The sequence below is a fragment of the Cupriavidus sp. USMAA2-4 genome (genome assembly GCF_001854305.1).
Classification (GTDB): Bacteria; Pseudomonadota; Gammaproteobacteria; order Burkholderiales; family Burkholderiaceae; genus Cupriavidus; species Cupriavidus malaysiensis.
This window is the reverse complement of sequence record NZ_CP017748.1, coordinates 3,492,961-3,718,739: the sequence shown is the minus strand read 5'-3', so window position 1 is coordinate 3,718,739 and position 225,779 is coordinate 3,492,961. Positions and strand designations below refer to the sequence as shown.

The following is a 225,779-nucleotide window of genomic DNA, read 5'->3' as shown; positions in this document are numbered from 1 at the left end:
CCAGCCCAGCGAAGAGAACGGCACCAGCGCGGACGAGAACCAGGTGTCGAGCACATCGTCCTCGCGGCGCAGCGCGCCGTCGTAGCCGGCGGCGCGGGCCTTGGCCAGGGCCTCCTGCTCGTCGCGCGCCACGTAGCAGTTGCCGGCGTCGTCGTACCAGGCGGGGATCTGGTGGCCCCACCAGAGCTGGCGCGAGATGCACCAGTCCTGGATGTTCTCCAGCCACTGGTTGTAGGTGCTGTTCCAGTTCTCCGGCACCAGCTTGATCTCGCCGCTCTGCACCGCCTCCAGCGCGACCTCGGCGATCGAACGGCCCGGATGGAAGGTGCCCTCCGGCGCCGGCTTGCTCATTGCCACGAACCACTGGTCGGTCAGCATCGGCTCGATCACGCTGCCGGTGCGCTCGCTGCGCGGCGTCATCAGCTTGTGCTTCTTGACCTCGGCCAGCAGGCCCTGCGCGTCGAGATCGGCAACGACGCGCTGGCGCGCCTCGAAGCGGTCGAGGCCGGCGTAGGCGGCAGGCGCGTCGGCCACCACCTTGGCATCCAGCGTCAGGATGGAGATCTGCGGCAGCTGGTGGCGCTGGCCCACGGCGTAGTCGTTGAAGTCGTGCGCGGGCGTGACCTTGACCACGCCGGTGCCGAACTCGCGGTCGACGTAGGCATCGGCGATCACCGGGATCTGGCGGCCGGTCAGCGGCAGGTGCACCGACTTGCCGATCAGGTGGGCATAGCGCTCATCCTCGGGGTGGACCATCACGGCGACGTCGCCAAGCATGGTCTCCGGACGGGTGGTGGCGACGGTCAGGTGGGTCAGGCCGGCCTTGGTATCCGCCTCCACCAGCGGGTAGCGGATATGCCACAGCGAACCCTCTTCCTCGACGCTGTCCACCTCCAGGTCCGACACCGCCGTGCCCAGCACCGGATCCCAGTTGACCAGGCGCTTGCCGCGATAGATCAGGCCCTGCTCGTGCAGGCGCACGAAGACCTCGGTGACCGCCTTCGACATCTCCGGCGACATCGTGAAGTACTCGCGCGTCCAGTCGATCGAGGCGCCCATGCGGCGCACCTGGCGCGTGATGGTCGAGCCCGACTCCTCCTTCCACGCCCACACCTTCTCGGTGAACTTCTCGCGGCCCAGGTCATGGCGCGAGACGCCCTGCGCCTCGAGCTGGCGCTCGACCACGATCTGCGTGGCGATGCCCGCGTGGTCCGTGCCCGGCACCCACAGCGTGTTGGCGCCCAGCATGCGCGCGTGCCGCGCCAGGCCATCCATGATGGTCTGGTTGAAGGCATGGCCCATGTGCAGCGTGCCGGTCACGTTCGGCGGCGGCAGCTGGATGGCGAAATCGGGCTTGGCCGGATCGAAGGTCGGCTGGGCGATGCCGCGCCGTTCCCACTCGGGGCCCCACTTGGCCTCGATGGCGGAGGGTTCGAAGCTCTTGGCGAGGGACTGGTCTTGGGAGGTCATGCTCGGGTATCGATGATTGCGTCGGATTCTGCGCCCCCGGGTCGGACAGGCTGGATGCGCCGGGGCAAACCACAAATTATAGGGGAGCCGGCATGGCGGGTGCGCGAAATGGCCCGGCGGCCGGCATCCACGGCAACGCCAGGGCGCGAATCCGGAATCGATCCGAGCCGCATTGTGCACCTCGAAAAGGGATGCAGGTGCCACTTTCCCCTACCTCCTGCGAGGGGATGCCGGACCCCGCACCCCGCCCCGGACGCGTCCGCGGCAGGCCTGCGCGTCCCGCCCCGGCGCAGGCCGCCCGGTATAATCCGCTGGCATTCCACAAGGCCCTCCCGATGCCAGACCTGCTCGCCAATCTCAACGCCGAACAACTCGCCGCCGTCACCCTGCCCGACGAACCGGCCCTGATCCTGGCGGGCGCGGGCAGCGGCAAGACGCGCGTGCTGACCACCCGCATCGCCTGGCTGATCCAGAACGGCCACGTCTCGCCGGCCGGCATCCTGGCGGTGACCTTCACCAACAAGGCCGCCAAGGAAATGCAGACGCGCCTGTCGGCCATGCTGCCCGTCAACACGCGCGCGATGTGGATCGGCACCTTCCACGGCCTGTGCAACCGCATGCTGCGCGCGCACTTCCGCGACGCCGGGCTGCCGCAGACCTTCGCCATCCTGGACAGCCAGGACCAGCTCTCCGCCCTCAAGCGGCTGCTCAAGGCGCACAACGTCGACGACGAGAAGTACCCGGCCAAGAACCTGCAGTACTTCATCAACAATGCCAAGGAGCAGGGGCTGCGCCCGGCCGACGTCGAGGCCAACGACGACTTCAACAAACGCTTCGTCGACCTCTACGCCGCCTACGACGAGCAGTGCCAGCGCGAGGGCGTGGTCGACTTCGCCGAACTGCTGCTGCGCTGCTACGAACTGCTGCGCTACAACGACGCCATCCGCCAGCACTACCAGCACCGCTTCCGCCATATCCTGGTCGACGAGTTCCAGGACACCAACGTGCTGCAGTACCAGTGGCTCAAGCTGCTGGCGGGCTTCGGCACGCAGCATCCGGCGGCGGTGTTCGCGGTGGGCGACGACGACCAGAGCATCTATGCCTTCCGCGGCGCCAACGTCGGCAATATGCGCGACTTCGAACACGAGTTCCGCGTGCGCCGGCTGATCAAGCTGGAACAGAACTACCGCTCGCACGGGCACATCCTGGACTCGGCCAACCACCTGATCTCGCACAATGCGCGCCGCCTCGGCAAGAACCTGCGTACCGACGCCGGCCACGGCGAGCCGGTGCGCGTGTTCCAGGCCGACTCCGACGGGCGCGAAGCGGCCTGGCTGCTCGACGAGATCCGCGACCAGGTGGCACAGGGCGCCAGCCGCTCCGAGATCGCCATCCTCTACCGCAGCAACGCGCAGTCGCGCGTGATCGAGCATGCGCTGTTCTCGGCCGGCATCCCCTACCGGGTCTACGGCGGCCTGCGCTTCTTCGAGCGAGCGGAAATCAAGCACGCGCTGGCCTACCTGCAGCTGCTGGAGAACCCGCGCAACGACGCCGCCTTCGGCCGCGTGGTCAACTTCCCCACGCGCGGCATCGGTGCGCGCTCGCTGGAAACGCTGCAGGACGCCGCGCGCCAGTACAACTGCTCGCTGTTCGAGGCGGTCGCCTACGTGCCGGGCAAGGCCGGCAGCACGCTCGGCGCCTTCGTGCGGCTGATCGAGCAGATGCGCGCCGACACGCGCCGCATGACGCTGCCCGAGACGGTCGAGCACGTCACCAACACGAGCGGCCTGGTCACCCACTACCAGGGTGAGAAGGAAGGCCAGGACCGCATCGAGAACTTGCAGGAACTGGTGACGGCGGCGCAGGCCTTCGTGGTCGAGGAAGGCTACGGCCTGGATGCGCTCGCCGCCGTGCTGTCCGCCGAACCGGCAGGCACGCGGGCCCTCGCCGCGGGCGACCAGGTCCAGCAGGTGCTGGACCCGGAAGCGCTGCCGGTGGTGATGACGCCGCTGGTCGCCTTCCTCACGCACGCCTCGCTGGAGGCGGGCGACAACCAGGCCCAGGCAGGCCAGGACGCGGTGCAGATGATGACCGTGCATGCCGCCAAGGGCCTGGAGTTCGACGTGGTCTTCATCACCGGGCTGGAAGAAGGCCTGTTCCCGCACGAGAACAGCATGATGGACCCGGACGGCCTGGAGGAAGAGCGCCGCCTGATGTATGTGGCCATCACGCGCGCGCGCAAGCGCCTCTACCTGTCCTTCGCGCAGAGCCGCGTGCTGCACGGCCAGATGCGCTACCACGTGCGCTCGCGCTTCTTCGAAGAACTGCCCGACGCGGCACTCAAATGGCTGACTCCGCCCGCCGCCGGCCCCGGCAGCCAGCCGCGCCGGCAGAACGAAGGCGGCTGGGGGCGCGACTGGTTCAAGAAGCCGGAGGACGTGCCCTTCACTGGCAGCAAACCCACTGGCGGCATGGACCGCGGCAACAACTACGCGAACGCGCAGCGCGAGGCCGGCAGTGGCTTCCGCATCGGGCAGGGGGTGTTCCACAACAAGTTCGGCGAGGGTGTGATCACGGCGCTGGAAGGCAGTGGCGCGGATGCGCGCGCCAATATCAACTTCAAGCGGCATGGTGCCAAGTGGCTGGCGTTGGCTGTGGCTAAGCTGGATCCTATTGATTGATTGGGGGTTGGGGCTTGGACCCGACTGCCGGCCGCTATCGGACTGCTTGAGGTGTCGCGCTTTGTCGAGCGGTGTTGGCGGTGTTGGCGGTTGCACCCAACGGCCGGCCGCTCTCGGATTGCTTGAGGTATCGCATTTTGTTGGGTGGCGTTGGCGGTTGGACCCAACGACCGTACGACATCCCCCTGCGGGGGCTGCCGGTCACTTTTCTTTGCGTTCTGCAAAGAAAAGTAACCCAAAGAAAGCAGACCCTGCCGGGGGCAGAGCAATCAGGCTCGCCGGCTTAGTCGCCGGCTGTGGTGGGCGTGTCGGCTCTGCTTGTCTCTGCCGTTCGCGTGGCGGGCCATCACGGCATTACGACCTTCCTGAGTTCTATTGCCTTGCCCCTGATGGCAGGCGGCCTTGGTAGTTCGACCATCTGCCGTTACCGGGGAGGAGCGCCACTTCCTTGGCGGCGTGCCTGGTTGCATTGCAGGCCTGGGGCTCCCGTGCAAGCCGGGCAGCAAGCGTGATTGCCAGCAGGATCTCGACGAAGGAAGGCCCAGGGTGAAGTCCGCTCGGGCCCACCCATGAGGAGTGGCACTCCACGTCGACCACTTTGCGTTTCAATCGCCAGGAACCACAACAGCGCCCCTCACGCCAAACCGGGGGCCACTTCCCGGCAATAAGACCAGCGCCATTCAGTAGAGAGCGACCATCCGCCCCGGTATCGGCAGATGGTCGAACCACCTCGCCGCCCGCCATCAGGGGCCCACCATCCCTGCTCGCGACATCGGCAGCGCCGACCACGTCCGCACCGGCCGCGGCAGCGACCAGCAGAGCCGCCACGCACGCCACAAAGAACAAAGGGCGCCGAAGCGCCCTTTGTTCTATTGCGCCGCGGCACCCTCCCCGCAACACATCACCGGCAAGCCCGAAAACCTCAGACCTTGCCTGCCACCCATTCGCTGACACCCGCCAGCGCCTGCGGCAGCTTGGCCGGCTCGGTGCCACCGGCCTGTGCCATGTCCGGGCGGCCGCCGCCCTTGCCGCCGACCTGCTGGGCGACAAAGTTGACCAGCTCACCCGCCTTCACCTTGGCGGTCGCATCGGCGGTCACGCCGGCGATCAGGCTGACCTTGCCGTCGGCTACCGCGGCCAGCACGATGGCCGCGCTGCCCAGCTTGTCCTTGAGCTTGTCCATGGTCTCGCGCAGCGTCTTGACGTCGGCACCGTCGAGCTGGGCGGCCAGCACCTTCAGGCCCTTGATGTCGACGGCCTGCGCGGCCAGTTCGTCGCCCTGCGAGGCGGCCAGCTTGCTCTTCAGGCGCTCCAGTTCCTTCTCCAGCGCGCGCACCTGCTCCTGCACCTGGCCGATGCGCGGCACCAGTTCGGACGGCTGCGCCTTCAGCGCGGCGGCGGCCTCGTTGAGCTTGGCATCGAGCGCCTGCAGGTAATGCAGCGCGTTGTCGCCGGTGATTGCCTCGACCCGGCGGATGCCGGCGGCCACGCCGCCTTCCACCACGATCTTGAACAGGCCGATGTCGCCGCTGCGGTGCACGTGGGTGCCGCCGCACAGTTCCTTCGAGCTGCCGATCGACAGCACGCGCACGTCGTCGGCGTACTTCTCGCCGAACAGCGCCATGGCGCCGCTCTTGACGGCGTCGTCGAAGGCCATGACCTCGGCGCGCGTGTCTTCGTTCTTCAGGATCTCCGCGTTGACGATCTCCTCGACGCGGCGGATCTCGTCGTCGCTCAGGGGCGCGTTGTGCGAGAAGTCGAAGCGGGTCTTGTCGGCGTCGACCAGCGAGCCCTTCTGCTGCACGTGGGCGCCCAGCACCTCGCGCAGGGCCTTGTGCATCAGGTGGGTGGCCGAGTGGTTGCGCATGGTGCGCGCGCGGCGCAGCGCGTCGACCTCGGCGCGCACGGTGTCGCCCACCTTGAGCGGGGCGCCGGACAGCGTGCCCTGGTGGCCGAACACTTCGGCCTGGATCTTGGTGGTATCGGCCACGGCGAACTGCGCGGCACCGGCCTGCAGCACGCCCCGGTCGCCGGCCTGGCCGCCGGATTCGGCGTAGAAGGGGGTGTTGTCGAGCACGACCACGCCGCTCTGGCCCGGCTGCATGGCATCGACGGCGGCGCCGTCGACATACAGCGCGGTCACGCGGGCACCGTCGACCACCAGCTTGTCATAGCCGTGGAAGGCGGTCTTGTCGCCGTTGTACTCCAGGCCGGCGGCCATCTTGAACTTGCCGGCCGCGCGCGCCTGTTCGCGCTGGCGGCTCATGGCGGCATCGAAGGCGGCCTCGTCCACGCTGAGTTCCTGCTCGCGGCAGACGTCCTGGGTCAGGTCGAGCGGGAAGCCGAAGGTGTCGTGCAGCTTGAAGGCCAGCTCGCCATCGAGCACCTTGCCGCCCTGGGACTTCAGTTCGGCCACGGCCGCGTCGAGGATGGACATGCCGTTCTCGATAGTCTCGAAGAAGCGTTCTTCCTCGGCCTTCAGCACCTCGATCACGCGTGCCTGCGCCTCGGCAAGTTCGGGATAGGCTTCGCCCATCTGCGCCACCAGGTCCGGCACCAGCTTGTGGAAGAACGGGGTCTTCCGGCCCAGCTTGTAGCCGTGGCGGATGGCGCGGCGGATGATCCGGCGCAGCACGTAGCCGCGGCCTTCGTTGCCGGGGATCACGCCGTCGACGATCAGGAAGGAGCAGGCGCGGATGTGGTCGGCGATGACCTTCAGCGAGTTCTGCGCCAGGTCGGCGGTATGCGTCTCGCGGCCGGCGGCCTGGATCAGTGCCTGGAACAGGTCGATCTCGTAGTTGCTGTGCACGTGCTGCAGCACCGCGGCGATGCGCTCCAGGCCCATGCCGGTGTCCACGCACGGCTTGGGCAGGCGCGGCATATTGCCCTGCTCGTCGCGGTTGAACTGCATGAACACCAGGTTCCAGATCTCGATGTAGCGGTCGCCGTCGGCGTCCGGCGATCCCGGCGGGCCGCCCCACACGTCCGGGCCGTGGTCGTAGAAGATTTCCGAGCACGGGCCGCAGGGACCGGTGTCGGCCATCTGCCAGAAGTTGTCCGAGGCGTAGCGCGCGCCCTTGTTGTCACCGATGCGCACGATGCGCTCGACCGGCACGCCGACTTCCTTGGCCCAGATGTCATAGGCCTCGTCGTCTTCCTCGTACACCGTGACCCACAGCTTGTCGGCCGGCAGCTTGTAGACCTGGGTCAGCAGTTCCCAGGCGTACTGGATCGCTTCGCGCTTGAAATAGTCGCCGAAGGAGAAGTTGCCCAGCATCTCGAAGAAGGTGTGGTGCCGCGCGGTGTAGCCCACGTTCTCCAGGTCGTTGTGCTTGCCGCCGGCGCGCACCGAGCGCTGCGCCGAGGTGGCGCGGGTGTAGGGGCGCTTGTCGGTGCCGAGGAAGACGTCCTTGAACTGCACCATGCCGGAGTTGGTGAACAGCAGCGTCGGGTCGTTCGCCGGCACCAGGCTGGACGAGCGGACCACGGTATGGCCCTTCGACTCGAAGTACTGCAGGAACTTGCTGCGGATGTCGGAGACTTTCATGTTGGGGCAAGGGCGTCCCGCGGCGGAGCGGTGAACGGCCGGTCGGATGGAATTTGCAAACTTTTTATTATACGGGCAAGCCAGTTGCCCCGGCAGCCCCGGGCGGATGCGCGCCACGCCGGCCGCCGGCCGCGCCGGCACCGCGCATCCGAGTGCCTTGTTATGCCCTTACCCCAGGCCAGGAAGGCTGCGCCCGCCGCCGCGGATGTTACAGTGGCGCCTGCCCGTGCCGGCTGCGCCTCGACTGCGCTTCGCACCGGCGCCGCCGCTTTCCTCCACCCCTTCCTCGTTTCCGATTCCTGCCTGCCGTCATGGGAGCCTTAAGCCATCTCCGCGTTCTCGACCTGACCCGCGTGCTCGCCGGGCCATGGTGCGCCCAGAACCTCGCCGACTTCGGCGCCGATGTGATCAAGATCGAGCGCCCCGGCGCCGGCGACGACACCCGCACCTGGGGCCCGCCCTGGCTGCAGACTCCGGCCGGCGACGACACCGCCGAGGCCGCCTACTATCTCGCCGCCAACCGCAACAAGCGCTCGGTCACCTGCGACATCAGCACGCCCGAGGGCCAGGCCCTGGTGCGCGCGCTGGCCGCGCAGAGCGATGTGGTGCTGGAGAACTACAAGGTCGGCCAGCTCAAGAAATACGGGCTCGACTACGACTCGCTCAAGGCCGTCAAGCCGGACATCATCTACTGCTCGGTGACCGGCTTCGGCCAGACCGGCCCCTATGCCGCCCGCCCGGGCTACGACTTCATCGTCCAGGGCATGGGCGGCTTCATGAGCCTGACCGGCGAGCGCGACGACCTGCCCGGCGGCGGCCCGCAGAAGGCCGGCGTGGCCATCTCCGACCTGATGACCGGCCAGTACGCCACCATCGCCGTGCTGGCCGCGCTGGCACACCGCGAGCGCACCGGCGAGGGCCAGTACATCGACATGGCCCTGCTCGACGTGCAGGTGGCCATGCTGGCCAATATGAACACCAATTACCTGGCCAGCGGCGTGGCGCCCAAGCGCTGGGGCAATGCCCATCCGAACATCGTGCCCTACCAGACCTTCCAGGCGGCCGACGGCTGGATCATCGTGGCGGTGGGCAACGACGGCCAGTTCCGCAAGTTCGTCAATGCCGGCGGCCGCCCCGAACTGGCCGACGACGCGCGCTTCGCCACCAACCCCCAGCGCGTCGCGCAGCGCGATACGCTGGTGCCGATCCTGGCCGAGATGGTGCGCCCGCGCACGCGCGCGCAGTGGATCGCCGACCTGGAGGCGGCCGGCGTGCCGTGCGGCCCGATCAATACGCTCGACGACGTCTTCGACGACGAGCAGGTCAAGGCGCGCGGCCTGCGCGTGGACCTGCCCCACCCGAGCGCGGGCACGGTCAAGCTGGTCGGCAGCCCGATCAAGATGAGCGCCACCCCGCCCGAGGCAGTACGCCACCCGCCGCTGCTGGGCGAGCACACCGATGACGTGCTGGCGGACGTGCTTGGCTATGCGCCGGAGCAGATTGCCGCGCTGCGCGACAAAGGCGTGGTATAAGTCACACGAATACGCCGCACGAGCAAGCGGCGCCGGTAAGCCTCACGGGCCGGCCCGGCCGCCGCGGCCGGGCCGGCCCCGCACACGCCGTCGCCGCGCGCGCCGGATCCCTACCGCAGTCCGTACCGCAGCCCCGCCGTCCGCCGTCGCGCCGCCACGCCCAAAGGAGACCGTAGCCATGCTGACCGATGCCCTGCTGGCCTTTCTGCATTTCACCGCCATCTTCGCGCTGATCACCTTCCTGGCCGCCGAGGCGGTGGTGCTGAGGCCCGGGCTGACGCCGGCCGCGCTCAAGCGGCTGTCCGTCTACGACCTGCTCTATTTCCTGTGCGCCATGCTGGTGCTGGCAAGCGGCCTGCTGCGCCTGTTCTTCGGCGCCAAGGGCGCCGGCTTCTACCTGCCCAACCCCTGGTTCCACGCCAAGATGACGGTGTTCGTGGTGATCGCGCTGTGCTCGCTGCCGCCGACCCGCGCCTTCTCGCGCTGGCGCAAGCGGGCGCGCAGCGAGCCCGGCTTCGTGCCGGCCGAGGCCGAGCTGAAACGCGCACGCCGCTGGGTCATGATCGAGGCCCACCTGCTGATCCTGCTGCCGCTGTGCGCCGTGATGATGGCGCGCGGCATCGGCATCAAATAGAACCGGCCCGCCCCTCCAGGCGCGCGTCCCGGCTGCCGGGACCTGCGCCCCGCTATTCCAATCGAGACCAGACCTCATGCTGAAAAAAGTGTTCGCCGCCGCGCTGGTGGCCACCGCCCTGCCGCTGTCCTGGACCGCGCCCGCCGCCGCCGCGCCGGCCTGGCCGGCCCGCCCGATCAAGTTCGTCGTGCCCTACCCGGCCGGCGGCCCGCTCGACACCGTGGCGCGCGCCATCGGCGACAAGCTCAAGGACAGCCTGGGCCAGCCCGTGATCGTGGAGAACCGGCCGGGCGCCGGCGGCAACCTGGGGGCCGACTACGTCGCCAAGCAGGCCCCGGACGGCTACACCATCGTCATGGGCGCTGTCGCCACCCATGCCATCAACCCGACCCTGTTCTCCAAGCTGCCCTACGACCCGGTCAAGGACTTCGCGCCCATCACCCTGGTGGCCGACGTGCCGAACGTGCTGCTGATGCATCCCGGCAAGGCGGCCGAGCTGCATATCAACAATGTGCGCGACCTGGTGGAATACGCGCGCAAGCACCCGGGCAAGCTCGACTACGCCTCGGGCGGCAACGGCAGCGCCGGCCACCTGTCGGGCGAGCTGTTCAAGAGCATGGCCCATGTCAGCATGGTCCATATCCCGTACAACGGTGCCGCGCCGGCCGAGTTGTCGGTGCTGTCGGGCCAGACCGACGTGATCTTCGATAACCTCGCCTCGGCCTCGGCCAATATCAAGGCGGGCAAGCTCAAGGCCTTCGCGGTCACCACGGCCGCGCGCGCCGCCGCTTTCCCCGAGCTGCCCACCATCGCCGAGGCCGGCAAGGGCCTGGGGCTCGAAGGCTTCGACATCTCCACCTGGTTCGGCGTGCTGGCGCCGGCGCGCACGCCGCGCGAGATCGTCGAGCGGCTCAACCATGACATCGTAGCCATCCTCAAGACCGACGACATGAAAGCCATGCTGGCGCGCATCGGCGCCCAGCCGGCGCCGACCACGCCCGAGCAGTTCGGCGCGCTGATCCAGCGCGAACTGAAGAAGTACGGCCAGGTGGTCAAGGTGTCCGGCGCCAAGGTCGACTGAGGCCCGGCCCGGGGCCGCAGGCCAGGCCGCAATTCAGGCCGCCGCAGGCTCCCCGCCGCCGCCCCGCGGCGGCCGCGCGCCGGGCTTGCGCGGCAGCAGCAGGCCGACCTGCAGGATACGCGGCCCTTCCATGCGCACCGCAGTCAGCCTCAGGCCGGCAATCTCCACCGCGTCGCCCTCGACCGGTGGCGAGGCGAAGGCGCGCAGCATGGCTGCGCCCAGGGTCAGTGGTGCCTCGGCCGGCGTCAGCGCGCGGCTGCCGTAGAGTGCCGCCACATCGCGCAGGAAGGCATCGCCTGACAGCAGGAAGTCATGCGAGGCATGGGCCCAGGCGGGCGCCGGCCCGGGCGCCTGGAACAGCATCGACAGCATCGGCACGCTGGCGGCAGGTGCCAGGACCGAGACCAGGTCGCCCGCCCGCAGCAGGGTCTGCTCCGGGGCGGCCAGCGCTGCATCCCGCACCACCGTCAGCAGCCGGCAGCGCGGCGGCAACTCCAGCTGGTCGGCCCGCACATTCTCTACCGGCGCCTCCGCCCCTACCTTGAACTGCATCAGGTCCAGCGCCGGCGCCCGCGTGCCGTGCAGCCGCGCGCGCGCCAGCGGCTCGGGATAGGGCTGGCGCAGCACGCGTGCCAGCCGCGCCGCCAGCGCCACCGTCGTACCCTGGAACAGCAGGCTGGCCAGCACCACGGCGAAGGCGATGCGGAACAGCAACCCGGCGTCGGGCAGGCCATGCAGCATCGGGAACAGTGCCAGCACGATCGGCACTGCGCCGCGCAGTCCCATCCAGGCCACGAAACCCTTCTCGCGCGCGCTGAAGCGGAACGGCAGCAGCGCGGCGAACACCGCCAGCGGACGGGCCACCAGCATCAGGAAGGCCGCCACGGCGACGGCGGGCAGGGCCACATCCCAGATCCTGTGCGGCGCCACCAGCAGGCCGAGCAGCAGGAACATGGCCGACTGTGCCAGCCAGGCCATGCCGTCCATGGCGCGCATGGTGTCCGCGCTGACCGCGCGCTCGCGGTTGCCCACCAGCATGCCGGCCAGGTAGACCGCCAGGAAACCGCTGCCTCCGGCGCTCTGCACGATGGCGAAGACCATGGCGCCGCCGGCGCACAGCAGGATCGCCTGCAGGCCTTCGGCCACCTGCACGCGCTCCAGCACATTGGCCAGGCAATATCCGAGGCCGAGGCCGAGCGCTCCGCCCACGCCGAACTGCACCAGCAGGCGCCAGGCGAGGCCGCCCGCGGACAGGCCCGCCGGCGAGGCGATCCACTCCATCAGCGTCAGGGTCAGGAAGATCGCCATCGGGTCGTTGATGCCCGACTCGATCTCGAGCACGCTGGCGACGCGCTCCTTGAGCCGCACACCGCTGCTGTTGAGCAGCGAGAACACCGCCGCCGCGTCGGTCGAGCCGACGATGGCGCCCAGCAGCAGGCCCAGCTTCCAGTCGATGCCGAGCAGCCAGGCCGCGAACAGCCCCACCACTCCGGTGGTGATCAGCACACCCACGGTGGCCAGTGACAACGAGGGCCGCAATGCCACGCGGAAGGTGGTGTAGCGCGTACGCAGGCCGCCGTCGAGCAGGATCACCGCCAGGGCGAGATTGCCGACCAGAAAGCTGAGCCAGGTATCGGCGAAGCGGATGCCGCCCGGGCCATCCACCCCGGCCAGCATGCCGACGGCCAGGAATACCAGCAGGAAGGGCACGCCCCAGCGTGCCGAGAAGGCGCCCACCACGATGCCCAGCGACATCACGATGGCGCCGATCAGGATGATGTGCTCGATGCTGTCCAATCCGCGCCCCGGGGATGTTTGATGGTTCGGGCCGGCCCGGGCGGGCCGGCCAACTACCGGCCAACTACCGGCCAACTACCGGCTGATGATAGCGCAGCCTCCGTGACGCTTTCCGCATGCCAGGCCTGCCTCGGGCACCCATTCCTACGGATGTTTCCGCATGTCTTATAGGTACATACCCTTGTATTGACCAAGTTTGAATACATCCGAAAGGTATCTGAAAGGTATGCCCCTTAATTTCCACCCTGCCTCGCGGCCGGGCCGGCAACACTGCAATGCTGCGCCGCACAAACCGCACGGATTTCAAGCGTTACTTCGAGGAGAATCAATTTGCGCATACGTAGCCAAAAGGACTTTGCCTCCGGCCTGATGTTCATTCTGGTCGGTCTGGGCTTTTCCTGGGTCGCACGCGGCTATTCCATGGGAACCGCCGCCAAGATGGGACCTGGATACTTTCCGTTCTGGCTCGGCATCGTCCTGGCCCTGCTCGGCTCGCTGGTTCTGACCGGCGCGCTGTCGAGCAAGAGCGAGAAAGACCACCTGGCCCGCTGGGACCTGAAGATCCTGCTGTGGATCCTGGGTTCGGTGGTGCTGTTCGGCTTGCTGCTCAAGCCGCTCGGCATGGTGCTGTCGGTGGTGGTGCTGGTGCTGGTGTCGTCGATGGCCAGCCATGAATTCAGCTGGAAGGGCGCGATCCTGAACGCCTTCATCCTGGTGCTGATCAGCATGGGCGCCTTCGTGTACGGCATCAATCTTCAGATGCCGGTGTGGCCGGCATTCCTGGCAGGTTAAGGAGACGGCCTGATGGAACTACTCGCCAACCTCGGACTGGGCTTCTCGACCGCCCTGTCCTTCCAGAACCTCGCGTACGCCTTCCTGGGCTGCGTGCTGGGCACCCTGATCGGCGTGCTGCCGGGCCTGGGGCCGCTGGCCACCATCGCCATGCTGCTGCCGGTGACCTACACGCTGCCGCCGGTGGCCGCGCTGATCATGCTGGCCGGCATCTACTACGGCGCCCAGTACGGCGGCTCGACCACCGCCATCCTGGTCAACCTGCCCGGTGAATCGTCCTCGGTGGTGACCACCATCGACGGCTACCAGATGGCGCGGCGCGGCCGCGCCGGGGTGGCGCTGGCCACCGCCGGCCTGGGCTCGTTCTTCGCCGGCTGCGTGGCCACGCTGATCCTGGCCGCCTTCGCCGCGCCGCTGTCGGAACTGGCCTTCAAGTTCGGTCCCGCCGAGTACTTCTCGCTGATGGTGCTGGGCCTGATCGGTGCCGTGGTGCTGGCCTCGGGCTCGCTGGTCAAGGCAATCGCCATGATCGTGCTGGGCCTGCTGCTCGGCCTGGTCGGCACCGACGTGAATTCGGGCGCCGCGCGCTTCTCCTTCGACGTGCCCGAACTCACCGACGGCCTCAACTTCGTCTCGGTCGCCATGGGCGTGTTCGGCTTCGCGGAGATCATCGCGAACCTGGAGCAGAAGGAAGCCCGCGAGACCTTCACCGACCACGTGACCAACCTGTTCCCGACCAAGGAAGACTTCAAGCGCATGATCCCGGCCGTGCTGCGCGGCACCGCCCTGGGTTCGGCGCTGGGCATCCTGCCGGGTGGCGGCGCGGCACTGGCCTCGTTCGCGGCGTACTCGCTGGAGAAGAAGACCTCCAAGTTCGCGCATGAATTCGGCAAGGGCGCGATCGAAGGCGTGGCGGGTCCGGAATCGGCCAACAACGCCGCGGCGCAGACCTCCTTCATCCCGCTGCTGACGCTGGGCATCCCGCCCAACGCGGTGATGGCGCTGATGGTGGGGGCGATGACCATCCACAACATCCAGCCGGGCCCGCAGGTGATGACCAGCAACCCCGCGCTGTTCTGGGGCCTGATCGCCTCGATGTGGATCGGCAACCTGATGCTGATCATCCTGAACCTGCCGATGATCGGCGTCTGGGTGAAGCTGCTGAAGGTCCCCTACCGCTACCTATTCCCGGCCATCCTGACGTTCTGCTGCATCGGCGTCTACTCGGTCCAGAACACCACCTTCGACGTGTTCCAGACCGCCGCCTTCGGCGTGATCGGCTACCTCTTCATCAAGCTGCGCTGCGAGCCGGCGCCGCTGCTGCTCGGCTTCGTGCTGGGACCGATGATGGAAGAGAACTTCCGCCGCTCGCTGCTGCTGTCGCGTGGTGACTTCAGCGTGTTCGTCACCCGCCCGCTGTCGCTCGGCCTGCTGATCGGCGCCGCGCTGCTGGTGCTGGTGGTGGCCATGCCTTCGATCAAGGCCAAGCGCGAAGAAGCGTTCCAGGAAGAGTAATAGCGCTGATACCGGCCTGCCCGGACCGCTGCACGGGTCCGGTCGCCAGGATGATGAAGGGGGCCACACGGCCCCCTTTTTTTTCACCTGCCCGGCGCTCGGCCGCCGCAGGTGCCTCAGGTGCCTCAGGTGCCGAACAGCTCCGCACAGGCCACGCGCACCGCCTCGGTGACGTGGCGGCGTGCATGGTCGCGCCGCTCCAGCATGCCGACGGTGCGCATCACCGGCGCGCCGGCCTGCAGCGGCAGCACCCGCAGCGCCTCGTCCTCCGGCCAGCGCGCACGCCGCAGCAACGGCACCACCGTCACCCCCACCTGCTGGCGCACCAGTTCGACCAGGGCCTCGATCGCGTTCAGCTCCAGGAACTCGTTGACGCGCAGGTGGGCACGGCGCAGCGCCCGCTCCACCAGCATGCCGGTGCGCTGGCCGCGGTCGAAGCGCAGGAAGGGGCTGGCGGCGAGCGCCTCGCGCGCGCTCTGGCCGGGATGGTCGCGCGCGACGATGGCCACCAGCGGTTCCTGGTAGAGCGGCGTCCAGCGCAGCGTGCCAGGCAGGCGCCCCGCGCCCTCCACCAGCACCGCCGCATCCAGCTCGCCAGACTCCACCAGCGCCGCCAGCTCGATCGACTTGGCGCCGACCAGCCGTATGTCCAGCGCGGGATAGGCCTGCTTCATGCGCGCCACCACCTGCGACAGGCCGCCCATCACCGACACCACCGCCCCCACCGCGACCGCGCCGGCCATGGCCTCCGGCGGCGCCAGCGGCAGGCGCATTTCATCGTAGAGGGCGAGCAGGCGGCGCGCCTGCGGCAGCAGCTCGCGGCCGTCGGCATTGAGTACCGCCACCCGTCCGCCGCGGTCGAACAGCTCGCGCCGCAACTCGGCCTCGAGCGCGCGCATCTGCAGGCTGACGGCAGCCTGGGTCAGTGCCACGGGACCGGCGGCGGCAGCGAAGGAGCCATGCTCGGCCACGGCGACGAAGGTGCGGAGAAAGCGGATGGTGCTCATGGCAGACAGGGAGAAAAGCAGGCGGGCTGCGCGGCCCCTCGGCTGCCGGACGGGGTCCCGCGGCATTGCGGCCGGCTTCGCGCGGCTATCGCGCAAGGAGTGGCAAGAGGTGACGAGACACGGCACAAGACACGCACAAGACATGGCACAAGACATGGCGGGACACCGCCACCCTGCTTGGCGATGCACCGCCACAGTGCCAGGCATACACAAGAAAAGCTTGTGACAGCGAAAAGAAATATTAGCTTTTATTGTTTGGCAGTGCGCGGAATAATGATCCCGAGCCAGGCGCCGCGCCTCCTGCGGCACATCGGCACGCCATCCTGCCATTCCGATCCGGAGACCTTCATGAGCCCCTGGTTGCGCCGCGCCGGCACCGGCCTCGCCACCGCCCTCGCGCTTTCCCTGGCCGCCACCCCGGCACTGGCCGACAGCTATCCAAGCAAGCCGATCCGGCTGATCGTGCCCTTCCCCGCCAGCGGCGCCACCGACCTGCTGGCGCGCGCGATCGCGCAGAAGGTCAGCACCAGCATCGGCCAGCAGATCGTGGTCGACAACCGTCCCGGCGCCGGCGGCGCGATCGGCTCCGACATGGCTGCCAAGGCGCCCGCCGACGGCTACACGCTGCTGATCGCCACCACCAGCACGCATGCGATCGGCCCACACATCACGCCGCGCCTGCCCTACAACACCGAGACCGATTTCACCCCGGTCAGCCAGGTGGCGACCGCCACCAACCTGCTGCTGGTGCCCAACAGCCTGCCGGTCAAGAACGTCACCGAGCTGATCGACTACGCCAAGAAGCACCCCGGCCAATTGAACTACGCCTCCAGCGGCCCCGGCACGGTGGTCCACCTGACCGCCGAAGCCTTCAAGGCACAGGCCGGCGTCTTCATCACCCACATTCCCTACAAGGGCACCGCGCTGGCCATTCCCGACCTGATGTCCGGCAAGGTCCACGTGCTGTTCGACAGCATCGTGTCCGGCCTGCCGCACGTGAAGGACGGCAAGCTCAAGGGACTGGCCGTGACCAGCCTGAAGCGCTCGCCGCTGGTACCGGACATCCCGACCGTCAGCGAATCCGGCCTGCCCGGCTTCGAGTCCGACACCTGGTTCGGCATCTACGGGCCCAAGGGCCTGCCGGCCGAGATCGTCAACCGCCTGAACGCGGAGTTCAACAAGGCCATCCAGGCCCCCGAGGTCAAGGACCGCCTGGCCAGGCTCGGCGCAGAACCGGTCGGCGGCACCCCGGCCCAGTTCGCCGCCATGGTGAAAAAGGACAGCGCGCGCTGGGGCAAGCTGATCAAGGAACGTAAGATCGTGGTGGATTGAAGCCATAGCCAGGAGATGTGCCAAGACCGAGCGCCAAGCGCACCAACACCGAGCGCCAAGCACGAGGTCTTGGCTCCCTCTCCCCTGATGGGGAGAGGGTGGGGGAGAGGGGTGGTCTAGCAAGGCACCACGCACAGACGAAGCCGTCGGTGTTGTCCAACACGCCAGGTCAAGGACGAAGCCGTCGGTGTTGTCCAGCACGTCGCCGCCAGCCAGCGCCCGCCCTCACCCCGGCCCCTCTCCCGCAAGCGGGAGAGGGGAGCGAACCGACAGCAAGCCAAACCGACACCGAACGATCAAACAGGCAGCACTCACGAGACCGCCATGCAAGACTTCAACTGGACCAACCCCTACCCCACCCCGCGCACGCCGCTGTTCGCGCGCAACGTCGTCTCGACCTCGCATCCGCTCGCCGCGCAGGCCGGCCTGCGCATGCTGCTCAAGGGCGGCAATGCGGTCGATGCGGCCATCGCCGCGGCGGCCGCCATCACCATTGTCGAGCCGGTCTCCTGCGGCCTGGGCAGCGATGCCTTCGCCATCCTGTGGGACGGCAAGCAGCTGCATGGCCTGAACTCCTCCGGCGTGGCGCCGGCGGCCTGGAACCCGGAGTACTTCAAGAACAAGTACGGCACCGAGGCCGACGGCCTGGCCAAGCGGCCGATCCGCGGCTGGGACGCGGTCACCGTGCCGGGCGTGATCGCCGGCTGGGCGGCGCTGCATGAGCGCTTCGGCAAGCTGCCGTTCGCCGATCTGCTGGAGCCCGCCATCGAGATCGCCGAGCGCGGCTATGCCGTGCCGCCGATGGTGGCGCACAAGTGGAACCTGGCGGTGCCGGAACTGAAGGACCAGCCCGGCTATGCCGAGACCTTCATGCCGCACGGCCGCGCGCCGCACGTGGGCGAGAAGTTCGTCATGAAGGCCGCTGCCGACACGCTGCGCAAGATCGGCGAGACCCGGGGCCGCGCCTACTACGAAGGCGAGATCGCCGAGAAGATCGCCGCCTTCAGCAAACAGTGCGGCGGCGCCATGACGCTGGACGACCTGCGCAACTACCGCCCCGACTGGGTCACCCCGATCGCCAAGGACTACCGCGGCTACACCGTCCACGAGATCCCGCCCAACGGCCAGGGCATCGCCGCGCTGATGGCGCTGGGCATCCTGGAGCAGTTCGACGTGGCCTCGCTGCCGGTGGACAGCGTGGATTCGCAGCACCTGCAGATCGAGGCCATGAAGCTGGCCTTCGCCGACCTGTACAAGTACGTGGCAGATCCGCGCAGCATGGAAGTCACGCCCGGGCAGATGCTGGACGACGCCTACCTGAAGTCGCGCGCGCGGCTGATCGACATGCAGCGCGCCACCCATTTCAACTTCGGCATGCCCAGGAGCGGCGGCACCATCTACCTGAGCGCCGCCGATGAGAACGGCATGATGATCTCCTTCATCCAGTCGAACTACATGGGCTTCGGCTCTGGCGTAGTCGTGCCCGGCACCGGCATCAGCCTGCAGAACCGCGGCGTGGGCTTCTCGATGGATCCGAAATCGGCCAATGTGGTCGCCGGCGGCAAGCGCCCCTTCCACACCATCATCCCGGCCTTCCTGACCAAGGATGGCCGCCCGGTGATGAGCTTCGGCGTGATGGGCGGCGACATGCAGCCGCAGGGCCACCTGCAGACCATCGTGCGCATGCTGGACTACCGCCAGCAGCCGCAGGCAGCCTGCTGCGCGCCGCGCTGGAAGGTCAACCGCGACTTCACCGTGGACCTGGAGGCGAGCATGAACCGCGCGGTGGTCGCCGGACTGAAGGAACGCGGGCACCAGCTCAAGTCGGTCGACGACCCTTATATGGACTTCGGTTCCGGCCAGTTCATCTGGCGCCTGTCCGACGACGCGGACCATGGCTACGTGGCCGCCAGCGACAGCCGCCGCGACGGCCAGGCAGTCGGCTTCTGAAACCGGCATGGCGGCGCCCGCATGCGGGCGCCGCATCCGGCCGCGCGCTGTTCTGTGGTCGGCGCGCAAAACTGTCGCTTGCACCGCCCCGGCAAGGGCCTAGACTGGCGCTTCCCCTCCCCTCGCGCACGCCCTGCCCGCCATGCCGACCTACGCCTTCCGCCTCGTCAACGTCTTCGCCGAATCGACCTTCGGCGGCAATCCGCTGTGTGTCTTCGAGGATGCGCGCGGCATGGACGAGGCCACCATGCAGGCGCTGGCCCTGCAGTTCAACCTGTCCGAAACCACCTTCCTGCTGCCCTCGACCGAGGCCGACGCCGCCGTGCGCATCTTCACGCCGGGCGCGGAGATGCGCTTCGCCGGCCATCCCACGCTGGGCACCGCCCATGTGCTGCGCGCCCTGCGCGGCGCCGACTCGCTGCGCCTGGCGCTCAAGGCCGGCATGGTACCGGTACACGCCCAGGGCGATCGCTGGACCCTGACCGCGCCCCATGCCGGCCAGCCGCGCACGGCGCCGGCGGGGCTGCCCGACGCGGCCGTGGCGTCGCTGCTCGGCCTGGACGCCGCCGATCTCGCCGGCCCGCCCCTGTGGGTGGACACCGGCGCCGACCAGTTGCTGGTGCCGCTCAGGCACGCTGAAGCGGTGCGGCGGGCGCGCCCCGACAGCAGCCGCCTCGAGGCCTGGCCGCAGAGCAGCCTGGGCCGCCGCAGCGCCTATCTGTTCGCCTTCGACGAGCAACGGCGGGGCAGCGTGCTGGCGCGCTACTTCTTCGCCCGGCAGGGTGGCGGCGTGGCGGAGGACCCCGGTACCGGCTCGGCCTGCGCCAACCTCGGCGGCTGGCTGCTGGCCACCGGCCGCGCGCTGCCGGCCGCCTACACCATCGAGCAGGGCGAAGCGGTCGGCCGGCCCTGCCGGCTGCAATTGCAGGTCGGGCGCGATGGCGCCATCCAGGTCGGCGGGCGCGTGATCGAGATCGGGCGCGGCACGGTCACGCTGTAGCGCATGAGGGCAGCCTTGCGGCGAGCGTGTGCAACGGACGCCACCTGCATGCGGTAGAGTGCGGGCTGGTGTCCCGCAGGCGCCTCGCCATCCCCCTCCCCCGCCACGCTGCCATGACCGCACACACCCTGACCACGCTCGAAGCACTCGAAGCCCGCTACGCCGAGCCGGGCGCCGCCTCGCTCGCCAAGGAAGTCGACTACCTGCACCCGCACTACCGCGCCTTCGTCGAGGCCTCGCCCTTCTGCCTGTTGTCGACGGTGGCGGGCGGGCAGGCGGAGTGCTCGCCGCGCGGCGACGCGCCCGGCTTCGTGCAGGTGCTGGACGAGCGCACGCTGCTGCTGCCCGACCGCCGCGGCAACAACCGCATCGACAGCCTGCGCAATATCATCGCCGACCCGCGCGTCGGCCTGCTGTTCCTGGTGCCGGGCGTGGACGAGACCCTGCGCGTGGCCGGCACCGCGCAGATCTCGGTCGACCCGGCGCTGATCGCGCGCTGCGAGGTCGATGGCAAGGCCCCCGCCACGGTGCTGGTGATCGCGATCCGCTCGGTATTCTTCCAGTGCGCGCGCGCGCTGGTGCGCTCGCAGCTGTGGTCGCCGCAGGCGCAGATCCCACGCAGCGCCCTGCCGAGCAACGGCACCATCCTGGCCGACCTCAGCCGCGGCGGCATCGACGGCCACGCCTACGACGAGGCACAGCCGGAGCGCCTGCGCGGCACGCTGTACTGAAGCCGTCGCCGCTCCGTACGGCGCGGCGTGCTTGCGGCGTGCTTGCGGCGTGCTTGCGGCGTGCTTGCGGCGTGCTTGCGGCGTGCTTGCGGCGTGCTTGCGGCGTATTGGCGGCGTCTTTGCGCCGGGCACCGTACCGGCGTCAGCCGCGCGGCAGCCACTCGGCGGCATGCGTGCCGAGCGGCACCGACGGCAGCACCCAGCGCGCAGGGGTCTGCGCCAGCTGCCCCGCATGGCGCACCACGGTCAGTTCGCCAAAGCCCGACGGCAGCGTCATCAGCAGGTCGCCGATGTCCTCGAAACGTTGCTCCGGCGCTGCCAGGCCTTGCGGAATCCGGCCCATGCCGCGCAGCCACTGCCCCACCTGCGCCAGCGACACCCGCACGTGCCAGCTGCCGCCTTCCGCGGCGCGGCGCCACAGCGCCGCCATCGCGCCGAAGGCCAGCAGGTAGCCGGCGGCATGGTCCAGTACCTGCGCCGGCAGCGGCCGCGGCGCCCCGCCGCCGCCGGCCTCCGCCTCGGCATGGTTGAAGCCGGTGGCCGTCTGCACCAGCGAATCGAAGCCGCGCCGGCCCGCCCACGGGCCCGCATGCCCGTAAGCCGACAGCGACACATAGACGATGCCGGGCCGGGCCCGTGCCGCCGCCGCAGGCCCGGCGCCCAGGCCCTCCAGGGCACCGGGACGGTAGGCTTGCAGCACCACGTCCGCGCCGTGCAGCAGCTTGTGCCAGGTGCGCGCGTCCTCGGCATCACGCAGGTCGAGCTGGCAGGAGCGCTTGCCGCGGCCGGTGTCGATCACCAGCGGCGCGATGGCCGGCAGGTGGGCCGCCGTGACCAGCAGCACATCTGCGCCGTGGGCGGCCAGCGTGCGCCCGGCGACCGGGCCGGCGATGATGCGGGTCAGGTCGAGCACGCGCAGGCCGGACAGCGGCCGTGCGGCCTCCGCGTCGTCCGGCAGGGGCGGTGGCGCGGCGGGCGGCGCCTCGCCGATGCGTTCCAGCGTCAGCGGCGGCCAGCCGCGCAGCGCCTGCGCCTGGGGATGGCGGTCCCAGGCCTCGAAGGAGCGCATCGCCGCCACCGCCAGGCCGGCCTCGGCCGCTTCGCGCTCGACCTCCTCGGCCCGCCGCTGCGCCAGCGCGACGGCCACCGCGTCGCGCTCGTGCGCGCAGCCGAGCAGACGCAGCACGCCATCGCGATGGTGGGGGAAATTGGTATGCAGCCGCACCCAGCCACCGTCGCCACAGCGGTACAGGCCAGCGATGCTGTCATGGAATTCGGGGGCCGGGCGGCCATCGACGCGCAGGTAGCGCTCGCTGCGGAACTCGGCCAGCGCGTGGCGCATATCCACCGCCACCGGCTGCCAGCTGCCGCTGCGCAGCTGCCAGAGCGCCGCGGCGGCCAGCGCGGATGCCGCCAGGCTGGCCTGGGCGGCCGCACCGACGGCGAAGCTGGACGGCAGCAAGGGGTCGCTGCCGCTCAGGCGCAGGTGCGCCAGCGCCTCGCCCGGCAGGCCGGCGTCCTGCCACAGGCTGGCCAGCGCGGCGGCGGAAAGGGAAGAGGCGGATTCCATGGTCGGATCCTCGATCGGTTGGCGCAAGGCGCGCGGCCGGCGACGGCGTGGCCGGCAGGCAACACCGCAAGACGTCGCCATGTCGCCATGGCGGCCCCCGCGCGCTTCCATGCTAGTCCGGCGCGGCCGCTTCTGCCGCCCCGCCCGCGGGTGCCGGCCACGAATGCGGCGCCGCCCCCGCCGGCGCGGTAAAATCCCGCCTCTAGACCCGCTGGCCCGGCCAGCAACGATCCAGCAGCGTTTCCAGCCGCCCCGGCGGCGCCACCATGAGCCACGATCCCAAGACCACCGACAGCACCCCCGCCGCTTCCAACTTCCTGCGGAGCATCATCGACCAGGACCTCGCCTCCGGCACCTATGCCGGCCGCCAGGACAAGCAGGGCCAGGCGCTGCCGACCGTCATCACGCGCTTCCCGCCGGAGCCCAACGGCTACCTGCACATCGGCCATGCCAAGAGCATCTGCGTGAACTTCGGTCTCGCGCGGGACTATGGCGGCCGCTGCCACCTGCGTTTCGATGACACCAACCCGGTCAAGGAAGACACCGAGTACGTCGACTCCATCATCGACGCGGTGCGCTGGCTGGGCTTCTCCTGGGACAACGGCGGCCAGGCCCACCTGTACTACGCCAGCGACTATTTCGACCAGCTCTATGCCTTCGCCGAGAAGCTGATCGAGCGCGGCGCGGCCTATGTCGACAGCCAGAGCGCCGAGCAGATCGCCAGCAATCGTGGCGACTTCTCGCGCCCGGGCACGCCCTCGCCCTTCCGCGAGCGCAGCGCCGAGGAAAACCTGCAGCTGTTCCGCGACATGCGCGCCGGCAAGTACGCCGACGGCGAGCACGTGCTGCGCGCCAGGATCGACATGAGCGCGCCCAACATCGTGATGCGCGACCCGGTGCTCTACCGCATCCGCCACGCCCATCACCACCGCACCGGCGACAAGTGGTGCATCTACCCGATGTACGACTTCACGCACTGCATCTCGGACGCGCTGGAGAACATCACGCACTCGCTGTGCACGCTGGAATTCGAGAACAACCGCCCGCTCTATGACTGGGTGCTGCACCAGCTGCGCGACTGCGGCGCGTTCCATGACCCGCTGCCGCACCAGTACGAGTTCGCCCGCCTGAACCTGACCTATGCCATCACCAGCAAGCGCAAGCTGCTGCAGCTGGTCAACGAGGGCCGCGTGGACGGCTGGGACGATCCCCGCATGCCCACCATCGTCGGCGTGCGCCGGCGCGGCTTCACGCCCGAATCGATCCAGCTCTTCTGCGACCGCGTAGGCGTGGCCAAGTCCGACAGCTGGATCGACATGAGCACGCTGGAAGGCGCCGTGCGCGACGACCTCGACGCGCGCGCGCCGCGCTCGGTGGCCGTGCTCGACCCGCTCAAGCTGATCCTGGACAACTACCCCGAAGGCCAGAGCGAAGAGTGCTCGGCACCGGTGCACCCGAAGCAGCCCGAGCTGGGCCGCCGCGTGTTCCCGCTGTCGCGCGAGCTGTGGATCGAGCGCGAGGACTTCAACGAGACGCCGCCCAAGGGCTACTTCCGCCTGTTCCCCGGCAACAAGGTGCGCCTGCGCTACGGCTATGTGATCGAGTGCACCGGCGTGGACAAGGATGCCGACGGCAATGTCGTCGCCGTCCATGCCAATTACCTGCCCGACACCAAGAGCGGCACGCCCGGCGCCGACAGCGTCAAGGTCAAGGGCAATATCCACTGGGTCAGCGCGGCGCATGCCTGCGAGGCCGAGGTGCGCCTGTACGACCGCCTGTTCAGCGACCCGCAGCCGGATGCCGGCGGCAAGAACTTCCTCGACGCGCTCAATCCCGCGTCGAAGAAGGTCGTCACCGCCTACCTGGAGCCGGGGCTGCGCGAAGCGGCTCCCGAGGCCCGCTTCCAGTTCGAGCGGCACGGCTACTTCGTCGCCGACCGTGTCGATTCGCAGCCGGGCAAGCCTGTCTTCAACCGCATCGTCGGGCTGAAGGACAGCTGGGGCAAGTGAGCGGGAACCACCAGGAGCGACACGAGATGACAGGCAAGCAGACGATCACCTTCCCGCTCGAGGGTGAGCACATCGCCCTAAACGACCTGCTCAAGGTGGCGGGCGTATGCGACAGCGGCGGCGCCGGCAAGGCGCTGGTGGCGGCCGGCGAGGTCACCGTCGACGGCACCCAGGAACTGCGCAAGACCGCCAAGATCCGCGCCGGCCAGGTGGTCGGCATCGGCCCCATCCGCATCCGCGTCGTGGCCGCCTGAGGCGAGGAGGAGTCATGCCGATCGCCTTCTGGTGCGTGCTGTTGGCGGGCATCCTGCCGGTGCTGACGGTGGCCGTCGCCAAGGGCGGCGGCAAGTCCTACGACAACCACGACCCGCGCGCCTGGCTGGAGCAGCAGAGCGGGCGCGCGCGGCGCGCGGACCTGGCCCACCGCAACCACTTCGAGGCCTTCCCCTTCTTCGCCGCCGCCGTGCTGAGCGCCAGCTACCTGCACGCCAATCCGGCGCGCATCGACGAGCTCGCGCTGACCTTCATCGCCGCGCGCGTGCTCTACACGCTGTGCTATCTCGCCGACCGCGCCACGCTGCGCACGCTGTGCTGGACCGTGGGCTTCCTGTCGGTGATCGGCATCTTCCTGCTGCCGGTCTTCGTCCGCTGAGCGCGCCATGGCGACCGGCCACCCCGCCCGGCTGCTGCCCCGCCTGGCCGTCGCCGCGGCAACGGCCGCGCTGGGCATGCTGCCAATGCCGGTCGTGCTGGCAATGCTGGCCGGCAGCCCTGGCGCCGCGCACGCCCAGGCACGGCCCTATGCCGTGGACGGCACGCACACCACGGTCTACTTCGGCGCCACGCATTTCGGCCGCAGCACCGTGCGCGGCCGCTTCAACCGCATCGACGGGCGCATCCTCTACGACCCCGCCAGCGGCAGCGGCTCGCTCGACGTCACCGTCGACACCGCCTCGGTCGACAGCGGCCTGCCGCCGCTGGACGGCGTGCTGCGCTCGCCACAGTTCCTCGATGCCCAGGGCTTCCCATACGCGCGCCTGCGCGCGCAGCGCTTCATCGTCGAACAGGGCCGGCTGGTAGCCGTCGAGGGCGAGCTCAGCCTGCACGGCGTCACGCACCCGGTGCGCCTCGAGGCCGAGCGTTTCAGCTGCGGCGAGGAAGCCGTGTTCGGGATCCGCCGCGAAGCCTGCGGCGGCGACTTCCGCCTCACCCTCTCGCGCAGCGCCTTCGGCATGACGCGCTTCCTGCCCGATGTCGGCGACATGGTAACGCTGCAGATCGCCATCGAAGCGACGCCGGCGGGGCCGGCCGAGGCGCCGGCCATGCCACCCATATCGCCCGCGTCACCCGCATCGGACAGCCAGCCGGCCCGCTAGCCGGGCTCCGCGCCGGCCCGCCGCAGGTTTCGCCGCAGGTTTCGCGTATGATGCGGCCTTTCGCATCGTCGCAGGCCACACCGCCGCAATCCGCCCATGGCGCTCAAGTCCACCATCTTCAAGGCCGAGTTGTCCATCTCTGACATGGACCGCCCCTACTACGGCAGCCACGCGCTGACCATCGCCCGGCATCCGTCGGAAAACGACGCGCGCATGATGGTGCGCGTGCTCGCCTTCGCCTGCGAGGCCAGCGAGACGCTGGCCTTCACGCGCGGGCTGGACGAACCCGACGAACCGGACCTGTGGGACAAGGACCTGACCGGCGAGATCGTGCACTGGATCGACCTGGGCCAGCCGGACGAGACGCGGCTGAAGCGCGCCGCGGCGCGTGCACGCCGCGTCACGGTCTTCACCTACCAGGGCGCGAGCGCGCGCGAGTGGTGGAAGAGCATCGCCGGCAAGGCGGGCAAGCTGCGCAACGTCACCATCTACAATGTGCACGATGACGCGGTAGAGGCGCTGGCCGGCATGGCCGAGCGCGCCATGCGGCTGACGGTGACGATCCAGGACGGCGAGATCTGGGTCAGCAGCGACGACCGCAACGTGCAGCTGACGCTCGACGCGCTCCAGCGCGCCGACGCTTGAACCCGGCGGGACATCCGGTCCCGCCGCCGATGACGCCAACCGAGGCAATCAAGGAAACCACCATGCAAACGACTCCCTCCGGCCTGCAGTTCGAAGACACCGTGATCGGCGCGGGCACCGAGGCCACCGCCGGCAAGCACGTGACCGTGCACTACACCGGCTGGCTCTACGAGAACGGCCAGGCCGGCCGCAAGTTCGATTCGAGCAAGGACCGCAACGACCCCTTCGTCTTCCCGCTGGGCGCCGGCCACGTGATCCGCGGCTGGGACGAGGGTGTGCAGGGCATGAAGGTGGGCGGTACCCGCCGCCTGGTGATCCCGGCCGACCTGGGCTACGGCGCGCGCGGCGCGGGCGGCGTGATCCCCCCCAACGCCACGCTGCTGTTCGAAGTGGAACTGCTGTCGGTCTGATCCGGCACCGGCGCAGGGGTGCCGGCCAAGCGGGCCGGCCAGCCCCCGCGCCATACCGCGGCGGCGCTCAGAAGCTGATCGCGGCGTTGCTGACGTCGACCCGCACCTTGTCCCGGTCGAGCAGGCGCGCCGCATGACGGGCATAGTTCGCCGCCCAGGCGGCATCTTCGGTGAAGCGCGATTCGCCGGAGAACTTGGCGACGCTGAGTATCTTGTCGATCACCAGCACCTTGCCCACCGGACTGGAGGCCTGGCAATCCAGCTCCGCATACTCGCGGTCGAACCAGCGCCAGCCCGCCTCCTCGCTGAGCGCCGCCAGTTCGGCATCGCCGACCGTGAACGCGAATTCCTTGCCGTTGCCGAAAACCACCGTTAGCGTACGCGCCATTGCGTGTTCTCCTGGTTGAGGCCCCCATTGTACGGACAGCCGGGCCACGGCGGCCAGCCCACCGGACCCTGCCTGCCAGGCGTCGGCCTGGTTCCAGCCGGCCGGAGCCGCGCGGCCGTCCCGCTTCGCGGGCCCGAGCGTTGTCCAGGACCGACAGACGTGTGCGTCCCGGCACGATTTCCGCTGCCGCGAAGTGGTTTGGCTGCCGCATCCCGACCGCCTTTGCATTATGCTTGCAGCATGGCCATCACCCGACAGGATCTCGAAGCAGATCGGCTGCGCACAACGCTGTGCAGCACGCCGGTGGCTGCCTCCCTGCTGCCCGAGGAAGCGCTCGAGAGTTCGCTGCACGAGACCCTGGTACGGCATCCCGATCCGGGAGCGCTGGACGGTGACGTCTGGCTGTTCGGCTACGGCTCCCTGATCTGGAACCCGATGGTGGTCCACACCGACCGCCGCGTCGCCACCGCGCATGGCTACCATCGCGGTTTCTACCTCTACTCCCGCATCAATCGCGGCACCTGGGACAACCCCGGCCTGGTGCTGGGCCTGGACCGCGGCGGCAGCTGCCACGGCATGGTCTTCCGCATCCCGCGCCATGTGATCGAGCAGGAATTCCGCGTGCTCTGGCGCCGCGAGATGATGACCGGCGCCTATCACCCGCGCTGGCTGCGCGTGCGCATCGGCGGCGAGTTCGCCGGCCGGCCCCAGCGAGCCTTGGCCTTCGTGATGAACCGCGCACACGAAGCCTATGCCGGACGCCTGCCCGACGAGCGCGTGGTGGACTGCCTGCGGCATGCTTGCGGCCTGTACGGCCCGGCGCGCGAATACCTGCAGCAGACCATGCTCGGCCTGGCCACCAACGGCGTCGGCGACCCCTACCTGGACCGGCTGTGGCGCCGCTTGCAGCACGAGGACAGCGCCGCCGGCTCGTGCGTGGCGGCAGCCGGCTGAGAGACGGGATCGCCATGCCGCGCGCCGCCGTCCGTTCCCGCAGCCTGATGCTGGCCGAGGTCCTCGGCCTGGCCGGACTGCTGATGGGCAGCGGCCTGATCGCCAGCCCGGGCGGCTCGTCCCAGGCCGCGCGCGCGCCGGCCAGCGCGGCACCGGCCGGCTTGCACGCCGCGCCGGCGCTCAACCACCATCCCCTGCGCGGCGGCATCTCCACGCTCGACCGCAACCTGATCACGGCATCCGGCGCGGGCGACCTCGAACTGGTGACCCGCCTGCTGACGGCTGGCGCATCAGCGCAGGCGGTCGACGAACGCGGACGCAGCGCACTGCTGGCGTCCATCTACGGCCAGCACAAGGAAGTGGCACGCGTGCTGATCCTGGCCGGCGCCGATGTCAACCGCAAGGACGGCGAGGCCAACAGCCCTTTCCTGCAGTCGGCGTCGAGCGGACAGGCCGACCTGGTGCGGCTGGAGATCGCCCACGGGGCCGACCTGCGCAGCACCGACCGCTATGACGGCACCGCGCTGATCGCCGCCAGCGAGCATGGCCACGTGGACGTGGTCAAGCTGCTGCTGCAGGCGGGCGTGCCGGTCGACCACGTCAACCAGCTCGGCTGGACGGCCCTGCTGGAGGCCATCATCCTGGGCGACGGCAGCCAGCGCTACGAGGACATCGTGCAGCTGCTGCTCGATGCCGGCGCCGACCCCAACCTTGCCGACCGCGAAGGCAACACGCCGACGCGCCATGCGCGCGAGCGTGGCTACAAGGCCATCGTGAAGAGCCTGATGCGCGTGCGCGGGCACTGACGGGCCGGCGGCGGCGCGGCGCCACCAGCCCGGGCCCCCCGGGGCCGTCAGGCGGAGGTGGCCTTGCCCTGGGCGGCTGCGCGCGCGTTCTCGGTTTCCTGCAGCTGGCGCCACATCACCTTGCCCGTGCCCGACTTGGGCAGCGCATCGACGAACTCGACCACGCGCGGATACTTGTAGGCCGCCATGTTCTCCTTGGCCCACTCGACGATCTGCTCCTCGGTGGTCTTGCCCTTGGCATGGGCACGCAGCACCACCACGGCCTTGACAGTCTCGCCGCGGTAGGGGTCGCGCGTGCCGATGATGCAGGCTTCCTGGATGTCGGGATGCTTGTACAGCAGGTTCTCCACCTCGGCCGGCCACACCTTGAAGCCGGACGCGTTGATCATGCGCTTGAGGCGGTCGGTGATGAAGTAATAGCCTTCCTCGTCCATGCGGCCCAGGTCGCCGGTGCGGAAATAGGTGCGCCCCTCGAACTCGATGAAGGCCTCCTTGGTCGCCTCCGGCTTGCCCCAGTAGCCCTTGAACACCTGCGGGCCGCTGACGATGATCTCGCCGATCTCGTTGGGCGGCAGTTCGGCGAGCGTGACGGGATCGATCACGCGCGCCTCGGTGTTGAAGGTCGGCACGCCCAGGCACTGCAGCTTGGGCCGCTCGGAGGGATTGCTGTGCGTCGGCGCCATGGTCTCCGACAAGCCGTAGCCCTCCAGGTAGCTCAGGCCGAACTGCTGTTTCAAACGCTCGGCCACGGCCTGCGGCATGGCCGCGCCGCCGCCGCCGATATAGCGCAGGCTGGACAGGTCGAACTGCTCCAGGTTCGGGCTGGCCAGGAAATCGATGACCATGGTCGGGATGTTGGTCCAGTGCGTGACCTGGTAGCGCGAAATCAACCGGCCGGCCACCTCGCGATCCCAGCGCGGCAGCATCACCACGGTGGCACCGCTGAAGATGGGCCCGTTCATGCCGTACTGCATGCCGGTCACGTGGAACAGCGGCAGCACCGACAGGATCACCGACTCGGCGCCGCTGCCCGACCAGGTGGAGCCACCGACGACGTTGTGCATCACCGAGCGGTGGGTATGGATGCAGCCCTTGGGGAAGCCGGTGGTGCCCGAGGTGTAGGGCATCACCGCCATGTCGTCCGGTCCGGCGGTGTGCTCGCGCGGCGCCGGCGCGCCGGCCAGCGCATCCTGCCAGGCGGTGGCGCCGGGCGGCAGCGCGTGCGTCGCGGTCAGCCAGGCCGGCGGAGCGTCCTCGGGATGCTCGTGGGCCGGCGGCAACGCATCGGCATATTGCGTGACCAGCAGGTGCTGGAGGCGCTGTTCGGCGGGCAGTTCGGCATCGGCCGCGGCGGCGCCGGCGGCCAGGTCGGCCGTGCAGATGGCCACGCGCGCCTGGGCATCGGTCACGTAGTGCTTGAATTCCTCGGCCCGGTTCATCGGGTTGACCGGCACCACCACCGCATCGGCGCGCAGGATGGCGTAGTAGCTGATGATGAACTGCGGGCAGTTCTGCATGTACAGCAGCACGCGGTCGCCCTTCTTGACGCCGGCCTTGTGCTGCAGCCAGCCGGCCAGCGCCTCGGCCTGGTCGCGCAGCGCGCGGAAGGTGATGGCATTGCCGAAATAGCGGATCGCCGCCTTGTCGGCATAGCGGTGGGCCGAGACCTCCAGGTTGTACCAGAGCGAGGTCTCCGGCAGGACGATCTCGGTCGGCACGCGCTTGGGCCAGAACTGCAGGTGCGGACGCGCGGGCTGTTTGTTCTGCATCATGTCTCCTAGTAGGTCGGGCGACCCGATATTGACGAATCCGGTCAAGCAATATAACCGAACGACCGTTCTATTTTCAATCGGTAGCTGCCCGGCCCTGCCCGACCCCACCCCCGGTGGCTTGCAAATGACGCAGGCGCCCCCAGAATAGGGGGAAGACAGGACGGGCCACGGCCCGCCGCAAGACGAGAACCGAGAAGCGAGATGAGCGACACGACCCTGCAGACCTTCGAAGCCGACGTCATCGAGATGTCGCGCCAGGTACCGGTACTGGTGGATTTCTGGGCGCCCTGGTGCGGCCCCTGCCGCACGCTGGGCCCGATGCTGGAAAAGCTGGAGCACGAGGCAGCCGGCAAGTGGAAGCTGGTCAAGATCAACGTGGACGAGCACCAGCCACTCGCGGCGCACTTCGGCGTGCGCAGCATTCCACATGTGATCGCCTTCGTGGATGGCAAGCCGGTGGACCAGTTCGTCGGTGTGCTGCCCGAGAGCGGGCTGCGCGAGTTCCTGGCGCGCGTGACGCCGGCGCCCAGCGCGCTGGCGCTGCGCCAGGCACGTGAACTGGCGGCGGACGGCCAGCGCGAGGCGGCGCTGGCGGCCTTCCAGGCCGCACTGGCGCTCGACCCGGGCGCGGATGCAGCGCGCATCGAATATGCCGGCTTCCTGCTCGACGGCAACGCGATTACCGAGGCCGAGGCCGAATTCGGCATGCTGTCGGCGCGCGCGCCGCAGCAAGACGGCTATGACGCCCTGCGCACGCGGCTGCAGACCGTGCGCGAGGCCTCGGCCCTGCCCGATGCTTCGGTGCTGTCCGCCCGCGTCGCCGCCGACCCGGGCGACCTGGCCGCGCGCCTGGACCTGGCCCGCCAGCACATCGCCCACCATGACTACGAGGCGGCGCTGGAGCAGTTGCTGGCCATCGTGCGTGCCGACCGCGCCTATGAGGACGGCGTGGCGCGCAAGACCATGCTGGCGGTGTTCGACCTGATGGCCGACCGGCCGGACGCGGTATCGCGCTGGCGCCGCCAGCTCAGCACGGCGCTGAACTGAAGCGGACGGGCCGGGCGCGGCAGGCGGTAAACTGTCGGCCCGCGGCCCCGCCCGCCATCTGCCGTTCCGCTCCGACACCGTGACCGCTCCCCAGCCACCCCAGCCGCAACCGCCCGCCCTGGTCGACTTCCGCGCCAGCCCCGAACCCAGCCACGACCGTCCACGCCCCGACCGCCTGGTGCAGGGCAATCCGGCCCGCACCACCTGGACGCACTACGGCGCGCCGTCCGGCGATTTCGATTGCGGCATCTGGGCCTGTGAGCCGGGCGCCTGGCGCATCGCCTTCCCGCCCGGCAAGGAGGAGTTCTTCCACGTGATCAGCGGTCGCCTGCGCATCCGCGACGAGGCCGGCAACGCGCGCGAGTTCGGCCCGGGCGACGCCTGCGTGATCCCGGCCGGGTTCCAGGGCGTATTCGAAGTGATCGAGCCGGTGCGCAAGCATTTCGTGGTGATCGACCGCGCCGCCGCGCGGCCGGCCTGAAGACAGCCGCGCCGCTTGAGTGCCCCCGGCCCGAGGGCCGCGGCAGCGCGGGCGGCACCGCTCAGGCCTGCGCCTCGACCAGGGAGAAGCCGTTCTCGCGCATATGCGAGACCATCATGGCGTCCATGCTCCTGACATGATGGGCGAACCAGCCCGACAGCTCGGCCACCAGCCGGCGCCCCAGTTCCAGTTCGCCCGCCTCCGCCACCTTGGCCCGCACCGCCTCGGCCACCGCCAGCACCTGCTTGTGCTCGCCCGCGTGGCAGTGGCGCGGCCCGAAGTCCATCGCTTCCATCCAGGCCTCTTCCTGGCCGAAATGATGGCGGGTGTGGTCGATCCACTCGTCGAAGGCCGCCAGGAAGGCGTCGTCCGTGGCGCGCGCGGTGGCTGCCAGCAGCAAGGTGAATTCGGCGTGCGTGGCATCGGTCACGGGTTCGCCCAGGTGCAGTTCGGGCGCCAGGCCGGCGGAAGACAGCGGAGTGGGATCGGTCATGGATCGAGCGGCAGGTATGAGGGCCGGTCGATGCGCCGGCCAGCCTGAAGGATACCCAATCGGGCACGGGCCGCCCTGATCTGGCGCAAGGCTGGCCATGCCCGGGGAAACGGCCGGCGCTGGCGCCGGGTTATCCTTGCGGAGCATTTCCATGCATTTCCATGCATTTCCTTGCGTTTCCGCTCTCCGACCTCGGCCACGATGCCCCGACTGATCTTCTTCTGCGGCCATGCCGGCACCGGCAAGACCACGCTGGCGCACCGCCTGATCGGCCCGCTCATGCGCGCCACCGGCGATCCCTTCTGCCTGCTCGACAAGGACACTCTCTACGGCCGCTACAGTGCGGCGGCCATGGCCGCGCTGACCGGCGATCCCAACGATCGCGACAGTCCCACCTACCTTGCCCACCTGCGCGACCCGGAGTACGAGGGCCTGCTCGACACCGCGCGCGAGAACCTGTCTCTGGGCATCAGCGTGATCGTGGTGGGACCGCTGTCGCGCGAGGTACGCGCCCACCAGCTCGACGATCCCGCCTGGCTGCGGGCGCCGGCGGGCACGGACACGCGCGTCGTCTGGGTCCACCTGCCGGAAGACGAGGCGCACGCGCGTATCGTGCGGCGCGCCAACCCCAACGATGCCTACAAGCTGGCGCACTGGGAGACATACCGCACGCGCCGCTTCCTGCCACCTCCCGCGGATTACCCGGAGCTGATCTACTTCGACAACAGCGCGCCTGGCCCGGCCGAGTTCGACGCTTTACTGGCCACGCTGGCCGCTTAGCCGCTTAGCCGCTTAGCCGCTTAGCCGCTTAATTCGCCACGACCCCGCCCACCGGCACGCTGCCGTCGGCCAGGGCGCCGATCGCGGCCGAGGCCGCGACGAAGCCGAACACCGCCGTCACCGCGACCGAGGAGCCGAAGCCCGCGCAGGCCAGCCCCTGGGGGCCCTGCGCGACGGGCGGCGCCTCGCCGGGCGCGCAGGCCGCCTCGTGCGGCCCCGGATAGCGCAGCGGCTCGTCGGAATAGACCGCCGCGATCCCGAACTTCTTCTTGGGGTCGCGCGGGAAGCCCCATTGCTTGCGCAGGCCGGCTCGCACCTTGGACAGCAGCGGGTCCTGGATGGTGCGCGCCAGGTCGTCGATGCGCACGCGCGTGGGATCGAGCTGGCCGCCGGCGCCGCCGCAGGTGATCAGCGGCAGGCCCTGGCGGCGCGCCCAGCCCAGCATGGCGATCTTGACCCGCACCGAGTCGATGGCATCGATCACGTAGTCGTGGCCGGCGCCCAGCAGCTCCACGACGTTGTCCGTGGTGACGAAATCGTCGACCTGCCGCACCGTGCAGCGCGGATTGATCTGCAGGATGCGCTCCGCCATCGCCTCCACCTTGGCGCGGCCGTAGGCGTCGCCCAGGGCATGGATCTGGCGGTTGGTGTTGGACAGGGCGATGTGATCCAGGTCGACCAGCGTGATGCGCCCGACCGCATTGCGCGCCAGCGCCTCGGCGGCCCAGCTGCCCACGCCGCCGATGCCCACCACGCACACGCTGGCCTGCTGCAGCCGTGCCAGGCCGGCATCGCCGTACAGGCGGGCCACACCACCGAAGCGGCGCTCCCAGTCATCGTCCGCGGGCACGCCGGCGGTATTCGGCCAGGACAGGGAGGGAGCGGACTGGGACATGGCAGAGGTGTTGGAATCACAGGGAAATCTTGCCGCGAGGCGCGAATCGGAGGCAATCCGACAGGCGCCGGCGGCGCGCAACTATACAATAGATGGAATCGTGGCCTGCTCGCCACACCATGGTGAGCGCCCGTTCCCCGCCCAGGAGTCCGTCCCCATGTCCCTGCGCCGCAAGGCTGTCGCCTGGAGCCTGCTGACACCACTGGTGCTGGTCGGCCTGATCGTCATCCTGCTGCTCACCTTCGACTGGAACCGCCTCAAGCCCTGGCTCAACCAGAAGGTGTCCGACGCCATCGGCCGGCCCTTCGCCATCAACGGGGACCTCGTCCTGACCTGGCGCAGCGCCGTCGGCGAAATCGGCTGGCGCACCTGGGTGCCGTGGCCACGCCTGTCGGCCCGCGACATCACCGTCGGCAACCCGGACTGGGCGCGCGAGCCCAACCTGCTCAGCATCGGCGAACTGGTCTTCGTCCTGCGTCCGTTACCGCTGCTGGCGCGCCGCATCGAAATTCCCCGCCTGGTACTGGACAGCCCCACGGTCTGGCTCGAACGCCTGGCCGACCAGCGCAACAACTGGACCTTCACGCTCGGCGGTGGCGGCACCGCGCCGCACTGGGGCCTGGACGTCGATGAGGTGGTGCTGACGCGCGGCAACCTGGCCCTGTCGGACAAGGTGCAGAAGATCGAACTGCAGGCCGCCGTGGACACCATCGGCGACGACGGCCTGTACGGCGACCGCGCGCGCGACGCGCAGAGCGCCTCCGCCACCCTGGCGGGCCCGGCCGCCTCATCCGCCGCGGCGGCGGCCCCGCCCGCCGCCTCCGCCGCCGGCAGCAGCGCGGCCGCCGCCGAGCCCGGGGACTCGCCCTACGGCATCCGCTGGAAAGCCAGCGGACGCTACAACCAGGCCACCATCAGCGGCAGCGGCAAGGCCGGCAGCGTGCTCAGCCTGCGCGACAGCGACACCCCCTTCCCGCTGCAGGCCGATGTCCGCATCGGTAACACGCGCGTGGCCCTCGAAGGCACCCTGACCAACCCGGCCCACCTCGCAGCGCTCGACGTCCGGCTGCAGTTGAGCGGCGACAACCTGGCCCGGCTCTATCCGCTGACCGGCATCACCCTGCCCACGACCCCGCCCTACGAGACGCGCGGGAGACTGCGCGCCACGCTGCAGACTGGCGCTTCGGTGTACCGCTACGAGAACTTCAGCGGGCGGCTCGGCGGCAGCGACCTGTCGGGCTCGCTTACCTTCGCCCAGCACGAGCCGCGCCCGCTGCTGTCCGGCAAGGTCGCTTCGTCCGAGTTGCGGCTGGTCGACCTGGCGCCGCTGATCGGTGCCGACGCCAAGCCGGGCAGGGCTGCGGTAGACAGCCCGGTCAAGCAGCCGGCCGGCAAGGCCCTGCCGGTGGCGCCCTTCCGCACCGAGCGCTGGGACAGCATCGATGCCGACGTGACCTTCGCCGGCAAGCGCATCGTGCGCGACAAGGCGCTGCCTGTCACTGACCTGCACGGCCACCTGCTGCTGCGCGATGGCGTAGTGACCCTGGATCCGCTCGATTTCGGCGTGGCCGGCGGCAGCCTGGTTTCCACACTGAAGCTGGATGGCAAGCGTGCGCCGCTGGCCGCCAACATCGACGTGACCGCACGCCACCTGAAACTCAAGCAGCTCTTTCCTACCTTCGAATCGATGAAGGCCAGCCTCGGCGAGCTCAACGGCAGCGCGCGCCTGGGGGCGCGCGGCAACTCCGTGGCGGCCATGCTGGGCAGCGCCAACGGCGAGGCCCGGCTGCTGGTCGAGGATGGCACCATCAGCAAGTTCCTGCTGGAAGCGATGGGCCTGAACGTAGGCAGCGTGGTTCTGACCAAGCTGTTCGGCGACAAGCCGGTGCGCATCCGATGCGGTGTCAGCGATTTCGGCTTCGACAAGGGCATTGCCACCGCCCGCACCTTCGTGCTCGATACCGACGCCGCCGTGATCCGCACCACCGGCGCCATCGACCTCAGCGACGAGAAACTGGCCCTGACGGTGCGCCCCGAGGCCAAGGGCGTGCGGCTCCTCTCGCTGAACGCTCCGCTTTACGTCGGCGGCACCTTCCAGCATCCCTCGGTCAGCCCCGATGCCGGCGTGCTGGCGCTGCGCGCCGGCAGCGTCATCGCGCTCGCCGTGCTGGCGCCGGTGGCCACGGCCATCCTGCCCCTGACCGAGCTGTCATCCAGGCAGGACAGCCAATGCAGCAAGCTGCTGGGCGAGCTGCAGCACCGTCCGGGCACCCCCGTGCCACCGCGCCCCGCGTCTGGCCCCAGCCACGACCCCAGGCCGGACAAGGGGGCAGACCCGCCTGCGCCGCCCCCGCCGATCCGGCAAGGCCGGGCGGATACGTATACCCAGGGCGGCTGACCGGAGCATGCCATGCCGCTAGGCAAGATCGCTCCCGCTGTCGGACACCGCCGCGCACCAATGGCCCCCGCAGCACTTGCGCCTGCGCAAATCCGCCCGCGGTGCTTTCGCTATACTCGAAGAGCGGATGTGGCCGGCACGCTTGCCGGCTCCGGCGCCGCGCCGATCTCCCATTGAATCCGACATGACTCAACTTGCTGACCTGCGCCGCACCTACGTGCTGGGCGCGCTCTCCGAAACCGATGTGGCCGCCGATGCCATGCAGCAGTTCCAGCGCTGGTTCGACGAAGCCATCAACGCGAAACTGCCGGAGCCGAACGCCATGACGCTGGCCACGGTCGACGCCGACGGACAGCCGTCCGCGCGCATCGTGCTGCTCAAGGGCCTGGACCAGCAGGGTTTCACCTTCTTCACCAACTACGAAAGCCGCAAGGGCCTGGACCTCGCCGTCAACCCGCGCGCGGCCCTGCTCTTCCACTGGGTGCAACTGGAGCGCCAGGTGCGCGTGGAAGGCCGCGTCGAGAAGGTCACCGAGGCCGAAAGCGATGCCTATTACGCCACCCGGCCGCTGGGTTCGCGCCTGGGAGCCTGGGCGTCCGAGCAAAGCCGGGAAGTGAGCGGCCGCGAGGTATTGGAACAGCGCGAGGCCGACTTCCGCGCGAAGTTCGGCGAAAACCCGCCGCGCCCCACGCACTGGGGCGGCTACCGGCTGGTGCCGAACTGGATCGAATTCTGGCAGGGACGCCCGTCGCGCCTGCATGACCGCATCGGCTACCGGCGCCAGGACGATGGCAGCTGGCATATCGTGCGGCTTTCGCCCTGAGCGCCTTCCCTTCCGAGAGCGGGCATCGGGTTGATCCGGATTGTTGCTGGGGCGGTCTCTGCACAAGAAAAAGAATTGGCGTAAAGTGCCATCCATATTGCTTTACCGACTTGTTGGCAACACCCCACGGCGGCGTGCGGGTTTCGTGCCTGCGCGCGTGGCAGTGGTCGCGGGGAGTGCGCCGTAACCCTCCGGAGGATGGCCGCATGTTTTTCAAGCAAGCATTCGACAAGCAGCTGGACAAGCAACTGGATCACTGGATCTCCGACCTGCGCGAGAATGCCGACATTCCCGTGCAACTCCGCTTGTGGAACGGCATGGAATATGCGCTGGGCAGGTTCGAGCGCCCGGCCGTCACCCTGACCGTGCGCGAGGCCGCCGCCCTGCCCTTCCTGCTGACCCCGAGCCTGGACAACCTGGGCGAAGCCTACGTCCAGGAAAAGATCGACCTCGACGGCAAGCTGGCCGACATCATCTCGGTCGGCTACCAGTTGTCCGCGGCGGCGACCCGGCGCGCCGGCGGCGCGCTGGCCAAGGTGGCGCACCACTTCACGCACAGCAAGCAGGAAGACAAGGCGTCGATCCAGTACCACTACGACGTCTCCAACGACTTCTACAAGCTGTGGCTGGATCCCGGCATGGTCTATTCCTGCGCCTACTTTGAGCGCGGCGACGAAGACCTCGCCACCGCCCAGCTGCAGAAGATCGACCACATCCTGACCAAGATCCGCCTGCAGCCGGGACAGACCCTGCTCGATATCGGCTGCGGCTGGGGCGCGCTGGTACTGCGCGCAGCGCAGAAATTCGGCGCACGCTGCGTCGGCATCACCCTGTCGCAGAACCAGTTCGACCTGGCCACGGAGCGCGTCAAGGCAGCAGGCCTGGCGGACCGCGTCGAGATCCGCCTGCAGGACTACCGCGACATCCGGGGCACCTTCGACCGCATCACCAGCGTCGGCATGTTCGAGCACGTAGGTAAGAAGAACCTGATCGCCTACTTCAGCCGCATCCGCGAGCTGCTGGCCGACGATGGCTTCGCCATGAACCACGGCATCACCTCGCCCGACCCCGACATCGGTACCTCGCCGATGGATGGTTCCGAGTTCATGGACCGTTACGTGTTCCCGCAAGGCGAGCTGCCGCATATCGGCCTGGTGCTGACCACCATGCAGAAGGGCGGCCTCGAGGCGCTGGACGTGGAGGGACTGCGCCGGCACTATATGAAAACGCTGCACAACTGGGCGGACCGCTTCGAGCAGCAGGGCGAAACCATCCGCGCCATGGTCGGCGAGAAGAAATACCGCATCTGGCGCATCTACCTGGCGGGCTGCGCGCACGCCTTCGAGACCGACCAGATGGCGCTGTTCCAGGTGGTGTGCCGCAAGGCAGGCAGGTCCGCCACCACGCTGCCGTGGTCGCGCCGCTATATGTACGACAAGTCCTGAGCCGGGCCCGCCCGCGACGGACGCGACTCCGACCGACGATTTGACCGCTGACCTGTTCGGCGACCTGCCGCCCGGCGCGGCGGGCGCCCCTTCCGGCCCCGATCCGGCCATCCCCTCCCCCGTCCCGCCGCCCCGCGCCGCACGCGGCAAGGCGGTGCTGCCGATGCCGCCCGACCCGGCGCTGGCGGCGCTCGCCGCGCGCCTGCCGCCTGGCCTGCACCTGGGGACATCCACGTGGTCCTACCCCGGCTGGGACGGGCTGGTCTACCAGGGCGAATACAGCGAGAGCCTGCTTTCACGCAAGGGGCTGGCCGCTTATTCGCACCATCCGCTGCTGCGCGCGGCGGGCGTCGACCGCGGATTCTACGCTCCCATCCCGCTGGCCGACCACCTGGCCTACGCGGCGCAGGTACCCGAGCATTTCCGCTTCCTGGTCAAGGCGCCGGCCAGCGTCTGCGACGCCTGGCTGCGCGGCCCCGACGGTGCGGGCCGGCTGGCCAACGCCGCCTTCCTGGACAGCGCCAGCGCGATCCGCGATTTCATCGAACCGGCCACCGCCGGGCTGGGTGCGAAATGCGGCCCGCTGCTGTTCCAGCTATCGCCGCTGGCAGCCATGGCCGACGATGCTTGCGCCTTCCTGACGCGCCTGGACGCCTTCCTCTCGGCCTTGCCGCCGCTCGACCCCAGCCTCACGCCGCATGCCTGCTACGCGGTGGAGCTGCGCGACGCCGCGCTGCTGACGCCGCGCTACATCAAGCTGCTGCGCGCGCGCGGCGTGCGCTTCTGCCTGTCGGCGCGCGACCGCCTGCCGCCGGTGGCACGCCAGGCCGCGGCCCAGGCCCTGCTCGACGAAGGCCGGCCCGGCCCGCTGGTGCTGCGCTGGATGCTGCATGGCGGCCGGCCGTACGAGCTGGCGGAATCGATCTACGCGCCCTTCGACAAGCTGGTGGAAGAAGATGTGCCGACGCGCGAGGCCATCGCGGACGTAGTGGTGCGCACGCTGCGCGCCGGCCAGCCGGCCTACGTGATCGTCAGCAACAAGGCCGAGGGCTCGGCCCCGCTGAGCTGTATCCGGCTGGCCGAAGCCATCGCCGCGCGCTGGCAGGGCTGAAGCCGGGGCTACCGGACACGGCGGCCCCGGCCGGGCGCTTCAGCGCCGCAGCAACTCGGCGAAGCGGGCGCGGAACTTGGCCAGCTTGGGCGAGATCACCACGGCGCAATAGCCCTGCCCCGGATGGTCCTGGTAGTAGTTCTGGTGGCCCTCCTCGGCACGCCAGTACGGCTGTTCGGGCTCGACCTGGGTCACGATGGGAGCATCGAACACCTTGCCCGCCTCCAGTTCGTGGAGCACATGCTCGGCGGTGGCGCGCTGGGCCTGCGAATGGGTGAAGATCACCGAGCGGTACTGCGTGCCGACATCGTTGCCCTGGCGGTTCAAGGTGGTCGGGTCATGGATGGCGAAGAAGATCTCGAGGATCTCGCGGTAGGTGACCACGGACGGATCGAAGCTGACGCGCACCACCTCCGCATGTCCGCTGTCACCGCTGCACACCTCCTCGTAGCTCGGCTGGCGCAGATGGCCGCCGCTGTAGCCGGACTCGACCGCCTTGACGCCACGCACCTGCTGGTACACGGCCTCCAGGCACCAAAAACAGCCGCCACCCAGCGTGGCGATCTCCAGTCCGTTTTCCATAGACTTCGCTCCCTTGGCAATGCCTCTAGCATAGCCGCTTGCCCCGCGCAGCGTCAGGCATCAGCCGCGCGGCCGCGCCGGTCGGGCCAGCAGCGCCAGCAGTTGCGGCTTGAGCACCTTGCCCAGCGCGCTGCGCGGCAGCGCGTCCAGCAGCACGGCCTCGCGCGGCAGCTTGAAGCGGGCGATGCGGCCATCCAGCGCGGCACGCAGGCGCTCGCCGCCGAGCGCCTCGCGGTCGGCGTCCGGTGCCGGCACGATGGCGGCCACCGGCACCTCGCCCCAGCGCGGATCGGGCAGGCCCACCACCGCGCACTCCTGCACGCCTGGCAGGGCCAGCAGCGCATTCTCGATCTCGGCCGGATAGATGTTCTCGCCGCCCGAAATGATCATGTCCTTGCTGCGGCCCACCACCGTCAGGCAGCCATCGGCATCGCGCCGCGCCAGGTCGCCCGAGCGGAACCAGCCGTCGACGAAGTCGGGATGCGCGGGCTCGCGCCAGTAGCCTTGCATCAGGTTGTCGCCGCGCAGCCACAGTTCGCCCACCTCGCCCGGCTCGGCCTCGCCGCCGGCATGCGTCACCAGGCGCACCTCGGCGCCGGCGTGCGGCCAGCCTGCGGCGCCGGCGCGTGCCATGGCCTGCGGCAGGCGCAGCGCTACCGACACCGGGCCGGTCTCGGTGGCGCCATAGACCTGTCCGAGCGGCACGCCGCGCCGGTGGAAGGCCTCGAGATAGGACAGCGGGATCGGCGAGGAACCGGCCATCACGCCGCGCAGCGAGGACAGGTCGGCCGCCGGCCAGTCCGGATGCTCCAGCACCGCGCGCAAGGTGGCCGGCACCATCAGGGCCAGGGTCGGCCGCTGCAGCGCCAGCGCCTGCAGCCAGCCCTCCGGCGTGAAGCGGTCGTGCAGCGTGACCTGTGCGCCGGCCAGCAGCGCCGGCAGCGTCTGGATGCACAGGCCGCCGACGTGGAACAGCGGCAGCACCGACAGTACGTGGTCCTGCGGCTGCAGGGCGTGCGCCCACCAGCTCGCGCGCGCGTTGGCCAGCATGCCCGCCTGCGTGTGCAGCGCGCCCTTGGGCTGGCCGGTGGTGCCCGAGGTGTAGGCCAGCAGCAGCGGCGTGGCACCGTCCACGGCGCCACCAGGGCCGCCCGAGCCGCCGGCCGCGGGATCCGGCAGCGCCTCGCCCAGCCCGCCGAGCGGCCCGTGCCGGCACAGGCCTTGCGCAACCTCCCGCGCCTGCGCGGCATGCATGTCGTCGTGGAACAGCACGGCAAGCTGCGCATGCTGCGCCACCGCTTGCAGTTCTGGCACGGCCAGCCGGTAATTCAGCGGCACCAGGATGGCCCCCAGCCGCGCGCAGGCGAAGAGCAGGGCCAGCTGCCGTTCGTGGTTCAGGCACAGCGTGGCGACGCGGTCGCCATGGCCTATGCCCCAATCGCGCGCGAGGCTGGCCGCCACCGCCTGCGCCCGCTGCCACAATGCGCCGTACGACAAGGTCTGGCCGCGATGATGCAGCGCCGGGCGCTGCGGCGCGGCCAGCGCCTGCGCCTGCAGCGCCTCGGCCAGGGTGGCTGCCTGCCCGGCCCCGCCGGCGGCAGCGGAAGCGCTCACGGCGGCGCTCATTCGTCGCGCTCGCCGGCTTCGTACAGCGTTTCGCGGCCCATGCGGTCGAGCACCAGTTCGGCGGTCCAGGGCAGCATCAGGGCGCCGCAGCGCGAGTCGCGGTAGAGGCGCTCGAGCGGCAGGTCCTTGAGCATCGACTGGCCGCCGCAGGTGCGGATCGCCAGCCGCGCGATGTCGTTGGCGCCCTCCATCACCGTGTACTGCGCGGCGTACAGGCGCAGGCGCTCGTCCTTGGACGGATCGGGGCGCGCCTCGTGGATGACGCGCCAGAAGATCGAGCGCATGTTTTCCAGCTGGATGCGCATCTGCGCCACCGCGATCTGCTTGGTCGGGTACATGCGCCGCTTGACCGGCGGCTGGCCCGGCACCTCGCCGCGCAGGTACTGCACGGTGAAGTCGTAGGCGGCCTGCGCCACGCCGAGGTAGGTCGGCGCCAGCGTGAAGAACATCGCCGGCCAGGTCTGCGCCGCCTTGTGGTAGACGCCGCGCGGCATCAGCTGCTCGGCATCGGGCACGAACACATCCTTGAGCAGCAGCGTGCGCGATACCGTGCCGCGCATGCCCAGCGGATCCCACTCGCCGGTGACGCTCACGCCCTCGGCCCTGCCCGGCACGGCGATGTAGAGCGTGTCGCGCATGTCGGGATGCTGGTCGCCGCGGTCTTCCGTGCAGAGGATGCCGTAATAGTCCGCCGCGCCCGACAGCGAAGCGAAGATCTTGCGCCCGTTCAGCACCCAGCCACCCTCGACCTTGCGCGCGCTGGTGCCGAACGGTGCCTTGCCGGCAGCGGCGGCCGAGCCTTCGGAGAAGGGCTGGGCGTAGATCGCGCCATCACGCACCACGCGCGCGAAATGCAGCTCGCGGCGCGCCTCGTGCTCGGCTCGCTGCCCGGGCGTCATGCCGATGCCGTCGGCCAGCACGCCGGTCCACATCGTTGAGCAGATGTGCATGTTGTAGGTCAGCGCGGTGGCGCCGCAGAAGCGGCCGATCTCGGCACCGACCATGCAGTAGGTGGCGAAATCCGCGCCCTCGCCGCCGAAGGCGCGCGGCACGCACAGGCGCAGCAGGCCGGCCTCGCGCAAGTCGTCGTAGTTGGCGAAGGGAAAGCTGGCTTCGCGATCCCAGGTCGCGGCGCGCGGCGCGAAGGACTCGCGGCCGAGGCGATTGGCCAGCGCCAGCAGGCGCGCCTGCGCTTCGGTGAAATCGGCGCCGCCGACGGCGGGAGTGAAATCCAAGGGCATGTCGCGGTCTCCTGTAGGCGCCGCCGGCGAGGGCCGGCGCCAGTTCTGGTGGTGGCCGGCAAGGCCGGCACGGGGTGAGGTGTACGCCCTGCCAGCGCAGGGCAGTCGCCGGAAGGCAGCGGATGCAGCCGCTCAAGCCGGCCAGGCAGGCCGCTCAGGCGGGAGGGAAGCGCCGCGCGAGGAAGTCGAGCACCGCCGCATTGAACAGCGCCGGCTGCTCCATGCAGGCGAGATGGCCCACGCCGGGCAGGCAGTGGTACTCGGCACCGGCAATGCGCTGCGCCATGCGCTCCATCACCGCGGGCGCGGCATTGTTGTCGTGCTCGCCGGCCAGCGCCAGCACCGGCACGGCGATGCGTGCCAGCGCCTCGCGCTGGTCGAAGCGCACCAGCGCGCCAAGCGCGGCACGGTAGGTAGCGGGTGGCACCGCGGCCATCACGGCGGTGGCGAACGCCACCCCGTCCGGCGGCGCATCCGGTGCCACCATGGCCCGCACCAGCCCCGCCGCCATCTCGGCCATGCTGCGGCCGGCGTCCAGGGGCGCGGTGCGCGCGGCGACGAAGTCGCGCTGCCAGTCGCCGCCGGGCTTGCCGAAGGCGGGCGAGGTGCCTGACAGCACCATGCCGTCGATCAGCGCCGGCGTGGCGGCGCAGGCCTGCTGCGCCACCATGCCGCCCATGCTGTGGCCGAGCAGCACCACGCGCCGGCCGGCCGCACGCTCGGCCTGCAGCAGCGGCGCCAGGGCGGCGGCGAGCCCGTCGAAGTCGTAGGGGTCGATGAGGGCGCTGTCGCCGTAGCCGGGCATGTCCCAGGCCAGCGCACGGTAGCCGGCCCGGGCCAGCGCGGCGAGCTGCTCGGGCCAGGCGGCCTTGCCGCCGCCGATGCCGTGCAGCAGGACCACGGTCACGGTGCCCTCGCCCTGCTCCAGCGTGGCGATGCCGTTGGCATGGAGGCGGCGTGCCGGCGCGCCGGCCGGCGTGGATGGCGCCGGGCTCATGCGGCGGCCTCCGTCAGGCGGCCCTGCTCGACCTCGGGGTGCCCGTCCAGCGTGATGGTGCAATGGCGCAGCGGCAGGTCGAAGTGTCCCAGGGTATGCCGCCCGGCCACCTCGTTGGCGCCGGTCGAATAGAGGAAATTGCCGGCGAAGGCGCGCAGCTCGGTACCGTTGCAGTCGCGCTTGTCGTAGAAGGTCATGGCGTCCCAGCGCGCGGCCGGATTCAGGCCCCAGCCCACGTGCGAGACGGCGTAGGCGTCGCGGTTGCCCTCGCGCTGCGCCCAGGCGTCGTAATAGCCACGCATCATGTCGGCATCCACGCCCTGGCCCTCGATGGCGAGGATGTAGTCATCCTCGATATGACAGACCACGGTATCGCGCAGATAGGTCTTGAAGGTCAGGTTGACATCGCCCGGCGCCAGCACCAGGGTGCCGTTGACCTGGCCGCGTGCCGGGAAGGCCAGGCACAGGCCGCCTGGCCAGTGCGCGACCTGCCCGGGTTTGTTGCAGTAGCCCCAGACGCCGCCCACGCGTGCCTCGCCCAGCCCGATGCGCAGCTCGGTGCCGGCGGCGCTGTGGACGCGCATCTCGCGCGCGCCGCGCAGCCGTTTCATGGCGGCGCGCACGCTGCCTTCCAGCGCCGGGTCGGGCAGGCAGCGCTCCAGGATCTCGGGGTGCTCGTTGCTGATCATCAGCAGGCGCGGCACCACGCCATCGGCCCCGCGCAGGATGTGCGGCAGTTCGGGCGCGTGCAGCAGGCCTTCGACGGTACAGTCCAGCACCAGGTGGCAGCGCGACAGGGCGGCCACCACCGGTGCCAGTTGCTGCAGCGCGTCGCTCGCGCCGGTGGAGCGCACCGGTGCCGGCGCGCTCAGTGCCGGCGTCGGCACCTGGATCCGCACCGGCGTGGCGCCAAGCGACTGCACCGCCAGCTCGGCCAATTCCACGTTGACGCGCCGGGATTGGGACTCCGTTACAATGCCCACGACCTCCGTGCCGGTCAGGCCGCAAAGTTCAAGGGTACGCCGGAACGCCGCCAGCCAGCGGTGTTCGATCTGCTCGACGAGCATGTCATCTCCTCCTGCCTTGTGTGCGCGATCCCACCGATGGCGGGCGGCCAGCGCCTTGGCGTGTGCTTAGCTTGTGCTTGTGATTCCTGGCCCTGGCGCAAATAATATATGAAATTTCATGGATTCCAGTGGAGCCCGAGACATGGGCATGCCTGAGCCCGAGCCGCACGCCCCCCGCCACGCCGGCCGCGCCGCCTCTCCCGACTTCGACGCCAAGCACTTCCGCCGCGCCCTGTCCCAGTTCGCCACCGGGGTGACGATCATCACCACGCGCGCGGCATCCGGCGCCGGCACGCCCTTCGTCGGCATCACCGCGAGCTCGTTCAACTCGGTCTCGATGGACCCGCCCCTGGTGCTGTGGAGCATGGCCACCACCGCCAACAGCCTGCCGATGTTCCGCGACGGTTCGCACTACATCATCAATGTGCTGTCGGCCTCCCAGCTCGACCTGTGCCAGCGCTTCGCCACGCTCAAAGGCGACCGTTTCGCCGGCGTCGACTACCGCCTGTCCGAGACCGGACTGCCCGTGCTGGCCAATGCCCTGGCCTGGTTCGAATGCCATAACCGCAGCCGCTACGACGAGGGCGACCACATCATCTTCGTCGGCGAAGTGGAACGCTGCGGCGTGCCGGGCAGCGGCGGGCACCCCCTGGTGTTCCACGGCGGCGCCTTCTCCACCACCTCCCCGCTCGGCGACTGAGCCGGCCCGGCCATGGCGGACGACGCCCGCGAGCCCTTCGTCGACGGCTACCTGGCCTACTTGCTGGCGCGCGCCAGCCACCTGGTGTCGGGGGAATTCCACCGCCAGGTGGAAGCGGCCGGGCTGAGCGTGGCCGAATGGCGGGTGCTGGCGACCCTGGCCGACCGCAGCGGCTGCCCGGTCGGCGAACTGGCGCAGATCACGCTGAACAAACAGCCCACGCTGACCAAGCTGCTCGACCGCATGGCTGCCGAAGGCCTGGTCGAGCGCCGCAGCGGCGAAACCGACCGCCGCACCGCCCTGGTGTGGATCACGGCGGCGGGCCGCGCGCGCGCGCGGCCGCTGCTGGCCAAGGCCGCCGCCCATGAGCGCGCCGTGCTGGAAGACTTCGGCACGCAGCAGGGACAGCAGCTCAAGGACACCCTGCGCCGCCTGATCGCGCTGCACACCGGGCGCTGACACCTGCCACCCGCCGCCTCGCGGAACGGGACCATCAGGCCTTCAGCACATCCAGCGGCGAGCCGCCGGTCTTGATCCGCTGCAGCACGATATTGGAGCGGATGTCCATCACGCCACGCGTGCGGTACAGCCGGTTGACGATGAAATCCGAGTAGTGCTTCAGGTTGCGCGCCTGCACGCGCAAGATGTAGTTGCTGTCGCCGGTGATGATGTAGGCGGACACCACCTCGGGCCAGGACTGCACGGCGGCATTGAAGGTGTCGTGCCAGTCGTCGACGTCGTGGCGCATCGATACCTGCACGATCGCCTCGATCTCCAGGCCGAGCTGCTCGGCATCGAACCAAGCGCGATAGCCGCCGATCACCCCGCCCTCCTCCAGCAGGCGCACGCGCCGCAGGCAGGCCGAAGGCGACAGCGCCACGCGCTCGGCGAGGTCCTGGTTGCTGATACGGCCGTTCTCCTGCAGGCAGGCGAGGATGCGCAGATCGGTGGGGTCGAGTTGCATTCGCAGAAAATTCTATTTTGACGCTGTTATTTCGAATTCTATGCGATAGGACATCGCATTCATAGTGGAAATAGCAAGCATCTTGCCTGCATTTTTGCTTATCATGCCGACATCGACAGCCTGCGCGCGCCCCTGCGGCGACCCACCGTCATGACCGACCACGCCACCTCCCGCCAGCTCTGGGACATCAGCCCGCCGCTCTCGCCGGCCACGCCCGTCTGGCCCGGCGACACCCCGTTCCAGCAGCAGCCGGCCTGGGAAATGGGCCCGGGCTGCCCGGTCAACGTCGGCCGCATCACGCTGTCACCGCACACCGGTGCCCATGCCGACGCCCCCCTGCACTACGCGGCCGACGGCGCGCCGATCGGCGCGGTGCCGCTGGAGCCCTACCTGGGCCCCTGCCGCGTCATCCACTGCCTGGATGCCTCCCCCCTGGTCGAGCCCCGCCACATCGAGCACGCGCTGACCGGCACGCCGCCGCGCGTGCTGCTGCGCTGCTACCGGAGCGCGCCGCTGGCGCAGTGGGATCCCGGCTTCTGCGCCATCGCGCCGCAGACCATCGAGCTGCTGGCCGCGCACCGCGTGCGCCTGGTCGGCATCGACACGCCCTCGGTCGACCCGCAGGAGTCCAAGACCATGGATGCGCACCGTACCGTGCGCCGCCACGGCATGGCCATTCTCGAAGGCCTGCTGCTCGATGCGGTGCCCGAGGGCGACTACGAATTGATCGCGCTGCCGCTGCGCCTGGCCGGCCTCGACGCCAGCCCGGTGCGCGCGGTGCTGCGCGCGCTCGGCTGAGCGCACCTTTGCGCCGCCGCCCGGCGGCCCCTTCCAACCCTGCCCAACCCTGCCGCGTCCCTCTCCGATACCGGCCCGTTCCGCCAGACCAGACCTGTCCCTGCCATGACCACATTGACCCGCGAGCATTGCCTCGCACTCGACCGTGACGACACGCTGCGTCACCTGCGCGAGCAGTTCGCGCTGCCCGAAGGCGTGATCTACCTCGACGGCAACTCGCTCGGCGCGCGTCCGCGCGCGGCGGCCGAACGCGCCGCCGCGGTGGTGGCCGACGAATGGGGCGACGGCCTGATCCGCAGCTGGAACAGCGCCGGCTGGTTCGAACTGCCGCAGCGGCTGGGCAACAAGCTGGCGCCGCTGGTCGGTGCCGGCCAGGACGAGGTGGTGGTGACCGACACCACCTCGATCAACCTGTTCAAGGTGCTGGCGGCGGCGCTGCGCGTGCAGGCCTCGCGCGATCCCGCGCGCAAGGTGATCGTCTCCGAGTCGAGCAACTTCCCCACCGATCTCTACATCGCCCAGGGCCTGGCCGACCTGCTGCAGCAGGGCTACTCGCTCAAGCTGGTGGACTCGCCCGAGCAGATCGAGGCGGCGCTCGGCGCCGACACCGCCGTGCTGATGGTGACCCACGTCAACTACAAGACCGGCGAGATGCTGGACATGGCCCGGCTGACCGCGCTGGCCCATGCCAAGGGCGCGCTGGCGGTGTGGGACCTGTGCCATTCGGCCGGCGCGGTGCCGGTCGACCTGGCCGCAGCCGGGGCCGACTACGCCATCGGCTGCACCTACAAGTACCTGAACGGCGGCCCCGGCTCGCCGGCCTTCGTCTGGGTCGCGCCGGGGCTGCGCGATGCCTTCTGGCAGCCGCTGTCGGGCTGGTGGGGCCATGCCGCGCCCTTCGCCATGGAACCCGGCTACCGTCCGCGTTCCGGCGTGGCGCGCTACCTGTGCGGCACCCAGCCGATCACCTCGATGGCGCTGGTGGAGTGCGGCCTGGACATCTACGCGCAGACTGACATGCAGGCGCTGCGCGCCAAGTCGCTGCAACTGACCGACCTGTTCATTACACTGGTGGAAACGCGCTGCGGCCACCACCCGCTCGAACTCATCACGCCGCGCGAGCACGGCCGCCGCGGCAGCCAGGTCAGCTTCGCCCACCCGGATGGCTATGCCGTGATGGCCAACCTGATCGACCGCGGCGTGATCGGCGACTATCGCGAGCCGCGCATCGCGCGCTTCGGCTTCACCCCGCTCTACACCAGCTTCACCGAGGTGTGGGACGCGGTCGAGGTGCTGCGCGACGTGCTCGACAGCGGCAGCTACCGCGACGCCCGCTTCCAGATCCGCAGCACGGTGACCTGAGGGAGGCGCAGCATGACTCAGCACAAGGGATGCCCGATGTCGGGCGCGGCCGCCCAGGGCGGCCAGGGCGGTGCCGACGGCTGGCACGGCGCGCAGATGGACTTCGCCAAGGACATGAGCTACGGCGACTACCTGGGCCTGGACCAGATCCTCAGCGCCCAGCACCCGCTCTCGCCCGACCACAACGAGATGCTTTTCATCGTGCAGCACCAGACCACGGAACTGTGGATGAAGCTGATGCTGCACGAGCTGCGCGCCGCGCGCGACTGCGTGAAGGAAGACCGGCTGCCGCCGGCGTTCAAGATGCTGACGCGCGTGTCGCGCATCATGGACCAGCTGGTGCAGGCCTGGAACGTGCTCGCCACCATGACGCCGCCGGAATATTCGGCGATGCGGCCCTACCTCGGCATGTCGTCCGGCTTCCAGTCCTACCAGTACCGCGAGATCGAGTTCATCCTCGGCAACAAGAACGCGGCCATGCTGCGGCCGCACGCGCACCGTCCGGAACACCTGGCACTGGTGGAAACGGCCCTGCACACGCCGTCCCTCTACGACGAGGCGGTGCGCCTGATGGCGCGGCGCGGCTTCGCCATCGACGCGGACTGCGTGGAACGCGACTGGACCCAGCCGACCGCCTACAACGCCTCGGTCGAGGCCGCCTGGCTCGAGGTCTACCGCAAGCCGGACGCGCACTGGGAACTGTACGAACTGGGCGAGAAATTCGTCGACCTCGAAGATGCCTTCCGCCAATGGCGCTTCCGCCATGTGACCACGGTCGAGCGCGTGATCGGCTTCAAGCGCGGTACCGGCGGCACCGAAGGCGTCAGCTACCTGCGCAGGATGCTCGACGTGGTGCTGTTCCCCGAGCTCTGGAAACTGCGCACCGACCTGTAAGACACGCTCCGCTCGCGACGGCCCGCCGGCTCAGGCCGCCGGGTCCGACAACCTGGCCGCCAGCGCCTGCAGCGCGGGCGCCAGGGTATCGCGGAACAACGCCTCGGGCACCGACCCGTACGAAGCGCTGCAGCTCAGCATGTGCAGTTCCTTTTCCCCCACCGGGCGGAAGGCCACCGCGCAGGCGTGGATGGCCGGATGCCAGTCGCGGAACGAGGCTGCGTAGCCGTCCTGCCCGGCCTGCGCCAGCGCGGCGCGCATCGGCGCCTCCTGCTGCTTCCATTGCTCCGGGAAGGCCTGCGCGAACTCGGCCAGCACCCGCTCGCGCCGCGCCTGCGGCAGGGCCGCCAGGTAAGCGCGCCCCATCGAGCTGGACACCAGCGACAAGCGCGACCCCACCCCCAGCCCCAGCATCACGCCCGCATCATTGCGGATCGACTCCAGGTAGATCACCTCCAGCCGCTCGCGCTTGCCGAGCGACACCGACACGCCGTAGGCCTGCGCAAAGGCCAGCATGTGCGGCCGCGCCAGCGCCACCACGTCGGACGCCGACAGGTAGGCGTAGCCGAGCGCCAGCACGCCGGCATCGAGTGCGTACTTACCCAGGCTGTCGTCGTAGCGCAGGTAGCCGAGCTGCACCAGCGTGCCCGCCAGGCGGCTGACCGTGGCCTTCGGCAGGCCGGTGCGGCGCACGAAGTCCTGGTTGCCCAGCATGGCCTCGCCGGTGCGGAAACAACGCAGCAGCTCGAGTCCGCGCGCCAGCGCGGTGACGAAGTTGGGATCGCTTTCGCGCGCAGGCGGCTCGGCAGCGGCAAGGGTGGCGGGGGTGGATTGGCGGTTGGACAAGATGGCGCTCCTGCGCTCGGATTGGAACGGTCCCGCAAGCATTCGGCCGGCGCCGCATCTCACCATATGCCGCAGACAGCGCATGCATGGGCCTCGGCCGGCGCCGGGACTGGCCGGCCCACGACACTATTGCCGGCCGGTATCTTTACGCTATACTAACTCATCGGAACAAAGTTCCGCAATGCGGAACTACGCAAGACCAGCAGGCTACCGCATTCCCATCCTGGCCGGCACGCCGGCCATCTGACCCGACTGCATTACCGAAGGAGACATCCATGGCCGCAAACGCCGAATTCCACTGGGCCGACCCGCTGCTGCTCGACCAGCAACTGAGCGCCGACGAACGCATGGTGCGCGACGCCGCCGCCGCCTACTGCCAGGACAAGCTGGCACCGCGCGTGCTGGAATCGTTCCGCAACGAGAAGACCGACGTGGCCATCTTCCGCGAGATGGGCGAACTCGGGCTGCTCGGCCCCACCATCCCCGAGCAGTACGGCGGCCCTGGCCTGAACTACGTCAGCTATGGCCTGATCGCCCGCGAGGTCGAGCGTGTCGACTCGGGCTATCGTTCGATGATGAGCGTGCAGTCGTCGCTGGTGATGGTGCCGATCTATGAATTCGGCAGCGAAGCGCAGAAGCAGAAGTATCTGCCCAAGCTGGCCACCGGCGAGTGGATCGGCTGTTTCGGCCTGACCGAGCCGAACCACGGTTCCGACCCGGGCTCGATGATCACGCGCGCCAAGAAGGTCGCGGGCGGCTACGAGCTGAGCGGCGCCAAGATGTGGATCACCAACTCGCCGATCGCCGATGTCTTCGTCGTGTGGGCCAAGCTGACCGGCGACGACGGCAAGGAAGCCATCCGCGGCTTCATCCTGGAAAAGGGCTGGAAGGGCCTGAGCGCGCCCGCCATCCACGGCAAGGTCGGCCTGCGCACCTCGATCACCGGTGAAATCGTGCTGGACCAGGTCTTCGTGCCGGAAGAGAACCTGATGCCCGGCGTGGCCGGCCTGAAGGGACCGTTCACCTGCCTGAACTCGGCCCGCTACGGCATCGCCTGGGGCGCGCTGGGCGCCGCCGAATTCTGCTGGCACACCGCCCGCCAGTACACGCTGGACCGCAAGCAGTTCGGCCGCCCGCTGGCCGCCAACCAGCTGATCCAGAAGAAGCTGGCCGACATGCAGACCGAGATCACGCTGGGCCTGCAAGGCTGCCTGCGCCTGGGCCGCATGAAGGACGAAGGCACCGCCGCGGTGGAAATCACCTCGATCATGAAGCGCAATTCCTGCGGCAAGTCGCTGGACATCGCCCGCGTGGCGCGCGACATGCTCGGCGGCAACGGCATCTCGGACGAGTTCGGCGTGATCCGCCATGTGGTGAACCTGGAAGTGGTCAATACCTACGAAGGCACCCACGACATCCACGCCCTGATCCTGGGCCGCGCCCAGACCGGCATCCAGGCCTTCTTCTGAAACCTGCCGCCGGCATGAAAAATGGCCCGGCAGCGCCGGGCCGAACACACACTACCAAGGAGACGACGGGCTGCCCCGTCGTTGACTGCACCGATCGCGGCGCGCGCGGGCCCAGGCCCGGCGCGCCGCTGCCGTTTCGCAGAGCGCGCAGCTTATGCCTGGCACGCCGGCATCATTTGCCGGGTTGCGGGGTCAGGCGCAGGTATGGCCTGACCGCCCGGTAGCCCTTCGGGAATTTCTGGCGGATCACTTCCTCGTCCTTCAGCGACGGCACGATGACCACATCGTCGCCGTCCTGCCAGTTGCCCGGCGTCGCCACGCTGTGGCTGTCGGTCAACTGCAGCGAATCGATCACGCGCAGGATCTCGTTGAAATTGCGTCCGGTGCTGGCGGGATAGGTGATGGTCAGCCGCACCTTCTTGTTCGGGTCGATCACGAACAGCGAGCGCACGGTGAAGGTCTCGCTCGCGTTCGGGTGGATCATGTCGTACAGCGTGGCCACCTTGCGGTCCGCGTCGGCCAGGATGGGGAAGTTGACCGAGGTACCCTGCGTTTCGTCGATATCGCGGATCCAGCCGCGGTGCGACTCCACCCCGTCCACCGACAGCGCGATCACCTTGACGTTACGCCGCGCGAACTCGTCCTTCAACTTGGCCGTCAGGCCGAGTTCGGTGGTGCAGACCGGCGTGAAGTCGGCCGGATGCGAAAACAGCACCCCCCAGTCGCTGCCCAGCCACTGATGGAAGCGGATCGGGCCTTCGCTGGAATCCTGCTCAAAGTCGGGGGCGATATCGCCCAGGCGCAATGTCATGTTTTCCCTCCTGATTACAGAAATGGCGCAAGCAAAAATCAGATGGGAACCAGCGTAGCCGGATTGCGATCCAACCCGAACGAATATAAAGTCACGACAAAATCACTCCAGCGCATAAGGGCATGTGTCAGCCATCTGCCACCGTGCTGCGCGCAGCACTGGGCCGTGACCCCGCATCGCGTGGTCTTGAAACCACGCCGGGGTGCCACATATGCTAGGAAGCACGCGAGAATCCGCCCAAGGCGGCGCGAGGCAGGCACAATGTCAATATCCGTACCAACCGCCCGCAAACAGGAGAAACTGATGAGCGATGTCAAGACCGTTTTGTCCGATGCCGAAGAACTGCTCAAGCAAGCGGCCTCGACCACTGGCGAAAAAGCTGCCGAGCTGCGTGAACGCGGCATGGGGCTGCTGAAGCAAGCGAAGGAAAAGGCGCAGGACCTGCAGGATGCCGTCGTCACCAAGAGCAAGGCTGCGGCCCGCGCCACCGACGACTACGTGCACGACCATCCCTGGCGCGCCGTGGGCGTGGCCGCCGGCGTCGGCCTGCTGATCGGCCTGCTGCTCAACCGCAAGTGATCACGCGCGGCCGCGGCGCGCCCCGGGCGGCGGCGGCCGCGGCTCGCCATCCACATGCCGACGGGCCTCGCCCGCGGCCCTTCCTGCCCGTGGCCGGCCGCGCCGGGTCCGGGCGCACGTAGCCACGCCCCATCCGCATGAGCGCATGAGCGAATCGCCCACCCCACCCAAATTCCTGGAGTCGCTGCGCAACCTGGCCGGCTCGGTCGTGGCCATGCTGCAGACGCGCCTGGAACTCGCCAGCGTCGAGCTGGCCGAGGAGCGCGCAAGATTGCTGCGGGTCGCCCTGCTCGCCTGTTTCGGCCTGGTCTTCTTCGGCCTGGCAATGGTGACGCTGACCGTGCTGATCGCGATCGTCTTCTGGGACACCTACCGCTGGCAGGCGCTCGGCGCACTGGTGCTGATCGACGGCGCCGCCTGTGCCGCCTGCCTGCTGGCGGCACGCAATATCGTGCGGCGTGCGCCGCCGCTGTTCGAGGCCACGCTGGCCGAGATCGACAAAGACCGCGAGGTGCTACGCCAATGAGCGCACCGGACCACAAGGCCGACACCGCCAGCAACACCGCAGCGGAGCGCCGGCCGCACGCCCGCCCGGTGCGCCTGTCGCGCGAAGCCAAGCTGCCGCTGGCGGTGCGCAAGGAACTCCTGCTCACCCGAGCCGCGCTCGAGCGCTATGACTTCTCCCAGGCCGTCAGCCAGGTGCGCGGCAGCACCGGACGACTGGCCCGCCTGCGCCACTGGCTGCCCGGCACCGGCAACGCGCCGACCGTGCTCAAGGTACTGGGCGTAGCGCGCGACCACCCGCTGCTGAGCTCGGCCGTCTCGCTGGCCCTGCCGCTGCTGCGCAAGACACCGCTGGCGCGCTGGGCCTGGAACCTGTCCAAGGTGGGCATGCTGGCCGGCGCCGGCTACCTGGCCTACCAGCGCTGGAGCGAAGGGCAGCAGGGCAATGCCGACGGCAGCCCGGCCCCGGAAACGCCGGCCGACGCGCCGGCTCCGGGCCGGCAACCCTGAGCGCAGGCGCAGGCGGTCGCCTGCCCTGCCGATGTGCGACGCGACGGTCCACCATTCGACGATCCGCGCGATTCGACGATCCGCTTCACCCGGCACCGCAAACAAAAAAGCCCGTGGCTTGCGCCACGGGCTTTTTGCAATTCTGGTGGGTCGTGCGTGACTCGAACACGCGACCAACGGATTAAAAGTCCGCTGCTCTACCGACTGAGCTAACGACCCGAAAAAACTGAAGCAGCGATTATAGTCATGCGCCCGGCGTACTGTCAACAGAAAGAGTCCGCCAACAACCATCGATCGATGACAGGCTGATTACACCATCCGTTCGAGGCGCCACATCTGGTAGCGGAACGCCAGCATCGCGCCGGCCAGGATGCCGGCCAGCGCGATGAAGGAGCCCAGCGCCAGCGTCGACACCCCTGACAGTCCCTGGCCGATGGTGCAACCCAGCGCGGTCACGCCGCCGGCGCCCATCAGCAGGCCGCCGACGATATGGTTGGCGACATCCTCGGCACCGGCGAAGCCTTCCCAGCGGAAGGTGCGCGTCGCCAGCGCGTAGGCCGCGGCGCCGGCGATCACGCCGAACACGCTGACGATGCCGACGGTCAGCACCTTGCTCTTGTCGCTGAACATCGTCAGCCAGTCCATCGTGTAGGCATAGGGCGCGACGAAGCTGAGGCTCTCCATGCGGCCGCTGTTGGTGCCGATGAACAGCTCCTCCAGGGTATTGGGATCCTCCGAAACATAGCCGAGGTGGCCGGACACGTACCACATGCCGACGATGATCAGGCCGACCGCGATGCCGCCCAGCAGGTTGTCAAAGGTGCGGAAGCCCTTGCCGGCCAGTGCCCACAGCGACAGCGCGCCCCCCAGCACCAGGCCCAGGCCGAGCTGCAGCGCACCGCGCGACAGCCCGCTGCCCTGCGCCAGCAGCGACGGCAGGTCCTGGGTCGTGGGCAGGGTGAGCGCCACCGCGTCCACGGTGTTGACGCGCACCACGCCGAACAGCCCGCGCAGCGTCATCAGCGCCGACAGGCCGAGGAAGACGAACACCACCAGCGACTTCAGGTTGCCGGCCCCGATGCGCACCAGCGTCTTGCTGCCGCAGCCGGAGGCCAGCACCATGCCGAAGCCGAACATCAGCCCGCCCGCCAGCGCCGACAGCCACGACAGCTTGCTGGCCGTGTAGATGGTCTTGGTCGGGTCGATCAGCCCGGCCGCGGCCAGCGCCCCGGTACCGATCATGGCGACGCCGATAGCCAGCGCCCACATGCGCATGCGGCTCCAGTCACCGATGTTGACCACGTCGGAGACCGCTCCCATGGTGCAGAAGTGTGTGCGCTGCAGGACGGCGCCGAACAGGAAGGTCAGGGCGAAGGTGCTCAGCAGCACCGTGTGCGTAAGCGCGGGGATGTCGATATCGGGCATTGGCGTGGGGGCGCGCGGAGGGTGGCAGCAGTAGGATCGGAGTCGCGGCGCCGGTCTCAGCCGGCCTGCTGGTAGCGGGTGGGATCGGGCACGCCAGCGGCCTCGAAGCCGGCGCGGCGGATGCGGCAGGAATCGCAGACGCCGCAGGCGCGGCCGTCGTCGTCCGCCTGGTAGCAGGACACCGTCAGGCCGTAGTCGACGCCCAGGCGGATGCCCTCGCGGATGATGTCGGCCTTGCTCATGTCGATGATGGGGGCGTGCACATGGATACGCTGCCCCTCCACGCCGGCCTTGGTGGCAAGGTTGGCGAGCGTCTCGTAGGCCGCCACGTACTCGGGCCGGCAGTCCGGATAGCCGGAGTAATCGACCGCGTTGGCGCCGAAGAACAGGTCACGCCCGCCCACCGCCTCGGCCCAGCCGAGCGCGAGCGACAGCATGATGGTGTTGCGTGCCGGCACGTAGGTCACGGGAATGCCCTCGCTGGCGCCATCGGTCGGCACGGCCAGCGCGTCGTCGGTCAGCGCGGAACCGCCGAAGCGGCGCAGGTCCAGGTCGATGATCTCGTGGCGCTTGGCGCCGAGCGCGGCGGCCACCCGCTTGGCCGCCTCCAGTTCGGAGGAGTGGCGCTGGCCGTAGCGCATCGACAGGGCATAGGTCTCGAATCCCTGGTCGCGTGCCATGGCGAGCACGGTGGCGGAGTCCAGGCCGCCGGAAAGCAGGACGATGGCGCGTTGGGTCATGATGGTTGCGCGGCGCTGGGCACGCCGGTTAGGGAAATTGGGGTAACCGGGTATTTTAGCCTGCCTCGGCGGGGCCGGCCCCTGCCCCGCACGGCAACGCCTGCCCAAGAAAAAAGCCCGCGCACGGCGCGGGCTGTCCAGCTTGTCCAACTGCGGGCGGCCACCGCCGCCACACGGTTACTTCAGCGTCTTCAGACGGTTGCTGGCCACCTGCGCTCCTTCGGTGCCCGGGTACTTGGCCACCACCAGCTCCAGCGTCTTGCGCCCGGCGGCTTTCTGGCCGGACTCGATCTGGTCGTTGGCGATGACGATCAGGGCATCCGGTGCCTTGGGATGCGAAGGATTGTCCTGCACCATGTTCTGCAGCACGCTGATGGAACCGCGGTAGTCGCGCTGCGCATACAGCGAGTTGCCCAGCCAGTACTGCGCCAGCGGCAGGTAAGGACTCTGCGGATACTTCTTGGCGAAAGCGGCGAAGGCCTGGCCGGCCCCCTTGAAGTCGCCGCCCTGGAAACGCTGCAGCGCCGCGTCGTATTCCGGCTTCTCGGTCGGCTGCGACAGCCCTTCCCTGCCGTCAACCGTCACCTGCTGCGGCTCGAACTTCTTCAGCCGTGCATCCAGGTCCGCATAGTAGTCCTTCTGCTGCTTCTGCAGCGTCTCCAACTGGTTCTGCAAGACCTCATTCTGCCCGCGCAGCCGCGCCACTTCCTGGCGCAGGCTCTCGAGCTGGTTCTGCATGTCGAGCTGGACGCGGCTGTTCTGGTCGATGCGCTGCGAAGCCGTGGCCTGGAAGGCGTTGAACTGGTCGCGCATGGTGACGATGGCGCGGCGCGCCTCGTCATCGTCGAACACGCCGGCGTGCGCCGGGCCCGTGGCGCACAACAGGCCGGCACAGGACAGCGCGGCCAGGCAGGACAGTTTGGAGACGCGTGCATTCATGGCGTGGATCGTCCGATCAGTAGACGATGTCCGCGCGGCGGTTTTCCGCCCACGAGGCTTCGTCGTGGCCGGTCGCCTTCGGCTTCTCCTTGCCCAGGCTGACCGATTCCATCTGGCTGTCGGGCACGCCCAGCGAGCTCAGCGAGCGCAGCACCGCTTCGGCGCGCTTCTGGCCCAGCGCGAGGTTGTACTCGCTGGTGCCGCGTTCGTCGGTGTTGCCCTGGATCAGGATCTTGCGGTCACGATGGGCCGCCAGGTACTTGGCATGCTCGGTCAGCGTGCCCTGGTACTCCGGCTTGACCGAGTAGCTGTCGAAATCGAAGTAGACGCTGCGCTTGGCCAGCGGGCTGTTCGGGTCGTTCAGCGCGTCGCGCGAGACGTCGACCGGCGCCACGGCGCGCGCGTCGGTGGTCGCACCGCCCTTGCCGGCGCCGGCGTTGGCGGTGTCATCGAGCTTGACACCCGAGCTGCAGGCGCCGAGCGCCAGCAGCGCGGCGACGGCAAGGGTCTTGGTCATCAGTTGGGACATGGCAGAACACTCCTGTTATTGCATGAATGGGCCCCAGGACGGCTCACGGACTTCGCCGGACTGGAGGGACAGAACCTGGCGGGTACGCCCGTCAGTGGACACCGCCGCCAGCACCGAGCGACCGCCGACTCGGGTGGCGTAGAGAATGTACTTGCCGTTGGCGGCGAAGCTCGGCGCCTCGTCGTTGCCGGTGTCGGTGAGCGAGGTCACGTCGCCCGTGCCGAGATCCAGCAGCTGCAGTTTGAAGCCGCCTGCGCGCGTGATGTAGGCCAGTTGCTTGCCGTCCGGCGAGATGCGCGGGCTGACGTTGTAGCTGCCCTTGAAGGTGACGCGCTGGGCCGCCCCGCTCGATTCGCCATCGGCAGGCATGCGATAGATCTGCGGGCCGCCGCCGCGGTCGCTGGTGAAGTAGATGCTGCGGCCGTCCGGCGAGTACATCGGCTCGGTGTCGATGGCGCTGCTGCGGCTCAGGCGCTTGAGTCCGGTGCCATCCGCGTTGACCTGGTAGACCTGGGTATTGCCGTCGCGCGACAGCGCCACGGCCAGGTGCTGGCCGTCCGGCGACCACGCCGGCGCGCTGTTGTTGCCCTTGAAGTCCGCCACCTTGGAGCGGCGGCCCGTGGCCAGGTCATGCACATAGACCACCGGCTTGCGCGACTCGAAGGAAACGTAGGCGACACGGCGGCCGTCGGGCGACCACGAGGGCGAGATGATCGGTTCGATACTGGTCAGCGCCACCTGCGGGCTCTGCCCGTCGGAGTCGGAGATCAGCAGCTGGTAGCGGTTGCCGACGCGCGAAACATAGGACAGCCGCGTGGCGAAGATGCCGCGTTCGCCCAGCAGCTTCTCATAGATGTAGTCGGCGATCTTGTGCGCGGTGACACGCAGCTGGCCCTGGTTGACGTTGAAGACGAGCCCGCCCAGGCTCTGCCCCTTGACGGTGTCGTAGAGGCGGAAGCGCACATCGTACTGGCCGCCGCCGGTGGGGGTCACGGTACCGGCGACGAAGGCATCGGCACCGCGCGTCTTCCAGCTGCCCAGGTCCACCTGCGCCGATTCGGCGACGGTGGCGCCGGACGGATCGACATTGCGGATGCGGCCGCTGCGCTGCAGGTCGGAACGGATGATGGCGGTCAGGCTCAACGGCGCCTGCGCCTCGCCCTGGAAGTTGGCGGTGGCCACCGGGAACTGGCTGGAGCCAACCCCGCTGATTTCGACATTGAGCTGCGCCTGTGCGCCACCGGCGGTGAACGCCAGCGTCACGGACAGCAGGATGGGGGCCCAGAGCTTTCGCATGCTGCTCCTCAATCAAGATCTAGATTCATGGGGCGCGGCCGGCGGGCGGCACGGCGCGGCGTAGCGCGCACCACGCGGGCATCGATATACCGCATGCTCGCGTTGGGCTGCGTCAGGCAACCCGAAATGGTAGCGATGGGACAGACCCCCGATATTGATAGTTGCACAAAGTTGCAAATCATAGGGGGCCGTGTCTGCCTCAGTCCTTGGGACGGAAAGTGATGGTGAAGTTGCCCGGCGCCTTGCCGTTCTCATCGCGCGGCAACGGGTCCGAACGCTCGACCGCGCGCAGCACGGCGTTGTCCCAGGCGGCATTGCCGCTCGACTTGCTGAGGCGGGCCGACATCAGCGAACCATCCGGCGCCAGTTGCACCGTCACCACGGCGGCCGGGTTGCCGGCGACGTCTTCGGTGAAGATGATGTTCGGCTTGACGCGGCGGCGCACGCGATCCGCATAGCCCGGCGAGGCCTTGCCGCCACTGCCGGCACCGGAGCCGGCCTGGCTGCCGACCCCGCCTCCGCCAGCGCCGCCGCCACCGGCCGCCATGGCCTGCAGGCGTGCCAGCTCGCCGCGGCGCTGGGCGTTGGCGGCCGCCTCGGCCTTGGCCTTGGCCTCGGCGTCGGCCTTTGCCTTGGCCTTGGCTTCGGCATCCGCCTTGGCCTTCGCTTCTGCCTTGGCCTCTGCCTTGGCCTTGGCATCCGCCTTGGCCTTGGCATCGGCTTCCGCCCGGGCCTTCGCTTCCGCGTCGGCCTTCGCCTTGGCGTCCGCCTCCTTGCGCTGCTGTTCCTTCAGCTGTTGCTGCTTGAGCTGCTGCTCTTTCAGCTGCTGCTCTTTCAGCTGCTGCTCTTTCAGCTGCTGCGCCCTGAGCTGCTGTTCCTTGAGCTGCTCCTTGCGCTGCTGCTCCTGCTGGGCCGCGAGCTGGGCCGCCTGCTGGGCCGCCTTGCGGCGTTCGTCTTCCTTGCGCTGGGCCGCCTGGCGCTCGGCCTCCTCGCGCGCCTGGCGCTCGCGCCGTTCCGCCTGCTTGCGCGCCTCTTCGCGCGCCGCGGCCTCGGCCTGCCGGCGCTTGAGCTGCTGCAGGGCGATGTCGGCCTCTTCCTCGGCCTGCTGGCGTGCCGACGGCGCGGGCGCAACCGGCGCAGGCTGCGTGACGGGCTGCGGGGGTGGCGGTGCCGGCGTGGGTGCGGGAGCGGGCGCCAGGTCGGCGGCCGTCCACAATTCGGCCTCGGAGCCGACCGGGGTGCTGCTCTGCCAGTGCACGCCGTAGTACAGCACCAGCCCCAGCAGCAGGTGCATCAGCAGGGCCAGCAGGAAGGAACGCAGGGTCCCCTTCTCGCGCACCGGCTGGTATGGATAGGCGGCCTTCTTCATCGACGCTTCGACACTCGCGGCAGGCGGGTTACGTTAGTGGGTCCCGGCGGGACGCCTTACTTGGACTTCACCATCAGGCCGACACGCTTGACGCCATCCGCCTTCAGCTCGGACATCACGTCCAGCACCGCCTCGTAGCGTACCGAGCGGTCGGCGGCGATCACCACCGGCTGGTCGGGATTCTCTTCCTGGCGCTGGTTGACGAAGGCGATCAGGCCGGCCTTGTCGAGCTTGCGGTCGAAGGCCTTGCCGGCACTGTCCTGGCCGCGCGCGCTCAACGCACCGTCCTCGTGCACGGTGACGACGATGGGCGGCGTCTTCTGCTGCGGGGTGGCGTTGGCCACCGTGGGCAGGTCGACCACGGCAGGGCTCACGATCGGCGCGGCCACCATGAAGATGACGAGCAGCACGAGCATCACGTCGATGTACGGCACGACGTTGATCTCGGCACTGGCGCGGCGGCGCGAGCCGCCGCGACGCTGGATGGCTGCCATAGCTTGGCTCCTTGCTGGCGATCAGCGCGTCTGGCGCTGCAGGATGTTCAGGAACTCTTCCATGAAGCTCTCGAAACGGATTGCCAGCCGATCGATCTCGGTCGCATAACGGTTGTAGGCGATCACCGCGGGAATGGCGGCAAACAGGCCGATGGCCGTGGCCACCAGCGCTTCGGCGATGCCGGGCGCCACCGAGGCCAGGGTGGCCTGCTGCACATTGGACAGGCCGCGGAAGGCGTTCATGATGCCCCACACGGTGCCGAACAGGCCGATATAGGGGCTGACCGAGCCGACCGAGGCCAGGAAGGGAAGATGCGATTCCAGCACATCCATCTCGCGCTGGTAGGCCGCGCGCATGGCGCGGCGGGCAGCGTCGAGCAGCGCTCCGGCGTCGTTGCTGCGCTCGCGCGCCTTCAGGAATTCACCCATGCCGGACTCGAAGATGCGTTCCAGCGCCCCGGTGTTGTGGCGGTTGTTGACCGCGCTGTTATACAGCGCCTGCAGGTCGCCGCCGGCCCAGAAATCGCGCTCGAAGCCTTCGGTCTGGCTGCGCGCGGCGCGCAGCGCCATGTGCTTGCGGAAGATGTAGGTCCACGAGAACAGGGACATCACCAGCAGCAGCGCCATGACGGCCTGCGCCAGCAGGCTGGCATGCAGCACCAGCGAAACGATGGACAGGTCTTGCGAGACGGTCACGGGATTCATCGGGCGGTCTTGATAGTTGCGAGGACGGGGGCGGGGATGGGGGCGGGTCGAAATGTGGACTTATCTACACAGCCGACCCGGATGGCGCCGGTCGCCAGCTGCTGCTCCCCGCGCCACGCTTCTTGGGCGAATTGGACCGAGGCCGGCCCGACCCGTTCAATCCGGGTCCGGATCTCGATCTGGTCGTCCAGGCGGGCGGGCGCATTGTATTCCACCGCCGTGCTCCTGACGACGAAGACCACGCCGGCCTCGTCGGACAGGGCCTGCTGGCCGATGCCGAGCGACCGCAGCCATTCGGTGCGGGCGCGTTCGAAGAATTTCAGGTAGTTGGCGTAGAACACTACGCCGCCCGCGTCGGTATCTTCCCAATACACGCGCAGGGTCCAGACAAAGTTCGTCATGGCCGCGATTGTAGCGGAGCCGTGCGCGACATTGACGTAAACCCTTGGCCTGCCCGCCACAGCCATGCCGCGCCGCTTGCGGCCGGCCCGAGGCTCGCGTAGACTCGCGCCAACCATTCCATCTTGCGCGACTGGCGAAGTCAGTGGGCACTACCACGAGGAAGCGCAAGTTCTCTGGCGTGAAGTTCAGACGCCTGCCGCTCGCCTGGGCAGCGAATGGGAAGCAGGGTGCGCCCTGCGCCGGCCGCAACCAGGCCGGTGCAGGTCGCATGTGCCTTCCCCCGCGCGCCCTACCCCCGAAGCCAAGTCGGATCCCCTTTTCAAGACGAATCCCGCCATGTTCGAACGCAGCCGCTATACGATCGACCAGATCGATCCGGAACTCTTCGCCGCCATCCAGAAGGAAGACCAGCGCCAGGAAGATCACATCGAGCTGATCGCCTCGGAAAACTACACCTCGCCGGCCGTGATGGCCGCGCAGGGCTCGCAGCTGACCAACAAGTACGCCGAGGGCTATCCCGGCAAGCGCTACTACGGCGGCTGCGAGTACGTCGACGTCGTCGAGCAACTGGCGATCGACCGCGTCAAGCAACTGTTTGGCGCCGAAGCCGCCAACGTGCAGCCGAATTCCGGCTCGCAGGCCAACCAGGGCGTGTTCTTCGCCGTGCTGAAGCCGGGCGACACCATCATGGGCATGAGCCTGGCCGAAGGCGGTCACCTGACCCACGGCATGGCCCTCAATATGAGCGGCAAGTGGTTCAACGTGGTCAGCTACGGCCTGAACGCCCAGGAAGACATCGACTACGACGCACTGGAAAAACTGGCCCAGGAAAAGAAGCCCAAGCTGATCATCGCCGGCGCGTCCGCCTTCGCCCTGCGCATCGACTTCGAGCGCATCGCCCGCGTGGCCAAGTCCATCGGCGCCTACTTCATGGTCGACATGGCCCACTACGCCGGCCTGATCGCCGCCGGCGTCTATCCGAACCCGGTGCCGCATGCCGACTTCGTCACCACCACCACGCACAAGAGCCTGCGCGGCCCGCGCGGCGGCGTGATCCTGATGAAGGCCGAGCACGAGAAGGCCATCAACTCGGCCATCTTCCCCGGCATCCAGGGCGGCCCGCTGATGCACGTGATCGCCGGCAAGGCCGTGGCCTTCAAGGAAGCACTGGCGCCCGAGTTCAAGGCCTACCAGCAACAGGTGGTGAAGAACGCCGCTGTGCTGGCCGAGACCCTGATCGCGCGCGGCCTGCGCATCGTCTCCGGCCGCACCGAGAGCCACGTGATGCTGGTCGACCTGCGCGCCAAGCAGATCACCGGCAAGGAAGCCGAGAAGATCCTCGGCGACGCGCACATCACCGTCAACAAGAACGCCATCCCCAACGACCCGGAAAAGCCCTTCGTCACCTCGGGCATCCGCCTGGGCTCGCCGGCCATGACCACCCGCGGCTTCAAGGAAGAAGAAGCCCGCCAGGTCGCCAACCTGATCGCCGACGTGCTGGACAACCCGCACGACGAGGCCAATATCGCGCGCGTGCGCGAGCAGGTCGCCGCGCTGACCAAGCGCTTCCCGGTCTACGGTTGAGGCATTAAGACCGCCTGCCCCGCCGCCCGCCCGGGCGGTGCCAGGCTCGGGCATGCCGGCAGCCGGCATGCCCGCCCGCCCCCTCGTCAAGGCGGGCGCGCCATGACAGAATCACAATACGGCCGGCGCAGCCGCTCCATACATCCCAAGGTGGTCAGGCATGAAATGTCCCTTCTGCGGTCATTCCAACACGCAGGTGCTTGACACCCGCATGTCCGAAGAGGGCGACACCGTGCGCCGCCGCCGGCGCTGCGAATCCTGCGACCGCCGCTTCACCACCTACGAGCGCATCGAACTGTTCTTCCCCGCCATCGTCAAGAAGAACGGCTCGCGCGAGGACTACGTCCGCGCCAAGCTCAAGGACTCCATGCGCACCGCGCTGCGCAAGCGCCCGGTCTCGGCCGAGGCCATCGACGATGCCATCACCCGCATCGAGGAAAAACTGCTGTCGCTGGGCCAGAAGGAACTGCTCAGCAGCCAGGTCGGCGAACTGGTGATGCGCGAGCTGCGCAAGCTGGACAAGATCGCCTACATCCGCTTTGCCTCGGTCTACCGGAGCTTCGAGGACGTGTCGGAATTCCGCGAAGTGCTGGAAGAGATTTCCGCCAGCCCGGCCCGCAAGGCCTGAGCGCCGCCTCCCTTCAATCCTTTCGCTTCACGCTTCTGACTGCCGTCGCCAGCGCCGGCTCGTGGCTGGTGTTGATGCTTCAGCCCGGCAGGCTGGCGTCGGCGCAGGTGTTGACCTCGTGCCCGCGCTGACGCAGTTGCGGTTCACGCCATGCGTGACATGGGAGTAGCTGCCGGCGCTGCCCAGGTTCTTGAAGTGGCGGATGCCGGGTAGTGTACCGGCCGACCCGGGGCAGGTCTTGCCGGCATGCCTCCATCGCATCCTGGTCCTCGGCGACAGGCCGGCGGGCGCAACATGATGACGCCAACTCGTGACAGGCCGACACGTCGGTCCGGCAGCCAGTCCCTATGCTGACCGGTAACCAGATCGACGGAGGCTGCCATGCCAGGTCCTGCTCCCATCCGCACCCACTGTCCCGGCGGCACCGACGGCGCCGGCCATCGCTATCGCCCCATCCGCAGCGGCCGGGCAGGCCTGTTCCGGCGCAGCGGGATGGCCGGCCGCCGCGGCCGTCGCCACCTGGTGCCCCCAGCGCACCCCGGCGCGCATGCGCGCCGCTTGCCATGCCGCCGGCACCCACGCAAGCGGCCCGGATACGTCCTGACTGAAAGCCTGGCTGCGCTTGCCCTGGCCATCATGGCCATGCTGCCGCTCGCCGGGCTCTCGCCGCATGCACTGCAGGCCTTGCGCCATGCCGAGGCCTTCGGCGCCGCCACCCGCGCCGCGGTCGAGCTGATCGAAGCCGACGCGCCGGAGCGGGCACTCCCCCCGCTCCAGGGCGCGGGCGTACTGGCGCTGCGCTCCTGCGACCGCCTCGACAGCCTCGGCTGCGCTGCCGGGCGCCGGCTGGCGGTCGCGCGGCTGGCCCGCGCCGGCCTGGCGCCGCAGGATATGGCGCTCGTGCTGTGGAGCCGCCCGTGACCGGCGGCGCCCGCCGAAACTCCCAAGCCAGGTCGCGGACGTCGCCGGCTCCCGCTGCGCGCCGCCACCACGGCGGGCACGGCATGCGGACCGGGCAATATCGCGGCCTGTCGCTGGTCGAGCTGCTGGTCGGACTGGTACTCGGCCTGCTGGTGATGGGCCTGGCCGCCGTCACTTTCCAGGCGCTGCAGGCCGCCTACCGGCTGGCGGTGGACCGCATCCTGCTCGAGGAACGCGGCCAGCGCGCGCTGGCAGCCGTGGCGCACCTGGTCCGCCACGCCGGCTGGCGTCCGGCCGACGCCCCCGCGCTGCCACCCGGCGCGCCGCCGGTGCTCAGCGGGCGCGACGACTGCGGCCAGCCGGCGATCGGCCAGGCACTTTCCTGCGGGCGGCGCGCCACGGGCGCGAGCGACGCCCTGCTGGTTCGCCTGAGCGGCAGCGCGCAAGGCAGCGACCCGACCGTCCCGGACGGGACCATGACCGACTGCGGCGGCTACCCGCTTGCCATGCAGGCGGTCGACGAAGCCGGTGCCCCGGTCGCCGGACATGCCGCGGCCAACCTGCTCTATCTCGGCGTCGGCAACGATGGCGAGCCCCAATTGCTGTGCCGCTACCCCAGCCGGCGGGCCGGGCGGGCACTGGCCGGCGCGTGGACCTCCGGCGCGCTCGTGCGCGGTGTGGAAACGCTGCAGTTCCGCTACGGCGTGGACCGCGATGGCGACGGCGCCGTCGACGACTTCCTTTCCGCCGCGGAGATCGAGGACGGCGGTGCCGCCTGGAACCAGGTACGTGCCGTGCAGGTGGCCATGGTCCTGCGCGGCGAACGGCCGCAGGCCGGCGCCGGCCCGGCCGCCCCCCTGCTCCTGTTGCCGCGCCGTCCGCAGGACGTGCCCGCCGCGCCCGGTAGCGACACCGTATTCCTGCCAGCCGATGGTCACGGACTGGTGCGCAAGGTCTTCGCCGCCACCTTCCGCCTGCGCAACCCGATGGAGCACGGCGCACCATGAGCCCGTCGCCTCGACACCACCCCAGCCCGGCCCTGCGCCGATGCCGAGCGTGCGACCGCGGCGGCGCCACCTTGCTGGCGACGGCAGTCCTGCTGCTATCGGCAGCAGGCTGCGCGCTCGCCCTGCTGTCCTTCCTGCTTTCAGCCAGGCAACTCGCCACGCTGCAGTTGGAGCGCGAGATCGCCCTGCACGCGGCGGAGGCAGCCCTGCTCGACGCCGAGGCCGACATCGCCCAGTCGCTGCGCGCGGTGGCCAGCGGCGACGGCACACGCCTGGCGGATTGGCCGCTCCCCGGACAATGCGGCAGCGGTCCGCTGCGAGGGCTGTGCCGCACCGAACGCGGCGGCGTGCCAGCCTGGCGGGCCTGGCTCGAGGCCGGCCAGGGCCTGCACGAAATGGGCGTCGGCTTCGGCGACATCACTGGCAACCGATTGCCGCAGCTGCCGCCGGAGGCTGCCGGCGTCACCCTGCGGCCGCGCTACCTGATCGAGCGCCTGCCCGACAGCGCGGGAGACAGCCCCCCGGCTTCCGGCTACGGCGAGACACTCCCGCTGCCACGCCTGCGCTTTACCGCCATCGGCCTGGGCCGCGGCGCCGTGGCGCGCGCCGTGCTGCAGAGCGAGTTCCAGCCATGAGCGCCATCGTCATCGTGCGTTTCGTCGGGGCGGCCATGCCGACGCTGGGTGCGCTGGGCGTGGCGGCGGGCCTGGCCTGCCTGCCCTCCCCGGCCTGTCGCGCGACCGCCGGCCCCGGCCCAGACGGACGGCCGACGCCGGCGGTGCCGGCCGGCCTGGTGTTCCTGGCAGGAGCGGACGGACGCCTGACGGCGCGCGCCCTGCCTGCGGACGACAAGGCCGGGCCGGCGCCAGCCCGCTGGCAGGTGACGGTAGCGGTCCCGCGCCAGGCCGGAGCCGGCGAGCGCCGTCCTGCGCGACCGGTGAGCCTGCCTCCGCCCGCCTGGCTGCCGGGACAGCAGGGACACGCCGCTTTCGTGGCACGCCAGGCCGACCGCCCCGCCCTGGTCTGGCTCGGCGCCGGCGACGGCCGGCTGCGCGCCTTCGACGCCGCCACCGGCGCGGTGCTTGCCGCGGTCGCCCCACCCCGCTTCACCACCGGCGCCGGGGAGGCACCGCCGAGCGGCCCGCCCTGCCCGGCTCCGCAGGCCGCCGACGTCCGCCTGCTCGACGGCGCCTGGCGCACCGTCCTGCTTTGCAGCGTGCAACTCGGTGGTACGCCGGCGGCCGCCTTCGCCCTCTACGTGCTCGATGTCACCCGCGTCGTCGCCGGCAGCCCGCCCCCCGCGGTGCTGCTGGCACGCGCCGCCTCGCCAGCGCTGGCATTGACCGCCACCGGGCCGCTGCGCGCGCTCGCCCTCGGCAAGCCGCAACAGCCCCGCTGGCACGTGATGGCCACGACCGGCCCGTCGGCCAGCGGAGATGGTCCCGGCCTCGCCATGCTGCCACTGGACGTGGGCGCGCCGGACCTTACCCTGCCCCTCCCGCGCGAGGCCTGCCCTGGCGGGCAGCAAGCCACAGCCATCCTCGCCGCCGATGTGCTGGAAGACACGGACGGCCTAGCGCGGGCAGCGTATGCGGTGGACGATCAAGCACAGCTATGGCGATGGGACCTGCCGGTCGCCGAGACGCCCGGCACCGGCAAGCCTGCCGCCTGCCTGCATGCCCGGCCGGCCCCGGCTGACCCGCTCGCGCCGCAGGGCACCGCGGCGGCACCGCTGATCTTCCCCACCGCGAGCGGGCCTCTGGTGGTCTACGGCCACGGCAGCACCGTGCGCGCCGTGGCCGACACGGGCACACCCGCGCAGGAAGCCCGGCCACTCGCAACAGTGCTGGCCGAAACGACTGGCGCCGGCAGCGTACTGCGGCGCGCCGGCGGCACCCCGGCATCCGCTGCTTCCGGCTGGCAACTGGTATTGCCGCACCCCGGCGAACGCGTACGGCACCTGCTGAAGGCGGGACCGGCCCATGTCGCCATCCTCACCGTGGACGCTGCCCGGCAACCACGCGGCTACCTGGCCGGCGCCGGTCTCGGCGAGTCGATCGGCAGCCTGGGACCGGGACAGGCCGCGGCGCATTACACGACCGGCCGCGCCGTCGGCCCGGATGCCCACCTGCTGGTCGCGCAGGCAGCGCCGCGGCGACGTGGCGATACGCCCGCCCGGGCGGAGGCGCCGCAATGGGAAGATGCCGCCTACACCCTGTGGTCCATCGACGGCGGCCATGCCACCCCCTTGAACCGCATCTATGCCTCCCGGCGCAAGGGGCGCCTGGGCTGGCGCGAGCTGATCCCTGCGCCGGCCGTGGAGACCGCGCCGTGAGAGGCCACCCGGTCAGGCCTGCCGCACGGCCCCGCCATGCCGCCTTCACAGTGCTGGAACTACTGTTCGCGCTGGCCATCGTGGCCGTGCTGGCGGCCATCGCGATGCCGGCCTGGCAGCAGCACATCGAACGGGGCCGCCGCCAGGAAGCCAAGGCTGCCCTCGTCGCCGCCATGCTGGAACTGGAACGCCACGCGCTCGCCACGGCGAGCTACGCTGCGCCTGACGCGCCGGCAACGGTCGCGGGGCAATGGCCGCGCGCGGTGCCGCCGCCGCCCGCCGCCGCGCGGCACATGCTGCTGGCCGCCGCCTGCCCACAGGCCGGCATCGACCGTTGCGTGGAGTTGCATGCGGTACCGATGCAGGCGGATCCCCGCTGCGGCACGCTGATCCTGCGCAGCACCGGCGAATGGCTGGTGCAGGACGGCGCCGCCGGACCGCCTCAGCCCTTGCCTGGAGACTGCTGAGATGCGCCCCTGCCTCTGCTCCGGCCCACCCCGGGCAGCTCGCGGCGCCACGCTGGTTGAACTGCTCTGCTGCCTGGCGCTGCTCGCCATCCTGGCCGCAACGGCCTATCCCGCCTGGCAGGCGTGGCTGGCACGCCAGCGGGTGGTGTATGCCGCGGACCGCCTGGCCGGCTCGCTGGCGCTGGCTCGTTCGACCGCGGCGGCACGGCGCCAGGAGGTCCTGCTCGAAGCGCTGCCCGGCGCCACCGGTTTCGACCGCGGCTGGCGCCTGCGCCTGGCCGACGCCGACGCCGACGGCACGCTGGCTGTGGTGCCGCTGCAGCAGGCCTGTCTGCGCGTGCGCCTGCGCGGCGCCGGCGAGGGTGCCGCCTTGCGTGTGAGCGCTGTGGGATACTCTCGGTCTGAGCACGGCGGCTTCTTCGCTGCCACCTTCGCGCTGCGCTGCCAGGACGAGCAGCGGCATCTCAAGGTCGGCGCGCAGGGCCGGATCCGCATCTGCACGCCGGGTCGGGATATCGACTGCGGCAACGCAGACCCGCCCTGAGCCTGCGGCCCCCCCGGCCCATCCGCCGCGCCAGCCGAACCGGAACCCAAGCGATTTCTCTCATGTTCTCCGATACCGACCACGCCGCCATGCAACAGGCGCTGGCGCTCGCCACGCTCGGCCTGTATATCACCACGCCCAATCCCCGCGTGGGCTGCGTACTGATCAAGCATGGACAGGTCATCGGGCAGGGATCCACCCAGCCCGCCGGGCAGGACCACGCCGAAGTCCAGGCCCTGAAGGACGCCGCCGCGCGCGGCTTCGACCCGAGCGGCGCCACCGCCTACGTCACGCTGGAGCCTTGCAGCCATTTCGGGCGCACGCCGCCCTGCGCCGACGCCCTGGTCCGCGCCGGCGTGGCACGGGTGGTCGCCGCCATGGAGGATCCGAATCCGAGCGTGTCAGGACGCGGCCTGCAGCGCTTGCGCGCGGCCGGCATCGACGTCCGCTGCGGCCTGCTGGAAAAAGAGGCGCGCGAGCTGAACATCGGTTTCGTTTCGCGCATGACGCGCGGCCTGCCCTGGGTCCGCGTCAAGGTGGCGGCCTCGCTCGACGGCCGCACCGCACTGCATGACGGCACCAGCCAGTGGATCACCGGCCAGGCGGCACGGGACGACGGCCATGCCTGGCGCGCCCGCGCGTGCGCCATCCTGACCGGCATCGGCACCGTGCGCGACGACGATCCGCAATTGACCGTGCGCGCCGTCGAGACACCGCGCCAGCCGCAGCGCGTGCTGGTCGATTCGCGGCTGGAAGTCCCGCTGGACGCTCGCATGCTGGCCCCCCAGCACGGCCCCTTCGGCAGGCCGGCACTGGTCTTCTGCGCGGTGGACGCGCCGGAGCGCCGCCGCGAGCTGGAAGCGCGCGGTGTCGAGGTGATCGTGCTGGCCAATGCGCAAGGGAAGGTCGACCTGCACCAGATGATGGTGGAACTGGGCCGGCGCGGCATCAACGAGCTGCACGCCGAGGCCGGTAACAAGCTGAATGGCTCGCTGGTGCGCGAACACTGCGCCGATGAGTTGCTGGTCTACCTGGCGCCGAGGCTGCTGGGTGACGCACAAGGCATGTTCAACCTGCCCGCCCTGGCGCGTCTGGAAGATGCGCCCGCTTTCCGCTGGCATGAGGTGCGCCAGATCGGCGACGACCTGCGCCTGCTCGCCCGCCGCGCCGACCACGCCTGACGGCGCGCCGCCGCCCTGTCGCGCCGGGCTTCGGCCCGACGTGGCCGCTCAGGCGGGCGCGGAGCCTGCTGCGGTCCGGGCGCGGGACCGGCCGCATCGGCACGCCCGGGAAGCCGGAGCGGCCCGCTTGGCGTACAATACCGGCCTTGACCGCGCCCGCCCCGCCAGCGGCCGACCGTTCGGCCCGGCCTCTTGCCGGGCACGCCCGTCCGCCTCCTGCCCGTTTCCGTTTCAGCTTCGTCCAGCTTCCATGACAATCGCCCGTACCGAAGACATCATTGCCGAAATCCGTGCCGGCCGCATGGTCATCCTGGTCGACGAAGAGGACCGCGAAAACGAGGGCGACCTGGTTCTGGCAGCGGATTTCGTCACGCCGGAAGCCATCAATTTCATGGCCAGGTTCGGCCGCGGCCTGATCTGCCTGACGCTGACCGCCGAGCGCTGCGCGCAGCTCGAGCTGCATCCGATGGTGTCCCGCAACGGCACCCAGCACGGCACCAACTTCACCGTATCGATCGAAGCGGCCGAGGGCGTGACCACCGGCATCTCGGCAGCCGACCGCGCCCGCACCGTGCAGGCGGCGGTGGCCCGGGACGCCAGGCCGTCGGACCTGGTCCAGCCCGGCCACATCTTCCCGCTCAAGGCCCAGCCCGGCGGCGTGCTGATCCGTGCCGGGCACACCGAGGCCGGCTGCGACCTGGCGGGCCTGGCGGGCCTGACCCCGGCGGCCGTGATCTGCGAAATCATGAAGGACGACGGCACGATGGCGCGCCTGCCGGACCTGATCGAGTTCGCCCAGGAGCACGGCATCAAGATCGGCACCATTGCCGACCTGATCCACTACCGCAGCCGCACCGAGAGCATCATCGAGCGCGTGGGCGAACGCAGCATGCAGACGCCGCAGGGCACCTTCCACTGCATCGCCTACCGCGACAAGCCGAGCGGCAGCGCCCACCTGGCGATGGTCAAGGGCCAGCCGCACCCCGATCGCGAGACGCTGGTGCGCGTGCACGAACCGCTGTCGGTCCTGGACCTGCTGGAAGTGGCGCGCACGACGCACTCGTGGAGCGTTCCCGCGGCGCTGGAGGTGATCGCCCAGGCTGAGCACGGCGTGATGGTGATGCTCAACTGCGGCGATACGCCCGAGCAGCTGTTCCGCCAGTTCAGCGCGCTCGACGCACCGCAGGACCGCCCGCGCCAGAAGCACGACCTGCGTACCTATGGCACCGGCGCGCAGATCCTCAAGGACCTGGGCGTGGGCAAGATGCGCGTGCTGGCATCGCCGCAGAAGATGCCCAGCATGACCGGCTACGATCTCGAGGTCACCGGCTACCAGCCGATGGGCGCCGGCTGCGCGGACTGAGCGGCCTCCCCCAAGACACCGGCGGCCGCGCCTGGCACGGCCGCCTACCGAATACAGGAGAATTACGATGGATCACGGTTTCTATCCCAGCAACCTCGAAGGCGAGGGACTGCGTATCGGCATCGTGCAGGCACGCTTCAACGAGCCCGTCTGCGACGAATTGCGCGAAGCCTGCGTGGCCGAGCTGGAAAAGCTCGGCGTGGAAGGCGAGGATACTCTGGTCGTCACCGTCCCCGGCGCGCTGGAAGTGCCGCTGGCGCTGCAGAAGATGGCCGAGAGCGGCCAGTTCGACGCCCTGATCGCGCTGGGCGCGGTCGTGCGCGGCGAGACCTACCACTTCGAGCTGGTCTCGAACGAATCCGGCGCCGGCATCACCCGCGTCGGCCTCGACTTCAACATGCCGATCGCCAACGGCATCCTGACCGTCGACACCGACGCCCAGGCGCACGCCCGCACGCGCGAAAAGGGCCGCGACTGCGCCCGCGCCGCGGTCGAGATGGCCAACCTGGTAGTGGCGCTCGATTCGCTGCGCCATGACCAGGACGAGGAAGAAGACGAGGAAGACGATGAGTGACGCGCCCCAAGCCGGCAAGCCGGCCGCAAAGGCTCCGCCCAAGAGCGCACGCCGCCGCTCGCGCGAACTGGCGCTGCAGGGCCTGTACCAGTGGCTGCTGAACCGCAACGACATCGGCGCGATCCAGGCGCACCTGCATGATGCGCAAGGCTTCAGCAAGGCCGACCGCGAGCACTTCGACGCGCTGCTCAACGGCGCCACGCGCGAGGAAGCCCGCCTGACGGCCGCCTTCGAGCCCTTCCTGGACCGTGGTGTCGACGAACTGTCGCCGGTCGAGCGGGCCGCCCTGCTGATCGGCTGCTACGAGCTGGTGCACTGCGTGGACATCCCCTACCGGGTCGTCATCAACGAGGCCGTCGAACTGACCAAGACCTTTGGCGGCGTCGAGGGCTACAAGTACGTCAACGGCGTGCTCGACAAGGTCGCCGCCCAGGTGCGCGCCCCCGAGGTCGCCGCCCGGCGCTGAACGGCTGATGGCGGCGGCCCGCCAACGGTGCCGTCCGCATGAACCGGCCAGTCACAGCACCCGCCACGGCGGGTGTTGTCTTTTCTCCCGCTTGAACCGCCGCATCGTCGAATCGTCGAATCGTCGAACTGTCGGCGTTCCAACTCTAATGGGCCGTCAAGGGCCCCCAGACCCATGGACCTGCAGCAGCGCATCGCCACCGCCTCCCGCCTCGCCCACATCGCCCCCTTCCACGTGATGGAACTGGCCAAGCAGGCCGCCGAGCTGGAGCGCGCCGGCCGCCATATCGTGCACATGGGCATCGGCGAGCCCGACTTCACGGCGGCCGAACCGGTCGTGCGCGCGGCCGAGGCGGCCATGCGACGCGGCGTCACGCAATATACCGGCGCGCTGGGCATCCCCGCCCTGCGCGAGGCCATCGCCGGCTACTACCGGACCGCCTATGGCATCGATGTGCCCGCCCGGCGCGTGATCGTCACCGCCGGCGCCTCTGGCGCCCTGCTGCTGGCCTGCGCGGTACTGGTGGAAATCGGCGCCGAGGTGCTGATGCCGGACCCGAGCTATCCGTGCAACCGCCATTTCGTCGCCGCCTTCGACGGTGCGGCGCGGATGATCCCGAGCGGCCCGGCCGAGCGCTTCCAGCTCACCGCGGCACAGGTAGAGACCAATTGGGGCGAGCGCACGCGCGGCGTGCTGCTGGCCTCGCCGTCCAACCCCACCGGCACCTCCATCCTGCCCGACGAACTGCGGCGGATCCTGGCGGCGGTGCGCGAGCGCCAGGGCTTCGCCATCCTCGACGAGATCTACCAGGGCCTGTCCTACGACGCCCCGCCGGTCTCGGCCCTGTCGCTGGACGACCAGGTGGTGACGGTGAACAGCTTCTCCAAGTACTTCAACATGACCGGCTGGCGCCTGGGCTGGCTGGTGGTACCCGACGCATTGGTCGACGCCTTCGAGAAAGTCGCGCAGAACCTCTTTATCTGCGCCTCGGCGGTCGCCCAGCACGCCGCGCTCGCCTGCTTCACGCCGGAAGCAATGGCCATCTACGATGCGCGCAAGGCCGAATTCCACCGCCGCCGCGATGCCATCGTGCCGGCCTTGGAAGCCCTGGGCTTCCGCGTGCCGGTCAAGCCCGACGGCGCCTTCTACGTCTACGCGGACTGCCGCGGCGTCAACCATGCGGCGGCCGGCGACGCCGACCGCCTCACCCAGGCCATGCTGCAGGAGGCAGGCGTGGTGCTGGTGCCGGGGCAGGACTTCGGTGCCCACACGGCCAGCGACTACATCCGTGTTTCGTATGCCACCTCGATGGAAAACATCGAACTGGCCATGGAGCGGCTCGGCAAGCTGTTCGCCGCCTAGTCTCCCGGGTGCCGCCGGCCAGGCAAAGGCCACGCCGGCACGACCGGCGACAAACGGAAACGCCGATGGAAACAGGGAGAGAGAGAAAAGGGGAAAGGAACGGCGCGTAGCCGCCGGGCGGTCCGACTGGCCGGTCGACAGCCAGCGGGAACGGCTCATCCGGGATGGAATGAGCACGGCCCCGGAAAGACCGGGGCCGTGCGAAGCCAGAGCCGATGTCGAGCGACGCCGGGCTCAGGCCGAGCCGTGCGGGCCGCTGACCGCCGGCGGCGCACCGGCCGCCTCGAGCTTCTCGGCACCCTGCCCGCGCTCGGTGGTCTTGACCGTGACCGCAGCGGGCTTGCCCACCGGCTCCGGCGCGGCGCGCACGCCCAGCACCTGGCGCAGGCGGGCACGCTCGGCCAGCACCTTGGCGCCGTAGCCGCCGTCGGTGCTGGTGGTGGCGCCCACATAGAACTTGAGCCCGCCCTCGATCGAACCGGCGCGGGCGATGCAGTCCTTCAGCACCAGCGCACCGATCTTGATGTTTGCGTACGGGTTCAGCGCGGCGGTCACGCCGCCCACGGCTTCGTACTTGTCCTGGTGGACCTTGGTCATCACCTGCATCAGGCCCTGCGCACCCACGCCGCTCTCGGCATAAGGGTTGAAGCTGGACTCGATGGCAATCACGCCGAGAATCAGCAGCGGATCGATACCGACCTCGCGGCCCGTCATATAGGCGGCCTTGACCAGCTGTGCGGTCGCCTCAGCCGCCACGCGGTACTTGCGGGCGATGTACTCGGCCACCGCCGCCTGCTCGCGCGCCGTGCCCAGCACGCCTGCCTTGTCGCGTGCGTCCTGCGCCACCCGCTGCAGCGGGATCTGTGCCGCCAGATGCGCCACCGAGGGCACTCTGCCGGCAGCGCTCAGGCTCCACTCGTCCACGCCGGTCACGGTCGGCAGGCCACCACGCGGATAGCCAAGCGCGGCCGCGGCCGTATCCGCGCTGCTGGACGGCGTGGCGGCCGACTCCAGCAGCACCGACGGTGCCTGCTCGCCGGCCAGCAGGCCGGCCAGCGCGGTGCGCCATTCCTGGCTCAACGACAGCGAGACGGCGGCCACCACGGCCATCACGCCCACACTGTTCAAGGCGTACTTCAAGGTCAGGCGGCCACCGCGCAACGCGCGTCCCGCCACAGGGTGCGCCAGTCGCACCTGCAGCGACCGGGTCACACCCGGAACCGGCGTTCGAAGGCGGACCTGCAATGCCCGCCCGACACCGGGAAGATGAAGGGTTTTCCAACCACTCATGCTTACCTCCATCCGTTGTCCGCTGCGGGCGGCCGATGAAGGCCACACGCCCGATCCCAACGTACTCAAGTAAGGATGCTGCGCCGTCTAGCAGGGACGGCCGGCACCTGTTGGTGGACGCTCCCCATGCGTCCAACGAGAAACAGGGTACGCTCTTGGGGGAACGCACCCTGCTGCGAATGGCTCAAACGCCCCGGCGACACCGGGATGACCGCTGCGAGCATCGTGCCAGATACTTTTGCATTACCGGTCCGAAATGGAAGATTCCGCTGCTTCCCCTCTTGACAGCGGGGCGGAATCCATGTTGCGACGCAACACTCCATTGAGCAGACCGGATTGTAGGAACCGTTTTATACCCCGTCAATAATAACGATGCAAAAAAACAAAACTTTTAGCTATATGTAACAGACCTATTGTCGCTGCCTTGAGAGCACCTGGGCGCCCGGAATCGGCGTACTGTCTTGGGCTGGCGGGTGGTGGCCCCTGACCTGTGGGTACAAAAAACTTACAATTCGCCCCCGCACCAATCCCTAAAAAATTTGCGCGATCTTTACGTAAAGTGCGCTAAAAGACATATCAATGACTCGAGGCAAGGTGGCCTCATGCCGCCGAGCCCTATCAATTCATCATGAAATACAAGGACTTGCGCGACTTCCTCGGCAAACTCGAGGCGCAGGGCGAGTTGAAGCGCGTTGCCGCGCCGGTATCGCCCAACCTGGAGATGACCGAGATCTGCGATCGGCTGCTGCGAGCCGGCGGGCCGGCGGTACTGTTCGAACGTCCTGCCCGCGATGGCGGCCCTGAGCCGGTTTATAAGGTGCCGGTGCTGGCCAATCTGTTCGGGACCCCACGCAGGGTCGCGCTCGGCATGGGCGCGGAATCGCTGTCCGACCTGCGCGACATCGGCCGCGTGCTGTCGGCACTGAAGGAACCCGATCCGCCGCGCGGCCTGCGCGAGGCCGGCAAGCTGCTGACGCTGGCCAAGTCGGTATGGGACATGGCGCCCAAGCGCATCTCGTCCCCGGCCTGCCAGGAGATCGTGTGGGAAGGAGCGGACGTAGACCTGTCGCGCCTGCCGATCCAGACCTGCTGGCCGGGCGACGCCGCGCCGCTGATCACCTGGGGCCTGGTGGTGACGCGCGGCCCGCACAAGAAGCGCCAGAATCTCGGTATCTACCGCCAGCAGGTGATCGGCCGCAACCAGGTCATCATGCGCTGGCTGGCACACCGCGGCGGCGCGCTGGACTTCCGCGAGCACGCGCTGGCCAACCCCGGCAAGCCCTTCCCGATCGCGGTGGCGCTCGGCGCCGACCCGGCCACCATCCTCGGCGCGGTGACGCCCGTACCCGATACGCTGTCGGAGTACCAGTTCGCCGGCCTGCTGCGCGGCAGCCGCACCGAACTGGCGTCCTGCCTCACGCCGACGCTGTCCGAGCTGAACGTGCCGGCCAGCGCGGAAATCGTCCTCGAAGGCCACATCCAGCCCGACCCATCCCATCCGTCCGGCTACCAGCATGCGCTGGAAGGGCCGTACGGCGACCATACCGGCTACTACAACGAGCAGGACTGGTTCCCCGTCTTCACCATCGACCGCATCACCATGCGGCGCGACCCGATCTACCACTCCACCTACACCGGCAAGCCGCCCGACGAGCCGGCCGTGCTCGGCGTGGCGCTCAACGAAGTGTTCGTGCCGCTGCTGCAGAAGCAGTTCCCCGAGATCACCGACTTCTACCTGCCGCCGGAAGGCTGCAGCTACCGCATGGCCCTGGTGCGCATGAAGAAGCAGTACGCCGGCCACGCCAAGCGGGTCATGTTCGGCGTCTGGAGCTTCCTGCGCCAGTTCATGTATACGAAGTTCATCGTGGTGGTGGACGACGACATCGACGTGCGCGACTGGAAGGAAGTGATCTGGGCCATCACCACGCGCGTCGATCCCAGCCGCGACACGGTGATGGTGGACAACACGCCGATCGACTACCTGGACTTCGCCTCGCCGGTCTCCGGCCTGGGCTCGAAGATGGGCATCGACGCCACCGATAAATGGCCGGGCGAGACCACGCGGGAATGGGGCCGTGCCATCGAGATGGACGAGGCCGTCAAGGCGCGCGTGGACGGCATGTGGGAGACCTTGTTCGCGGCCCCGGCGGGCGGCCGCTGACACCGCCGGCAGCGCCGGGTGCGCTGCCGGTATCATGGAGCATCGCGCAGGCACCTGCCGCCGGCAGCGCGCCGCGCATCCGGTCCGGAGACCGGCCCGCCAACCACCCGCGTCCGCGCCAAGACGGACCACGGAGGAGACAAGCATGACCACGCTGGAAGAAGGAAAACTGATGTGGACGCCGTCCGCGGCGTTCCGTGACGGCAGCCAGATCGCACAGTTCATGCGCTGGCTGGCCGACGAGCGCGGCCTCGCCTTTGCCGACTACGCCAGCCTGTGGCAGTGGTCGGTGACCGAGATCGAGGCCTTCTGGGACGCCGTGCGCGCCTATTTCGACCTGCGCTTCGACAGCCCGCCGCAGGCGGTGCTGGCACGCCGCGAGATGCCGGGCGCGCGCTGGTTCGAGGGCGCCACCCTCAACTATGTGCAGCAGGTCTTCCGCCACGGCGGCACCGGCGCGGCACGCCGGCGCGCGGCGGTCCGCTTCGCCGGCGAGGCACAGCCGCTGGCCGAACTGAGCTGGGAGGAACTGGAGCGCCAGGTCGCGGCGCTGGCCCACGCGCTGCGCGGCATGGGCGTGGGGCGCGGCGATCGCGTGGCGGGCTACCTGCCCAATATTCCCGCCACCCTGGTCGCCTTCCTGGCCACCGCCAGCCTCGGCGCGATCTGGTCGGGCTGCGCACCCGACATGGGTCAGGTCGCGGTGGCCGACCGTTTCCGCCAGATCGAACCCAAGGTGCTGGTGGCCGTCGACGGCTACCGCTACGGCGGCAAGGCCTTCGACCGCACGCCGGTGCTGGCCGACCTGCTGGCCGCCCTGCCCTCGCTCGAGCATGTGGTGCTGGTACCGCAGCTGGGCATCGCGCCGAACCTGCCGGCGGGCGTGCGCCTGCACGCCTGGCAGGACGTGCTGGCGCACACCGTGCCGCTGGCGGTCGAGCCGGTGCCATTCGACCACCCGCTGTGGATCGTCTATTCGTCGGGTACCACCGGCAGCCCCAAACCCATCGTCCATGGCCACGGCGGCGTGGTCATCGAGCAGCTCAAGCTGATGGCCTTCCACAACAACCTGGGGACCGACGACGTCTTCCACTGGTACAGCAGCAGCGGCTGGATCATGTGGAATGCCCAGGTGGCAGGGCTGCTGCTGGGCACCACCATCGCCATCTACGACGGCAACCCGGCCTGGCCCGATGCCGGCGTGCTGTGGCGCTTCGTCGAGCAGGCCGGCGTGACCGCCTTCGGCGCGGGTGCAGCCTTCTTCACCGGCGGCATGAAGGCCGGCATCCGGCCCGCCCAGGTCGCCGACCTGTCGCGCCTGCGCATGCTGGGCGCGACCGGCTCGCCGCTGCCGGCCGAAGCCTACGATTGGATCTACCGAGAGGTGCGCGAAGACATCTGGCTCGCGCCGATGTCCGGCGGCACCGACTTCGCCGGCTCCTTCGTGGCCGGCTGCCCGCTGCTGCCCGTCTATTCCGGCGAGATGCAGTGCCGCTGCCTGGGTGCCAAGGTGGAAGCCTTCGACGAGCACGGCAAGACGCTGATCGACGAAGTCGGCGAGCTGGTCTGCACCGAGCCCATGCCTTCGATGCCGCTCTATCTCTGGGGCGACCGCGACGGCCAGCGCTACCGCGACAGCTATTTCGACGTCTACCCCGGCGTCTGGCGCCACGGCGACTGGATCAAGATCACCGCGCGCGGCGGCGCCATCATCTACGGGCGCTCCGATGCCACCATCAACCGGCACGGCATCCGCATGGGCACCAGCGAGCTGTACCGGGTGGTGGAAGAACTGCCGCAGGTGCTCGACAGCCTGGTGGTCGACCTCGAATACCTCGGCCGCGAGTCCTACATGCCGCTGTTCGTGGTCCTGCGCGAGGGTATGGCCCTGGACGATGCGCTGCGCGACACCCTGCGCGCCCGCATCCGCGAGGCATTGTCCGCGCGCCACGTGCCCAACGAGATACTGCAGGTACCGGCGGTGCCGCGCACGCTCTCGGGCAAGAAGATGGAGGTACCGGTCAAGAAGCTGCTGCTGGGCCACCCGGAGGACAAGATCGCCAATCGCGATGCCATGGCCAACCCGGACTGCCTGGCCTGGTACTTCGCCTACGCGCGAACCTACCTGGCCGCGCGCGGCGCCCAGGCCTGAGCAGCCGGCCGCGCGACGGCACTTCAGAACTCCACGTCCAGTTCGCTGATCTCGTCCGGCTCCTGCTTGGCCGCGGCGGTCCACTCCTGCAACTCGGGCATCGCCAGGATCTGCTTGCAGTAGGCGAGCGGCAGCGGATCGACCTGCACGCCGTAGGTGACGAAACGCGTCACCACCGGCGCGTACATGGCATCGGCCATGGTGCGTGAGCCGAACAGGTAGGGGCCGCCGTAGCGATCCAGGCACTCGCTCCAGATCGCGCAGATGCGGTCGATGTCGGCCTGCGCGCGCGACCACACCTTGAGCCCGGGGAAGTGTCCCTTGAGGTTCATCGGCAAGGCCGCGCGCATGGCCGCGAAACCCGAGTGCATCTCGCCGCAGATGGCGCGGCAGTGCGCGCGCGCGGCGCGATCGGCCGGCAGCAGCCCGGCCTTCGGCTTGACCTCGTTGAGATATTCGGCGATGGCCAGCGTATCCCATACCGTGACGCCCTGATGGCGCAGGCAGGGCACCAGGATGGAGGGGGACAGCAGCAGCAGTTCGGCCCGCACCGCGGCATCATCCGGCGGCACCAGCACCTCTTCGAACTCCAGGCCGGCGAAACGGGCCAGCAGCCAGCCCCGCAGTGACCAGGACGAATAAGTCTTGCTGCTGATGGTGAGCGTCGTCTTTGCCATGGCGCCTCCTTTGCCGCGCGGGCGTGCTCCGGGTGGAAGGGCTCCGGGCCGGCGGTCCAGCCTGCCTGAAGCGTAGCAGTTGCGTGGCGGTTCGCCTGCGCCGCGCGCCGGTCGGAACGGGTTCCGGTCCTTGCGGGCGGGTGGGCCACGCCTGCCGCTGCACCTGTCGCAAACGGCGTGCCAACTTTCGCGCCGGGCATGTATATTGCACATCAGCGGCCACAGCATGACGGGGCCAAGCGATGCTATACGAGGCATACCAAACCTATGCGGACCTGACCCATCCGGCCTGCGCGCTGGCGGGGCTGGCCGCCGCGACGCTGGCGAGCGGCGCCCGCGGCACCAACTGCGACGCGGCCAGGGCCATGCGCGCCGCCTGCGAAGTGGTGGCGCTGGCCCGGCTGACGCACCAGCGCCCGCCCTTCGGCATCGAAGGCGTGGTGGTGGACGGCATGCCGGTGCAGGTCAGCGAGGAGGTGACCATGCGCACCCCCTTCTGCTCGCTGCTGCACCTGCGCCGCCACGGCATCAGCGGCCAGCCGCGCGTGCTGCTGGTGGCCCCCATGTCCGGCCACTTCGCCACGCTGCTGCGCGGCACCGCGCAGACCATGCTGCGCGACCACGACGTCTACATCACCGATTGGCACAACCCGCGCGATATCCCGCTGCTGTACGGCCGCTTCGGCTTCGACCAGTTCGTGCAGCACGTGGCGGCCTGCCTGCGCGAGCTCGGCCCCGGCACCCACGTCGTAGCGGTGTGCCAGCCCACCGTGGCGGTGCTGGCGGCAGCCGCGCTGATGGCCGAGGACGACGACCCGGCGCAGCCGGCCAGCCTGACGCTGATGGCCGGCCCCATCGATGCGCGCGTCAACCCGACCAAGGTCAACGCGCTCGCCACCAGCCGCCCCATCGAATGGTTCGAAACCACGCTGATCGGCACCGTGCCGCTGCGCTATCCCGGCGCGCTGCGCCGGGTCTACCCGGGTTTCGTCCAGCTGCTGGCCTTCATGACCATGAACCTGGAGCGCCACGAGCAGGCGCTGCGCAACCTGTACGCGCTGCGCGCGCGCGGCGAGCACGCGCAGGCCGACGCCATCCAGTTCTTCTACGAGGAGTACTTCGCCACCATGGACCTGGCGGCGGACTTCTACCTGGAAACCGTCGACCAGGTCTTCCAGCGCTTCCTGCTGGCCCAGGGCGAACTCGACGTAGCCGGGCGGCGCGTGCAGACCGGCGCCATCCGCCGCATCCCGCTGCTCACCATCGAGGGCGAGCGCGACGACATCTGCGCGATCGGCCAGACCATGGCGGCGCAGGATCTGTGCAACAGCCTGCCACCCTATATGCGCATGCACCACGTGCAGACCGGCGTCGGCCACTACGGCGTGTTCAACGGCAAGCGCTGGGAGGGCCAGGTCTATCCGCTGGTGCGTAACCATATCTACACCTGCACGGGCGCCTGAGCGCGGCCCGCCACGGACACCGCCAAACGACGCCAGTGGCGCGCCCGGAGCCGGATCGCAGCGGGAGCGCGCATGCACCAGAATGGAACACCGCCGCCCCGACGATCACCATCCTGGTGCCGTCGCGCGAGGCGGGCGCTATCATGGGGCCCCGCCGGCAACGTGGACGGCCCCGCCCGGCGACCAGCAATCGACACCCGTGCAGACGCGCCCCATCCCTGATATGACGACCGCCCCCGCCTTGCCGACCACCATCCGCTTCCAGGGCCAGGACCTGCTGCGCCTCGGGGACGACACCAGCTACCTGCTGCTGGCCCCTGTGCACGGCGGACGGCTGGTACGCTGGGTCCACCGTGGCGAGGACATCCTCTACTGGCCGGATGGCGCAGACTGGTCGGCCGCGGGCAAGGTCCGCGGCGGCAACCCGCTGTTGTTCCCCTTTATCGGCCGGCACTTCGCCGACGGCGCGGCCGGGCGCTGGCGCGACGCCGCCGGCACGGTCCACGCCTTGCCGCAGCACGGCTTCGCGCGCGACCTGCCCTTCCAGGTCGACACCGGCGAGTCCGGCACCGATGCCCGCGCCGTCACCATGTCGCTGCAGGCCTCGGACACGACCCGCACCGGCTACCCTTACGACTTCCGCTTCAGCGCCGGCTACCGCCTGCTGCCCGACGGCCTGGAAGCCACGCTCGCCATCCGCAACACCGGCACGGCGCCGCTGCCGCACTACGCCGGCCATCACTTCTACTTCTCCCTGCCGGTCCAGGCACGCGCCGGCAGCACGCTGGCCATGCCGCCCGCGCAATGCCGGCGCCAGCAGCCCGACGGCAGCCTCGCGCCGGCCCGGCCGGGCGCGGCCAGCTACCGCCTGGACGATCCCGCCCTGCACGACACCTTCCACGTGCTGGCGCCCACCAACGGCACCGCCCGTACCGTCGAGCTCGCCGTGCCGCCGCATGCCGGCGCCGCGCGCGGCCGCCGCCTCGCCATCGAGCTGGACGCCGGCGGCAGCGCCCCGTGGCATGCCGTGACCACCTGGAGCGAGCACGGGCAGACCGACTACTACTGCATCGAACCCTGGCTGGGCCTGCCCAACGCCATCGGCCACGGCGCCGGCCTGCGCTGGCTGGCGCCGGGGGAAGCCGAATGTGCCGTGTGCCGCCTCATCGTGCGGGATTGAGGCCCGGGGCTGAGCGCGGCTCACATGCGCCGGGAGAAGCACACCGCACACCGCCTTGCGCACGGGCGTGGATCCCGCGTAGAATGGCGTGCTCTGCGGGCGTCGTATAATGGCTATTACCTTAGCTTCCCAAGCTAAAGACGTGGGTTCGATTCCCATCGCCCGCTCCACTTCGACTTTCCAGGGACTTCCACCGAACGCCAGGGAACGTCGTAAGTCATTGTCAGGATTGAGGATTTTCACCCAACCTCGATCCACTGACATCCAGCGAGAACCACTGACAGCCAGCTCAAACTGGTACAAAAAGTGGCCCAAACAATGTGCGAGGTTCCCAATCCGCATTGTTGCTGGAGGAGCCGGGGCTAGAAGAGAACGATTGCATTCAACTCGCCTTCTGGAGTTGGACATATGCTCTCGGACCTCATGGCTCGACAAGCCAAGGCCACCGGCAAGCCGTACTCGCTTGCCGACTTCGACGGCCTTTACCTCTACGTTTCCGCCATCGGCAGCAAGGTATGGCACTTCCGCTATTCCTGGCTGGGCAAGCGTGAGCGCATCACCTTTGGCGGCTATCCGGCCCTCTCCTTGAAACAGGCTCGCGACTTGCGTGAAGAGGCGCGGGCGCTGCTGGCCAAGGACATCAACCCTCACTCGGAACGCAAGCGCAAACGCCACGTGATTGTCCTGGCTGGCGAGCACACCTTCCAGGCCATCTACGACAAGTGGCTGGCCCACCGCAGCCTCTCCCTGGAAAATGAGGGCCGCCAAAGTACGCCCAAGCAGATCGGGCGCGTCTTCGCCAAGGACGTGTTTCCCGTATTGCGCCACCTGACCATCTACGACGTCACCCGCGCCCACCTGCTGGACATCATCGGCAGAGTGGAAAAGCGTGGCTCGCTGTCGGTGGCCGAGAAGCTGCGCACCTGGTTCAGCCAGCTATTCACCTACGCCTCGGTGGTGGTGCCCAACATGGGCGACAACCCGGCCAAGGATTTGGATGTGGTGGCGATGCCGCTGCCGCCGGTGGAGAACAACCCCTTTTTGCGCATGCCCGAGCTGCCGGCCATGCTGCAGACGTTGCGCAAGTACAGCGGTCGCCTGAATACGCAACTGGGTCTACGTCTGCTGCTGCTCACGGGCGTGCGCACCGGTGAATTGCGCTACGCCACGCCCGATCAGTTCGATCTAGAGCGCGGTCTGTGGATCATCCCGGTTGTCAGGCTCAAGCAACGCAAGCAGCTCACCAAGAAGAAGCGCCAGCGTTTCGCCGACATCCCACCGTACATCGTGCCACTGTCGTTGCAGGCACAAGAAGTCGTTCGTCATCTGCTGGGAAATCTGAAGCCAGCGCAGGTCTATCTCATCCCTGGTGATTGGTGCCTGAAAAACCCTCTCAGCGAGAACACGCTCAATGGCGCGCTCAAGCGCATGGGATATGAAGACCAGCTCACTGGGCACGGCGTTCGCGCCACAATCTCGACTGCGCTCAATGAATTGGGCTATCCGCCCAAGTGGGTAGACGCCCAGCTTTCGCATGCCGATCCGGATCGGATCAGCGCGACCTACAACCACGCCGAGTACGTCGAGCAGCGCCGCGTCATGATGCAGGACTGGGCCGATCGCCTGGACTTGTTCGAGCAGAATCAGGTCGAAGTTGCCAGCACGCACCTGACCATCACGCTGCAGGGCCTGCCCACGATTGCCGGGCAGGCGGTCGCGCAGCCGCCAGCCCTGAACCCGAACGCCCCTCAGTTGATCGTTGCGCCTGCGCCGGATGCGCCAGCGGTTCCAGCTTCCGTCTATCGACTTTCGGCGGTGCATCTGCCCGAGTACGCGCGCCCCACGCTGTCAGAGATGCAGCGCGAGCGCTTGCAATTGCTGGAGATGTTCGACGCAGCCCACAACCTGTCGGTGGCCGATTACGCCAAGCTGGTTGGCAAGTCCCGCCGCTGGATCACTTACGAGATTCAGGCCGGCAATCTCCTGTCGATTCATCTGGGGCACCGTGGGCAGCGCGTCCCGGACTGGCAACTCGACCCCATCAAACGCAAGCTGATTCAGGCTGTCCTGAAGCTGGTGCCGCGCGGTATCGACACCTGGCACATCTATCACGCACTGCTGCGGCCATACGATGCCCTGGGCAAGTGTCCAGTCATCGAGGCCGTCGATCCGACCAACCTGCATCTTGCAGCTCGACTGGTCGCCGCACATGCCATAGAAACCGATGAACTTGCAGAGCAATCGGAGGCGTCTCCGGTGCTGGCCAGGCAGACTGTAGAGCGCCTGGTAAAAACGGCAATGTTGGTTGATATGCCCGAAGATCCCGTCGCCCGTTGAGCTGAGGCCGGGCGGCAGCACCGTCCGGTCAAGGTCAAAGGAGGGAACGTCGATCGCTTCGCATGGCCGCCCATCCGTCTTCTGCGCGGCCAACTCGCAATTTCCACGTTTTGGCAGGCAGCGTTTAGCGTCGGATCAGCGCTCGGCAGTCACCATAGGCGACTTCTCGGTAATGCTATCTCGCTATATCAGTATCTCGATCGGATATGACACCAGCGGATTTTCGTTGCCAATCTCAAGCCCCGATCAATAGATTCCGAGCGTTCGCCGCTTTTTGAAACCGCTGGCGCATCAGACCATACCGATACGGTTTTGCGAGAGCAGCCACTTCTCACGATCCTGATAGCGCAAGCGTCACTGTCGAGCCGCGACAGACGCTCGGTTTTCTTGTGCCCGATGGATTTTTGCACATCGAGCACACAACGCCTACTCGTTGCGCGAACTGATCAGAAGTCATCAAAAGCGGGCGTCATCACTCGCGTCTTGCGCGGACAACAGGCCGACCATGAGGACGGCTGCAAAAGCAGTCGGCCCTGTAGTTCTTCTCCTGGAAGGAGACGGAGCATGCACGAGAACAAAAATGATGCACCAACATCAAAGGTGTTCTACCGCCCGCTCGAAGCGTCCATCCGCTGGGCCGGACTGCTGCGATACGAGCAGGTGATCCTGGCTTCGGTCTCGTCGCCTATGGATCTGCCGCAGTCGCTGGACTGCCCGCGTTTGGGCGAACTGCGGCTGTACACCGACCGCATCTATGACGGCATCCTCAACGGGGAACTGCCCTTCGGGCAGCATGGCATCACGACACGCGACACCGCGTTGATCGAATCGCCTGATCTGACGGTACGTCATGTCGATCTGAAGTGCTGGATGCGCCAGCACTACCCCGAGCAGCGGCCCGGCTTTCTCTTCTCCCGCAGCGAGCGCATCATCCATCCCTTCATCTCCCTAGAAACAGGGCAAGCCATGCTGGTCGAACGCCAGGGTTTGAAATCCGCCCTGGAACAGACCAAACGTCAGCTTCGCGAGTTGCAGGACAAGCATGACGCGCTGCTCAAGCAGTCCACGGTGATTTCGGCATGCGCGCAGTGTCCGATCAGTGATCGGGCCGAGGCCACCTACCTGAACATCGTTGGCGGCCTGTTAGAGCTGATGCTCGGCCAGTCGCCATCGGGCACGCCGTACTCCAGCTTCAAGACGCAGGAGGCCGTGGTCAGCGCGCTGGTCGCCCATCACAGCGGCGCCATGGGTATCGCGGAGCGGACATTGAACGGCAAGTTCGCCACCGCCAGGCGCCGGTTGCGTAGCGCCTCCCGCTGAGATTTGCCAGCTTGTATGTGCAGTCGCGGAGATTGCATTTGCAATGTCTTTTCGCTGCCGTGTCTATTGAATAGAGGTCACGCCAACAAACGCCACTGAGCGTTCAGGAGTGACCGCCATGTCGCAAACACCTGTACTGCCGCCAAACGAGCGCCGCATCCTGCGCCTGGAAGAAGTCGAAGCGAAATCCGGTTTCAAGCGCGCCCACATCTACAACCTGATGAAGAAACGCCAGTTCCCGCAGGCGCTGCGTCTGGGCGTGCGCGCCGTGGGCTGGGACTCCATCGAAATCGATCAGTGGATCGACGAGCGCGTCAACAACAGGGCCTGACCCGTTCTCCCGCGGACTTCCCATCCTCACACGGAGAACGCCATGCAGGTCGTATCCATCATTTCAACCAAAGGTGGCGTGGGCAAGACCACCACGGCCGCGAACCTGGGTGGGCTTGCCGCCGACGCGGGGCTGCGCGTGCTGCTGCTCGATCTCGACGTGCAGCCCACCTTGTCGTCCTACTACGAGTTGGGCCACCGCGCGCCTGGCGGCATCTATGAATTGCTGGCCTTCAACGAGCGCGACCTCGGCCAGCTCGTGTCCCGCACGATCATCGCGGGCCTCGATCTGGTGCTCTCCAACGACCACCGGGGCGAGTTGAACACCTTGCTGCTACACGCGCCGGATGGGCGCCTGCGGCTGCGGCACCTGCTGCCGGTCCTGGCTCCCCTCTATGACCTGGTGCTGATCGACACCCAGGGCGCGCGCTCGGTGCTGCTGGAGATGGCGGTGCTCGCCTCCGACGTTGCGCTGTCGCCCGTGACCCCGGAAATCCTCGCGGCACGAGAGCTGCGGCGCGGCACCATGCAGTTGCTCGAAGACATCGCGCCGTATCGGCACCTGGGCATCGAACCACCGCCGCTGCACCTGCTCATCAACCGCGTCCACCCGGTGTCGGCGAACGCCCGGCTGATTCAGCAGGCCTTGCGCGACCTGTTCCAGGACCACACCGGCATCTGCGTGCTGGCCACCGACGTGCCGGCCATCGAAGCCTATCCGCGCGCCGCGACGCGCGGCCTGCCGGTGCATCGGGTCGAGTACCGCCAGCCACCGGGCAGAGTCGCCCCCGCCGCGCTCGACACCATGCGCGGCCTCGCTGGCGAGCTGTTCCCGCAATGGCAGCACCGATTTGCCACGGTGTCCGGCCGTTCACCAGCCCCTCTTGATACCGGGAGGCCTCATGGCGAACGCACATGAACTGGCCCGAGGCCACAAGCGTCTGCGCGCCCTGATCGAGTTCGCCGTCGGCGAGGGCTGGCACGTCAAGCGCACATCTGGCGGGCACTTGAAATTCACCAAGGCTGGCTGCGCTGCGATCTACACCAGTTCGACCGCCAGCGACCACCGGGCGGCCCTCAATGCCCGGGCGCAGATCCGCCGCGCCGAGCGCGAGGCCCGGTCCCCAGCGCAGGGAGGCCGCCATGGCTGAGATGACCTCCCAGCAGATGGCCGGCAAGCTGCTCGCGGCCGGGTTCGAGCGCAGCGGCCCGTCCACCTCGGCCTTGAGCGATCCGATCGCCGACACGCCCATGGTCGTGACCCTGGACCAGTTGCGCCCCTACGACCACGATCCCAGGAAGAAGCGCAACCCGGCCTACGAGGACATCAAGGCGTCCATCCGCGAGCGCGGCTTGGACGCGGCACCGGCCATCACGCGCCGTCCCGGCGAGGATCACTACATCATCCGCAACGGCGGCAACACACGTTTGGCGATCCTGCGCGAACTGTGGTCGGAGACCAAGGACGAGCGATTCTTCCGCATATCGTGCCTGTTCCGCCCGTGGCCCAGTCGCGGCGAAGTCGTGATGCTGACCGGCCACCTGGCCGAGAACGAATTGCGCGGGGGCCTGACGTTCATCGAGCGCGCCCTCGGCGTCGAGAAGGCGCGTGAGTTCTACGAGCAGGAAAGCGGCGCCGCCCTGAGCCAGTCCGAGCTGGCCCGCCGCCTCGCCGCCGATGGCTTCCCTGTCCAGCAGTCGCACATCAGCCGGATGAACGACGCGGTGCGCTACCTCCTGCCGGCGATCCCGACCGTGCTCTACGGCGGGCTCGGCCGCCACCAAGTCGAACGCCTGTCGGTCATGCGCAAGGCCTGCATGCTCGCGTGGGAGCGCTACGCCAAGGGCCACACACTGGTACAGGACTTCGACGACTTCTTTCAGGAGGTGCTGTCGCAGTTCGACACGCAGGCCGACGAGTTCGCCCCCCAGCGCGTGCAGGATGAACTGATCGGCCAGATGTCCGAGTTGCTCGGCATCGACTACGACGTGCTGGCGCTCGACCTCACCGAATCCGAAAGCCGCCATCGCGCCCTGGTCAGCGACCCGACCCCGCCATCGGCACCGCCCGCGCTGCCTGAGCCTGGCACCATGGCACGCCCGCCCGCCGCACCAGCCCCATCGGCCCTGGCGCCGCCGGCCACGCCTGGGTCGCGCGAACGCGAGGGCGGCTCGGGGACAGACGGCTCGCCCGCAGGAAGTCCCGTGGCGGCTCCTGATGATCTGCTGCAGGGGCACATCGTTTCGCCTGCACCGACGACGGAGCGGCTGCAATCCATTCAGCGGATGGTCGCCGACGAGCTGGGCGATGCGCTGCCCGATTTCTCGGCCAATGTCTTGCAGTCCATTCCCGTCCAGGCAGGCGGTCTCTACCCGATTTCCGACGTCTGGCACATCGACGCGGGCCTGGACACGCCCGACCGCCTGCGCATCCACATCGCGCAGTTCGCACGCGAGATCGCGGGCGAGGCAGGACTTGATCAGTGCATCGAGGAACGCGCGGACGGTGTTGGCTTCGCATGCCATGCCAGCGCGCAGCCCCCATCACCGCAGGGCCGCGCCGTGCTGACATTGCTGGCGAGCCTGGCAGGCCAGAGCTTCACCGATGCTGATCTGGACGGCGGGCAGCTTGCCGCCGAGCTGCCGGCGCTGCTGCACGGCCAAGGCGATGCGAACCGGCGATTGAGCGACACCGCGCTGGTCAAGCTGTTCCGATTGCTGCGCCTGGCCCGGCGCCTGCTGGACCTGGAGTTCGGTGCCGCAAGCCCTGGGGCATGAAGGAAGGAGACCAGCATGTCCGCCCCGCACCCGCTCAATCAGGCCGTCATCGCCCAGGCGCTCTACGACCTGCGCAACGGCCAACTGCGCCGCTGCAAGGCGATGGGCTTCAGCGAGGCCGAGCTGGATGCGCTCAAGCATCCCGCCATGGTGAGCGTACTGGCCAACGCCAATGTCTCGTGGTGTTCCGTGTCCGTGAACCGCGAGGTGCTCCGGCGTCTGCTCTCGCAGGCGCAGGACGTGGAGAAGGAAATCGCGACCGTCGATCGCATGTTGCGACTGGGGGCCAGCACGGAGATGGTCAGCCGCTTTTATGGCCTGACCCATCAGGAAATCGCCCTGCGCCGTGAGGTGCTGGGCCTGCCCAAGCGCAAGGGGCGTCACCCTGTCCTGGACGAGAAGCAGGACGTCGAACTGTGGCGGCGCTGGAAAGCCATCACCAGCAGCAGGAATGTGGACTTGGAGGACGAGACCTCGATTCTCGACGCGGCCATGGACCTCGCCGAAGGCATGGATTTGCCGCTGTCGGTGGTCTGGGCCGCGATCAAGTCGTGGGTCGATCAAGGATTGGGTTGAGCCATGGCCGTGGACGACACCGCACCACGCCATGGCCCCGTCGCACTCGCTGATCTGTTCGACGCGGCGCTGAAAGACCTTGCGCCCAGGCCCGGCCCACCCACGCCCACGCGCATGCCTATACCTGCGCCGTCACCTGCGACACCGGCCGCGTCCGGCGATGCGTTCCTCTTCAGCGGCAACCGACATGAGACCGTACCGCGACGACTGTTCCTCGACCGCCGCCTGACGCCGCTGGAGCGCAACGCCTGGCAGGTGTTCCGGCTGATGCTCAACGACGATGGCGTGACGGCATTCCCGACGTATGAGCAGCTTCGGCCCTGGCTGGCCTCGATGCCCTGCGCCGGGCAGGCCTCGCATGAAACCGTGGCCCGAGCACTGACGCTGTTGCGCCTCACCCGATGGTTGAGCCTGGTGCGGCGACGGCGCGACCCCAAGACCGGACGCATCCTAGGCAACCTCTACGTTCTGCACGATGAACCCCTGACGCCCTTCGAGGCCATGCAGCTCGACGCCGACTACCTGGCGCTGGTCAGCCAGTCCCTCGGCCATTCGGCCAAGGCCATCCAGATGGTGGGGCTGAACACTCTCCGGGAGATCGCGGAAGACCCGCTGTTGTCCGGCCGCACGCTGCCGTCGCGGCTGCAGGTCCTGGCCGAACGTCTCGCCAGCCAAGGCATCACGGCCACCGAAAGTTATCCACAGGAGGCCGCGACTCACGAATCCGAAGAAGGGGCATCAAGCCTTCTTCGGAATGCCGATGGCCCGTCTTCGGAATCCGAAGCAGGGCCGAAACCCGCGCCAGACGCCTCTCTTCGGAATCCGAAGCAGGCCCGTACAGTACGTAGTAGTTGTATTAATGAAGTACGTACTACCGCGCAGGTACAAGCGCAGGCGCGTGCGCTAGGCGACCTGCAATGGCCCAAACGCTTCGCGGAACTGAAGGCGGAACAACAGGCAGGCGTCAAGGTGGCATTGCAGCAGGTCGATGCAGCGCTGAGGCAGGCCGTGCTGGACGAATGGGCCACTCGATGCAGCAGCCATGGCATCCGCAATCCTGCGGGGTATCTGTTCGGCATCATCCAGCGGGCCATCCATGGCGAGTTCAACGCCTGGGCCAAGAAAGACGCGCCATCGGCACCCGTGCTGCCGAATGAGCGGCCACCACCGGCACCACCGCCATCTCAGCCACAGGGCAAGCCTGTGCCGCCGGAAGTCGCCAAGCAGCACATCGAACGGCTGCGCAACCTGCTTGCCAGCAAGTGAGCGGGCCTGCATGGCGGTGTAGTGGATGCCGGTGGCTTCCAGTAGAGCTATCCCCTGGGGATAGTTCCACTAACGGCTACGACATCGAACCGCTGCACGCCAGGCCTCGATCGCCTGCCGCGGGATCGGCCTTGTCCGCGCTGATCCGGGCGTGCAGCGTTCCTTGGCGCTCCATGGAGCTATCCCCTGGGGATAGCTCACGCCGCATGCACCCGCCGCGCCTTGAACCGGGGACTGGCGGGTTTCGGTTTGTTGACTGACTGCCTTCCGCTTCCTGCCGAAGCTGGCCGCTCTTTTCCAACAACGAGCGGACACCATGGCAACCACCAACGAACCCCTGCAACTGAATCTCGGCTCCTTGCGCAGCGCGATGTCGCTGACGCTGCACACGCACCACGCCTCGCGCATCTGGCACGGCCGCGCCGCCGCCGAGGGGCGACCGGGCATCGTCGGCCTGAACGGCTACATCGCCCAGATGAACAAGATGCGGCGCGGCTCGGAGCAGGACGATCCGTACAGCGATTTCTGGATGCTGCGCATCGAGGACAAGCTCGACCAAACGAAGGCCACGCTGCAATCGCTGCGCGAACAGGTGGACCAGGCGCTGGCGAGCGTGCCGCCGGCACTCACCTTGGGCGAAAACCTCAATGTTCAGCCCGTCAAACTGCCGCTGTTCGTCAATGCGCAGCTCGGCTTTGCCGCCGTGTATCTGCTGGCCGACTACGACGACGTCGCCCGCAAGCTGATCCTCGCGCACCACACCGCGCTCATCGACCGCAGCACCTTGGAGCGCTGGCTCAACGAAGGCGCCCATGCACTGCGCAGCTTGTTCTCGCTGGCACAGCAATACCGCTACTCGGGCTGCACCCGCGACGACTTCGCCGCGAAGAATGCCGCAGCACGGGCAGCGCTGGAGAAGTTCGGCGAGCTGCCGCAGGACGTGCTGGAAGGCACGCGCCGCTCGAAGTTCGCGCCGCCCATCGTGCGCCGTAGCCTGCAGCAGCCCGGTGATGGTCCCGCCCCAGCACCTTCCCCCAGCGACGAGGCCGCAGCCACCGCGGCGCACGAAGCGACGGCCGGCGAGGACGCGCGGGCATGATCGACCCGAACCGCGACACCCGCTACTTCCGTCCCCTGCAACAGACAGCCTTCATGAAGCTGGAACACGCAGGCTCTCAAAAAGGCCTTTTAAAGCCCTTTAAAGGTAAAGGGGACTTGGAGGCCTGGGCCAGCCAGTGCTTCGCCATGCGCGACGAATTGATGGACTTGGCGCAGCGACAGGTGCTGCAACAGGCAGTCGGGCATCCCTTCCATCTGCTACCCATCGAACTGGCCCAGCAGACCACTGGCGCAGGCACAGCGTTTCTTCGCTGGCGCAAGCACGACAGGTCAGCCATGGGCGTGGCCCTGTGGCAGGAGCTGATGGCGAGTACCAGCACGCCGGTCAACCTCCTGGCCGACCTGCACGCCATCGAGCTTCAGCGCATCACGCTGAACATGCAGATCAGCCTGTTGCACACCTTGGGCAGGCAGGCCCAGGAGTGCGCCAGCAAGGCCGCCGAGGCGGAAGACGCCTACCTGCGCCGGCTCAAGTCCACGCCACCCGCCATGCGTGATCGGTGATCGCGCCAGGCACCCCAGCACGCGCCCGCCGCCGACCAGGTGCGGGTATTTCAACCACCACGGAGATTGCAACATGAGCACGCATTTTTCTGGCGAGGGCAACATCGGTTCGCCCCCCGAGTACCGGGAGTTCCCCAACGGCAACGACGAGCCCAGCCGCCTTCTGCGCCTGAACGTCTATTTCGACAACCCCATTCCCAAGAAGGATGGCACCTTCGAGGACCGCGGCGGCTTCTGGGCGCCGGTGGAAATCTGGCACCGCGACGCCGCGCACTGGAAGGAGCTGTACCAGAAAGGCATGCGCGTGCTGGTCGTCGGCCGCATGGAGCGCGAACCCTGGACGGACAACGAGGATCAGCCGCGCGAGACCTGGCAGATCAACGCACGCAGCGTCGGCATCCTGCCCTTCCGCATCGAGTCCGTGACCCTCAGCCCCAGGCAGCAGGAGACCGCGCAGGACGCGCAGCCGAAATCCCAAGCCGCCCAGGAACCGACCGCGCCGAAGGAGCCGAAGCGCAGGAAGTGATGCGGCATGGGGCGGCGGCAGTCGTTCGTCGCCCCATGCCCTTGTGAGCTATCCCCGGGGATAGCTCCATCAACGTCCACCGGCTGCCACGCGCTCCCGAAAATCGCGGCTCCCGGCCCGCACATCCCCGGCCGCACGCCACTCCCGTCCCCGCCATTCCATCCCGTGAAAGTGGTCGCCACCGCATGCGGCTTGTTTGCTGCTGCCCCTGGTGGTGCTCGGCATCCTCGATTCCAGCAACTCGATGAACCACGGGAATCGGATGGACGGACATGCGGCTGTTTTTGTGCGAGAAGCCCTCCCAGGGCAAGGATATTGGCCGGATTCTCGGCGCGACGCAGCGCGGTGAAGGCTGTCTCAGCGGCTCCGGCGTCACCGTCACCTGGTGCATCGGCCATCTTGTAGAAGCGGCAGCTCCCGAGGTCTATGACGCAGCGCTCAAGCGCTGGTCGCTGGAGCAGTTGCCCATCATTCCCCAGCAGTGGCAGGTCGAGGTCAAGCCCAAGACCGCCCCGCAATTCAAGGTCGTCAAGGCGCTTCTGGCGAAGGCGACCCACCTCGTTATCGCCACCGATGCCGACCGCGAGGGCGAGCTGATCGCCCGCGAGATCATCGACCTGTGCGGCTACCGCGGCTCCATCGAGCGGCTATGGCTGTCGGCGCTCAACGATGCGTCGATCCGCACCGCGCTCGGCAAGCTGCGACCTTCATCCGACACGCTGCCGATGTACTACTCGGCGCTGGCGCGCTCGCGCGCCGACTGGCTCGTGGGCATGAACCTAAGCCGGTTGTTCACCATGCTGGGTCGGCAGGCCGGCTACGACGGCGTGTTGTCGGTCGGGCGCGTACAGACGCCGACTCTCAAACTGGTCGTGGACCGCGACCGCGAAATCGCGGCCTTCAAGTCGGTGCCGTTCTGGACCATCGACGTGTCCCTTTCCGCAGGTGGACAGGCTTTCAGCGCGCAGTGGGTTGCGCCCAATGGCTGCACTGACGACGCTGGCCGCTGCCTGCAGCAGCCGGTCGCCCAGCAGGCCGAGCAGCAGATCCGCGCTGCAGGCAGTGCCCAGGTGGTATCAGTCGAGACCGAGCGCGTGCGCGAAGGTCCGCCGCTGCTGTTCGACCTGGGCACGCTTCAGGAGGTTTGTTCCAAGCAGCTTGGGCTGGACGTGCAGGAGACTCTGGAGATCGCTCAGGCCCTGTACGAAACGCACAAAGCCACCACGTACCCGCGTTCGGATTCCGGCTATCTGCCTGAAAGCATGTTTGCCGAGGTGCCCACGGTTCTGGACAGCCTGCTCAAGACCGACCCGTCGCTGCATCCCATCATGGGCCAGCTCGACCGCTCCCAGCGCTCACGCGCATGGAACGACGGCAAAGTGACCGCCCACCACGGCATCATCCCGACGCTCGAACCCGCGAACCTCTCTGCCATGAGCGAGAAGGAACTGGCGGTGTACCGGCTGATCCGCGCGCACTACCTCGCGCAGTTCCTCCCTCACCACGAGTTCGACCGCACCGTGGCTCAGCTTTCCAGCGGCCAGCAGAAGCTGGTGGCCACCGGAAAGCAGGTGATCGCCCAGGATTGGCGTCTGGTGCTGGCCGAGCCGCAAGCGGACGAGGACGGCGACGCCGCCGTGCGCAGCCAGGTGCTGCCCGCGCTGCGCGAAGGCATGGCGTGCCAGGTGGCCGAGGCCGAGATCAAGGCGCTGAAGACGACGCCGCCCAAGCCCTACACGCAGGGCGAACTGGTCAAGTCGATGAAAGGCGTGGCGCGCTTCGTAACCGACCCGCGCTTAAAACAGAAGTTGAAGGACACGACGGGCATCGGCACCGAAGCCACGCGCGCCAACATCATCACCGGCCTGCTGACGCGGGGCTATCTCGTGAAGAAAGGACGCTCCATTCGCGCATCGGATGCGGCGTTCACGCTGATCGACGCCGTGCCCGCGGCGATTGCAGACCCCGGAACCACCGCTGTGTGGGAGCAGGCACTCGACATGATCGAGGCCGGACAGCTCACCCTGAACGTGTTCATCGGCAAGCAGGCTGCATGGATTTCGCAACTGATCGCGCAGTACGGCAGCACCTCGCTGTCCATCAAGGTTCCCCAGGGACCCGCTTGCCCGCAGTGCGGCGCACCGACGCGCCAGCGCACTGGCAAGACCGGCCCCTTCTGGTCATGCAGTCGCTACCCCGACTGCAAAGGCACGCTGCCGGTCGAAACCGGCGCGTCCAAGCGCGGTGCCTCGCGCCCACGCAGTAGCGGCCGCAAGGGCTTCTGACCGACCCCACTCCCCGAGAGCCGTGCCCGCCATCGGCGGTACGGCCTGTGTCCCGCACGCCCTGCGGGACGCCCAGCGCGCAACGCCTTCTCTTGTCCGTGTGCGCGTCCCGCCCAGCCGTCCCCGGCTGCGGGGCCTGAAGGTAGCTTCTCCGCGAACCATGTCCGGGGTTTCCCGGCGCGTTCTGCTGATCTGCATTTTTCCGCCTCTGCGAAGGGTCCCCCGATGGCTTGCCAGGCTGCGCGAGCCACCCGGAGACCCTTCGTGGTCAGCGGTATTCAATGCCGTGCCCAACGGCGAAAAACTGGGCTCCTTTTGTGCGCGGATGTGCGCCAGAAGATGCCGGCGCCAACCACGACATGCGCCGGGTGCGATTGCTGACAGCAGACGGTTCTAGCGACGACCGGGCCTGCCAATCAGCCCACGGGTGGTTCCGTCCTCCCGAGCCGAAGGCCGCAGGGCCTTCGGCGCCTTTCTCCCGCCGATCAACATTCTGGCCCGATAGCGGGCCACACCAACAGGAAACCGACGCATGCAACAACCGGAGAAAGTACGAGCCGCATTCGAGCGCGACCTTGGCAACAAGGTGCTGTTCATCAAGGGCGGCAAGCTGCTGTTTATCGATGGCATCAACCTCAAGGCCATCGCCGACCGTAAGGCGTATTTCGCTTCGCTGCGTGCGCGGCAGGAGCAGCCCATTGTGGTCCTGGCCGAACTGGGACAGGACGAGGCATTCGCCCTGTGGAAGCAGCATGTCCTGGGCGACGCGCCCGAGTGAGCCAACGCACCCGCACACCACCCTGACAACCCGCACTCGATGCGGGTTTTCTGTCTCTGCGCCGATCAATCCGGGCTGGGCCGAATGCCGTTTTGCAACTGACGCAGCGCGGCCCCCGCATGAAGCTGCCCGCATGTTCGCTGATTCGTCAGCACATGCCAGCAGCCATGGGTTCCAGGCTGCCGCGGGTTCTTCCCGCGTAACCCGCCAGTCCGTATCGCATCAAGTCTGCGGACGCGCGTCCCCGTGACGCCGATGCTTTTTATCCACCGCGTGCGGGAGCTGCCATCCCGTGAGGGACAAGGCCTCGCTTTTCCAAGGAACCTACCCATGTCCCACAAAGCCTCTTTCGGCCAGTTGGCCTTGACCTATTGCGGCAAGTTCCTGCCGCTCGAAGTCCTGCAAAGCGCCGCCGGCCACTACATCGGCACGCGCGATACCGAAGGTCCCGTTTCGCGGGAATCGCACGAGTACTTCCGCAGCCATGCGGCGGCTCAACGTGCCCTCGAAAGAGGCGGCTGGTCCCAGCTCGCCATTCCCTGATCCAACTGGAGGAATCACGCCATGAATCAACTGCTGCCGCAGGAAGTCGTCGATCAGATCATGCGGGAAGAGCAGCATTTCGCTGCCGCGCCCCAAGCCTTCTTCGAGGCCTGGAAGCGTGGTGCCGAGATCGCTGGCCCCGAATGGTTCGGCGACGGCACCCGTGACGGCCTGAACCAGGCCAAAAGCAAGTGGGATCTGCGTCCCAACATGCTGCGGCTCAACGATGCCCTCGGTGTCCTGAGCAGCGGGCAACGCATGTTTCTGTCCGCCATGGTCAGCTTCTACAACGCGCACGAGGGCGGTGCCATGCTCAAACGCTGCCATTTCCACGGGCTGTCGGATTTCGACGGTCTCGACCTGGAACGCCGCCAGGTCATTGCCGACTTGATGCTGAACTACAGCGGCTGGTGAGCCCGTTTCTGGCACACCCCCGTCTTTTCGTTCCCCACGAGGGACATGCACCTACACGGTCATGTCCCTCGATTTCCTTTCCGTTGCCCAGCGTAAGGCGGCTGAATCAAAGCCAAAGATCACCTCTGCCTGACGCATTTTCCCCTTTCAACCCACCGGGTCCAATTCCCGGTGGCGGGAATTGGCTCCATTATTCAATCTGGAGCGTCCCCATGTCTCAGAATCCCAATCCCTTTGTTCGCGGCTACTGGAATTTGAAAATCGTCCGCACGCTGTCCATCAGCTACGAGGACGGAAGCCCGCCTGTCTGGCGAAATATCCACCCGAGCCAGCAACACCTGTCCGACCAGGAACTGATTTCATCGTCCTGCATCGTCATCAGCGATTTCGCGGTGGTCACGAACGGCTCTGAACCTGTGAGTGCCGAGGTACTGGCCGAATGCGATGCCGATGAAGGTGTTAACGGCGAAGGCGTGATCGGTGCCGTGGTCTATGCCATTCATGGCGAGGACTTCGACGGTCGCCTGATCCACGTTGGTGACAGCTATTCGGTCGAGGCCGCGCGGGAAGTTGTGCGGCGCCTGAGTTTCGAGACCGGCTACTACAGCCGATGCTGGGAGATCAGCAGCGCACACATCAGCCCGGAAACCGGCCAGTACCTCGCCAATCTGGCGGACCTTGCCACGCCGGAGGCCTTTTTGTTCATCGCCTTTCGGGTTCCGTACAGCCCGGCGATCGGCGTCAAGCTGATCTCCACGCCCTGGACGGACAAGAACCTGGAGTACGCCGATGGCATCACCGCCGAGCAGCTTCGGCAGGAGCACCGCAGCAAGGGCATGCCCGACGACCTGGCGAACATCCTGGAACTGGCTGGCCAGGCCGATGTGCGCATCCTCATCCTCGACGCTGACGCGCCCGTGTTGCTGGGCCTGCCGCTGGCCGAGTCCTAGCAAACACACCACGCGCCCACCTTCCTCTTTGCCCTCCATGCCAGCCTGTCTCCTTTCTGGGAGCCAGGCTGGTCCTATTTCATAGGAGCACTTTATGTTCCCCGACCTCATCTCGCCCGCACGCGACTTCGAGCATCAGCTTGGAGCCTGCGTCAACGCCATGAGCCAGGACGACGCCATCGGCCAGATCCTGGTATTCGAGCGCTTGAGCGGCATGCTGCACATGCGCCATCTCGCCAGCGCCGATCTGGCAGACACCGACATTGATGCCTACGAAATGGTTGTCTTCGACGGTGGTAACACCGGCGGTGACACGTGGAAGCACGTGTTCTTTCCACGCCAGCGCGAACACTACTTCGTGTACCAAGCCTGACCACTCAGCCCCTTTCGAGGGGCCTTTTCTTGTCGCGACGCAGGAAAGCGGGTGCGGCGCGGTGCGGTTTCCTGAGCGCAGGCGGCTCACTCAAGGGCCATCCTTGCCCCATGTTCGTCGGCGTTGCCGACACATGCCCAGGCAGTCAAGACCTTCAAGGCTGCAAGCGCGGGAAACCGTGCTGGTTGTTTCTTCCTACGGACGCATCGCGCCCATTCACCCACAAGGGACCTCTCCCTTGCGGGCGGGGAATCCCTTGTTCTTCCTCAAGGAGATTCACATGGATCGCTCTCTTATCAAGACCCTGATGCCTTCGCTGGTCGCAGGCCATGTGCCCCGCAACGTGCGGTCGTTCAAGTACCGCGTGTTCGATGATCAGCCACAGTCCTCGACACTGGGCTTTGTCATCGATCCCCAGCCCTTCGACGGCAAGGTGGTCGCAGCCAGCGAGGACGCCATCGTCGTCAAGCTCAAGCCCAGCGAGTTCGCGGTACTCGATCCCAACCTGGTGACCAGCATTCCCAGCGAGGGCACCAAGGTGCATGTCCAACCCTATGCCCGTCGTCGTTTCGACGGTCTGCGTGCGGACACGCCAGAAGAGCGCACCGAGATGATGTCCGACGGCACTCCCTACACCGTCAAGACACACATCCTCGGCTCCGCGCCGGCCAAGCTGCCCATTCCCGAGCCGCAGTGTATGGAACTGGGTCAGCTCATCGAGCAGTTGGAGGAAATGTCGGCGCCCGACGGGTTCCGGCGCATCACCCACATGCTGGTCGATGCGGGCGCCCACGACTTCACCTGGGTCGATCCGAAGCCGGCCAAGATCATCGAAACGCCTCCGGCGATCAGTTTCACGGTTTCGACCGCGAAGTTCGACGGTCGGGTGACGATCCTCTACCAGCGCGGCAGCGATACCTATGCGGTGGAGCTGTGCCGCGACGGCGAGTTGGTCGATCGGCACGACGAGGTGTATTTCGACATGCTCGGCGAAGTGCTGGAGCGGCTCATCGACGACGGGCGCTGGCGTCTGATCGATGTGAGCGTGATCGGCGCGGAGACGTCCCGACGGCGCCGCGCTGTACCGGCGTAACACCACGAAAAGAACCAGGCGACATGCCCCCCACAGGCTCTCCCTCCATTCGGAAGGAGGGCCTTTTTTCTGCCGTGTGAGATTTCATCAAAGGGAATCGCCCGAATGCCGATTGATGGCTGTCTCGCGCGCGAGGCCCGGCCATGCTGAGCCCATGCCTGCTGACGTTGTCAGCGACATGCCAGGCAACCATCGGTCTTCGAGGTTGCGGCGCAGTTCCCACTGCGTGACCGAGCCAGCTCGCACCGCATCCATCCGCGAGCGGCCACCAGTCTCTGGTGGTGGATGCTTTCGCCTTATCAACCCATCGCGGGGTTACGCACCTTTCCCCGCAGCGTGGGGCCGGTGTGTCTCCGCTTCATCCCTATGGAGATTCACCATGAGCACCACGTCCAACGAGAAATCGTATTTCGACCTCCACACCTCGGGCATCGGTTACATCCAGCGTGTCCGTGAAGTGCCTGTTCGAGGCGGCCGCCGTGCGCAGCCTTTCCTGGCATGCACCATCGCCGCGTTGGTCGGTTCCGCAAAGGACCCCAGCTATCGCTATTTCGACGTCAAGGTCTCGGGTGCCGAGGCCAAGAAGCTGGTCGAGCGCTACATCGGCGTTGACGATCCCAAGCAGCGCCCACTGGTGCGCTTTCGCCTCGGCGACCTGTGGGGCGATGCGTACATCCGCGACAAGGGTGAGCAGAAAGGCCAAGCCGCCGCGTCCCTCAAGGCGCGACTGCTCAAGGCCGAGCCGCTTGACCGGGCCGAACTGGCTTCGATCAGGCAGCACGAGCTGGTCACCCGCGGCATCGGCTACCTCAGCCGTCCGAAGGACGTCACGCCCAAAGATGGCGACCCGTTCCTCTCTTGCACCGTCGCCGCTCTGGCCGGGCCTGTCGATGAACCGGAGTATCGGTACTTCGACACCATCGTCACCACCCCTGAAGCCGAGCATCTGGTTCGCCGGTGCGTGCAGGCCATCGAAGGGGACTGCAAGGTGCTGATCGCCTTCCGTCTCAACGACATGAAGATCGATCCGTACATCCGCACCAAGGGTGAGCGTGCCGGAGAACCGGCCGCAAGCCTGGAATCGACACTGATCCACATTGGCCTGATCAAGATCGACGGCACCAAGGTCTATCCGACGAGCCCCGCGCAAGCCGATACGCCGCCGGCCCAGGACGCTCCCGCGCCCGAAGCCGAGGACGCCGACACCGCTGCCGATCAGCCTGCCGAGCCCGCCGAGCGCGAGCCCGAAGGTGAAGTCGAGGAGCAGGAGCCGGCATTGGCTGCTTCGTTCTGATCGGCAAGGCCCTCGCGGGCCTTGTCGTTTTCCCAATCGCTAAGGAGAACCATCATGGCAGCCACATCGGCATCCGAGAGATCGGTTTCGCCCATCGTCGTCCCCGGCCAGCTCACGCTGCGTACCATCCGCGGCAAGAACGGCCCCTTCACGGTCGGACGCCTCGCCACGCACCTCGGTACGTTCGAGGTCAAGGATCCGGAGCTGGAGCAATACCCCGAAGGCAAGTACGACGGGGAGTTCATCATCAGGTACATCTTCCCGAAGTCCTACCCGGTCGGTGGCGGCATGCGCTTCGAGATCCGTGCCAGCCTGGACGGAATGACGCTCTACGACATCGACAAACTGAGCCGTGACGAGGCACGCAGCTTCGCCACCCAGGACCTCGATCCACTTGATGAAGAGTTGGGCGCACAGCCTGCAGTAACGCCGGCAACACCGGCCAAGCCCACCAAAACCTCCAAGCCCGCCAAGCCCGCACCCGTGCAGGCATCCACGGACCCGCTGGTCGATACCACGCCCTTCGGCGTGGATGCGCCGACGCCCGCTGCGGCAACTGCTCCCGGCAGTACCGAAGATGGCGACGTCGCGCTGTTCAGCTTGCTTTGGCCGCTGGGCGAGTCCGTGAAACTGGATTCGACCATCGACCGCCGCACCCTGCGCACGCAGATCGCCCGCCTGGGCGAACTGGGCTACGCGCTGGACTTCAAGACGCAGGAGTGGAGCCGCCAGGCCGAACTGCAACCTGCGTAGTACTGGGCACCGCATCTGCCGTGTTCATCCACCCGCCGGGGGTCTTCCCCACCGGGGAGGCTTCTGGCTCAATTTTTCCAGGAGGCCTCTCATGGGCTGGTATTTCTCACCCCAATCGCGGTCTGAACTGATCGCGGAGCTGATCGCACCGCAAGAGACCGAGCGCGCCAGCGTCAAGGTCATCGCCCACGCGCTGCGTGGCAACGTCCTCTGGTCCGTTGCGCAAGTCACAGCCAAGGCCGAAGGCGTACACCGTGATCTCACACCGGGCCAATCCCTGTGCACCATCCGCTGCGATCTTCTGGAACGCAGCGGCGGCCAGTGGGGCTACAAGCCGCTGGACGAATCCATGCACCCGTACTACTACTCGTGCCCGCTGTCCTATCTGGACCTCGCACCGGAGCAGTCCGCCGAATGGCGTGCAGGCGTTCGCGCCTACCACGCACGGCGGCGCACATCCAAGGCGACCACCGCTCCAGATGCGACGCTGACGGTCTGAACCAGGGCGTTTTTCCTTCCACCCCAAGGGCAGCACTTGCCCCCTGCGGGCGGTGCTGTTCCCGTTCATCCGAGGACACCACCATGCCCGCAAACACTTCTTCCACCACGCTGTACCGCATCGACGAATGCCCGGACGTGATGGCCGACGCTTGCGTCGGCGATGACCAGGGCAACCTGATCTTTCTGTCGATCTGGGCGCGAGACACCGCCGCCCAGCAGTTCCTGGCTCGCCTGACCCTCGGGCGCGACGAACAGGGGCTGGAGCAGTTCCACGTCATCACCGACCAGGGCGGCAGCGTCCCGGTGTTCGTCGGCAACGTCGATCGCCTGGAAAAGCGCATGACCCGCGCCTACCGGCGAACGCTGTTCGGTTCGCTGTCCAACGTGTGGCTGTTCGATCGGCGCTGCGTCAAGCCCGACAAAGCCAACGCCAGCGCACTGGCATTGCTGCCCCGCGATAGCGACCACCGGCTTGACCGCCTGTGGACATTGGTGCAGGACACCTGCCCACTGCCATTGCTCGACCACTGGCGCGAAACCGTGCTGGAACTGCTGCAAAGCCACGAGATGCTGACCCGCCTGCCATTCGCCCTCGGGCCTTTGGTGGGCCATCAGCTCGCCATCGACGTGCCGGCGCTGACCCAGGCGCTCGGCTCGCTGATCCGCAGTGACGTGCTCACCGCCTACCCATACCCGGCCAAGATTTGGACGCCGGAAACGGCAGCGGCTTGAAGCACCTGCGCAGGCACGCCAAGGCCCGCCTGCGCCATTCATCCCGCCAACCAGGAGACTTCCATGGCGCTCATGTTCCCGCGGCTCGCCCGCAACTTTGTGAAGAACGGGTACTTCCCGACCGACGAACCGACGCTCGAAAGAGCCCTCAATGCACTGATGCCCAGTGCGCCTGAATCCAATGGGCCGATGTGCATCCTCGACCCCTGTGCCGGCGAAGGCGTGGCAATCGCCGAAGCGGCTCATGCCCTCGGGCGCGAGCAGGCCAGGGCGTTCGCCGTCGAGTTCGACGCAGAGCGGGCGCGCCATGCCCGCAGCCTGGTCGATCACTGCCTGCACGCGGACCTGATGGATACGATGATCTCCAAACAGTCCTTTGGGCTGCTCTGGCTCAATCCGCCGTATGGCGACCTGTCCAAGGACGTCAACGGCAACATTGGCTATCAGGGTCAGGGCCGTGCCCGCCTCGAAAAGCTGTTCTACCAGCGCACGCTGCCCCTGCTGCAGTACGGCGGCGTGCTGGTCTTCATTGTCCCCGGCTACGTGCTCGACGCGGAGCTGGTCGGCTGGCTGACGCGCCACTACACAGACCTGCGGATCTACCGAGCGGTGGAAACGCAGTTCAAGCAGGTGGTGATCTTCGGACGCCGGGTGCGCCAGCGCGAGCAGACGCCCGATGGCATCAAGGCCGTGCGCAATCTGCTGCTGCAGGTTGGGCTTGGCGAAGTCGAAGCCGAGGAGCTGCCGAGCGAATGGCCGTTCCTGCCGTACATCGTCCCCGCCAGCCCGGCGGAGCCGGGGCATTTCTTCCGCGTGACGATGGAGCCGGAGCAGTTCGCCGATGAGGTTGGCAGGCTGCAAGGCCTCTGGCCGTCGCGGGATACGCAGTTGGGGTCTGCGCAGCAGACGCTGCGTCCACCGGCGCGGGCCTTGTCCCACTGGCATCTCGCCCTGGCTCTGGCCGCAGGCGCGATCTCGGGAGTCGTGCAATCCAAGACGGGGCGCGTGCTCGTCGTTAAAGGTGACACCCACAAGGACAAGACGCTCCAGCGGGAATTCACCGAACGCGAAGACGGCTCGATTGCCGAGACGCGCATCCTCACCGACAAGTTCGTTCCCGTCATCCGTGCATGGGACATGACGCCTGGCTCCGCCACGCGGGGCGAGGTGTTGACCATTCGCTGATCGTTTCTCCACCGCCGGCGGTTCGCCGTCGATTTTTTCCACCCACCGGGGTCCAGTCGCCCCGATGGGGTGCCGTGGCCCCTCCATCTCCAGGAGCCTTCCATGGCAGCCCAAGCACTTTCCATCAGCCAGACCCCGAGCCTGCGCTTCTCGCCCGGCCAGGTGGTCATGACCTGCGGCGTCGATGACCTGATCCAACAGGGCCAATTCAACCCGATTCCGTATCTGCGCCGCCACCTCGGTGGCGACTGGGGCGACCTCGACGACAGCGACAGGCGGCAGAACGATGCCGCGCTGAAGTCCGGTGAGGATCGCCTGTTCTCTTCCTACCAGGTCACACCCGGCCTGAAGCTCTGGATCATCACCGAATGGGATCGCAGCGTCACCACGCTGCTGTTGCCCAGCGAGTACTGATCTTCTCCAACGCGGGGCCACCGACACCCCTCAAGGGTGCTGTAGCCCCTCTACTCAGAAGAAAGCCACATGACATCCAACCAACATGACAAGCATCGCCGCAAACGGCTGTTCGAGATCGGTGCACTGGAGTTCAGCGAAGGCGTCGAACGCCTGATGAACGAAGGCCGGCTCGATCCCATGCCGTTTTTCGAACGCCACATGCGTGGCGACTGGGGCGACGTCGCGGACTACCAATGGCAGCAGAACAACGCTGCGTTGGAGTCTGGCGAACGCCTCGATTCGTTTTACGTCGTCACCCGTGACCTGAGCATCCATATCTTCACCGAAGCAGATCGCAGAGCGACCCGCATCGTGCTGCCGTCCGAGTACTGACCGCGAGTTGTCACCGCAGGCCACGAGTGCCTGCACTGTCCAAGCACCGACGGTTCGCCGTCTCTCTTCCCACCACGGGGCATGTCATCGCTCCGCTGGGGTGGTGCATGCCTCATTCTTTTTTTGGAGCACCACCATGTCTACCGATCTTGAAACCACTGCCATCGAGACTGCACCCGCACAAGGCGATCTGCTTGAAGCGGAATCCAACCATCTCACCCTGAGCCTTCAGGATTTTGTCGGCGAGTTCGGCGACGAACTGCTTGACTCTCTCAACCGCGCCAACCCGCCGGTCTATGTTGGTCAAGCACAGGCGCTGCGACAGCTCGTCGTTGCCAGCCTCAAGCGCAAGCTGTTCCAGGCCCAGGCCGACGTTGTCCATGCCGCAGCCGAGCTGCTGGTCGATCAAGGCGAACGCGCTGCGATCGTCAATGGCGAAATGGGCTGCGGCAAGACGACCGTCGGCATCGCCACGGCCGCGGTGCTCAACGCCGAAGGCTACCGCCGCACCCTGGTGCTTTCGCCTCCCCACCTGGTCTACAAGTGGCGGCGCGAGATCCAGGAGACGGTGGCCGGCGCCAAGGTCTGGGTGCTCAATGGCCCGGACACGCTGGTCAAGCTCATCAAGCTGCGCGAGCAGTTGGGTGTGCAGCCCACAGGCCAGGAGTTTTTCATCCTGGGGCGCGTCAGAATGCGGATGGGCTTCCACTGGAAGCCGGTCTTCACCCAGCGGCGCACCCGCCACGGCGACGTGGCAGCCTGCCCGGACTGCGGCACGCTCATCACCGACCTCGACGGCGAGCCGGCCAACCCGGTCGCGCTCGAAGCCGAGGAGTCCCGCAGGAAGTGCAGCCACTGCGCCGCGCCCCTGTGGACGCTGATCCGCCCGCGTAGTCTGTCCGGCAGCGACCAGTCCTCGGTCGTCCTCAAAGCCTTGAAGCGCATCCCGACTATCGGGGAGGTTACCGCGCAGAAGCTGATGCAGAAGTTCGGTGACGGTTTCCTGGCGTCGATGCTCGGCGACAACATCCACGAGTTCATCAACCTCATGGATGGCAACGGCGAGCTGGTGTTTTCTGACCGTCAGGCCACGCGCATGGAACGTGCGATGGCCAACATGGAGTTTGGCTTTGGCGAGGGCGGCTACCAACCGTCCGAGTTCATCAAACGCTACCTGCCGCAAGGCACGTTCGACCTGCTCATCGCCGACGAGGCACACGAGTACAAGAACGGTGGCAGTGCCCAGGGCCAAGCCATGGGCGTGCTGGCGGCGAAGGCTCGCAAGACCTTGCTGCTGACCGGCACGCTGATGGGCGGCTACGGCGATGATCTGTTCTATCTGCTGTTCCGGGCATTGCCTGGACGGATGATCGAAGACGGCTACCGCCCGACCACGAGCGGCAGCATGACCTCGGCTGCGATGGCGTTCATGCGCGATCACGGCGTCCTCAAGGACATCTACTCCGAGAGCGCCGGCACGGCGCACAAGACGGCCAAGGGCACCAAGGTATCGGTGCGCACGGTCAAGGCTCCCGGCTTCGGGCCGAAAGGCGTCTTGCGCTGCATCCTGCCGTTCACGATCTTTCTCAAGCTCAAGGACATCGGTGGCAACGTCCTGCCGCCGTATGACGAGGAGTTTCGTGAAGTCCAGATGGACGTGGCGCAAGCTGCGGCCTACCGCGATTTGGCGGGTCGGCTGACCGCAGAGCTGAAACAGGCTCTGGCGCGACGCGACACGACCTTGCTGGGCGTGGTCCTCAACGTGCTGCTGGCCTGGCCGGATTGCTGCTTCCGGTCGGAGACCGTGGTGCATCCACGCACGCGCAACACCTTGGCGTTTGTCCCGGCTCAGTTCAATGAGTTCGAGATCAGTCCCAAGGAGCGTGAGCTGATCGATATCTGCAAAGCGGAGAAGGAGCAGGGCCGCAAGGTTCTGGCATACACGGTCTATACCGGCACGCGCGACACCACGTCGCGCCTGAAGGGGCTGCTGGAGCAGGAAGGCTTCAAGGTGGCGGTGCTGCGCGCAAGCGTGGATGCCAGCCGCCGCGAGGACTGGATCGCCGAGCAACTGGACCGCGGCATCGACGTGCTCGTCACCAATCCCGAGCTGGTCAAGACGGGGCTGGACCTGCTGGAGTTCCCGACGATTGTGTTCATGCAAAGTGGCTACAACGTGTACTCGCTCCAACAGGCAGCACGCCGCTCCTGGCGCATCGGGCAGAAACAGCCCGTGCGCGTGATCTACCTCGGCTATGCCGGTTCCTCGCAGATGACCTGCCTGGAACTGATGGCCAAGAAGATCATGGTCTCGCAGTCCACCTCGGGCGATGTGCCCGAATCGGGGCTGGATGTTCTGAACCAGGACGGTGATTCCGTCGAGGTTGCACTGGCCCGGCAGTTGGTCACCGCCTGATTTCCACGCCATCGTCGGCCTAGCGCCGCCGGCTTTCTGTTGTTCCCACCTTGCAGCCTCGTCCGCGTTCTTCGTGGGCGGAGCTGCGTTTTTCAAGGTTCTTTGCGTACTGGTCCTGCTATCATTGCCCTCAATTTGAATCATCAGGTAAGATTCGGCACAATTTATCTGCCTCCGCACAATATTCGACATCGACCATCAAGGAGATTTGACTTATGATTTCGAGCGCGATTCAGCTGCCGCAGCACAAGGATTCCGCCCAGCAGAGCCAGTTGCGTGACGTAATTGTGCGTGGAGAGTATGCCAATCCCGCCTTGCAGCGCCTCCAAGCACGGATCTTGAAAAGTGCAGACGCTAGTGACGTCATCACGAGCTATGACCGGATGCATCACAGACACAACCGCTCGTGATGCCTGCTTCAGCCGACGAAATTCGACTGACCTCATTCCTCGTTAAAGTCGCGTCCAGATGCAATCTGGATTGCGACTATTGCTACGTCTATCATCATGAGGATCAGAGCTGGCGGTCGATGCCTAAGTTTCTGTCTACTCAGGATCGCGAAGCATTTTCCTTGAGGCTAGCATCGTACCTGCGTGACGCTGGCATACGGCACTGCGTTGTTATTTTCCACGGGGGTGAACCTCTATTAATGGGTAGCGCTGAACTCGTGAATTTTGCAGCTAGGCTGCGCGAGGCTGTGGGTGATGACGTGCAGTTGGACATTGGGATGCAAACCAATGGACTCTTGCTTACGAAAGAAGTGATCGCTCAATTCGCAAACGCCAACATTGGCATTTCATTAAGTTTGGACGGCCCGAAGGCTGCGAATGATCTGCACCGAACATCTCGTCGCGGTCGATCAAGTTTCGACCGAACCTATCGGGCGCTGCAACTTTTACGAAGCACGCCGGATGTGTTTTCTGGTGTGATTGCTGTCATTGACCCTCGTGTACCGCCGAGCCATCTATTAAAATTTTTTAGTGAGCAGCAAGTACCCCAGGTTGATTTTCTATTACCGGATGCGCATCATCTTCGCCTGCCGCCGGGACGACTAGAACAACCGGACATCTACGAGAAATGGCTCATTAACGCTTTTGATCTCTGGTTCGATGAATACCCCGGCTTACAGGTGCGCACTTTCGAGGCGTTACTTGATGCTGTTACAGGTATGCCATCGCAGACTGATGCTTTTGGCTTCGGTGATGTGAGTCTCATCACAATAGAAACCGACGGAACCTACCATGACCTGGATGTGCTCAAGGTAGTATCCCACGGCGCGACTCGACTTAACGGCAACGTAAAAGACACGCCCATTTCAGATGTGGCTGCTTCCGCGGCCCTCGCGACTCATCGCTCACTACTGAAAAAAGACGGCCTGTGCGCTAGCTGCCGCAGTTGTGATGTTGTTGATTTGTGCGGTGGAGGTTCCCTTCCGCACAGGTACGGATCGAACGGGTTCATGAATCCAACGATCTATTGCAAGGAGATGCGAGCCCTGATTCATCATGTACAGGAGCGCATCGTCAACTCGCTTGATCAACCAAAGCCAGTAGACACGCCAGTACATTATGACTGTGATTTGAAAGCGTTTGAGTGTGCGGAAACTTCCGGAGAGATCGTTAAATCTCTTTGGGAAAGCGCAATATTGGAGCAGTCTTCAGAGTTGCAACGAGCATTACTTTTGCTTGAAGGCTCCGACAGCGGTTCCGAGGAGTGCGCAGGCGCAAAAGCGCTGCTTGAATCACCATCTACTATCAACATCCTTGCACAGAGGCCTGGAGTGATTGCATGGAGCAATGCCATGCTGACTATCGCTGCCGGCCGCCCAGTAAGTTCCGTTGATGGGAATCCTCTTAGCTGGGACGATGGATACATACATTGGATGCTGGCTAGAGTGCAAGGTTCACTTGAGCAGTCGCCTGAAGTTCATGCTAACGATCCATGGCTGCGTCGCCCCTTTGGTAACGCTATTTATTTTGAGGATCAGGACATCCTGTCTGCGGTAGAGCCATTGCTGGATGAAGCCCTTGATATCCTACATGCTTGGCGCCCAGCTATCGCGCGAGAGCTACGAGGAATCTGTCGGGCGGTTCAATTTATCCGAGATCCAGCAGCTGATCCGGAAAAGATCGTGTCTTTCAGCGATAACGCTGTACCTGGTACGCTTTATGTCTCGGTGATGCAAGGGGGCAAGCTAATAGACGCCTACGACCTCGCAGATTCTCTCCTCCATGAATACCGCCATCAGAAGCTTTATCTTTTAGAGCGACTTGCACCTATGGTTGAACCGACTAACCTCAAGGTGGACTCTCCTTGGCGCGAAGACCTTCGCCCGCCGTCAGGATTGTTTCATGCCGTTTTCGTTTTTGTCGAACTTCGTCGCTTCTGGAAATATGTCCGCTCCTTAGAACTAGATCGAATGAAAATGCGTGCAGAAAATCAGCTGATGGATACTGATGCCCGTTTGAAGGAAGCGTTCCGCACTCTGGCCGGATGTCCTCTGACTGCTACGGGTCGCGCATTGGCTGCTGTATTAAGAGCCGGAGCACAGGAGTAGCGTGTGCGCGTACCAAGAACCTTACTCCCAGAAAATCGCGCCACTTGGCATGGCTTTTTGCGAGACTACTTCTGCGACAAGGATGCAATTACGATCGAGTCTGGCAACGATGTCCTTCTTCACCTATGTTGGCCCAACGATTCGAAGCGGCATGTTGATCCCGCCTTAGACGTCGGCCTGCACTGGTGGCAACGAGGAGTCTCGTTAAGTTCCATGTGGTCAGAGCGGTGGCGCGAGGGTCGCATTATCACCTCGCTCTATGACACGTGGACGCTTTTGAGCTGGTGTGAATGGCTGACTCAAGTTCCATCCAGTACAAGCGAGCAAGCCGTCATCCTACACGTAGACGATCACCGTGATCTGGGGTCGCCGCGACTACATGTGATCAACGGCACACTAATTGACGCTATCACAAACGAAGAGGTGCGCTTGACGGCTCCCTCAACAGTTGAGCGAGCCATTCAAAGCGGTGCTATTGGGATGGGCAGTTTCATGACACCATTTTTATGGCAGTGCCCGAAAGTAAACATACGACACCTCTGCCAGCCGCCGAAGATGCACGCCGACGTGCGGCAAACTCTCTCTCTCACCAGTGTCTCTGACACACTACTAGATCCAAACGCCAAACGGCTTGTTATTGAAGCCAGTGAGGGCACGCCAGATACTGAGAATTATCTAGGAACCAGTGATGCCGCGAAGTGGTCACGCAACATTGAAGGTCGTCCTGCGCTTGTTCATATTGATATGGACTACTTTAACAATCGATATGATGGTGATTCGGATTGGCCTCTAAATCCGTTCCGACTTGATCCGGGCCTACCAACAATGCTCGTCAAAGTTGATGAGCTGATTAATGCTCTAGCTGAATCAAAAGCAATCATTGAAGATGTATCTATTGCGTACTCCCCAGGATTCTTCCCGGCAGAGTTCTGGCAACCTGTTGACCGGCATTTGCGGGCTGGTCTAATGAAAATCCTGTGACTCCTACCCGCTCCAATTTGCCTAAACGTAGACGTCCGGCTAAGGAGACGCCAAAGCCTCGGATCGTCAAACCAAAAATCGCAGCAGCAAAGGTTTCACCCAATGAAGTGCAGCTGATATCGGTCGCAGGAACACAAGGGAAAGGCAAAGGCCCAGGTGGTGAAAAGTGGCGAATTGAAGTCGGCGGTATTCGAGCCGGAGAAATCTTCATCAACGTGATTGATGAGCCTCCGATAGGTCGACATGCGTCGCTGCAAATTTACTTGAACATTAAGAGCCAAGGGCGAGGAATTGGCCGTGTTGCCTATGCGAAAGCCTGCTCGCTAAGTGCCCACGATATCATCTACGCCCATATGCGTCGGTCGAATATCGCGTCACGAACCGCTGCGCAGGTGGCTGGATTCATCGATGCCACCCCGACAGGATTCACACAGCTCATCCTTTGCTGGATAAGATTAAAGACAGACTCCCGTCCTACCTGAGTTTAGTTTTCAGGAAAGCAAAGGACAGCAGCTGCGTGTCTACAACACGACCTGTCCGCCATCTCAATCTCTGGAACCAAAAATCGCTCAAGGATGACGGTTTGAAAGCCTTCCAAAATCCTGGGAGGTCCATCGCCGAAATGCGGATGACAAACCACTCCCGTGGTACCCACAAGCTGCCGTAGCAAGCTTGCTTCGCTGATCATATCGTCTGGATCAGAGGAATAATCAAACGGGTCATAGAACACCAAATCGAAGGGAGTGGCAAGAGATGTGCTGCGCCAGTCTCCGAGATACGAAAAAATCCCAAATCGTTCCCCCGCAAACTGCAGAAGGTCGGCATAAATCCCTTTGTCGATCTCAACAATGTGATGTTCGGCAGGGCACAGGTAATGTTGGATCAGATCCGCTGAAATTCCCAAACCAAACCCAACTTCCAAGATGCGTTTCGGGCGCAGTTTTTTTGCGAGACACGCGAACAACTGACGAAAGTACGGCTCTTCTGAACGGGACATCACGATCTGCCCCTGCCATACAAGGTAATCGTCATTTTTGACGTCGAACGTCAAGCTAGTACTCGTCATGTTGGGGGCCAACCTCAATCAATTATTTTTGCCAGTTTACTCGCTGCGCGCAGCGTGTGCATATTCCGACGATCGTGATCGCGGCCACGTCGAGCGATATCCGGCCTCCATCAAAAAACGGGCACCACCCAGTTCGCATTCCTGGCTGACCGCGCTGCGGCGCGCCGCCAAGGTATCGGCATCGCAACAGAAGAGCCGATGCCATGCCCGCAACCCATGTATCCCGGCGTCTGGTCGGCGCTGGTCTCCTGGCCGCAGCGCTGGCCAGCGGCTGCGCGACCACCACCGTGCCGCTGGCGCCGGACGCCATAGAAGAAGTCTCAACCGTTCCCGAACCCGAGGCACCCGAGTTCATTCCCGTCGTGCGCTATGGCCGCTACACGCTGGTCGAACTGGCACCCACGGCGGCGCAGCGTGACTTGCTGTTGCAGACCATCGACGTGTCCATGCCCGAGGATGCACGCGCCACGGTGGGCGATGGCCTGCGGCATGTGCTCAAACGCAGCGGCTACCAGCTTTGCGAAACGCCCAGCGCCGTGACCGAGTTGTATGCGCTCCCGCTGCCGGCGGCGCACCTGCATCTTGGCCCCATGACCTTGCGCGATGCGCTGCTCACCCTGGCTGGCCCAGCCTGGGAACTGCACGCGAATGATCGGGCACGGCAGATTTGCTTTGAGCAGCCTGGAGGCAGTGCGACCGCCGAGCACGCACACGAGCCGCCTGTTGCCGAGGCGGTGCAGACGTTTCCGCTGATGCCTTCGGTTTCGGGAGGCCAGCCATGAATGCCGCGCAGTCTCCCCGCCGCCCGATCACCGCCGTGGTTTTGCAGAGCCTGATGTGGCTCTGGCTGATCAGCCTCAGCGTTTTCGTCGCTCTCGGCTACCGGGCGGTGAACGAGCAGGCCGACCAGAAGCGGCTTGATACTCGCCTGCAACGTCTCGAAGCGCAGGCGGTGGGCCTGGCCGAGGCCATTGAGGCCATCCAGCAGCGTCCAGCCGTCGCAACAGCGGCAGACCTCAAAGACACCCGCGAACTCCTGGAAGCACGCGCAGCCCAGGTCGAGACAACGCTGAGCGGCTATGCCGCTGCTGACGACCTTCAGGCGCTGCGCACCGAGGTCGAGCAAATCAAGACGCGCCAGACCGTTGCGCGCGCCGCAGCACCCGCTCAGCCGCGCTCACCGAGCAGGCCCACCGCCAAACCAGAACCGCCGCCACTGCCATTTCGAATCGTCGGTGCCGAGCTTCGCGCTGGTCAACGCAGCCTTTCCGTTGCGCCGAGCGCCGGGTCTTACACGCCCGACCAGCTTGAGGTGCTGTTGCCCGGCGATGCGCTCGGCCCGTGGCGCTTGCAGGCGGTCGAAGGCAACACCGCCGTGTTCCAGGCCGACGACCAGACCCGTCGCGTGGCGATCCCTTGAACGGAGCACGCGACATGAAGCCAACCATCATCCTTTCTGCGCTCCTGCTGGCGTCTGCCCAGTTTCCCGCCTGGGCGCAGCAGCCGGCCACGGCCCCCGCCCGCAATGCGCAGAGCCAGGAGCGCCCCGTTGCCACCCGCACCCTTGACGACCGAGTGGCAGGCGACTGGGGCCTGCAACCGCAGGAGTGGGCTCGCTATCGCGAACTGATGGACGGGCCGCTGGGCATCTACTCGCCCAACTTGGATCCACTGTCCGCCCTGGGCATCGAGGCGCGCACCGACGAGGAACGGAGCCGCTACGCAGAGCTGCAGGTGCAGGTCGAAGCGCGCCGCGTCGAAAAGCTGCTCGCCTACCAACGTGCCTACGACGCGGCCTGGCAGCGCCTCAATCCCGGCATGCAACGGGTGAACCTGCCTGACGACAAGCCCAGCGCCGACATAAACGCCAATTCTTTGCGCGGTTCAGGCCGCACGGCCGTGTTCGTCAAGGACGGCTGCGCGGCCTGCGGGCAACTCGTGCAGCGCCTGCAATCCTCTGGTACCGAGTTCGACCTGTACATGGTCGGCAGCCGCCAGGACGACACACGCATCCGCGACTGGGCCAAGCGTGCGAACGTCGATCCGGCGCGCGTGCGCAGCGGTGGCATCACGCTCAACCATGATGGCGGGCGGTGGCTGTCGCTGAGCTTGCCCGGAGACCTTCCAGCAGTCGTGCGCGAGGTGAACGGCGAATGGCAACGTCAGCCGTAATGGTGCCGTTGCGCGCAATGGTGCTCGCTGCTGGGCTGTGCGTCTGCGCCGCCCATGCCCAGGAAGTTCCGCCACCGGCCTATCAGCTTGCCGCCCAGCGCGCTGGCATTCCCTCGACGGTGCTCTACGCGGTGGCCTTGCAGGAGAGCGGCATCCGGCGCAACGGGCGCATCGTCCCGTGGCCGTGGTCCCTCAACGTCGCCGGCCAGTCGCACCGCTTCACCACTCGTGCCGACGCCTGCGCCGGTTTGCAGCAGGCGATGCGCTCCACGCCGCACACGCGCATCGACGCGGGCCTGGGTCAGATCAACCTCGGCTACCACCAGCAGCGCTACGCCAGCCCGTGCGACCTGCTCGACCCATACAGCAACCTCGCCATCGCCGCTGAAATTCTGAAGGAGCAGCACACCACTGGCGAGGACTGGTTGCTGGCGATCGGTCGCTACCACCGTCCTGCGGGCGGAGAACCTGCTGCCCGCTATCGGCGCAGCGTGTCGCGCCACCTTGCTCGTGTGCAGGGCACGCGCCCAACCGCTGCAGCCCTCGCTGCGCACCAGGAGACATCCCCATGACGAAGTTCCATCTGGCCAATCTCACGCTGAAGGGCCTGCTCGTGCTGCTGGCGGCTCTGCCACTGGCCTCGCGCGCCGGAGAGCCCCTGATCGTGGTCGAAGACCGTGGCGGCACGTCGGCGCTGCCGTACTACGAGGCTCTGCACCTCCAGCCGCGCGCCAATGCCCCGGCCCGACCGCCCATCCCGATGCTCCCGGTGTCCGCCACGCCCATGGACGAGGCCGCGATGTTGCCGGTGCGCAGTGCCAAGCTCACGCCTGGGACCGTCGCGCGGCGGGTGATCGAGGCACCGGGCTTGCGGCCTTTCGTGGTCGTCGGCGACGACGAGGCGTCCCAAGCCTGGCTGCGCCGCCAGGCGGGCTCGCTGCGCGGGCGCGGCGCAGTCGGCCTGGTGGTTAACGTCGAGACCCTGCAGGGCCTGGCACGGCTGCGCGCCCTGGTGCCGGGCGTGCCCCTTGCGCCTGTGGTCGGTGACGACCTGGCCGAGCGCCTGGGTCTGCAGCATTACCCGGTGCTGATCACAGCCACCGGCATCGAGCAATGAAGCCATGTCGGGGAAACAGCCGGTCGAGGTTTTGCTGCGCCCAGCGGTGGAGTTCTATACCGTCGCGGCGTGTGCAGGCGCCGCGTTTATGTCCCTGGTGGCCCCGTGGTCGCTCGCGCTGAGCCCGGCCATGGGCGTCGGCAGTGCGCTGGCGTTCTGCGCCTACGGCGCCATCCGCTACCGCGATGCCCGCGTCATCCTGCGCTACCGGCGCAACATTCGCCGCTTGCCGCGCTACGTGATGACCAGCAAGGACGTGCCGGTCAGCCAGCAGCGTCTGTTCGTGGGACGCGGGTTTCTGTGGGAGCAGAAACACACCCATCGGCTGATGCAAACGTACCGACCGGAATTTCGCCGCTACGTCGAGCTGACGCCGGCCTACCGGCTGGCACGCAGGCTGGAGGAGCGGCTGGAGTTCGCGCCGTTCCCGCTGTCCCGGCTGCCCGCGCTCACGGGCTGGGATGTGCCTTTCAACCCGGTGCGCCCGCTGCCGCCTGTGGGCGGCCTGCCGCGCCTGCACGGCATCGAACCCGACGAGGTGGACGTCAGCCTGCCGCTGGGTGAGCGCGTCGGGCATTCGCTGGTTCTGGGCACCACGCGCGTGGGCAAGACGCGGCTGGCCGAGTTGTTCGTGACCCAGGACATCCGGCGCAAGAACGCCGACGGCGAGCACGAGGTCGTCATCGTCATCGACCCCAAGGGCGACGCCGATCTTTTGAAACGGGTGTACGTCGAGGCCAAGCGTGCGGGCCGCGAGGGCGAGTTCTATGTCTTCCATTTGGGCTGGCCGGACATTTCTGCGCGCTACAACGCCGTGGGCCGCTTTGGGCGCATCAGCGAGGTGGCCACCCGTGTTGCCGGGCAGCTCTCCGGAGAAGGCAACAGCGCGGCATTTCGCGAGTTTGCGTGGCGCTTCGTCAACATCATCGCCCGCGCCCTGGTAGAACTGGGGCAGCGCCCGGACTACATGCTGATCCAGCGCCATGTGATCAACATCGACGCGCTGTTCATAGAGTACGCCCAACACTACTTCGCCAAGACCGAGCCCAAGGCCTGGGAGGTCATCGTCCAGATCGAGGCCAAGCTCAACGAGAAGAACATCCCACGCAACATGATCGGGCGCGAAAAGCGCGTGGTGGCGCTGGAGCAGTACCTCTCGCAGGCTCGCAACTACGACCCGGTGCTCGACGGCCTGCGTTCGGCAGTGCGCTACGACAAGACCTACTTCGACAAGATCGTCGCATCGCTGCTGCCGCTGCTGGAGAAGCTCACCAGCGGCAAGATCGCCCAGCTTCTGGCCCCGAACTACTCCGACCTGGCCGACCCGCGTCCGATCTTCGATTGGATGCAGGTGATCCGAAAGCGCGCCGTGGTCTATGTCGGCCTCGATGCGCTATCCGATGCCGAGGTCGCCGCAGCGGTCGGCAATTCCATGTTCTCCGACCTGGTTTCGGTCGCCGGCCACATCTACAAGCACGGGATCGACGACGGCCTGCCGGGCGCATCGGCTGGCTCGCGCGTGCCGATCAACGTCCATGCCGATGAGTTCAACGAGTTGATGGGCGACGAGTTCATCCCGCTGATCAACAAGGGCGGCGGCGCTGGCCTGCAAGTCACAGCGTACACGCAGACCCTCTCGGACATCGAAGCACGCATCGGCAACCGCGCGAAGGCCGGTCAGGTGATCGGCAACTTCAACAACCTGTTCATGCTGCGCGTGCGCGAGACGGCTACCGCTGAATTGCTAACCCGGCAATTGCCGAAGGTCGAGGTCTATACGACCACCATCGTCAGCGGCGCAACCGACAGCTCCGACATTCGTGGAGCGACAGACTTTACGTCAAACACCCAAGACCGCATCAGCATGTCCAGCGTGCCGATGATCGAGCCATCGCACGTCGTCGGCCTGCCCAAAGGCCAGTGCTTTGCGCTGCTGCAGGGCGGCCAGCTTTGGAAGGTGCGCATGCCGTTGCCGGCGCCAGACCCGGATGAAGTGATGCCGGCGGACTTGCAGCAACTGGCCGGGCACATGCGCCAGAGCTACAGCGAGGCCACGCAGTGGTGGGAGTTCACCAGCTCCCCGGTCTTGCAGGACGCAGCCTTGCCGGACGACCTGCTCGATGAGGCGGCCATCGCCACACCCATCACCGACACGGGCGACACGGCCAGCGAAGAGGCCGCGCCATGAGCGACGCCGCCTCGACTGCGCAGCGTGAGCAGAACCGCCGCCAGGGCCTGATCGTCGGCACCATCACCTTGCCGTTCCGCCTGCTCGGGATACTGGTCGGCTCGCTGCTGTTCTCGATCCTGATGGAGTGCATCGGCATGCACCTGTTCTGGAAGGAGCAGGGCTGGCAGCACTCCCAGCAGATGTTGCAGTACGAGTTGGGGCACCTGTCCAATCACTTCACGCGCAGCGTGGTCGTGCAGGAACCGGGGCGCACGGCGCATGCGCTGGTGGACACTGGCTACGAATGGGTGTTCGTGCGCTCAGGACTGCTGGAGCGCATGAGCCAGACCGCAGAGCGCGCCCGTGCGCCCAGCCAAGGGCAGGCGCGGAACTTCCGTTACTTCATCAGCCAGGTCTATGTCTGGGCCGAAAGCTACCTGATCGCCGCCGCCTTCACTACGCTTACTTTCCTGGTGCGTCTGTTGGTCCTGGTGCTTACGCTGCCGCTGATCTTCACGGCGGCATTTGTTGGTTTAATCGACGGCCTGGTGAGGCGTGACGTGCGCCGGTTCGGCGCGGGCCGGGAATCCGGCTTTATCTACCACCGAGCAAAAGCCAGTCTGATGCCGCTGGCCGTGCTGCCCTGGGTCACGTACCTGGCGCTACCGATCTCGGTGCATCCTCTGCTGATCCTGCTGCCGAGCGCGGCCTTGCTGGGACTGGCCGTGAGCCTGACTGCAGGGAGCTTCAAGAAGTACCTCTAGGCCATCAATCCGGTCATCCGCAGGTTCTTATTGTTTGCGGCCTGAATTCGCCCTGCTCTCCACGATCAAGCCATTGCTGATCACACTGGAATGGCGCGATGGTGGCTTCAATCTGGCTGTGCGCCGCGCATCGCGGCGTGCCCCTTCTTCCCCTTGTTCTCGTGATGCTCCTCCTGTTGGGGCCATCCTCGATGGCGCTGGCCGAGTCCCCGACGCAACGTCAAGAGCTGGTCGCCGCGCTGCGCCTGCTCGACGCGCTGGAGCGCAGCGTCGAGCACAGCGCCGCGCATGCCCCCATCACACCGGGCGAGCGCTACCACTTCGACTACCCACGGCTCCTGGCTGACCTGGCGCGCGTGCGCGCTGGCATCCAGGGCCACCTCACGCCGTCCCGCGCCCAGCCGCGCGACCCCTCCGAACTGGCCGGCGACTACCGCACCGAGCGGGTCGCCGAGCCGACGACGACCACGGAGGGCAAGCCATGAACGGCGCGCAGCTCTCCGCATTCCAGGCCAACAGCGGTGTCGCGCCCGGCGCGATGACGGTTGTGCTGGTCGGCACCGTCTTCGCCGTGCTGCTGGTGTGGGGTGTGTGGGCCATCCGCACGGCCTATGTCGGCTGGGCGGAGAACCGCCTCAACCAGCGCCAGTTCCTCGGCGTCTGCATCCGCTTCGTCGCGATGTACCTCGTGCTGAGTTTCTTCCTCCTCTCCTGATCTGAAAGGACTGACCATGCAACACCGCATCCTCACCTCCCGCCTTGCCCAGCGCGCCACCGTGGCCCTGGGTGCCGCCATGCTGCCCGCGCTTTCGTTCGCACAGGGCCTGCCGACGATCGAGAACCCGACCCGGGGCACCGGCAGCGGCATCATGGAGACCATCCGCAACTACGGCTACGACATCATCATGCTCGTGGCGCTGCTGGTGGTGGCGTCCATGTTCATCGGCGTCTGCTACCACGCCTATGGGACCTACGCGGAAATCCACACCGGCCGCAAGACCTGGGGGCAGTTCGGCCTCACCGTCGCCATCGGCGCCGTGCTGCTCGTGATCGGCATCTGGCTGCTCACCGAAGCCACCGGCATCCTGTAAGCAGGTGCTGGCCATGTCCGAGCACCAGCACATCCGTGCGGACGGAACGGTCACGTTCCTGCCGCACCGGCTCAACCGCCACCCGGTGGTCGTGCGCGGCCTCACGGCGGACGAGCTGTGGGTCTGCTGCGGCCTGTCCGGCAGCGCCGGCCTGCTGGTCGGCGCGCCGCTGTCGTGGGTGTTCCGCACGATTGCGATCGCGCCGACGTTCGTTGTCCTGGGCGTGGCCTTCGGCGTGTTCGTAGGCGGCGGTATCCTGCGCCGGCTCAAGCGCGGTCGCCCCGATACCTGGCTGTACCGGCAGTTGCAGTGGCGCATCGCGACACGCCATCCGCTGATGGCGGGCTGGGTGGGCGGCCATGTGTTGATTTCGCGCTCGGGCTTCTGGACCACACGCAGGAGCACCCGATGAGCCGTTTCAAGAACGAGATCACCCACCTGCAGGCGCACATCAAGACCTTGCGCCTGGGCGCTGGCGCTCTGGTCATCGTCGCGCTGGTGATGGGCGGCGGCTGGTGGAGCGCGCCTCGCGACCTGACGATCCACGTCCCGCCGGATCTGCGCTCCGGCAGTACCCGCAAGTGGTGGGAGGTACCGCCCGAATCGGTCTATTCCTTCACGTTCTATGTGTTCCAGCAACTCAACCGCTGGCCGACGAATGGCGAGGAGGACTACCCGCGCAACCTGTACGCGCTGTCGGCCTACCTCACACCGTCCTGCCAAGCCTTCCTGCGGGCTGACTACGACTATCGGCGCAGCACGGGCGAGCTGCGGCAGCGCGTGCGCGGCATCTACGAAATCCCCGGCCGCGGCTTCGGCGATGACCCTACGGCGCGCGTGCGCGTGGTCTCCGATCGCGACTGGGTGGTGACGCTGGACATCAGCGCCGATGAGTACTACGGCGCGGAGCAGGTCAAGCGAGCCCTGGTGCGTTATCCCATCAAGGTCACGCGCGTGGACATCGATCCCGCCCGCAACCCGTTCGGCTTGCTGCTGGACTGCTATGAGGGCGCGCCGCAGCGCATCAGCGCCCCGGAACCGACGCGCCCGGCACCCGGTGGTCTGGCGCCGCAAGTGCCCCAAGGAGAAACCCCATGAAGCACCCTGTACTCGCATTGCTGGGGCTGCTGGTCGTGGTCACAGCACCTGTTGCCCATGCGGTGGAGATCCTGCGCTGGGAACGCATGCCGCTGGCGGTGCCGCTGAAGGTCGGCCAGGAACGCATCGTGTTCATCGACCGGAACGTCCGCGTGGGCGTGCCTGCCGGCGTGGGCGAACGCCTGCGCGTGCAGAGCGCGGGCGGCGCGGTGTACCTGCGCGCCAGCGAGCCGATCGAACCCACGCGACTGCAGTTGCAGGACGCCGATACGGGCGCATTGATCCTGCTGGACATCGCCGCCGAGCCGGCCAGGGACGGCGAAGCCGAGCTGGAGCCGGTGCGTATCGTCGAGGGCAACAGCACCTCGGCACGCTATGGGGATCGGCCGGAAGGTGCCGATGCGGCCTCGACGCGCACCCAGGGGCAGGCGAACGCGCGGGCAGCGCGGCGTGAAACCCCGGTGCCGGTCGTGCTGACGCGCTTCGCCGCGCAGAATCTCTACGCACCGCTGCGCACGGTCGATCCGCTGCCGGGCGTCATGCGGGTCAATCTGCGCCGCGACCTGGACTTGGGCACACTGATGCCGACACTGCCGGTGCGTGCGGTCGCGCTCGCATCGTGGCGGCTGGAAGACCAGTGGGTCACCGCCGTGCGTCTCACCAACGGCAGCAGCGGCTGGATCACCCTCGATCCCCGCGTGCTGCAAGGCGAATTCCTCACGGCCACCTTCCAGCACGAGGCCCTCGGCCCGCGCGGCACGCCCGAGGACACCACTGTCCTGTACCTGGTGACGCGCGGGCGCGGACTCGCACAGTCGCTGCTGCCGGCCATCCACCGCTTCGATCCGGCTGTGCATCTGCCGCATGCGCAATTCGATGTACGGGACAGCGAGGCGGTGGACGGCAAGGAGGCTCGCCATGCGCAGTAACGGACTCCTGAAGTGGCTGATGATCCCCGTGGCCCTGCTGGTGCTGTTCGTCGCCATCCGACTGTTCTCAGGTGGCAGCACCTCGGCACCACCCGCCGCCGATGCCGGTGCCCAGCTCACGCCCGAGGAGATGAAGGCGCTGGGCATCGAGGGCGATACCCCCCGGGACACGGTGGCGACCCTGGTGGCGCAGGTGAAGCAGTTGCGCACCGAGCTTCAGACCGCGCTCTCGGACAACCGGTCCCAGCGCGAAGAGAACCAGCGCCTGCGCCAGCGCGAGAACGCCATCGACCAGCGCATCAGTTCAGCGCTGGAGTCCGAACGCTCCAACCTGCGCCGCGACCAACAGCACGTGGCCAGCGAGCGCCAGCAGACCGAAGGGCTGCTGGCCGACCTGCAGCGGCGCCTTGACAGCATCGGCGGTCGCGGCGGCCATGCCGACTTGCCCGTGGGTCTGGGCCTGCGCGACGGCGACGAGGCCGGGATGGAGGGCGGCACGCATTGGGTCGAGCCGGACGACGCGAAGCCGTCCGATGGGCGCAATGGCAGTCGCGGCACGGGCAGCGGGATGAACTTTCCGACGAGCTTCGGTCCCGCGCAGAGCGCGCTGGAAGCGACGGTGGAAACCGTGGCGAGCACCGGCTCTCGCGCCGCTGGTGTCAAGAGCGCCAAGGCCGTCTATACCGTACCGACCAACTCGACGCTGATGGGGTCGGTCGCGATGACGGCGCTGATCGGCCGCGTGCCGATCGACGGCACGGTGAATGACCCGTATCCGTTTAAGGTGCTGGTCGGCCCCGACAACCTCACCGCGAATGGCATCGACATCCCCGACGTGGCCGGCGCCGTGTTCTCCGGCACCGCCTCGGGCGACTGGACGCTCTCGTGCGTGCGCGGCCAGGTGCGCAGCATCACCTTCGTCTTTCACGACGGCACGATCCGCACCATCCCCGAGGACAGCGAAGGTAACCAGCAGAACAGCCAGCAGCAGAACTCGCACAGTGGGGGCCTGGGCTGGATCAGCGATCCTCACGGCATTCCATGCGTCAGCGGCGAGCGGCGCAGCAATGCCCAGCAGTACCTCGGCTCGCAGGCCCTGATCACGGCAGCCGGTGCCGGTGTGGCATCGCTCATCGAAAGCGACAGCGGGCGCATGTCCTATGTCGGCTCGGACGGCACCATCGGCACCGTGGGCATCAGCGGCCAGGAAGCGGTCGGCCAGATTCTGGCGGGGGGCGTCCGGGACATGTCGAACTGGGTCAACAAGCTCTACGGCCAGGCCTTCGCCGCAGTCTATGTCCAGCCCGGCGCGAAGGTCGCCGTCCACCTCGAAAAGCCGCTCGCCATCGACTTCGATCCCGAAGGCCGCAAGGTCGATCACCGCGCAGGAGAAAGCCATGCTCTCGAACTTGATTAACTGGGGCAAGGCCCTGGCACTGGTTCTCGCCGTCGCAGCGCTCGGCGGCTGCGCCACCAGTAAGGAAAAAATGCTGTCTCACGGCGACAGCACAATGATAGACATCTGGCAGCAGGAAGCCGGCGACGGCGGTGGCGGTGGCAGCACGGGACATATGACGCGCCGCCAGTTGCTCGACGCACGCCAGAGCCTGCGTCGGCCCCTGACCGAAGCCGACGTGCATGCCGCGCCCGCCGAGCAGATGCGCTACACGCGCACCGCGCGCAATGAGGTGCAGCGCCAGTTTCAGCGCCTGCCCAACCCCGACCTGGTGATGTACGTCTTCCCCCACCTGGCGGGAACGGACCCCGTGCCCGTGCCAGGCTACACGACGGTTTTCCCGCTGTACCAGCGCGTGCAGTACGCCATGCCGGGCGAGCGCGTGGAGGACTACTGATGCGCTGGAAACTCCCCTGGCCGAAGCGGGCCACCGGCGGCGCCAGCAGCCCGGCCGATGCCGAACAGCCGGACGGCTGGCAGCGCCATGTCGAGGCCTTGCTTCACGCTGGCGTCCCCGAACCAGGCGCAGCGGTTCAGGGCCGCCGGCAAGCGACCGTGGCAGACGAACAGGCGCTGTACGGTGTTTCACCGTCGTTCGTGGAGTTGCTGCCCTGGGTGGAGTTCCTGCCTGAGTCGAAGTCCATGTTGCTCGAAGATGGCCAGTCCGTGGCCGCCTTCTTTGAACTGGTGCCGCTCGCCACCGAGGGCCGGGAGCCCGGCTGGCTCGCACACGCCCGCGATGCGCTCGAAAACGCACTTCAGGACAGCTTCGACGAACTGGACGAGAACCCCTGGGTGCTCCAGCTCTACGCCCAGGACGAGCCCAGCTTCGACCAATACATGCAGACCCTGCGCGACTACGTGCAGCCGCGCGCCCGCGGCACGGCGTTCACCGAGTTCTATCTGCGCTTCTTCGGCCACCACCTGCGCGCGGTGGCCAAGCCAGGTGGCCTGTTCGAGGACACAGTGGTCACACGACTGCGCTGGCGCGGTCAGACGCGGCGTGTGCGCATGGTGGTCTATCGCCGTGCCGCCGGTCAGGCGAACCGCCGCGGCCAGACACCCGAGCAGATGCTGAACATCGTCTGCGACCGCCTGTGCGGCGGGCTGGCGAACGCCGGCATTCAGGCTCGCCGCATGGTCGCGGCAGATGTCCACGACTGGCTGCTGCGCTGGTTCAATCCGCGTCCCACGCTGCTGGGTACCGACGCCGAGGACCGGGAGCGCTTCTATGCGCTGGCGAGCTATCCGCAAGAGGTCGAAGGCGGCGAGATCGAACTGGCGAGCGGGCGCGATTTCAGCCAGCGGCTGTTCTTCGCGCAGCCGCGCTCCGACGTTGCACAAGGAGCCTGGTACTTCGACGGCATGCCGCACCGCGTCCTGACCACCGACCGGCTGCGCATGCCACCCGGCACCGGGCACCTGACCGGCGAAACCCGCAAAGGGGACGCCATCAACACGCTGTTCGACCAGATGCCCGAGGACACGACCCTTTGCCTGACGATGGTCGCGACGCCCCAGGACATCCTCGAATCGCATTTGAACCATCTGGCGAGGAAAGCCGTCGGCGAGACCCTGGCGTCCGAGCAGGCGCTCAAGGACGTGCATGAGGCCCGCTCCCTGATCGGCAGCGCGCACAAGCTCTACCGCGGAACCCTGGCGTTCTATCTGCGCGGACATGATGAAGCCGAACTGGACCGGCGTGGCCTGGATCTCGCAAACGTGATGCTCAATGCTGGGCTGCAGCCCGTGCGGGAGGATGATGAAGTCGCACCGTTGAACAGCTACCTGCGCTGGCTGCCGTGCAGCTACAACCCCGCGCAGGATCGGCGGAACTGGTTCACCCAACTGATGTTCGCACAGCACGTGGCGAATCTCTCGCCGGCCTGGGGCCGCAGCCAGGGCACGGGACATCCCGGCAACACGTTCTTCAACCGCGGTGGCGGGCCGATCACCTTCGACCCTTTGAACCGGTTGGACAGGCAGATGAATGCCCACCTGTTCCTTTTTGGCCCCACGGGGTCGGGCAAGAGCGCCACGCTCAACAACCTGCTGAACCAGGTCATGGCGATCTACCGGCCACGTCTATTCATCGTGGAGGCAGGCAACAGCTTCGGCTTGTTCAGCGATTTCGCGAAGCGCTTGGGCCTGACCGTGAACCGCGTGAAGCTGGCACCCGGCTCGGGCGTGACCCTGGCACCGTTCGCCGACGCGCGCCGGCTGATCGAAACACCTAGCGATGTGCAGACACTCGACGCCGATGCGCTCGACGAAGACCTGCCACCGGATGCCGCAGCCTTGGACGCTGACGAGCAGCGCGACGTGCTGGGCGAACTGGAGATCACCGCGCGACTGATGATCACCGGCGGCGAGGACAAGGAGGAAGCCCGAATGACGCGAGCGGATCGCTCGCTGATCCGCCAGTGCATCCTGGATGCTGCCGAGCAGTGTGTGGCCGCGAAGCGCACGGTGCTCACGCGCGACGTACGCAACGCATTGCGTGAGCGCGGGCAGGACTCGACGCTGCCCGAGATGCGCCGCGTGCGCCTGATGGAGATGGCGGACGCGATGGATATGTTCTGCCAGGGCAGCGATGGCGAAATGTTCGATCGCGACGGCACACCGTGGCCCGAGGCCGACATCACCCTGGTCGATCTGGCGACCTATGCCCGCGAGGGCTACAACGCGCAGCTCTCCATCGCCTACATCAGCCTGATCAGCACGGTGAACAACATCGCCGAGCGCGACCAGTACCTCGGCCGCCCGATCATCAACGTCACCGATGAAGGCCACATCATCACCAAGAACCCGCTGCTCGCGCCCTACGTGGTCAAGATCACGAAGATGTGGCGCAAATTGGGGGCCTGGTTCTGGCTGGCGACGCAGAACATCGACGACCTGCCGCGTGCTGCGGAGCCCATGCTCAACATGATTGAATGGTGGCTGTGCCTGTCGATGCCACCGGACGAAGTGGAGAAGATCGCCCGGTTCCGCGAACTCTCGCCTGCGCAGAAGGCGCTGATGCTGTCCGCGCGCAAAGAGGCAGGGAAGTTCACCGAGGGCGTGATTCTGTCCAAGAGCATGGAGGTGCTGTTCCGTGCCGTGCCGCCGAGCCTGTATCTCGCGCTGGCACAAACCGAGCCCGAAGAGAAGGCTGAGCGCTACCAGCTCATGCAGCAGTTCGGCGTCGGTGAGCTGGAGGCGGCATTCAAGGTCGCACAAAAGATCGATCAGGCACGGGGCATCGAGTCCCCGGCCCTGGACCTGCCGCAGTAGCAGCCGGAGAACGCCATGCAACAGAAACACCCATCCATTCCACTGCAGGTGCAGGCGTTCCGCCGCCAGCGCTCGCGGCCTCTGTGGCCCTGGGTCTTGGCCGCCACGCTGATTGCGCTGCTGCTGATCTGGCTTGTGTCCCGGACGCCAGGCGAATCCTCAGAGCAAGCTCCCGCACCGGCCAGTACTGTGCAGGTGGCCGGGCCGCCCTGGCAGATGGGCAACACGGAGGGCCGTTTCGTGCTGACGTTCTACGCGGACCTCGAATGCCCGTTCTGCCGGGATTACTTTCCGCTGCTCAAGCGCTGGGTGGGCGACAACACGGACGTGGTCCTGCAATGGCACCACCAGCCGCTGGCCGCGCACGAGCCGGCTGCGTCAGCCGGGGCACGCCTGGCGGAATGCGCCGCCGAAGCAGGCGGACATGCTGCGTTCTGGCAGGCGATCGAATGGGTCTATGCGCACACGCGCAGCGACGGCCAGGGCGTGCCCGATGACCTGCGCTATCCAGGCCTTACACCCGCCATGGAGCAGTGCCTGGCCAGCGAGCGGCCCGACGCAAGCATTCGCGCTAAAGCCGCGGAAGCCACCAACAGCGGTGTGACCGCCACGCCGTCGCTGCGCCTGCATGATCGCAAGACGAGCCAGGCAATCCTATTACGGGGACCTATCGAGGGCGATGCCTTGCTGTCGGCCATGGACATGCTGGCGGCTGAGGACACGGCCAGCGATTCGGCGATCACACCCGTCACGCCCACATCCGAAATGCCTGCCGACGTTGTCGGCGACATGCCCAGGTAGCCCTCGGTCTTGGAGGCTACGGCGCGGCTTGCCGCGCTGACCGCTACCCGTTCGCTTCGCATCCCGGTGGCGAACAATCACCGCTGCGCGGTGGTGGATGCAACTTGTTCCGCTGTTTCCATTCCCAGGAGGGCTTGCCCTCCCTGGGTGGCGTCCTCCGTTCACATTCTGGAGGTTCGCCATGTCTCTCATCGTCAATGACTCCTGCGTGGAGCCACGTTTTCCCCCAGCGTCCCAATCTGATGATTGGATCATCCGGCAAGCCATCGCGTTGCTGGAGCAACGTGTTTTCAAGGCTGGACCGCTTCTTGACCAGCCACAGGCGGTGAAGGACTACCTGCGCCTGAAGCTCGTCGCCGAGCCAAACGAAGTGTTCGCCATTGTGTTCATGGACAGCCAGCACCGGGCCCTGGCCTACGAGCCGATGTTCAAAGGCACGCTCGATTCGACTGCGGTTTATCCGCGTGTTGTCGTGCAGCGGGCATTGGAGTTGAATGCGGGCGCGGTGATTCTTTCGCACCAACACCCCTCAGGATGCACTGAACCGTCGAGTGCAGATCGCGTTCTGACCGACCGACTGAAGGCAGCGTTGGCGCTCATCGACGTACGCGTGTTGGACCACATCATCGTCGGTCAAGGTACGCCGTACTCGTTCGCGGAATCCGGTCTGCTGTAGCGACGGCATCTGCTCCTTGATCCACGCGGAGGCTTCGGCCTCCGATTTTTCATGGGGGCGAGACAAGCAGGTATGCGGGCAGTCCACGATGCGCATTGTTTGTTGGGATCGCATCGGCTTCGCGTTTGACTATGGCCCTGATCCACTTCCGGGGCGCGCGTCATGCCAGCATCTTTCTCCAGGTTCGCGTCAGGCTGGCGAACCTTCGGCCTTGCCGTTACGCTGCCGGCGGCCCTGGCCGTGTTCAGCCCGGCCACCGTGGCCGCCGACGTGGTGGTCGTCACCGACAGCCACCACCCGGTCAAGACCATGGGTGGCGAGCAGCTGATCGAGCTGGACGAAGCACCCCGGCTTGAAGCGGACCTTTCTGCGCAACTGCCGGCCGATCCCGAACAGGCCGCGGCCATCGTCAAGCGCCGGATCAACGACGGCGGCACGGGTCTCCAGCGCCGCATCGCTTCTGCCTACCAGGGTGTCACCGACGCATGGAGCCTGGGGATCACCAGCATCCCGGCGGTCGTGGTGGATCAGCGCTACTTGGTCTATGGCGAGCCGGACGTGGCCCGCGCTGTCGCGCGCATCGAGCAGCATCGGAGGAAGCAGCCGTGACCCGTCCCTTCGATCTGATGCGCCGCCTGCGCGTCGCGGTGGCCTCGCTGCTGCTCTTCAGCGCCACAGGAAGTTACGCCATCAATACCGCAACCATTGTCGGCTCGGTGGCGTCCCCCGATTGCCTGGAGTATCGGGTGGTCGGCATCTGCTACTGGCTCTACTGCACCTGGACAGGCTGCACCGTGCGTACATCCGTCAAGGTGCGGCACTACGTACCCGATGCGGTCGTCTCCAGCTACAGCAACACGGGCGAGAACCCGTGGCTGGAAGTGCGTGCCATGAGCCTGCCCAACCCATCGGCCCAAGCCGGTGGCGATGGCACCACCAACGAAGACCACGAGAACAATCTCGCCAAGTTCAAGAACGCGGACGTTATCGGCCATCCCGGTGGCGAGGTGTTCAACCAGTTTGCGTCGTCATCGGGCTACTTCTGCGAGGGTGCGGGAACGGCGTTCATGCCGTATCTGCTCAGCACCCTGGATACGCTGGCCTGGCGCTACAACGTGCCCGAGATGGTCTACCCGGAGGCCTTGATCCCCGGCCTGCGCGAGATCGGTGCGCGCACCAGGCTTAACCTGTGGGGGAACGTCTATCCGCGCGGCGGCTTCCTGCACCAGGTTGACGACCACAAGGCTGGCGCGGTCGTGGCACAGCGCGCGGGCGATGTCGTCACGCGACGCGGGCAGATCCATGTCTACCAGCCGCTGCTGGCGAACTCGCGGCCCGGCTACTGGCCTGCCGGTGCGCTGATGGAGGGCGATGCCTCGACCGGCAAGTGGCAAGAACTCACGCCCGTCCTGTCCTCGTCCTGCACGGTATTCCCACGCAGTGGCTTCCTGACGCAGGCCCAGCAAGGCGACTACGCCTGGGCGTTGTGGCGGCCCTATGCGTGTTGCCAACGCCGCGGTCAGGTGTTCCTCGGCAGCGTCGATTTCCAATAGGGGTACAGCGATGAAGCGTCCCGAACTGATGAACCTTCCCAGCAGGGCATGCCGCCTGCTGCGCCCCTCGGTGATGGCCGTCGCGCTTGCTCTCGGCAGCGGGCTTGTGTGGGCACAGCCCAGCTACCAGACCAGCGGCACAGTCCTCGGCGATGAGGTCATGTACTCCATTGGTGGAGGCAGTGCGGTGTCCATGGGGCGTGCGGCCGGCATGCACTCGATTGGTGTCGGCGTAGGCTGGAACAGCAATCTGATCTGTGGCGACATGAGTATCCAGACGACGCTGCGCAACCAGCTCAACGGCATCACGAATGGCTTCCAGCAGATCATGAGCAACGTGATCCAGAGTGCCACCAGTGCCGTGGCGTCGTTGCCTGCGCTGATCATCCAGCGCGCTGATCCGGGCCTGTACAACCTGCTGACCAATGGTGTGCTGCAGGCGCGGCTGGACTTTGATCGCTCGAAGCTAACATGCCGCGCGATGGCCGAAAAGATGGCCGACACGGCGGGTGGCCAGCTTGGCTGGAGCCAGGTGGCCGAAGGCATGGCGCTGCGCGATGCGGTGTCGAGCACGGATGCCGTCTCTGCGATCGAACAGGCCGAAACGCGCCGCGGCAACGACGGCGTGCCCTGGGTGGGCGGCAGCAATGCCGGTGGCGCGGGACAGCCTGCCGTCCGGGTGGTTGGCGACGTGACCCGCGCGGGCTACAACCTGGTCAACGGCCGCGGCGTGACCGACACGTCCGCCATCTCGCCCAACAGTTGCGCGAGCCTGTCCTGCCAGACCTGGACGTCGCCGCAGCAGGCCACTGAATGGGCGACACGGGTGCTTGGGGAACAGGTGCAGCGCACCTGCGATGCCTGCACCAAGACCGAGACGGTGCCCGGCGTCGGACTGACGCCGCTGATCCAGGAAGAGTACGAGACCAAGCTGGAAGCCCTGCAGGAACTGGTTTCGGGGGCGCGCAACACGACGTTCGAGCACTTGCTTGCGGCCGGCAGCACCTCGCTGCCCATCACGCGGGGCGTGATCGAGGCGCTGCGTGACGAACCGGACAAGGAGCTGCTGGCGCGGCGCCTGGCATCGGAGGTGGCGCTGTCGTCGGTGTTGGAGAAGGCGTTGCTACTCCAGCGCACGCTGCTGACCGGCAAGAAGGAACCCAACGTGGCGGCGAACCAGCTGGCGGTCGCGGCGGTGAACCACGAAAGCGACACGCTCGACCAGGAGATCCGCAACCTCAAGACCGAACTGGAACTGCGCCGCGAGCTGGCGAACAACTCGCCGATGGCCATCATCCAGCGCCACGGCACGCGCGCCGCCGGCTCGCGCGGAATCTACGAAGGCGATCCGGTGCCCGATCGCCTCGACCGACTCCAGAAGGGCAATCCCGGAGGCACGCCATGAGCCCGATGCGCGCAACCTGGCTGCGTCAGCGCGGGTTGTTCAGCCGCCGCGTGGTGAAGGCGCTGCTGTGGACGGTGGCGATCGTCGCTGCGGCCCTGGGTGCCAACATCGCCGGGATCTATCTCGTCGGCAGCGTTGCCGGCTGGGAGCGGTGGCTGATGGCGGCCGCGGGCTACTTTCTGGTGTGGCGGTTGTGCCTGTACGGCGCGACGGCCTATGGCTGGGTCTGGATGCGGCGCCGGCTGCTGGCGCGCGAGGCGCAGAACGGGACGGAGGTTCAGGCACGGCGCCGCCTGCTGCGCAGCGAGATCGCCGGCGTCGTCGCCATCGTGGCGCTGGAAGCCAGCCTGCTGATGCAGGGCTGAGGGGAGATTCGGGCCATGACGCTTTTCACCACCGACTACCTGGAGTACTACCTCACCCTCGTGTCCTGGATCGTCCATAACGGCATCTGGGCCGTGCTGGTGTCCAGCGGGGTGTTCGCGCTGCCGTTCGTGGCGATCATCGTGCAGGAATGGCTGAAGGCGCGCGCGGAAGGCGCCGACGAAGGCAACAAGGGCGTGCTCTCGGCAGCGCGCATCGAGAACCGGGTGTTCGTCGCCATCGTGGTGGTGATGTTCGCCGGCATCCCGTTCATCGACGTGGATCTGAACACCATCCGGTACGACAACTCGCGTTCGGCCCAGTGCCAGGTCAGCGTGCCGCAGCCCACGGATACCGGCTGGTCGCAGTCCTTCAGCACCATCAACAACCAGAGTGCCAAGGTGCCGGTCTGGTGGGGTTTCATGCACGCGCTCTCGCGTGCCGTCACGGGCGCCTCGGTGGCCGCGATCCCGTGCGGCACCGATCTGCGGCAGATGCGCATGGAGATCGATGCCACGCGCATCGACGATCCGGTGCTGGCTCAGGAGGTGGCGGACTTCTCGCGCGACTGCTACGGGCCGGCGCGCGCCAAGCTGTTCATGCAGCGCCCGAACCTCGATGAGACGCAGATGCACGACGTGACCTGGATCGGCTCGCGCTTCTTCACGGACACGGGCGGCTACTACGACACCTACCGCTCCAGCACGCCGCGCGACGACTGGCCCTACGACAGCACCCGCGATGCGGGGCTTGCGCAGGTGGCCAGCGGTGGCGGCTACCCGAACTGCAGGCAGTGGTGGGCCGACGGCAGCAACGGCCTGCGCGCGCGGCTGCTGGGCCAGGTGGACCCCAGCCTGCTGAATCGCCTGGCGGGCTGGGCCGGATTCCTGAGCCGTGCCGAGGTGGACGATTCCGTGATCCGCGCCATTGCCTCGCCACGCCAACAGAAGCTCAACCAGGGTTCGGTCTATACCGACTACGGCGGCCAGATCGACAAGACCTTGCCGAACATCGTGACGCGCGCGGCTGGCGACGTCGGGATGGCCGTGGGTGCGATTGCGGCGTTCCCTGCCATGGACGTCGTGCGCCAGGCGTTGCCCATGGTGCTTGCCTTGCTCAAGATGGCGCTGGTCATCTGTATCCCGCTGGTGCTGGTCGTGGGCACCTATGACCTGAAGACGGTAATCACCGTGAGCGTCGTGCAGTTCGCGCTGTTCTTCGTGGATTTCTGGTTCCAACTCGCTCGCTGGGTCGACAGCACTATCCTCGATGCGCTCTATGGCTGGGGATTCGGCTGGAACCGGCCGCACAGCAACTTCGACCCATTGGTGGGGCTGAACAATGCCTTCGGTGACATGCTTCTAATGTTCGTGATGGGGACGATGTTCCTGGTCCTGCCGGGATTCTGGCTGGCGAGCCTGACATGGGTCGGAATTCGAGCAGGACATGCCATCCAGGGGCTTTCAGATGGCAGCAAGAGCGCCGGCCAGGCGGGTGGCAAGGGTGCCGGGGCGCTAACCGGCGGCAAGCTGAAGTAGCACGGCATCGGTCAGTCGTCCGTGTACAACTCGTGCGAAGTATCGTTGTACAGGTTGGGATCGTAGCCCGGTGTCTTCCGCAGTTCGGTGAGATCGGTGAAAGGCCACTCTTCCTCGCCAGAGTTGTTGGCAGCAGCAGCCCATCCCGCCACTGCCACGCCCAGCAACACGAGTCCGATCCAGAAAGCGACGTAGAGCAGTAGTCCTAGCGCAGCCAGCTTGACCACCCACAACAGTACGGTGGCCACAGCCACCGGCATCCCCTTGGATGCCAACCGTTTCGACATCCGCCGCTCGCCACGTATATACGCGCGCCATACCCTGCCGAAGCTGCGGCCAAGGCGTTCTGCGGTGCTGATGCGAGCTGTCGTGTTCATGATCGTCTCCTGCTACAGCGGCATACCTATTCCAGTTTGCTCCAATCCTGCTTGCTTGCCTGTACCAATGCGTTCCAGTCGTCTGGCGGGTTTCCGCGTCCAAGCATCTTCTCGAACACGGCATACGGGTCGGACTTGCTGCCCGAAGACCGTAGGGTCTGCTCGTCGTTAACCCAGGCGTACATGATGACCTTCGCCTTCGAGTCGTACCGGAAGAACAGCCGGTAACGCCTTCCGAGCTTGGCCCGCCGCCAGTGGCGATAGTCCGACCCCATAGTGTTGCCCTGACGGTACTCGTCGCGTCCCGGATCACCCGGCACCACGTCTTGTATCAACTGGACCAAGGCCCGGAAGAACTTGACGTTGGCGTTGGACGCGAACCCTTGCGGGTCGTTCTCCTGGGCACGCAGCACAGCTGCGCGCAGCTTCATCATCTGCTCGATCAGGTTGTCGTGGAACAGCAGTGTCCAGCCATGCTGTTGCATCAGATTTCCACGTCCTCAGCGAAATCATCGCCCAGGTCCACCTTGTGGCCGGCGTGCTCCAGCATCGTGCGAGCCAGATCCTCGGGCAGACCGCGAACATTCCGGCCTGCTTCAATGTCGCGCGCCAGCAGGGCCAGGAACGCGGCAATGGCCGGGTCCTCGTGCTCCGCATCGGCACGGGTCACGACCACTTCACCGCCGCGAAGCTCGAACGCGAGCTTGCTGCCGGTATCGGCACCAAGCGCCTGGCGGATGGACTTGGGCAGCGTGATCTGCCCCTTGGATGTCAGCGTGGCAACTTCGTGAATGGCAGGCATGGCGGCTCTCCTGATAGCAATGCCTGCATTGTAAGGATTATTCCTTACCAAATCAATGCAAGGTTTCATGATGTTCTCCGCATTCAACATTGAACCTCATCGTAGGGAGGGAACAGTGAGCCTTCCCGCATCAATCCGGCCTTGGTGAAGCCCGATTTGATGGTGGACGGTCAATGTTCGCTGCCCTATACCCAAAGGCTGTAACTGCCAAAGAGCCAAAAGGGCAAGGGAACGGGGGGACAAGGGGAAAGGCTCTACCTCGAAAAGGCGAAAAGGCCTCCCGGTAAGCCCACCACCAGGACACCCGGATGCTCTCTCTGTTCCAACGAAAACGGGCCTCGGGGGCAGTCGCTCCGTTGCCAGCACCCGCTACCGATCTCCCGAAAGGGCTGATGCGGCCGCAGTCGGCCGCATCGCTGCTGGCCACGCCGCGGCGACAGATACTGCTGGAACACATTTGGCAGAGAACCTCGCTGTCTCGCCGTCAGTTCGCCACGCTGTACTTGGCGCCATTGCACCGCTATGCCGAGCTGGTCCAGGCTTTCCCGGCATCCGAAGCGCATCACCATGCCTACCCAGGCGGCATGCTCGACCACGGCCTGGAAATCGTCGCCTACGCGCTCAAGCTGCGGCAGTCCCATCTGCTTCCCATCGGCGCCAGCCCCGAAGACCAGGCAGCGCAAGCCGAAGCCTGGACCGCCGCCGTTGCCTATGCCGCACTGCTGCACGACATCGGCAAGATCGCCGTCGATCTGCACATCGAACTGGCCGACGGCAGCATCTGGCACCCGTGGCACGGCCCGCTGCTGCACCAGCCATACCGCTTCCGCTACCGCGATGATCGCGAGTACCGGCTCCACAGCGCCGCGACAGGCTTGCTCTACCGGCAACTGCTCGACCGCGAAATCCTGGACTGGCTCAGCGGCTATCCGTCCCTGTGGGCGCCGCTGCTCTACGTCCTGGCCGGGCAGTACGAGCACGCCGGGGTGCTGGGCGAACTGGTTGTGCAGGCAGACCGCGCCTCCGTCGCTCAGGAGTTGGGCGGCGATCCCGCGCGAGCCATGACCGCACCCAAGCACGCACTGCAACGCAAGCTGCTCGATGGGCTGCGCTACCTGCTCAAGGAAGAGCTGAAACTGAACCAGCCCGAAGCCTCCGACGGCTGGCTCACCGAGGATGCGCTATGGCTGGTGAGCAAGACAGCCTCGGACAAGCTGCGAGCGCATCTGCTGTCCCAGGGAATCGACGGCATCCCGGCGAACAACACCGCCGTGTTCAACGTGCTTCAGGACCACGGTATGTTGCAGCCGACGCCCGATGGTAAAGCGATCTGGCGCGCGAGCGTGACCAGTTCAACCGGCTGGTCCCATTCGTTCACCCTGTTGCGGCTTGCACCTGCGCTGATTTGGGAGCCTGGAGAGCGGCCGGCGTCGTTCGCTGGGTCGGTGGCGATCGACACGACACCGGTCGACAAAGATGCAGATGCCTCGGGGCAAACGCCGGCAATCGCGGCAATGCCTCCTGCCGAAGATTGGCAGTCCGCTCCGTGGAAGGACGTCGGCGGCGGCTCTGCCACGCTTCAACAGCCCGTTGCCCAAGCAGTGCCAGATGTCATGGAAGACATGCTCGCGATGGTGGGAATGGGGGATTTGCCTACCCTCCGGAAGGATGCAGAAGCCGCCTCGGTCGAAGTGCCTGCTGCAGGCCGTTCAACGCCTGCACCGCACCTGGCGGAGCCTTTGCCTCTTTCACCAGCGCCCGCGTACACGGCCGCGCAGCCATCCGGTGAGCACTTCGTGGCATGGCTGCAACAGGGCATCGCCTCACGGCGGCTCATCATCAACGATGCAAAAGCGCTGGTGCATTCCGTCAGCGATACCGCGTACCTGGTCAGTCCTGGTGTGTTTCAGCGCTACGCACAAGAGCATCCCCAGGTAGGCAGGCTGGCCAAACAGGAAAGCCAGCAGGATTGGCAATGGGTGCAAAAGCGCTTTGAACGGCTGCAACTGCATCGCAAGCAGCCCAACGGGCTGAACATCTGGACCTGCGAAGTCACAGGGCCTCGCAAGTCGCGGAGGCTGCATGGATATCTGTTGCTTGAACCTCGTTCGATATTCAATGATCAGCCGCCAAACAACCCATTCTTGAAGTTGGCATAGTCAACCAAGAAAGGCAGATTGAAGCCAATAATCTACTGCTGTGCAGCACTGCTGTCCGTAGCCCCTTGAGAAGATGTAGCGCCTTCTGCCTTCTTGGCGGTGGCGTCGCGTTGAGCGGCTTCCAGATCCGCGATGCGCGCCCCAAGGACGTGTACTTGTTCTCGAAGTATTTCGTTCTCATGTTCCGCTACAGAACGCTGCTGATTACCTTGCTCGACGGCGGTCAGTAGCTTCACTTGCCACTGATCCTCGGAGGAACTGCTGTCCCGGTCTTGGACGTAAGCGAAACCAGAGACGATCAAGGCAAACAAGGCCAAAACCGCCGAGATGCCAACCGACCACACCGCGATGGTGATCTGCGTGCGCGTGGACTGATCGGTTCTTCGGTCGCGCTCGTCCATCTGCTCCATCAGGGTCGTCGCTGCTTCCGCCAAGTCCTTGAGCGTCTTGGCCGACTCTGCAGTCATCTGTCCGGTGAGGCGCGTCAACTCCATTTCTTCGGCGCGCTCTTTCACGCGCTCGTGCGCTTGCTGCACCATCTGCCTGTTCAAAGCATCGAAGTGATCCGTGCGAATCGGCTGGATTTCCAATGGCGCTGGCTTTGAAAATTTCGTCAATTCCTCGTAGGCGCTCAAGGTTGATCCCAAGACCGACGTGCTCTTACGGACGTGATCAAAAAGGCCACGATTGGAACCGAGCAACGACTCGTGCATTCGCTTCGCACTCTGGCGATAGTCATCGACTTCCGCCTTGAGTAGTCGCACCAGATAGGCCGACGCCGTTTCACGCGTTTCTCGCACGGCAGGTTTCCGCTCTTGCGAGTTTTCGCGAGTAGTCAGCAATGCTGACGACTGCGCATAGGCATCAGCAATCCGCTCGATCTCGTCGTTCGAGAGACCTGCAACAATCGCGGCATCAAGAGGGACGCGCTCCGGGGCCTCGTCGGATTCAACGGCCAAGCTGCCAATGCTCGGCAAGAAAGCCCTGATCTGGCTGACCACATCGCCAGGTTCGAGCTTCCCGAAATCGGTAATGTCGCGCACACGCAGCGGATACAAATAGATTCTTCCTGCTGATGTTTCGATATCGGTGACTGGCTTTGATCGAAGTAGAGGGTCGGCAGGGATTCATGTAAAAAACCGCAGAAACGACCTTAAGCCTATGATTCCATTGGAATTATGGTGGCATCGAAATTCAAAGGACCGATCTTCCTTTTGAAGTCCAGCGTGTAGTCCCCAAACCGATTGATGTGCGCCGTGCGAAACGGCGCCAGGCCCCCCAGGATCTCCAGCGTGATCTCGGCACCCTCGTCCCGCAGCTCCTGCAGAACCCGCGTCATGCCCACCACGTTGTGCAGAATGATCATGTTGGCCACCAGGTGGTTGTACTTGATCACCTTGCGCTGCTCGTGGCGGATGTTCTCCGCAATGATCCCCTCTCCCCCGAAGAAGGACCAGCCGGTAAAGCTGTTGAATTGCTCGCTCTTGTTGGTTTCGGCATGGATCACCTTGCGCAGACCGACATCGCCGATGTAGCTCAGCAAGAACATGGTTCGGATCACCTTGCCGAGTTCCACAAACGCGAAGTACAGCTTGTTCTTGCGGCTGTAGGTGCCGAGCCGGCGCAGGATGGCCGACGGCGTGATCTTGCCGGTCTTGATGGAAACCGCCACCCGCAGCATTGCCGGCAAATGCAGTTCAATCAACCGCCAGTCGATCACATCGCTGAACAGCGCATTGATGTTCCGATAAGAATTTCCCGGCTCGGGGCGATGGAATTTGAGGTCCTGGATACCCCGGATGCGCGGCATGAGCTGGATGCCCAGGAGGTGCGCCAGCGCGAAGACCGGGTAGCTCTGGGCCTGCGTGTCCCCGTGAATCGTGTCCGGCCGGATGTCCGATTCGTTGGTCATCAGCCCATCCAGGATGTGGATGCCCTCATAGGTGCCGCAGGAAATGAAGTGGCTGAACAGCGCGATGAACTTGTCGGACACATGGTAGTAGCCGACGCCACCGTACCCGCCATAGCGGATATGGTGCTCGGATAGCAAGTTCTGCTCGTAAAGATTCCACTTCGTACCGTCGGCCGACGCGTGCTTGCCGGTGCCCCAGTAGCCTGGCAGTTCAAACTTGTTGTACGCATTGATGACCTTGACAATGGCCTTGTCCAGAAGGTCCTCGCTGACGTATTTCAGGTTCAACCAGGAAATCTGGCGGCGGCTCAGCCCTTTGATGGATTTGGCGGTCTGCACCGGCCCGAGGTTGCAGCCGTAGCAAAACAGCGTCGTGATGACGCGCATGCGCAGGTCCGCAAGGCGGCTGTCCGTCCCGGCCAATGGCCGGAACAGCTTGTGCAGGTCGAGCCAGCGTTCGGCGTCGATCATCACGTCCACGATGCTGGCCGCTTCCATCCGCTCGGTGATCAAGGCGTCGATCCGCGCGGCGGCCTCGACGATTTCGGAGCGCGGCGGTTTGCGCAGGATCAGGCGGCCATCGACGATCTCGGCATGGGCGTTTTCCGGGAAAGTGGCGTCGATGTCCCGTGCCCGCTGAGCCATGGCGGATTTGAGCATCGTCACAAAGGTGCCGGGATCTGTCTCGATGCCGGTGACCTGGCCATAGTCGCCCACCTCCTTTTCAAAGGTTTCGTCATCGACCAGTTGCTCGCGGTAGTCGTCATAACGCTCGCCGTACTTGATGAAGAGATCACCCGACTTCAGGTCATCCTTGACGGCATGCATGACTGCCAGTTCAAAATACCGGCGGTGGACGGCCTCTGCCCGGCCTTTGCCTGCTGGCCGGACCAACACCAGCCTCCTCCACTGGGCTGACATCCAGCGGAGGTCCTTGTCTTCACTCAGGCCCAGCACGTCCAGCAATACGATGTCCGCGCGGTTATCGCGCAGCTTGTAAAGGGCCTCGATCAGCCGTTCCACCACTTGGTCCTCGCTGCTGGCCTTGGGCGAGGCGATGCCAATGCAATTTAGCAGCTGAGCCCGGACCATCTTGTAGGGTTGCAGCAGGAAAGGCAGATGGTTGCGGCCGGCGTAGGCCAGGTGCTGCTCGCATTCGTTCAGCAGCTCGTCCACCTCGGCCACCAGGGTGGTGCTGATGGCCTCAACGCGCTGGGTGTCCGTCCCCTCCAACTGGTAGGCGCCCAGGATGTCTTTGAGCTGGCCGACCAGCATGTCGGTTTTCTGGACCCGCTCCTGCTGGAAGGAGAGCAATTTCTGCCTGGCATTGTTTTCCAGGTTCTGCATCAGGCGAATAAACAGATCGGCAGCATCGTCCAGAGACTGGGCATGCTGCGCCCGGATGAAGATCACTGCCAAGGCGTAGCGCTTTTGCGGCTTGAGTTCGGCCATCTCGGCCGCATCGAGGGCGCGCGCCAGGTGCCGGAACTGCTTGAGCTTGGGCACCGGCACGTCAGGCTTTGGAAGCAGCTCCACCAGGTATTGCAGGCGCCGGATGTGCTGAATGTAGGTGCGCGTTTCCTTGTTGGTCGGCCGCTTGGGTTCGCGTTTGAGCATTTGCCATGCGGAAACCGACTCACCCATGGCGGTTTTTAACAAGCCGTCGATCAGGGCCTTGGTATGAGCCGTCAACTGGCTGGTGATCGCTGAAAAATACCGGCTGTTGCTCTTTTCCCGGGCCCGAAACGCCATTCGGTCCAGCGTCGAGAAGGCAGGCAGCTCGTAGCGATGGTGGACCAGCTCTTCCAGCATCACGTTGATGATGTCGGCTACCGCGTGTTTGGTCTCGGCAGCCGTGTCGGCCACAACCTCCAGCCAGACATGACCCGCCGGGTTCAAGGGTTTGACATTCAGGTGCCGGCGCAAAGCTGCGAAAAGCGCCGTGCGCGAGCCCGATGCCTCGAAGCGCTTGAGGTCCGCTGCCAGGGGCGGTCGAGCCGAACCCGCCTGCTGCGCAATGTGCTCTCGGATCACCGGTGGCACCTCGGCCAGGGGGATGAAATAGCCCAGGCGCTGGAATACCTTCAGGTGGATCAGCGCCGCCATGCGCGGCAAGGCGCGCTTGCCGACGCCTGCAGCCAGGAGTTGTTCATCCTCGGTCGGTGTGTAAAGCTCCGCCAGCTCACGCGGTGTCGGATCGGGTTTCAGGCTGGGATAGGCCGTCTCATGGAGTGAGGTCATTCGCGGGGACTACCCCGCCTGGCGGCTTTGCTACCCATCGCCTCAATCCCAATAGGTGTCGGTGGCCGGTTCGTGAAACGAGGTTTCCAGCAGGCAGTGGTTGTCCTCTGCGATGCGGTACATGTCATCCAGCAGCGAGGCGATCACCTCGTCCAGCAAGTCGCGGGACAGGTAAGGAACCGCCAGCTCGTAGAGCGTGCCCTCGGTGTTCAGGCGTTGCATGGCAAAACGCTCAAAGCAGGTCCGCTCGATCAGCCGGTGGCCGCGGGCCAGGCCGCGCGACTGCTTGCTGAAACGGGACAGCACCATCGTGATGCGCAGGACCGCCACGGGCGTGGGTCCTTCGGCCGGCAGGCGGGCAACTTCGGCCTGTTCGATCAGCAACAACAAAGGCGGCGGGGACTGCGGAGTTGCCGGCGCAAGTGCTGTCAGGCCCTGCTCGAACCGGGCTTGCAGGCTGGAATCCGACGCGTCGAGATAGCGCATGGCTGATTTGACATCCTTCCAGCCGACGTATTCCATCAGCTCCTTGATATCCCAGCCGCTGGCGCGGGCCCAGCCCGCAAAGCCGCGGCGCATGGAGTGGCTGCTGTATTCCTCGGGCGACTCCATGCCGGATTCGGCGAACAGGCTGCGCAGCAAAGGGATCAAGCTGTTGGCATGCAGGCTTTCGTCGGCCACATGTCCCCAGCGGTCAATCTTGCGGAACGCCGGTCCCTCGGTCAATCCAGCTAGGTTGACCCAGGCATTGAAAGCCGTCACGGGACATAGGCGGGACAGCGCCGGGCATCTGAAAACGCGGCCCTGACGCTGCCTGTCGCCTTTGCCGCGGCCCAGGTAGCAGGTCATGCCTTGGCCGAGGGTGACCTCGATGTTCTCAACGCGCAGATTCACCACTTCGTCGGAGCGAAAGCCACGCCAAAATCCCAGCAGCATCAGGCTGCGGTCGCGCGTGTGGCGCAGCAAGGCGGGCTGGTCGCCGGACCACTGCGCATTGGTGATGGCGGTATCGAGCCATTGATCGACCTGCTGAAGCACGGCCAGTTCCAGGGGGCGGGCGCGCTTTTCTGGAACGCTGTGCACCGAGCGAATGCCCTTGAAGACCTGGCGCACCAAGGCCGATTTGGTGGGGTCGGGAAAGCCGTGGTCGGTGTGCCACCGCGACAGCGCCGCCAGACGCAGGCGCAGGGTGTTGATGGACTGGGTAGCCGCGTGATCGGCCAGATAGCGGGCGATGGCATCCGCCGTGGAAGGCAGCAAACCTTTCCACTCAACTTCAAAATGGCGAATCGCAGAAGCGTAGCTCCGGCGCGTGTTGTCACTTTCAGCGGCCTCAATATATTGAGCAAGACGGGTCATGTATCGGTTGTCAGGGCTGTTTTCACGTCAGGATGATTGACGGCGGTTTACGTTTTTCTGGCTGCGATCTTCGCTTCGTACTCCGAGATGACCAATGCCTCCGCCTATTCGGTGCTGAGCTCTCCTCTGTCGTACTGCGTCAGCCAGAGCTGAATCAGATTGGTCGACAGGGTGTACTTCCTCGCCGCATCGCGCCGGCCGATAGCGCCGCTTCGGATGTCCTGGCAAAGCTGGATCTTGAACTCCGGCGCATGGCGCCGATACGTGCCTCTTGATGACATGACCCTCTCCTGGTTGAAGGCCCGGCCAGCGTATCAGTTCTACTTTGCCCGGTGGTCCAGCCGCATGGGGTCACTCCACCGGTGGCTCAGATTTCGATCGGCGCCGACATCTTGGCGTCAAAAGCGACCACGGCATATAGCCATCACAGCAACATCACCGACCTCATGTGCTCGCTTCGCGTTGAGCAGTTTCCGATGCTTCGCGCAGAATCTCCCGCCCGCCGTTCGCTGCGATCCCCGCCACGACGACACCCAGCGCCAGGTCCGGGACGTTCGATCCCAGCCACATGACCAACGCCCCGGACAGCACAATGGCTGCGTTGACGATGGAATCGTTGCTCGTGAAGATCGCCGACGCCTTGAAGTTCACATCCTCCCCGCGATGGCGGCGCAGCAGCCTCAGGCACACCAGGTTCAAAGCCGCGTTTGCCGCGGCCATCGCCATCATCGCAGGGCCCACAGGCTCCTCACCCCCGGCGAAGCGGCGCAGGACTTCCACCAACAGCAGCACGGCAAGCCCGATGAGCAAGAAACCCGACAGGCGCGCCGCGCGCACCTTGACCATGGCCGCGCGCCCGACCGCGTACAGGCTGACCGCATAGACCGACGCGTCAGCGAGGTTGTCCAGACCGGCGCCCATGAGCGCGGTGGAGGCAGCCCATATGCCAAGGCCGATGCCCGCGGCGGACTGTCCCAAGTTGATCAGCAACACGGACCGCAAGATCTTGCGGTCTGCCGCGTTGCTCGCGTCCAGGCCGCCGAGCTCGTCGTCTTCGTCGTTTTCAGCCATGCGTGTTCCTTCCACATCCCTGCATCGTGAGGCCTCTAGCGGCTTGCGAGTCAAACATTGATGATGCAATGCCATTACGGCGCGATCGCGGAGCGGAACGTGGGCGGCCGCTGAGTTGTTGGCGAAGACGCCAACGGCACGGCCGAGAGTGCCGCCTTCAGTTCAGACGGACTCAGTATCTCGGACAGAACTCGCGGAGCCGCGTTGCCGGTATAGAGCACGTAGAGGGGGACGCCGCTGCGCCCGAGTGCCCCCAGTGCGACAGTTATCGCCGGGTCTCGAAGCGTCCAGTCGGCTCGCAACAGGGCGACATCCCTGGCCGCGAAGTCGGCCAACACCTCAGGCTTCTGCAGCACCGTCTTCTTGTTGTACTGACAAGTGACGCACCAGGCAGCGGTGAAATCGACAAACACTGGGCGGCCGCCGGCCAGGAACCGCTCCACTTGGCCAGGCTCCCAGACCTGCCAGGCGGACTCGTTGACCGCCATGGCCTGCTGCGGCCTCGGTGCGCCAATCTGGCCCGCGAGCAGCCAAGTGAACCCGGCCGCCCAAGCGACCGCGATCATACCGACGATCACCCTCGTACGACCCGCCAAGCCAAGGCTCCATGCGAGCATGCTGGTGGCGATCAAGACCACCAACAGGGCGCTCGCTGCATCAATCCCGCTTTGCTGCCCCAACACCCACAACAGCCACACCACCGCCGCGAACATCGGATAAGCCATCAGTTTGCGGAAAGTCACCAACCACTCGCCAGGACGGGGCAGCAGGCGCCCAACGGCTGGGACCCAACTGGCGACCAAGTACGGCAGCGCCATGCCAGCGCCCAGCGTCGCGAAGATCAAGAGCGCCTGCGAGGCGGGCAGCCCTACAGCGAAACCCAACGCGGCGCCCATGAAAGGGGCCGTACACGGGGACGCCACCACCACCGCAAGCACACCAGACAGGAAGGCGTTCAGCACCGGGTGGTTGCTCTGCAGTGAAGCCAAGCGGGTGGGGATGAATTGGCGGACCTCGAATACGCCCGCCAGGTTCAGACCGATAAGCGTGAACAAAACGGCCAGCGCGGCGACCACTCCGGGAATCTGCAACTGGAACCCCCAGCCGAGCTGCTGCCCAGCGCTGCGAAGCGCGACGACAAGCAGTCCCAACGCAGCGAACGAAGCAACAACCCCTACGGAATACGCCGCACCGTCCAGGCGCCGAGCCCGCTGGTCGCTGGCATGCTGGGTGAAGCTGACCACCTTGATCGCCAGAACAGGGAAGACGCAAGGCATCAGGTTCAGGATCAGCCCGCCAAGCAATGCACCCACCAAGGCAGCAGTGAACGTCAGCCCGGCGCGCGACTTGGCCGCAGCAGCGTTGTCGCGAAGCGCTTCTTGCAAGTCTGGAGACACGGACGGCAGCGCGGCGGTCGGAGGCCAAGTGCCTTGCAACTTGGCATCGATGCTCCAGCTATCGTTGCCCTGTGTCAGCACAATTGGCATCACATCGGGACTCAGGCCGCGGTAAGGCGAGAGCGGTACCCGAGCGGTCCAGTGCTGACCTTCCCACGCCTGGCTCCATTGCGCGGAAGATTCAATCACTCCCGAAGTCTCCGGAAAGAAGTCCAACTGCTTGCCCCGAAGGCCCGCAGGCAGCCCGCTGACCCGAAGCCGAAGGGCATTTTCATCAATGGTGGCGGTTGCCTGGCCTGCCAGCGGCTTGGGTTGAGCATCGAAGCTCGCCTGGAAGACGGGGCCGTTTGAGGCCATTGCGCTCTGTGTAGGAATGGCTATCGAGAATTCGCCCTCCTCGGGGACGCACAACTCGCGGCAAATTAACCACTGCGCTTTGAGCTTGATCTCCAGCGTGTCGCCCAAAAGCGAGGGCTTGAAGTCCGGCGTGATGGTCAGAGGTACCGGCAGCAGCACCGTGTTCTCATATCCATAGTTGATCAGTGTGCCGAGCGAGTATTTGCGGGGCATTGGCCACGCGATTTCCCCAGCTTGTACCCCAGTGGGAAGCTGCCATTCGAGTTTGGTGGGAAGGCCCGAGTCACCAGAGTTTTTCCAATACGAGTGCCACTCCGGCTGGTGCGCGAGCTGCAGACCGACCCAGACAGGCTTACCCGGTTCTACGCCCTCGGGCGTATGAGCCAGCAGTTCGGCGCGGGTTCGCTCGGTGACCACCACACCTTTGCTGCCGAACTGCGCCGAGGCTGCACCGCTCCACAGCAAGCAGAGCAGCACGAGAAAGCGGGCGGTGAGGGACGTGGGTAGCGTGAACATAGAGAGGTGATCCGATTGAAAAGCGCGCGAAGGTCGCCGCCGGGCGGAACTATAGGGGCATTCTGGGGATGGATTGACAGCAGCCGCAGCCTGCCGGGGGTCACTACTCAGGCCCGCTTGACTCTACTGTAACTAGAGGGTTTCCAATCTCAGCTGAACCTTTGAATCGCACCGGGTTTGGTGGAGGCTAGTTTGTTGAAGTGCAGGCGCTAGCCTGCACGGTATTGGCAACTTGCCGCCAGTAGTTTGCCTCAGCTTCCGCTGGCGGTATATGCCCTATGGACTCCAGCAATCTGCCGTGGTTGAACCAGTGCACCCATTGCAGTGTTGCCAGCTCCAGTGATTCCCGTGTTTTCCACGGTCCTCGCTTGTAGATGACCTCCGTTTTGTAAAGACCATTGATGGTTTCGGCCAAGGCGTTGTCATAGGAATCGCCGGTACTGCCCACCGAAGGCATCAGGCCAGCTTCCTCCAAACGCTCTGTGTAGCAAATAGACACATACTGGCTCCCCCTATCGGAGTGGTGAATCAGTTTCGTATCGCTTGAAGGTTGTCTGGCATACAGCGCCTGCTCCAGCGCATCCACCACAAAGTCCGTACGCATGTGGCTGCTGACCCGCCAGCCCACTATGCGGCGGGCATAGACATCAATCACAAAGGCCACAAACATTTGCCCTTGCCATGTTGATATATAGGTGAAGTCTGCAACCCAAAGCTGGTCAGGGCGCTGGGCTGTGAACTGGCGGTTGACCAGGTCTAGCGGGCTTGGCCGTGCCACATCTGGGCGTGTCGTACGTACCTTCTTGCCTCGCCTTGCACCTTCAAGGCCCAGCTTGCGCATCAGGCGTTGCACTGTGCAGCGGGCAATCGGCAAACCCTCTCGGTGCATCTGCTTCCAGACTTTGACGCTGCCATACACCTGCCAATTGGCATGCCACACCCGTTGAATATGACTGCAACGTTCTTCATCTGATTGGCTGCGCTTGCAGCGCAGCCAAGGGCAGTTTCTTTGTTGAACCCTGCGCCTGTAGCCCGATGGGGCAATTTGCAGCAACCTACAAATTGGCTCGACCCCATAGGCATCACGATACTGGTCTACAAAGTCAATTAACTCTTGATGCGACGGTCCAGCTCCGCCTGCGCAAAAAAAGCGCTCGCAGCCTTGAGGATGTCATTGGCTCGGCGCAGTTCCTTGTTCTCTCGCTCCAGTTGCTTGAGCCGCTCACGTTCATCCGTGGTCAATCCTGGGCGTTGGCCTGCATCTATTTCTTTGCGCTGAACCCATCCATGCAAGGTGCTGACAGAGCAGCCAATCTTGGGGGCTATCGATTCACATGCGCCCCACAGCGATGCGTAATCCGCTTGGCATTCCTGCACCAAACGTACGGCACGTTCACGTACCTCAGGGCTAAAACGAGCAGCTTTAGTGTTCATGACTCAATCCTCACAGGAGTTGAGCCTCCACGGAAGCCGGTGTGATTCACCTTTGTGAGGAAAGAAGATGAGTGCGAAAAACCGCCCCTTCATGGAGACTGTCATCCGGTATGGCAGCTACCAGTTGATCCTTGGCGCCACCGCCCTGGTGCTCTTCGGTGGGCTCGCGGCCGGCTGGCCGTATTTCCCCACGGTGCCGCTGACGGTGGCCGCCGCCCTCGCTTCCGTCGCCCTGTTGGAGCGGAGGCTGCCCTTTCATGCGGCCTGGGCTCGTGACCACCGGGACAGCGTTTGCGACGCGATCCACACAGTTGTCAATCTTGTCGTGCTCCTCGCCGTCCACGGCGTTATTGCTGCCCTGGCGCCTCTGTGGTCGGCCGGGACAGGGTGGCCGGATCAGTGGCCGCTGTGGGCGCAGGCCCTCGCCGTCGGTGTGGTGCTCGATCTCAGCCTCTACAGCGTTCACTGGCTGAGTCACCGCGTGGCCTGGCTGTGGCGGTTCCACGCGATTCACCACAGCTCGGAACGCCTCTACTGGCTCAACGGGGAGCGCCGACACCCCCTGCATGCCGGGATGATGGCCGCGCCCGGCTTGATCGCCGTGGTCCTGATGGGGGCACCGGCACTGGCCGTCGGAGCATGGCTCGGCCTGCTGGCCGTACACCTGGCCTTCCAGCACTCCAACCTCGACTACCGGGTCGGGCCGCTGCGCTTCGTGATCGGTGCTGCCGAAGTCCACCGCTGGCACCACAAGCGCGAGTACGAGGACGCCCAGGTCAACTACGGCGAGTTCTGGATGTTCTGGGACCACCTCTTCGGCACCTTCCGATTGCCCAAGCACCAGCTGGGCGCCAACGAAGTGGGCCTGAAGGAAACGGATTTTCCGATGGACTACGGCCCGCAGCTGATCTACCCTTTCCGCAGCCAGCCGGCGGCGGCAGACGCTTCCGCCGGCGACTATGTGTTCGCCCGCGCCGCTTTCCTGCGCGAGATAGGCCTCGCGGCCTCTCGCGAGGCCGCCGGCGATCTGCGCGCAGCCTGGCGTGCGCATGAGCTTGCACACATCGTGTCCCAGCCCTACCTTGGCCTGCACCTGCGTAGCCACGCGGCGATGCTGGGTCTGGCGTGGAGGACTCGCGATTATTCGGAGGTGCTGGCCCAAGTCGTTCGTCTCGCGCTGGCGCCCGTGGGCCATGCCCTTGGCCGCACCCCGCCTCAGAACGTCGGCACCGGTCGTTTTGGCGTGATGGAGCACGGCACGTGGCCGTCGGAACTGGACCCCATCACTTTTCAGCGCCGATAACATCCGCCCATGAAGGAAGAACAAAGCCACATCGCCGCCGAGCTGGGCGTCGACCCTCACTTCGAGGCATCAGCGGAGATCGCCAGGCGCACGCAGTTCCTCGTGGAGTACGCGCGAGCCGCCGCAGCAGGATCGCTTGTGCTTGGGATCAGCGGTGGTGTGGATTCGAGCGTGGCAGGGCGCCTTTGCCAACTCGCGGCAGAGCAGCTGCGCTCTTCGGGGATGCAGCTCCGCTTCATCGCGATGCGGTTGCCGTATGGGGTGCAGGCCGACCAGGCGGATGCACAGCGGGCCATATCTTTCATCGACCCGGACGAGACACTGTACGTCGACATCAAGCCGGCCGCCGACGCGATGCTTGCGCAGTTGCAAGCCAGCGGACTCAGGTTCAACGACCACTGGCAGGAAGACTTCGTGCTCGGCAACATCAAAGCGCGGCAGCGCATGATCGCGCAGTACGCAGTTGCAGGCGCGACGGGCGGTCTGGTGGTCGGAACCGACCACGCCGCCGAGGCGGTCATGGGCTTCTTCACCAAGTTCGGCGATGGCGGGTTCGACCTGAGTCCGCTGGGCGGTCTCACCAAGCGTCGAGTTCGCGCACTGGCTGTGGCGCTCGGAGGCGACGAGCAACTGGCGAACAAGGTCCCCACGGCCGATCTGGAATCCATGCGGCCATTGCGCCCCGATGAAGCAGCGATGGGTGTCAGCTACGACGCGATCGACGACTTCCTGGAAGGCAAGGAGGTGGACCTGGCAAGCGCCGAGGTCGTCGTGCAGATCTTCCGCCGCACGGCCCACAAGCGGGCGCTGCCTGCCGTCCCGGTTCCCAAGCGCGGCGCTTGAGCTTCAGGCGGGCTCGGCCAAACCGTTGAGAATGCCGCATTCGCGCGCGGTGCGGGCGGTGTCGCAGGAGCGCCGCAGATCGGTCAACTCACGCTCCAGTGCCCGCAATTCCTTGATCTTGGCCCGCACCTGGGCGATATGGGAGTCCACCAGCGCATTCACCTCGCCGCAATCGAGCTCCGGCCGATCTCGGAAGCTCAGCAGTTGCCGGATCTCATCCAGCGTCATGTCCTTGGCACGGCAACGGCGGATGAAAAGCAAGCGCTGCAGGTGGGGAACGTCATACAGCCTGAAATTGCCCTCGCTGCGCGTGGGCTCGGGTAGCAGGCCCTCGGACTCGTAAAAGCGCACCGTCTGCACCAGGCAGTCCGCCCTTTTGGCCAGTTCACCGATCCGCAGCATGGTTGTTCTCCGCAAAAGCTTGACTCTATATCAACTAGAGGTTGTTCAATGGTGGCATGTGGGGAAAACCTCTGCCAACGAAGAGTGAGCGATCTATGAACAATGACCCCTCCAATTCTTGCGGCTGCTCGGGCGGCGATGACCAACAGGCGGGCTGCGCCAAGAAGCAAGCCAGCACTGAGAGAACGGTGTTCCATGTGAGCAACATGGACTGCCGCAACGAAGAAGCACTGGTGCGGCGCACGCTGGAAGACCTGCCCGGCGTCGAGCGGCTGGAATTCGATCTTCCGCAGCGCAAGCTGACCGTTTCGCACAGTCTGGTCGCAGCCGATGCCTTGGCGCAGGCACTGAACGCGGTCGGCATGAAGGCGCAGGCCGTCCGTGATGCGGCGGTGCTGACGACCTACCGCATCGAGAACATGGACTGCCCAAGCGAAGAGAAACTCATTCGCTCGCACCTCGGGGCTCTCGAAGGGATTCAGGACCTGGACTTCGACCTGGACGAGCGCACCCTCTCGGTGAAGCACCTCGCTCAGGCGCGCGCGCAGATGGAGCAGGTCCTGGCCTCAATCGGCATGCACGCCAAGGAGCAGCCCGCGAGCACCGGCAGGCCGGTGGCAGCTGCGGCGCTGGCCAAATCTCCGGTGGCCCAACCCCAGCAGCCTCAGCCGTCCGCCTCGGCGTTGTCGATGCCGGCCGGGGAGCGCGTGACGTACCGGATCGAGAACATGGATTGTCCGACGGAGGAAGCGCTGATCCGCGACCGCTTGGGCAAGGAGCCAGGCGTGACCGGGCTGGACTTCAACCTGATGCAGCGGGTGTTGGGCGTGCAGCACACGCTGCCCTCGACGCAGCCGATCGAGAAGGCGCTTGCTTCCATTGGAATGCGGGCCGAGCGACAGGACCTCCAGACGGTCACCACACTGCTGCGAATCGCCAAGATGGACTGCCCGACCGAAGAAAGCCTGATCCGCGGCAAGCTCCAAGGCATGCCGGGTGTGCAAGGCCTGGACTTCAACCTGATGCAGCGCACGCTCACCGTCCGGCACACGCCTGATTCGATAAAGCAGGCGGTCGAAGCCATCGAGTCGCTGGGCCTGGAAACCGAGGTGCAAAAGACCGATGCGCCGCGCGATCCCCAGTCGCCCGTGCAGAAGACCAGTTGGTGGCCAATGGCGGTTTCCGGCATCGCGGCTGTGCTCGCCGAAAGCGTGTATTGGGTCAACGATGGGAACCACTGGGCGGTGATCGTACTGGCTCTGGTCTCGATCTTCACGGGCGGACTCAGCACCTACAAGAAGGGCTGGATCGCGCTGAAGAACCGCAACCTGAACATGAACGCCCTGATGTCCATCGCGGTCACGGGCGGCATGGCCATTGGCCACTGGCCCGAAGCGGCGATGGTCATGTTCCTCTTCGCGCTGGCCGAGGTGATCGAGGCGAAGTCGCTGGACCGCGCCCGCAATGCCATTCGCGGGCTGATGGACCTGGCACCAGAGACCGCGACCGTGCGGCAGGCCGATGGCTCGTGGACGGAACTGCCGGCCAAGGAGGTCGCCAAGGGCGCGGTGGTCCGCGTGCGTCCCGGTGAGCGCATCGCACTGGACGGCCTGATCACGGCCGGCCGCTCGGCCATCAATCAGGCCCCCATCACCGGCGAGAGCCTTCCCGTCGAGAAGGCCGAAGGCGACCAAGTGTTCGCGGGCACCATCAACGAGACCGGCTCCTTTGAGTACAAGGTCACCGCCGGCGCCAACGACTCGACACTTGCACGCATCATCCATGCCGTGGAGTCCGCGCAGGGCAGCCGCGCGCCCACGCAGCGCTTCGTCGACCAGTTTGCGCGGGTTTACACCCCGGCCGTGTTCGTGGTGGCCGTGCTGGTCGCCATTGTTCCGCCGCTTGCTTTCGGCGGAGCCTGGTTCGACTGGATCTACAAGGCGCTGGTGCTGCTGGTGATCGCGTGCCCCTGCGCCTTGGTGATCTCCACCCCCGTCACCATCGTCAGCGGTCTGGCCGCCGCCGCCAGGCGCGGCATCCTGATCAAGGGCGGCGTGTACCTGGAGGGCGGGCGCAAGCTCAAGGCCCTGGCCCTGGACAAGACCGGCACGCTCACCCACGGCAAGCCCGAGCAGACCGACTTTTTGCCACTGATCGGCGATGCGAAGGACGTTGCTACGTGGGCTGCAAGCTTGGCTGCGCGTTCGGACCATCCGGTGTCCCAAGCCATCGCCCGCAAGGCGAACCGCGACGGCGTCGCTCTGCACGAAGTCGACGACTTCGCGGCGTTGCCCGGGCGCGGCGTGCGCGGCCGCATTGCCGGCCGCATGCTGCAGATGGGCAATCACCGACTCGCGAAGGAGCTCGGCCTCAGCGAAGTCGCGTTGCAATCGCGGCTGGAAGCCCTTGAGCGCCAAGGCAAGACGGCCATCCTGCTGATGGACGAAAGCACGGTGCTCGGCATCTTCGCTGTCGCGGACACGGTGAAGGAAACCAGCCGTGAAGCCGTGGCCGACTTGCAGGCGCTTGGCGTGCGCACGCTGATGCTCACCGGGGACAACCAGCACACGGCCGACGCCATCGCGGCCCAGGTCGGGATCTCCGAGGCCCGTGGCGACCAGCTGCCCGAAGACAAGCTCAAGACCATCGAGAGCCTCTTAGGTGGTGAGGGCCAGGTCGGTATGGTGGGCGATGGCATCAACGACTCGCCGGCTCTTGCGCGTTCCGATATCGGCTTCGCCATGGGCGCGGCCGGCACCGACACCGCCATTGAAACGGCCGACGTCGCTCTGATGGACGACGACCTGCGCAAGATTCCGACGTTCATCCGCTTGTCGCGCACCACCGCCTTGATCTTGACCCAGAACATCGTGCTGGCCCTGGGCATCAAGGCGGTTTTCCTGGTGCTGACGTTCACGGGTCATGCCACGATGTGGATGGCGGTGTTCGCTGACATGGGAGCGAGCATGCTCGTCGTCTTCAATGGTCTTCGCCTGTTGAAACTCAAGACAGTGTGAATTGACATTCAGGCGCCGGAACCCGCGCGAAACAGGCCGGCATCAGGAGCCAGGTCCCTCAACCCGAGAAGAAGTAGATGAACCATAACCCCAGCAAAGCGCAGTGGTACTCACTCGCGATCGTGGTATTTGCCGCCGACCAGGCTGCCAAGACCGGCATCGACATGACGACTCCCTTGGGGTGGTCGCGGGAGGTCACGTCCTTTTTCAACCTGGTTCACGTTCTCAATCCCGGTGCGGCGTTCAGCTTCCTCGCTGGCGCCGGCGGCTGGCAGCGATGGTTCTTCCTCGCAATCGCCCTCGTAGCGTCGGCGTGGCTGGTATGGCTGCTGTCCCGCCCGCTGCAGAAACTGGAAGGCCTTTCGTACAGCCTCATCCTGGGGGGCGCCCTGGGTAATGCGTTCGACCGCGCCGTGCGCGGGCAGGTCGTCGACTACCTCGACTTCCATCTGCGCGGCTGGCACTGGCCGGCCTTCAACATCGCCGACATGGCCATCGTGGGCGGGGCAATCGCGCTGGTGGTCGTTTCACTGCTGAGTGCGGAGAAGCCTACTGCAACGAAAGCGTCAAGGTGAACCGAGAGCACCCTGAAGGTTCAAAATGGGCATCCCCTCGATTTCAATCAAACAAACCTTGGAGTACACATGAAGAGTCTCCGAAATCGACTGGCTTTCTTCGCAGTCCCACTGTCACTCGCAGGCTGCATGAACTCCTCGCTTGCCCCGCAGAGCTCTTTCACGCTGCTGGACGGTTCGGCACGAACCACTACCGACCTCAGAGGCAAAGTGGCGTTGATCAATTTCTGGGCGACCAGCTGCACCACTTGTGTGGCCGAGATGCCCATGCTGGTGGCTACCTATGAAAAATTTCATGGCCGCGGTTACGAAACGATCGCGGTGGCCATGAATTACGACCCGCCGGCCTACGTTGTCAATTTTGCGCAAACTCGCCAGTTGCCGTTCCCGGTCGCCATCGACAACACTGGAGCGGTTGCCAAATCGTGGGGTGACGTCAGAGTCACCCCCACATCATTTCTCGTGAACAAGCGAGGGGAGATCGTCAAGCGCATTGTGGGAAAACCGGACTTCGCCGAACTTCACCAAATCATCGACCAGCTGCTCACCGAAAGTTGAGCGGGATCATTTTTTTCGCTCCGTTTCAATCATGATCAAAAGACGCGTTTTTTGTAGCCTGGCGTTCCCATTGACCCTCACCGTGCATACCGCCTTGAAGGCCCAGGAGCAGTTCGTTCCAGGCAAGCACTATGTGGTGGTGTCTCCCCGACAACCAACCAAGGATTCGAAGCAAGTCGAGGTGCTTGAGTTCTTCGCCTACAGCTGTTCGCACTGCAGTGCATTTGAGCCAGCGCTAGAGGCCTGGCTGAAGAAATTGCCGCAGGATGTCCTGTTCCGCCGCATCCCGGTCGCCTTCCGCGAGGACTTTGTGATCCATCAGCAGCTCTACTTCGCACTGGAGACGATGGGCCTTGTTGAGCAGTTGCATGGGAAGGTGTTCCAGGCCATCCACGGTGGCAAGCAACGGCTTGCAACGCCCGCAGATATCGCGGCCTTCGCCGCGAAGAACGGTGCCGACGGCAAACGCCTCGTGGAGACCATGAGCTCGTTCGCTGTCGCCGGCAAGGTCAAGCAGGCAACCGCATTGGCGGGTGGCTACAAAATCGAAGGCACGCCTTCGCTCGGCGTGGACGGCAGATGGCTTACCTCCGGTCCCCAAGCCGGCTCGAACGCACGCTCGATGGATGTCGCCGACCATCTGATCGCGCTGGCCAAGAAGGCGCGATGAGGAGGGTGTGCCGCTTTGGGGCGACGCCACGCGCACGCTCGCTGGACCTAGGCGACCAGCAAACGTGTCTGGACAAATTTGACCCTAGTGAAGTGGACGCGCTGTATTGAGCCTCGTCCTTGATCGTGCTGCCGTTTGGGCAGGTGCAGGCGACAGAGATTGGGTGGCCGTGGAGTGCCTCATTGCTCACCTGAACAGCACTGGCTCGCAATTCCGGACCAACGTATGCAGCAACTCCGAGATTCTCTCGAAAGCCGCCAGATTGCGATCTACTTCGCCACCGTGATTGCGGCTGCGGTCTTCGCGATCACTGCAGCACCAGCGACTACAGGCTGGGAGGAGGTGGTCAATCCAGCCCTGGCGCTCATGCTTTTTGTGACGTTTCTCCAAGTCCCCATTGCGGATCTCAAGAGATCTTTCGGCAATGGGCGCTTTCTCGGTGCTCTTGTCGTTGCGAACTTTGTCATCGTCCCGCTCGTGGTGGCGCTGCTGTTGACATTCGCTCCCGACGAACCGATTGTTCGGCTGGGAATCCTGCTCGTGCTGCTGACGCCCTGCATCGACTACGTCGTTACTTTCTCCCACCTTGGCCGTGCGGATGCGCAGTCACTGCTCGCAGCGACGCCCGTGCTGCTCATTGTTCAAATGCTCCTGCTGCCCGCTTACCTGGGTCTCTTCCTTGGCAACGACGCCAAAGGACTGGTGCAGATGGGGCCGTTCGTCCACGCGTTCGCGTGGCTGATCGCAGTGCCGCTGCTGCTAGCGGGTCTCGTTCAAGTGTGGGCCTCTCGCAAGGCGGAGGGCGCGAAGGCGGTGGCGCTGTTGGGGGTGTTGCCGGTGCCTGCAACAGCGTTGGTGCTTTTCGTCGTGATTGCCGCTTTTGTTCCGCAGCTCGGACCAGCATTCCAAGTTGCCCTTAGCGTAACGCCGTTGTACGTCGCCTTTGCTGCCGTCGCTCCGTTGGTGGGCTGGTCAGTCGCAAGAACGTTTCGGCTTGAGACGGCGCAAGCCCGATCCGTCGCCTTCAGCGCCGGCACCCGGAACTCCTTGGTGGTCTTGCCCTTTGCACTCTCGATTCCCGAGGCGATCCCTGTGCTGCCTGCAGTGATCGTCACGCAGACGCTGATTGAACTGCTCGCCGAACTAGTCTACGTGCGCATCATGCCGAGATTCGGAGTAAAAACACTGAAACTGAATCGCACCGGGTTTGGTGGAGGCTAGTTTGTTGAAGTGCAGGCGTTAGCCTGCACGGTATTGGCAACTTGCCGCCAGTAGTTTGCCTCAGCTTCCGCTGGCGGTATATGCCCTATGGATTCCAGCAGCCTGTCATGGTTGAACCAGTGCACCCATTGCAGGGTTGCCAGCTCCAGTGATTCCCGTGTTTTCCACGGCCCTCGTTTGTAGATCACCTCCGTTTTGTACAAGCCGTTGATGGTTTCGGCCAAGGCGTTGTCATAAGAGTCGCCAGTGCTACCCACCGAAGGCATCAGGCCAGCTTCCTCTAAACGTTCTGTGTAGCGAATGGAAACGTACTGACTGCCCCTGTCGGAGTGATGAATGAGCTCCGTGTCACTTGAAGGCCGCCTTGCATACAGGCAGGCAGAATGACCGACTGCTGCCGCAGGTGCTCGATCAAGGTGCTGGCCAGCACGATGCCCTTGTCGGTCTGCAAGGCCATCTCGGTCAGCAACTGGACGGCCTGCCGGTAGTGGCCCATGGTAAAGGGCTGGAAGCCGAACACCGTTTGCAGTTCGACCAGGTGCTCGCGCCGGGTCTGCTCCCGCTGCCCGTATTCGTCCCAGCTTTCGACGCTGACCTTGAGCTGGTCGGCGACCAGTTTCAACAAGGGCGGAAACGGCGGCTCATCGACGCCCAGGATGACACCAGGAAAGCGCAGGTAACAGAGCTGCACGGCGAAGCCCAGCCGGTTGGCCGGGCCGCGCCGCTGCCGGATGATGGAGAGGTCGGTTTCGCTGAACGTGTAGTGACGGATCAACTCATCCTTGGTGTCCGGCAACGCCAGCAGGCTTTCGCGCTCGGCGGCGGACAGGATTGAACGACGTGGCATATTTACTGATCCGTTCTCAAGTATTGATACAGGGTTTCGCGACTGATTCCGAATTCACGAGCCAGCTTGGTCTTTTGCTCGCCAGCCTCGACACGTTGGCGCAGTTCGGCAATACGCTCAGACGACAGGGATTTCTTCCTGCCACGGTAGGCCCCGCGCTGCTTGGCGAGCGCGATGCCCTCGCGCTGCCGCTCGCGGATCAAGGCGCGTTCGAACTCGGCGAACGCGCCCATTACCGACAGCATCAGGTTCGCCATCGGCGAGTCCTCGCCGGTGAAGGTCAAATGCTCCTTAAGGAACTCGATGCGTACGCCGCGCTGGGTGAGGCCCTGCACCAGGCGGCGCAGGTCGTCGAGGTTGCGCGCCAGACGATCCATGCTGTGCACCACGACCGTGTCGCCTTCGCGCACGAAGGCGAGCAGCCGTTCCAGTTCGGGCCGCCGTGTGTCCTTGCCCGACGCCTTGTCGGTGAACACTTTATCCACCTGGATCTGTTCGAGCTGCCGTTCTGGGTTCTGGTCGAAGCTGTCATTTTCAGAAGACGACTGCACCAATCAACGAGACATGAAGCCTGCTGTGCATACGGCTCCTGACAGCCCGATATCAGGACTCCTCTGCACGAAACTCGTCTATGCTCAATACTCGTGTGCACCAAAGCGAGGCGAGCATGGCGACCGATACCGTACCGATTGCCGAGCGCGGCGTAGCCACCCTGTCAGAACAGGCATGGGAGCGTGCTCGCTGCCGCGCGGAGATCATTGGGCCGTTGGCGCAGTCGGAGACGGTCGGGCATGAAGCGGCCGACGCAGCAGCCCAGGCGCTGGGTCTGTCCCGGCGGCAGGTCTACGTCCTGATCCGCCGTGCCCGGCAAGGTTCGGGGCTGGTCACTGATTTGGCTCTTGGACAGTCGAGCGGTGGCAAAGGTAAAGGCCGCTTGCCGGAGTCGGTCGAACGAATCATCCGCGAGCTACTGCAAAAGCGCTTCCTGACCAAGCAGAAGCGCAGCTTGGCGGCGTTCCACCGTGAAGTTGCGCGGGTGTGCAAGCTGCAAAAGCTGCGGATGCCGGCGCGCAACACGGTCGCGTTGCGGATCGCCAGCCTTGATCCACTCAAGACCACTCGACTTCGGGAAGGCCAGGATGCGTCCCGCATCCTGCAAGGTGTTGGCGGTGTTCCTCCGCCAGTCTCCGCACCGCTGGAGCAGGTACAGATCGACCACACAGTCATCGACCTGATCGTGGTGGACGAGCGCGACCGGCAACCGATTGGCCGTCCGTACCTGACCCTCGCCATCGACGTGTTCACCCGCTGCGTGGTTGGCATGGTGGTCACGTTAGAAGCGCCATCTGCCGTCTCGGTCGGCCTGTGCCTCGCACACGCCGGTTGCGACAAGCGCCCTTGGTTGGAAAGGTTGGACGTGGAAATGGACTGGCCGATGAGCGGCAAGCCCGCGCTGCTCTACCTGGACAACGCGGCCGAATTCAAGAGCGAGGCGCTACGCCGTGGCTGCGAGCAGCATGGCATCCGGTTGGACTATCGGCCTCTCGGGCAGCCGCACTATGGCGGCATCGTGGAACGGATCATCGGCACGGCGATGCAAATGATCCACGACGAATTGCCGGGGACGACCTTCTCCAACCCTGACCAGCGCGGGGAATACGCCTCCGAGAAGATGGCCGCCCTGACACTGCGCGAGCTGGAACGCTGGCTCGCATTGGCGGTTGGCACCTATCACGGCTCCGTGCACAACGGCCTGCTCCAACCGCCGGCCGCACGCTGGGCCGAAGCTGTCGCGCGTACCGGCGTTCCAACCGTCATCACTCGCACCACGGCTTTTCTGGTCGATTTCCTGCCCGTCCTCCGCCGCACCCTGACCCGCACTGGCTTCGTCATCGACCACATCCACTACTACGCCGATGCGCTCAAGCCGTGGATAGCTCGGCGCGACCGCCTGCCTGCGTTCCTGATCCGGCGCGACCCACGCGACATCAGCCGCATTTGGGTGCTGGAGCCGGAGGGGCAGCACTATCTGGAAATTCCATACCGTACCTTGTCGCACCCGGCTGTCACCCTCTGGGAACAACGGCAGGCGCTGGCGAAATTGCGGCAGCAAGGGCGCGAACAGGTGGATGAGTCGGCGCTGTTCCGCATGATCGGGCAGATGCGCGAAATCGTGACCACTGCGCAGAAAGCCACGCGCAAGGCGCGGCGCGACGCGGATCGACGCCAGCATCTCAAGTCAACGGAACAACCTGTCAAAACCACGCCACCAGCGGACACGGACATGGCAGACCCGCAGGCGGACAACCAGCCACCTGCCAAACCGTTCGACCAGATTGAGGAGTGGTAGCCGTGGACGAATATCCCATCATCGACCTGTCCCACCTGCTGCCGGCGGCCCAGGGCTTGGCCCGTCTCCCGGCGGACGAGCGCATCCATCGCCTTCGCGCCGACCGCTGGATCGGCTATCCGCGAGCAGTCGAGGCGTTGAACCGGCTGGAAGCCCTGTATACGTGGCCAAACAAACAACGCATGCCCAACCTGCTGTTGGTCGGTCCAACCAACAACGGCAAGTCGATGATCGTCGAGAAGTTCCGCCGCGCCCACCCGGCCAGCTCCGACGCCGACCAGGAGCACATCCCGGTATTGGTCGTGCAGATGCCGTCCGAGCCATCGGTGATCCGCTTCTACGTCGCGCTGCTCGCGGCGATGGGAGCACCATTGCGACCGCGCCCACGGCTGCCGGAAATAGAGCAACTGGCGCTGACACTGCTGCGCAAGCTCGGTGTGCGTTTGCTGGTGATCGACGAGCTGCACAACGTCCTGGCCGGCAACAGCGTCAACCGCCGGGAATTCCTCAACCTGCTGCGCTTCCTCGGCAACGAATTGCGCATCCCGCTGGTCGGTGTGGGCACACGCGACGCCTACCTGGCCATCCGCTCGGATGACCAGTTGGAAAATCGCTTCGAGCCGATGATGCTGCCGGTGTGGGAGGCCAACGACGATTGCTGTTCACTGCTGGCCAGCTTCGCGGCTTCGCTCCCGCTGCGGCGACCTTCGTCGATTGCCACGCTGGACATGGCTCGCTACCTGCTCACGCGCAGCGAGGGCACTATTGGCGAGCTGGCGCACCTATTGATGGCGGCGGCCGTGGCCGCCGTGGAGAGTAGTGAGGAAGCGATCAACCACCGCACGCTCAGCATGGCCGATTACACCGGTCCCAGCGAGCGGCGGCGGCAATTCGAGCGGGAACTGATGTGAAGCCAGCGCCACGCTGGCCACTGCATCCGGCACCCAGGGAAGCCGAAGCCCTGTCTTCGTGGCTCAACCGCGTGGCCCTTTGCTATCACATGGAAGTGTCCGAGCTGCTGGAGCACGATCTTGGTCACGGCCAGGTTGATGACCTGGACACCGCGCCACCACTGGCGCTGCTGGCGATGCTCTCCCAGCGGAGCGGTATCGAGCTGGATCGGCTGCGCTGCATGAGTTTCGCCGGCTGGGTGCCTTGGCTACTGGACAGCCTTGATGATCAGATTCCAGCCGCATTGGAAACCTATGCGTTCCAGCTCTCGGTACTGCTGCCGAGACTCCGCCGTAAGACGCGATCCATCACGAGCTGGCGTGCCTGGCTGCCCACCCAACCGATACACCGCGCCTGTCCGCTCTGCCTGAACGATCCGGAGAACCAAGCCGTACTGCTCGCGTGGAAGCTGCCCCTGATGCTGAGCTGCCCACTGCATGGCTGCTGGCTGGAATCCTATTGGGGCGTGCCAGGGCGGTTTCTCGGCTGGGAGAACGCCGACGCCGAACCGCGCACTGCCAGCGACGCGATTGCGGCGATGGACCAGCGTACCTGGCAGGCACTGACGACCGGCCACGTGGAGTTGCCGCGCCGACGCATCCACGCCGGATTGTGGTTTAGGCTGCTACGCACGCTGCTCGATGAGCTGAACACCCCGCTTTCGACGTGCGGCACCTACGCGGGGTATCTCCGCCAAATCTGGGAATGCTGCGGGCATCCGCTGCGTGCTGGGCAAAGTCTGTGGCGACCGTATGAAACCCTGAACCCGGCAGTACGGTTGCAGATGCTGGAGGCGGCGGCAACGGCAATCAGCTTGATTGAGGTGAGGGATATAAGCCCGCCAGGCGAGCACGCAAAGCTATTCTGGTCCGAGCCCCAAACCGGGTTCACCAGTGGCCTGCCGGCGAAAGCGCCGAAGCCCGAACCCGTCGATCACTGGCAGCGTGCAATCCAGGCCATTGATGAGGCCATCATTGAAGCACGACACAACCCCGAGACGGCACGCTCGCTGTTCGCGTTGGCTTCCTATGGTCGGCGCGACCCCGCTTCCTTGGAACAGTTGCGCGCCACCTTCGCGAAGGAAGGCATCCCCCCGGAATTTCTGTCACATTATGAGCCTAGCCTACCCTTTGCATGCCTTAGACAGAATGACGGGTTAAGTGACAAATTTTGACGTGCAGAGCTTCCCGATGCAAACTGTCACATAATCGAACGTATATGTGACAGGTACAAGATGCTGATTGGCTACATGCGAGTATCGAAGGCGGATGGCTCCCAGGCGACGGACTTGCAGCGCGATGCGCTGGTCGCGGCCGGTGTTGATCCGGCGCATCTCTATGAAGACCAAGCGTCCGGAAAACGCGAGGATCGTCCCGGTCTGGCGAGCTGTCTGAAGGCACTACTGTCGGCGCCGATCCAAATCTGAGCCACCGTGCCGACCGAATATTGAGCCAGGGGTGGGGGCCGGCCTTCAGAGGGCCGGCGGTGGATAAGTGTAGGTCTGTCCTGGCTCTTTGACCTCCTCGATGTTGAGTTGAGCGCGCGGGGGAAGCCGCGCAGGGCGTAGCCCGTAGCGGATTTCCCCGCGCGGCGCCGCTTCAGAAGTCGTCCTGCGGCAGCTCGGACTTGCTGCCCTTGCGGGCCTGCTCGCGCGCCTTGATGCGCTTCTTGGCCTCTGCCGTACTGCGGCTGAAGCGGATCGACTCGTTGCCCGTCTCCACGATGTGGCAGTGGTGCGTGAGCCGGTCCAGCAACGCGGTGGTCATCTTCGCGTCGCCGAACACGCTGGACCACTCCGCGAAGTCCAGGTTGGTCGTGATCATCACGCTGGTGTGTTCATACAGGCGACTGAGCAGGTGGAACAGCAACGCCCCGCCGGCCTGGCTGAACGGCAGGTAGCCCAACTCGTCCAGGATGACGAGGTCCATGCGCAGCAAGCTCAATGCAATGCGCCCGGCCTTGCCTTGCGCCTTCTCCTGCTCCAGTGCATTGACCAGGTCGACCGTCGAGAAGAACCGCACGCGCTTGCCATGCCGGGTGATGCCCGATACGCCGATGGCCGTGGCCAGATGCGTCTTGCCCGTGCCCGGCCCACCCACCAACACGACGTTGTGTGCGTCGTCTGTGAAGTTGGTTGCGGCCAGTGTGCTCACAAGCTTGCGATCTACCGGCGAGACCTCGAAGTCGAAGCCGGCGATGTCGCGATGCACCGGGAACTTCGCGGCGTGCATCTGGTGGCTGACCGAGCGCATGGCGCGATCCGTGCCCTCGGCCTGCAGCAAGTGCTCGATCAACCAGCGCGAGGAGTCCACCCCTGCGTTCGTTCCTTGCTCCACCAGGTCGGCCCAGGCGCCGGCCATGCCATGCAGACGCAACGCCTTGAGTTCAACCGTCACGTCACGCGTCATGGCCGGCCTCCTCGGTGGCGTTGTCGGCACGCAGGCTGTCGTAGCGCGCCGTGTTGGCCAGCGGCGGTGTGCTCACCTTCAGCTGCGTCGCAGCCGTCTGCGGCATCGGCACCGCATTCAGGCGCCCCAGCACGTTGACCACGTGCTCCACGCTCACCTTGCCGGGCGGCCCGGTCTCCAGCGCCAGTTCCACCGCCACCAGCACCGCGTCCAGCCCGGCGCTCAGCACGATGGCCAGCACCTGCGCCATCACGCGGTCGCCGCCCGGGTTGCGCAGCAGCCCACGGCGCAGCCTCTGCAGCGGCTCGGGCATGTCGGCGAACGGCGCGCCATTCCTCAGCGCGCCGGGCTTCCTCTGCAGCAGCGGGATGTAGTGCTGCCAGTCATACCGCGTCTCGCCGGCGTTGCTCAGGCGGTCGTGGCGCGCGACGATGTGGTCGTTGGCCACCACGACGACGCTGCCCGGGTACAGCCTGGTGCTGACCATTTGCCCGAACAGCTCGCACGGCACCGAGTAGCGGTTGCGCGCCACCGATACCAGGCAGGTGCTGGACACGCGCGCGGGCTTCTCGACGTAGCCATCGAACGGCGCCGGCATGGGCATCAGATGCGCCCGCTCGTGTTCGAGCATCTCGGCCACGCTGAACTGCTCGTGCTCGGGGTGGCGCACCTCGTCCCACAACGCCCGGCACCGCTGGCCCAGCCAGGCGTTGAGTTCGCTGAAGCTGCCGAAGCGCTGCTTGGCCGCGTCGATCCAGATGCGCCGGCGGCTGTCCTGCACGTTCTTCTCGACGACGCCCTTCTCCCAGCCGCTGGCGACGTTGCAGAAGTCCGGGTCGTACAGGTAGTGCGCACACATGGTCGCGAAGCGCTCATTGACGATCCGGCCCTTACCCTTCTTGACCTTGTCCACCGCGGTCTTCATGTTGTCGTAGATGCCGCGCCGGGCCACGCCGCCCAGGGCTGCAAAGCTGCGGGTATGGGCATCGAACAACATCTCATGGCCTTGGCTCGGATAGGCCACCAGCCAGAAGGCCCGCGAAGCGCATAGCTTCATGTGCGAGACCTGCATGCGGTAGTAGATCCCGCCCACCACCAGCCCTTCCTCGCTCCAGTCGAACTGGAAGGCTTCGCCGAGCTCGAAGGCCAGCGGCACGAAGGCGTTGGCGCTCGCAGATTGACCTTCGCCCTGGCGCCACGCCCGGATGAAGTCGGTCACCCGCGTGTAGCCACCGTCGTAGCCAGCGCCCCTGATCTCGGCGTACAGCGCCTTGGCCGTGCGACGCTCGCGCTTGGGCCGCCGGGCGTCGGCCTTCAACGCCTGCCTGAGCGCCTCGTGGAACGCAGTGAGCTTGTTCGGCTGCTCCCCGCGCCGGTACTTCGGCGGGCCATCCACCTCGCCGTGCAGCCACTTCGCAACCGTGTTGCGCGACAGCCCCGTCATGCGCGAGATCTCGCGCTCCGATTTGTTCTTCCGGGCATGCAAACGCCGGATCCTGCCAATCATGTCCATGGTGATCACTCCTCGTCCTCTGCTGCACAAAAAAACAGCAGAGTAGGTTGAACACCTGGCTCAATTTTGGGTCGGCACAACCCTCATAAGTGGCTCAGTTTTCGGTCGGCGCCAACAGCCACGACATTGGACGCCGCGCGCTCGCGCGCCTGCCGGCTGAAGTCGGCACTTGAAAGCCGCAAAGTCCATGCTGAAGTACTCAACTACTGTCGCGCCGAACTGCTGGATGAAAACTATTTCCATGCCGTCTTCGAGTCGACCAAAGGTGTCGCCGAGCGCATCCGTTCCATGTCTGGCCTGACCATGGATGGCGCCGAGTTAGTGAGCCGGACGTTTTCGACGCAAAACCCGATCCTGGTTTTCGGTTCGCTCGCCACCGAATCTGAGAAGAGCGAGCAAAAAGGCTTCGCCCATCTGCTGGTGGGCCTCTTCGGCGCCGTGCGCAACCCACTCGCCCATGCCCCCAAGACAAACTGGCCGATGTCCGAACAAGATGCCCTGGACATCCTGACACTGGTATCACTCATTCACCGCAAGCTGGATCGCACGCTGAAAGCGAATACCGCGGCGTTGTAGCGGCTCCCCGTGTCTCCAGAGGATGGGGGTACTACCCTTTCGCGGGTGATCGGTCGGCGCCAAGACAGCCATCACGTAAGCCGTAAGCGCAACCGCTCGACAAGTTCTTCCAACTCGACGAGCCCTGCAGTGCGGCATTCCGGACTCTGTGCGATGGCGAGCATGTCGGTGAGCACACAGGCCACGCGCCATGTCTGGTTGAACCTCTCGCTCGTTTTCTCCTCGCTGCAGTACCCGGCGTGAACCGCGGCCCCGATCGATGGGCCGAGGCCATCGGCGCAGATCGAGCGCCGGGTGGCTGAAATACGCATCGCCGAAGTCGATGAGGCCAGTCAACTGCCTAGTCTGCGGATCGACGAAGACGTGTTCGGGGCCGGGGTTGCTGTGCAAGGCCACCCAGGCGTCTGCGTCCGGCAAGGCGCGCATCGCGAGGCGCGCCAACTGCAACGGGTCGAGCGCGAACGGCCAGGGCTGGGCCGCCCGCGCCACGGCTGTGACGGCGTCGTCGAAGAGGCCGCCGAACCGTGTGCGAACGTCGGCCGCCGTGTGGTCGCCGGGGATCAGGCGCGCCTCGAACAGGGGTTGCTGAGGGATTGCGTGAATGCGACGCAGCATGCGCCCCAGGTCAACCAGCGTACGCCGGCGGAGGTCACCGTCGAACCTTGCCGAGTGCATCGGCACGCCGGGCATGCGCGTCATCAAGGTGTACTCGATCCCGGGTTCGGCGACGCCCCCACCAAGGACTCGTGGAACGCGTACGCCCTCCAGGCCTGCCAGCTGCTCCAACAGGAAACGCTCCTTGTCCAGGCTCGTTCGCGCGCGCAGCTGTTGTGGTCTCTGAACCTTCAGGATCAGGCCGTCGTCGATCGCATAGGTGCGCGCCTCGCCGCCGCTCTCGTCGACGGCCCTGACGGCCTTCGCGCCCGCCGCATGCAGGCGCACGATCGCGAGCACCGCGTCGGGATCGAGCACCGGGTCGGCCGCGTCGGGTTGTATGTAGAAGTCCTTGCCCATGTCTGTCCTCCAACGTCAACGTTGATGCCAATCCCAGCCTGCCGTCTCCATGGCCAGCAGCGCGGCGAAGCGACCCCGGCACCGAATCAACTCGTCCGGCGCGCCTTGTTCGAGGATGCGACCGTCCTCGATCACGATGATGCGATCGGCCTCCAGCGCCGTTGACAGCCGATGCGCCACGATCAGAACGGCACGGCTCGAGTCGTGCGCGTCGCGGCGAAGAGCGGCGCGGAACGCAGCGTCGCTGGCGTGGTCGATCGCGGCTGTCGCTTCGTCGAGCAGCAGCACGCGAGGCTGGCGCACCAGCGCGCGCGTGAGCGCGAGCAATTGCCGTTGGCCCGCAGACAACGCGGCGCCGGCCTCGCCCGCGTCCAGGGGCGTGTCGTAGCCCTGCGGCAGTGCCTGGATGAACGCATGCGCGCCCGTTGCCTTGGCTGCCGCTTCGCAAGCAGTCCGGGTCACGAGGACGTCGCCCATCGTGAGGTTGTCGAGCACGCTGCCGCTGAACAGTTGCAGCGTCTGCGGCACGACGCCCAGGCACTGACGGCGTTCCTCGTCCGTCATGGCGCGTGGATCCGCGCCCGCCACGCGAATTTCGCCGGACCAGGGCGCATACAGGCCACCGGCGAGGTGCATCAGGCTGCTCTTGCCGGCACCGGTGCGCCCGACCAGCGCGACGTGCTCGCCTGCGCGAACGCTCAAGGAGACGCCGTTCAGCACGAGGCGATCGGCGACGTAGCCGAAGATCACATCCTTCAACTGGATCAACGGCTCCGGTTCGCTCCTTGCCTGTTGCACGGAATGGGCGACCGGTGTTTCCTCGACCGGCAGCGCCAAGACCTGGAACACGCGCTCCGCCCCGGACAGCGCGCTCTGCACGGTCTGCCATTCCTCGCCCAGCGTCGTTATCGGCGCGAAGAAGCGGCGAAACAGCAGCACGAAGGCCGTGAGCGTGCCGATAGAAACACCCCAGCCCGCCAGCGCGCCCTCGGCGCCTGCCCACAGCAGGCCGCAGACGATCAGCGACGCCAGGATGGCCATCAGCGGCGTGTAGATCGTTGAATAGCGTGTGGCCGCGAGATAGGCGTGTTGCGTGGCCTGCAGAGCGCCACGAAAGCGGTGCTCGAAGAACCCCGTTCGTCCGAAAGCACGAATGACCTCCGCGCCACCGAGGGTCTCCACGAGTGCCGTGTTGACGCTTCCCACGGCCTCCCGGCTGGCCCGTTCAGCGGCCAATACCCGCAGCTGGAACCAGCGCGTGAACCACAGCAGGGGCGGCACGGCCAGTCCGCAGAGCAGCGTCAGCGAGGGACTGAGCACGAGCATCGTCACCGTGATCGTGACCAGTCGCACGAGGTCGGCGACAAGGCTCGCGATGCCCGACGAGAACAGGCGGTCGATGGTGTCGATGTCTGCGGTGCAGCGACTGACGGTGTCACCCAACGGGGTCGTGTCGAAGTAGCGCGCAGGCAGCCGTTGCAGATGGCCAAACAGGCGCGCGCGCAGGTCGCGCAACGCCCGTTGGGCTGCGATCGCGGTGCCGTACGCAGACGCGAAGCCCAACGCCTGCTGCCCGGCCACGACCAGCAGGTAGAGCACGCCCAGCAGCATCAGGCCGTCGCCACGGCCCACGGCCAAGTGGGCGTCCACGGCCTGCCGCACGAGGAGCGGCGGCAGCACCTCCAGCGCCGCACCGGCAAGCACGCAGGCTGCGATGGCCACGAGCAGGCGTCTCTGCGGCGCCAGTAGCGAGCCCACCTGGGCGGTCGTGAGTCCTCGGCGTGTTGTCGGTGCCGGCTGTGACTGTGTTGCGGTCATGCGTCCTCCGGCTGTGCCATCGCGACCTGCGCCGCGTAGATCCGTGCATACAGGCCGCCCGCCAGCATCAGCTGTTCATGAGAGCCTCGTTCGACTATGCGTCCTCCATCCAACACGACGACGAGATCCGCCTGCGGGAAGGCCGCCAGCCGGTGCGAGCACAGGACGATGGTGGCCTGTCGCGCGGCCGGCGCCCCGCGGCCGAACTCCGCGCGCAGGCTGGCAATGATCTGAGCCTCCGTCGCGACGTCGACCGCCGAGAACGGATCGTCCAGCACCAGCAGCCGAGGTCCCGCCGCCGCCGCGCGTGCCAGTGCGACGCGCTGCCGCTGACCGCCGGAAATGCGAATGCCGCGCTCGCCGATCTCGGCATCGACGCCGTGCTCGAAGCCCGCTACGTCCTTCGCAAGCGCGGCGATTTCCAGGGCGCTCATCGTGGCGAGGTCGGCCTGCTCACGTCCCATGGTGATGTTCTCGCGCACCGTACCCGAGAACAGGAAGGGCTCCTGCGGCAGGTAACCGATGTCACCGCGATGTCGTGCGGGCGCGTCGCCGTCCAGGGAAACGGTACCGCCGGCGAGCGGGTACAGGCCCAGCAGAGCCTTCGCCAGCGCACTCTTGCCCGAGCCGACCGGCCCGGTCACTGCTACGAACGCGCCTGCCGAAATCTCGAGCGAGACCTGGTTCAGCGCCGTGACGGCGGCGTCGGCGTTGCCGTGAGAGAAGCTCACGTTGTGCAGGGATACGGCGAGCCCGCGTTCAACTCGTGACGCCGGCTCGGTGAGAGTCGAGCGCGGAGTCGTTCCGGCCAGGTAGCCGGCGCGAAACGAAGCGAACCGATGCTCGCCGCGAGCAGGCAGGGCCGCAGCGAGCAAGGGGGCGAGCCGCGCGTAGGCTGCGCCGCCTGCTTGCACCGAGTTCACGAGCTGCGGCACCCGAAATCCGCGCCCGGTGAAGCGCAGAAAAAGGTCCAGATAGGTCACGAACGCCCCCAGCGTCCACGCGCCTGCGATGACTTTTTCGCCGCCTTGCCACAACACCAGCACGATGCCGGCCGCCATCAGCGTGGTGTAGACCGCGGGCAGGCCGGCGCGGGGCCGCGCCACCGCGAGATTGGTGTGCGCCTGTGCATCTGCGAGCCGCTCGATCCGCGTCTGTGCGGCCTGCTTCATCCCCAGTAGCCTCGCGACGCGGATGCCGGACAGTTGCTCCTGCAGTCCCGCGGTCAACGCGCCGTTGGCTTGTCGAGCCGCCGTCGTACGTTGGTGAATAAAGCGTCCGGCGGCCCAGGCCAGCACCATCGCGAAGGGCACGGGAATCAGCGCCTGCAGGGTCAACGACCAGTCCAGCACCAGCATGGCGACGAAGAACGACATCAAGAACAGGAGCGTGTCCCAGGTCTCGACGATCACCTCGCGGATACCGACGCCCAGCACTTCGACGTCACCGATGACGCGCGCCATGGTGTCGCCAACAGGCGTGGCAGTCAGCTTTGCCATCGGCCAGGCGAGCACCCCGCGCAGGGCATCCGCGCGCAGATTGGCGCGGATGCGCGCGTTGGCCGTCATCAACCACCAGCGCTTGCCCAGTCGCGGCAGTTCTGTGGCCAGGGTTGCGGCGGCGAACAGCGCGACGGCCTGCAGTAGCGTCGCGCGCGTCGCCTGGCCCTGCGCGAAGTGCGTCGCGGCGTCGATCGCGCGCCCGAGGCACACGGCGGGCAGGACCACGGCCGTGTTCATGACGACGCCTGCCAGGGAGCCGAGGACAAGCTGCCCGGCGGTCTGCCGATAGTAGGGACGCAGTTTCCAGAGGTAGTGCGCCATGTCAGTCGCCTGCGTGCATGCAATCCCTAGCCATTCGCGCCCCCGTTCACGGCTCTCGTTTGGGCATGGGCCGCACCAGCCCCCTATACACCACGAACTGCGCATCGTCCTTGTACTGCAGCTCCTGTCCGTCGCGCAGGACGCTGTAGCAGATCGGTTCGTCCTTGCTGATTTCCGGCTGCAGCAGGCATAGCTGATTGCCTTTGACGGACCAGCGCGCAGACCGCTGGCGGCCGTTCTCCGATCGCTCGACGCGCCCGTCCGCGAAATACTTGTGCCCCCAATGGCGTTCATCGGTCACATACTTGCCGCTGATGGTCGCACGAATCTGCGGGCCGGTCAGCGGCACCTCCCTGGCGGTTGCGGCAAGTGCGGGAAACATGGCCCCGGCGATGATGAAGCGCATGAGGTGCCGGGTAGAGCTTGTTGAGAGGCGTTGCGTAACCGAGCTGAAGGTCTTCTTTGTCACTTCGCCGCCTTCTGCGCATCCAGCGCCTTCTTCACTGACTGAGCCAGATCCACGGCCTTGCCCTTTCCCCAGTAGTGCAGAAAGACGTAGCGCGGTTCCTCGTAGGTCATGTGCTGGTGGATTGCCACGATGTTGATGCTCTGGCCACGCATGGTTTTCAGGACCGTCTGCAGTTCGTTTTCATGCATGGCGAAGTCGCCATCGACTACCGCATGCTCATCGTCGCCAGCAAAGGCCGCCCAGGTATTGATGCCCATTTCATTGCCGACGGTGGTTCCATGCATCTTGGCTGTGCGGCCAAGGGTTACTTTCACCATGCCATCCTTGACCTGCGCCTTGCTGCCCAGAATCTCCTCGATGGGCGCAGCAGTGACATGGCTTGGCGATGCGATGTCGCCCGCGAAGCTGCTGGCCGGCGTGCCTTGGGCGGCGCGCACCTGCGCGATGCGGTCGTACACCGCCTTCACGCCTGTGGCGAGCTTGCGTGCATCCCCCATGCCGCCGATGTGCATGAAGAAGACCTTGGGTTGGTCGAAGAAGAAGTGGTTGTGCAGCGCAGTCACTTCCAGGCCGTTGTCCAGCGCGACGCTCATCGCCGGGTTGACTTCATCCTCGAACAGCACCGTATCGCCCATCATCATGGTGGACGAGCCCATTGGCGTGAACGCGGCCCAGGAGGTGAGCCCCATGAACGGTGGCATGGTCCAGCGATCGACATTGATCTTCACGTCGTCGCGTGGCTTGCTGACCTTGAAGACGTTTTCCGCCTGGTTGTAGCTGCCCTTGAGGCCGGTGGCCGTTTCGATGGCAGCGGTGTCGATGGCCTGGGCCATGGCCGGGGCGCCTGTAGTGAGCAGGCCCGCGGCCAGGGCCAGTGTGGAGAGGGTTAGACGCAGCATGGAGTTTCCTTGGTAGTTGGCGGGATGCAGCTCCGGGGGCTGGCCGGAGCGGGTAATCGAGGCAGGTGCCGGTCAATCGAACGGGTATTTCGACGACAGAGGTTCCGGAGTGACCTCGTAGAGGTCTTGGCCGTGGGCGCGCAGCAGATAGGCCTTGCCTTTGCGCAGTACCGTCCAGCATTCGGGCTCTACACCCGTGCTGATGCTTACGCACAATTCCTTGCCCACGATCTTCCAATGCCCCTGGTGCGGCCGCCCCAGTTCAATGGACTTCGTGCGTCCATCGGGAAGGAGGTAAGCGGACCAGTGCGCGCCTTCGGATATGACATTGCCGACGAAGACTGTCTTGATCTGCGCGCCGGTGAGTTCGCTGGGGCCGGGCGCTGCCGATGCCGCCACCAGGCTCAGGGACTGAATGAGTGTGGCGAAGGCAAGACGGGGGATTGCGGACATTTGGTGCATTTTCAGTTGGGCGGATCAGGCTGGCATGACCGGCGGCCAGTTGTGTGTCTCGGCCTGGCATGCGCGGCACCACGCATAGAGGGCGTCGTACATCACCATGCCGTGCTGGAGCATTTCGTGGTCGTCGCTAAAGTTGTGCGACAGCCCGAGCGAGAGCGCATAGAGCCCTGCTGATTGCGGCGTCAGGTCGAGCCGGGAGGTGTCGGCACCGCGCACGATCTCGGCCAACTGGCGCAGCGCTGGGTCGTCCAGGTGGTACTTCGACAGGAAGGAATCGAAACTGCACAGCTCGCCCACATGGCTTAGTTCGACATTCGGGATGTCGTAGGGGATGGCGCCGGTAGCGTTGGCGGTTTTCAGCACCTCGCTGGCCGGCACATAGAGAAATTCCGCCTGCTGGTCGATGAAGCGCGCAACCAGCCAGGGACAGGCGATGCGGTCGATCTTGGGGCGTTCGCGTGTAATCCACTTCATGGTGCTACTCCTTTGCTTCAAATGTCACGCCAGCAGCGCGACAGGCTTCGATGCCTCCGGCCACGAAGCGTGCGTCGAGGCCATGCGCTCGTAGCGCGAGCGCCACCGACTGGCTGACTTCATGGCCGTGCACGCAATACACAAGGACGGGTTTAGAGGTATCGATTTCACGGCTCCAATTTGCCAACTGCACGGGATCGCGCCGAATGGCCCCGGCGATGCGATCAGGCGCTTGTGCGTAGCCTGCCGTGCGTCGCACGTCGATCAGTTGGAGGTCACCGCCGACTTCCTCTGGTGCGGCCGACCAGGGCAGTGCATCAGCCTCGACGGCGGCAGCGTAGCGCTGCATCACGGCATTCCAGCGGATGTTTTGCATGAAGGCGTCAACATACGCGGCCGCCTTGGCACCGAAATCCATGTGGTAGGCGTGCTCGTACATGTCCAGTGCCAGCAGCGGTGTGGCGCCGGCCAGCAGGTTCGTATGGTCTGCCGCCCAATGGTTGATCAGCCGCGCCTCGCGTGTGGACCATGACAGCAGCGCCCACCCCGAGCCGCCGCCCATGGCCTTGGCCAGTGCGGAGAATTCCGTGCGCCAGCGGTCAACGCTGCCAAAGTCGCGGGCCAAGGCAACTGCCAGGCCGGAGTCCGGCAATGCACCGTCGCCTCCCAGCGTGTCGAAGTACAGCTCGTGGAGCCAAGCGGAATTGGCGGCGATCAGCTCTTCGCGCTTCAGGCCATTGATCATGAAGACCGGAGCGGTCGGCCAATCCAGGTGCGCCAGTTGCTGGCGAATAGCATCCAGGCGCTTGACTGCGCCGGTGTAGTTATTCGCGTGATGGCTGAGGATGAGTTTCTCGGACAGCCCGTTGAGGGCAGCGAGGTTGATGGTAAGGGGGCGTAGTTGTAAATCCATTGGAGTGTTCCTAGAAATGTGGCAAGTCATGGGTTAAGGCGTGGACTCCTCTCGCTTCTATTCAGCTGCGGGTCACCAGCGGGTAGACGACCAGCCCAATCAGTGCCGCGGCAGCGACAACGATCGGCTCCGGCAACTTCTTGAATTTCCAAAGCAAGGCAGCAGTCCCCAGGGCGAGTAGCGCCGTGGGAACGTCCTTGATCGAGCGCACCCCGATAACTACCACGGCTCCGGCCAACGATCCGATGGCGGCTGCCGTCACGCCATCGACGAATGCCACGATTCCCGGTTTCTTTCCATATTTCTTGAAGTACGGGGCTGGCAGGACTGTGAAGAGATAGCACGGCAGGAAGGTTGCCAGCGCCGCAGCAACCGCGCCCCAGAAGTCCGCGACCAGAAAGCCGATGAACCCGGTAGTGATGACGACAGGACCGGGAGTGATCATGGCGACTGCGACAGCGTCAAGGAACTGGTGATCGGTCAACCATCCGTACTCCTTGACCACTCCGCTGTACAGAAACGGGACGATAGCTAGGCCGCTACCAAAAACAAAACTGCCCGCGTAGAAGAAATACTTGGTGATCTGCCACAGCTTGGTCCAGTCGACGTTGGACAAGCCAAGCAAGGCCAGCAAAGGAATAGCACTGCTGTGCAGCGTGCTGGACGGCTTAATAAATTTCGGCGGCGCGCGCAACAACCACACGAGAACGCCTGCGCCCAGGAACAGCCACAGTTCCTCGGATTGGGTGATGATCGTCACCGCCGCCGCTACTGCAAAGATGGCCCATTGCAGTTTGTCTTTGCCGATGTTCTTGGTAGAGAGCTTCCAGGTGCTGATAGCAATGATCCCAATGACAGCGGAACTCACGCCATAAAACACGGCCTGCATCCAACCCAGACCGCCGAAATGCGTATAGGCCCAACCCAGTCCGATCACCATCAGAAACGAGGGCAGCACAAAAGCGAGGCCCACCAGGGTGGCCCCTAGGAAGCTGTAGTGAACAAAGCCCAGGTAGATGGCCAACTGCGCGGCTAACGGTCCTGGCGCGAGCTGCGCCAAGGCCAGCCCTTCCTTGTAGTCTGCCTCGGTGAACCATTGGCGCCGTTCCACCAAGTCGCGATCCATGTAGCCGGCCAGGGCTACGGGTCCGCCGAAGCCCAGTGCTCCGAGCCGTAAGAAATAAGCAATCAATTGCCACAGCGTATAGCTGCGAGGCGCCGCACTGCTGATGGCTGCAGCTGAAGTGGTCTCGTTCATGAAGATTCGTTCCTAAAAAAGTGATCTGAGTTAAAGAAGTGATCTGAGGTGGGTCGTCACGTTTTGCGACTACTGGAGAAATGGGCATGGAGCGAATCCAGCACGCCGCCGATGTCGACCAGCAGCGCGTCGTCGTCCGGCCAGCGCTTGCGTGCGCCGGCCAGCACGGCCTCGAAGCCGCTGGCCTCGGGTGTGGTCGCGCCACCCACGTCGAGCGCATGCACCATGGCTCCCAGGCGCGAGAGACCCCGATCGTCCTCCAGGCCGAAGCTCGCCAGCAGTACCTCGAACGTCACCCGCTCGCCCACGTGCGAGAAAGTCGCGCCGTCGAAATCGAAACCCAGCGCATCGGACGGGCAGTCTGCTGCGGTGTTCAGCCACAGGAAGCGCGCGTGAGGGTCGATAAAACGCTGGATCAGCCAGGCACTCGCCACGCGGTCCACCCAGAGATGGCGGCGTGTGGCCCAGACTCGCCCCTGGTACTGCATGCGATCACGCCGAGCAATGCGGCCGGCCATAGGCTGCGGCTCGCCGGGTGACTGCATAGATTCGAGGGCGTTGGCGAAATCGCGCCACTGGGCGTCGGCGCGGATCGACGTCTCGCCGGGAAAGAAGTCGATTTTGCGGATGACCTCATAGGCACGCGCATGCTTGCGCTGTGTACGCTGGAGTTCGGCTGCGCTCAGAGCGGAAAGCGTCTGGCGTGCTTGCGCCAGTTCCTCCAGCCAGGGGGTGTAATCGGCCGTCCGGTCGAACAGCGCCTGAAAGGTGGCCTGCTCAGCCAGGTCAAGGGCTTGTACCTGCAGCAGCCAGGCTTGGCCACCTTCCTGCAGCGCTTCATCGGCCAGCATTTGTAGCTGCGCAGCCTGTTCGGCCTGAGCGGGCAGTAGGTAGGCGCCGTCGCGCAAGGCGGCACAGCCGAGCGCCTTGACGGCGCGCCAAATCCGCATGCGTGCCGTGGCGCTCGCGGAGGGGAGGCTGACGATGAGGGTCAGCCAAGAGTCGGAGGTGAGAGTCATGGCAACAGCTTAAATCCCTGTCACGGTCGTTGCAATGATGTAGCGATCTCTACAAAACAGTAACTACTGGGTTCAGAAGATTTGCACCCCTGTCGGCGCCAACAGGCACTACGGCCAGGCGACACGTTGGTCGTTTGGAAACTGGATCGGCTCGGGCGCGACCTGCGCCATCTGATCAATACCGTCCATGACCTGACCGGACGCGGCATCGGCCTCAAGGTGCTGACCGGGCACGGCGCGGCCATTGACACCACGACCGCCGCCGGCAAGCTGGTCTTCGGTATCTTCGCCGCGCTGGCCGAGTTCGAGCGCGAGTTGATCGCCGAGCGCACCGTGGCGGGCCTGGCCTCAGCACGGGCACGCGGCCGGAAAGGCGGCCGGCCGTTCAAGATGACCGCCGCCAAGCTGCGGCTGGCGATGGCGGCAATGGGGCAGTCAGAGACCAAGGTCGGCGACCTGTGCCAGGAACTTGGCATCACGCGGCAGACCCTGTATCGGCATATTTCACCCAAGGGCGAGCTACGTCCAGATGGCGAGAAGCTACTCAGCCGAATTTGATGCCGACATGAGGCGACGTAGCGAAAGCGTGGTTTGTCTCAATTTGACGGCGGCGAACCGCAAGCGTTCGGTTCGCCGCTCGTTTCGGTCGCAGTGCTGGCCCGCGCCTGGAAACGTTGATAACACTCCAGCCCGCAGAAGTGCTCGACGTACTCCGCGCCTTCCGGTGTGAAGGCGGCATCGAGCGGAATTTCCTTGCAGCACACGCAGCAACTGGTGGCGGTCGGATCATTTGCATTCATGGTGGCACCCCTCCATTGACTGACGAAGACGGCGAATGCCGCCGCCGGCATCGGCTTTGCGAACAGAAAGCCTTGCCCGCGCTCGAACGCTTGGGCCCTCCGCCGTAGTCCATCCATCCGGCCGGGAAGCGCTCATGATCTTTCCCTGAATGCCCGCAACGCCCGCGCCAGTGACAGAAGAAACAGGCCGGTCAAACCGAGCGCCGTGATGACCCAATACTCGACAAGGAATGCACCGGCGGTTGTGCCGGCCAGCACGGCAGCGAGGATGGACAGGTGGCAGGGGCAAGTCAGCACGGCCAGCGTGCCCCACAGGTAGCCGGTGAACGGTTTGTGCGTCTCGGCCGGCATGCGCTCGGGGCTGTTCATGGCAAACTCTCCGCATGCTGTGCCGGCGCGGTCGGCATGGCGGCCAACTGCACTTCCAGATTGGCCAACGCTTCGCGCCGGCGTTCGACGAACTGACGCAGCACAGCAAGCTGCGCGGCAGTTTCATCGCAGTTCGCCGCATCCAGCGCCCGGCACAGCCGCGCCAATGCGCCGAGGCCGATGCCCGCCTCGAAGGCGGCCCGCACGAAGCACAGTCGCTGCAAGGCGGCGTCATCGAACAGGCCGTAGCCACCCGTGGTGCAGGCGACTGGCCGCAGCAATCCACGCAGCAGGTAATCGCGCACGATATGCACACTCACCCCGGCATCAAGAGCCAGCCGGGACACCGTGTAGGCGTTCATCGAACACCTCCTTTTCCTCATCCGGCACAACACGAAAGCTGCTTCACGTCCTTGCTGAAGGTCTGCGCCGCGAGCTTCAACCCCTCGACCATCGTCAGGTAGGGGAACAACTGGTCGGCCAGTTCCTGCACCGTCATGCGGTTGCGAATGGCGAGAACAGCCGTCTGGATCAATTCGCCGGCTTCCGGGGCGACCGCCTGTACGCCGATCAGCCGATGGCTGCCTTCCTCGATAACCAACTTGATGAAGCCGCGTGTGTCGAAGTTGGCAAGCGCACGCGGCACGTTGTCGAGCGTGAGCGTGCGACTGTCGGTTTCGATCCCGTCGTGATGCGCTTCCGCTTCGCTGTAGCCCACGGTTGCTACTTGCGGATCGGTGAACACCACGGCCGGCATCGCGGTTAGATTGATGGCAGCATCCCCTCCGGTCATGTTGATCGCGGCACGGGTGCCGGCCGCTGCCGCCACATAGACGAATTGTGGCTGGTCCGTGCAGTCGCCGGCCGCGTAAATGTGTGGCGTGCTGGTGCGCATGCCCTTGTCGATGACGATGGCACCCTGCGCATTGACGGTGACTCCCGCCGCGTCGAGTGCCAGGCTGCGCGTGTTCGGTGTCCGTCCGGTAGCGACCAGCAGCTTGTCGGCACGTACTTCACCGTGTCCTGTGGTCAGCACGAATTCGCCGTTCACATGCGCGACCTGGCTGGCTTGCGTGTGTTCCAGTACCTTGATCCCTTCGGCACGGAAGGCCGCTGTGACGGCCTCGCCGATGGACGGGTCGTCGCGGAAGAACAGCGTGTTGCGAGCTAGGATCGTGACCTGGCTGCCCAGCCGGGCGAAGGCTTGCGCCAGTTCCAGCGCGACCACCGACGAGCCGATCACGGCTAGGCGTTCGGGAAGGGTGTCGCTGACCAGGGCCTCGGTGGAAGTCCAGTAGGGTGACTCTTTCAGGCCCGGAATCGGCGGCACGGCCGGGCTGGCACCCGTGGCGACTAAGCAGCGGTCGAAAGCTACCACGCGCTCGCCACCATCGTTTAAACGGACGACCAGGCTCTGCTCATCCTTGAAACGCGCCTCACCATGTACAACGGTGATGGCCGGGTTGCCGTCCAGAATGCCTTCGTACTTGGCGTGCCGCAGTTCGTCGACGCGGGCCTGCTGCTGGGCCAGTAGTTTGCTGCGGTCAATCGTAGGCACAGTTGCCGCAATACCGCCATCGAACGGGCTTTCCCGGCGCAGATGGGCGATGTGGGCGGCGCGGATCATGATCTTGGACGGCACACAGCCGACATTGACGCAGGTGCCGCCGATGGTGCCGCGCTCGATCAGCGAGACGTGCGCGCCTTGCTCGACGGCCTTCAGTGCTGCCGCCATTGCCGCGCCACCGCTACCAATGACGACGACCTGCAACGGGCGTTCGTTGCCACTGGGCTTATCAGCGGCCCCTATCCAGCCGCGCATCTTGTCGAGCAGGCCGGCGCGGTTGTCCGTCGGTGGCGCATCGGCAAGCGTTGCCTCGTAGCCCAGTCCGGCCACGGCGGTAGTCAGCGCATCCGATGACGTGCCCGCCTCAATGGCGAGTTGCGCTGCGCCCTTCGGATAGGACACCAGCGCCGATTGCACGCCGGGCACTTTCTCCAAGGCTTCCTTGACGTGAGCCGCGCACGAGTCGCAGGTCATCCCGGTGATTTTCAGGGTGGTCATGTATTTTTCCTTTTCTGTGGTGGCTACGGCTGTTGCCGTCAGCCACGTTGTTCTGGCAATTCACAGCTGTCCGGCCCGCAGCGGCGATGTGCTGGCGAGATGAAATCCCAGACCGACACCCCAACCATCAAGGCCAGGCCGACATAGAGCAGTCCACCGCTCTGCCAGCCGTAAGCCCGCATTAAAAACACCGCTGCCAGCACCAAGATCGGGCCTATCGTGCCGAGCGCCGTGCGTCGCCACTGTCGATGATTGAGCCAAGCGATAGCATTGGCGAGTAACGCGATGCCGGCGAACATCGGCAGCAGGATGCCAATGAATAGCCCCTCGTACTGGCTCAAGAAGCCCAGTCCGATGGCCGCGCCAAAGCTGGCGATGGCAGGAAAACAGGCGGCGCAGCCCATCGCGGAAACGACGCTGCCGAGCGCGCCGGTTTTGCCAGCGATGCGCGTGATGAGTCCCATGTGTCGCTCCCGAGTTCGGTTAACGGATCAGCGTTTGAGGCTGGACGGATAGCCCGCGTCCTCGGTCGCCTTGGTCAACTTCTGGACGTTGGTCTTGGCATCGTCGAAGGTGACGACGGCCTGGCGCTTGTCGAAACTTACGTCGGTCTTGCTCACGCCCTCAACCTTGGAAAGCGCGTGCTTGACAGTGATCGGGCAAGAGGCGCAGGTCATGCCAGGCACGGACAGCGTGACGGTCTGAGTGGCGGCGAACACGGGGGCAACGAAAGCGGCGAGAGCGAGGGAGGCAAACAGCTTTTTCATGATGAACTCCTGATTAGTAGAAAAATGGCATGACGTAGGGAAAACCAAGCGCGACCAAGACCAACACGGCGACGAACCAGAAAATGAGCTTGTAGGTGGTGCGCACTTGCGGAATCGCGCACACCTCGCCCGGCTTGCAGGCTGCGGTCGGTCGGACGATGCGCCGCCAGGCAAAGAACAGTGCAACCAGCGCCGCGCCGATGAAGATCGGCCGATACGGCTCCAATACCGTCAGGTTGCCGATCCAAGCGCCGCTGAACCCCAAGGTGACCAGAACCAGCGGCCCCAGGCAGCAGGCCGAGGCGAGGATGGCAGCCAGCCCGCCGGCGAAGAGCGCCCCGCGCCCGTTTTGTGGTTCAGACATGCGCGTGTCCTTTCGAATTTAAATTGGATAGCGTAACCTTACTTCCGTAGTCATGTACGGAGTCAAGCAATATGGAAAACAATTTGGAAAATCTGACCATCGGCGTTTTCGCCAAGGCGGCCGGGGTCAACGTAGAGACCATCCGGTTCTATCAGCGCAAGGGCTTGTTGCCGGAGCCGGACAAGCCTTACGGCAGCATCCGCCGCTATGGCGAGGCGGATGTAACGCGGGTGCGGTTCGTGAAATCAGCCCAGCGGCTGGGCTTCAGTCTGGATGAAATAGCCGAACTGCTGCGGCTGGAGGATGGCACCCATTGCGAGGAAGCCAGTAGTCTGGCCGAGCACAAGCTCAAGGACGTGCGCGAAAAAATGACTGACTTGGCGCGTATGGAGTCGGTGCTTTCCGAACTTGTGTGTGCCTGCCACCTGCGGCAGGGGAATGTTTCTTGCCCGCTGATTGCTTCACTGCAAGGGAAGAAAGAACCGCGCAGTACCGACGCGGTGTAGCCAAGGGAACTACGCCTAAGCGTGCTTTATTTTCCGTTTTCTGAGGTGACGTCAACCGTCAGAAAAAACCGTGCGGCCGACTTTTGATAATTCGTGCTATCGCCTTCTGAAAATGACATATACATTGCAGATTCATTCAAAGAGCTATGCCGGGGAGCATGGCTCTTTTGTCTATACCCTATGTATCTATGAAAGGAACGTATGGCGCTCTTCTATGGTTTGGCCTCGGGGTTTGTTGTCATTGGCGTGATATGGCTGATACGCAAGATGCTGCAGCAGAGCTATATCGACAGCATGAAAGACATGCTTGCGCTAGTCGGCATGGTTTCTGGCTTGGCATGGGTGATGGTGCAAGCGCTTGATGCGCCGGAAGGCAGCGCAGGCCCAGCAACAGCATTCTTGCAATCAATCCCTTGGGGGTTGATTTGGGTAGTCGATGGGGTTTTGCTGGCAGTCCTGCTACTCGTTATTCGCAAGTGGAGAGGCCAACATGCTGCCGATAACTGAACCCCTCTCAGAGCCTCAAAAAGTGCAGTGGCAAGTGCTTTGCCGCCGCATGATGCTGGGAAACTTTCTGCTTGCTATTGGTGCGTTTGTGTCTGTGGCCATCTATGTGCGGCTTGTGCCAGGCACGAATGAACCACTCATTCATGCATTGAGCGATACCCTGTTAAATGCGGCTCCAGCTGGGCTTGCAGGGCTCTTGTATGCCATTGGATTGCTGATCTTTACCAGGCGCATAGCGGGCGGCTTTCATCGCTTCTATGTTGATGCCCTGTATTTCCGCGCAATAGGTAGCGCCATTGCCGGTGCCATCGCAGCGATTGGGTTTTACTTGCTTGCAAGGTAGGGGCTGCATGTCCGAAAAACTGACTGGCCGATGGGGGCCATACGACCCCAAAACACCGGAAGATAAGAAGAAGGCCCAAGGGCAGGCACAGAAGCGCCGAGAGCGCCAGGCTGCGCAGCTGGCATGGCTAGACAAGCATAAGAGCTGTGCGAACGGCTGCGGCAAGCCTGTGGCCTTCTACGAGGACTCGCCATCATTGGCGCTAAAGCATGGCGGCTGCTGTTCGCGTGAATGCGAAGAGGCTTGGAAGGCCAACCACCACCAACCCGCCGCCGCCAGGGGGGCGAAAAAAAGAACCATGGCCAAGGCCCCGCAATCTCTCCAGAAGATTGCCCGCGTTTACCTGCGGGTGAGCACAGAAGCCCAGGATTTAGAGCGGCAAGAGGCCATCGTCTTGCAGGCGAAAGCCAGCGGGTACTACGTGGCCGGGGTGTACCGCGAGAAGGCATCAGGAGCCCGCGCAGACCGGCCCGAGCTGCTGCGCATGGTTGCCGATCTGCAGGCCGGTGAAGTAGTCATATCGGAGCGCATCGACCGTATCAGCCGCTTGCCGTTGGCCGACGCCGAAAAGCTGATCCATACCATTCAGGCCAAAGGCGCGCGCCTAGCCGTGCCTGGCGTGTTTGACCTGTCGGAGCTGGCGACCGACGCCCAGGGGACGGCCAAAATCGTTCTGGAGGCCTTGCAAGGGATGTTGCTGCGCATGGCGCTGCAGATCGCGCGGGAAGAGTACGAGACACGCCGAGAGCGGCAGGCCCAGGGGATCGAGCTGGCCAAGAGTGCAGGCCGCTACAAAGGCCGCCAGCCCAACCAGGCACAACATGCGCGGATTGTTGCCCTGCGCCTGGCTGGCTACAGCATCCAGAAGACCGCAGACATGACGGAGAGCAGCACAGCTCAGGTCAAGCGGGTATGGGCCGAGCACAAGAAGAAGACCGAGTAGCGAAAAATTTTTGACAGGTGCCACGACTCATGAAAAGCCGCCTGCTTGATTCATAAGGCTTTTTTCATCTTGTGTGGCACTGGTCAACAAGCAAATGCTGCAGATTCCAGTTAAATTGGTTCGCTGTCCACGAAATATTGGAACGGGTGTCCATATAAAGTGGAATCTGCACAAATGCCATGGATGGTGAAAAAAATACTGTGCTTTGCCACAGATGATGAAAAAAATTGGGCTCATAGGGACACCGAATATGCAAATCAAGATCAACAGACGCAGCGCCTATGCACCTATTCGCTATGAGGCAACAAGGCCTTTTGCAGTGCCTATCAGTAAGGCTTATGTCGCAGCAAGTAAACGAGGCGAAGAGGCCCGCATTGCCTTTGTGAAAAGGCAATTGCTGCCATTGCTGCGCACCGCTGCAGTCAATTTAGGGAGGGAACAAGGGCCAGGCCCGCTGCAAAGCGAGGCGGTGAACATCCAAGTTTTCGGCTCTTATGTTGACAGTGGCAAGGTCATCTGGGCGTGTCCGAATTTTTGTGTAAACGGTTCGGACTTCAATTGACGGAGATGCGGTCTCCGAACTGAATGGTAAAGCGGGTCAGCGCAGCCTTCCAATCCCGGATGGGCATGGTCCACTTCTGACTGATGTTGCGCAGGGCCAGATAGAACAGTTTGGTCAGCGCTTCGTCACTGGGGAACGAGCCCCGGTTCTTGGTCAGCTTCCTCAGGCTCATGTTGACCGACTCGATGGCGTTGGTGGTGTAGATGACCTTGCGGATTTCGGGTGGGTAGTCAAAGAACGGAATCAGCCGGCTCCAGTTCCTGCGCCAGGACTGGCCGATGGGTTGGTACTCGGCATCCCAGCGGGCCTCGAATTCACCGAGCATCAGCTCGGCCTCCTCGGCGGTGGTTGCCGTGTAGATGCGTCGCAGGTCGGCGGCCACTTCTTTGCGACGCTTCCACGAGACGTAGTTCAGGCTGTGGCGCACCATGTGCACGATGCACAGTTGCACCACCGCCTTGGGGAATACCGCCTCAATGGCGTCGGGGAAGCCTTTAAGCCCGTCGACGCAGGCGATGAAGATGTCCTGCACGCCCCGGTTGCGAAGTTCGGTGACGACCTGCAGCCAGAACTTGGCACCCTCGGTTTGCGCCAGCCACAGGCCCAGCACCTCCTTGTCACCCGTCATGGTGATGCCGATGGCCAAGTACACCGCCTTGACCCGCACAGCGCCCTCGCGCACCTTCACATGGATGCAGTCCAGATAGACGATGGGGTAGATTGCATCGAGCGGGCGGGCTTGCCAGGTCTTGACCTCATCGGCCACGGCGTCGGTCACCGAGGAAATCAGGCTGGGCGAGACCTCGGTGCCGTACATCTCCTCCAGGTGGGCCTGTATCTCGCGCACCGTCATGCCGCGGGCGTACAGCGAGATGATTTTGTCGTCGAAGCCGGCCCAGCGGGTCTGGTGCTTGGGGATGAGCTGGGGCTCGAAGCTGCCATGGCGGTCACGTGGCACCTCGATGGGCAACTCGCCGAAATCGCCCTTGAGGGTCTTCTTGCTCTTGCCATTGCGGGTGTTGCCAGTGGTGTTGGCTACCGCTTCGTTGCGTTCGTGGCCCAGATGCTCGGTCAGTTCGGCGTCTAGGGCTCGCTCCACCAGCAGCTTGGTCAACTGCTTGAGCAGGCCGTTCTCGCCGATGAGGTCTTCGGGCTTCTTGTAGTTGGCCAGCAGGCCAGACAGCAGTTCTTCGGGTACGTCGTGTTTCTTGGTGCTCATTGTGCTTACGGACAGGCCGGCTTGCGCCGGCGGTTGATTGTCCGTTTACACAAAATTCTGCACACCCTCTGTCCTCCAGAAAAATTGAATCAATTGATAAAGAAAAACTTAACAATAGTTGCCTGCTTTGCAGCGAAGACAGGCCCCATCACTGCCATCGGAGACTTGTGGCCGAGTACCTTGCTGGCAAGTGGTCGAATGTCGAAATCGTGCATCTTTAGGGCCGAAGGCACGTATCGTGAATGGAAGTACATCACACATTTCGCATCAAGCTCGGGGCCTCCAATCACAGCTCGATCTCGACGGTTCATGAGGCATGCAGCCCCAGGTACAGACAGCTCTCAGAAAGCTGCTCGCAAATGTCGTGGCACTCCTAGGATGCACTAGGAGATCGACCCATGTGTGGGCTATCATGAGCGACGCCTAGGCCCACATGGGGCTCGTCCGGATCACCGCCATTCGCGTCTCGGTTTGGCACTGCTATAGGTCTTCTGAAATAGCTGACGCATCAGGCCAAGTTGAAGTGCTTCAATTAGGAGATGTTCCATGTCAACCGGTATGTTCATACTGCACTCCAACTATACGCCGGCGGGGGACCAGCCAGAAGCGATAGCGCGCCTGCTATCTGACCTAGAAGAAGGTGCGACACACCAAACGCTGAAGGGGATCACTGGCTCAGGCAAGACCTTTACGATGGCCAATGTGATCCATCGTCTGAAGCGGCCTACATTGATCTTGGCTCCTAACAAGACATTGACCGCGCAGCTTTATAGTGAAATGAAGCATTTCTTCCCAGAAAATGCGGTCGAGTATTTTGTTTCCTACTATGACTATTTCCAGCCCGAGGTCTATATACCGGGCAGTGATCGCTTCATTCAAAAGGACTCGGCGATCAATGATCATCTTGAGCGTCTGCGTCTATCCACGACCAAATCCTTGATTGAGCGCCGCGACGTGATTGTCGTTGCTTCGGTTTCTTCAATCTACGGCCTGGGTGATCCAGATGCATACCGAGCGCTGCAGATGGCTCTGTCCCCTGGGGCCAACCTAAATCAGCGGGAGCTGATTCGTCGCCTGGTTCTACTGCAATATGAGCGTACTGAGCGCACCCTCAAGCGTGCAACGTTCCGAGTTCGAGGTGAGGTGATTGATATTTTCCCTGCCGATTCAGAACACAGGGCGGTTCGGGTGGAACTGCTGGACGACTCTGTTGAGTCTGTTCAATGGCTAGACCCTGTTACGGGTAAAACACTGGGGAAAATTGACCACTACTTGGTTTCTCCAAAGACGCTTTTCGCGACACCTACGAACAAGATCGAATCCGCGTCCGAGAAGATTCTCGCTGAAATGGAAGAGCGCGTTGCCCAACTAAACAGGGACAATCGCTTGGTCGAGGCCAACCGTCTGTACGAGCGGATCACAAACGACGTAGAGATGATGCGGGAGCTTGGCTACTGCTCGGGGATGGAGAATTATTCCTGCTACTTCAGTGACCGGGACTCGGCTGCGCCTCCGATCACCTTGCTGGATTACCTGCCGAAAGACGGGCTCCTGTTCGTTGATGAATCCCACGTCATGGTGCCGCAGATATCCGCAATGTACCGGGGGGATCAGGCACGCAAGGATACGTTGATCGATTACGGGTTCCGTTTGCCTTCATCGAAGAACAACCGGCCATTGAACTTTGGCGAATTCGAGAAGGTCAAGCCACAGACCATCTTTGTTTCGGCCACTCCTGGTGAATACGAGTTGAGGGTATCGAAAGGCCGGGTTGTCGAGCAGATCATCCGGCCCACAGGGCTGCTTGATCCCAAGGTGGAGGTGCGAAAGGCGGACGGGCGCATGAACGATCTGCTTGCCGAAATATCGACGTGCGTGAAGAGAAAAGACCGCGTGCTCGTGACCACGCTGACAAAGGTCGGCGCGGAAGAGTTGACGGATTTCTTGACGGACAGCGGAATCCGAGCGCGCTACATGCATTCGGACATCAAGGCGGAGGATCGTGTTGAAATCATCAATGGCCTGCGCGCTGGGGAGTTTGATGTTCTGATCGGCGTGAGCCTTTTGCGCGAGGGGCTGGATATCCCCGAGGCGTCATTGGTAGCCATTCTCGATGCGGACCGTGCGGGCTTCCTGAGGTCGGCCCAGGCGCTCATTCAGATGATAGGCCGAGTCGCCCGGAATGAGAACGGAAAAGCGATCTTGTATGCGGATGCGATGACTCCTGCGATGCAGCAAGCAATTGATGAGACAAATCGGCGCAGGGAACTTCAAATTGCCTTTAACGAAGAAAACGGAATCTCTCCGACCTCTTCTGTGCGAAAGCTGGCAGGAAAAGAGACGAATGCGGAGGAACCCACAGTTCACTCCGAGGCTTTCTGCAAGAGTTTGTCCGACCTTTGCGACCAAATCACTGCCAAGGAACAATTACTACTCGAATTTACCGACGCTGGTGACGAGCAACACGTGGAAGAAATCCGTAGTCAATTGGATGTTTTGTACCGGCAATTCATTTATATCTAATCTTTAGCCGGCTTTAATAGCAACTAAGTTGTACGGTCGACCGATCTGCATCTAGTTTAAGCGAGCAGAAGGTCGACTAACAATTCGGGCATACGTAATGAGCCACCAAGGCTCGGTGCTTTGCTTTCCGAAGCTGATGCCCTACGACGCTTGGTCGCGTGTCACCTCAATGCCGGCAACGATTTAACGGCAGCCAGCATTTCATCAAATACCGCCCGAACTCTTCCCGAGACCGGGCCGCGCTGCGGCCGATAAACGTACAAACCCCATGCTGAAGATTCTTCTTTCTCCAGCACGCGCACGAGCTTTCCGCTGGCAATGTATGGGGCGACTACGTAGTCTGGCAGTTGTGCAAAGGCGATGCCTGCCAACGCCGCCCCCAATTCCATGTCGGCATTGTCGACGACGATTGCGGCAGCAATGGGTGTCCACTGGCGTCCCGCTTTGAAATACCAAGGCCAGGGGCGGCCGGTATTGAGATCCATAGACGCAGTGGTCGGCAGTCTGCTGAGGGCATCAATGGTGTCAGGTACGCCAACTTTTCTAATCAAATGCGGTGCGGCAACGATTGGAAATTTCATGTCGGCGGCCTTTCGCGCGACGAAGCGGCTATCGCGCATAAATCCGAGCCTGACGCCAACGTCAATCCCTTCTTCAACCGTATTGCTGATGCGATCGGACAGACGGACATCCAGTGTGATTGCGGGATGACGCGCGGCCACGCGCTCCAGTGCAGGCAGAACCGCCCGGGTGCCTAAGCTGAGCGGTGCCGTGATGCGAACCGTGCCAGAGAGGGATGTCTGTTCGTCACGCCCAGGAACTCGCCAGAGTTCCTCGAACCGCTCCAATGCGGGGCGCACCTGGTCTAACAAACCTTCACCAAACGCACTGATGCGTACCTGGCGCGTGCTTCTATGAAACAACACCTCGCCGTAGTGTTGCTCCAGTTGCTGGATGGCGCGTGTAACGCCTTGCGGGGAAGTACTGAGCCGGACGGCCGCATCGCGAAAACTGCTGCTTTCGGCCGCCACTCGAAAGATACGCAGCAGTTCAATTTCCTTGTTCATGACGAGCGCCTCACCTGGTCGGTTCCACTGCGTGTTTATTATTCCAGAAATTGGAATTAATAAATCGAAACAATTCCATATACAAGAGTTTTGCGAAATCACATACTTCGATTCCAGAGCAACTCCACAGGAACCGCGCATGAATACTTCGGCATAGATCACCACCTACTACGGCACCTTGCACTGCAGCGATCGCGAAGCCAGTTGCGTTCTTGGCGGCGCTTGATGTGCTCAATATTCATCATCGCTGACGTCAAATTTAGTTAGTAAAGGAAACAACATCATGAAATCACGTGCAGCAGTGGCCTTCGGGCCTGGTAAGCCTCTGGAAATCGTCGAGATCGACGTTGAGCCGCCGCGTAAGGGCGAGGTGCTCATCAAGATCACGAACACTGGCGTTTGCCATACCGACGCTTTCACCCTGTCGGGCGATGACCCCGAAGGACTCTTCCCGGTCGTGTTGGGTCATGAAGGCGCGGGCATCGTCGTGGAGGTGGGTGAAGGTGTCACCAGCGTGAAGCCTGGCGATCATGTCATCCCGCTCTATACAGCCGAATGCGGCGAGTGCCTGTTCTGCAAGTCGGGGAAGACCAACCTGTGCGTCGCCGTTCGCGCCACACAGGGCAAGGGCCTGATGCCCGATGGTACGACCCGTTTTTCGTACAACGGTCAGCCGCTTTATCACTACATGGGCTGCTCGACCTTCAGCGAATACACAGTCGTCGCCGAAGTCTCGCTGGCCAAAATCAACCCGGACGCGAATCCGGAGCATGTCTGCTTGCTCGGTTGCGGTGTTACCACCGGCATCGGCGCTGTGCACAACACGGCCAAGGTGCAGCCAGGTGATTCCGTCGCTATCTTCGGCTTGGGCGGTATTGGTCTGGCAGCTATTCAGGGGGCACGCCAAGCCAAAGCGGGTCGCATCATCGCCATCGACACGAATCCTGCCAAGTTTGAGCTGGCTCGTACCTTCGGGGCGACCGAATGCATCAACCCGAAAGACTTCGAGAAGCCAATTCACGAAGTGCTTATCGAAATGACTGGCTGGGGGGTTGATCACACTTTCGAGTGCATTGGCAACGTCAATGTGATGCGTTCCGCATTGGAAGCAGCCCACCGTGGCTGGGGCCAATCGATCGTCATCGGCGTGGCAGGTGCCGGCAAGGAAATCTCGACCCGCCCATTCCAGTTGGTCACTGGTCGTACCTGGAAGGGCTCCGCTTTTGGTGGCGTCAAGGGACGCACCCAACTTCCCGGCATGGTGGAGGACGCGATGAAAGGTGAGATTGATCTCGCCCCGTTCGTCACCCACACCATGGGTCTGGACGACATCAACAAAGCCTTCGACCTGATGCATGAAGGCAAGTCGATTCGTACCGTGATTCATTACTAACCCACGGATCAATAACGATCTTTTCAACAGCAAATATCAAGGAAAACTTCCATGTCTACTCCTGTTATCTCCGGTGACGGCATTTTCTCCCACGTCTTTATCGGTGCAGCCGATGTTCAAAAGTCGGCCGCGTTTTACGATGCAGCGCTGGGTGCTCTCGGCATCAATAACCTCGGTCCTTTCGGCAATGGCTGGGTACTCTATGGCCGCGAAAAGCCAGCCTTCATCATTGCCCGCCCCGGCAATGGCGAAGCTCCCTCCAGCAATGGCGTGACAGTAGGCTTCGCAGCTGCCTCTCCTGCTGAAGTGGATGCTTTCCATGCAGCCGGCCTTGCAGCTGGTGGCACTGACGAGGGTCAACCTGGTCCTCGCGGACATCTGCCTGGCGCTTATGCGGCGTATCTGCGCGATCCCGCTGGCAACAAGGTCTGCTCTTACACCTTCATCTAAGCTGAAATAGCTCTGACAAAGCCGGTACTGGGTCTACTTGTAGCGCCGGTACCGGCCAAATCCCAGAGCATGAAGCATCTGAAGACTGGCCCATGGCCACGCACCTTGTGCTTGGTCCTGGGCAATAAATGTGAAGCGTGGTGATTTTCAAACTATGAGAGATGAGGTCGGTATGAAAGATCCAGCAAACGTCAATGCGACCGCAGAACCCACTCACACCGCCACCGTGTATGGCATGCCAGCTTATGCCGATCGTGATGCTGCGGTCGGTGAAGTGCATGCGCGCCCACATCTGCTGATAGAAGCCCCTCGGGGCATATTGCAGTTCGCCTTCATGACCGAAGGCGACGCTGCAAAGGACCAAGCTGCGATGAGTGAGCTGTCTCATCGCTTCGGCGTTGCAGAGCCCGATCATGCCACTCCTCTTCACGGATTGACATGGGACGAGGGAGATCTGCACTGCGAAAAACACACTGAATTTTCTACGTACCTCTGGTGCGCAGCGCTGGATGCTGAGAGTGGTGAGCCATGCGGTGCAAACCCCTTCAAGCACGGATTTGTTCCTCCCGGTCCGGTGGTGTCCGGCATTAGCTTGAGGCTACTTCCATGGACTTCGGAAACTGAGAAGGAAGCTGAGCGCTTTGATCCAGCCAGCTTGTGCTACTCGCTGGTGGAGAATGGCTCTGCCGCTGTCTTGACCGACTTTCGTCAGGATGAGGATGGTCTAACGCACATTCTCATACTCGCTCGAGATTTGAATCCTGCGCGTGCTGGAGCACTTTCTCAACGTCTGTTGGAGATAGAGACTTATCGGACGTTGGCATTGTTATCCCTTCCGTTGACTCGTTCGATGACGCACGAACTTCGACGCATGGAGTCAAGACTGGCAGCCATCACAGACGAGATGTGCACCAGTTTGGCCGGACGGAGGGACAGTGACGTTTTGCTGGCCGAATTGACTCGCCTAGCTGCGGAACTGGAAGCCGGTGTTGCGGCAAACCTCTATCGTTTTGGCGCAAGCCGTGCTTACTACGAGATCGTCGAGGAAAGACTGGCTTCTCTTTCGGAAGAGGCAGTGTCCGGTTACTGCACATGGGCAGATTTTCTACAGCGTCGCATCGCTCCAGCGATGCGGACCTGCCAGTCCGTAAAGGAGCGCCAGGCAAAGCTCTCAGACAAGTTGAATCGATCCATTTCGCTACTGCGTTCCTGGATAGACGTTGAGCTCGAACGACAAAATCGGGACCTACTCGCGTCGATGAATGACCGGGCCAAGATGCAGCTGCGCCTTCAGCAAACGGTTGAAGGTCTGTCGGTCGCGGCAATTTCTTATTACGTCGTGAGTCTGCTGGGCTATCTGCTCAAAGGCATTCCCGTCATTCACGACGTGGTTGCGCCAGTAACGGCTGTCCTGGTGCCTGTGGTGATGCTGGCCATCTGGTGGACGGTCCGCAGGATTAGGCACGCCCACGGCGACCCGGCAGCAGAAGTGAAATCCTCCTGACAGCGCAGCTGTCTTGGTGCGCAATGGCTGCGCAGTTATGAATATTGGAAACAACATGGAACGCATTGAACATCACGCCAGCTCTGAAGGCTGGCAGGACGTCTATCAGCACGCATCGACGACACTCGGTTGCACGATGAAGGTCGGTGTCTATCTGCCTCCACAGGCGCAGCACGGCAAAGTGCCGGTGCTTTACTGGCTATCGGGCCTCACCTGTACGGAGCAAAACTTCATCACCAAGTCCGCTGTCCAGCGCTTCGCTGCTGAGTATGGCATTGCCGTTGTCGCACCGGATACTAGTCCTCGCGGTGAAGGTGTTGCCAACGATGCGGCCTATGACCTCGGGCAAGGGGCAGGCTTCTATGTCAATGCGACACAGGAGCCCTGGGCGGCGAACTATCGGATGTATGACTACGTGGTGCATGAGTTGCCTGCACGTATCGAGGCGCAGTTTCCTGTAACGACGGAACGCGGCATCAGTGGCCATTCCATGGGTGGACATGGGGCTCTAGTCATCGCCCTGCGCAATCCTGGCCGTTATCGCAGCGTATCTGCCTTCTCCCCCATCGTGGCTCCCACTCAAGTGCCCTGGGGACAAAAGGCCTTTGGAGCCTACCTGGGCGGTGATCAGGAGGCATGGAAGCAATACGACTCGGTGGAATTGATCCGTACCGCACGGGAACGTTTGCCGTTACTGGTAGACCAGGGCTTGAACGATGAGTTCATTGAAAGTCAATTGCGTCCCGAACTGCTGCGCAAAGTGTGTGAAGAAACGGGGCATCCGCTGACATTGAACCTGCGGCCGGGCCACGACCACAGCTACTACTTCATTGCCAGCTTCATCGGCGAACACATGGCACACCATGCGTCAGCGTTGAACCGCTGACTAAGAGGAGATCAGATCATGTTAAGGACCTCTACAGACCGACATCACGTCGTCATCATTGGGGCAGGCTTCGGTGGGATCGAAGTTGCCAACGAGCTAGCTGGCACCGAGGTCGATGTGACGATCATTGATCGGCGCAATCATCATCTGTTCCAGCCATTGCTTTACCAAGTCGCAGGGGCGTCCCTATCTACCTCGGAGATCGCTTGGCCTATACGCTATCTCTTCCGCAATCGGCCGGAAGTGAACACGTTGATGGCCGAAGTGGAAGGTGTAGACACTGACGCACGTGAAGTCATTCTCAGCAATGGATCGCGCCAGCCCTATGACACGCTCGTGCTCGCTACAGGCGCGACCCACGCTTATTTCGGGCATGACGAATGGGAGCCTTTTGCCCCAGGCCTGAAAACTCTTGAGGATGCCACGACCATCCGAGGCCGAATTCTCGCTGCATTCGAAGAAGCCGAGCGCACGAGCGATCCGCAACGACGCGCTGCGTTGCAGACCTTCGTCATCATCGGTGGCGGCCCCACCGGGGTGGAATTGGCGGGCACCATCGCGGAGCTTGCACGAGACACGCTGGCGCGAGACTTTCGCTCCATCGATCCAAGCACGTCGCGGGTTGTACTGATCGAGGCTGGTCAACGCCTGTTGTCCGTCTTTCCAGAGGATCTTTCGGCCTATACGCGCCAGGCGCTCGAAAAGCTCGGGGTCGAGGTCGTGCTGGGTACGCCGGTCACCGAATGCTCGGCGGACGGCGTGGTGTATGGCGGCAACCCCCTTTCGGCCAAGACCATCGTCTGGGCCGCCGGAGTCCAAGCGTCTCCTGCAGCCCGCTGGTTGGGTGCTGCATCTGATCGTGCTGGCCGAGTTGTCGTAGGGGCCGACCTGACGGTGGCGGGATACCCTGAGATCTTTGCCATCGGCGATACGGCCTCGTGCACTATGCCTGATGGAAAGCCTGTCCCAGGAATTGCACCAGCAGCAAAACAGCAAGGCAAGTACGTTGCTAGCCTGATTGGGCGACGCTTGAAGGGTAAGCCCAGCGATGGTGCCTTTAAATACCGACATCAGGGGAACCTAGCAACCATAGGCCGTAGCCTGGCGGTCATTGACATGGGACGAGTGAAGCTGCGCGGAGCGTTTGCATGGTGGATTTGGAAACTCGCGCATATCTACTTTCTTATTGGTACTCGAAATCGCCTTAGCGTTGCCTTGAGTTGGGTATGGAACCACAGCATTGGCTACCGAGGCTCTCGCATCATCCTTCGGACAAGCCCGGACAAGGACCACCCCCCTAAGCCTATGGCGTTGGGTAAATCCGGACCTTCGGATTAGAGGACCATGCTCCGGAGTAGGCAAGACCACGTTTGGGTGCAGTACGGATTCTTGATCGTCTTGCTTAATCGACGTTGATCGTCAGTAGCCTGGATAAGACAGCTGGTTGTTCTAAACAGCGCGCAAGGCCGCGCAGTTAAGTAGCCAGCAGGCAATTCAGGCAAGACAGCTGCTCTTTCACATCCATTGGCCTACTAACTACGTACAAAATCTATGTCACTGATGATCGTCATCCTGGCAACGCTGGCCGCGGGCATAGGGAGCGTCTGGATAGCCTATCTGTTGGTCGCCCGTACCAGGGCAAGCAATGGACAGACTAGTTACGCGCAGCAAGGCTTTCTTGGTTTGGCAGCTGGCGCACTTTTAACTACAAGCCTCACTCATCTGCTGCCTGAAGCGCTTGAAAGCAATGTAGATGCGCATGAGCTCTTCTTGGTCATTCTGGCGGGCTTGGTTTTCTTTTTTCTTTTGGGCAAGGCAGAGCTATGGCATCACCCGCACGACCATGAACATACAAGCCCTTCTCACAGAGGCTCCAGTTGGGCATTGCTGATTGGCGATGGTGTTCATTGTTTCGGTGACGGCGTTCTGATCGCTTCTATGTTCATCGTGGACATTCGATTGGGCGCGATTGCTGCCGCATCAGTATTAGCGCATGAGATACCTCACCACATGGGTGATCTGGCCGTTCTACGGGAGGGGAGTTATCGAGGTTCTGCGGTTCTGAAACTCACCATGGCTGGCGGGATGACAGCATTAGGAGGTGTAAGTGGATATCTTCTGCTTGCAAAGCTACAGCATTGGCAACCATTCTTGATGGCTGTGGCTGGGAGCAGCTTTATCTATGTGGCGCTCTCAGACGTAATACCTCGGATGCAGCAACGCCGAACGGCGAAGGACGCCACGATACAAGTGGCTTGGCTTCTGCTTGGGATCGCGATAGTTGCCGTAGTGAGCTCGCTGTCTCATGGCAATAGCGCCTTGTGAACCAAGGGGTGATCCAGCGCAGTCGCTGGCTGGTTCCAGTCAACTCAAATGTTGGGTTTGAAGAAATACGCGTACTTACACAAGAACCTGCGCCATCGGAATCATTTTCTTGAAATGCCTGGGAGACGAACTTGACCGATCTATTCACGACAAAGCCCAAGCCTCCCTTGGCCGAACTCCTGCGCCCCAAGACGCTGGATGAATTCGTCGGGCAAAGGCACTTGCTTGGCCCCGGCAAGCCGCTGCGCCTCGCATTCGAGTCGTGCAAGCTGCACTCGTTCATCCTCTGGGGGCCACCGGGCGTGGGCAAGACCACCCTGGGCCGCCTAGCCGCCAGCGTGACCGACAGCCGCTTCATCGCCATCTCCGCCGTGCTGGCCGGGGTGAAGGACATTCGGCAAGCCATCGACGAAGCCCAGGCTGAACTGGACAACCACGGTCGTTCTACAGTCCTTTTCGTTGATGAAATCCATCGCTTCAACAAGGCGCAGCAGGATGCGTTGTTACCCCATGTCGAGTCGGGTCTGCTTACCCTGGTGGGAGGGACTACGGAGCATCCGGGGTTGGCTGTCAATTCCGCCCTTCTCTCTCGTGCTCAGGTCTACACACTGGAGCCGCTGTCTGGCGAAGAGATGCAGCAGCTCTATGCACGCGCACTGCCGCATCTGCAGGGCATCAGGTTGGATGCGGACGCGCTGGACTTGCTCAAGGGCTTCGCCGATGGCGATGGCAGGCGCTTCCTCAATCTGCTTGAGCAGGTGACAAATGCGGCGGCGGGCGCCGGCAAACCTCTGGTCGATGGCGAGTTCACCAGGTTGTCCACCAGTCCGTCGCTGCGCCGCTTCGATAAGGGCGGCGACGAGTTCTACTGGCAGCTCTCGGCATTTCACAAATCGCTGCGGGGTTCCGACCCCGATGCGGCCCTGTATTGGCTGGCTCGCATCCTCGATGGCAGCGGTGATGTGAGTCAGGTGACCCGTCGCATGGTGGTGATGGCCAGCGAAGACATCGGCAATGCAGACCCGCAGGCGCTGCAATTGGCACTCAATGCCGCGTTGGCCTACGACAGGTTGGGCTCGCCCGAAGGCGAGATACCGCTGGCCCAGGCGGTGACTTACCTTGCTCTGGCCCCCAAGTCGAATGCCGCATATGCCGCGTGGGACCAGGCCAAGGCGTTCGTCAAGCGCAGCGGCTCCCAGCCTGTACCACTTCATCTTCGCAATGCGCCGACGAAGCTGATGAAGCAGATGGGATATCGCGAAGGCTACCGCTACGCCCATGATGAGCCCAATGGCTATGCCGCTGGGCAAACCTATTTTCCTGAAGGGGTGGCGCGGCCGGGTTGGTATCAACCAACCGACAGAGGCGTTGAGCGCAAGCTGGGAGAACGGCTCACTTGGCTACGTTCGCTCGACGATGAGATGCCGCCAGAGGCGGAATCTTGACCGATCGCCCCCCGAAATCGGCTCATGAACTACAGGATAAGAACATGCCCAACCCTTCTTTCGGTGAATCCTCTTGTACTGCCGCCGCCAGCGGCCTCGTGCAGGTGCGGGGAGCGCGTGAGCACAATCTCAAGGACGTGGACGTCGACATCCCGCGCAACGCGCTGGTTGTGTTCTCGGGTGTGTCCGGCTCCGGGAAGTCCTCGCTGGCCTTCGGCACCATCTATGCAGAAGCCCAGCGGCGCTACTTCGAGTCGGTGGCTCCCTATGCACGACGCCTGATCGACCAGGCCGGCGTACCCGATGTCGATGCGATCGACGGCCTGCCTCCAGCGGTGGCGCTGCAGCAGCAGCGCGGAGCCAGTAATGCGCGTTCTTCTGTGGGCAGCGTCACGACATTGTCCAGCCTGGTCCGGATGATGTATTCCCGCGCCGGAGCCTATCCGGCCGGTCAGCCGATGCTGTACGCCGAGGATTTTTCCCCCAACACGCCGCAGGGGGCATGTCCGACCTGCCACGGCCTGGGTCATGTGTACGAGGTGACCGAGGCCATCATGGTGCCCGATCCATCGCTCACCATCCGCGAGCGGGCGATTGCCTCGTGGCCGCCCGCCTGGCAGGGGCAGAACCTGCGCGACATCCTGGTCAGTATGGGCTACGACGTGGACCGACCGTGGAAGGACTTGCCGAAGACGGATCGTGACTGGATTCTGTTCACCGAGGAAACACCGACGGTGCCGGTGTACGCGGGCTTCACACCTGCTGAGACCCGCGCCGCGCTCAAGCGCAAGATGGAGCCGAGCTACATGGGTACCTTCACCGGCGCCCGTCGGTATGTGCTACACACCTTCGCGAACACCCAGAGCGCGCTAATGAGAAAGCGTGTGTCCCGGTTCATGGAGGGCAAGCCGTGCCCCACGTGCCAAGGCAAGCGGCTCAAGCCTGAGGCACTGTCGATCACTTTCGCCGGTGTGGACATCGGCGCGTTCATGCAGATGCCGCTGGACCGACTGGCGGCCTTGCTCGAACCCATCGCCCAGGGCGATTTCCGCGCCCATGCAGCGGGAGCGGCCACGGACAAAGAGGCAACCCGGCGCGACCGTGCAGAACGCGCGACCTCCGGCCGTGCCGTGCATGCGGTATCGCCCGACGTGCGCCGCACCTCCGCGCTGTCGGAAGAAAAGCGTCTCGCCGCGCAGCGCTTGGCCGGTGGCGTGATGGCACGACTGCGTCAGCTGCGCGGGCTGGGCCTAGGCTACCTGACGCTGGACCGGGCCACGCCGACGCTTTCGGCTGGCGAATTGCAACGCCTGCGGCTGGCCACGCAGCTGAGTTCCCTGCTGTTTGGCGTCGTGTATGTCCTCGACGAACCCTCGGCGGGGCTTCACCCCTCCGACAGCCAAGCCCTGTACGACGCGCTCGACCGGCTGCGCGACGCCGGCAACTCGGTGTTCGTGGTGGAGCACGATCTGGACCTGATGCGCCGCGCGCAATGGCTGGTGGATGTCGGGCCGGATGCCGGAGAGCGTGGCGGCCACGTGCTCTACAGCGGCGAGCCGGATGGCCTGCGCAAGATTGCCGAATCGCGCACCGCCCGATATCTGTTCGACGAGATCCCCGCGCCGGGGAGCCGGGCACGCGAAGCGACGAGCTGGCTGGAGCTACAGGGCATCCACCGCCACAATCTGCATGGTGTGGATGCACGGATTCCGCTGGGCGTGCTGACAGCCGTCACCGGCATCTCCGGCTCCGGCAAGTCTAGCCTTGTAGCGCAGGCCTTGCCGGAGTTGATGCTGCTGCACCTGGGCCACGAGCCTGAAGACGATGCGGCCGAAAACGCCTCCAGCGAAGGGCCGGCCGTAATCGAAGCGACCGGCGGTCGTCTGGCGGGCGACGTGGACGCCATTCAGCGCCTGGTGCAAGTGGACCAGAAGCCGATTGGGCGTACGCCGCGCTCGAACCTGGCTACCTACACCGGCCTGTTCGACCACGTGCGCAAGCTGTTCGCCGCCACGCCCGATGCTCGACGCCGACGCTATGACGCCGGACGGTTCTCATTCAATGTTGCCAAGGGGCGCTGCGAAACTTGCGAGGGCGAGGGTTTCGTCAGCGTGGAACTGCTGTTCATGCCCAGCGTGTACGCGCCGTGCCCGACATGCCATGGCGCACGCTACAACCAGGCCACGCTGAAGGTGCAATGGCACGGGCGCAATATCGCTGAAGTGCTGCAGATGACCGTGGACGAGGCCAGCGAATTCTTCACGGATGAAGGCGCAGTGGCAAGGACACTACAACTGCTGCGTGATATCGGACTGGGCTATCTTCGCCTGGGGCAACCAGCCACAGAGCTTTCCGGTGGTGAGGCGCAGCGCATTAAGCTGGCTACCGAGCTTCAGCGCAGTCAGCGCGGACGCAACCTGTACGTGCTCGACGAGCCGACCACCGGTCTGCATGCATCGGATGCGGACCGGCTGCTAGTGCAGTTGCAGCGCCTGGTCGATGCCGGCAATACCGTGGTGATGATCGAGCATGACATGCGTGCGGTGGCCCAGGCCGACTGGGTGATTGATGTGGGGCCGGGCGCAGGCGATGCCGGCGGCCGCATCGTGATAGCCGGTTCTCCGGGACAGGTGGCGCGAATGCCCGACAGCCGGACTGCGCCGTTTCTCGCGCAGGAGTTGACGCGGGCCCGGACGTGAGGCTGGGTTTTGTCTACGGGATCAGTCCATGTCCGAAGTCGGTCAGAGCGGAATTGGGCAGGCCAGAACCGAATGACTCAGTTCAGCCTAGACCTGCCGCTCACTGCTACCGACCGGACGCCAGCTTCTGGCCGATCCCAAGCCGGTCACGACCAGCAGGCTGGTCAGCCGCGACCGGCACAGGCGGTCAATGCAACCGGAATCCGCACTAAAAACTGAATCTTGCCCATCTGGGGATAGCCAAAGTAGCCAGGGGACGGTGCGGCCTCACATAAGGCGTGCTCATTGGCACGGGTACTGGCTTGGCCCCAGGGAGGGGTCGCCTCAGAAAACGGAAAATAAAGCACGCTAAGCCGGTTGCAGCGGTCGTAGCGGCCTGAACTTGCCCGCGCCGATCTTGGCGCTGCTGCGCCAGAGGTAATCGCCGGTGAGGTTGATGTGCTCCCAACCGAGCGGCGACAGGTACTGCAACAGCGCGTCATCAACGGCATGGCCGTTGCCACGCAGCGCGTGCGCAGCCCGTTCCAGATAGACCGTGTTCCACAACACGACGGCAGCCGTTACCAGATTGAGGCCGCTAGCCCGGTAGGGGTCTCCTCGTTTTCAGTGCAATAAGTGACGGTACGAAAAGCTAGCACTGGCGCGGAGGTGGTGTTGGTAGATCGTTGATTTCATTGACTTTCCTGTTCACTTTCAAATCTGCGATTCGTGGCGTCAAACCGTGGTCGGTTTCATCCATTGGTGCCAGTTATCGATGCATTTGGCCGCGAAGGCAGGATTTGGTCAGCATAGCGGTCAACCGGGAAGCGAAACACACCCCGCAAGTTGATGCTCTCCAGCCTGGTGGGCGCAATCTTCCCGATCAGTTCCGGTGGAATGACCTGGCGGCGGTTCGACCAGCGATCCAGGACCGCCTGCATCTGTGAGGTATTCCACGCCATCACGATGTTGGCCATCAGGCTCAACGCATCGGCCACAGCCTGCATTTCATCGACACGTTTGGCCTGCGCCGGGCTGATCCGGCCGGTATAAATGGCGCGCTTGAGGGCGTTAACAGCCTCGCCCCGATTGAGCACCCGGCGCAACTCGTTCCTGAAAGCGTCCTTGACAAAGTAGTCAGCCAAAAACGCCGTACGCAGCAACCGCCCCAATTGCACGCCAGCCTCATAGATTGGATCGCCCTGGGCGGCAGAACCGAACCGCGCAAGAGCTGCCACCGCACTGGCATGTCCGCTCATGACCGAGGCTGCCAGGTGCACCAGACTATCCCAATGCTTTTCGATCAAAGCGACGTCGACATTGGCTTCGCACACCGCAGCGATTTCTGCGGGCACTTTGGTGCCGCGTGGCACAAAGAGGTGGCGCTGTTTGAGTTCCTTCAACCGCGGGCAAAGATCAAAACCAAGCAAACGGGCATGTGACATGGCAAAGTCGGTGTAGCCATGGGTATCCACAGCAAGCTGGCTGGTCTCCAGCTTTTCTTGGCGGATGACACCTTCAATGGCCACGCCCGCCTGGCGCTCATTGAGCACAAAGGGCTGCGCATGGAAGATGCCCCACCGGTCTTTTACATGGGAGTAGATTCCAATGGAAGGTGTGTTGCGCCGAGGATCAAGCCGGGCTTGCCACACCCGTTTGGTGGTCTCCATGCTCATCATGTCAGAAGATGCCAAATCGGACCGCCCCCAGGTGGCGGCAATCGGGTGTCGCTGCATGAATTCCAGCACAGCCTGGCAGGCCTGGCTCAGACGCCGTTCGTCCCGCGCCCAGCGCATGGCCTGGCGAATGCTGGTGGCAGACAATTGCGGAATCATGCGCGCGCATTCGACCGCAGTCAGACTGGTGCCGTGGGCCATGATGCCGGCATAGACCATCAGCAGCTCGTCGGTAGAGCGCGGCTCACGTCCGAGCATGATCCAGCTAAAGCGCACCTGGGCGTCAACGGCCAGAATCACTTCCGGCAATTGAACCTCACCGATGCGGTGATCCAAAGCCGCGCGCAGCTTGGTCACTTCTGGGTCTTCGTCCTCTGCGGGCAATGGCGACAAATGGAGTTCATCATCCACGCGCAGTACGCCACTGCGGGCTGCAGCGGCCACCGCATCGACACCGGCAGTTACTCTGGCCAGCAAAGGCTTCAAGAAAGTGGCAGCCTTGCTGGGTAACGATAGACGGGCATAGTGTTTCTTGGACTCTGCCTGCCAACGCTCGTCCGTGAAGAACAAGCGCGCACGACCCCGAAAGCTCAGGCTGTGCTCAATCCAGACCGAGCCATTGCGCACCGCGCGGCGCAGGGCAAACAGGGTGGCCACCTCCAACGCCTGAAACGCCCGTTCCCGGTCTGGGCTGGAGATCGAAACCTGCCAGATCATTCCCAGACTTGGTGCCACCACTTCAACTGGCAGCTTTCTGGATCCTTTGAGATATAAAGCTTGCAGCTTGGCAAGGTACTCGATGGCAGGATGCTCGCCGGTGGCCTGCCAGGGCAGCTTTGCAATGGCGACGAGCAACGACCGCACGGGGCGAATTCCATCAATCAATCCCTCGCGGACCAGGGAGGCCCTGCTCGGTGGTTTGCGTTTCTGGGTTTCGGTGATCAAGGCTTCAAGACGGGCACGCAACTCAGCATCTGGCACCGCACCTTGCGCGCTCAAGGCAACAAGTTCGCCGAGCAGCGTTTTGTACATTGCGGCCCAATTGACGGTAGCGGGGACATCGGCGGCAGCCTGACGCCACAGATCGGCGATCCGGCGCTGCACCATAAGGATCAACTGGTCTGTGGTGGTGAACAGGCAATACCGAAGAAAGCATGCGACCTCCACGGTGCGCGCTGGCTCTTTGATCTTGGCTCCGGCTGAGGGCGGCCTGGAGACAAGTCGGCGCGCGTAGCGGCGCAAGATGAGATCGGGGATGTCTGCCAGGTGCTTATGAACGTCCAGCGTGTAAAGCAGGTCGATGCGCTCCAGTACCTCGCTGATTTGGCGGGTTGAGTGTTTCGCCGGTGCAGCCCATAGCCAACTCTGCTGGGTTTGTCCATCTGGGCGCAGCTCTGAAACTGAGGCTCGCCAGCGATCAAGTGTTGCTGGATCAACGCTGGCGGCGATGGCGGTGCCTGTTTCAACTTCAAGCTGGGCAAGTGCCGCCGCAATCAGTGTCCGAATTGCCCGCTCGTGCACGATCACCAGCTTGTTCTTGTACAGCCATTGACGCGCCCGCACGAGTAGCTGATCGCGGTCGGCGCAGCGCGCCACTTCGTCGCGCAGTTCACGTACCAGTGAGCGGCGCTGGTGCTCGCTCATCCACTGGAATCCAAGGACCGTGCAGGCTACTTGTTGGTGATCGAATAGCGTGCGCCCGCGTTCATACATGGCTCTCAGCGAGGCGACTTCTGGTGCTGCAATGCCAAGCTCGTTGCCAAGGTGGCGCCACAAGGCTACTGGAATTACCCGAAAGGCACCGAGCAAACGCCCACTCATGCGCAGGAAACCAATATGGAGCGCCAGACCAAGCTTGTGGGAATCACCTCGGCGTGCATTGATTGCGTCGCGCTCGGCACCATCGAAGGTGAAAAATGCCTTCATCTCGAAGTCGCTGATATCGCGGGGGAGCCCACGCATCCCCAAAAACGTTGTGTGCCAACCCTGCATCGTGAACCTCAAAAGTGGGAGGCCACCATACCCGTTTACAAAGCGAACAGGAAAGTCAATGAAATCAACGGTCTACCCAGACCACCCCCGCGCCAGTGCTAGCTTTGCGTACCGTCACTTATTGCACTGAAAACGAGGAGACCCCCAGCAAGCCGTCTTCGCTCCAGTCGAACTGGAAGGCCTCGCCCAGTTCGAAGGCCAGTGGCATAAAGGCGTTGCCCGCAGACCCCTGGCCTTCGCCCTGGCGCCACGCCCGGATGAAGTCGGTCACCCGCGTGTAACCCCCCTCGTAGCCCGCACGCCTGATCTCGGCGTACAGCGCTTTGGCCGTGCGCCGCTCGTGTTTGGGCCGACGTGCATCGGCCTTCAAGGCCAGCCTGAGCGCGTCATGGAACGCCGTGAGTTTGTTGGGTTGTTCGCCGCGCCGGTACTTCGGTGGGCCGTCCACCTCCCCGTGCAGCCACTTCGCCACCGTGTTGCGCGAGAGCCCTGTCATGCGAGATATCTCGCGCTCCGATTTGTTCTTCCGGGCATGCAAATGCCGGATCCTGCCAATCATGTCCATGGTGATCACTCCTTGTCCTCTGCTGCACAAAAAAACAGCAGAGTAGGTTGTTCACCTGGCTCAGTTTTCGGTCGGCACGACCCTCAAAAGTGGCTCAGTTTTCGGTCGGCGCCAACACATGTTGAATCACGAGCAAAACTGAGCCAGGCGTCACGTCCAAAACTGAGCCACTAAGTTGACGAAGAAATGGACTGTTCGGATGTGGATAAGTCTACTGCGTGATCTGTCTGGGGTGCTCCTTTGGCCGTTTTGGTTCGTGTGGCTCTGATGATCGAAGACGGTTGTGCAGTCGAGTGCCTGAAGCGCCAGCTCTGGTTGCCGGTTTCGACGATGTGGCAGTGATGGGTGAGTCGGTCGAGTAGCGCGGTGGTCATCTTGGCGTCGCCGAACACGCTGGCCCACTCCGAGAACGACAGGTTGGTGGTGACGACCACGCTGGTGCGCTCGTACAGCTTGGACAGCAGGTGGAACAGCAAGGCCCCACCGGCTTGACTGAAGGGCAAATAGCCCATCTCGTCGAGGATGACGAGATCCACGTACATGAGCCGATGTGCCAGTTGCCCGGCCTTACCTTGAGCTTTCTCGGCCTCCAGCAGATTGACCAGCTCGACGGTCGAGAAGAAGCGCACCCGCTTACCATGTGCACGGATGGCATGAACGCCCAGGCTTGTGGCAAGGTGTGTTTTGCCCGTGCCAGGGCCGCCCACGAAGACCACGTTGTGGGCTGAGTCGATGAACTTGAACTCGTGCAGCTGACGCACCAGCGCCTCGTCCACCTGCGCCTGATCAAAGGCAAAGCCAGCCAGGTCGCGGTGGTGCGGGAATCGGGCCGCCCGCATCTGGTAGGCCATGGAGCGCACTTCCCGATGTGCACCCTCGGCCTTGATGAGCTGATGCAGCAGGGCTTCGTGGTCGAGCGATTTGAGCCGGGCGATGCCCAGCAGTTCCGGCCAGGCACTGGCCATGCCGTGCAGGCTCAAGCCCTTGAGGCTTGCTGCGATGTCATTGGACATGGTCATCCTCCTGGGACTGGCGCAGGCTGTCGTAGCGCGACACGTCGGCCTGAGGCGGCTCGTGCAGCGTCAGTGAAGGCAAGGCTGCTTCAGGCAGGCTTTGCACGGCTTGGGGCTCCTTGAGCCTGGCCAGCACGTTGAGCACATGGTCTGCGCTCACGCGGCCCGATTGCAGCGCCAACTCCACGGCCACCAGCACGTCATCGAGCCCGTGCAGGGTGATGGCCATGAGCACCTGGGCCATCACCCGGTCGCCGCCAGGGTGGCGAAGCAGGTGCGCTTGCAGATGCTGCAAGGGCTCGGGCATGGTCTTGAAGGGGGCGCCGTTGCGCAAAGCGCCGGGCTTGCGTTCGAGCAAGCTGACGTAGTGCCGCCAGTCGTACAAGGTCTGGCCACGCTCGAAGCTGCGCGGCAGGCTCACCGGCTGTTCTGGCGATTCCGAGTTGGCACCGACCACCACCAGGCGATCGGGATAAGCCCGCACGCTGACACTGGTGTGGGCCCACTCGCATGGCACGCTGTAGCGATTGCGCTGGTAGTGGATCAGCGAGGTGGCTGTGACCCTGGCCATCTGCTCGACATAGCCATCAAATGGCGCAGGGTTGGGCATCAGGTGCGTCTGCTCTTGCTGCCAGACGTCGGCGATCGTCAGCTCTGGCCACTCGGGGTGAGGCAGCTCATGCCAGGCGTCCAGGCAAGCCTGGTGCAGCCACGCATTGAGGCTCTCCAGGTCGGGCCAGCGGCGTTCCGCTGCCTCCATCCAGATGCCACGACGGCGATCCTGCACGTTCTTCTCGACGATACCCTTCTCCCAGCCAGCGGCGCGGTTGCAGAACTCTGGCTCGAACAGGTAGTGACCCGTCATGGCCTCGAAGCGCGCATTGACGGTGCGGCTCTTGCCCTGACCAACCTTGTCGACGGCGGTCTTCATGTTGTCGTAGATGCCCCGGCGCGGCACGCCACCAAAAGCCGCAAAGGCTCGGGCATGGGCGTCGAACAACATCTCGTGGGCCTGGCTGAAATAGGCGGTGAGCATGAAGGCCCGACTGGCCGCCAGCTTGGTGTGCGAAGCCTCCAGGCGTTTGCGCAGGCCGCCCACGAACAGGTACTCGCAGCTCCAGTCGAACTGGAAGGCCTCGCCCATCTCGAAACTCATGGGTACGAAGGCCATTCGGGTTGGCGCGTCGGACTGTGCCTGCTGCCAGCGCTTGGCGAACTCATAGACCGGGCCTCGGCTGCCAGGGTAGCCCACGGCCTGCAGTGCCCGGAACATGGCCTTGATGCCACGGCGCTCGCGCTTGTTGCGGTGGCTGTCGGCCTTTAGCCAGGTGGCCAGCTGTTCCTTGTAGGGATCGAGAACGCTGGGAAGAGAGGCCCGCTTGGGGTAGCGGGGCTCGACCATCTCGTCGGCCTCGAGCCACTTGGCGGCTGTATTGCGGGAGATGCCCAGCCTTCGGCTGGCTTCGCGCACGCTCAGGTGGTCACGGTGGACCATGCGGCGCAATTTGCTCAATGTGCTCACGTTGATCACTCCTGCACCCCACTGCTGCAAAAAACAGCAGGGTAGGTGGATAACGTGGCTCAAAATTGGGCGTGACGGATGCCCTTTAGTGGCTCAGTTTTGCTCGTGATTCAACAGCGCCACAAACTCCGCCAGCCATGGATTCGGGCAGGCGGTGTAGTACGGCGGGTCGGACATGGCGAGGATGGCTTCGTCCGAGCCCTGCGGGAAACCTTCCTGCTTGCGGAATGCCGGGTCTTTCAACTTGTCGGCCAGCAGCCCAAGAAAATGCGTGCGGCGTGCGTCGTCGCTGGCGAAGGTCTGGCCGAGGCATTCGACGGGGCCTGCCAAGGCGTCATTTGTTTGGAAAAAATCACTCATCATACTTTTGCCTTATTCTGTTTCTATTGCTTTGAGTCGCTGTTGAAGCGAGGGATATGCATAGTGATCGGAGGCATCCCTACTATCAGCGATCCGAGCATCTATAAATGCTTGCCAATGAGGATGAGACCCAGGCAGAAGATTTCGTGTGGCGTCGAATACGGCATCCAGGATCGTAGATGTTCCGCTTGCACCCCATATTTGGCCATTCCCCTGCACAGCTTCAAGCATGGAACGCACATCATCCACACCCATTAAATGTGCAAGTGGAATCATCAATGCTCGCCCACGATGCTCTGCGCTTCGCCAGCCACTAGACTCACCATAGATGCGGATGGCCTGCGAAATAAACTCGCGCCTTGGAATTTGGGAAATAATTCCAATCTGAACATCTTGTTCAAAAGAATCGAATCGTGCCAACAGAATATTAGCCAGTTCGGGAATGCCAAACACCTCGAAGGCAGAATGCGCTTTGAGGGTTTCAGCATCGGCAATCCCAAGCAACTGCTTAAATCTAATTCGGGTCGGCTCCGCGAGCCAGTCCCAAACGCGGGAATCGCACTCAACAAAAGCGCTGATGCTGAGCAGCAGTGCGTCTGGAATCGCATCGAATTTACGTGCGATGTGATCCCTAGCTGTTACGTCGTAAATTGCTGTCTTAGCTTTGGCAACTTCCCGCAGCGTTCGGGCAACTTGACGAAGTTGCCCGATATATTGGGCAGACTCAGCGCCGAAAGGTGCACTCATCAGGGACTTGATCAAGTTGACGACCATCACATCTTTCGCTCGGTCAAGATACTTGGTGCGAACGAATGTGCCGATACTGTCGCCATCCACGGGGAAAGAAGGACTCAGCAGATCGGTGTGGAACCGCTCAATCGCGCTCTTGCCTTGAAGCGGCGCGTTGATCAGCAGGTGCTTCAGTGCATGGGTGATGTGGGTCCGCACCAGTTCTGGTGTCGGCTGAAACAGGGAGTCTTCCGTGGCAAAGGCAGGATGCGCGCACAGGTGCCGATCCCTCTGCAAACGATTCAAATCTTCAAACTCGTGTGGAGCGAATAGTTGGAGCTTTTCATTTGCCGTAGCCAGGACAGCAGACTCTATAGCCTGCATCTTTTTCACATCGCTGTTCTGTATCGCTTGCTCGACTTCCCGCACGAACGCGATGGCTGCGGCATCGCCATGCGCAGCCAACTCCTTGGCCTTGGCGATGATGTCGTAGTCGACAGCGATCCATGTGGAAACGATGGCGGAACGAAACGCTCCGCCGCGATAAGCTGACAGAGCCTCGCCAATCAGCCGTTTTGACTCGGGGTCGCGCACAACCAGCGCCAGAGAATCTATGTCCGTCAGGCCTTGAGCCGCGAAGGTGCTCATAGCGGCTCTCCTTCCGAACCCGTGGCGTGCTGTTCGGCATATTTCTTCATACCATCACGCAGAATCTCAAGGAATGTGTGATTTCTGCACTCGGCATCCGCAACAATCGCATCAAAGGACACCACAAACGTTGGCGTGGGAATGATTCTCCCATCGGGATGTGGGGTTTCGAATTCCTGATAGTAGACTTTGCCTTTGGAGAAAAAGGGCGTCCACTTGAATTGCCGCAGCCGAAAGGCAGTGGTGTCATTGATATCCATGATTGCGTAATACCAAACCCGTTGGATATTCGGGCAGTAAGCCACCAGTTTTCCAGCGCGATCAAGCAGTTGATTTACCGCATAAAAATTATCTTTTTCTTCGTCGGTCTTCTTCTTTATTTCAACTACCACGACATCGACCGGCGCAGCGTCACTCGGATCGGCTGAGAAGATCATGGCAATGTCTGGCCGGCCAGTATCTCCCACGCTTTCGTCATCCAGGCGGATGGCATTGATGACAGCATCCATACTTTTCTCGCTCAGTATCGTGCGAAAAACCATGAACTTGTCGTCCAGCAACCAAGCATTGTTCTGGTAAATCTCGGTAGACAAGGTATCTTGGGAAAACTCCTTAAACCTCGGGACGATCAGGTTGTGTATCTCAGCCTCGGCATTATCGGCCGTCATCTCCTTCATCCGGCCAATGATCTTGTCGCGATACAGGATGTACTCTGTCAAAGTCCGAGAAGAAAGCTCCATAGATTTTTCATAAGCAGTCTCACTCAACTTCTCACTCTGAAGGATCTCTTTTTGGACCCGGAAGAATCGTTGCTGGGCGATCGCTAGAGCATCGTCCCGATCAATCAGGCCGACGGTATCGTTTTCAAAAAATCCAAGCAAATGAGGAAACTGCTCTTCGAACTTTTCTTTTATTTTTCCGTTTCTTTCGGTGATCTGCGGAATTTTCTGAGCAAGTACTTTTCCAAGCTCACGACGCAGCACTCGGAAGAGCCGTGCCTCTTGAACCCCTTCGGGCAACACCAACTTCTGACGCGAGCTATCGGCATTGGAGTGGAAAATTTCAGATTCAAATAGAAAAACACATAGATAGCCCGCCGGAAATGATGCCGGAGGTATCAGGTTGGCCGGAATCGTGCGTCCGTCGATGCTGAATGCCGTTAGAGCGCTGCCTTTTCCCGCCACAGACTCAATGTGGTAGTACATATCAATAGCCGAAATCGCATCCAGAGAATCATCCTGGATCGTGATTTTTGTCATTGATGGCAAGTCATCTGCTGTAATGACCGTTTCGTGTGGGAAGAACTCTTTTTGGACGTTGCTTTCTTTGGTGTTCAAGTTGATCGAAATTTTGAATGCCGTACCGTCGCGCTTGCGCGCATCCAGCGTCGGCAGGAATTGCTCGATCAAGAGTGGCTTGAGTGCGTCAGGTTTCAAATCGTCATAGGACTTGACGCGATCTTTTGCAAAGCCATTGAAGGCCAAAGCTGTTTTGGCGGGCTGCTCATCTTTCAGGATTTCAAGTGGTGCATTGCCATCGAATCCATCTTTGAAGATAAAGCTCCTGCGCCACTTGTCGCGGGTGCTGTTGACCTCTACCCGGCTAAAGTAGTTGAGGAATACCAGGCGGCCGATGCCTTTATGGAACTTATCTCTTGGCCTTAGCAGTTTTCTAAAGCGCTCAAAGTTCTCGTCCGTGAATCCATCGCCGTTGTCTGATACCGTAATTTTCAGTGTGTCTGGCTTGTCAAATGCCTGTACATCAATATCGATGGACACATCGGTCGCACCCGCATCCAGCGCATTGGCTAGCGCCTCGAAATAAACCAAGGTCAATGATGGGTTGGGGAAAAACAGCCTGATGGCCCCAGCGGTTTCAATATCCATTGCCGTCTTCCTTGCCAATTTCCGCTTGACTGGGTGCGGCGAGCCGGCAGCGATGAACCAATTGCTCAGCCAGATCTAGCAAGTTACTGGTTGCATTCGTTGTCATAGGCATAGGTTGCACCTCAAACATCCATTTTCTTGCGCAATTCATCTACGAACCGCTTGGCCCATGGCGATGCCTGAATTACTTTGGCCGGGTCGATCTTCGTCAGCAGCTTGAACGAGTGCTCGCCCTTGCCGTAAACGGCTTTGGTCTTGCAGTTACTGGTGGCCTGCTCCAGGGATCTATAGACCTGCTGCTTCGCGATGCCTTCGATGGCGTTGTCGGCAGCAGGCAAGGCGTTTTCCTTGAAACCCTGTCCGAAAAATGCTTTGAGTGCATCCCTGTCCGCGAGGAACCAGCTTTCCATGATTTTCACCATGAGGTGACAATCCGTGTCGGCGGAATGCTGCGGTTTGTCCCAGCCGTCTCCCTGCCTGGTTTTCAGGTGTGCCCATGGTTGCCAGGTATCCGGCTGTCCTTGCTGGTGTTGAGCATTGACGAGATCTTCACTGTCCACGAGCAGAAAAGCTTCTTCGCCACTGGCAATTGCTGTGCAAAAGGAATCGAACGCATCGCGTCTGCTCCCGCATGCCACGATTCGTGGGCGGTTCTTCAATCCGGCCTTGGTGACGAATGTCGTAAATCCTTCGCGGCAGGCAGTTTTCAATGCTGCCGTATCACCGCCACCTTCGACGTACAACTTCACCATCTCGTCCCCCCAATCTCGCCGCGTGTCCACAGTTGGCCCAGCCGGTATTTTTCCAGCCAAGGTTTTAACTTGTCGGCATCGAGTCGGGTCAGTGTGGTTCCCTGCGGGCCGCGCTCAGCAACGATGACCGCTTCTGGTTGGTCTGTCAGGGCATCGACAAGCACATCAGAATGGGTGGTGACGATCAGTTGGGTGCGATCTGACGCATCTTTGAGCAGGTCGGCCAGCGTTGGCAGAACGTCGGGGTGCAGGCCCAACTCGGGTTCTTCAATACAGATCAGTGGCGGCGGATTGGGGTGGCAAAGGATGGCCAGCAAGCACAGGTAACGCAGGGTACCGTCCGAAAGCCGTGTGGCGGGGACGATGTACTTGCCTTCCTGAAAGAACACCTGCACCGTTCCACCTTCGATCTGCACATCGAAGTCGTCGATACCGTCGTACAGCGCGCGCAGTGCGTCGAGCAGCTTCTTTTTGACCTCTGGATCGCGGCGCAGCCGGTTGAGCACCAAGCCCAGATTGCTGGCGTCCGGCTCCAGCAGGTCGTTTGGCAAGTCAGCCTTTTGCGGCAGTCTTGGTGTGGTGTAGCGCCCAAAGGTCCACTCGCGGTAGAGCCGCATCTTTCCGAAAGAATTACCTAGCCAAGTCAGTTCTGGATACTGATCGGGGTCTTTGCGCTGAGACAAAATTGACGCGGTGGAGTCAATGTCTTCGTGCTGCAAGCGTCGCTCATTGCCTTTGATGTTGAGCACACCATGACCGTTCTGGAAACGGTAGTAAAAATAGGGGTTGGTATGTCCATAGTCCGGCTGCTCGTGTTCGACACGCTCATCTAGGATCTCAAAGCGTTGCCCCACTTCAGAAAAACTCAACACATAGCGCAAATTTTGGGACGCTCTTGGGTTGTCGAATACCGCATCAATGGTTGCGTGTGGTGTTTTGATTGCGCCTTTCCACAACCAGTCACGCACACCACCGCCATCGCGGATGGCCGCCAGCAGGTTGGATTTCTCCGAGGTGCTTGGCGTGGAGCGAATCAGGTCGATGGCTTCGATCAAGTTGGATTTGCCCGACCCATTGGGGCCGATCACCACATTGAGCGGGCGCAGTTCTAGCACCTGCGCGGACTCGCCAAAGCTCAGGAAATTGGTCAGTTTCAGTGATTTGAGCAGCATGCTGTTCTCCTTCACTCGATCACGAAGCGCAGCTTGGTGGCATCTTTGCCTTTGCTACGGTCACTGATCAGTGCATCAAAGCGTTTGCGCAGGTCGTCCGGCGTGGCGGGTGAGCCGCCTTGCAGCAGCGCCTGCTTGATCTCGTCGCTCTTGACTTCGATCTTCTCCAATCCCGACAGCGCCTCTTGCACGGCGTTGGCGAACTCTTGGGTCAATGGGGCCGGCAGCGTGCGTGAGGCTAGGAAGGCGTCGATCAGCTTTTTGCTGGCGGTGGGCAACAGGCCCAGGCTCTCCTGGGTGAACGGGTCTTCCAGGTTCTCCAGCAGGGTTTGCTGCCAGTTGGCCAGCAATTCGTCCAGATCGTCGTCCAGCTTGTGCAGGCGGTTGGCGGCGGGCAGCAGTTCCAGTTGCTCAGCGGACGGGCGGAACTGGCAGTGCGGGCAGACGGCGGTCGTGACCAGCGTCGGCTCATCCAGCGACGAGCAGCTCTTCAGGCCATTGAGGGATTCCTCGAACGCGGTGAGTTGGCTAGTGGGCATCAACGACACGCCGGCCAATACGCGCAGTGCCAGCAGGCGCTCGTCGCGACGCAGGGCATTGCGGGTCTTGTCTTCGGCCACGCCAAGCCGTGCCTTGCTGTGGCTGGCGATGTAAGCAGCGATGTAGTCCTTCTTGAGCTGGCCCAGGGTTTGCCGGTACTCAGAAGCGTGCTCAGCCGTGCGGTCCTGGCTCAGCTTGTCTTGTAGGGCTTTGCGGGCTGCCTCGGCTTGCTTCACCCACGGATGCTCGGTGGGCAGCACCATCTCGGCCTGGGAGAGGTAAGACGCCGTGCCACCCAGATCCGCGACCAATTCGAGCAGGCGCTCAACGGCGGCGAGAATCTCCAGATTCTTCTTCTGGCTATCCAGATCATCCAGCGTCACGCGCAGGTTCTTGAGCTTGCCGACGGTGTTGTACGGCGTCAGCGACTCGGTGAACTTTTTCAGCGAGTCGAGTCGGGCGTACCAGTCTTTGGCTTCTTCTTCGCGCAGCAGGTTCTGGCCCCAGAAGCCGAGCTTGCCTTGCTGCAGGTCGGAACCGGCCTTGAGCATCCGGGCTACCTGCGCGCTGACCTTCTCTTGCAGCTTGATGACGGGTTCGGTATCGCCTTGGCTGGCCTTCTGAGCCAGGCCGGATGGCAGGTCGAACAGCTCGAACAAGGCGCGTAGCACGGCGAGGTTGATCTCCTTGGGGGCCTCGACATGCTTGAACTGCTTGAGTTCTTCCAGCGAGCGCTCTGCGAGTTGCGCCAGCTTGCCGGAGTCGATCTTGTCGCCAGTGATGGACAGCACGAGGTCACCGGAATAGACCAGGCCGCCCAGCACGGTGACCAGCAGGTCGGGCTCCAGCCGGTACTTGATCGGCGCGAAATACTCGATGTCGGACGAGCCAGACAGCAGTTCGTTGCGGTTGAGCACCTGGCCGTGGCCTTTAGCCTTGAGGCAGCTCAGCACCTCTTTCGCGTAGCGGGAGTTGGCGGGATCAACGCGGTCGCCATCGAGCAGTTCCAGCGCATCGAGAATGGCAACGGCATCCTTGGTTCGCGTTCCACCTGCCAGTGCGCGCAGTGCGTTGCCCACCAATTGCTTGCGGTTGGCTTCGGTGACCAGCACCGAGAACGTGGGGTATTCAGGCGCGATGTCAGCAAAGCGCTGGCCCAGTGCCAAGCCAGAGACTATGTTCACCACGTCGCGGAAGTTGATGCGTTCTTCCGGACCCAGGCGTGCCCGCTCGCGCAGGGACACGCCCTTGGCCCAGTCCTGTAGCGTCTTGGTCTTGCCTTGGTAGGTGACCTCGAACGCGGTCATCTGCTTTTCTTGCAGCCACTTGCTCATGGACCGCAGCGAGTCCTGGGCTTTGGATAGGTAGACGGCCTTCGCGCCGCCGCTGGCGGTGGATGCCAGGTCCAGTGCCGCAGCGTATTGCGACAGATAGCGTTTGTAGTCTTCGTCGGGTGACTTCAGACGGAAGAACACCTCGTCCGCCAGGTTGGCATCGCTGAACTTCGGCCTGTCGAATGGCTGGATGAAGTAAATGTAGAAGTCACGCTCAGGCTGTGCCGTGGGCCGGTCGTTCGGCGCGCCAAAGAACAGGTAGCCCATGCGCTCGACGCGACGTTCTTGCCATTCGACCTGGTACTGCCAGATCTGGAAACCGGGGTAGCGTAGGTCGTCGCTGCACTCCATCAGCGCCTTGATGGCGCTGTAGTAGGCGCGATCCAGCGCGTCGTCGGACAAGGCTTCGGCGCGTTTTTCGATCTGCGCGTCGTAGTCGATGTCTTTCTTGAGATCGAGGTAGTACTGCTCGGTGTCCGGCGCCTTGGAGATGAACTGGCCGTTGACGGTCTTCAGCACTTCCCGCATCACGGTTTGCACCATCGACAGCAGGTTCTCGGCCGGGTCGCCGGGCATGTCCTCCACGCCAGGCTGGAACAGACACAGGGCGTCGCGCAGTTCGGCTGCGGTGGGGCCGATGGGGATGTGGATGTCGCCACCGGTGGTCAAGCGGTGGACGGCCAACGCATTGATGACGCGCAGTGCCATCGGCTTGTAGGCCGGGCGCGTGAAAGCCTGCTGCACGCGGGACTCCAGCACTTCGGACACGCGCATCACTTCCTTGATGTTCGGGTCGGCGCGCAAGACAGAGTTGGCCTTGATGGTGTTCCAGAAACTCTCGTAGCTGATGAACAGCGGCTTGTCGGCGGGCACTTCCTGGTCGAGGATGGCCAGCATGGCGGCCTCGATGGTCTTGAGTGCACCGCGCTTCTCGGTGAAGTGGATCTGCTCAAAGGTCTTCAGGTAGTCCGGGTGCACCGGGAACAGCCGCACGTACTCGTCCATGCGCTCGTTCATGGAGCCGTAGAACTTGGCGAACGGCGTGAGGTATTCGCGGATCTTGTTCTGCTGGTCAGCCGTCTTCTTGAGCAGGCGCGCGGAGACGACGAAGCTGACGTCCTGGCGGTCGATGAGGATTTGGGTGAAGCGCTCGTTGACTCGGCGCATGCTGTCGGCGACGTGCTGGAAGCGCACGCTGTCGAAGATGGCTTCCTGCACGCCGGCCACGAAGCGGAACTTGAGATGTTTGGTGACTTCGCCGATCTGACGGAGGATTGCCAAGTCGCGAATCAGTTCGTTGTCTTTGCGCGATTGCAGGTATTCCAGGAACTCATCGACCACCAGCAGCAGGCCCTGGTCTGGGTAGACCTCATGGAAGGCCGCCATCATTTCTTCAAGAGACTCTTTGTTGTTGAGTTCTTGATCTGCCGGCGGGAAGCTGTAGCTGACGCCCAGTTTGTCGAGGAAGCGCTCAAGCTGCTGGGTGATGACCTGGCGCAGCGGCATTTCCAGACCGCCCACCTCGATGCGAAGAACCTTGAATTTTCCGGCGATGGAGGCAACCGCCTCGGCGACCTTGGGGTGGCGAATCATCGGCGCATAAGCGGCGTCTTCTGCCACCAGCGACAGCACCGACATCAAGTGCGATTTACCGGTGCCGTAGTTGCCGACGATCAGCACGCCCTTGTGATCGACCGAATCCTCGAAACTGAGCTGGGGAACCATGAGCTTGGAGATCCGCTCGGCCATGTCGTCGGAGATGACATAGGTGGCGACGAGCTTCTTGGCTTCGTCCGGGCGTCCGGCATCGAGCAGTTGAATGACTGACTCGATCTGCTCGAACTGGATCAAATCTCCGTATTTCATGTTCGTGCCCATAGGTTTCTCTCTTCCCGCAGTTTTCGTAAATTCGGTCAAATTTCGAGTACGACCACACCGTCCTGGCTGTAGTCACGATGTTCTGGATGGCTCATGTCGGCGTAGATCAGCCGATCACCGCGCAGCTCGCCAGGCCAGACGGCCACGACGCGCTTGGAGTGAGCCAGCCGCCTGACGAGGTCAAGCGGGTTGATCTGCAAGCTGGGCTCGAACAGCAACTCCAGGTTGTCGAGCAGCAGCGGGGTTTCGGTTCGTTCCCCGAATTGTTCAAGCAGCGCGATCTCGCGCAGCAGTTCGCCTGCCGAGAAGCTGCGCTTGTTGTTCGGCGTGGCGGCCAGCCGGCGCCCCAGCTCCAGGCCAACGTTGAGCGGCTCGATGTTGAGCTTGGCGCTGAGCTGGCGCAGCAGTTGGGTCTTGCCACTGCGGCTGGGGCCGACCAGCAGGATCAACTTGCTGTTGAGGTCGCCGATTTCGCCGATGAGTCGTTCCAGTTTTGCGAGCATGCTCATCCAATCAGTCTGTCTCGGCTTCGAGCCGGTGTTGATCAGGGGAGCGATAACCCGGCGCCAGCACCGCACTGCGCACACCATAGATGGCGAGGTGGTTCCTCAACCAAAGCCGGTACTCAGGGCCGCGCAGGCTATGGTCGGGGGAGCAGTCCACACTCCATTTGCGCAGGATGTAGCCGGCGGTGGCGGCGCGTAGCTTCATGTGCAACACGCCGCCCTGCATGCCGTAGTCCATTTCGGTGATTTCTGGCCGGGGCTGATCCGGGTGAGGAACCAGCTCCAGCTCGACAATCCGTGTCCACTGAATGTCCTGATCGTTCATTTCGTGGGGCGCCACGGGCTGCCCCTTGCGCACCACAGGGCGCTTGATGCGGGTGATGACGAAATCCCGGAACTCCTGCGATTTGCGGTCGAAGGCGCGGACGTGCCAGCGCAGGCCGTTGTCGATCAACGCGAACGGGACGATCTCGCGTGTGGTGCGGCCACTGGAGATGGAGTGGTACTCGATACCCAGCGGGCATTCGTGGTGGATGGCACGAGTCACGCTCGCCAGGATGTCCAGGTCAGGATGGGTGAGCCGGGACGGGCTCTCGCTGGCCACCCACGCCTTGATGTGCATTGGTTCACCGTCGCCAAACCCCTGCGTCAGCCACGACAACGCCCGCTCGGGCGGGAAGGTGAAGATCGGCTGGAAGCTCGGCCCAAGGACGTAGCACTTGCCTTTGCCGTCGTAGTCGATGTTGCCCGGGGCAAGCTCCTTGTACAGCGCCAGATCCCTGGACGCAGCAGCGGACTGGATAGCAAAGCGCGTGACCAGATCCTGGCGGCGCATCTCCCCCATGAAGCGCAGGCGCAACTCCACGAACGCGAGGCGGTCGCGTTGTGGCTGGGTTAGATCGGTAAGTTGTTCGTGGGGCATTCTGGTTGACTCGTTCGGAATAACGAATGCTTATGCGGGTTTCTGCAGAAAGTATATGAGCTGCTTGAAAAGACGTCTATAAATCTAAGTTGATTTGCTAGTATGCTGCATTATGATAACCATTTTTTAAGGCGCAAATGAGAGATCTGATGTGGACGAGTAGGCAATCAGCCCAGCGGAGCGCACCAGGATCGGCGTGGAATGGGGTGCATCCAGCAGGCCATCGCGGACGAAGACTGGTGCGAATAGATCCTTGATAGGGAGCAGGAGCACGGCCCATGGAACTGCGACACCTTCGCTGCTTTGTGGCTCTCGCAGAGGAGCTGCACTTCACACGGGCCGCCGAGCGCCTACATATCGAACAACCACCCTTGTCCCGCGCCATCAAGGAGCTTGAGGACGACCTGGGTGCAGTGCTCTTCGTGCGCAACCGCCGAGGTACGGTGCTTACCGAGGCGGGCGCAACTTTCCTGCAAGACGTGCGCAGGGTGTTCGCCGCGCTGAAGCAGGCTCAGGAGAACGTCCAGGCGGTCGCCTCGGGCCTGAGCGGAAGCCTTCGCATTGCAGTGTCCGACGGCGCCATCGATCCCCGGCTGTCAGCCCTCCTGGCCCGTTGCCGCGAGGAAGAGCCGGAGATCGAGATTCGTCTGTCCGAAGTGCCGTTGGCCGAGCAGTTGCGCGGGCTACGCTCGGGCGACTTCTCGATCGGGTTCGCGCACACGGCGGAGGTCGGCGATGACATCGTGACCGAGCCGCTCTGGCACGACTCGCTGGTGGTCGCCGTACCTGCCCGGCACCCTTTGCTTTCACACAAGGCCGTTCCGCTGCACCAGCTTGCGAGCTACCCACTGGTCTTATGCGACCCGCAGACATGCGAAGGCTGCTACCGCGAACTGACGCGGCTGCTGCGGCCGTTGGAGCGTGAGCCCGACGTTGTCGAGCATGTGTCCTCGCTGGATATGATGCTCACCCTGGTCGGTGCTGGCTACGGCGTTGGCTTCATCACGGCAACCAGGGTCGCGGCGAGCCCGCGCCCCGATGTGGTAATCCGTCCCCTGGCTATGGATTCCGCGATCATCACGACCTACTTGCTGCGGCCCGTCAGCGAGGATTTGCCGGTATCGGTGGAGCGGTTCATTGCGCGCCTGCGCGAGCACTCGGGCGATTGATGCGGCGGCACGAGCTGTAACTGAAGTTCGCGGCTGTTTATGGCGAGTCTTGCGGCTCACTGCCAGAGTTGAGGTTCTTTTCAGTCGCCGCCATCAACTCGCTGGCGCTGATCCCGAGCGCGGCGGCAATTTTCAGTATCAGGGGAAGCGTCGGCACATGCTCCCCGCGTTCGATCTTGCCCATGTGTGAACGCGATATTCCAGCCTGAAATGCAAAGTCGTCTTGAGCGACGCCGTGCGCGACGCGGGCCGCGCGCACGGCCCGCCCGAAAGCTAATGCTGGTTCGGATTCATAGGTGGGTGTGCCAGGTGGACGACCTGGCTGAATAGTAAGCTTCTGCATCGGCAGAAGCGTCAAACAATCCTCTTAAATTAACCACGTTAAATATATAGACGTTAAAGTTCTCTCTTTACTATGATGCTGGTTTGCCCTTGACCTGCTTTGTCGCTTCTGTGGGTTCTCCATGGACAACATCACCAGCCAGCCCGCCCACCTCAGGTTTGCGATAGCGCCAGGCGTATCGTCATCTCGGCTTTCGGCGCTGCTCGCGCTGCAACGTGCGCAAGAACCAGAGGTCAGCATCGGGTTCTTTGAGGTTGCAGGTGACGAGTTGCTTGATGGACTTCGTGAAGGCCGCTACGACGTAGGGGTGTCGCTTCAAGAGGCGAGCGATCCGGTCATCCAAACCCAGCCCTTGTGGGTTGAGAGCATGGCCGTTGCGATGCCGCTGCGGTTTCCATTGCTGGATCAGGCATCGCTCACCATCGCTGACCTACAGAACTACCCGATCTTTCGCTTGCAGGCTGAGGCCTGTTCTTCACTGGACCATCGGCTGCTCTCGCTCCCGTCCGCCGACCCGCAAAAACTTCAATACGTGACGTCTTTCGAGATGATGGCGCTATGGGTTTCTGCCGGCTACGGTGTCGGGCTATCCGCGCAATCGCGCATCAAGCACGCCCATGGATGGGGAGTCAGCATGCGCCCCCTGGACGACGGCCCCTACGAGATCGTGACGCACCTGCATAGGCCCCAGGGGCAAGCGAACTCTGTTTCCGTGCGATTCGAGAGCAGAGCTCTGCATGTAGCACAAGCTCAGGGCGCCTGATGCCGCTTCGCTTAGGAGCAGGCCGCTGGGCACACAACTCAGTGGCTGTCAGTGGCTGCCCTAAGACCGCAGTGGATGCATCTATCCATCAGGAGGGCAAAACTGGTATCATTTACGGCCCAAACCGGACATCCGAACTTGGGAAACCCGTTATTAATCAATGGGTTGAATGATTGGATCGATTCCCATCGCCCGCTCCACCGCATACTGAACCAGGCCGCCAGAGGCAGCCGGTCCCGGCCCACCGCGCCGCACGGCGCGCCGTGCGCACCCGCCGGACCGGGGATCCGCCCGGCGGCTTTCTTGTTGCCATGCTTCCCGAATCCACCCCCACCGACCCGACGCCGGACCCGGGCGCCGCGCCTGAAGCCGATCTCGCGCCCGAGGCCGCCGACATCGAGGGCGTGGCCCACCCGCGCCGCATCCGCTCTTTCGTGCGCCGCGCCGGCCGCACCTCGACCGGCCAGCAGCGCGCCATCGACGAACAGGGCCCGCGCTTCCTGCTGCCCTACACCGCAGAACCGCTGGACTGGCAGGCCGCCTTCGGCCGCGAAGCGCCCGCCATCCTGGAAATCGGTTTCGGCATGGGCGAGACCACCGCGCATATCGCCGCGCTGCGCCCGCAGGACAACTTCCTCGGCTGCGAGGTGCACGAACCCGGCGTGGGCGCCCTGCTCAAGCTGCTCGGCGAGCGCGACATCGGCAACGTGCGCATCCTGCAGCACGATGCGGTCGAAGTGATCGCGCACATGCTGGACGAGGCGAGCCTCGACGGCGTGCACATCTTCTTCCCCGATCCCTGGCACAAGAAGCGCCACAACAAGCGGCGCCTGGTGCAGCCGCCGCTGGTCAAGCTGCTGGCCTCGCGCCTGAAGCCCGGCGGCTACATCCACTGCGCCACCGACTGGGAAGAATATGCGCACCAGATGGTGGAAGTGCTGGCGGGCGAGCCATTGCTGCGCAATACCTCGGATGCGCCCGGCGGCTTCGCGCCGCGCCCGGACTACCGCCCGGTCACCAAGTTCGAGCGCCGCGGCCTGCGCCTCGGCCATGGCGTCTGGGACGTCGTGTTCCGCCGGCAGGACTGAGTACGGCTGCGCACATGCGTGGCGCCATCGGCGCCCACGCCCGCGTCAGCGGCAAGCCGAACGCAAAGAGGCCTTCCCTTGGGAAGGCCTCTTTGCTTTGGCGGAGTGCCCGGACGGGCGGCAGGCCCCGGCGCCGGCCTCAGTCGCGCGTTTCCAGTGCCCGGTTGATACGCAGCGCCACCAGCGTGCAGGCGGTGCCGGACAGCAGGTAAGCGCTGACGGCCACCAGTCCGAACGTGGACGACAGGCCGAGCGCGACCAGCGGCGCGAAGGCGGCACCGAACAGCCAGGCGAAATCGGAACTCAAGGCCGCACCGGTGTAGCGGAAGCGCCGCTCGAAATTGGCGGTCACGGTGCCTGCGGCCTGCCCATAGGACAGGCCGAGCAGGGCGAAGCCGACCAGGATGAAGATGTCCTGGCGCACCGCGCTGCCGCCCATCAGGTAGGGCGCGAACAGCGCGAACACGCCGATCAGCGCCGCCATCAGGCCGAGTGTGGTGCGCCGCCCGATGCGGTCGGCAAGGCGGCCCGAGGCCAGCGTGCACACGATCGCGATGAAGCCGCCGACGATCTGCACCGCCAGCACGTTGGCCACGTCCTGGGTGGCGCCGATCACCACCCACGACAGCGGAAACACCGTCACCAGGTGGAACAGGGCATAGCTGGCCAGTGCGGCGAAGGCACCGATAAAGAGGTTGTAACCTTGGCTGCGCAACATTTCCGCGGTGCTGATCGGTTCCAGCTCCCCTTCTTCCAGCAACTGGGTGTACTCTTCCGTGACCACCAGCCGCAGGCGGGCGAACAAGGCCACCACGTTGATGGCGAAGGCGACGTAGAAGGGGTAGCGCCAGCCCCAGTCGAGGAAGTCGCCGCCGTCCAGGCTGGTGTAGAGGAACAGGAACAGCGCACTGGCCACGATGAAGCCGATCGGCGCGCCGAGCTGGCCGATCATGGCATACCAGCCGCGCCGCTGCGACGGCGCGTTGAGCGCAAGCAGCGACGGCAGCCCGTCCCACGAGCCGCCGAAGCCGATGCCCTGCAGCACGCGGAAGAAGGACAGCAGCACGATGGACGAGAAGCCCAGGCTGTTGTAGCCGGGCAGGAAGGCGATCCCCGCGGTGGCCGTGCCCAGCACGAACAGCGCGGCCGTCAGCTTGATGCCGCGTCCCCAGCGGCGCTGGATCTTCATGAACAGGGCCGTGCCGAACGGCCTGGCGATGAAGGCGAAGGAGAAGATCGTGAAGGCGTACAGCATGCCCTCGAGCCGCTCCATGGTCGGGAAGAAGACCGACGGGAAGACCAGTACCGAGGCGAGCCCGTAGACGAAGAAATCGAAGTACTCGGAAGCGCGGCCGATGACCACTCCGGTAGCGATCTCCCCCGGGGCCACCTGCGCTCGATGCGCGGGATCGGGCGCGGCGGGTGAAGCAGAAGACGATGGGTGCTTGTGAGTGATGCTGGTCATCATCAGGCCCTCGCTCAGATCGGATGCGGTATCCGGTTACGGTTTCTCGCCGCACCCATAAGAATGGCATCTGCCGCACGACTTTGCCATAGGGAATATGTCCAGTACTCGCTACTCCCGCCCAGGCGTAAATTCGGCGCTCTCCACCACGGCTAAGGTGTCGCCTATGACGACGAGGCCTGTACCCAAAGTCCGGCGCGGCTGGCTGCTGCTGCCCGCCCTGACCCTGTTGGCAGGATGCAACGCCGTCCTGCTCTCGCCTGCCGGCGATCTCGCCACCCGGCAGCGCGACATCATCATCATCTCCACCTGCCTGATGCTGCTGATCATCATCCCGGTGATCGCGCTGACGCTGCTGTTCGCGTGGCGGTACCGGGCCTCGAACACGCAGGCGGCCTACGAACCCGACTGGGACCACTCGACGCTGCTGGAGCTGCTGATCTGGGCCGCGCCGCTGCTGATCATCATCGCGCTGGGCGCGCTGACCTGGGTCAGCACCCACAAGCTCGATCCCTACCGCCCGCTGGCGCGCATCGACGAGGCGCGCGAAGTGCCGGTCGGCACCGAGCCGCTGACCGTGGAAGTGGTCGCGATGGACTGGAAATGGCTGTTCCTGTATCCGGACCAGGGCATCGCCACGGTCAACGAGCTGGTCGCGCCGGTCGACCAGCCGATCCGCTTCCGCATCACCTCCACCTCGGTGATGAACTCCTTCTTCATCCCCTCGCTGGCCGGCCAGATCTACGCGATGCCCGGCATGGAAACCAAGCTGCATGCGGTGATCAACCAGCCGGGCGTCTACGAAGGCTTCTCGGCCAACTACAGCGGCGCGGGATTCTCCAGCATGCGCTTCCAGTTCCGCGGCATGAGCTCCGGCGAGTTCGAGCAATGGGTGAAGCAGGTCAGGGCGGACGGCGGCGCGCTCAGCCGCGATGCCTACCTGCGGCTCGAGCGGCCGAGCGAGCACGAGCCGGTACGGCGCTATGCCAGCGTGGACAAGGGCCTCTACGACGCCATCCTGAACCGGTGCGTGGCGCCCGGCCAGGCCTGCATGCGCGACGTGATGGCCGCCGATGCGCGCCGCCGCTACGAGACGGCGATGGCCCTCTACGGGCGTGCGCCGCAGGACCTGGCGCTGCGCAGGCCGGCCTACCTCGACGCGATCTGCACCGCTGCCGACACGGCCCGCCTCGCCGGCGACCCCACTCCTTCCGCCGTCACCGGCAGCCTGCAGCGATAGCGATCGCGCGGGCATTCCGATGAAGCGTCCCTGGTTCCGTTGACCTGCTGCAGCCGACGACTATGCAAGAGCGCCTCGATCTCACCCAGCTGATATTCGGTCGCCTGACATGGGAGGCGATCCCCTTCCACGAGCCCATCCTGCTGGCGACCTTCGCCGCGGTCGCCATCGGCGGCGTGGCGGTCGTCGGAGGGATCACGTACTTCCGCCTGTGGGGCTACCTGTGGCGGGAATGGTTCACCAGCATCGACCACAAGAAGATCGGGATCATGTACGTGATCCTCGGCATCGTGATGCTGCTGCGCGGCTTCGCCGATGCCGTGATGATGCGGCTGCAGCAGGCGGTCGCCTTCGGCGACAACCTGGGCTACCTGCCGCCGCACCACTACGACCAGATCTTCACCGCGCACGGCGTGATCATGATCTTCTTCGTGGCCATGCCGCTGGTCACCGGGTTCATGAACTTCGTGGTGCCGCTGCAGATCGGCGCGCGCGACGTGGCCTTCCCCTTCCTCAACAACTTCAGCTTCTGGATGACCACCGGCGGCGCGGTGCTGGTGATGGCCTCGCTGTTCGTCGGCGAGTTCGCCCGCACCGGCTGGCTGGCCTATCCGCCGCTGTCCGGCATCCTGCAGAGTCCGGACGTCGGGGTCGACTACTACATCTGGGCCTTGCAGGTGGCAGGCATCGGCACCTTGCTGTCAGGCATCAACCTGCTGGTCACCATCGTCAAGATGCGCGCCCCGGGCATGACCCTGATGAAGATGCCGGTCTTCACCTGGACCGCGCTGTGCACCAACGTGCTGATCATCGCCGCCTTCCCCGTGCTGACCGCGGTGCTGGCGATGCTGGCGCTGGACCGCTACGTCGGCACCAACTTCTTCACCAGCGACCTTGGCGGCAGCGCCATGATGTACGTGAACCTGATCTGGATCTGGGGCCACCCCGAGGTCTACATCCTGGTGCTGCCGGTGTTCGGCATCTTCTCCGAGGTGGTGTCCACCTTCACCGGCAAGCGGCTGTTCGGCTACGCCTCGATGGTGTATGCGACGGTGGTGATCACGGTGCTGTCCTACCTGGTCTGGCTGCACCACTTCTTCACCATGGGCTCGGGCGCCAGCGTCAATTCCTTCTTCGGCATCACGACGATGATCATCTCGATCCCGACCGGGGCGAAGATGTTCAACTGGCTCTTCACCATGTACAAGGGCCGCATCCGCTACGAGGTGCCGATGCTGTGGACGATCGGCTTCATGGTGACCTTCGTCATCGGCGGCATGACGGGTGTGCTGCTGGCGGTGCCACCGGCCGACTTCCTGCTGCACAACAGCTTGTTCCTGATCGCCCACTTCCACAACGTGATCATCGGCGGCGTGCTGTTCGGGCTGATGGCCGGCATCAGCTTCTGGTTTCCCAAGGCCTTCGGCTACCGTCTCGATCCCTTCTGGGGCAAGTGCTCGTTCTGGTTCTGGCTGATCGGCTTCTACTTCGCCTTCATGCCACTGTACGTGCTGGGCCTGAAAGGGGTGACGCGCCGCCTGAGCCATTTCATCGATCCTTCGCTGCAGATCTGGTTCCAGCTCGCCGCCTTCGGCGCCCTGCTGATCGCACTGGGCATCGCCTGCTTCCTGATCCAGCTGGTGGTCAGCTTCCGCCGGCGCGAGGCGCTGCGCGACACCACCGGCGACCCCTGGAACGCCCGCACGCTGGAATGGTCGACCTCCTCGCCCCCACCGCAGTACAACTTCGCCTTCACCCCGATCGTCCATGACAGCGACGCCTGGTGGCAGATGAAGGAGCAGGGCTTCGTGCGGCCGCAGCAGGACTTCATTCCCATCCACATGCCGAAGAACACCGGCGCCGGCATCATCCTGGCGGGCCTGAGCACGCTGTGCGGCTTCGCGCTGATCTGGCACATGTGGCTGGTGGCAGCCCTCTCCTTTGCCGCCACGCTGGTGGTGGCGATCGGCCACACCTTCAACTACAAGCGCGACTACTACATCCCGGCCGACGAGGTCACCCACACGGAGGCGGCGCGCACGCGCCTGCTCGCCAACCATGTCTGAGACGACCGCCCTCGATCCCCGCTTCCCGTCCGCCGGCACGGCGCCGGCGGACAGCGCGCGCGCCTCGGCCCCGCTGCGCTTCTACGCCACCAGCGAGGTCCACCCGCCCAACGGCACCTTGCTGGGCTTCTGGATCTACCTGATGAGCGACTGCCTGATCTTCGCCTGCCTGTTCGCCGCCTACGGCGTGCTGGGCCGGCACTACGCGGGCGGGCCGACCGGGGCCGAAGTGTTCGAGCTGCCGCTGGTGGCGCTGAATACCTCCTTCCTGCTGCTGTCGTCGATCACCTACGGCTTCGCCATGCTGGCGACGCAGCGCAACCAGGTCGGCAGCACCCAGCTGTGGCTGGCCATCACCGGCCTGTTCGGCGCGGCCTTCCTCGGCGTGGAGCTGTACGAGTTCGCCAACCTGATCCACGAAGGCAACGGCCCGCAGCGCAGCGCCTTCCTGACGTCCTTCTTCGCCCTGGTCGGCACCCACGGGCTGCACGTGACCTGCGGCATCATCTGGCTGCTGACCCTGATGACACAGGTCGGCAAGCACGGGCTGATCCGCGAGAACAAGCGGCGCCTGATGTGCCTGTCCATGTTCTGGCACTTCCTGGACGTGGTCTGGATCGGGGTATTTACCTTCGTCTACCTGATGGGAGTGTTACCATGAGCGCGCACGACAATACGCTTGCCGATGCCGGAGGCGCCCACGGCCATGACGACCATCACGGTCACCATGACCACGAGGACGACGGCTTCCACATCAGCTTCGGGGGCTACGCGACCGGTTTCCTGCTGTCGGTGGTACTGACCGCGCTCCCCTTCTGGCTGGTGATGGGCAAGGTATTCGACAAATCCAGTACCACTGCGTTGTTCCTCCTCGCCTTTGCCGCCGTGCAGATCGTCGTGCACATGATCTATTTCCTGCACATGAACGCCAAGGTCGAGGGCGGCTGGTCGATGCTGGCGCTGATCTTCACCATCGTACTGGTGGTGATCGCGCTCAGCGGCTCGCTCTGGGTCATGTTCCACCTCGACCAGAACATGATGCCGACGACAACGCGCGACTTGAAGAACCTGCCTTGACCAGCAATTCCCGCGACACCGACGGCCGGCTCGACCGGCCTGCCCAACCCCGCCGTCCCGCCACCCTCGTCCTGCTCGCCCTGATCGGCCTGCTCGCCTTCAGCACGCTCTGCGCGCTGGGCACCTGGCAGGTCCACCGGCGCGCCTGGAAACTCGACCTGATCGCACACGTCGACCAGCGCGTGCACGCGCCGCCGGTCGACGCGCCCGCCCCCGCGCGATGGCCGGCAGTCAGCGCCGCCAGCGACGAGTACCGCCATGTGCGGGTCAGCGGCACCTTCCTCAACGACCGCGAAACGCTGGTGCAGGCCAGCACCGACCTCGGCACCGGCTTCTGGGTGATCACGCCGCTGCGCCAGGCCGACGGCAGCATCGTGCTGGTCAACCGCGGCTTCGTGCCGCCCGAGCAGCGCGAGCCGGCCAGCCGCAACACCCCCGCGCCGTCGACGGCGGTCACGGTGACCGGCCTGCTGCGCATCAGCGAGCCAGGTAGCCGCTTCCTGCGCACGAACGATCCGGCGCGCGGCATCTGGTACGCGCGCGACGTCGCGGAAATCGCCGCGGCGCGCGGCCTCGACGCCAGCCGCGTCGCCCCCTACTTCATCGATGCCGAGGCCGCGCCGGCGGCCCCGGGCGCGGCCCCCGCCTATCCGGCCGGCGGCCTGACGGTGATCGCCTTCCCCAACAACCACCTGGTCTATGCCCTGACCTGGTACGGCCTGGCGCTGATGCTGGCCGGCGGCGCCTGGCTGGTGGTGCGCGAGGAACGGCGGCTGCGGCGTGGCAGCCGGGACGGTG

At 64.9% G+C, this 225,779-nt stretch carries 215 protein-coding genes, 2 tRNA genes, 5 pseudogenes, 1 riboswitch and 1 other annotated feature (2 of these 224 only partly in view); of the genes and pseudogenes, 142 read left to right on the top strand and 80 right to left on the bottom strand.

Annotated elements, in window-relative coordinates:
• On the bottom strand, positions 1-1,470 hold the 5' portion of the coding sequence (locus tag BKK79_RS16535) for a valine--tRNA ligase (protein WP_071014641.1). 1,398 nt of this gene lie to the left of the window's left edge; the window shows 1,470 of its 2,868 coding nt (coding positions 1-1,470); it begins with the start codon at positions 1,468-1,470; its stop codon lies beyond the left edge, outside the window.
• Positions 1,471-1,805: 335 nt separating this feature from the next.
• On the opposite strand from BKK79_RS16535, the gene BKK79_RS16530 reads away from it, so the two are divergent.
• A complete protein-coding gene (locus tag BKK79_RS16530) occupies positions 1,806-4,151 on the top strand; it encodes a UvrD-helicase domain-containing protein (protein ID WP_071038087.1) in 2,346 nt (781 codons plus the stop codon).
• A gap of 922 nt (positions 4,152-5,073) precedes the next feature.
• Here BKK79_RS16530 and alaS read toward each other — a convergent pair.
• Positions 5,074-7,698, bottom strand: a complete 2,625-nt coding sequence (alaS, locus tag BKK79_RS16525) for an alanine--tRNA ligase (protein WP_071038086.1) — start codon at positions 7,696-7,698, stop codon at positions 5,074-5,076.
• 311 nt (positions 7,699-8,009) lie between these two features.
• Between alaS and BKK79_RS16520 the strand changes: the two genes are divergently transcribed.
• The 3 genes from BKK79_RS16520 (at position 8,010) to BKK79_RS16510 (ending at position 10,945) form a co-directional block, all read left to right on the top strand.
• A complete protein-coding gene (locus BKK79_RS16520) occupies positions 8,010-9,230 on the top strand; it encodes a CaiB/BaiF CoA transferase family protein (RefSeq protein ID WP_071014648.1) in 1,221 nt (406 codons plus the stop codon).
• Positions 9,231-9,408: 178 nt separating this feature from the next.
• Positions 9,409-9,864 (top strand): DUF2214 family protein, encoded by a 456-nt coding sequence (locus BKK79_RS16515; protein ID WP_071038085.1) that lies wholly within the window; start codon positions 9,409-9,411, stop codon positions 9,862-9,864.
• A gap of 76 nt (positions 9,865-9,940) precedes the next feature.
• On the top strand, positions 9,941-10,945 hold the full coding sequence (locus BKK79_RS16510) for a tripartite tricarboxylate transporter substrate binding protein (RefSeq protein ID WP_071038084.1): 1,005 nt from the start codon (positions 9,941-9,943) through the stop codon (positions 10,943-10,945).
• 33 nt (positions 10,946-10,978) lie between these two features.
• Here the strand turns inward: BKK79_RS16510 and BKK79_RS16505 are convergent, their stop codons facing one another.
• Entirely contained in the window at positions 10,979-12,742 is a 1,764-nt protein-coding gene (locus BKK79_RS16505; protein ID WP_071014655.1) for a potassium/proton antiporter, read from the bottom strand.
• A 330-nt stretch (positions 12,743-13,072) separates the two neighbouring features.
• On the opposite strand from BKK79_RS16505, the gene BKK79_RS16500 reads away from it, so the two are divergent.
• Both BKK79_RS16500 and BKK79_RS16495 read left to right on the top strand, forming a co-directional pair.
• Entirely contained in the window at positions 13,073-13,534 is a 462-nt protein-coding gene (locus tag BKK79_RS16500) for a tripartite tricarboxylate transporter TctB family protein (RefSeq protein WP_071014658.1), read from the top strand.
• A 12-nt stretch (positions 13,535-13,546) separates the two neighbouring features.
• Positions 13,547-15,049, top strand: coding sequence for a tripartite tricarboxylate transporter permease (locus tag BKK79_RS16495; RefSeq protein ID WP_071014661.1), 1,503 nt, complete (start codon positions 13,547-13,549; stop codon positions 15,047-15,049).
• A 125-nt stretch (positions 15,050-15,174) separates the two neighbouring features.
• Here BKK79_RS16495 and BKK79_RS16490 read toward each other — a convergent pair whose 3' ends face one another.
• Complete coding sequence (locus tag BKK79_RS16490; RefSeq protein ID WP_071038083.1) at positions 15,175-16,056, bottom strand: LysR substrate-binding domain-containing protein; 882 nt, start codon at positions 16,054-16,056, stop codon at positions 15,175-15,177.
• A 348-nt stretch (positions 16,057-16,404) separates the two neighbouring features.
• On the opposite strand from BKK79_RS16490, the gene BKK79_RS16485 reads away from it, so the two are divergent.
• The 4 genes from BKK79_RS16485 to BKK79_RS16470 all read left to right on the top strand — a co-directional run bounded on the left by BKK79_RS16485 (position 16,405) and on the right by BKK79_RS16470 (position 21,069).
• Positions 16,405-17,388, top strand: a complete 984-nt coding sequence (locus BKK79_RS16485; RefSeq protein ID WP_071016526.1) for a Bug family tripartite tricarboxylate transporter substrate binding protein — start codon at positions 16,405-16,407, stop codon at positions 17,386-17,388.
• A gap of 324 nt (positions 17,389-17,712) precedes the next feature.
• A complete protein-coding gene (gene ggt, locus BKK79_RS16480; protein WP_071014666.1) occupies positions 17,713-19,338 on the top strand; it encodes a gamma-glutamyltransferase in 1,626 nt (541 codons plus the stop codon).
• Between the two features lie 142 nt (positions 19,339-19,480).
• Entirely contained in the window at positions 19,481-20,338 is an 858-nt protein-coding gene (locus tag BKK79_RS16475) for a PhzF family phenazine biosynthesis protein (RefSeq protein WP_071014669.1), read from the top strand.
• Positions 20,339-20,451: 113 nt separating this feature from the next.
• The gene (locus BKK79_RS16470) at positions 20,452-21,069 is read left to right on the top strand and encodes a pyridoxamine 5'-phosphate oxidase family protein (RefSeq protein WP_071014672.1); all 618 of its coding nucleotides are present in this window, start codon (positions 20,452-20,454) and stop codon (positions 21,067-21,069) included.
• A 142-nt stretch (positions 21,070-21,211) separates the two neighbouring features.
• Here BKK79_RS16470 and BKK79_RS16465 read toward each other — a convergent pair whose 3' ends face one another.
• Complete coding sequence (locus BKK79_RS16465) at positions 21,212-22,639, bottom strand: CoA transferase (protein WP_071038082.1); 1,428 nt, start codon at positions 22,637-22,639, stop codon at positions 21,212-21,214.
• 266 nt (positions 22,640-22,905) lie between these two features.
• Between BKK79_RS16465 and BKK79_RS16460 the strand changes: the two genes are divergently transcribed.
• From BKK79_RS16460 to BKK79_RS16435, 6 genes are all read left to right on the top strand, one after another.
• Positions 22,906-24,648: a glutamine--tRNA ligase/YqeY domain fusion protein gene (locus BKK79_RS16460; protein ID WP_071014678.1), complete on the top strand. Its 1,743-nt coding sequence runs from the start codon at positions 22,906-22,908 to the stop codon at positions 24,646-24,648.
• Between the two features lie 26 nt (positions 24,649-24,674).
• Positions 24,675-24,902 carry an RNA-binding S4 domain-containing protein gene (locus BKK79_RS16455; RefSeq protein ID WP_071014680.1) on the top strand — a complete coding sequence of 76 codons (228 nt, stop codon included), beginning with the start codon at positions 24,675-24,677 and terminating at the stop codon, positions 24,900-24,902.
• A 14-nt stretch (positions 24,903-24,916) separates the two neighbouring features.
• On the top strand, positions 24,917-25,300 hold the full coding sequence (locus BKK79_RS16450; protein ID WP_071014683.1) for an MAPEG family protein: 384 nt from the start codon (positions 24,917-24,919) through the stop codon (positions 25,298-25,300).
• A gap of 103 nt (positions 25,301-25,403) precedes the next feature.
• Positions 25,404-26,024, top strand: a complete 621-nt coding sequence (locus tag BKK79_RS16445; RefSeq protein ID WP_232346324.1) for a YceI family protein — start codon at positions 25,404-25,406, stop codon at positions 26,022-26,024.
• A gap of 96 nt (positions 26,025-26,120) precedes the next feature.
• Positions 26,121-26,669 (top strand): YaeQ family protein, encoded by a 549-nt coding sequence (locus BKK79_RS16440; RefSeq protein ID WP_071014686.1) that lies wholly within the window; start codon positions 26,121-26,123, stop codon positions 26,667-26,669.
• Positions 26,670-26,731: 62 nt separating this feature from the next.
• A complete protein-coding gene (locus BKK79_RS16435) occupies positions 26,732-27,079 on the top strand; it encodes an FKBP-type peptidyl-prolyl cis-trans isomerase (RefSeq protein WP_071014689.1) in 348 nt (115 codons plus the stop codon).
• A gap of 67 nt (positions 27,080-27,146) precedes the next feature.
• On the opposite strand, the gene BKK79_RS16430 is transcribed toward BKK79_RS16435, so the two are convergent.
• Positions 27,147-27,467 carry a hypothetical protein gene (locus BKK79_RS16430; protein WP_071014692.1) on the bottom strand — a complete coding sequence of 107 codons (321 nt, stop codon included), beginning with the start codon at positions 27,465-27,467 and terminating at the stop codon, positions 27,147-27,149.
• 240 nt (positions 27,468-27,707) lie between these two features.
• Between BKK79_RS16430 and BKK79_RS16425 the strand changes: the two genes are divergently transcribed.
• Together BKK79_RS16425 and BKK79_RS16420 are read left to right on the top strand one after the other, a co-directional pair.
• The gene (locus BKK79_RS16425; protein WP_071038081.1) at positions 27,708-28,421 is read left to right on the top strand and encodes a gamma-glutamylcyclotransferase; all 714 of its coding nucleotides are present in this window, start codon (positions 27,708-27,710) and stop codon (positions 28,419-28,421) included.
• A gap of 14 nt (positions 28,422-28,435) precedes the next feature.
• Positions 28,436-29,227 (top strand): ankyrin repeat domain-containing protein, encoded by a 792-nt coding sequence (locus tag BKK79_RS16420; protein WP_084084759.1) that lies wholly within the window; start codon positions 28,436-28,438, stop codon positions 29,225-29,227.
• 47 nt (positions 29,228-29,274) lie between these two features.
• Here BKK79_RS16420 and BKK79_RS16415 read toward each other — a convergent pair whose 3' ends face one another.
• On the bottom strand, positions 29,275-30,996 hold the full coding sequence (locus BKK79_RS16415; RefSeq protein WP_071038558.1) for a long-chain fatty acid--CoA ligase: 1,722 nt from the start codon (positions 30,994-30,996) through the stop codon (positions 29,275-29,277).
• Between the two features lie 204 nt (positions 30,997-31,200).
• Between BKK79_RS16415 and trxA the strand changes: the two genes are divergently transcribed.
• Both trxA and BKK79_RS16405 read left to right on the top strand, forming a co-directional pair.
• Entirely contained in the window at positions 31,201-32,046 is an 846-nt protein-coding gene (gene trxA, locus BKK79_RS16410; RefSeq protein ID WP_071014700.1) for a thioredoxin, read from the top strand.
• Between the two features lie 79 nt (positions 32,047-32,125).
• Complete coding sequence (locus BKK79_RS16405) at positions 32,126-32,527, top strand: cupin domain-containing protein (RefSeq protein ID WP_071014701.1); 402 nt, start codon at positions 32,126-32,128, stop codon at positions 32,525-32,527.
• A gap of 61 nt (positions 32,528-32,588) precedes the next feature.
• On the opposite strand, the gene BKK79_RS16400 is transcribed toward BKK79_RS16405, so the two are convergent.
• Entirely contained in the window at positions 32,589-33,020 is a 432-nt protein-coding gene (locus tag BKK79_RS16400; protein ID WP_071038080.1) for a bacteriohemerythrin, read from the bottom strand.
• A gap of 201 nt (positions 33,021-33,221) precedes the next feature.
• On the opposite strand from BKK79_RS16400, the gene BKK79_RS16395 reads away from it, so the two are divergent.
• A complete protein-coding gene (locus tag BKK79_RS16395; protein WP_071014706.1) occupies positions 33,222-33,800 on the top strand; it encodes an AAA family ATPase in 579 nt (192 codons plus the stop codon).
• A 28-nt stretch (positions 33,801-33,828) separates the two neighbouring features.
• Here the strand turns inward: BKK79_RS16395 and tcdA are convergent, their stop codons facing one another.
• A complete protein-coding gene (gene tcdA, locus BKK79_RS16390; protein WP_071038079.1) occupies positions 33,829-34,695 on the bottom strand; it encodes a tRNA cyclic N6-threonylcarbamoyladenosine(37) synthase TcdA in 867 nt (288 codons plus the stop codon).
• Between the two features lie 157 nt (positions 34,696-34,852).
• On the opposite strand from tcdA, the gene BKK79_RS16385 reads away from it, so the two are divergent.
• From BKK79_RS16385 to BKK79_RS16370, 4 genes are all read left to right on the top strand, one after another.
• Positions 34,853-37,093 (top strand): AsmA family protein, encoded by a 2,241-nt coding sequence (locus tag BKK79_RS16385; protein ID WP_071014712.1) that lies wholly within the window; start codon positions 34,853-34,855, stop codon positions 37,091-37,093.
• Between the two features lie 184 nt (positions 37,094-37,277).
• Entirely contained in the window at positions 37,278-37,916 is a 639-nt protein-coding gene (pdxH, locus tag BKK79_RS16380) for a pyridoxamine 5'-phosphate oxidase (RefSeq protein WP_071014716.1), read from the top strand.
• Positions 37,917-38,122: 206 nt separating this feature from the next.
• Positions 38,123-39,361: an SAM-dependent methyltransferase gene (locus BKK79_RS16375; RefSeq protein ID WP_071014719.1), complete on the top strand. Its 1,239-nt coding sequence runs from the start codon at positions 38,123-38,125 to the stop codon at positions 39,359-39,361.
• A 40-nt stretch (positions 39,362-39,401) separates the two neighbouring features.
• On the top strand, positions 39,402-40,472 hold the full coding sequence (locus BKK79_RS16370) for a DUF72 domain-containing protein (protein ID WP_071038078.1): 1,071 nt from the start codon (positions 39,402-39,404) through the stop codon (positions 40,470-40,472).
• A gap of 39 nt (positions 40,473-40,511) precedes the next feature.
• Here BKK79_RS16370 and msrA read toward each other — a convergent pair whose 3' ends face one another.
• The 5 genes from msrA to BKK79_RS16345 all read right to left on the bottom strand — a co-directional run bounded on the left by msrA (position 40,512) and on the right by BKK79_RS16345 (position 45,985).
• On the bottom strand, positions 40,512-41,054 hold the full coding sequence (gene msrA, locus BKK79_RS16365; protein ID WP_071014724.1) for a peptide-methionine (S)-S-oxide reductase MsrA: 543 nt from the start codon (positions 41,052-41,054) through the stop codon (positions 40,512-40,514).
• A 60-nt stretch (positions 41,055-41,114) separates the two neighbouring features.
• Entirely contained in the window at positions 41,115-42,680 is a 1,566-nt protein-coding gene (locus BKK79_RS16360; protein WP_083384128.1) for a class I adenylate-forming enzyme family protein, read from the bottom strand.
• The gene (locus tag BKK79_RS16355) at positions 42,677-43,921 is read right to left on the bottom strand and encodes an acyl-CoA dehydrogenase family protein (protein WP_071014727.1); all 1,245 of its coding nucleotides are present in this window, start codon (positions 43,919-43,921) and stop codon (positions 42,677-42,679) included. Before BKK79_RS16355 ends, BKK79_RS16360 begins: the two co-directional genes overlap by 4 nt.
• Before the next feature lie 154 nt (positions 43,922-44,075).
• On the bottom strand, positions 44,076-44,918 hold the full coding sequence (locus BKK79_RS16350; protein WP_071038077.1) for an alpha/beta fold hydrolase: 843 nt from the start codon (positions 44,916-44,918) through the stop codon (positions 44,076-44,078).
• Entirely contained in the window at positions 44,915-45,985 is a 1,071-nt protein-coding gene (locus BKK79_RS16345) for a peptidase M29 (protein ID WP_071038076.1), read from the bottom strand. The genes BKK79_RS16350 and BKK79_RS16345 overlap by 4 nt, the downstream gene beginning before the upstream one ends.
• Before the next feature lie 142 nt (positions 45,986-46,127).
• Here BKK79_RS16345 and BKK79_RS16340 point away from each other — a divergent pair, with 142 nt between their 5' ends.
• Both BKK79_RS16340 and BKK79_RS16335 read left to right on the top strand, forming a co-directional pair.
• A complete protein-coding gene (locus BKK79_RS16340) occupies positions 46,128-46,685 on the top strand; it encodes a flavin reductase family protein (RefSeq protein WP_071014734.1) in 558 nt (185 codons plus the stop codon).
• A 12-nt stretch (positions 46,686-46,697) separates the two neighbouring features.
• Positions 46,698-47,144 carry a MarR family winged helix-turn-helix transcriptional regulator gene (locus BKK79_RS16335; RefSeq protein WP_071014737.1) on the top strand — a complete coding sequence of 149 codons (447 nt, stop codon included), beginning with the start codon at positions 46,698-46,700 and terminating at the stop codon, positions 47,142-47,144.
• A 34-nt stretch (positions 47,145-47,178) separates the two neighbouring features.
• On the opposite strand, the gene BKK79_RS16330 is transcribed toward BKK79_RS16335, so the two are convergent.
• A complete protein-coding gene (locus tag BKK79_RS16330) occupies positions 47,179-47,649 on the bottom strand; it encodes an Lrp/AsnC family transcriptional regulator (protein ID WP_071014740.1) in 471 nt (156 codons plus the stop codon).
• A 150-nt stretch (positions 47,650-47,799) separates the two neighbouring features.
• Between BKK79_RS16330 and kynB the strand changes: the two genes are divergently transcribed.
• From kynB to kynA, 3 genes are all read left to right on the top strand, one after another.
• Positions 47,800-48,447, top strand: coding sequence for an arylformamidase (gene kynB, locus BKK79_RS16325; RefSeq protein WP_071014742.1), 648 nt, complete (start codon positions 47,800-47,802; stop codon positions 48,445-48,447).
• A 105-nt stretch (positions 48,448-48,552) separates the two neighbouring features.
• Positions 48,553-49,809, top strand: coding sequence for a kynureninase (kynU, locus tag BKK79_RS16320; protein WP_071014745.1), 1,257 nt, complete (start codon positions 48,553-48,555; stop codon positions 49,807-49,809).
• Between the two features lie 12 nt (positions 49,810-49,821).
• Positions 49,822-50,703: a tryptophan 2,3-dioxygenase gene (kynA, locus tag BKK79_RS16315; RefSeq protein ID WP_071014746.1), complete on the top strand. Its 882-nt coding sequence runs from the start codon at positions 49,822-49,824 to the stop codon at positions 50,701-50,703.
• Positions 50,704-50,733: 30 nt separating this feature from the next.
• On the opposite strand, the gene BKK79_RS16310 is transcribed toward kynA, so the two are convergent.
• Positions 50,734-51,549, bottom strand: a complete 816-nt coding sequence (locus tag BKK79_RS16310; RefSeq protein ID WP_071038075.1) for an IclR family transcriptional regulator — start codon at positions 51,547-51,549, stop codon at positions 50,734-50,736.
• Positions 51,550-51,824: 275 nt separating this feature from the next.
• Here BKK79_RS16310 and BKK79_RS16305 point away from each other — a divergent pair, with 275 nt between their 5' ends.
• Positions 51,825-53,018 (top strand): acyl-CoA dehydrogenase, encoded by a 1,194-nt coding sequence (locus BKK79_RS16305; RefSeq protein ID WP_071014751.1) that lies wholly within the window; start codon positions 51,825-51,827, stop codon positions 53,016-53,018.
• Between the two features lie 172 nt (positions 53,019-53,190).
• Here BKK79_RS16305 and BKK79_RS16300 read toward each other — a convergent pair whose 3' ends face one another.
• On the bottom strand, positions 53,191-53,829 hold the full coding sequence (locus BKK79_RS16300; protein WP_071014755.1) for a peroxiredoxin: 639 nt from the start codon (positions 53,827-53,829) through the stop codon (positions 53,191-53,193).
• Between the two features lie 261 nt (positions 53,830-54,090).
• Here BKK79_RS16300 and BKK79_RS16295 point away from each other — a divergent pair, with 261 nt between their 5' ends.
• The 3 genes from BKK79_RS16295 to BKK79_RS16285 all read left to right on the top strand — a co-directional run bounded on the left by BKK79_RS16295 (position 54,091) and on the right by BKK79_RS16285 (position 55,422).
• Positions 54,091-54,408, top strand: coding sequence for a DUF883 family protein (locus BKK79_RS16295; protein ID WP_335582867.1), 318 nt, complete (start codon positions 54,091-54,093; stop codon positions 54,406-54,408).
• A gap of 145 nt (positions 54,409-54,553) precedes the next feature.
• Positions 54,554-54,934, top strand: a complete 381-nt coding sequence (locus tag BKK79_RS16290; protein WP_071014758.1) for a phage holin family protein — start codon at positions 54,554-54,556, stop codon at positions 54,932-54,934.
• On the top strand, positions 54,931-55,422 hold the full coding sequence (locus BKK79_RS16285) for a DUF3318 domain-containing protein (RefSeq protein ID WP_071014761.1): 492 nt from the start codon (positions 54,931-54,933) through the stop codon (positions 55,420-55,422). Before BKK79_RS16290 ends, BKK79_RS16285 begins: the two co-directional genes overlap by 4 nt.
• 143 nt (positions 55,423-55,565) lie before the next feature.
• On the opposite strand, the gene BKK79_RS16280 is transcribed toward BKK79_RS16285, so the two are convergent.
• The 10 genes from BKK79_RS16280 to ybgC all read right to left on the bottom strand — a co-directional run bounded on the left by BKK79_RS16280 (position 55,566) and on the right by ybgC (position 63,320).
• Positions 55,566-55,641, bottom strand: a tRNA-Lys gene (locus BKK79_RS16280).
• A gap of 90 nt (positions 55,642-55,731) precedes the next feature.
• On the bottom strand, positions 55,732-56,847 hold the full coding sequence (locus tag BKK79_RS16275; protein WP_071038074.1) for a YeeE/YedE family protein: 1,116 nt from the start codon (positions 56,845-56,847) through the stop codon (positions 55,732-55,734).
• A gap of 56 nt (positions 56,848-56,903) precedes the next feature.
• The gene (queC, locus tag BKK79_RS16270; protein WP_071014766.1) at positions 56,904-57,587 is read right to left on the bottom strand and encodes a 7-cyano-7-deazaguanine synthase QueC; all 684 of its coding nucleotides are present in this window, start codon (positions 57,585-57,587) and stop codon (positions 56,904-56,906) included.
• A 177-nt stretch (positions 57,588-57,764) separates the two neighbouring features.
• Complete coding sequence (gene ybgF / locus BKK79_RS16265) at positions 57,765-58,526, bottom strand: tol-pal system protein YbgF (RefSeq protein WP_071014769.1); 762 nt, start codon at positions 58,524-58,526, stop codon at positions 57,765-57,767.
• A 16-nt stretch (positions 58,527-58,542) separates the two neighbouring features.
• Positions 58,543-59,055 carry a peptidoglycan-associated lipoprotein Pal gene (pal, locus tag BKK79_RS16260; RefSeq protein ID WP_071014771.1) on the bottom strand — a complete coding sequence of 171 codons (513 nt, stop codon included), beginning with the start codon at positions 59,053-59,055 and terminating at the stop codon, positions 58,543-58,545.
• Positions 59,056-59,070: 15 nt separating this feature from the next.
• Positions 59,071-60,351, bottom strand: a complete 1,281-nt coding sequence (gene tolB, locus BKK79_RS16255) for a Tol-Pal system beta propeller repeat protein TolB (protein ID WP_071014774.1) — start codon at positions 60,349-60,351, stop codon at positions 59,071-59,073.
• A 199-nt stretch (positions 60,352-60,550) separates the two neighbouring features.
• A complete protein-coding gene (gene tolA / locus BKK79_RS16250) occupies positions 60,551-61,720 on the bottom strand; it encodes a cell envelope integrity protein TolA (protein WP_071038073.1) in 1,170 nt (389 codons plus the stop codon).
• Positions 61,721-61,776: 56 nt separating this feature from the next.
• Positions 61,777-62,214 carry a protein TolR gene (gene tolR, locus BKK79_RS16245; protein WP_071014780.1) on the bottom strand — a complete coding sequence of 146 codons (438 nt, stop codon included), beginning with the start codon at positions 62,212-62,214 and terminating at the stop codon, positions 61,777-61,779.
• A 21-nt stretch (positions 62,215-62,235) separates the two neighbouring features.
• Positions 62,236-62,919, bottom strand: coding sequence for a protein TolQ (gene tolQ / locus BKK79_RS16240; protein WP_071014782.1), 684 nt, complete (start codon positions 62,917-62,919; stop codon positions 62,236-62,238).
• Positions 62,916-63,320, bottom strand: a complete 405-nt coding sequence (gene ybgC, locus BKK79_RS16235) for a tol-pal system-associated acyl-CoA thioesterase (RefSeq protein WP_071016533.1) — start codon at positions 63,318-63,320, stop codon at positions 62,916-62,918. Before ybgC ends, tolQ begins: the two co-directional genes overlap by 4 nt.
• A 117-nt stretch (positions 63,321-63,437) precedes the next feature.
• Positions 63,438-63,538, top strand: a riboswitch (ZMP/ZTP riboswitch).
• 119 nt (positions 63,539-63,657) lie between these two features.
• Between ybgC and glyA the strand changes: the two genes are divergently transcribed.
• From glyA to BKK79_RS16170, 13 genes are all read left to right on the top strand, one after another.
• A complete protein-coding gene (gene glyA, locus BKK79_RS16230; protein ID WP_071014784.1) occupies positions 63,658-64,905 on the top strand; it encodes a serine hydroxymethyltransferase in 1,248 nt (415 codons plus the stop codon).
• A 160-nt stretch (positions 64,906-65,065) separates the two neighbouring features.
• Complete coding sequence (nrdR, locus tag BKK79_RS16225; protein WP_071014786.1) at positions 65,066-65,533, top strand: transcriptional regulator NrdR; 468 nt, start codon at positions 65,066-65,068, stop codon at positions 65,531-65,533.
• A 381-nt stretch (positions 65,534-65,914) separates the two neighbouring features.
• Positions 65,915-66,454, top strand: coding sequence for a hypothetical protein (locus BKK79_RS16220; protein WP_071038072.1), 540 nt, complete (start codon positions 65,915-65,917; stop codon positions 66,452-66,454).
• Between the two features lie 83 nt (positions 66,455-66,537).
• Complete coding sequence (locus BKK79_RS16215; RefSeq protein ID WP_071014797.1) at positions 66,538-67,461, top strand: PilW family protein; 924 nt, start codon at positions 66,538-66,540, stop codon at positions 67,459-67,461.
• On the top strand, positions 67,458-68,096 hold the full coding sequence (locus BKK79_RS16210; protein ID WP_084084757.1) for a pilus assembly protein: 639 nt from the start codon (positions 67,458-67,460) through the stop codon (positions 68,094-68,096). Before BKK79_RS16215 ends, BKK79_RS16210 begins: the two co-directional genes overlap by 4 nt.
• Positions 68,093-69,796: a PilC/PilY family type IV pilus protein gene (locus BKK79_RS41545; RefSeq protein ID WP_071038071.1), complete on the top strand. Its 1,704-nt coding sequence runs from the start codon at positions 68,093-68,095 to the stop codon at positions 69,794-69,796. Before BKK79_RS16210 ends, BKK79_RS41545 begins: the two co-directional genes overlap by 4 nt.
• Entirely contained in the window at positions 69,793-70,263 is a 471-nt protein-coding gene (locus BKK79_RS16200; RefSeq protein ID WP_071038070.1) for a type IV pilin protein, read from the top strand. Before BKK79_RS41545 ends, BKK79_RS16200 begins: the two co-directional genes overlap by 4 nt.
• 1 nt (position 70,264) lies before the next feature.
• Positions 70,265-70,807 (top strand): GspH/FimT family pseudopilin, encoded by a 543-nt coding sequence (locus tag BKK79_RS16195; protein ID WP_071038069.1) that lies wholly within the window; start codon positions 70,265-70,267, stop codon positions 70,805-70,807.
• Positions 70,808-70,869: 62 nt separating this feature from the next.
• Positions 70,870-71,988, top strand: a complete 1,119-nt coding sequence (ribD, locus tag BKK79_RS16190) for a bifunctional diaminohydroxyphosphoribosylaminopyrimidine deaminase/5-amino-6-(5-phosphoribosylamino)uracil reductase RibD (protein WP_071014806.1) — start codon at positions 70,870-70,872, stop codon at positions 71,986-71,988.
• A 250-nt stretch (positions 71,989-72,238) separates the two neighbouring features.
• Positions 72,239-73,351 (top strand): bifunctional 3,4-dihydroxy-2-butanone-4-phosphate synthase/GTP cyclohydrolase II, encoded by a 1,113-nt coding sequence (ribBA, locus tag BKK79_RS16185; RefSeq protein WP_071014809.1) that lies wholly within the window; start codon positions 72,239-72,241, stop codon positions 73,349-73,351.
• A gap of 67 nt (positions 73,352-73,418) precedes the next feature.
• On the top strand, positions 73,419-73,925 hold the full coding sequence (gene ribH, locus BKK79_RS16180; protein WP_071014812.1) for a 6,7-dimethyl-8-ribityllumazine synthase: 507 nt from the start codon (positions 73,419-73,421) through the stop codon (positions 73,923-73,925).
• The gene (gene nusB / locus BKK79_RS16175) at positions 73,918-74,391 is read left to right on the top strand and encodes a transcription antitermination factor NusB (protein WP_071014815.1); all 474 of its coding nucleotides are present in this window, start codon (positions 73,918-73,920) and stop codon (positions 74,389-74,391) included. Before ribH ends, nusB begins: the two co-directional genes overlap by 8 nt.
• Before the next feature lie 174 nt (positions 74,392-74,565).
• Positions 74,566-75,753, top strand: coding sequence for a pyridoxal phosphate-dependent aminotransferase (locus tag BKK79_RS16170; RefSeq protein ID WP_071038068.1), 1,188 nt, complete (start codon positions 74,566-74,568; stop codon positions 75,751-75,753).
• A 234-nt stretch (positions 75,754-75,987) separates the two neighbouring features.
• On the opposite strand, the gene BKK79_RS16165 is transcribed toward BKK79_RS16170, so the two are convergent.
• The gene (locus BKK79_RS16165) at positions 75,988-77,043 is read right to left on the bottom strand and encodes a transglycosylase SLT domain-containing protein (RefSeq protein WP_071038067.1); all 1,056 of its coding nucleotides are present in this window, start codon (positions 77,041-77,043) and stop codon (positions 75,988-75,990) included.
• A 628-nt stretch (positions 77,044-77,671) separates the two neighbouring features.
• Between BKK79_RS16165 and ubiD the strand changes: the two genes are divergently transcribed.
• Both ubiD and BKK79_RS16155 read left to right on the top strand, forming a co-directional pair.
• Entirely contained in the window at positions 77,672-79,204 is a 1,533-nt protein-coding gene (ubiD, locus tag BKK79_RS16160) for a 4-hydroxy-3-polyprenylbenzoate decarboxylase (protein ID WP_071038066.1), read from the top strand.
• Between the two features lie 145 nt (positions 79,205-79,349).
• The gene (locus BKK79_RS16155; RefSeq protein WP_071038065.1) at positions 79,350-81,356 is read left to right on the top strand and encodes an acetoacetate--CoA ligase; all 2,007 of its coding nucleotides are present in this window, start codon (positions 79,350-79,352) and stop codon (positions 81,354-81,356) included.
• A gap of 23 nt (positions 81,357-81,379) precedes the next feature.
• Here the strand turns inward: BKK79_RS16155 and BKK79_RS16150 are convergent, their stop codons facing one another.
• Complete coding sequence (locus BKK79_RS16150; protein ID WP_071014827.1) at positions 81,380-82,033, bottom strand: glutathione S-transferase family protein; 654 nt, start codon at positions 82,031-82,033, stop codon at positions 81,380-81,382.
• Positions 82,034-82,275: 242 nt separating this feature from the next.
• Between BKK79_RS16150 and BKK79_RS16145 the strand changes: the two genes are divergently transcribed.
• The 33 genes and pseudogenes from BKK79_RS16145 to BKK79_RS40375 all read left to right on the top strand — a co-directional run bounded on the left by BKK79_RS16145 (position 82,276) and on the right by BKK79_RS40375 (position 113,558).
• On the top strand, positions 82,276-83,496 hold the full coding sequence (locus tag BKK79_RS16145; RefSeq protein ID WP_071014830.1) for a polyhydroxyalkanoate depolymerase: 1,221 nt from the start codon (positions 82,276-82,278) through the stop codon (positions 83,494-83,496).
• Between the two features lie 223 nt (positions 83,497-83,719).
• Entirely contained in the window at positions 83,720-84,676 is a 957-nt protein-coding gene (locus BKK79_RS16140) for an aldose epimerase family protein (protein ID WP_198173289.1), read from the top strand.
• 95 nt (positions 84,677-84,771) lie between these two features.
• Positions 84,772-84,846: transfer RNA gene (locus BKK79_RS16135), tRNA-Gly, on the top strand.
• A 238-nt stretch (positions 84,847-85,084) separates the two neighbouring features.
• Positions 85,085-87,013, top strand: coding sequence for a tyrosine-type recombinase/integrase (locus BKK79_RS16130; RefSeq protein ID WP_071038064.1), 1,929 nt, complete (start codon positions 85,085-85,087; stop codon positions 87,011-87,013).
• Positions 87,014-87,577: 564 nt separating this feature from the next.
• Positions 87,578-88,333: a hypothetical protein gene (locus BKK79_RS16125; protein WP_012205951.1), complete on the top strand. Its 756-nt coding sequence runs from the start codon at positions 87,578-87,580 to the stop codon at positions 88,331-88,333.
• 118 nt (positions 88,334-88,451) lie between these two features.
• Positions 88,452-88,664 carry an AlpA family transcriptional regulator gene (locus BKK79_RS16120; RefSeq protein WP_012205952.1) on the top strand — a complete coding sequence of 71 codons (213 nt, stop codon included), beginning with the start codon at positions 88,452-88,454 and terminating at the stop codon, positions 88,662-88,664.
• Between the two features lie 42 nt (positions 88,665-88,706).
• Entirely contained in the window at positions 88,707-89,582 is an 876-nt protein-coding gene (locus BKK79_RS16115; protein WP_023112332.1) for a ParA family protein, read from the top strand.
• On the top strand, positions 89,566-89,814 hold the full coding sequence (locus BKK79_RS16110) for a hypothetical protein (RefSeq protein ID WP_023112333.1): 249 nt from the start codon (positions 89,566-89,568) through the stop codon (positions 89,812-89,814). Before BKK79_RS16115 ends, BKK79_RS16110 begins: the two co-directional genes overlap by 17 nt.
• On the top strand, positions 89,807-91,441 hold the full coding sequence (locus BKK79_RS16105) for a ParB family protein (RefSeq protein ID WP_023112334.1): 1,635 nt from the start codon (positions 89,807-89,809) through the stop codon (positions 91,439-91,441). The genes BKK79_RS16110 and BKK79_RS16105 overlap by 8 nt, the downstream gene beginning before the upstream one ends.
• Before the next feature lie 15 nt (positions 91,442-91,456).
• Positions 91,457-92,017 carry a DUF2857 domain-containing protein gene (locus BKK79_RS16100; protein WP_023112335.1) on the top strand — a complete coding sequence of 187 codons (561 nt, stop codon included), beginning with the start codon at positions 91,457-91,459 and terminating at the stop codon, positions 92,015-92,017.
• A 3-nt stretch (positions 92,018-92,020) separates the two neighbouring features.
• Complete coding sequence (locus BKK79_RS16095) at positions 92,021-93,283, top strand: STY4528 family pathogenicity island replication protein (RefSeq protein WP_023112336.1); 1,263 nt, start codon at positions 92,021-92,023, stop codon at positions 93,281-93,283.
• A gap of 316 nt (positions 93,284-93,599) precedes the next feature.
• A complete protein-coding gene (locus tag BKK79_RS16090) occupies positions 93,600-94,382 on the top strand; it encodes a PFL_4669 family integrating conjugative element protein (RefSeq protein ID WP_023112337.1) in 783 nt (260 codons plus the stop codon).
• Positions 94,379-94,906, top strand: coding sequence for a DUF3158 family protein (locus tag BKK79_RS16085; RefSeq protein WP_023112338.1), 528 nt, complete (start codon positions 94,379-94,381; stop codon positions 94,904-94,906). Before BKK79_RS16090 ends, BKK79_RS16085 begins: the two co-directional genes overlap by 4 nt.
• A gap of 73 nt (positions 94,907-94,979) precedes the next feature.
• A complete protein-coding gene (locus BKK79_RS16080) occupies positions 94,980-95,432 on the top strand; it encodes a single-stranded DNA-binding protein (RefSeq protein ID WP_023112339.1) in 453 nt (150 codons plus the stop codon).
• 272 nt (positions 95,433-95,704) lie between these two features.
• Positions 95,705-97,717: a DNA topoisomerase III gene (locus BKK79_RS16075; protein ID WP_023112340.1), complete on the top strand. Its 2,013-nt coding sequence runs from the start codon at positions 95,705-95,707 to the stop codon at positions 97,715-97,717.
• A 547-nt stretch (positions 97,718-98,264) separates the two neighbouring features.
• Positions 98,265-98,495 (top strand): annotated as a pseudogene (locus tag BKK79_RS16070) (hypothetical protein); the annotation flags it as partial.
• A 330-nt stretch (positions 98,496-98,825) separates the two neighbouring features.
• On the top strand, positions 98,826-99,038 hold the full coding sequence (locus BKK79_RS16065) for a hypothetical protein (RefSeq protein WP_003158617.1): 213 nt from the start codon (positions 98,826-98,828) through the stop codon (positions 99,036-99,038).
• Between the two features lie 21 nt (positions 99,039-99,059).
• The gene (locus BKK79_RS16060; RefSeq protein WP_008267955.1) at positions 99,060-99,452 is read left to right on the top strand and encodes a hypothetical protein; all 393 of its coding nucleotides are present in this window, start codon (positions 99,060-99,062) and stop codon (positions 99,450-99,452) included.
• Positions 99,453-99,664: 212 nt separating this feature from the next.
• Positions 99,665-100,402, top strand: a complete 738-nt coding sequence (locus tag BKK79_RS16055; RefSeq protein WP_044314044.1) for a DUF5983 family protein — start codon at positions 99,665-99,667, stop codon at positions 100,400-100,402.
• Positions 100,403-100,496: 94 nt separating this feature from the next.
• On the top strand, positions 100,497-100,775 hold the full coding sequence (locus tag BKK79_RS16050; RefSeq protein WP_008267470.1) for a hypothetical protein: 279 nt from the start codon (positions 100,497-100,499) through the stop codon (positions 100,773-100,775).
• Between the two features lie 280 nt (positions 100,776-101,055).
• Positions 101,056-101,868 carry a GTPase gene (locus BKK79_RS16045; RefSeq protein WP_043942133.1) on the top strand — a complete coding sequence of 271 codons (813 nt, stop codon included), beginning with the start codon at positions 101,056-101,058 and terminating at the stop codon, positions 101,866-101,868.
• A 379-nt stretch (positions 101,869-102,247) separates the two neighbouring features.
• Positions 102,248-103,162: a DUF3577 domain-containing protein gene (locus tag BKK79_RS16040; protein WP_008268542.1), complete on the top strand. Its 915-nt coding sequence runs from the start codon at positions 102,248-102,250 to the stop codon at positions 103,160-103,162.
• A 54-nt stretch (positions 103,163-103,216) separates the two neighbouring features.
• The gene (locus BKK79_RS16035; protein WP_014603607.1) at positions 103,217-103,915 is read left to right on the top strand and encodes a DUF3275 family protein; all 699 of its coding nucleotides are present in this window, start codon (positions 103,217-103,219) and stop codon (positions 103,913-103,915) included.
• A gap of 91 nt (positions 103,916-104,006) precedes the next feature.
• Positions 104,007-104,414: a hypothetical protein gene (locus BKK79_RS16030; protein WP_071038063.1), complete on the top strand. Its 408-nt coding sequence runs from the start codon at positions 104,007-104,009 to the stop codon at positions 104,412-104,414.
• 83 nt (positions 104,415-104,497) lie between these two features.
• Positions 104,498-105,148 carry a hypothetical protein gene (locus BKK79_RS16025; protein WP_008268678.1) on the top strand — a complete coding sequence of 217 codons (651 nt, stop codon included), beginning with the start codon at positions 104,498-104,500 and terminating at the stop codon, positions 105,146-105,148.
• A gap of 36 nt (positions 105,149-105,184) precedes the next feature.
• The gene (locus BKK79_RS16020; RefSeq protein ID WP_442873255.1) at positions 105,185-106,333 is read left to right on the top strand and encodes a DUF6094 domain-containing protein; all 1,149 of its coding nucleotides are present in this window, start codon (positions 105,185-105,187) and stop codon (positions 106,331-106,333) included.
• Between the two features lie 102 nt (positions 106,334-106,435).
• Positions 106,436-106,747 (top strand): hypothetical protein, encoded by a 312-nt coding sequence (locus tag BKK79_RS16015; RefSeq protein WP_012251142.1) that lies wholly within the window; start codon positions 106,436-106,438, stop codon positions 106,745-106,747.
• A gap of 69 nt (positions 106,748-106,816) precedes the next feature.
• Entirely contained in the window at positions 106,817-107,122 is a 306-nt protein-coding gene (locus BKK79_RS16010) for a hypothetical protein (protein ID WP_071038061.1), read from the top strand.
• 136 nt (positions 107,123-107,258) lie between these two features.
• On the top strand, positions 107,259-109,538 hold the full coding sequence (locus tag BKK79_RS16005) for a helicase-related protein (RefSeq protein ID WP_071038060.1): 2,280 nt from the start codon (positions 107,259-107,261) through the stop codon (positions 109,536-109,538).
• A 215-nt stretch (positions 109,539-109,753) separates the two neighbouring features.
• Positions 109,754-109,948: a YhhA family cyclophane-containing RiPP gene (yhhA, locus tag BKK79_RS16000; RefSeq protein ID WP_071038059.1), complete on the top strand. Its 195-nt coding sequence runs from the start codon at positions 109,754-109,756 to the stop codon at positions 109,946-109,948.
• Positions 109,948-112,095 (top strand): cyclophane-forming radical SAM/SPASM peptide maturase YhhB, encoded by a 2,148-nt coding sequence (gene yhhB / locus BKK79_RS39090; RefSeq protein WP_084084753.1) that lies wholly within the window; start codon positions 109,948-109,950, stop codon positions 112,093-112,095. The genes yhhA and yhhB overlap by 1 nt, the downstream gene beginning before the upstream one ends.
• 381 nt (positions 112,096-112,476) lie before the next feature.
• Positions 112,477-113,076, top strand: a complete 600-nt coding sequence (locus tag BKK79_RS40380) for a hypothetical protein (RefSeq protein ID WP_157128432.1) — start codon at positions 112,477-112,479, stop codon at positions 113,074-113,076.
• Positions 113,073-113,558, top strand: a complete 486-nt coding sequence (locus BKK79_RS40375; RefSeq protein ID WP_157128431.1) for a GNAT family N-acetyltransferase — start codon at positions 113,073-113,075, stop codon at positions 113,556-113,558. The genes BKK79_RS40380 and BKK79_RS40375 overlap by 4 nt, the downstream gene beginning before the upstream one ends.
• A 2-nt stretch (positions 113,559-113,560) precedes the next feature.
• Here BKK79_RS40375 and BKK79_RS40370 read toward each other — a convergent pair whose 3' ends face one another.
• On the bottom strand, positions 113,561-114,127 hold the full coding sequence (locus BKK79_RS40370; RefSeq protein WP_143498305.1) for a hypothetical protein: 567 nt from the start codon (positions 114,125-114,127) through the stop codon (positions 113,561-113,563).
• A 218-nt stretch (positions 114,128-114,345) separates the two neighbouring features.
• Here BKK79_RS40370 and pilL2 point away from each other — a divergent pair, with 218 nt between their 5' ends.
• The 23 genes from pilL2 (at position 114,346) to BKK79_RS15885 (ending at position 134,551) form a co-directional block, all read left to right on the top strand.
• The gene (gene pilL2, locus BKK79_RS15995) at positions 114,346-114,924 is read left to right on the top strand and encodes a PFGI-1 class ICE element type IV pilus protein PilL2 (protein ID WP_071038058.1); all 579 of its coding nucleotides are present in this window, start codon (positions 114,346-114,348) and stop codon (positions 114,922-114,924) included.
• Complete coding sequence (locus BKK79_RS15990) at positions 114,921-115,562, top strand: hypothetical protein (protein WP_071038057.1); 642 nt, start codon at positions 114,921-114,923, stop codon at positions 115,560-115,562. The genes pilL2 and BKK79_RS15990 overlap by 4 nt, the downstream gene beginning before the upstream one ends.
• A gap of 14 nt (positions 115,563-115,576) precedes the next feature.
• Positions 115,577-116,314 carry a TIGR03759 family integrating conjugative element protein gene (locus BKK79_RS15985; RefSeq protein ID WP_071038056.1) on the top strand — a complete coding sequence of 246 codons (738 nt, stop codon included), beginning with the start codon at positions 115,577-115,579 and terminating at the stop codon, positions 116,312-116,314.
• Complete coding sequence (locus BKK79_RS15980) at positions 116,314-116,886, top strand: transglycosylase SLT domain-containing protein (protein ID WP_442873254.1); 573 nt, start codon at positions 116,314-116,316, stop codon at positions 116,884-116,886. Before BKK79_RS15985 ends, BKK79_RS15980 begins: the two co-directional genes overlap by 1 nt.
• Entirely contained in the window at positions 116,883-117,431 is a 549-nt protein-coding gene (locus BKK79_RS15975; protein ID WP_071038054.1) for an integrating conjugative element protein, read from the top strand. Before BKK79_RS15980 ends, BKK79_RS15975 begins: the two co-directional genes overlap by 4 nt.
• A 4-nt stretch (positions 117,432-117,435) precedes the next feature.
• Positions 117,436-119,619, top strand: coding sequence for a type IV conjugative transfer system coupling protein TraD (gene traD, locus BKK79_RS15970; RefSeq protein ID WP_071038053.1), 2,184 nt, complete (start codon positions 117,436-117,438; stop codon positions 119,617-119,619).
• Entirely contained in the window at positions 119,616-120,365 is a 750-nt protein-coding gene (locus tag BKK79_RS15965) for a TIGR03747 family integrating conjugative element membrane protein (RefSeq protein ID WP_071038052.1), read from the top strand. Before traD ends, BKK79_RS15965 begins: the two co-directional genes overlap by 4 nt.
• Before the next feature lie 98 nt (positions 120,366-120,463).
• Positions 120,464-120,850: an integrative conjugative element protein, RAQPRD family gene (locus BKK79_RS15960; RefSeq protein ID WP_071038051.1), complete on the top strand. Its 387-nt coding sequence runs from the start codon at positions 120,464-120,466 to the stop codon at positions 120,848-120,850.
• Entirely contained in the window at positions 120,847-121,080 is a 234-nt protein-coding gene (locus tag BKK79_RS15955; protein WP_071038050.1) for a TIGR03758 family integrating conjugative element protein, read from the top strand. Before BKK79_RS15960 ends, BKK79_RS15955 begins: the two co-directional genes overlap by 4 nt.
• 16 nt (positions 121,081-121,096) lie before the next feature.
• Positions 121,097-121,456 carry a TIGR03745 family integrating conjugative element membrane protein gene (locus tag BKK79_RS15950; RefSeq protein WP_071038049.1) on the top strand — a complete coding sequence of 120 codons (360 nt, stop codon included), beginning with the start codon at positions 121,097-121,099 and terminating at the stop codon, positions 121,454-121,456.
• Positions 121,457-121,469: 13 nt separating this feature from the next.
• Positions 121,470-121,868, top strand: a complete 399-nt coding sequence (locus BKK79_RS15945) for a TIGR03750 family conjugal transfer protein (protein WP_071038048.1) — start codon at positions 121,470-121,472, stop codon at positions 121,866-121,868.
• Positions 121,865-122,554 carry a PFL_4703 family integrating conjugative element protein gene (locus BKK79_RS15940; protein ID WP_071038047.1) on the top strand — a complete coding sequence of 230 codons (690 nt, stop codon included), beginning with the start codon at positions 121,865-121,867 and terminating at the stop codon, positions 122,552-122,554. The genes BKK79_RS15945 and BKK79_RS15940 overlap by 4 nt, the downstream gene beginning before the upstream one ends.
• The gene (locus BKK79_RS15935; RefSeq protein WP_071038046.1) at positions 122,551-123,483 is read left to right on the top strand and encodes a TIGR03749 family integrating conjugative element protein; all 933 of its coding nucleotides are present in this window, start codon (positions 122,551-122,553) and stop codon (positions 123,481-123,483) included. Before BKK79_RS15940 ends, BKK79_RS15935 begins: the two co-directional genes overlap by 4 nt.
• Entirely contained in the window at positions 123,473-124,900 is a 1,428-nt protein-coding gene (locus BKK79_RS15930) for a TIGR03752 family integrating conjugative element protein (protein WP_071038045.1), read from the top strand. The genes BKK79_RS15935 and BKK79_RS15930 overlap by 11 nt, the downstream gene beginning before the upstream one ends.
• On the top strand, positions 124,881-125,336 hold the full coding sequence (locus tag BKK79_RS15925; RefSeq protein WP_071038044.1) for a TIGR03751 family conjugal transfer lipoprotein: 456 nt from the start codon (positions 124,881-124,883) through the stop codon (positions 125,334-125,336). The genes BKK79_RS15930 and BKK79_RS15925 overlap by 20 nt, the downstream gene beginning before the upstream one ends.
• Positions 125,336-128,215, top strand: a complete 2,880-nt coding sequence (locus BKK79_RS15920) for a conjugative transfer ATPase (RefSeq protein WP_071038043.1) — start codon at positions 125,336-125,338, stop codon at positions 128,213-128,215. The genes BKK79_RS15925 and BKK79_RS15920 overlap by 1 nt, the downstream gene beginning before the upstream one ends.
• Before the next feature lie 15 nt (positions 128,216-128,230).
• On the top strand, positions 128,231-129,016 hold the full coding sequence (locus BKK79_RS15915) for a DsbA family protein (protein ID WP_071038042.1): 786 nt from the start codon (positions 128,231-128,233) through the stop codon (positions 129,014-129,016).
• A 181-nt stretch (positions 129,017-129,197) separates the two neighbouring features.
• A complete protein-coding gene (gene radC, locus BKK79_RS15910; RefSeq protein ID WP_071038041.1) occupies positions 129,198-129,692 on the top strand; it encodes a RadC family protein in 495 nt (164 codons plus the stop codon).
• 162 nt (positions 129,693-129,854) lie between these two features.
• Positions 129,855-130,301, top strand: a complete 447-nt coding sequence (locus BKK79_RS15905) for a TIGR03757 family integrating conjugative element protein (RefSeq protein ID WP_071038040.1) — start codon at positions 129,855-129,857, stop codon at positions 130,299-130,301.
• Positions 130,298-131,245: a TIGR03756 family integrating conjugative element protein gene (locus BKK79_RS15900; RefSeq protein WP_071038039.1), complete on the top strand. Its 948-nt coding sequence runs from the start codon at positions 130,298-130,300 to the stop codon at positions 131,243-131,245. Before BKK79_RS15905 ends, BKK79_RS15900 begins: the two co-directional genes overlap by 4 nt.
• Positions 131,246-131,255: 10 nt before the next feature.
• Entirely contained in the window at positions 131,256-132,650 is a 1,395-nt protein-coding gene (locus BKK79_RS15895) for an integrating conjugative element protein (protein WP_071038038.1), read from the top strand.
• A complete protein-coding gene (locus BKK79_RS15890) occupies positions 132,647-133,015 on the top strand; it encodes a hypothetical protein (RefSeq protein WP_071038037.1) in 369 nt (122 codons plus the stop codon). The genes BKK79_RS15895 and BKK79_RS15890 overlap by 4 nt, the downstream gene beginning before the upstream one ends.
• 15 nt (positions 133,016-133,030) lie before the next feature.
• On the top strand, positions 133,031-134,551 hold the full coding sequence (locus tag BKK79_RS15885; RefSeq protein WP_071038036.1) for a conjugal transfer protein TraG N-terminal domain-containing protein: 1,521 nt from the start codon (positions 133,031-133,033) through the stop codon (positions 134,549-134,551).
• Between the two features lie 11 nt (positions 134,552-134,562).
• Here BKK79_RS15885 and BKK79_RS15880 read toward each other — a convergent pair whose 3' ends face one another.
• The 3 genes from BKK79_RS15880 to BKK79_RS15870 are packed head-to-tail and all read right to left on the bottom strand — an operon-like array spanning position 134,563 to position 135,730.
• The gene (locus BKK79_RS15880) at positions 134,563-134,928 is read right to left on the bottom strand and encodes a DUF3742 family protein (protein ID WP_071038035.1); all 366 of its coding nucleotides are present in this window, start codon (positions 134,926-134,928) and stop codon (positions 134,563-134,565) included.
• Between the two features lie 26 nt (positions 134,929-134,954).
• Positions 134,955-135,413: a type II toxin-antitoxin system YhaV family toxin gene (locus BKK79_RS15875; RefSeq protein WP_071038034.1), complete on the bottom strand. Its 459-nt coding sequence runs from the start codon at positions 135,411-135,413 to the stop codon at positions 134,955-134,957.
• The gene (locus BKK79_RS15870; RefSeq protein WP_071038033.1) at positions 135,413-135,730 is read right to left on the bottom strand and encodes a type II toxin-antitoxin system PrlF family antitoxin; all 318 of its coding nucleotides are present in this window, start codon (positions 135,728-135,730) and stop codon (positions 135,413-135,415) included. The genes BKK79_RS15875 and BKK79_RS15870 overlap by 1 nt, the downstream gene beginning before the upstream one ends.
• Before the next feature lie 308 nt (positions 135,731-136,038).
• Between BKK79_RS15870 and mobH the strand changes: the two genes are divergently transcribed.
• Entirely contained in the window at positions 136,039-137,889 is a 1,851-nt protein-coding gene (gene mobH / locus BKK79_RS15865; RefSeq protein WP_071038032.1) for a MobH family relaxase, read from the top strand.
• Positions 137,890-137,921: 32 nt separating this feature from the next.
• Here the strand turns inward: mobH and BKK79_RS15860 are convergent, their stop codons facing one another.
• The 7 genes from BKK79_RS15860 to BKK79_RS39085 all read right to left on the bottom strand — a co-directional run bounded on the left by BKK79_RS15860 (position 137,922) and on the right by BKK79_RS39085 (position 148,176).
• On the bottom strand, positions 137,922-138,947 hold the full coding sequence (locus BKK79_RS15860) for a hypothetical protein (protein WP_198173288.1): 1,026 nt from the start codon (positions 138,945-138,947) through the stop codon (positions 137,922-137,924).
• A gap of 101 nt (positions 138,948-139,048) precedes the next feature.
• Entirely contained in the window at positions 139,049-142,042 is a 2,994-nt protein-coding gene (locus tag BKK79_RS15855; protein ID WP_071038030.1) for a Tn3 family transposase, read from the bottom strand.
• Positions 142,043-142,084: 42 nt separating this feature from the next.
• Positions 142,085-143,401, bottom strand: coding sequence for a site-specific integrase (locus tag BKK79_RS15850; RefSeq protein ID WP_071038029.1), 1,317 nt, complete (start codon positions 143,399-143,401; stop codon positions 142,085-142,087).
• Between the two features lie 104 nt (positions 143,402-143,505).
• On the bottom strand, positions 143,506-143,682 hold the full coding sequence (locus tag BKK79_RS15845; protein ID WP_198173287.1) for a hypothetical protein: 177 nt from the start codon (positions 143,680-143,682) through the stop codon (positions 143,506-143,508).
• Positions 143,683-143,845: 163 nt separating this feature from the next.
• Positions 143,846-144,472 (bottom strand): cation transporter, encoded by a 627-nt coding sequence (locus tag BKK79_RS15840; RefSeq protein ID WP_071038028.1) that lies wholly within the window; start codon positions 144,470-144,472, stop codon positions 143,846-143,848.
• Between the two features lie 74 nt (positions 144,473-144,546).
• Positions 144,547-146,742 (bottom strand): protein-disulfide reductase DsbD family protein, encoded by a 2,196-nt coding sequence (locus tag BKK79_RS15835; RefSeq protein WP_071038027.1) that lies wholly within the window; start codon positions 146,740-146,742, stop codon positions 144,547-144,549.
• 187 nt (positions 146,743-146,929) lie between these two features.
• Positions 146,930-148,176, bottom strand: a protein-coding gene (locus BKK79_RS39085; protein ID WP_157128430.1) for an IS3 family transposase whose coding sequence is annotated in 2 segments (ribosomal slippage) — positions 146,930-147,894 and positions 147,894-148,176 — 1,248 coding nt in all. Because the reading frame shifts where the segments join, the coding sequence is not laid out codon by codon here.
• Positions 147,779-147,895 (bottom strand) — a sequence feature (AL1L pseudoknot). It overlaps the preceding gene by 117 nt.
• Positions 148,177-148,243: 67 nt before the next feature.
• On the opposite strand from BKK79_RS39085, the gene BKK79_RS15825 reads away from it, so the two are divergent.
• Positions 148,244-149,479 (top strand): sterol desaturase family protein, encoded by a 1,236-nt coding sequence (locus BKK79_RS15825; RefSeq protein WP_071038026.1) that lies wholly within the window; start codon positions 148,244-148,246, stop codon positions 149,477-149,479.
• A gap of 9 nt (positions 149,480-149,488) precedes the next feature.
• Positions 149,489-150,322, top strand: coding sequence for an ammonia-dependent NAD(+) synthetase (nadE, locus tag BKK79_RS15820; protein ID WP_071038025.1), 834 nt, complete (start codon positions 149,489-149,491; stop codon positions 150,320-150,322).
• Positions 150,323-150,325: 3 nt separating this feature from the next.
• Here the strand turns inward: nadE and cadR are convergent, their stop codons facing one another.
• Complete coding sequence (gene cadR, locus BKK79_RS15815; protein ID WP_071038024.1) at positions 150,326-150,724, bottom strand: Cd(II)/Pb(II)-responsive transcriptional regulator; 399 nt, start codon at positions 150,722-150,724, stop codon at positions 150,326-150,328.
• Positions 150,725-150,819: 95 nt separating this feature from the next.
• Here cadR and BKK79_RS15810 point away from each other — a divergent pair, with 95 nt between their 5' ends.
• The 5 genes from BKK79_RS15810 (at position 150,820) to BKK79_RS15790 (ending at position 156,765) form a co-directional block, all read left to right on the top strand.
• Positions 150,820-153,741: a heavy metal translocating P-type ATPase gene (locus BKK79_RS15810; protein WP_071038023.1), complete on the top strand. Its 2,922-nt coding sequence runs from the start codon at positions 150,820-150,822 to the stop codon at positions 153,739-153,741.
• A gap of 77 nt (positions 153,742-153,818) precedes the next feature.
• Positions 153,819-154,316, top strand: a complete 498-nt coding sequence (gene lspA, locus BKK79_RS15805) for a signal peptidase II (protein WP_071038022.1) — start codon at positions 153,819-153,821, stop codon at positions 154,314-154,316.
• 129 nt (positions 154,317-154,445) lie between these two features.
• A complete protein-coding gene (locus tag BKK79_RS15800) occupies positions 154,446-154,874 on the top strand; it encodes a TlpA disulfide reductase family protein (protein WP_232346224.1) in 429 nt (142 codons plus the stop codon).
• A gap of 70 nt (positions 154,875-154,944) precedes the next feature.
• The gene (locus BKK79_RS15795; RefSeq protein ID WP_198173286.1) at positions 154,945-155,544 is read left to right on the top strand and encodes a thiol:disulfide interchange protein DsbA/DsbL; all 600 of its coding nucleotides are present in this window, start codon (positions 154,945-154,947) and stop codon (positions 155,542-155,544) included.
• 225 nt (positions 155,545-155,769) lie between these two features.
• The gene (locus tag BKK79_RS15790) at positions 155,770-156,765 is read left to right on the top strand and encodes an arsenic resistance protein (protein WP_071038021.1); all 996 of its coding nucleotides are present in this window, start codon (positions 155,770-155,772) and stop codon (positions 156,763-156,765) included.
• Here the strand turns inward: BKK79_RS15790 and BKK79_RS39080 are convergent.
• From BKK79_RS39080 to BKK79_RS15780, 3 genes and pseudogenes are all read right to left on the bottom strand, one after another.
• Positions 156,762-157,139: pseudogene (locus BKK79_RS39080) on the bottom strand (integrase core domain-containing protein); the annotation flags it as partial. The gene BKK79_RS15790 and the pseudogene BKK79_RS39080 sit on opposite strands and share 4 nt — an antisense overlap.
• Positions 157,139-157,612, bottom strand: a pseudogene (locus tag BKK79_RS15785) (DUF4158 domain-containing protein); the annotation flags it as partial. The pseudogenes BKK79_RS39080 and BKK79_RS15785, both read right to left, overlap by 1 nt.
• A gap of 2 nt (positions 157,613-157,614) precedes the next feature.
• Complete coding sequence (locus BKK79_RS15780) at positions 157,615-158,166, bottom strand: recombinase family protein (RefSeq protein ID WP_071038019.1); 552 nt, start codon at positions 158,164-158,166, stop codon at positions 157,615-157,617.
• Between the two features lie 77 nt (positions 158,167-158,243).
• Between BKK79_RS15780 and BKK79_RS15775 the strand changes: the two genes are divergently transcribed.
• The 4 genes from BKK79_RS15775 to BKK79_RS39075 are packed head-to-tail and all read left to right on the top strand — an operon-like array spanning position 158,244 to position 162,339.
• A complete protein-coding gene (locus tag BKK79_RS15775; protein WP_013741669.1) occupies positions 158,244-159,962 on the top strand; it encodes a Mu transposase C-terminal domain-containing protein in 1,719 nt (572 codons plus the stop codon).
• Positions 159,963-159,964: 2 nt separating this feature from the next.
• Positions 159,965-160,873, top strand: coding sequence for a TniB family NTP-binding protein (locus BKK79_RS15770; protein ID WP_011494285.1), 909 nt, complete (start codon positions 159,965-159,967; stop codon positions 160,871-160,873).
• Entirely contained in the window at positions 160,870-162,087 is a 1,218-nt protein-coding gene (locus tag BKK79_RS15765; protein WP_009288528.1) for a TniQ family protein, read from the top strand. Before BKK79_RS15770 ends, BKK79_RS15765 begins: the two co-directional genes overlap by 4 nt.
• Before the next feature lie 60 nt (positions 162,088-162,147).
• On the top strand, positions 162,148-162,339 hold the full coding sequence (locus tag BKK79_RS39075; protein ID WP_442873234.1) for a recombinase family protein: 192 nt from the start codon (positions 162,148-162,150) through the stop codon (positions 162,337-162,339).
• A 172-nt stretch (positions 162,340-162,511) separates the two neighbouring features.
• Here the strand turns inward: BKK79_RS39075 and istB (BKK79_RS15760) are convergent, their stop codons facing one another.
• Positions 162,512-163,321 (bottom strand): IS21-like element helper ATPase IstB, encoded by an 810-nt coding sequence (gene istB / locus BKK79_RS15760; RefSeq protein ID WP_005800232.1) that lies wholly within the window; start codon positions 163,319-163,321, stop codon positions 162,512-162,514.
• On the bottom strand, positions 163,311-164,834 hold the full coding sequence (gene istA / locus BKK79_RS15755) for an IS21 family transposase (RefSeq protein ID WP_005800234.1): 1,524 nt from the start codon (positions 164,832-164,834) through the stop codon (positions 163,311-163,313). The genes istB (BKK79_RS15760) and istA (BKK79_RS15755) overlap by 11 nt, the downstream gene beginning before the upstream one ends.
• 126 nt (positions 164,835-164,960) lie before the next feature.
• Between istA (BKK79_RS15755) and BKK79_RS15750 the strand changes: the two genes are divergently transcribed.
• The gene (locus BKK79_RS15750; RefSeq protein ID WP_013722008.1) at positions 164,961-165,410 is read left to right on the top strand and encodes a TIGR02391 family protein; all 450 of its coding nucleotides are present in this window, start codon (positions 164,961-164,963) and stop codon (positions 165,408-165,410) included.
• Here BKK79_RS15750 and BKK79_RS15745 read toward each other — a convergent pair.
• The 10 genes from BKK79_RS15745 to BKK79_RS15700 form a co-directional block, all read right to left on the bottom strand.
• Complete coding sequence (locus BKK79_RS15745; protein WP_005797778.1) at positions 165,354-166,424, bottom strand: phosphotransferase family protein; 1,071 nt, start codon at positions 166,422-166,424, stop codon at positions 165,354-165,356. The two genes, BKK79_RS15750 and BKK79_RS15745, sit on opposite strands and share 57 nt — an antisense overlap.
• 15 nt (positions 166,425-166,439) lie before the next feature.
• Positions 166,440-168,242, bottom strand: coding sequence for an ABC transporter ATP-binding protein (locus BKK79_RS15740; RefSeq protein ID WP_059441849.1), 1,803 nt, complete (start codon positions 168,240-168,242; stop codon positions 166,440-166,442).
• Positions 168,239-170,065: an ABC transporter ATP-binding protein gene (locus BKK79_RS15735; RefSeq protein ID WP_071038017.1), complete on the bottom strand. Its 1,827-nt coding sequence runs from the start codon at positions 170,063-170,065 to the stop codon at positions 168,239-168,241. The genes BKK79_RS15740 and BKK79_RS15735 overlap by 4 nt, the downstream gene beginning before the upstream one ends.
• Positions 170,066-170,111: 46 nt before the next feature.
• On the bottom strand, positions 170,112-170,471 hold the full coding sequence (locus BKK79_RS15730) for a hypothetical protein (protein WP_013722012.1): 360 nt from the start codon (positions 170,469-170,471) through the stop codon (positions 170,112-170,114).
• Between the two features lie 59 nt (positions 170,472-170,530).
• Positions 170,531-171,433: a DUF1259 domain-containing protein gene (locus BKK79_RS15725; protein ID WP_005797786.1), complete on the bottom strand. Its 903-nt coding sequence runs from the start codon at positions 171,431-171,433 to the stop codon at positions 170,531-170,533.
• 72 nt (positions 171,434-171,505) lie between these two features.
• Positions 171,506-171,886: a hypothetical protein gene (locus BKK79_RS15720; protein WP_013722014.1), complete on the bottom strand. Its 381-nt coding sequence runs from the start codon at positions 171,884-171,886 to the stop codon at positions 171,506-171,508.
• A 24-nt stretch (positions 171,887-171,910) separates the two neighbouring features.
• Positions 171,911-172,369 carry a chromate resistance protein ChrB domain-containing protein gene (locus BKK79_RS15715; protein WP_005797792.1) on the bottom strand — a complete coding sequence of 153 codons (459 nt, stop codon included), beginning with the start codon at positions 172,367-172,369 and terminating at the stop codon, positions 171,911-171,913.
• A gap of 4 nt (positions 172,370-172,373) precedes the next feature.
• A complete protein-coding gene (locus BKK79_RS15710) occupies positions 172,374-173,282 on the bottom strand; it encodes a Fe-Mn family superoxide dismutase (protein ID WP_005797796.1) in 909 nt (302 codons plus the stop codon).
• Positions 173,283-173,343: 61 nt separating this feature from the next.
• Positions 173,344-174,540 carry a chromate transporter gene (locus BKK79_RS15705; protein WP_071038016.1) on the bottom strand — a complete coding sequence of 399 codons (1,197 nt, stop codon included), beginning with the start codon at positions 174,538-174,540 and terminating at the stop codon, positions 173,344-173,346.
• Positions 174,541-174,596: 56 nt separating this feature from the next.
• On the bottom strand, positions 174,597-175,559 hold the full coding sequence (locus BKK79_RS15700) for a chromate resistance protein ChrB domain-containing protein (RefSeq protein ID WP_005797799.1): 963 nt from the start codon (positions 175,557-175,559) through the stop codon (positions 174,597-174,599).
• A gap of 126 nt (positions 175,560-175,685) precedes the next feature.
• Here BKK79_RS15700 and BKK79_RS15695 point away from each other — a divergent pair, with 126 nt between their 5' ends.
• Complete coding sequence (locus BKK79_RS15695; RefSeq protein WP_071038015.1) at positions 175,686-176,117, top strand: recombinase family protein; 432 nt, start codon at positions 175,686-175,688, stop codon at positions 176,115-176,117.
• Between the two features lie 38 nt (positions 176,118-176,155).
• Here BKK79_RS15695 and BKK79_RS41115 read toward each other — a convergent pair whose 3' ends face one another.
• The 7 genes from BKK79_RS41115 to merT form a co-directional block, all read right to left on the bottom strand.
• The gene (locus tag BKK79_RS41115) at positions 176,156-176,359 is read right to left on the bottom strand and encodes a DUF3330 domain-containing protein (RefSeq protein WP_005413391.1); all 204 of its coding nucleotides are present in this window, start codon (positions 176,357-176,359) and stop codon (positions 176,156-176,158) included.
• 132 nt (positions 176,360-176,491) lie between these two features.
• The gene (gene merE, locus BKK79_RS15690; protein ID WP_005413392.1) at positions 176,492-176,728 is read right to left on the bottom strand and encodes a broad-spectrum mercury transporter MerE; all 237 of its coding nucleotides are present in this window, start codon (positions 176,726-176,728) and stop codon (positions 176,492-176,494) included.
• On the bottom strand, positions 176,725-177,090 hold the full coding sequence (gene merD / locus BKK79_RS15685; RefSeq protein WP_000995361.1) for a mercury resistance co-regulator MerD: 366 nt from the start codon (positions 177,088-177,090) through the stop codon (positions 176,725-176,727). The genes merE and merD overlap by 4 nt, the downstream gene beginning before the upstream one ends.
• A 17-nt stretch (positions 177,091-177,107) precedes the next feature.
• Positions 177,108-178,793 carry a mercury(II) reductase gene (merA, locus tag BKK79_RS15680; RefSeq protein ID WP_071038014.1) on the bottom strand — a complete coding sequence of 562 codons (1,686 nt, stop codon included), beginning with the start codon at positions 178,791-178,793 and terminating at the stop codon, positions 177,108-177,110.
• A 38-nt stretch (positions 178,794-178,831) separates the two neighbouring features.
• Entirely contained in the window at positions 178,832-179,257 is a 426-nt protein-coding gene (gene merC, locus BKK79_RS15675; RefSeq protein WP_000522996.1) for an organomercurial transporter MerC, read from the bottom strand.
• 27 nt (positions 179,258-179,284) lie between these two features.
• Positions 179,285-179,560, bottom strand: coding sequence for a mercury resistance system periplasmic binding protein MerP (merP, locus tag BKK79_RS15670; RefSeq protein WP_004178136.1), 276 nt, complete (start codon positions 179,558-179,560; stop codon positions 179,285-179,287).
• A gap of 13 nt (positions 179,561-179,573) precedes the next feature.
• On the bottom strand, positions 179,574-179,924 hold the full coding sequence (gene merT / locus BKK79_RS15665; RefSeq protein ID WP_005798838.1) for a mercuric ion transporter MerT: 351 nt from the start codon (positions 179,922-179,924) through the stop codon (positions 179,574-179,576).
• A gap of 71 nt (positions 179,925-179,995) precedes the next feature.
• Between merT and merR the strand changes: the two genes are divergently transcribed.
• From merR to BKK79_RS40360, 5 genes are all read left to right on the top strand, one after another.
• Positions 179,996-180,430, top strand: a complete 435-nt coding sequence (gene merR, locus BKK79_RS15660; RefSeq protein ID WP_005798840.1) for an Hg(II)-responsive transcriptional regulator — start codon at positions 179,996-179,998, stop codon at positions 180,428-180,430.
• 201 nt (positions 180,431-180,631) lie between these two features.
• A complete protein-coding gene (locus BKK79_RS15655; protein WP_071038013.1) occupies positions 180,632-180,937 on the top strand; it encodes a hypothetical protein in 306 nt (101 codons plus the stop codon).
• A complete protein-coding gene (locus BKK79_RS40365) occupies positions 180,921-181,280 on the top strand; it encodes a hypothetical protein (protein ID WP_157128429.1) in 360 nt (119 codons plus the stop codon). The genes BKK79_RS15655 and BKK79_RS40365 overlap by 17 nt, the downstream gene beginning before the upstream one ends.
• A 7-nt stretch (positions 181,281-181,287) precedes the next feature.
• Positions 181,288-182,223 (top strand): recombinase family protein, encoded by a 936-nt coding sequence (locus BKK79_RS15650; RefSeq protein WP_442873233.1) that lies wholly within the window; start codon positions 181,288-181,290, stop codon positions 182,221-182,223.
• A gap of 250 nt (positions 182,224-182,473) precedes the next feature.
• Positions 182,474-182,785: a hypothetical protein gene (locus BKK79_RS40360; protein WP_157128428.1), complete on the top strand. Its 312-nt coding sequence runs from the start codon at positions 182,474-182,476 to the stop codon at positions 182,783-182,785.
• Here BKK79_RS40360 and BKK79_RS15645 read toward each other — a convergent pair.
• A complete protein-coding gene (locus tag BKK79_RS15645) occupies positions 182,778-184,004 on the bottom strand; it encodes an IS256 family transposase (protein WP_034390491.1) in 1,227 nt (408 codons plus the stop codon). The two genes, BKK79_RS40360 and BKK79_RS15645, sit on opposite strands and share 8 nt — an antisense overlap.
• Here BKK79_RS15645 and BKK79_RS39065 point away from each other — a divergent pair.
• Together BKK79_RS39065 and uvrB are read left to right on the top strand one after the other, a co-directional pair.
• Positions 184,004-184,225 carry a DUF488 family protein gene (locus BKK79_RS39065; protein ID WP_232346223.1) on the top strand — a complete coding sequence of 74 codons (222 nt, stop codon included), beginning with the start codon at positions 184,004-184,006 and terminating at the stop codon, positions 184,223-184,225. The two genes, BKK79_RS15645 and BKK79_RS39065, sit on opposite strands and share 1 nt — an antisense overlap.
• Before the next feature lie 325 nt (positions 184,226-184,550).
• The gene (gene uvrB / locus BKK79_RS15640; protein WP_071038011.1) at positions 184,551-186,527 is read left to right on the top strand and encodes an excinuclease ABC subunit UvrB; all 1,977 of its coding nucleotides are present in this window, start codon (positions 184,551-184,553) and stop codon (positions 186,525-186,527) included.
• 161 nt (positions 186,528-186,688) lie between these two features.
• Here the strand turns inward: uvrB and BKK79_RS39060 are convergent, their stop codons facing one another.
• Positions 186,689-187,759, bottom strand: a complete 1,071-nt coding sequence (locus BKK79_RS39060; protein ID WP_232346222.1) for a LysR family transcriptional regulator — start codon at positions 187,757-187,759, stop codon at positions 186,689-186,691.
• A gap of 118 nt (positions 187,760-187,877) precedes the next feature.
• On the opposite strand from BKK79_RS39060, the gene BKK79_RS15635 reads away from it, so the two are divergent.
• From BKK79_RS15635 to BKK79_RS15610, 8 genes are all read left to right on the top strand, one after another.
• Positions 187,878-188,987 (top strand): S-(hydroxymethyl)glutathione dehydrogenase/class III alcohol dehydrogenase, encoded by a 1,110-nt coding sequence (locus tag BKK79_RS15635; protein ID WP_043387381.1) that lies wholly within the window; start codon positions 187,878-187,880, stop codon positions 188,985-188,987.
• 51 nt (positions 188,988-189,038) lie between these two features.
• A complete protein-coding gene (locus BKK79_RS39055; RefSeq protein WP_046462314.1) occupies positions 189,039-189,437 on the top strand; it encodes a VOC family protein in 399 nt (132 codons plus the stop codon).
• Between the two features lie 172 nt (positions 189,438-189,609).
• Positions 189,610-190,941, top strand: a complete 1,332-nt coding sequence (locus tag BKK79_RS15630; protein ID WP_071038010.1) for a DUF3422 family protein — start codon at positions 189,610-189,612, stop codon at positions 190,939-190,941.
• A gap of 55 nt (positions 190,942-190,996) precedes the next feature.
• Entirely contained in the window at positions 190,997-191,827 is an 831-nt protein-coding gene (gene fghA / locus BKK79_RS15625) for an S-formylglutathione hydrolase (RefSeq protein WP_071038009.1), read from the top strand.
• An 18-nt stretch (positions 191,828-191,845) separates the two neighbouring features.
• The gene (locus tag BKK79_RS39050; protein WP_084084743.1) at positions 191,846-193,165 is read left to right on the top strand and encodes an NAD(P)/FAD-dependent oxidoreductase; all 1,320 of its coding nucleotides are present in this window, start codon (positions 191,846-191,848) and stop codon (positions 193,163-193,165) included.
• Positions 193,166-193,378: 213 nt separating this feature from the next.
• Complete coding sequence (locus BKK79_RS39045; RefSeq protein ID WP_084084741.1) at positions 193,379-194,152, top strand: ZIP family metal transporter; 774 nt, start codon at positions 193,379-193,381, stop codon at positions 194,150-194,152.
• A gap of 131 nt (positions 194,153-194,283) precedes the next feature.
• Positions 194,284-195,597, top strand: a complete 1,314-nt coding sequence (locus tag BKK79_RS15615; RefSeq protein WP_071038007.1) for a replication-associated recombination protein A — start codon at positions 194,284-194,286, stop codon at positions 195,595-195,597.
• A gap of 44 nt (positions 195,598-195,641) precedes the next feature.
• A complete protein-coding gene (locus BKK79_RS15610; protein ID WP_071038006.1) occupies positions 195,642-198,296 on the top strand; it encodes an excinuclease ABC subunit UvrA in 2,655 nt (884 codons plus the stop codon).
• A gap of 348 nt (positions 198,297-198,644) precedes the next feature.
• Here the strand turns inward: BKK79_RS15610 and BKK79_RS15605 are convergent.
• From BKK79_RS15605 to BKK79_RS15545, 13 genes and pseudogenes are all read right to left on the bottom strand, one after another.
• A pseudogene (locus BKK79_RS15605) lies at positions 198,645-198,884 on the bottom strand (Tn3 family transposase); the annotation flags it as partial.
• Positions 198,885-199,027: 143 nt separating this feature from the next.
• Positions 199,028-201,943, bottom strand: a complete 2,916-nt coding sequence (locus BKK79_RS15600) for a Tn3-like element IS1071 family transposase (RefSeq protein WP_003049965.1) — start codon at positions 201,941-201,943, stop codon at positions 199,028-199,030.
• 145 nt (positions 201,944-202,088) lie between these two features.
• Positions 202,089-202,508 (bottom strand): annotated as a pseudogene (locus BKK79_RS15595) (IS21 family transposase); the annotation flags it as partial.
• Between the two features lie 170 nt (positions 202,509-202,678).
• Positions 202,679-203,521, bottom strand: a complete 843-nt coding sequence (istB, locus tag BKK79_RS15590; protein WP_016495557.1) for an IS21-like element ISAav1 family helper ATPase IstB — start codon at positions 203,519-203,521, stop codon at positions 202,679-202,681.
• Positions 203,511-205,043: an IS21-like element ISAav1 family transposase gene (gene istA / locus BKK79_RS15585; protein WP_016495558.1), complete on the bottom strand. Its 1,533-nt coding sequence runs from the start codon at positions 205,041-205,043 to the stop codon at positions 203,511-203,513. The genes istB (BKK79_RS15590) and istA (BKK79_RS15585) overlap by 11 nt, the downstream gene beginning before the upstream one ends.
• A gap of 93 nt (positions 205,044-205,136) precedes the next feature.
• Complete coding sequence (locus BKK79_RS15580; RefSeq protein ID WP_071038004.1) at positions 205,137-205,406, bottom strand: hypothetical protein; 270 nt, start codon at positions 205,404-205,406, stop codon at positions 205,137-205,139.
• A gap of 9 nt (positions 205,407-205,415) precedes the next feature.
• Positions 205,416-206,780 carry a hypothetical protein gene (locus BKK79_RS15575; protein ID WP_071038003.1) on the bottom strand — a complete coding sequence of 455 codons (1,365 nt, stop codon included), beginning with the start codon at positions 206,778-206,780 and terminating at the stop codon, positions 205,416-205,418.
• Positions 206,777-208,666, bottom strand: a complete 1,890-nt coding sequence (locus BKK79_RS15570) for an ATP-binding protein (protein ID WP_071038002.1) — start codon at positions 208,664-208,666, stop codon at positions 206,777-206,779. The genes BKK79_RS15575 and BKK79_RS15570 overlap by 4 nt, the downstream gene beginning before the upstream one ends.
• A 122-nt stretch (positions 208,667-208,788) precedes the next feature.
• Positions 208,789-209,418 (bottom strand): DUF4276 family protein, encoded by a 630-nt coding sequence (locus BKK79_RS15565; protein WP_071038553.1) that lies wholly within the window; start codon positions 209,416-209,418, stop codon positions 208,789-208,791.
• Positions 209,412-210,590: an AAA family ATPase gene (locus tag BKK79_RS15560; RefSeq protein ID WP_071038001.1), complete on the bottom strand. Its 1,179-nt coding sequence runs from the start codon at positions 210,588-210,590 to the stop codon at positions 209,412-209,414. The genes BKK79_RS15565 and BKK79_RS15560 overlap by 7 nt, the downstream gene beginning before the upstream one ends.
• A gap of 11 nt (positions 210,591-210,601) precedes the next feature.
• Positions 210,602-214,342 carry a DUF6079 family protein gene (locus BKK79_RS15555; RefSeq protein ID WP_232346221.1) on the bottom strand — a complete coding sequence of 1,247 codons (3,741 nt, stop codon included), beginning with the start codon at positions 214,340-214,342 and terminating at the stop codon, positions 210,602-210,604.
• A 35-nt stretch (positions 214,343-214,377) separates the two neighbouring features.
• Complete coding sequence (gene brxF / locus BKK79_RS15550; RefSeq protein WP_084084737.1) at positions 214,378-214,851, bottom strand: BREX-3 system P-loop-containing protein BrxF; 474 nt, start codon at positions 214,849-214,851, stop codon at positions 214,378-214,380.
• A 4-nt stretch (positions 214,852-214,855) separates the two neighbouring features.
• On the bottom strand, positions 214,856-215,770 hold the full coding sequence (locus tag BKK79_RS15545; protein WP_071038000.1) for a WYL domain-containing protein: 915 nt from the start codon (positions 215,768-215,770) through the stop codon (positions 214,856-214,858).
• Positions 215,771-216,048: 278 nt separating this feature from the next.
• Here BKK79_RS15545 and BKK79_RS15540 point away from each other — a divergent pair, with 278 nt between their 5' ends.
• Positions 216,049-216,939 carry a LysR family transcriptional regulator gene (locus BKK79_RS15540; protein ID WP_071037999.1) on the top strand — a complete coding sequence of 297 codons (891 nt, stop codon included), beginning with the start codon at positions 216,049-216,051 and terminating at the stop codon, positions 216,937-216,939.
• Between the two features lie 37 nt (positions 216,940-216,976).
• Here the strand turns inward: BKK79_RS15540 and BKK79_RS15535 are convergent, their stop codons facing one another.
• Entirely contained in the window at positions 216,977-217,282 is a 306-nt protein-coding gene (locus BKK79_RS15535; RefSeq protein WP_071037998.1) for a helix-turn-helix domain-containing protein, read from the bottom strand.
• Between the two features lie 121 nt (positions 217,283-217,403).
• Here BKK79_RS15535 and BKK79_RS15530 point away from each other — a divergent pair, with 121 nt between their 5' ends.
• Together BKK79_RS15530 and trmB are read left to right on the top strand one after the other, a co-directional pair.
• Positions 217,404-218,045, top strand: coding sequence for a substrate-binding domain-containing protein (locus BKK79_RS15530; RefSeq protein WP_071037997.1), 642 nt, complete (start codon positions 217,404-217,406; stop codon positions 218,043-218,045).
• Between the two features lie 311 nt (positions 218,046-218,356).
• Positions 218,357-219,133 (top strand): tRNA (guanosine(46)-N7)-methyltransferase TrmB, encoded by a 777-nt coding sequence (gene trmB, locus BKK79_RS15525; RefSeq protein WP_071014835.1) that lies wholly within the window; start codon positions 218,357-218,359, stop codon positions 219,131-219,133.
• Between the two features lie 139 nt (positions 219,134-219,272).
• On the opposite strand, the gene BKK79_RS15520 is transcribed toward trmB, so the two are convergent.
• Positions 219,273-220,598, bottom strand: coding sequence for an MFS transporter (locus tag BKK79_RS15520; RefSeq protein ID WP_156811382.1), 1,326 nt, complete (start codon positions 220,596-220,598; stop codon positions 219,273-219,275).
• A 166-nt stretch (positions 220,599-220,764) separates the two neighbouring features.
• Between BKK79_RS15520 and cyoA the strand changes: the two genes are divergently transcribed.
• The 5 genes from cyoA to BKK79_RS15495 all read left to right on the top strand — a co-directional run.
• Positions 220,765-221,838 (top strand): ubiquinol oxidase subunit II, encoded by a 1,074-nt coding sequence (cyoA, locus tag BKK79_RS15515; RefSeq protein ID WP_071037996.1) that lies wholly within the window; start codon positions 220,765-220,767, stop codon positions 221,836-221,838.
• 62 nt (positions 221,839-221,900) lie between these two features.
• Positions 221,901-223,904, top strand: coding sequence for a cytochrome o ubiquinol oxidase subunit I (gene cyoB / locus BKK79_RS15510; protein ID WP_071014841.1), 2,004 nt, complete (start codon positions 221,901-221,903; stop codon positions 223,902-223,904).
• Positions 223,897-224,565: a cytochrome o ubiquinol oxidase subunit III gene (cyoC, locus tag BKK79_RS15505; RefSeq protein WP_071014844.1), complete on the top strand. Its 669-nt coding sequence runs from the start codon at positions 223,897-223,899 to the stop codon at positions 224,563-224,565. The genes cyoB and cyoC overlap by 8 nt, the downstream gene beginning before the upstream one ends.
• On the top strand, positions 224,562-224,981 hold the full coding sequence (gene cyoD / locus BKK79_RS15500; protein WP_071014846.1) for a cytochrome o ubiquinol oxidase subunit IV: 420 nt from the start codon (positions 224,562-224,564) through the stop codon (positions 224,979-224,981). Before cyoC ends, cyoD begins: the two co-directional genes overlap by 4 nt.
• Positions 224,978-225,779, top strand: partial view of an SURF1 family protein gene (locus BKK79_RS15495; protein WP_071037995.1) — the 5' portion only. The gene runs 35 nt beyond the window's last position; the window shows 802 of its 837 coding nt (coding positions 1-802); its start codon is at positions 224,978-224,980; the stop codon falls past the right edge of the window. The genes cyoD and BKK79_RS15495 overlap by 4 nt, the downstream gene beginning before the upstream one ends.

Excerpts from the sequence above, each read along its gene's own strand:
- BKK79_RS16530 (WP_071038087.1), top strand. The coding sequence starts at position 1,806 with ATGCCAGACCTGCTCGCCAATCTCAACGCCGAACAACTCGCCGCCGTC.
- alaS (WP_071038086.1), bottom strand. The coding sequence starts at position 7,698 with ATGAAAGTCTCCGACATCCGCAGCAAGTTCCTGCAGTACTTCGAGTCG.
- BKK79_RS16520 (WP_071014648.1), top strand. The coding sequence starts at position 8,010 with ATGGGAGCCTTAAGCCATCTCCGCGTTCTCGACCTGACCCGCGTGCTC.
- BKK79_RS16515 (WP_071038085.1), top strand. The coding sequence starts at position 9,409 with ATGCTGACCGATGCCCTGCTGGCCTTTCTGCATTTCACCGCCATCTTC.
- BKK79_RS16510 (WP_071038084.1), top strand. The coding sequence starts at position 9,941 with ATGCTGAAAAAAGTGTTCGCCGCCGCGCTGGTGGCCACCGCCCTGCCG.
- BKK79_RS16495 (WP_071014661.1), top strand. The coding sequence starts at position 13,547 with ATGGAACTACTCGCCAACCTCGGACTGGGCTTCTCGACCGCCCTGTCC.
- BKK79_RS16490 (WP_071038083.1), bottom strand. The coding sequence starts at position 16,056 with ATGAGCACCATCCGCTTTCTCCGCACCTTCGTCGCCGTGGCCGAGCAT.
- BKK79_RS16485 (WP_071016526.1), top strand. The coding sequence starts at position 16,405 with ATGAGCCCCTGGTTGCGCCGCGCCGGCACCGGCCTCGCCACCGCCCTC.
- ggt (WP_071014666.1), top strand. The coding sequence starts at position 17,713 with ATGCAAGACTTCAACTGGACCAACCCCTACCCCACCCCGCGCACGCCG.
- BKK79_RS16475 (WP_071014669.1), top strand. The coding sequence starts at position 19,481 with ATGCCGACCTACGCCTTCCGCCTCGTCAACGTCTTCGCCGAATCGACC.
- BKK79_RS16470 (WP_071014672.1), top strand. The coding sequence starts at position 20,452 with ATGACCGCACACACCCTGACCACGCTCGAAGCACTCGAAGCCCGCTAC.
- BKK79_RS16465 (WP_071038082.1), bottom strand. The coding sequence starts at position 22,639 with ATGGAATCCGCCTCTTCCCTTTCCGCCGCCGCGCTGGCCAGCCTGTGG.
- BKK79_RS16460 (WP_071014678.1), top strand. The coding sequence starts at position 22,906 with ATGAGCCACGATCCCAAGACCACCGACAGCACCCCCGCCGCTTCCAAC.
- BKK79_RS16455 (WP_071014680.1), top strand. The coding sequence starts at position 24,675 with ATGACAGGCAAGCAGACGATCACCTTCCCGCTCGAGGGTGAGCACATC.
- BKK79_RS16450 (WP_071014683.1), top strand. The coding sequence starts at position 24,917 with ATGCCGATCGCCTTCTGGTGCGTGCTGTTGGCGGGCATCCTGCCGGTG.
- BKK79_RS16445 (WP_232346324.1), top strand. The coding sequence starts at position 25,404 with ATGCTGGCCGGCAGCCCTGGCGCCGCGCACGCCCAGGCACGGCCCTAT.
- BKK79_RS16440 (WP_071014686.1), top strand. The coding sequence starts at position 26,121 with ATGGCGCTCAAGTCCACCATCTTCAAGGCCGAGTTGTCCATCTCTGAC.
- BKK79_RS16435 (WP_071014689.1), top strand. The coding sequence starts at position 26,732 with ATGCAAACGACTCCCTCCGGCCTGCAGTTCGAAGACACCGTGATCGGC.
- BKK79_RS16430 (WP_071014692.1), bottom strand. The coding sequence starts at position 27,467 with ATGGCGCGTACGCTAACGGTGGTTTTCGGCAACGGCAAGGAATTCGCG.
- BKK79_RS16425 (WP_071038081.1), top strand. The coding sequence starts at position 27,708 with ATGGCCATCACCCGACAGGATCTCGAAGCAGATCGGCTGCGCACAACG.
- BKK79_RS16420 (WP_084084759.1), top strand. The coding sequence starts at position 28,436 with ATGCCGCGCGCCGCCGTCCGTTCCCGCAGCCTGATGCTGGCCGAGGTC.
- BKK79_RS16415 (WP_071038558.1), bottom strand. The coding sequence starts at position 30,996 with ATGCAGAACAAACAGCCCGCGCGTCCGCACCTGCAGTTCTGGCCCAAG.
- trxA (WP_071014700.1), top strand. The coding sequence starts at position 31,201 with ATGAGCGACACGACCCTGCAGACCTTCGAAGCCGACGTCATCGAGATG.
- BKK79_RS16400 (WP_071038080.1), bottom strand. The coding sequence starts at position 33,020 with ATGACCGATCCCACTCCGCTGTCTTCCGCCGGCCTGGCGCCCGAACTG.
- BKK79_RS16395 (WP_071014706.1), top strand. The coding sequence starts at position 33,222 with ATGCCCCGACTGATCTTCTTCTGCGGCCATGCCGGCACCGGCAAGACC.
- tcdA (WP_071038079.1), bottom strand. The coding sequence starts at position 34,695 with ATGTCCCAGTCCGCTCCCTCCCTGTCCTGGCCGAATACCGCCGGCGTG.
- BKK79_RS16385 (WP_071014712.1), top strand. The coding sequence starts at position 34,853 with ATGTCCCTGCGCCGCAAGGCTGTCGCCTGGAGCCTGCTGACACCACTG.
- pdxH (WP_071014716.1), top strand. The coding sequence starts at position 37,278 with ATGACTCAACTTGCTGACCTGCGCCGCACCTACGTGCTGGGCGCGCTC.
- BKK79_RS16375 (WP_071014719.1), top strand. The coding sequence starts at position 38,123 with ATGTTTTTCAAGCAAGCATTCGACAAGCAGCTGGACAAGCAACTGGAT.
- msrA (WP_071014724.1), bottom strand. The coding sequence starts at position 41,054 with ATGGAAAACGGACTGGAGATCGCCACGCTGGGTGGCGGCTGTTTTTGG.
- BKK79_RS16360 (WP_083384128.1), bottom strand. The coding sequence starts at position 42,680 with ATGAGCGCCGCCGTGAGCGCTTCCGCTGCCGCCGGCGGGGCCGGGCAG.
- BKK79_RS16355 (WP_071014727.1), bottom strand. The coding sequence starts at position 43,921 with ATGCCCTTGGATTTCACTCCCGCCGTCGGCGGCGCCGATTTCACCGAA.
- BKK79_RS16350 (WP_071038077.1), bottom strand. The coding sequence starts at position 44,918 with ATGAGCCCGGCGCCATCCACGCCGGCCGGCGCGCCGGCACGCCGCCTC.
- BKK79_RS16345 (WP_071038076.1), bottom strand. The coding sequence starts at position 45,985 with ATGCTCGTCGAGCAGATCGAACACCGCTGGCTGGCGGCGTTCCGGCGT.
- BKK79_RS16340 (WP_071014734.1), top strand. The coding sequence starts at position 46,128 with ATGGGCATGCCTGAGCCCGAGCCGCACGCCCCCCGCCACGCCGGCCGC.
- BKK79_RS16335 (WP_071014737.1), top strand. The coding sequence starts at position 46,698 with ATGGCGGACGACGCCCGCGAGCCCTTCGTCGACGGCTACCTGGCCTAC.
- BKK79_RS16330 (WP_071014740.1), bottom strand. The coding sequence starts at position 47,649 with ATGCAACTCGACCCCACCGATCTGCGCATCCTCGCCTGCCTGCAGGAG.
- kynB (WP_071014742.1), top strand. The coding sequence starts at position 47,800 with ATGACCGACCACGCCACCTCCCGCCAGCTCTGGGACATCAGCCCGCCG.
- kynU (WP_071014745.1), top strand. The coding sequence starts at position 48,553 with ATGACCACATTGACCCGCGAGCATTGCCTCGCACTCGACCGTGACGAC.
- kynA (WP_071014746.1), top strand. The coding sequence starts at position 49,822 with ATGACTCAGCACAAGGGATGCCCGATGTCGGGCGCGGCCGCCCAGGGC.
- BKK79_RS16305 (WP_071014751.1), top strand. The coding sequence starts at position 51,825 with ATGGCCGCAAACGCCGAATTCCACTGGGCCGACCCGCTGCTGCTCGAC.
- BKK79_RS16300 (WP_071014755.1), bottom strand. The coding sequence starts at position 53,829 with ATGACATTGCGCCTGGGCGATATCGCCCCCGACTTTGAGCAGGATTCC.
- BKK79_RS16295 (WP_335582867.1), top strand. The coding sequence starts at position 54,091 with ATGTCAATATCCGTACCAACCGCCCGCAAACAGGAGAAACTGATGAGC.
- BKK79_RS16290 (WP_071014758.1), top strand. The coding sequence starts at position 54,554 with ATGAGCGAATCGCCCACCCCACCCAAATTCCTGGAGTCGCTGCGCAAC.
- BKK79_RS16285 (WP_071014761.1), top strand. The coding sequence starts at position 54,931 with ATGAGCGCACCGGACCACAAGGCCGACACCGCCAGCAACACCGCAGCG.
- BKK79_RS16275 (WP_071038074.1), bottom strand. The coding sequence starts at position 56,847 with ATGCCCGATATCGACATCCCCGCGCTTACGCACACGGTGCTGCTGAGC.
- queC (WP_071014766.1), bottom strand. The coding sequence starts at position 57,587 with ATGACCCAACGCGCCATCGTCCTGCTTTCCGGCGGCCTGGACTCCGCC.
- ybgF (WP_071014769.1), bottom strand. The coding sequence starts at position 58,526 with ATGAATGCACGCGTCTCCAAACTGTCCTGCCTGGCCGCGCTGTCCTGT.
- pal (WP_071014771.1), bottom strand. The coding sequence starts at position 59,055 with ATGTCCCAACTGATGACCAAGACCCTTGCCGTCGCCGCGCTGCTGGCG.
- tolB (WP_071014774.1), bottom strand. The coding sequence starts at position 60,351 with ATGCGAAAGCTCTGGGCCCCCATCCTGCTGTCCGTGACGCTGGCGTTC.
- tolA (WP_071038073.1), bottom strand. The coding sequence starts at position 61,720 with ATGAAGAAGGCCGCCTATCCATACCAGCCGGTGCGCGAGAAGGGGACC.
- tolR (WP_071014780.1), bottom strand. The coding sequence starts at position 62,214 with ATGGCAGCCATCCAGCGTCGCGGCGGCTCGCGCCGCCGCGCCAGTGCC.
- tolQ (WP_071014782.1), bottom strand. The coding sequence starts at position 62,919 with ATGAATCCCGTGACCGTCTCGCAAGACCTGTCCATCGTTTCGCTGGTG.
- ybgC (WP_071016533.1), bottom strand. The coding sequence starts at position 63,320 with ATGACGAACTTTGTCTGGACCCTGCGCGTGTATTGGGAAGATACCGAC.
- glyA (WP_071014784.1), top strand. The coding sequence starts at position 63,658 with ATGTTCGAACGCAGCCGCTATACGATCGACCAGATCGATCCGGAACTC.
- nrdR (WP_071014786.1), top strand. The coding sequence starts at position 65,066 with ATGAAATGTCCCTTCTGCGGTCATTCCAACACGCAGGTGCTTGACACC.
- BKK79_RS16220 (WP_071038072.1), top strand. The coding sequence starts at position 65,915 with ATGCCAGGTCCTGCTCCCATCCGCACCCACTGTCCCGGCGGCACCGAC.
- BKK79_RS16215 (WP_071014797.1), top strand. The coding sequence starts at position 66,538 with ATGCGGACCGGGCAATATCGCGGCCTGTCGCTGGTCGAGCTGCTGGTC.
- BKK79_RS16210 (WP_084084757.1), top strand. The coding sequence starts at position 67,458 with ATGAGCCCGTCGCCTCGACACCACCCCAGCCCGGCCCTGCGCCGATGC.
- BKK79_RS41545 (WP_071038071.1), top strand. The coding sequence starts at position 68,093 with ATGAGCGCCATCGTCATCGTGCGTTTCGTCGGGGCGGCCATGCCGACG.
- BKK79_RS16195 (WP_071038069.1), top strand. The coding sequence starts at position 70,265 with ATGCGCCCCTGCCTCTGCTCCGGCCCACCCCGGGCAGCTCGCGGCGCC.
- ribD (WP_071014806.1), top strand. The coding sequence starts at position 70,870 with ATGTTCTCCGATACCGACCACGCCGCCATGCAACAGGCGCTGGCGCTC.
- ribBA (WP_071014809.1), top strand. The coding sequence starts at position 72,239 with ATGACAATCGCCCGTACCGAAGACATCATTGCCGAAATCCGTGCCGGC.
- ribH (WP_071014812.1), top strand. The coding sequence starts at position 73,419 with ATGGATCACGGTTTCTATCCCAGCAACCTCGAAGGCGAGGGACTGCGT.
- nusB (WP_071014815.1), top strand. The coding sequence starts at position 73,918 with ATGAGTGACGCGCCCCAAGCCGGCAAGCCGGCCGCAAAGGCTCCGCCC.
- BKK79_RS16170 (WP_071038068.1), top strand. The coding sequence starts at position 74,566 with ATGGACCTGCAGCAGCGCATCGCCACCGCCTCCCGCCTCGCCCACATC.
- BKK79_RS16165 (WP_071038067.1), bottom strand. The coding sequence starts at position 77,043 with ATGAGTGGTTGGAAAACCCTTCATCTTCCCGGTGTCGGGCGGGCATTG.
- ubiD (WP_071038066.1), top strand. The coding sequence starts at position 77,672 with ATGAAATACAAGGACTTGCGCGACTTCCTCGGCAAACTCGAGGCGCAG.
- BKK79_RS16155 (WP_071038065.1), top strand. The coding sequence starts at position 79,350 with ATGACCACGCTGGAAGAAGGAAAACTGATGTGGACGCCGTCCGCGGCG.
- BKK79_RS16150 (WP_071014827.1), bottom strand. The coding sequence starts at position 82,033 with ATGGCAAAGACGACGCTCACCATCAGCAGCAAGACTTATTCGTCCTGG.
- BKK79_RS16145 (WP_071014830.1), top strand. The coding sequence starts at position 82,276 with ATGCTATACGAGGCATACCAAACCTATGCGGACCTGACCCATCCGGCC.
- BKK79_RS16140 (WP_198173289.1), top strand. The coding sequence starts at position 83,720 with ATGACGACCGCCCCCGCCTTGCCGACCACCATCCGCTTCCAGGGCCAG.
- BKK79_RS16130 (WP_071038064.1), top strand. The coding sequence starts at position 85,085 with ATGCTCTCGGACCTCATGGCTCGACAAGCCAAGGCCACCGGCAAGCCG.
- BKK79_RS16125 (WP_012205951.1), top strand. The coding sequence starts at position 87,578 with ATGCACGAGAACAAAAATGATGCACCAACATCAAAGGTGTTCTACCGC.
- BKK79_RS16120 (WP_012205952.1), top strand. The coding sequence starts at position 88,452 with ATGTCGCAAACACCTGTACTGCCGCCAAACGAGCGCCGCATCCTGCGC.
- BKK79_RS16115 (WP_023112332.1), top strand. The coding sequence starts at position 88,707 with ATGCAGGTCGTATCCATCATTTCAACCAAAGGTGGCGTGGGCAAGACC.
- BKK79_RS16110 (WP_023112333.1), top strand. The coding sequence starts at position 89,566 with ATGGCGAACGCACATGAACTGGCCCGAGGCCACAAGCGTCTGCGCGCC.
- BKK79_RS16105 (WP_023112334.1), top strand. The coding sequence starts at position 89,807 with ATGGCTGAGATGACCTCCCAGCAGATGGCCGGCAAGCTGCTCGCGGCC.
- BKK79_RS16100 (WP_023112335.1), top strand. The coding sequence starts at position 91,457 with ATGTCCGCCCCGCACCCGCTCAATCAGGCCGTCATCGCCCAGGCGCTC.
- BKK79_RS16095 (WP_023112336.1), top strand. The coding sequence starts at position 92,021 with ATGGCCGTGGACGACACCGCACCACGCCATGGCCCCGTCGCACTCGCT.
- BKK79_RS16090 (WP_023112337.1), top strand. The coding sequence starts at position 93,600 with ATGGCAACCACCAACGAACCCCTGCAACTGAATCTCGGCTCCTTGCGC.
- BKK79_RS16085 (WP_023112338.1), top strand. The coding sequence starts at position 94,379 with ATGATCGACCCGAACCGCGACACCCGCTACTTCCGTCCCCTGCAACAG.
- BKK79_RS16080 (WP_023112339.1), top strand. The coding sequence starts at position 94,980 with ATGAGCACGCATTTTTCTGGCGAGGGCAACATCGGTTCGCCCCCCGAG.
- BKK79_RS16075 (WP_023112340.1), top strand. The coding sequence starts at position 95,705 with ATGCGGCTGTTTTTGTGCGAGAAGCCCTCCCAGGGCAAGGATATTGGC.
- BKK79_RS16065 (WP_003158617.1), top strand. The coding sequence starts at position 98,826 with ATGTCCCACAAAGCCTCTTTCGGCCAGTTGGCCTTGACCTATTGCGGC.
- BKK79_RS16060 (WP_008267955.1), top strand. The coding sequence starts at position 99,060 with ATGAATCAACTGCTGCCGCAGGAAGTCGTCGATCAGATCATGCGGGAA.
- BKK79_RS16055 (WP_044314044.1), top strand. The coding sequence starts at position 99,665 with ATGTCTCAGAATCCCAATCCCTTTGTTCGCGGCTACTGGAATTTGAAA.
- BKK79_RS16050 (WP_008267470.1), top strand. The coding sequence starts at position 100,497 with ATGTTCCCCGACCTCATCTCGCCCGCACGCGACTTCGAGCATCAGCTT.
- BKK79_RS16045 (WP_043942133.1), top strand. The coding sequence starts at position 101,056 with ATGGATCGCTCTCTTATCAAGACCCTGATGCCTTCGCTGGTCGCAGGC.
- BKK79_RS16040 (WP_008268542.1), top strand. The coding sequence starts at position 102,248 with ATGAGCACCACGTCCAACGAGAAATCGTATTTCGACCTCCACACCTCG.
- BKK79_RS16035 (WP_014603607.1), top strand. The coding sequence starts at position 103,217 with ATGGCAGCCACATCGGCATCCGAGAGATCGGTTTCGCCCATCGTCGTC.
- BKK79_RS16030 (WP_071038063.1), top strand. The coding sequence starts at position 104,007 with ATGGGCTGGTATTTCTCACCCCAATCGCGGTCTGAACTGATCGCGGAG.
- BKK79_RS16025 (WP_008268678.1), top strand. The coding sequence starts at position 104,498 with ATGCCCGCAAACACTTCTTCCACCACGCTGTACCGCATCGACGAATGC.
- BKK79_RS16015 (WP_012251142.1), top strand. The coding sequence starts at position 106,436 with ATGGCAGCCCAAGCACTTTCCATCAGCCAGACCCCGAGCCTGCGCTTC.
- BKK79_RS16010 (WP_071038061.1), top strand. The coding sequence starts at position 106,817 with ATGACATCCAACCAACATGACAAGCATCGCCGCAAACGGCTGTTCGAG.
- BKK79_RS16005 (WP_071038060.1), top strand. The coding sequence starts at position 107,259 with ATGTCTACCGATCTTGAAACCACTGCCATCGAGACTGCACCCGCACAA.
- yhhA (WP_071038059.1), top strand. The coding sequence starts at position 109,754 with ATGATTTCGAGCGCGATTCAGCTGCCGCAGCACAAGGATTCCGCCCAG.
- yhhB (WP_084084753.1), top strand. The coding sequence starts at position 109,948 with ATGCCTGCTTCAGCCGACGAAATTCGACTGACCTCATTCCTCGTTAAA.
- pilL2 (WP_071038058.1), top strand. The coding sequence starts at position 114,346 with ATGCCCGCAACCCATGTATCCCGGCGTCTGGTCGGCGCTGGTCTCCTG.
- BKK79_RS15990 (WP_071038057.1), top strand. The coding sequence starts at position 114,921 with ATGAATGCCGCGCAGTCTCCCCGCCGCCCGATCACCGCCGTGGTTTTG.
- BKK79_RS15985 (WP_071038056.1), top strand. The coding sequence starts at position 115,577 with ATGAAGCCAACCATCATCCTTTCTGCGCTCCTGCTGGCGTCTGCCCAG.
- BKK79_RS15980 (WP_442873254.1), top strand. The coding sequence starts at position 116,314 with ATGGTGCCGTTGCGCGCAATGGTGCTCGCTGCTGGGCTGTGCGTCTGC.
- BKK79_RS15975 (WP_071038054.1), top strand. The coding sequence starts at position 116,883 with ATGACGAAGTTCCATCTGGCCAATCTCACGCTGAAGGGCCTGCTCGTG.
- traD (WP_071038053.1), top strand. The coding sequence starts at position 117,436 with ATGTCGGGGAAACAGCCGGTCGAGGTTTTGCTGCGCCCAGCGGTGGAG.
- BKK79_RS15965 (WP_071038052.1), top strand. The coding sequence starts at position 119,616 with ATGAGCGACGCCGCCTCGACTGCGCAGCGTGAGCAGAACCGCCGCCAG.
- BKK79_RS15960 (WP_071038051.1), top strand. The coding sequence starts at position 120,464 with ATGGTGGCTTCAATCTGGCTGTGCGCCGCGCATCGCGGCGTGCCCCTT.
- BKK79_RS15955 (WP_071038050.1), top strand. The coding sequence starts at position 120,847 with ATGAACGGCGCGCAGCTCTCCGCATTCCAGGCCAACAGCGGTGTCGCG.
- BKK79_RS15950 (WP_071038049.1), top strand. The coding sequence starts at position 121,097 with ATGCAACACCGCATCCTCACCTCCCGCCTTGCCCAGCGCGCCACCGTG.
- BKK79_RS15945 (WP_071038048.1), top strand. The coding sequence starts at position 121,470 with ATGTCCGAGCACCAGCACATCCGTGCGGACGGAACGGTCACGTTCCTG.
- BKK79_RS15940 (WP_071038047.1), top strand. The coding sequence starts at position 121,865 with ATGAGCCGTTTCAAGAACGAGATCACCCACCTGCAGGCGCACATCAAG.
- BKK79_RS15935 (WP_071038046.1), top strand. The coding sequence starts at position 122,551 with ATGAAGCACCCTGTACTCGCATTGCTGGGGCTGCTGGTCGTGGTCACA.
- BKK79_RS15930 (WP_071038045.1), top strand. The coding sequence starts at position 123,473 with ATGCGCAGTAACGGACTCCTGAAGTGGCTGATGATCCCCGTGGCCCTG.
- BKK79_RS15925 (WP_071038044.1), top strand. The coding sequence starts at position 124,881 with ATGCTCTCGAACTTGATTAACTGGGGCAAGGCCCTGGCACTGGTTCTC.
- BKK79_RS15920 (WP_071038043.1), top strand. The coding sequence starts at position 125,336 with ATGCGCTGGAAACTCCCCTGGCCGAAGCGGGCCACCGGCGGCGCCAGC.
- BKK79_RS15915 (WP_071038042.1), top strand. The coding sequence starts at position 128,231 with ATGCAACAGAAACACCCATCCATTCCACTGCAGGTGCAGGCGTTCCGC.
- radC (WP_071038041.1), top strand. The coding sequence starts at position 129,198 with ATGTCTCTCATCGTCAATGACTCCTGCGTGGAGCCACGTTTTCCCCCA.
- BKK79_RS15905 (WP_071038040.1), top strand. The coding sequence starts at position 129,855 with ATGCCAGCATCTTTCTCCAGGTTCGCGTCAGGCTGGCGAACCTTCGGC.
- BKK79_RS15895 (WP_071038038.1), top strand. The coding sequence starts at position 131,256 with ATGAAGCGTCCCGAACTGATGAACCTTCCCAGCAGGGCATGCCGCCTG.
- BKK79_RS15890 (WP_071038037.1), top strand. The coding sequence starts at position 132,647 with ATGAGCCCGATGCGCGCAACCTGGCTGCGTCAGCGCGGGTTGTTCAGC.
- BKK79_RS15885 (WP_071038036.1), top strand. The coding sequence starts at position 133,031 with ATGACGCTTTTCACCACCGACTACCTGGAGTACTACCTCACCCTCGTG.
- BKK79_RS15880 (WP_071038035.1), bottom strand. The coding sequence starts at position 134,928 with ATGAACACGACAGCTCGCATCAGCACCGCAGAACGCCTTGGCCGCAGC.
- BKK79_RS15875 (WP_071038034.1), bottom strand. The coding sequence starts at position 135,413 with ATGCAACAGCATGGCTGGACACTGCTGTTCCACGACAACCTGATCGAG.
- BKK79_RS15870 (WP_071038033.1), bottom strand. The coding sequence starts at position 135,730 with ATGCCTGCCATTCACGAAGTTGCCACGCTGACATCCAAGGGGCAGATC.
- mobH (WP_071038032.1), top strand. The coding sequence starts at position 136,039 with ATGCTCTCTCTGTTCCAACGAAAACGGGCCTCGGGGGCAGTCGCTCCG.
- BKK79_RS15855 (WP_071038030.1), bottom strand. The coding sequence starts at position 142,042 with ATGACCTCACTCCATGAGACGGCCTATCCCAGCCTGAAACCCGATCCG.
- BKK79_RS15850 (WP_071038029.1), bottom strand. The coding sequence starts at position 143,401 with ATGACCCGTCTTGCTCAATATATTGAGGCCGCTGAAAGTGACAACACG.
- BKK79_RS15845 (WP_198173287.1), bottom strand. The coding sequence starts at position 143,682 with ATGTCATCAAGAGGCACGTATCGGCGCCATGCGCCGGAGTTCAAGATC.
- BKK79_RS15840 (WP_071038028.1), bottom strand. The coding sequence starts at position 144,472 with ATGGCTGAAAACGACGAAGACGACGAGCTCGGCGGCCTGGACGCGAGC.
- BKK79_RS15835 (WP_071038027.1), bottom strand. The coding sequence starts at position 146,742 with ATGTTCACGCTACCCACGTCCCTCACCGCCCGCTTTCTCGTGCTGCTC.
- BKK79_RS15825 (WP_071038026.1), top strand. The coding sequence starts at position 148,244 with ATGAGTGCGAAAAACCGCCCCTTCATGGAGACTGTCATCCGGTATGGC.
- nadE (WP_071038025.1), top strand. The coding sequence starts at position 149,489 with ATGAAGGAAGAACAAAGCCACATCGCCGCCGAGCTGGGCGTCGACCCT.
- cadR (WP_071038024.1), bottom strand. The coding sequence starts at position 150,724 with ATGCTGCGGATCGGTGAACTGGCCAAAAGGGCGGACTGCCTGGTGCAG.
- BKK79_RS15810 (WP_071038023.1), top strand. The coding sequence starts at position 150,820 with ATGAACAATGACCCCTCCAATTCTTGCGGCTGCTCGGGCGGCGATGAC.
- lspA (WP_071038022.1), top strand. The coding sequence starts at position 153,819 with ATGAACCATAACCCCAGCAAAGCGCAGTGGTACTCACTCGCGATCGTG.
- BKK79_RS15800 (WP_232346224.1), top strand. The coding sequence starts at position 154,446 with ATGAACTCCTCGCTTGCCCCGCAGAGCTCTTTCACGCTGCTGGACGGT.
- BKK79_RS15790 (WP_071038021.1), top strand. The coding sequence starts at position 155,770 with ATGCAGCAACTCCGAGATTCTCTCGAAAGCCGCCAGATTGCGATCTAC.
- BKK79_RS15775 (WP_013741669.1), top strand. The coding sequence starts at position 158,244 with ATGCTCAATACTCGTGTGCACCAAAGCGAGGCGAGCATGGCGACCGAT.
- BKK79_RS39075 (WP_442873234.1), top strand. The coding sequence starts at position 162,148 with ATGCTGATTGGCTACATGCGAGTATCGAAGGCGGATGGCTCCCAGGCG.
- istB (WP_005800232.1), bottom strand. The coding sequence starts at position 163,321 with ATGACGCGTGACGTGACGGTTGAACTCAAGGCGTTGCGTCTGCATGGC.
- istA (WP_005800234.1), bottom strand. The coding sequence starts at position 164,834 with ATGGACATGATTGGCAGGATCCGGCGTTTGCATGCCCGGAAGAACAAA.
- BKK79_RS15745 (WP_005797778.1), bottom strand. The coding sequence starts at position 166,424 with ATGGGCAAGGACTTCTACATACAACCCGACGCGGCCGACCCGGTGCTC.
- BKK79_RS15740 (WP_059441849.1), bottom strand. The coding sequence starts at position 168,242 with ATGACCGCAACACAGTCACAGCCGGCACCGACAACACGCCGAGGACTC.
- BKK79_RS15735 (WP_071038017.1), bottom strand. The coding sequence starts at position 170,065 with ATGGCGCACTACCTCTGGAAACTGCGTCCCTACTATCGGCAGACCGCC.
- BKK79_RS15730 (WP_013722012.1), bottom strand. The coding sequence starts at position 170,471 with ATGCGCTTCATCATCGCCGGGGCCATGTTTCCCGCACTTGCCGCAACC.
- BKK79_RS15725 (WP_005797786.1), bottom strand. The coding sequence starts at position 171,433 with ATGCTGCGTCTAACCCTCTCCACACTGGCCCTGGCCGCGGGCCTGCTC.
- BKK79_RS15720 (WP_013722014.1), bottom strand. The coding sequence starts at position 171,886 with ATGTCCGCAATCCCCCGTCTTGCCTTCGCCACACTCATTCAGTCCCTG.
- BKK79_RS15715 (WP_005797792.1), bottom strand. The coding sequence starts at position 172,369 with ATGAAGTGGATTACACGCGAACGCCCCAAGATCGACCGCATCGCCTGT.
- BKK79_RS15710 (WP_005797796.1), bottom strand. The coding sequence starts at position 173,282 with ATGGATTTACAACTACGCCCCCTTACCATCAACCTCGCTGCCCTCAAC.
- BKK79_RS15705 (WP_071038016.1), bottom strand. The coding sequence starts at position 174,540 with ATGAACGAGACCACTTCAGCTGCAGCCATCAGCAGTGCGGCGCCTCGC.
- BKK79_RS15700 (WP_005797799.1), bottom strand. The coding sequence starts at position 175,559 with ATGACTCTCACCTCCGACTCTTGGCTGACCCTCATCGTCAGCCTCCCC.
- BKK79_RS41115 (WP_005413391.1), bottom strand. The coding sequence starts at position 176,359 with ATGAATGCAAATGATCCGACCGCCACCAGTTGCTGCGTGTGCTGCAAG.
- merE (WP_005413392.1), bottom strand. The coding sequence starts at position 176,728 with ATGAACAGCCCCGAGCGCATGCCGGCCGAGACGCACAAACCGTTCACC.
- merD (WP_000995361.1), bottom strand. The coding sequence starts at position 177,090 with ATGAACGCCTACACGGTGTCCCGGCTGGCTCTTGATGCCGGGGTGAGT.
- merA (WP_071038014.1), bottom strand. The coding sequence starts at position 178,793 with ATGACCACCCTGAAAATCACCGGGATGACCTGCGACTCGTGCGCGGCT.
- merC (WP_000522996.1), bottom strand. The coding sequence starts at position 179,257 with ATGGGACTCATCACGCGCATCGCTGGCAAAACCGGCGCGCTCGGCAGC.
- merP (WP_004178136.1), bottom strand. The coding sequence starts at position 179,560 with ATGAAAAAGCTGTTTGCCTCCCTCGCTCTCGCCGCTTTCGTTGCCCCC.
- merT (WP_005798838.1), bottom strand. The coding sequence starts at position 179,924 with ATGTCTGAACCACAAAACGGGCGCGGGGCGCTCTTCGCCGGCGGGCTG.
- merR (WP_005798840.1), top strand. The coding sequence starts at position 179,996 with ATGGAAAACAATTTGGAAAATCTGACCATCGGCGTTTTCGCCAAGGCG.
- BKK79_RS15655 (WP_071038013.1), top strand. The coding sequence starts at position 180,632 with ATGGCGCTCTTCTATGGTTTGGCCTCGGGGTTTGTTGTCATTGGCGTG.
- BKK79_RS40365 (WP_157128429.1), top strand. The coding sequence starts at position 180,921 with ATGCTGCCGATAACTGAACCCCTCTCAGAGCCTCAAAAAGTGCAGTGG.
- BKK79_RS15650 (WP_442873233.1), top strand. The coding sequence starts at position 181,288 with ATGTCCGAAAAACTGACTGGCCGATGGGGGCCATACGACCCCAAAACA.
- BKK79_RS40360 (WP_157128428.1), top strand. The coding sequence starts at position 182,474 with ATGCAAATCAAGATCAACAGACGCAGCGCCTATGCACCTATTCGCTAT.
- BKK79_RS15645 (WP_034390491.1), bottom strand. The coding sequence starts at position 184,004 with ATGAGCACCAAGAAACACGACGTACCCGAAGAACTGCTGTCTGGCCTG.
- uvrB (WP_071038011.1), top strand. The coding sequence starts at position 184,551 with ATGTCAACCGGTATGTTCATACTGCACTCCAACTATACGCCGGCGGGG.
- BKK79_RS15635 (WP_043387381.1), top strand. The coding sequence starts at position 187,878 with ATGAAATCACGTGCAGCAGTGGCCTTCGGGCCTGGTAAGCCTCTGGAA.
- BKK79_RS39055 (WP_046462314.1), top strand. The coding sequence starts at position 189,039 with ATGTCTACTCCTGTTATCTCCGGTGACGGCATTTTCTCCCACGTCTTT.
- BKK79_RS15630 (WP_071038010.1), top strand. The coding sequence starts at position 189,610 with ATGAAAGATCCAGCAAACGTCAATGCGACCGCAGAACCCACTCACACC.
- fghA (WP_071038009.1), top strand. The coding sequence starts at position 190,997 with ATGGAACGCATTGAACATCACGCCAGCTCTGAAGGCTGGCAGGACGTC.
- BKK79_RS39050 (WP_084084743.1), top strand. The coding sequence starts at position 191,846 with ATGTTAAGGACCTCTACAGACCGACATCACGTCGTCATCATTGGGGCA.
- BKK79_RS39045 (WP_084084741.1), top strand. The coding sequence starts at position 193,379 with ATGTCACTGATGATCGTCATCCTGGCAACGCTGGCCGCGGGCATAGGG.
- BKK79_RS15610 (WP_071038006.1), top strand. The coding sequence starts at position 195,642 with ATGCCCAACCCTTCTTTCGGTGAATCCTCTTGTACTGCCGCCGCCAGC.
- BKK79_RS15600 (WP_003049965.1), bottom strand. The coding sequence starts at position 201,943 with ATGCAGGGTTGGCACACAACGTTTTTGGGGATGCGTGGGCTCCCCCGC.
- istB (WP_016495557.1), bottom strand. The coding sequence starts at position 203,521 with ATGTCCAATGACATCGCAGCAAGCCTCAAGGGCTTGAGCCTGCACGGC.
- BKK79_RS15580 (WP_071038004.1), bottom strand. The coding sequence starts at position 205,406 with ATGATGAGTGATTTTTTCCAAACAAATGACGCCTTGGCAGGCCCCGTC.
- BKK79_RS15575 (WP_071038003.1), bottom strand. The coding sequence starts at position 206,780 with ATGAGCACCTTCGCGGCTCAAGGCCTGACGGACATAGATTCTCTGGCG.
- BKK79_RS15570 (WP_071038002.1), bottom strand. The coding sequence starts at position 208,666 with ATGGATATTGAAACCGCTGGGGCCATCAGGCTGTTTTTCCCCAACCCA.
- BKK79_RS15565 (WP_071038553.1), bottom strand. The coding sequence starts at position 209,418 with ATGGTGAAGTTGTACGTCGAAGGTGGCGGTGATACGGCAGCATTGAAA.
- BKK79_RS15560 (WP_071038001.1), bottom strand. The coding sequence starts at position 210,590 with ATGCTGCTCAAATCACTGAAACTGACCAATTTCCTGAGCTTTGGCGAG.
- BKK79_RS15555 (WP_232346221.1), bottom strand. The coding sequence starts at position 214,342 with ATGGGCACGAACATGAAATACGGAGATTTGATCCAGTTCGAGCAGATC.
- brxF (WP_084084737.1), bottom strand. The coding sequence starts at position 214,851 with ATGAGCATGCTCGCAAAACTGGAACGACTCATCGGCGAAATCGGCGAC.
- BKK79_RS15545 (WP_071038000.1), bottom strand. The coding sequence starts at position 215,770 with ATGCCCCACGAACAACTTACCGATCTAACCCAGCCACAACGCGACCGC.
- BKK79_RS15540 (WP_071037999.1), top strand. The coding sequence starts at position 216,049 with ATGGAACTGCGACACCTTCGCTGCTTTGTGGCTCTCGCAGAGGAGCTG.
- BKK79_RS15535 (WP_071037998.1), bottom strand. The coding sequence starts at position 217,282 with ATGCAGAAGCTTACTATTCAGCCAGGTCGTCCACCTGGCACACCCACC.
- BKK79_RS15530 (WP_071037997.1), top strand. The coding sequence starts at position 217,404 with ATGGACAACATCACCAGCCAGCCCGCCCACCTCAGGTTTGCGATAGCG.
- trmB (WP_071014835.1), top strand. The coding sequence starts at position 218,357 with ATGCTTCCCGAATCCACCCCCACCGACCCGACGCCGGACCCGGGCGCC.
- BKK79_RS15520 (WP_156811382.1), bottom strand. The coding sequence starts at position 220,598 with ATGACCAGCATCACTCACAAGCACCCATCGTCTTCTGCTTCACCCGCC.
- cyoA (WP_071037996.1), top strand. The coding sequence starts at position 220,765 with ATGACGACGAGGCCTGTACCCAAAGTCCGGCGCGGCTGGCTGCTGCTG.
- cyoB (WP_071014841.1), top strand. The coding sequence starts at position 221,901 with ATGCAAGAGCGCCTCGATCTCACCCAGCTGATATTCGGTCGCCTGACA.
- cyoC (WP_071014844.1), top strand. The coding sequence starts at position 223,897 with ATGTCTGAGACGACCGCCCTCGATCCCCGCTTCCCGTCCGCCGGCACG.
- cyoD (WP_071014846.1), top strand. The coding sequence starts at position 224,562 with ATGAGCGCGCACGACAATACGCTTGCCGATGCCGGAGGCGCCCACGGC.